The 227,417-nt window shown below is 68.0% G+C and carries 209 protein-coding genes, 2 tRNA genes and 1 pseudogene (1 of these 212 running past the window's edge); 131 read left to right on the top strand and 81 right to left on the bottom strand.

The window, feature by feature from the left end; genetic code table 11:
* Window positions 1-1,122 precede the first annotated feature (1,122 nt).
* The 3 genes from EVU97_RS00020 (at window position 1,123) to EVU97_RS15400 (ending at window position 3,697) form a co-directional block, all read left to right on the top strand.
* Window positions 1,123-1,917 (top strand): aldo/keto reductase, encoded by a 795-nt coding sequence (locus EVU97_RS00020; protein ID WP_240730068.1) that lies wholly within the window; start codon window positions 1,123-1,125, stop codon window positions 1,915-1,917.
* Window positions 1,918-2,013: 96 nt separating this feature from the next.
* Window positions 2,014-3,186, top strand: a complete 1,173-nt coding sequence (locus tag EVU97_RS00025) for a low temperature requirement protein A (RefSeq protein ID WP_129662478.1) — start codon at window positions 2,014-2,016, stop codon at window positions 3,184-3,186.
* 166 nt (window positions 3,187-3,352) lie between these two features.
* Complete coding sequence (locus tag EVU97_RS15400) at window positions 3,353-3,697, top strand: DinB family protein (protein WP_129663173.1); 345 nt, start codon at window positions 3,353-3,355, stop codon at window positions 3,695-3,697.
* 389 nt (window positions 3,698-4,086) lie between these two features.
* On the opposite strand, the gene EVU97_RS00035 is transcribed toward EVU97_RS15400, so the two are convergent.
* Entirely contained in the window at window positions 4,087-4,767 is a 681-nt protein-coding gene (locus EVU97_RS00035) for a LysR substrate-binding domain-containing protein (protein WP_129662480.1), read from the bottom strand.
* A 57-nt stretch (window positions 4,768-4,824) separates the two neighbouring features.
* Here EVU97_RS00035 and EVU97_RS00040 point away from each other — a divergent pair, with 57 nt between their 5' ends.
* Together EVU97_RS00040 and EVU97_RS00050 are read left to right on the top strand one after the other, a co-directional pair.
* Window positions 4,825-5,184 (top strand): DUF5997 family protein, encoded by a 360-nt coding sequence (locus tag EVU97_RS00040; protein WP_129662482.1) that lies wholly within the window; start codon window positions 4,825-4,827, stop codon window positions 5,182-5,184.
* 557 nt (window positions 5,185-5,741) lie between these two features.
* Window positions 5,742-5,939, top strand: a pseudogene (locus tag EVU97_RS00050) (HigA family addiction module antitoxin); the annotation flags it as partial.
* A 145-nt stretch (window positions 5,940-6,084) separates the two neighbouring features.
* Here the strand turns inward: EVU97_RS00050 and EVU97_RS00055 are convergent.
* A complete protein-coding gene (locus EVU97_RS00055; protein WP_205744825.1) occupies window positions 6,085-6,801 on the bottom strand; it encodes a MerR family transcriptional regulator in 717 nt (238 codons plus the stop codon).
* Between the two features lie 65 nt (window positions 6,802-6,866).
* Window positions 6,867-8,558, bottom strand: a complete 1,692-nt coding sequence (locus EVU97_RS00060) for an AMP-dependent synthetase/ligase (protein ID WP_165357814.1) — start codon at window positions 8,556-8,558, stop codon at window positions 6,867-6,869.
* 287 nt (window positions 8,559-8,845) lie between these two features.
* Between EVU97_RS00060 and EVU97_RS00065 the strand changes: the two genes are divergently transcribed.
* The 8 genes from EVU97_RS00065 (at window position 8,846) to gdhA (ending at window position 19,550) form a co-directional block, all read left to right on the top strand.
* Window positions 8,846-10,066: an acetyl-CoA C-acetyltransferase gene (locus EVU97_RS00065; protein WP_129662489.1), complete on the top strand. Its 1,221-nt coding sequence runs from the start codon at window positions 8,846-8,848 to the stop codon at window positions 10,064-10,066.
* A gap of 13 nt (window positions 10,067-10,079) precedes the next feature.
* Window positions 10,080-12,278: a 3-hydroxyacyl-CoA dehydrogenase NAD-binding domain-containing protein gene (locus EVU97_RS00070; protein ID WP_129662491.1), complete on the top strand. Its 2,199-nt coding sequence runs from the start codon at window positions 10,080-10,082 to the stop codon at window positions 12,276-12,278.
* Window positions 12,275-13,117, top strand: coding sequence for a CaiB/BaiF CoA-transferase family protein (locus EVU97_RS00075; protein WP_129662493.1), 843 nt, complete (start codon window positions 12,275-12,277; stop codon window positions 13,115-13,117). The genes EVU97_RS00070 and EVU97_RS00075 overlap by 4 nt, the downstream gene beginning before the upstream one ends.
* Before the next feature lie 22 nt (window positions 13,118-13,139).
* Entirely contained in the window at window positions 13,140-14,300 is a 1,161-nt protein-coding gene (locus EVU97_RS00080; RefSeq protein WP_129662495.1) for an acyl-CoA dehydrogenase family protein, read from the top strand.
* Window positions 14,301-14,462: 162 nt separating this feature from the next.
* Window positions 14,463-14,903 (top strand): anthrone oxygenase family protein, encoded by a 441-nt coding sequence (locus EVU97_RS00085; RefSeq protein WP_129662497.1) that lies wholly within the window; start codon window positions 14,463-14,465, stop codon window positions 14,901-14,903.
* A gap of 317 nt (window positions 14,904-15,220) precedes the next feature.
* On the top strand, window positions 15,221-17,278 hold the full coding sequence (locus EVU97_RS00090; RefSeq protein ID WP_129662500.1) for a multicopper oxidase domain-containing protein: 2,058 nt from the start codon (window positions 15,221-15,223) through the stop codon (window positions 17,276-17,278).
* 99 nt (window positions 17,279-17,377) lie between these two features.
* Entirely contained in the window at window positions 17,378-18,142 is a 765-nt protein-coding gene (locus tag EVU97_RS00095) for an NAD-dependent deacylase (protein WP_129662503.1), read from the top strand.
* Window positions 18,143-18,200: 58 nt separating this feature from the next.
* The gene (gene gdhA, locus EVU97_RS00100) at window positions 18,201-19,550 is read left to right on the top strand and encodes an NADP-specific glutamate dehydrogenase (RefSeq protein WP_129662505.1); all 1,350 of its coding nucleotides are present in this window, start codon (window positions 18,201-18,203) and stop codon (window positions 19,548-19,550) included.
* Between the two features lie 57 nt (window positions 19,551-19,607).
* Here the strand turns inward: gdhA and EVU97_RS00105 are convergent, their stop codons facing one another.
* Window positions 19,608-20,207, bottom strand: coding sequence for a hypothetical protein (locus tag EVU97_RS00105; RefSeq protein WP_129662507.1), 600 nt, complete (start codon window positions 20,205-20,207; stop codon window positions 19,608-19,610).
* 190 nt (window positions 20,208-20,397) lie between these two features.
* Between EVU97_RS00105 and EVU97_RS00110 the strand changes: the two genes are divergently transcribed.
* The gene (locus tag EVU97_RS00110; protein WP_129662510.1) at window positions 20,398-21,546 is read left to right on the top strand and encodes an alpha-hydroxy-acid oxidizing protein; all 1,149 of its coding nucleotides are present in this window, start codon (window positions 20,398-20,400) and stop codon (window positions 21,544-21,546) included.
* A 31-nt stretch (window positions 21,547-21,577) separates the two neighbouring features.
* Here the strand turns inward: EVU97_RS00110 and trpB are convergent, their stop codons facing one another.
* Window positions 21,578-22,783 (bottom strand): tryptophan synthase subunit beta, encoded by a 1,206-nt coding sequence (gene trpB / locus EVU97_RS00115; RefSeq protein WP_129662512.1) that lies wholly within the window; start codon window positions 22,781-22,783, stop codon window positions 21,578-21,580.
* 614 nt (window positions 22,784-23,397) lie between these two features.
* On the opposite strand from trpB, the gene EVU97_RS00120 reads away from it, so the two are divergent.
* Entirely contained in the window at window positions 23,398-24,735 is a 1,338-nt protein-coding gene (locus EVU97_RS00120; RefSeq protein WP_205744826.1) for an MFS transporter, read from the top strand.
* A 20-nt stretch (window positions 24,736-24,755) separates the two neighbouring features.
* On the opposite strand, the gene EVU97_RS00125 is transcribed toward EVU97_RS00120, so the two are convergent.
* Entirely contained in the window at window positions 24,756-25,970 is a 1,215-nt protein-coding gene (locus tag EVU97_RS00125) for an MFS transporter (protein WP_240730070.1), read from the bottom strand.
* A gap of 36 nt (window positions 25,971-26,006) precedes the next feature.
* Here EVU97_RS00125 and EVU97_RS15180 point away from each other — a divergent pair, with 36 nt between their 5' ends.
* Complete coding sequence (locus EVU97_RS15180) at window positions 26,007-26,984, top strand: DUF664 domain-containing protein (RefSeq protein ID WP_165357815.1); 978 nt, start codon at window positions 26,007-26,009, stop codon at window positions 26,982-26,984.
* A gap of 60 nt (window positions 26,985-27,044) precedes the next feature.
* Entirely contained in the window at window positions 27,045-27,791 is a 747-nt protein-coding gene (locus tag EVU97_RS00135; protein WP_129662517.1) for an SDR family oxidoreductase, read from the top strand.
* 89 nt (window positions 27,792-27,880) lie between these two features.
* On the opposite strand, the gene EVU97_RS00140 is transcribed toward EVU97_RS00135, so the two are convergent.
* Entirely contained in the window at window positions 27,881-28,609 is a 729-nt protein-coding gene (locus EVU97_RS00140; protein ID WP_240730071.1) for a trypsin-like serine protease, read from the bottom strand.
* Window positions 28,610-28,739: 130 nt separating this feature from the next.
* Window positions 28,740-29,141, bottom strand: a complete 402-nt coding sequence (locus EVU97_RS00145; protein ID WP_129662520.1) for an SMI1/KNR4 family protein — start codon at window positions 29,139-29,141, stop codon at window positions 28,740-28,742.
* A gap of 156 nt (window positions 29,142-29,297) precedes the next feature.
* Between EVU97_RS00145 and fumC the strand changes: the two genes are divergently transcribed.
* Window positions 29,298-30,695 carry a class II fumarate hydratase gene (fumC, locus tag EVU97_RS00150; protein WP_047310331.1) on the top strand — a complete coding sequence of 466 codons (1,398 nt, stop codon included), beginning with the start codon at window positions 29,298-29,300 and terminating at the stop codon, window positions 30,693-30,695.
* A gap of 78 nt (window positions 30,696-30,773) precedes the next feature.
* Here the strand turns inward: fumC and EVU97_RS00155 are convergent, their stop codons facing one another.
* The 3 genes from EVU97_RS00155 to EVU97_RS00165 all read right to left on the bottom strand — a co-directional run bounded on the left by EVU97_RS00155 (window position 30,774) and on the right by EVU97_RS00165 (window position 34,170).
* Entirely contained in the window at window positions 30,774-31,718 is a 945-nt protein-coding gene (locus EVU97_RS00155) for an L-lactate dehydrogenase (RefSeq protein ID WP_129662523.1), read from the bottom strand.
* Window positions 31,719-31,766: 48 nt separating this feature from the next.
* Window positions 31,767-32,435, bottom strand: coding sequence for an HAD-IA family hydrolase (locus EVU97_RS00160; protein ID WP_129662526.1), 669 nt, complete (start codon window positions 32,433-32,435; stop codon window positions 31,767-31,769).
* A gap of 91 nt (window positions 32,436-32,526) precedes the next feature.
* The gene (locus tag EVU97_RS00165; protein WP_129662528.1) at window positions 32,527-34,170 is read right to left on the bottom strand and encodes a VWA domain-containing protein; all 1,644 of its coding nucleotides are present in this window, start codon (window positions 34,168-34,170) and stop codon (window positions 32,527-32,529) included.
* Between the two features lie 270 nt (window positions 34,171-34,440).
* Here EVU97_RS00165 and panD point away from each other — a divergent pair, with 270 nt between their 5' ends.
* Entirely contained in the window at window positions 34,441-34,851 is a 411-nt protein-coding gene (gene panD, locus EVU97_RS00170; RefSeq protein ID WP_118912186.1) for an aspartate 1-decarboxylase, read from the top strand.
* Between the two features lie 50 nt (window positions 34,852-34,901).
* On the opposite strand, the gene EVU97_RS00175 is transcribed toward panD, so the two are convergent.
* Window positions 34,902-35,624: a VIT family protein gene (locus tag EVU97_RS00175; protein WP_047310326.1), complete on the bottom strand. Its 723-nt coding sequence runs from the start codon at window positions 35,622-35,624 to the stop codon at window positions 34,902-34,904.
* Window positions 35,625-35,875: 251 nt separating this feature from the next.
* Here EVU97_RS00175 and typA point away from each other — a divergent pair, with 251 nt between their 5' ends.
* The 8 genes from typA (at window position 35,876) to EVU97_RS00210 (ending at window position 45,909) form a co-directional block, all read left to right on the top strand.
* Complete coding sequence (gene typA / locus EVU97_RS00180; RefSeq protein WP_047310325.1) at window positions 35,876-37,789, top strand: translational GTPase TypA; 1,914 nt, start codon at window positions 35,876-35,878, stop codon at window positions 37,787-37,789.
* Between the two features lie 114 nt (window positions 37,790-37,903).
* Window positions 37,904-38,851: a PIG-L family deacetylase gene (locus EVU97_RS00185; RefSeq protein ID WP_129662530.1), complete on the top strand. Its 948-nt coding sequence runs from the start codon at window positions 37,904-37,906 to the stop codon at window positions 38,849-38,851.
* Window positions 38,848-39,351, top strand: coding sequence for a flavin reductase family protein (locus tag EVU97_RS00190; protein ID WP_129662533.1), 504 nt, complete (start codon window positions 38,848-38,850; stop codon window positions 39,349-39,351). Before EVU97_RS00185 ends, EVU97_RS00190 begins: the two co-directional genes overlap by 4 nt.
* Before the next feature lie 108 nt (window positions 39,352-39,459).
* The gene (locus EVU97_RS00195; RefSeq protein ID WP_165357816.1) at window positions 39,460-41,178 is read left to right on the top strand and encodes a VanW family protein; all 1,719 of its coding nucleotides are present in this window, start codon (window positions 39,460-39,462) and stop codon (window positions 41,176-41,178) included.
* A gap of 81 nt (window positions 41,179-41,259) precedes the next feature.
* Entirely contained in the window at window positions 41,260-44,172 is a 2,913-nt protein-coding gene (locus EVU97_RS00200; RefSeq protein ID WP_129663181.1) for an FAD-binding and (Fe-S)-binding domain-containing protein, read from the top strand.
* Between the two features lie 138 nt (window positions 44,173-44,310).
* Window positions 44,311-44,439 carry a hypothetical protein gene (locus tag EVU97_RS15350; protein WP_255417445.1) on the top strand — a complete coding sequence of 43 codons (129 nt, stop codon included), beginning with the start codon at window positions 44,311-44,313 and terminating at the stop codon, window positions 44,437-44,439.
* 12 nt (window positions 44,440-44,451) lie between these two features.
* On the top strand, window positions 44,452-45,300 hold the full coding sequence (locus tag EVU97_RS00205; RefSeq protein WP_129662538.1) for a hypothetical protein: 849 nt from the start codon (window positions 44,452-44,454) through the stop codon (window positions 45,298-45,300).
* A 123-nt stretch (window positions 45,301-45,423) separates the two neighbouring features.
* Entirely contained in the window at window positions 45,424-45,909 is a 486-nt protein-coding gene (locus EVU97_RS00210; protein WP_129662541.1) for a hypothetical protein, read from the top strand.
* Window positions 45,910-45,948: 39 nt separating this feature from the next.
* Here EVU97_RS00210 and EVU97_RS00215 read toward each other — a convergent pair whose 3' ends face one another.
* The 4 genes from EVU97_RS00215 to EVU97_RS00230 are packed head-to-tail and all read right to left on the bottom strand — an operon-like array spanning window position 45,949 to window position 49,316.
* Complete coding sequence (locus tag EVU97_RS00215; protein WP_129662543.1) at window positions 45,949-46,815, bottom strand: biotin-dependent carboxyltransferase family protein; 867 nt, start codon at window positions 46,813-46,815, stop codon at window positions 45,949-45,951.
* The gene (locus EVU97_RS00220) at window positions 46,812-47,438 is read right to left on the bottom strand and encodes an allophanate hydrolase subunit 1 (protein ID WP_205744827.1); all 627 of its coding nucleotides are present in this window, start codon (window positions 47,436-47,438) and stop codon (window positions 46,812-46,814) included. Before EVU97_RS00220 ends, EVU97_RS00215 begins: the two co-directional genes overlap by 4 nt.
* Complete coding sequence (locus tag EVU97_RS00225) at window positions 47,435-48,217, bottom strand: LamB/YcsF family protein (RefSeq protein WP_118912179.1); 783 nt, start codon at window positions 48,215-48,217, stop codon at window positions 47,435-47,437. Before EVU97_RS00225 ends, EVU97_RS00220 begins: the two co-directional genes overlap by 4 nt.
* Window positions 48,218-48,248: 31 nt before the next feature.
* Entirely contained in the window at window positions 48,249-49,316 is a 1,068-nt protein-coding gene (locus EVU97_RS00230; protein WP_129662545.1) for a GNAT family N-acetyltransferase, read from the bottom strand.
* Window positions 49,317-49,435: 119 nt separating this feature from the next.
* Here EVU97_RS00230 and fdxA point away from each other — a divergent pair, with 119 nt between their 5' ends.
* From fdxA to EVU97_RS00245, 3 genes are all read left to right on the top strand, one after another.
* The gene (gene fdxA, locus EVU97_RS00235) at window positions 49,436-49,759 is read left to right on the top strand and encodes a ferredoxin (protein ID WP_047310317.1); all 324 of its coding nucleotides are present in this window, start codon (window positions 49,436-49,438) and stop codon (window positions 49,757-49,759) included.
* 140 nt (window positions 49,760-49,899) lie between these two features.
* The gene (gene dapC, locus EVU97_RS00240; protein WP_129662548.1) at window positions 49,900-51,015 is read left to right on the top strand and encodes a succinyldiaminopimelate transaminase; all 1,116 of its coding nucleotides are present in this window, start codon (window positions 49,900-49,902) and stop codon (window positions 51,013-51,015) included.
* Window positions 51,016-51,136: 121 nt separating this feature from the next.
* Window positions 51,137-52,399 carry a citrate synthase gene (locus tag EVU97_RS00245; protein ID WP_129662551.1) on the top strand — a complete coding sequence of 421 codons (1,263 nt, stop codon included), beginning with the start codon at window positions 51,137-51,139 and terminating at the stop codon, window positions 52,397-52,399.
* A gap of 71 nt (window positions 52,400-52,470) precedes the next feature.
* Here the strand turns inward: EVU97_RS00245 and EVU97_RS00250 are convergent, their stop codons facing one another.
* Window positions 52,471-52,677: a hypothetical protein gene (locus tag EVU97_RS00250; protein WP_129662554.1), complete on the bottom strand. Its 207-nt coding sequence runs from the start codon at window positions 52,675-52,677 to the stop codon at window positions 52,471-52,473.
* A gap of 152 nt (window positions 52,678-52,829) precedes the next feature.
* Entirely contained in the window at window positions 52,830-53,759 is a 930-nt protein-coding gene (dapD, locus tag EVU97_RS00255) for a 2,3,4,5-tetrahydropyridine-2,6-dicarboxylate N-succinyltransferase (protein WP_129662556.1), read from the bottom strand.
* Between the two features lie 71 nt (window positions 53,760-53,830).
* Here dapD and dapE point away from each other — a divergent pair, with 71 nt between their 5' ends.
* The 4 genes from dapE (at window position 53,831) to EVU97_RS00275 (ending at window position 56,487) form a co-directional block, all read left to right on the top strand.
* Complete coding sequence (gene dapE / locus EVU97_RS00260) at window positions 53,831-54,901, top strand: succinyl-diaminopimelate desuccinylase (protein ID WP_129662558.1); 1,071 nt, start codon at window positions 53,831-53,833, stop codon at window positions 54,899-54,901.
* A gap of 23 nt (window positions 54,902-54,924) precedes the next feature.
* Window positions 54,925-55,308 carry a YidH family protein gene (locus EVU97_RS00265; protein ID WP_240730072.1) on the top strand — a complete coding sequence of 128 codons (384 nt, stop codon included), beginning with the start codon at window positions 54,925-54,927 and terminating at the stop codon, window positions 55,306-55,308.
* Entirely contained in the window at window positions 55,305-55,664 is a 360-nt protein-coding gene (locus EVU97_RS00270; protein WP_165357817.1) for a DUF202 domain-containing protein, read from the top strand. Before EVU97_RS00265 ends, EVU97_RS00270 begins: the two co-directional genes overlap by 4 nt.
* A gap of 241 nt (window positions 55,665-55,905) precedes the next feature.
* Entirely contained in the window at window positions 55,906-56,487 is a 582-nt protein-coding gene (locus EVU97_RS00275; RefSeq protein WP_255417449.1) for a cysteine hydrolase family protein, read from the top strand.
* A gap of 90 nt (window positions 56,488-56,577) precedes the next feature.
* Here the strand turns inward: EVU97_RS00275 and EVU97_RS00280 are convergent, their stop codons facing one another.
* Complete coding sequence (locus EVU97_RS00280) at window positions 56,578-57,207, bottom strand: TetR family transcriptional regulator (protein ID WP_129662564.1); 630 nt, start codon at window positions 57,205-57,207, stop codon at window positions 56,578-56,580.
* Between the two features lie 213 nt (window positions 57,208-57,420).
* Here EVU97_RS00280 and EVU97_RS00285 point away from each other — a divergent pair, with 213 nt between their 5' ends.
* Genes EVU97_RS00285 through EVU97_RS00295 form a run of 3 tightly spaced genes read left to right on the top strand, consistent with a single transcriptional unit; the run spans window position 57,421 to window position 59,193 of the window.
* Window positions 57,421-58,215, top strand: coding sequence for a TIGR00730 family Rossman fold protein (locus EVU97_RS00285; RefSeq protein ID WP_240730073.1), 795 nt, complete (start codon window positions 57,421-57,423; stop codon window positions 58,213-58,215).
* The gene (locus EVU97_RS00290; protein ID WP_129662566.1) at window positions 58,212-58,616 is read left to right on the top strand and encodes a DivIVA domain-containing protein; all 405 of its coding nucleotides are present in this window, start codon (window positions 58,212-58,214) and stop codon (window positions 58,614-58,616) included. The genes EVU97_RS00285 and EVU97_RS00290 overlap by 4 nt, the downstream gene beginning before the upstream one ends.
* Complete coding sequence (locus tag EVU97_RS00295; protein WP_129662568.1) at window positions 58,603-59,193, top strand: DNA-3-methyladenine glycosylase I; 591 nt, start codon at window positions 58,603-58,605, stop codon at window positions 59,191-59,193. Before EVU97_RS00290 ends, EVU97_RS00295 begins: the two co-directional genes overlap by 14 nt.
* Window positions 59,194-59,265: 72 nt before the next feature.
* Here EVU97_RS00295 and EVU97_RS00300 read toward each other — a convergent pair whose 3' ends face one another.
* Window positions 59,266-60,063, bottom strand: a complete 798-nt coding sequence (locus tag EVU97_RS00300; protein WP_047310308.1) for an enoyl-CoA hydratase/isomerase family protein — start codon at window positions 60,061-60,063, stop codon at window positions 59,266-59,268.
* Between the two features lie 231 nt (window positions 60,064-60,294).
* Here EVU97_RS00300 and EVU97_RS00305 point away from each other — a divergent pair, with 231 nt between their 5' ends.
* Complete coding sequence (locus EVU97_RS00305) at window positions 60,295-60,462, top strand: DUF3117 domain-containing protein (RefSeq protein ID WP_082128596.1); 168 nt, start codon at window positions 60,295-60,297, stop codon at window positions 60,460-60,462.
* An 89-nt stretch (window positions 60,463-60,551) separates the two neighbouring features.
* On the opposite strand, the gene EVU97_RS00310 is transcribed toward EVU97_RS00305, so the two are convergent.
* Window positions 60,552-61,184 carry an O-methyltransferase gene (locus EVU97_RS00310; RefSeq protein WP_047310307.1) on the bottom strand — a complete coding sequence of 211 codons (633 nt, stop codon included), beginning with the start codon at window positions 61,182-61,184 and terminating at the stop codon, window positions 60,552-60,554.
* A 204-nt stretch (window positions 61,185-61,388) separates the two neighbouring features.
* Here EVU97_RS00310 and sigE point away from each other — a divergent pair, with 204 nt between their 5' ends.
* From sigE to EVU97_RS00325, 3 genes are read left to right on the top strand one after another with little or no spacing between them, the layout of a single operon-like run.
* Window positions 61,389-62,081, top strand: a complete 693-nt coding sequence (gene sigE, locus EVU97_RS00315; RefSeq protein WP_082128595.1) for an RNA polymerase sigma factor SigE — start codon at window positions 61,389-61,391, stop codon at window positions 62,079-62,081.
* Complete coding sequence (locus EVU97_RS00320; RefSeq protein WP_047310306.1) at window positions 62,078-62,662, top strand: hypothetical protein; 585 nt, start codon at window positions 62,078-62,080, stop codon at window positions 62,660-62,662. The genes sigE and EVU97_RS00320 overlap by 4 nt, the downstream gene beginning before the upstream one ends.
* 31 nt (window positions 62,663-62,693) lie before the next feature.
* The gene (locus EVU97_RS00325; RefSeq protein WP_240730074.1) at window positions 62,694-63,188 is read left to right on the top strand and encodes a preprotein translocase subunit TatA; all 495 of its coding nucleotides are present in this window, start codon (window positions 62,694-62,696) and stop codon (window positions 63,186-63,188) included.
* Window positions 63,189-63,416: 228 nt separating this feature from the next.
* Here EVU97_RS00325 and EVU97_RS00330 read toward each other — a convergent pair whose 3' ends face one another.
* The 4 genes from EVU97_RS00330 to EVU97_RS00345 all read right to left on the bottom strand — a co-directional run bounded on the left by EVU97_RS00330 (window position 63,417) and on the right by EVU97_RS00345 (window position 67,269).
* Window positions 63,417-64,550: an Mrp/NBP35 family ATP-binding protein gene (locus EVU97_RS00330; RefSeq protein WP_047310305.1), complete on the bottom strand. Its 1,134-nt coding sequence runs from the start codon at window positions 64,548-64,550 to the stop codon at window positions 63,417-63,419.
* Between the two features lie 99 nt (window positions 64,551-64,649).
* Window positions 64,650-65,324: a DUF1003 domain-containing protein gene (locus EVU97_RS00335; RefSeq protein ID WP_370448500.1), complete on the bottom strand. Its 675-nt coding sequence runs from the start codon at window positions 65,322-65,324 to the stop codon at window positions 64,650-64,652.
* Complete coding sequence (locus EVU97_RS00340; RefSeq protein ID WP_047310304.1) at window positions 65,321-66,628, bottom strand: magnesium transporter MgtE N-terminal domain-containing protein; 1,308 nt, start codon at window positions 66,626-66,628, stop codon at window positions 65,321-65,323. The genes EVU97_RS00335 and EVU97_RS00340 overlap by 4 nt, the downstream gene beginning before the upstream one ends.
* Complete coding sequence (locus EVU97_RS00345; protein ID WP_129662570.1) at window positions 66,625-67,269, bottom strand: hypothetical protein; 645 nt, start codon at window positions 67,267-67,269, stop codon at window positions 66,625-66,627. Before EVU97_RS00345 ends, EVU97_RS00340 begins: the two co-directional genes overlap by 4 nt.
* Before the next feature lie 258 nt (window positions 67,270-67,527).
* On the opposite strand from EVU97_RS00345, the gene EVU97_RS00350 reads away from it, so the two are divergent.
* Complete coding sequence (locus EVU97_RS00350; protein ID WP_165357818.1) at window positions 67,528-68,229, top strand: L,D-transpeptidase family protein; 702 nt, start codon at window positions 67,528-67,530, stop codon at window positions 68,227-68,229.
* 79 nt (window positions 68,230-68,308) lie between these two features.
* Here EVU97_RS00350 and EVU97_RS00355 read toward each other — a convergent pair whose 3' ends face one another.
* Entirely contained in the window at window positions 68,309-69,811 is a 1,503-nt protein-coding gene (locus EVU97_RS00355) for an aminopeptidase P family protein (RefSeq protein WP_370448501.1), read from the bottom strand.
* A gap of 215 nt (window positions 69,812-70,026) precedes the next feature.
* On the opposite strand from EVU97_RS00355, the gene EVU97_RS00360 reads away from it, so the two are divergent.
* On the top strand, window positions 70,027-71,385 hold the full coding sequence (locus EVU97_RS00360; RefSeq protein ID WP_165357819.1) for a threonine/serine exporter ThrE family protein: 1,359 nt from the start codon (window positions 70,027-70,029) through the stop codon (window positions 71,383-71,385).
* Between the two features lie 6 nt (window positions 71,386-71,391).
* On the opposite strand, the gene EVU97_RS00365 is transcribed toward EVU97_RS00360, so the two are convergent.
* Together EVU97_RS00365 and EVU97_RS00370 are read right to left on the bottom strand one after the other, a co-directional pair.
* Complete coding sequence (locus EVU97_RS00365) at window positions 71,392-72,213, bottom strand: hypothetical protein (RefSeq protein ID WP_129662579.1); 822 nt, start codon at window positions 72,211-72,213, stop codon at window positions 71,392-71,394.
* A 23-nt stretch (window positions 72,214-72,236) separates the two neighbouring features.
* Window positions 72,237-72,743, bottom strand: coding sequence for a hypothetical protein (locus EVU97_RS00370; protein WP_129662582.1), 507 nt, complete (start codon window positions 72,741-72,743; stop codon window positions 72,237-72,239).
* 24 nt (window positions 72,744-72,767) lie between these two features.
* Here EVU97_RS00370 and EVU97_RS00375 point away from each other — a divergent pair, with 24 nt between their 5' ends.
* Window positions 72,768-73,619, top strand: coding sequence for a PHP domain-containing protein (locus tag EVU97_RS00375; protein ID WP_129662584.1), 852 nt, complete (start codon window positions 72,768-72,770; stop codon window positions 73,617-73,619).
* 96 nt (window positions 73,620-73,715) lie between these two features.
* Here the strand turns inward: EVU97_RS00375 and EVU97_RS00380 are convergent, their stop codons facing one another.
* The 3 genes from EVU97_RS00380 to EVU97_RS00390 all read right to left on the bottom strand — a co-directional run bounded on the left by EVU97_RS00380 (window position 73,716) and on the right by EVU97_RS00390 (window position 79,166).
* Entirely contained in the window at window positions 73,716-75,533 is a 1,818-nt protein-coding gene (locus EVU97_RS00380) for a BCCT family transporter (RefSeq protein WP_129663189.1), read from the bottom strand.
* 332 nt (window positions 75,534-75,865) lie between these two features.
* Window positions 75,866-77,374: an AI-2E family transporter gene (locus tag EVU97_RS00385; RefSeq protein ID WP_240730075.1), complete on the bottom strand. Its 1,509-nt coding sequence runs from the start codon at window positions 77,372-77,374 to the stop codon at window positions 75,866-75,868.
* A 136-nt stretch (window positions 77,375-77,510) separates the two neighbouring features.
* Window positions 77,511-79,166, bottom strand: coding sequence for a DEAD/DEAH box helicase (locus EVU97_RS00390; protein WP_129663193.1), 1,656 nt, complete (start codon window positions 79,164-79,166; stop codon window positions 77,511-77,513).
* Window positions 79,167-79,368: 202 nt separating this feature from the next.
* Here EVU97_RS00390 and EVU97_RS00395 point away from each other — a divergent pair, with 202 nt between their 5' ends.
* Window positions 79,369-80,082: a ferritin-like fold-containing protein gene (locus EVU97_RS00395; protein WP_047310299.1), complete on the top strand. Its 714-nt coding sequence runs from the start codon at window positions 79,369-79,371 to the stop codon at window positions 80,080-80,082.
* Between the two features lie 68 nt (window positions 80,083-80,150).
* On the opposite strand, the gene EVU97_RS00400 is transcribed toward EVU97_RS00395, so the two are convergent.
* The 3 genes from EVU97_RS00400 to EVU97_RS00410 form a co-directional block, all read right to left on the bottom strand.
* Complete coding sequence (locus EVU97_RS00400; protein ID WP_047310298.1) at window positions 80,151-80,429, bottom strand: GlsB/YeaQ/YmgE family stress response membrane protein; 279 nt, start codon at window positions 80,427-80,429, stop codon at window positions 80,151-80,153.
* 241 nt (window positions 80,430-80,670) lie between these two features.
* Window positions 80,671-80,892, bottom strand: coding sequence for a DUF3107 domain-containing protein (locus tag EVU97_RS00405; protein WP_047310297.1), 222 nt, complete (start codon window positions 80,890-80,892; stop codon window positions 80,671-80,673).
* Window positions 80,893-80,999: 107 nt separating this feature from the next.
* Complete coding sequence (locus EVU97_RS00410) at window positions 81,000-81,635, bottom strand: TetR/AcrR family transcriptional regulator (RefSeq protein WP_129662586.1); 636 nt, start codon at window positions 81,633-81,635, stop codon at window positions 81,000-81,002.
* A gap of 93 nt (window positions 81,636-81,728) precedes the next feature.
* On the opposite strand from EVU97_RS00410, the gene EVU97_RS00415 reads away from it, so the two are divergent.
* The 4 genes from EVU97_RS00415 to EVU97_RS00430 are packed head-to-tail and all read left to right on the top strand — an operon-like array spanning window position 81,729 to window position 89,955.
* On the top strand, window positions 81,729-82,901 hold the full coding sequence (locus tag EVU97_RS00415) for a ThiF family adenylyltransferase (protein ID WP_165357820.1): 1,173 nt from the start codon (window positions 81,729-81,731) through the stop codon (window positions 82,899-82,901).
* A complete protein-coding gene (locus EVU97_RS00420; RefSeq protein ID WP_231579489.1) occupies window positions 82,898-83,245 on the top strand; it encodes an MGMT family protein in 348 nt (115 codons plus the stop codon). Before EVU97_RS00415 ends, EVU97_RS00420 begins: the two co-directional genes overlap by 4 nt.
* Window positions 83,246-83,281: 36 nt before the next feature.
* Window positions 83,282-86,488 (top strand): ATP-dependent DNA helicase, encoded by a 3,207-nt coding sequence (locus EVU97_RS00425; protein ID WP_240730076.1) that lies wholly within the window; start codon window positions 83,282-83,284, stop codon window positions 86,486-86,488.
* The gene (locus EVU97_RS00430; RefSeq protein ID WP_240730077.1) at window positions 86,485-89,955 is read left to right on the top strand and encodes an ATP-dependent DNA helicase; all 3,471 of its coding nucleotides are present in this window, start codon (window positions 86,485-86,487) and stop codon (window positions 89,953-89,955) included. The genes EVU97_RS00425 and EVU97_RS00430 overlap by 4 nt, the downstream gene beginning before the upstream one ends.
* Before the next feature lie 16 nt (window positions 89,956-89,971).
* On the opposite strand, the gene EVU97_RS00435 is transcribed toward EVU97_RS00430, so the two are convergent.
* Window positions 89,972-91,126 (bottom strand): phosphotransferase, encoded by a 1,155-nt coding sequence (locus tag EVU97_RS00435; protein ID WP_129662594.1) that lies wholly within the window; start codon window positions 91,124-91,126, stop codon window positions 89,972-89,974.
* Between the two features lie 41 nt (window positions 91,127-91,167).
* On the opposite strand from EVU97_RS00435, the gene nudC reads away from it, so the two are divergent.
* The 4 genes from nudC to EVU97_RS00455 all read left to right on the top strand — a co-directional run bounded on the left by nudC (window position 91,168) and on the right by EVU97_RS00455 (window position 95,075).
* Window positions 91,168-92,103: an NAD(+) diphosphatase gene (nudC, locus tag EVU97_RS00440; protein WP_129662596.1), complete on the top strand. Its 936-nt coding sequence runs from the start codon at window positions 91,168-91,170 to the stop codon at window positions 92,101-92,103.
* 20 nt (window positions 92,104-92,123) lie between these two features.
* Entirely contained in the window at window positions 92,124-94,244 is a 2,121-nt protein-coding gene (locus tag EVU97_RS00445; protein ID WP_129663199.1) for an ATP-dependent DNA helicase UvrD2, read from the top strand.
* A 160-nt stretch (window positions 94,245-94,404) separates the two neighbouring features.
* A complete protein-coding gene (locus EVU97_RS00450; RefSeq protein WP_129662598.1) occupies window positions 94,405-94,647 on the top strand; it encodes a hypothetical protein in 243 nt (80 codons plus the stop codon).
* A gap of 152 nt (window positions 94,648-94,799) precedes the next feature.
* Window positions 94,800-95,075 (top strand): WhiB family transcriptional regulator, encoded by a 276-nt coding sequence (locus EVU97_RS00455; RefSeq protein WP_047310292.1) that lies wholly within the window; start codon window positions 94,800-94,802, stop codon window positions 95,073-95,075.
* 40 nt (window positions 95,076-95,115) lie between these two features.
* Here the strand turns inward: EVU97_RS00455 and EVU97_RS00460 are convergent, their stop codons facing one another.
* The gene (locus EVU97_RS00460) at window positions 95,116-95,778 is read right to left on the bottom strand and encodes a hypothetical protein (RefSeq protein WP_129662600.1); all 663 of its coding nucleotides are present in this window, start codon (window positions 95,776-95,778) and stop codon (window positions 95,116-95,118) included.
* A gap of 155 nt (window positions 95,779-95,933) precedes the next feature.
* Between EVU97_RS00460 and EVU97_RS00465 the strand changes: the two genes are divergently transcribed.
* Window positions 95,934-96,581: a M48 family metallopeptidase gene (locus tag EVU97_RS00465; RefSeq protein ID WP_205744828.1), complete on the top strand. Its 648-nt coding sequence runs from the start codon at window positions 95,934-95,936 to the stop codon at window positions 96,579-96,581.
* A gap of 142 nt (window positions 96,582-96,723) precedes the next feature.
* Window positions 96,724-97,710 (top strand): nitronate monooxygenase family protein, encoded by a 987-nt coding sequence (locus EVU97_RS00470; RefSeq protein WP_129662602.1) that lies wholly within the window; start codon window positions 96,724-96,726, stop codon window positions 97,708-97,710.
* Window positions 97,711-97,774: 64 nt separating this feature from the next.
* On the opposite strand, the gene EVU97_RS00475 is transcribed toward EVU97_RS00470, so the two are convergent.
* Window positions 97,775-98,365: an NUDIX hydrolase gene (locus EVU97_RS00475; RefSeq protein WP_205744829.1), complete on the bottom strand. Its 591-nt coding sequence runs from the start codon at window positions 98,363-98,365 to the stop codon at window positions 97,775-97,777.
* A complete protein-coding gene (locus EVU97_RS00480) occupies window positions 98,362-100,032 on the bottom strand; it encodes a zinc-dependent metalloprotease (RefSeq protein ID WP_129662604.1) in 1,671 nt (556 codons plus the stop codon). Before EVU97_RS00480 ends, EVU97_RS00475 begins: the two co-directional genes overlap by 4 nt.
* Before the next feature lie 189 nt (window positions 100,033-100,221).
* Between EVU97_RS00480 and EVU97_RS00485 the strand changes: the two genes are divergently transcribed.
* Complete coding sequence (locus EVU97_RS00485; RefSeq protein WP_129662607.1) at window positions 100,222-101,268, top strand: PDZ domain-containing protein; 1,047 nt, start codon at window positions 100,222-100,224, stop codon at window positions 101,266-101,268.
* 15 nt (window positions 101,269-101,283) lie between these two features.
* On the opposite strand, the gene EVU97_RS00490 is transcribed toward EVU97_RS00485, so the two are convergent.
* Entirely contained in the window at window positions 101,284-101,811 is a 528-nt protein-coding gene (locus EVU97_RS00490) for a PPA1309 family protein (RefSeq protein ID WP_370448502.1), read from the bottom strand.
* Window positions 101,812-101,950: 139 nt separating this feature from the next.
* Here EVU97_RS00490 and EVU97_RS00495 point away from each other — a divergent pair, with 139 nt between their 5' ends.
* The 6 genes from EVU97_RS00495 to EVU97_RS00520 all read left to right on the top strand — a co-directional run bounded on the left by EVU97_RS00495 (window position 101,951) and on the right by EVU97_RS00520 (window position 108,222).
* Window positions 101,951-104,947, top strand: a complete 2,997-nt coding sequence (locus EVU97_RS00495; RefSeq protein ID WP_240730078.1) for a UPF0182 family protein — start codon at window positions 101,951-101,953, stop codon at window positions 104,945-104,947.
* A gap of 86 nt (window positions 104,948-105,033) precedes the next feature.
* Window positions 105,034-105,107: transfer RNA gene (locus EVU97_RS00500), tRNA-Met, on the top strand.
* A gap of 301 nt (window positions 105,108-105,408) precedes the next feature.
* A complete protein-coding gene (locus tag EVU97_RS00505; protein ID WP_129662611.1) occupies window positions 105,409-105,840 on the top strand; it encodes a hypothetical protein in 432 nt (143 codons plus the stop codon).
* Window positions 105,841-105,887: 47 nt separating this feature from the next.
* Window positions 105,888-106,328: a hypothetical protein gene (locus EVU97_RS00510; protein ID WP_129662613.1), complete on the top strand. Its 441-nt coding sequence runs from the start codon at window positions 105,888-105,890 to the stop codon at window positions 106,326-106,328.
* The gene (locus tag EVU97_RS00515) at window positions 106,270-107,544 is read left to right on the top strand and encodes a tyrosine-type recombinase/integrase (protein WP_129662615.1); all 1,275 of its coding nucleotides are present in this window, start codon (window positions 106,270-106,272) and stop codon (window positions 107,542-107,544) included. Before EVU97_RS00510 ends, EVU97_RS00515 begins: the two co-directional genes overlap by 59 nt.
* A gap of 45 nt (window positions 107,545-107,589) precedes the next feature.
* Window positions 107,590-108,222, top strand: coding sequence for a hypothetical protein (locus EVU97_RS00520; protein WP_129662617.1), 633 nt, complete (start codon window positions 107,590-107,592; stop codon window positions 108,220-108,222).
* On the opposite strand, the gene EVU97_RS15405 is transcribed toward EVU97_RS00520, so the two are convergent.
* The 7 genes from EVU97_RS15405 to EVU97_RS00555 form a co-directional block, all read right to left on the bottom strand.
* Window positions 108,182-108,685, bottom strand: coding sequence for a DUF1643 domain-containing protein (locus EVU97_RS15405; RefSeq protein ID WP_129662620.1), 504 nt, complete (start codon window positions 108,683-108,685; stop codon window positions 108,182-108,184). The genes EVU97_RS00520 and EVU97_RS15405 overlap by 41 nt on opposite strands.
* On the bottom strand, window positions 108,672-109,034 hold the full coding sequence (locus EVU97_RS00530) for a hypothetical protein (protein WP_129662623.1): 363 nt from the start codon (window positions 109,032-109,034) through the stop codon (window positions 108,672-108,674). The genes EVU97_RS15405 and EVU97_RS00530 overlap by 14 nt, the downstream gene beginning before the upstream one ends.
* A 22-nt stretch (window positions 109,035-109,056) precedes the next feature.
* Window positions 109,057-111,021 carry an AAA family ATPase gene (locus EVU97_RS00535; protein ID WP_129662626.1) on the bottom strand — a complete coding sequence of 655 codons (1,965 nt, stop codon included), beginning with the start codon at window positions 111,019-111,021 and terminating at the stop codon, window positions 109,057-109,059.
* Window positions 111,018-111,200, bottom strand: a complete 183-nt coding sequence (locus EVU97_RS00540; RefSeq protein WP_129662629.1) for a hypothetical protein — start codon at window positions 111,198-111,200, stop codon at window positions 111,018-111,020. Before EVU97_RS00540 ends, EVU97_RS00535 begins: the two co-directional genes overlap by 4 nt.
* A 67-nt stretch (window positions 111,201-111,267) precedes the next feature.
* On the bottom strand, window positions 111,268-113,364 hold the full coding sequence (locus EVU97_RS00545) for a DEAD/DEAH box helicase family protein (protein ID WP_129662631.1): 2,097 nt from the start codon (window positions 113,362-113,364) through the stop codon (window positions 111,268-111,270).
* Window positions 113,361-113,948: a hypothetical protein gene (locus EVU97_RS00550; protein WP_129662633.1), complete on the bottom strand. Its 588-nt coding sequence runs from the start codon at window positions 113,946-113,948 to the stop codon at window positions 113,361-113,363. The genes EVU97_RS00545 and EVU97_RS00550 overlap by 4 nt, the downstream gene beginning before the upstream one ends.
* Window positions 113,949-113,963: 15 nt before the next feature.
* Window positions 113,964-115,271 (bottom strand): site-specific DNA-methyltransferase, encoded by a 1,308-nt coding sequence (locus EVU97_RS00555; protein ID WP_240730079.1) that lies wholly within the window; start codon window positions 115,269-115,271, stop codon window positions 113,964-113,966.
* A 135-nt stretch (window positions 115,272-115,406) separates the two neighbouring features.
* Between EVU97_RS00555 and EVU97_RS00560 the strand changes: the two genes are divergently transcribed.
* Entirely contained in the window at window positions 115,407-116,531 is a 1,125-nt protein-coding gene (locus EVU97_RS00560; RefSeq protein WP_205744830.1) for a hypothetical protein, read from the top strand.
* Between the two features lie 63 nt (window positions 116,532-116,594).
* On the opposite strand, the gene EVU97_RS00565 is transcribed toward EVU97_RS00560, so the two are convergent.
* Both EVU97_RS00565 and EVU97_RS00570 read right to left on the bottom strand, forming a co-directional pair.
* Complete coding sequence (locus EVU97_RS00565) at window positions 116,595-117,119, bottom strand: Uma2 family endonuclease (protein ID WP_129662638.1); 525 nt, start codon at window positions 117,117-117,119, stop codon at window positions 116,595-116,597.
* Between the two features lie 112 nt (window positions 117,120-117,231).
* Complete coding sequence (locus tag EVU97_RS00570) at window positions 117,232-118,158, bottom strand: N-acetyltransferase (RefSeq protein ID WP_129662641.1); 927 nt, start codon at window positions 118,156-118,158, stop codon at window positions 117,232-117,234.
* Between the two features lie 998 nt (window positions 118,159-119,156).
* Here EVU97_RS00570 and EVU97_RS00575 point away from each other — a divergent pair.
* From EVU97_RS00575 to EVU97_RS00590, 4 genes are all read left to right on the top strand, one after another.
* Window positions 119,157-119,771: a tyrosine-type recombinase/integrase gene (locus tag EVU97_RS00575; RefSeq protein ID WP_165357821.1), complete on the top strand. Its 615-nt coding sequence runs from the start codon at window positions 119,157-119,159 to the stop codon at window positions 119,769-119,771.
* Window positions 119,768-120,688, top strand: a complete 921-nt coding sequence (locus tag EVU97_RS00580; protein ID WP_129662645.1) for a tyrosine-type recombinase/integrase — start codon at window positions 119,768-119,770, stop codon at window positions 120,686-120,688. Before EVU97_RS00575 ends, EVU97_RS00580 begins: the two co-directional genes overlap by 4 nt.
* A 275-nt stretch (window positions 120,689-120,963) precedes the next feature.
* On the top strand, window positions 120,964-122,463 hold the full coding sequence (locus EVU97_RS00585; protein WP_129662648.1) for a tyrosine-type recombinase/integrase: 1,500 nt from the start codon (window positions 120,964-120,966) through the stop codon (window positions 122,461-122,463).
* 432 nt (window positions 122,464-122,895) lie between these two features.
* Entirely contained in the window at window positions 122,896-123,339 is a 444-nt protein-coding gene (locus EVU97_RS00590) for an abortive infection family protein (RefSeq protein WP_129662651.1), read from the top strand.
* Between the two features lie 52 nt (window positions 123,340-123,391).
* Here the strand turns inward: EVU97_RS00590 and EVU97_RS00595 are convergent, their stop codons facing one another.
* Window positions 123,392-124,225: a hypothetical protein gene (locus tag EVU97_RS00595; protein ID WP_129662653.1), complete on the bottom strand. Its 834-nt coding sequence runs from the start codon at window positions 124,223-124,225 to the stop codon at window positions 123,392-123,394.
* Window positions 124,226-124,280: 55 nt separating this feature from the next.
* A complete protein-coding gene (locus EVU97_RS00600) occupies window positions 124,281-124,706 on the bottom strand; it encodes a hypothetical protein (protein ID WP_129662655.1) in 426 nt (141 codons plus the stop codon).
* 455 nt (window positions 124,707-125,161) lie between these two features.
* Between EVU97_RS00600 and EVU97_RS00605 the strand changes: the two genes are divergently transcribed.
* The 3 genes from EVU97_RS00605 to EVU97_RS00615 all read left to right on the top strand — a co-directional run bounded on the left by EVU97_RS00605 (window position 125,162) and on the right by EVU97_RS00615 (window position 127,787).
* On the top strand, window positions 125,162-126,229 hold the full coding sequence (locus EVU97_RS00605) for a hypothetical protein (protein WP_129662657.1): 1,068 nt from the start codon (window positions 125,162-125,164) through the stop codon (window positions 126,227-126,229).
* Between the two features lie 134 nt (window positions 126,230-126,363).
* Window positions 126,364-126,750 carry an RNA-binding S4 domain-containing protein gene (locus tag EVU97_RS00610; protein ID WP_129662659.1) on the top strand — a complete coding sequence of 129 codons (387 nt, stop codon included), beginning with the start codon at window positions 126,364-126,366 and terminating at the stop codon, window positions 126,748-126,750.
* Complete coding sequence (locus EVU97_RS00615) at window positions 126,747-127,787, top strand: endonuclease/exonuclease/phosphatase family protein (protein WP_129662662.1); 1,041 nt, start codon at window positions 126,747-126,749, stop codon at window positions 127,785-127,787. The genes EVU97_RS00610 and EVU97_RS00615 overlap by 4 nt, the downstream gene beginning before the upstream one ends.
* 16 nt (window positions 127,788-127,803) lie before the next feature.
* Here EVU97_RS00615 and EVU97_RS00620 read toward each other — a convergent pair whose 3' ends face one another.
* Both EVU97_RS00620 and EVU97_RS00625 read right to left on the bottom strand, forming a co-directional pair.
* On the bottom strand, window positions 127,804-130,428 hold the full coding sequence (locus EVU97_RS00620; protein ID WP_240730080.1) for an ATP-binding cassette domain-containing protein: 2,625 nt from the start codon (window positions 130,426-130,428) through the stop codon (window positions 127,804-127,806).
* Window positions 130,429-130,505: 77 nt separating this feature from the next.
* Window positions 130,506-131,588, bottom strand: coding sequence for an FHA domain-containing protein (locus tag EVU97_RS00625; protein WP_165357822.1), 1,083 nt, complete (start codon window positions 131,586-131,588; stop codon window positions 130,506-130,508).
* Window positions 131,589-131,811: 223 nt separating this feature from the next.
* On the opposite strand from EVU97_RS00625, the gene EVU97_RS00630 reads away from it, so the two are divergent.
* The gene (locus tag EVU97_RS00630) at window positions 131,812-133,251 is read left to right on the top strand and encodes an NAD(P)/FAD-dependent oxidoreductase (protein WP_129662667.1); all 1,440 of its coding nucleotides are present in this window, start codon (window positions 131,812-131,814) and stop codon (window positions 133,249-133,251) included.
* A 74-nt stretch (window positions 133,252-133,325) separates the two neighbouring features.
* Here the strand turns inward: EVU97_RS00630 and hisN are convergent, their stop codons facing one another.
* The 5 genes from hisN to EVU97_RS00655 are packed head-to-tail and all read right to left on the bottom strand — an operon-like array spanning window position 133,326 to window position 137,989.
* Complete coding sequence (gene hisN / locus EVU97_RS00635; protein WP_129663212.1) at window positions 133,326-134,153, bottom strand: histidinol-phosphatase; 828 nt, start codon at window positions 134,151-134,153, stop codon at window positions 133,326-133,328.
* Window positions 134,154-134,213: 60 nt separating this feature from the next.
* Complete coding sequence (locus EVU97_RS00640; protein ID WP_129662669.1) at window positions 134,214-135,047, bottom strand: phosphatase PAP2 family protein; 834 nt, start codon at window positions 135,045-135,047, stop codon at window positions 134,214-134,216.
* A complete protein-coding gene (rsgA, locus tag EVU97_RS00645) occupies window positions 135,044-136,117 on the bottom strand; it encodes a ribosome small subunit-dependent GTPase A (RefSeq protein WP_129662671.1) in 1,074 nt (357 codons plus the stop codon). The genes EVU97_RS00640 and rsgA overlap by 4 nt, the downstream gene beginning before the upstream one ends.
* Before the next feature lies 1 nt (window position 136,118).
* The gene (gene aroA, locus EVU97_RS00650) at window positions 136,119-137,465 is read right to left on the bottom strand and encodes a 3-phosphoshikimate 1-carboxyvinyltransferase (protein ID WP_129662673.1); all 1,347 of its coding nucleotides are present in this window, start codon (window positions 137,463-137,465) and stop codon (window positions 136,119-136,121) included.
* Window positions 137,462-137,989, bottom strand: coding sequence for a DoxX family membrane protein (locus EVU97_RS00655; RefSeq protein ID WP_129662676.1), 528 nt, complete (start codon window positions 137,987-137,989; stop codon window positions 137,462-137,464). Before EVU97_RS00655 ends, aroA begins: the two co-directional genes overlap by 4 nt.
* A gap of 110 nt (window positions 137,990-138,099) precedes the next feature.
* Here EVU97_RS00655 and EVU97_RS00660 point away from each other — a divergent pair, with 110 nt between their 5' ends.
* From EVU97_RS00660 to rsrA, 4 genes are all read left to right on the top strand, one after another.
* Window positions 138,100-138,939 (top strand): SOS response-associated peptidase, encoded by an 840-nt coding sequence (locus EVU97_RS00660; RefSeq protein ID WP_129662678.1) that lies wholly within the window; start codon window positions 138,100-138,102, stop codon window positions 138,937-138,939.
* A gap of 2 nt (window positions 138,940-138,941) precedes the next feature.
* Window positions 138,942-139,604 (top strand): alpha/beta family hydrolase, encoded by a 663-nt coding sequence (locus tag EVU97_RS00665; RefSeq protein WP_240730081.1) that lies wholly within the window; start codon window positions 138,942-138,944, stop codon window positions 139,602-139,604.
* Window positions 139,605-139,860: 256 nt separating this feature from the next.
* A complete protein-coding gene (locus EVU97_RS00670; protein ID WP_165357823.1) occupies window positions 139,861-140,514 on the top strand; it encodes a sigma-70 family RNA polymerase sigma factor in 654 nt (217 codons plus the stop codon).
* Window positions 140,511-140,765, top strand: a complete 255-nt coding sequence (rsrA, locus tag EVU97_RS00675; protein ID WP_047310275.1) for a mycothiol system anti-sigma-R factor — start codon at window positions 140,511-140,513, stop codon at window positions 140,763-140,765. Before EVU97_RS00670 ends, rsrA begins: the two co-directional genes overlap by 4 nt.
* A gap of 74 nt (window positions 140,766-140,839) precedes the next feature.
* On the opposite strand, the gene EVU97_RS15410 is transcribed toward rsrA, so the two are convergent.
* The 6 genes from EVU97_RS15410 to EVU97_RS00700 form a co-directional block, all read right to left on the bottom strand.
* Entirely contained in the window at window positions 140,840-140,914 is a 75-nt protein-coding gene (locus tag EVU97_RS15410; protein ID WP_369798754.1) for a 50S ribosomal protein bL37, read from the bottom strand.
* Window positions 140,915-141,093: 179 nt separating this feature from the next.
* Window positions 141,094-141,495, bottom strand: coding sequence for a superoxide dismutase, Ni (sodN, locus tag EVU97_RS00680; protein WP_047310274.1), 402 nt, complete (start codon window positions 141,493-141,495; stop codon window positions 141,094-141,096).
* 56 nt (window positions 141,496-141,551) lie between these two features.
* Complete coding sequence (locus EVU97_RS00685) at window positions 141,552-141,917, bottom strand: S26 family signal peptidase (RefSeq protein WP_129662685.1); 366 nt, start codon at window positions 141,915-141,917, stop codon at window positions 141,552-141,554.
* Between the two features lie 50 nt (window positions 141,918-141,967).
* Window positions 141,968-142,777: an amino acid ABC transporter ATP-binding protein gene (locus EVU97_RS00690; protein ID WP_129662687.1), complete on the bottom strand. Its 810-nt coding sequence runs from the start codon at window positions 142,775-142,777 to the stop codon at window positions 141,968-141,970.
* Between the two features lie 22 nt (window positions 142,778-142,799).
* Window positions 142,800-143,741, bottom strand: coding sequence for an amino acid ABC transporter permease (locus EVU97_RS00695; protein ID WP_129662689.1), 942 nt, complete (start codon window positions 143,739-143,741; stop codon window positions 142,800-142,802).
* Window positions 143,742-143,750: 9 nt separating this feature from the next.
* Window positions 143,751-144,674, bottom strand: coding sequence for an ABC transporter substrate-binding protein (locus EVU97_RS00700; RefSeq protein ID WP_129662691.1), 924 nt, complete (start codon window positions 144,672-144,674; stop codon window positions 143,751-143,753).
* 290 nt (window positions 144,675-144,964) lie between these two features.
* On the opposite strand from EVU97_RS00700, the gene EVU97_RS00705 reads away from it, so the two are divergent.
* On the top strand, window positions 144,965-146,428 hold the full coding sequence (locus EVU97_RS00705) for a sugar transferase (protein WP_165357824.1): 1,464 nt from the start codon (window positions 144,965-144,967) through the stop codon (window positions 146,426-146,428).
* Between the two features lie 164 nt (window positions 146,429-146,592).
* On the opposite strand, the gene EVU97_RS00710 is transcribed toward EVU97_RS00705, so the two are convergent.
* The 3 genes from EVU97_RS00710 to EVU97_RS00720 all read right to left on the bottom strand — a co-directional run bounded on the left by EVU97_RS00710 (window position 146,593) and on the right by EVU97_RS00720 (window position 151,446).
* Window positions 146,593-147,270: a GDSL-type esterase/lipase family protein gene (locus EVU97_RS00710; protein WP_240730082.1), complete on the bottom strand. Its 678-nt coding sequence runs from the start codon at window positions 147,268-147,270 to the stop codon at window positions 146,593-146,595.
* The gene (locus tag EVU97_RS00715) at window positions 147,267-147,446 is read right to left on the bottom strand and encodes a DUF6104 family protein (protein WP_047310269.1); all 180 of its coding nucleotides are present in this window, start codon (window positions 147,444-147,446) and stop codon (window positions 147,267-147,269) included. Before EVU97_RS00715 ends, EVU97_RS00710 begins: the two co-directional genes overlap by 4 nt.
* Window positions 147,447-147,564: 118 nt before the next feature.
* Entirely contained in the window at window positions 147,565-151,446 is a 3,882-nt protein-coding gene (locus EVU97_RS00720; RefSeq protein ID WP_129662695.1) for a multifunctional oxoglutarate decarboxylase/oxoglutarate dehydrogenase thiamine pyrophosphate-binding subunit/dihydrolipoyllysine-residue succinyltransferase subunit, read from the bottom strand.
* 178 nt (window positions 151,447-151,624) lie between these two features.
* Here EVU97_RS00720 and EVU97_RS00725 point away from each other — a divergent pair, with 178 nt between their 5' ends.
* The 27 genes from EVU97_RS00725 to EVU97_RS00855 all read left to right on the top strand — a co-directional run bounded on the left by EVU97_RS00725 (window position 151,625) and on the right by EVU97_RS00855 (window position 179,322).
* Window positions 151,625-152,989, top strand: a complete 1,365-nt coding sequence (locus EVU97_RS00725; RefSeq protein WP_129662697.1) for a hemolysin family protein — start codon at window positions 151,625-151,627, stop codon at window positions 152,987-152,989.
* On the top strand, window positions 152,986-154,095 hold the full coding sequence (locus tag EVU97_RS00730; RefSeq protein WP_129662699.1) for a hemolysin family protein: 1,110 nt from the start codon (window positions 152,986-152,988) through the stop codon (window positions 154,093-154,095). The genes EVU97_RS00725 and EVU97_RS00730 overlap by 4 nt, the downstream gene beginning before the upstream one ends.
* Before the next feature lie 50 nt (window positions 154,096-154,145).
* Window positions 154,146-154,217 (top strand) — tRNA-Arg (locus EVU97_RS00735).
* Between the two features lie 215 nt (window positions 154,218-154,432).
* On the top strand, window positions 154,433-155,260 hold the full coding sequence (locus EVU97_RS00740; protein WP_129662701.1) for a hypothetical protein: 828 nt from the start codon (window positions 154,433-154,435) through the stop codon (window positions 155,258-155,260).
* A 65-nt stretch (window positions 155,261-155,325) separates the two neighbouring features.
* Window positions 155,326-156,693, top strand: a complete 1,368-nt coding sequence (gene lysA, locus EVU97_RS00745; protein ID WP_129662704.1) for a diaminopimelate decarboxylase — start codon at window positions 155,326-155,328, stop codon at window positions 156,691-156,693.
* 2 nt (window positions 156,694-156,695) lie between these two features.
* A complete protein-coding gene (locus tag EVU97_RS00750; protein ID WP_129662707.1) occupies window positions 156,696-158,009 on the top strand; it encodes a homoserine dehydrogenase in 1,314 nt (437 codons plus the stop codon).
* Between the two features lies 1 nt (window position 158,010).
* Entirely contained in the window at window positions 158,011-159,114 is a 1,104-nt protein-coding gene (gene thrC / locus EVU97_RS00755) for a threonine synthase (protein WP_129662709.1), read from the top strand.
* A 2-nt stretch (window positions 159,115-159,116) separates the two neighbouring features.
* The gene (gene thrB, locus EVU97_RS00760) at window positions 159,117-160,079 is read left to right on the top strand and encodes a homoserine kinase (RefSeq protein WP_052946698.1); all 963 of its coding nucleotides are present in this window, start codon (window positions 159,117-159,119) and stop codon (window positions 160,077-160,079) included.
* 341 nt (window positions 160,080-160,420) lie between these two features.
* Window positions 160,421-162,478 carry a transcription termination factor Rho gene (gene rho, locus EVU97_RS00765; protein ID WP_052946892.1) on the top strand — a complete coding sequence of 686 codons (2,058 nt, stop codon included), beginning with the start codon at window positions 160,421-160,423 and terminating at the stop codon, window positions 162,476-162,478.
* Window positions 162,479-163,021: 543 nt separating this feature from the next.
* Window positions 163,022-163,237: a 50S ribosomal protein L31 gene (rpmE, locus tag EVU97_RS00770; protein ID WP_129662711.1), complete on the top strand. Its 216-nt coding sequence runs from the start codon at window positions 163,022-163,024 to the stop codon at window positions 163,235-163,237.
* A gap of 81 nt (window positions 163,238-163,318) precedes the next feature.
* The gene (gene prfA, locus EVU97_RS00775) at window positions 163,319-164,401 is read left to right on the top strand and encodes a peptide chain release factor 1 (protein WP_047310259.1); all 1,083 of its coding nucleotides are present in this window, start codon (window positions 163,319-163,321) and stop codon (window positions 164,399-164,401) included.
* A gap of 4 nt (window positions 164,402-164,405) precedes the next feature.
* On the top strand, window positions 164,406-165,821 hold the full coding sequence (gene prmC / locus EVU97_RS14890; RefSeq protein ID WP_082128585.1) for a peptide chain release factor N(5)-glutamine methyltransferase: 1,416 nt from the start codon (window positions 164,406-164,408) through the stop codon (window positions 165,819-165,821).
* Window positions 165,818-166,201 (top strand): DUF1304 domain-containing protein, encoded by a 384-nt coding sequence (locus EVU97_RS00785; RefSeq protein ID WP_047310258.1) that lies wholly within the window; start codon window positions 165,818-165,820, stop codon window positions 166,199-166,201. The genes prmC and EVU97_RS00785 overlap by 4 nt, the downstream gene beginning before the upstream one ends.
* A 103-nt stretch (window positions 166,202-166,304) precedes the next feature.
* On the top strand, window positions 166,305-167,294 hold the full coding sequence (locus EVU97_RS00790) for an L-threonylcarbamoyladenylate synthase (RefSeq protein ID WP_129662714.1): 990 nt from the start codon (window positions 166,305-166,307) through the stop codon (window positions 167,292-167,294).
* A gap of 10 nt (window positions 167,295-167,304) precedes the next feature.
* Window positions 167,305-168,576 carry a serine hydroxymethyltransferase gene (gene glyA, locus EVU97_RS00795; RefSeq protein ID WP_129662715.1) on the top strand — a complete coding sequence of 424 codons (1,272 nt, stop codon included), beginning with the start codon at window positions 167,305-167,307 and terminating at the stop codon, window positions 168,574-168,576.
* Between the two features lie 15 nt (window positions 168,577-168,591).
* Entirely contained in the window at window positions 168,592-169,692 is a 1,101-nt protein-coding gene (locus EVU97_RS00800) for an MraY family glycosyltransferase (protein ID WP_118912112.1), read from the top strand.
* A gap of 87 nt (window positions 169,693-169,779) precedes the next feature.
* Entirely contained in the window at window positions 169,780-170,241 is a 462-nt protein-coding gene (locus EVU97_RS00805; RefSeq protein ID WP_047310254.1) for a hypothetical protein, read from the top strand.
* Window positions 170,242-170,380: 139 nt separating this feature from the next.
* Window positions 170,381-171,190 carry a F0F1 ATP synthase subunit A gene (gene atpB / locus EVU97_RS00810; protein WP_118912110.1) on the top strand — a complete coding sequence of 270 codons (810 nt, stop codon included), beginning with the start codon at window positions 170,381-170,383 and terminating at the stop codon, window positions 171,188-171,190.
* Window positions 171,191-171,261: 71 nt separating this feature from the next.
* The gene (gene atpE / locus EVU97_RS00815; protein ID WP_047310252.1) at window positions 171,262-171,471 is read left to right on the top strand and encodes an ATP synthase F0 subunit C; all 210 of its coding nucleotides are present in this window, start codon (window positions 171,262-171,264) and stop codon (window positions 171,469-171,471) included.
* A gap of 48 nt (window positions 171,472-171,519) precedes the next feature.
* Window positions 171,520-172,092, top strand: a complete 573-nt coding sequence (locus EVU97_RS00820; RefSeq protein ID WP_129662716.1) for a F0F1 ATP synthase subunit B — start codon at window positions 171,520-171,522, stop codon at window positions 172,090-172,092.
* Window positions 172,092-172,904, top strand: a complete 813-nt coding sequence (locus EVU97_RS00825) for a F0F1 ATP synthase subunit delta (RefSeq protein ID WP_129662717.1) — start codon at window positions 172,092-172,094, stop codon at window positions 172,902-172,904. The genes EVU97_RS00820 and EVU97_RS00825 overlap by 1 nt, the downstream gene beginning before the upstream one ends.
* An 80-nt stretch (window positions 172,905-172,984) precedes the next feature.
* On the top strand, window positions 172,985-174,619 hold the full coding sequence (gene atpA / locus EVU97_RS00830) for a F0F1 ATP synthase subunit alpha (protein ID WP_047311024.1): 1,635 nt from the start codon (window positions 172,985-172,987) through the stop codon (window positions 174,617-174,619).
* A 96-nt stretch (window positions 174,620-174,715) separates the two neighbouring features.
* Complete coding sequence (locus tag EVU97_RS00835) at window positions 174,716-175,621, top strand: F0F1 ATP synthase subunit gamma (RefSeq protein WP_129662719.1); 906 nt, start codon at window positions 174,716-174,718, stop codon at window positions 175,619-175,621.
* Window positions 175,622-175,645: 24 nt separating this feature from the next.
* A complete protein-coding gene (gene atpD, locus EVU97_RS00840) occupies window positions 175,646-177,106 on the top strand; it encodes a F0F1 ATP synthase subunit beta (protein WP_047310248.1) in 1,461 nt (486 codons plus the stop codon).
* 116 nt (window positions 177,107-177,222) lie between these two features.
* Window positions 177,223-178,536, top strand: coding sequence for a uracil-xanthine permease family protein (locus tag EVU97_RS00845; RefSeq protein ID WP_129662722.1), 1,314 nt, complete (start codon window positions 177,223-177,225; stop codon window positions 178,534-178,536).
* Window positions 178,537-178,600: 64 nt separating this feature from the next.
* Window positions 178,601-178,870: a F0F1 ATP synthase subunit epsilon gene (locus tag EVU97_RS00850; RefSeq protein ID WP_047310246.1), complete on the top strand. Its 270-nt coding sequence runs from the start codon at window positions 178,601-178,603 to the stop codon at window positions 178,868-178,870.
* Between the two features lie 14 nt (window positions 178,871-178,884).
* The gene (locus tag EVU97_RS00855; protein ID WP_129662724.1) at window positions 178,885-179,322 is read left to right on the top strand and encodes a DUF2550 family protein; all 438 of its coding nucleotides are present in this window, start codon (window positions 178,885-178,887) and stop codon (window positions 179,320-179,322) included.
* 77 nt (window positions 179,323-179,399) lie between these two features.
* On the opposite strand, the gene EVU97_RS00860 is transcribed toward EVU97_RS00855, so the two are convergent.
* Window positions 179,400-180,041: a cob(I)yrinic acid a,c-diamide adenosyltransferase gene (locus EVU97_RS00860; RefSeq protein WP_129662726.1), complete on the bottom strand. Its 642-nt coding sequence runs from the start codon at window positions 180,039-180,041 to the stop codon at window positions 179,400-179,402.
* Window positions 180,042-180,271: 230 nt separating this feature from the next.
* Between EVU97_RS00860 and EVU97_RS00865 the strand changes: the two genes are divergently transcribed.
* Entirely contained in the window at window positions 180,272-180,658 is a 387-nt protein-coding gene (locus tag EVU97_RS00865) for an STAS domain-containing protein (protein ID WP_129662728.1), read from the top strand.
* A gap of 10 nt (window positions 180,659-180,668) precedes the next feature.
* Here EVU97_RS00865 and nucS read toward each other — a convergent pair whose 3' ends face one another.
* Both nucS and EVU97_RS00875 read right to left on the bottom strand, forming a co-directional pair.
* The gene (gene nucS / locus EVU97_RS00870; RefSeq protein ID WP_129662730.1) at window positions 180,669-181,364 is read right to left on the bottom strand and encodes an endonuclease NucS; all 696 of its coding nucleotides are present in this window, start codon (window positions 181,362-181,364) and stop codon (window positions 180,669-180,671) included.
* An 11-nt stretch (window positions 181,365-181,375) separates the two neighbouring features.
* The gene (locus EVU97_RS00875) at window positions 181,376-182,191 is read right to left on the bottom strand and encodes a hypothetical protein (RefSeq protein ID WP_129662732.1); all 816 of its coding nucleotides are present in this window, start codon (window positions 182,189-182,191) and stop codon (window positions 181,376-181,378) included.
* 77 nt (window positions 182,192-182,268) lie between these two features.
* Here EVU97_RS00875 and EVU97_RS00880 point away from each other — a divergent pair, with 77 nt between their 5' ends.
* From EVU97_RS00880 to EVU97_RS00890, 3 genes are read left to right on the top strand one after another with little or no spacing between them, the layout of a single operon-like run.
* Window positions 182,269-183,951, top strand: a complete 1,683-nt coding sequence (locus tag EVU97_RS00880; RefSeq protein WP_129662734.1) for a 3-hydroxybutyryl-CoA dehydrogenase — start codon at window positions 182,269-182,271, stop codon at window positions 183,949-183,951.
* Window positions 183,951-184,250 carry a hypothetical protein gene (locus tag EVU97_RS00885; RefSeq protein WP_129662736.1) on the top strand — a complete coding sequence of 100 codons (300 nt, stop codon included), beginning with the start codon at window positions 183,951-183,953 and terminating at the stop codon, window positions 184,248-184,250. Before EVU97_RS00880 ends, EVU97_RS00885 begins: the two co-directional genes overlap by 1 nt.
* A 22-nt stretch (window positions 184,251-184,272) precedes the next feature.
* Window positions 184,273-185,028 carry an alpha/beta hydrolase gene (locus EVU97_RS00890; RefSeq protein ID WP_082128583.1) on the top strand — a complete coding sequence of 252 codons (756 nt, stop codon included), beginning with the start codon at window positions 184,273-184,275 and terminating at the stop codon, window positions 185,026-185,028.
* Between the two features lie 263 nt (window positions 185,029-185,291).
* Here the strand turns inward: EVU97_RS00890 and EVU97_RS15415 are convergent, their stop codons facing one another.
* The 4 genes from EVU97_RS15415 to EVU97_RS00910 all read right to left on the bottom strand — a co-directional run bounded on the left by EVU97_RS15415 (window position 185,292) and on the right by EVU97_RS00910 (window position 188,892).
* The gene (locus EVU97_RS15415; RefSeq protein WP_129662738.1) at window positions 185,292-185,948 is read right to left on the bottom strand and encodes an AAA family ATPase; all 657 of its coding nucleotides are present in this window, start codon (window positions 185,946-185,948) and stop codon (window positions 185,292-185,294) included.
* 528 nt (window positions 185,949-186,476) lie between these two features.
* Window positions 186,477-186,806, bottom strand: a complete 330-nt coding sequence (locus tag EVU97_RS00900) for a DUF3817 domain-containing protein (protein ID WP_047310240.1) — start codon at window positions 186,804-186,806, stop codon at window positions 186,477-186,479.
* Entirely contained in the window at window positions 186,803-187,375 is a 573-nt protein-coding gene (locus EVU97_RS00905) for a TetR/AcrR family transcriptional regulator (RefSeq protein ID WP_129662740.1), read from the bottom strand. Before EVU97_RS00905 ends, EVU97_RS00900 begins: the two co-directional genes overlap by 4 nt.
* A 17-nt stretch (window positions 187,376-187,392) precedes the next feature.
* Window positions 187,393-188,892 (bottom strand): MFS transporter, encoded by a 1,500-nt coding sequence (locus EVU97_RS00910; RefSeq protein ID WP_047310238.1) that lies wholly within the window; start codon window positions 188,890-188,892, stop codon window positions 187,393-187,395.
* A 332-nt stretch (window positions 188,893-189,224) separates the two neighbouring features.
* On the opposite strand from EVU97_RS00910, the gene EVU97_RS00915 reads away from it, so the two are divergent.
* The 4 genes from EVU97_RS00915 (at window position 189,225) to EVU97_RS00930 (ending at window position 192,786) form a co-directional block, all read left to right on the top strand.
* Window positions 189,225-189,827, top strand: a complete 603-nt coding sequence (locus EVU97_RS00915; protein ID WP_047311302.1) for a recombinase family protein — start codon at window positions 189,225-189,227, stop codon at window positions 189,825-189,827.
* A gap of 1 nt (window position 189,828) precedes the next feature.
* Entirely contained in the window at window positions 189,829-191,229 is a 1,401-nt protein-coding gene (locus tag EVU97_RS00920) for a Mu transposase C-terminal domain-containing protein (protein ID WP_165357825.1), read from the top strand.
* Window positions 191,226-192,044, top strand: coding sequence for an AAA family ATPase (locus EVU97_RS00925; RefSeq protein WP_017836498.1), 819 nt, complete (start codon window positions 191,226-191,228; stop codon window positions 192,042-192,044). Before EVU97_RS00920 ends, EVU97_RS00925 begins: the two co-directional genes overlap by 4 nt.
* A gap of 118 nt (window positions 192,045-192,162) precedes the next feature.
* On the top strand, window positions 192,163-192,786 hold the full coding sequence (locus EVU97_RS00930; RefSeq protein ID WP_047312997.1) for a recombinase family protein: 624 nt from the start codon (window positions 192,163-192,165) through the stop codon (window positions 192,784-192,786).
* A gap of 639 nt (window positions 192,787-193,425) precedes the next feature.
* On the opposite strand, the gene mce is transcribed toward EVU97_RS00930, so the two are convergent.
* Window positions 193,426-193,875 carry a methylmalonyl-CoA epimerase gene (gene mce / locus EVU97_RS00935; RefSeq protein ID WP_129662742.1) on the bottom strand — a complete coding sequence of 150 codons (450 nt, stop codon included), beginning with the start codon at window positions 193,873-193,875 and terminating at the stop codon, window positions 193,426-193,428.
* A 70-nt stretch (window positions 193,876-193,945) separates the two neighbouring features.
* Here mce and EVU97_RS00940 point away from each other — a divergent pair, with 70 nt between their 5' ends.
* From EVU97_RS00940 to EVU97_RS00950, 3 genes are all read left to right on the top strand, one after another.
* Window positions 193,946-195,145, top strand: coding sequence for an acetyl-CoA C-acetyltransferase (locus EVU97_RS00940; protein WP_129662744.1), 1,200 nt, complete (start codon window positions 193,946-193,948; stop codon window positions 195,143-195,145).
* Between the two features lie 6 nt (window positions 195,146-195,151).
* A complete protein-coding gene (meaB, locus tag EVU97_RS00945; RefSeq protein WP_240730083.1) occupies window positions 195,152-196,102 on the top strand; it encodes a methylmalonyl Co-A mutase-associated GTPase MeaB in 951 nt (316 codons plus the stop codon).
* A gap of 151 nt (window positions 196,103-196,253) precedes the next feature.
* Entirely contained in the window at window positions 196,254-197,954 is a 1,701-nt protein-coding gene (locus tag EVU97_RS00950) for an FAD-dependent oxidoreductase (protein WP_129662746.1), read from the top strand.
* 133 nt (window positions 197,955-198,087) lie between these two features.
* Here EVU97_RS00950 and EVU97_RS00955 read toward each other — a convergent pair whose 3' ends face one another.
* A complete protein-coding gene (locus EVU97_RS00955; RefSeq protein ID WP_129662748.1) occupies window positions 198,088-198,843 on the bottom strand; it encodes a CHAP domain-containing protein in 756 nt (251 codons plus the stop codon).
* A 222-nt stretch (window positions 198,844-199,065) separates the two neighbouring features.
* Here EVU97_RS00955 and EVU97_RS00960 point away from each other — a divergent pair, with 222 nt between their 5' ends.
* The 3 genes from EVU97_RS00960 (at window position 199,066) to EVU97_RS00970 (ending at window position 201,370) form a co-directional block, all read left to right on the top strand.
* On the top strand, window positions 199,066-200,256 hold the full coding sequence (locus tag EVU97_RS00960; protein WP_129662750.1) for a hypothetical protein: 1,191 nt from the start codon (window positions 199,066-199,068) through the stop codon (window positions 200,254-200,256).
* The gene (locus tag EVU97_RS00965) at window positions 200,253-200,903 is read left to right on the top strand and encodes a response regulator transcription factor (protein ID WP_129662752.1); all 651 of its coding nucleotides are present in this window, start codon (window positions 200,253-200,255) and stop codon (window positions 200,901-200,903) included. The genes EVU97_RS00960 and EVU97_RS00965 overlap by 4 nt, the downstream gene beginning before the upstream one ends.
* A gap of 161 nt (window positions 200,904-201,064) precedes the next feature.
* Window positions 201,065-201,370 (top strand): thiamine-binding protein, encoded by a 306-nt coding sequence (locus EVU97_RS00970; RefSeq protein ID WP_129662754.1) that lies wholly within the window; start codon window positions 201,065-201,067, stop codon window positions 201,368-201,370.
* Window positions 201,371-201,385: 15 nt separating this feature from the next.
* Here EVU97_RS00970 and EVU97_RS00975 read toward each other — a convergent pair whose 3' ends face one another.
* A complete protein-coding gene (locus EVU97_RS00975) occupies window positions 201,386-201,736 on the bottom strand; it encodes a hypothetical protein (RefSeq protein ID WP_129662756.1) in 351 nt (116 codons plus the stop codon).
* Between the two features lie 79 nt (window positions 201,737-201,815).
* Between EVU97_RS00975 and EVU97_RS00980 the strand changes: the two genes are divergently transcribed.
* The 3 genes from EVU97_RS00980 to EVU97_RS00990 all read left to right on the top strand — a co-directional run bounded on the left by EVU97_RS00980 (window position 201,816) and on the right by EVU97_RS00990 (window position 205,337).
* On the top strand, window positions 201,816-202,349 hold the full coding sequence (locus EVU97_RS00980) for a GNAT family N-acetyltransferase (RefSeq protein WP_129662758.1): 534 nt from the start codon (window positions 201,816-201,818) through the stop codon (window positions 202,347-202,349).
* 54 nt (window positions 202,350-202,403) lie between these two features.
* On the top strand, window positions 202,404-204,170 hold the full coding sequence (locus EVU97_RS00985) for a methylmalonyl-CoA mutase (protein WP_129662760.1): 1,767 nt from the start codon (window positions 202,404-202,406) through the stop codon (window positions 204,168-204,170).
* Between the two features lie 99 nt (window positions 204,171-204,269).
* A complete protein-coding gene (locus tag EVU97_RS00990) occupies window positions 204,270-205,337 on the top strand; it encodes a co-chaperone YbbN (protein WP_129662762.1) in 1,068 nt (355 codons plus the stop codon).
* 153 nt (window positions 205,338-205,490) lie between these two features.
* On the opposite strand, the gene pgm is transcribed toward EVU97_RS00990, so the two are convergent.
* The 4 genes from pgm to EVU97_RS01010 form a co-directional block, all read right to left on the bottom strand.
* Complete coding sequence (gene pgm / locus EVU97_RS00995; RefSeq protein WP_129662764.1) at window positions 205,491-207,134, bottom strand: phosphoglucomutase (alpha-D-glucose-1,6-bisphosphate-dependent); 1,644 nt, start codon at window positions 207,132-207,134, stop codon at window positions 205,491-205,493.
* Between the two features lie 135 nt (window positions 207,135-207,269).
* Window positions 207,270-211,697 (bottom strand): 1,4-alpha-glucan branching protein GlgB, encoded by a 4,428-nt coding sequence (gene glgB, locus EVU97_RS01000; protein ID WP_129662766.1) that lies wholly within the window; start codon window positions 211,695-211,697, stop codon window positions 207,270-207,272.
* The gene (gene treS / locus EVU97_RS01005; protein WP_129662768.1) at window positions 211,697-213,487 is read right to left on the bottom strand and encodes a maltose alpha-D-glucosyltransferase; all 1,791 of its coding nucleotides are present in this window, start codon (window positions 213,485-213,487) and stop codon (window positions 211,697-211,699) included. The genes glgB and treS overlap by 1 nt, the downstream gene beginning before the upstream one ends.
* A gap of 4 nt (window positions 213,488-213,491) precedes the next feature.
* Window positions 213,492-215,669: an alpha-1,4-glucan--maltose-1-phosphate maltosyltransferase gene (locus EVU97_RS01010; RefSeq protein WP_165357843.1), complete on the bottom strand. Its 2,178-nt coding sequence runs from the start codon at window positions 215,667-215,669 to the stop codon at window positions 213,492-213,494.
* A 178-nt stretch (window positions 215,670-215,847) separates the two neighbouring features.
* Here EVU97_RS01010 and EVU97_RS01015 point away from each other — a divergent pair, with 178 nt between their 5' ends.
* On the top strand, window positions 215,848-216,213 hold the full coding sequence (locus EVU97_RS01015; protein WP_129662772.1) for a hypothetical protein: 366 nt from the start codon (window positions 215,848-215,850) through the stop codon (window positions 216,211-216,213).
* Window positions 216,195-216,671: a hypothetical protein gene (locus EVU97_RS01020; protein ID WP_370448503.1), complete on the top strand. Its 477-nt coding sequence runs from the start codon at window positions 216,195-216,197 to the stop codon at window positions 216,669-216,671. Before EVU97_RS01015 ends, EVU97_RS01020 begins: the two co-directional genes overlap by 19 nt.
* Window positions 216,672-216,732: 61 nt before the next feature.
* On the opposite strand, the gene glgX is transcribed toward EVU97_RS01020, so the two are convergent.
* Entirely contained in the window at window positions 216,733-218,859 is a 2,127-nt protein-coding gene (gene glgX / locus EVU97_RS01025; protein WP_129662774.1) for a glycogen debranching protein GlgX, read from the bottom strand.
* 33 nt (window positions 218,860-218,892) lie between these two features.
* Between glgX and EVU97_RS01030 the strand changes: the two genes are divergently transcribed.
* The 9 genes from EVU97_RS01030 to ligA form a co-directional block, all read left to right on the top strand.
* Window positions 218,893-219,420 (top strand): hypothetical protein, encoded by a 528-nt coding sequence (locus tag EVU97_RS01030; RefSeq protein ID WP_047311314.1) that lies wholly within the window; start codon window positions 218,893-218,895, stop codon window positions 219,418-219,420.
* Between the two features lie 4 nt (window positions 219,421-219,424).
* Window positions 219,425-220,213 (top strand): enoyl-CoA hydratase/isomerase family protein, encoded by a 789-nt coding sequence (locus EVU97_RS01035; RefSeq protein WP_129662776.1) that lies wholly within the window; start codon window positions 219,425-219,427, stop codon window positions 220,211-220,213.
* 5 nt (window positions 220,214-220,218) lie between these two features.
* Entirely contained in the window at window positions 220,219-220,746 is a 528-nt protein-coding gene (locus tag EVU97_RS01040) for a hypothetical protein (RefSeq protein ID WP_129662778.1), read from the top strand.
* 113 nt (window positions 220,747-220,859) lie between these two features.
* On the top strand, window positions 220,860-221,639 hold the full coding sequence (locus tag EVU97_RS01045; protein WP_129662780.1) for an electron transfer flavoprotein subunit beta/FixA family protein: 780 nt from the start codon (window positions 220,860-220,862) through the stop codon (window positions 221,637-221,639).
* A gap of 33 nt (window positions 221,640-221,672) precedes the next feature.
* Window positions 221,673-222,629 (top strand): electron transfer flavoprotein subunit alpha/FixB family protein, encoded by a 957-nt coding sequence (locus tag EVU97_RS01050; RefSeq protein WP_129662782.1) that lies wholly within the window; start codon window positions 221,673-221,675, stop codon window positions 222,627-222,629.
* A gap of 167 nt (window positions 222,630-222,796) precedes the next feature.
* On the top strand, window positions 222,797-223,939 hold the full coding sequence (locus EVU97_RS01055) for an aminotransferase class V-fold PLP-dependent enzyme (protein ID WP_240730096.1): 1,143 nt from the start codon (window positions 222,797-222,799) through the stop codon (window positions 223,937-223,939).
* A complete protein-coding gene (gene mnmA, locus EVU97_RS01060; RefSeq protein ID WP_129662786.1) occupies window positions 223,939-225,021 on the top strand; it encodes a tRNA 2-thiouridine(34) synthase MnmA in 1,083 nt (360 codons plus the stop codon). Before EVU97_RS01055 ends, mnmA begins: the two co-directional genes overlap by 1 nt.
* Window positions 225,018-226,073, top strand: a complete 1,056-nt coding sequence (locus EVU97_RS01065; protein WP_240730084.1) for a methionine synthase — start codon at window positions 225,018-225,020, stop codon at window positions 226,071-226,073. Before mnmA ends, EVU97_RS01065 begins: the two co-directional genes overlap by 4 nt.
* Before the next feature lie 54 nt (window positions 226,074-226,127).
* Window positions 226,128-227,417, top strand: the 5' portion of a protein-coding gene (gene ligA / locus EVU97_RS01070; RefSeq protein ID WP_129662788.1) for an NAD-dependent DNA ligase LigA. Its footprint extends 930 nt past the window's final position; only the first 1,290 of its 2,220 coding nucleotides appear in the window; the start codon lies at window positions 226,128-226,130; the stop codon falls past the right edge of the window.

Raw genomic sequence — 227,417 nt, forward strand, 5'->3', positions numbered from 1 at the left:
TCACTAGATGCGCTCAAGCCTCTGCTGGGGTCCTACGCGGGCCAGGTCAAATGCATCTACATCGATCCGCCGTACAACACAGCACCGCGGCCACGGTTACGTAGACGAGATCCTCGAGTGCATCACCCGATTCCATATCGGGGATGGAGCTCGACGAATTACCGCGACCACAGATGCGGTCAATACCCCGATGGCGGCGGCGTTCGACCCGGGCCGGTTACAAGCTTGGTCGAGGTGCGCATCGACCTGGAGCCGTCCCAGATGTACTGACCGGCGACGACGGCACCCGCCAGCGGGCGAGGACTATTCTTCGCAGACCCCGCTGATCATCCGGTTCGGCGAAGAGTTCGCCGCGTGTCCTGTGAAATGTTCGATGCCTCTGACAGGCGATCAGCAGGCCAAGAACCTCGAGCTCGCGGTGGGCTAGCCCGTGCAGGTCCTCGCAGGGTGAGAGCACGACGACCAGGCTCAGGTGGCGGGGAGCGTCTTGAGGCATGCCCAGAGCCATGACGCGCAGGTAGCCGCCGGGTTCGGTTGGCGCGGGCAGCAGGAACGAGGTCCGCGGTCCGCCGAGCATCGCGCGGGGCCGCGGCCAGTACTGGCGAGCGGGGGCGGAAAGTGGGGTGGTCGGGCAGACCGAGCAGGGCCATAACGTCTCGTGACCGGCTGGACCCTGACCTCATTCCCCAGCATCCGCACCGACCTGCGCAACACCGGCGCGAATGTGGTGGACCATGGGGGTGGCTCGAGACGGGAACCTGGTCACCAGCCGCTCACCCGATGATCTCTTCCCTCTGTTTCGCCGTGGGAGTACTGTTCAGTCCACCGACGCCGGAAACTGCTCGTGAGCAGCCCGGTACGCCACATGGCGCAGGCGGGGCTGACTAGCAGCTCGACACCCGGCACCTCGGTAGCTCCAACCCTCCTGGAGGTAGGTAGCGCATGAGATGAGCTGCGTCCGGGCCGTCTTCCAAGTCGACCGATGACCCACGCAGTAAGCCAGCACCGGTCTCGGACGCGCCGGCCCTTCGAGGATCGCAGCCCACGTCCCACCTCAGGACAACCAGAAGGAAGTGATCGCGGATGCGACGGATAACGCTGCCGAGCGGGGAGTCCATCCCTGTGCTGGGCCAGGGCACCTGGGGCTGGGGAGAGGACCCCGGCCGCCGCGGCGACGAGGTCGCCGCGCTGCACGCCGGCCTCGAGCTGGGCATGACGCTGGTCGACACCGCCGAGATGTACGGCGACGGCGGCGCGGAGGAGGTGGTCGGTGAAGCATTGGCGGGTCGCCGCGACGAAGCATTCGTGGTCAGCAAGGTCCTTCCGTCCCACGCCTCCCGTTCCGGCACGATCGCGGCCTGCGAACGCAGCCTGAAACGCCTGGGCACCGATCGGATCGACCTCTACCTGCTGCACTGGCAGGGCAGGTACCCGCTGCAGGACACCGTCGCGGCCTTCCAACAGCTCGTCGAGGACGGGAAAATCCGATACTGGGGCGTCAGCAACTTCGACCACCGGGCCCTCGCCGACCTGCAGGACGTGCCGGGCAGCAGCGGGCTGGCCACGGATCAGGTGCTGTACAACCTGTCGCGGCGAGGACCGGAGTACGACCTCCTGCCGTGGTGCGCCGACCACCAGCTGCCGGTCATGGCGTATTCGCCGATCGAGCAGGGCCGCATCCTTCACGACACGACAGTGAACGACGTCGCGGCGCGTCACAGCGTCAGCGCCGCGGCGGCGGCCATCGCCTGGGTGCTGCGCCGCGACTCGCTCTGCACGATCCCCAAGGCGAGCAGCCCGCAGCACGTGCGAGACAACGCCACAGCACTGGACGTGGAGCTGACCCGCGAAGACCTGGATGCTCTGGACCGTGCGTTCCCGCCCCCGAGCGGACCGCGACCACTAGAAATGCTGTGACCCTGACCAAGGGCGCAGCCCGGTTGGTCCGGACAGCGCGGCAGCACCGTCGGTGAGGATGGGAGTTGTCGGGCTTGAAAGAGGATGATTTCGCGGATGTCAGAGAACTCTGAGCCGGGCAGCGAGGCCGACTCGCGGGACAGCGACAGCGGGTCGGTGGGCAAGCTAGAGCTGTTCTTCGACCTGGTGTTCGTGTACGCCATGGCGCAGCTGACCGAGCTGGTGCGGGACGACGTTTCGTGGCGGGGTTTCGGTCATGGTGTGCTCGGCCTACTGGCGGTGTGGTGGGCCTGGGTCTGCTACACGTGGCTCACCAACACCTTCACTACGAATCGGGTGGTATTTCGCTGCCTGGTCATCGCCGCCATGGCTGCGATGCTGCTGGCCGCAAGCGCACTCCCGACCGCGTTCAGCACCGGAGCCCTCGTCTTCGGGCTTGCCCTGCTCGCCATCCGCGTCATCCACCTGGTCTTGTTCGTCGTGGACGCCTCCCACGACGACGAACACCTCCGCGCAGGCCTCCTGCGGCTGGCCCCGAGCCTGCTCATCGCACCAGTCCTGATCGCCGTCACCGCCGCCTTCCCGGCCCCCTACCGAGAGCTGCTCTGGATCGGCGCAGCCATCATCGACTTCGGCGGACCCCTGGTCGCCGGGGTCGGGGTTTTCCGGGTAGTGCCCTCCTACTTCGTCGAGCGCCACGGCCTCATCATCATCGTCGCGCTCGGTGAAGCCGTCGTCGGGCTGGGCACCGGGGCCAGCGAGCACCTGCAGCAACCGGTCGTGCTCGCCGCCGCCGTCCTCGGAGTCCTGATCGCCGCCTCGTTGTGGTGGACCTACTTCGGTCTGACCGCCGGCGCCGAGCAACGCCTCAAAGACGCCGACGGGCCCGAACGCGCCCGACTGGCCCGCGACGCCTACAGCTACCTCCACCTTCCCCTGGTCGCCGGGGTCGCCTTCTTCGGCTTCGGCGCCAGCGTGGCGCTTGAGCACGTGTTCGACCCGTTACCGCTGCTGCCGGCCATCGCCCTCAGTGGCGGGGTGGGCCTGTTCTACGCCGCCGATGTCGCCTACCGATGGCGCGATCACCATCAGCTCGTGCCGGACCGCCTCCTCACGGCGGCCGCATCCCTGCTCATCATCCCGCCAGCACTGATCATGCCCGCATGGTCAGTGTTGACGGTTCTCACCGCGGTCGGCGCCCTGCGCCTGATGTGCGAACTCGTGCGACGGCCGCGGATCGGTCCCGCAGCCGCCGGCCAAGTCCACTGAGGCCGGAACGCCTAGGGCGTGTCTGACAATGAATCCAGGGGTCGGCTGGCACCGTCGAAGACGTGTCCGCAGTTCCCGACTCGCTGAAGCTCAAGGGTGCCGCTTTGTCGGCAGGGGCCTGCGGGACGCAGCGGCGCGCTGAGGACGCCGAGGGACTGCGCGGGGCCTGGGGCGCGTAAAAGGCTCATGGCGCCAGACGACCGACCGCGCATCGGCGCTCCCGGACGGCGCAGTCGACGTCTCGGTCGAGGGAGAGTGGCGCTTCTCCCAGACCCTGCGCCACCTCGTCTTCGCGACCGGCGCCTGGCTGAGCCGGGGGATTCAGGGCGCCGAGGAGCCGTTCCACCCGCTCGGCCAGCCCCGCGCGGGTTGGGAGGACGATGGTGTCGACCTCGCCTTCTTCGCGTCCACGCCCCCGCCCTACGAGGAGATGCCCGCGGTGCGGTCCGAGCGCCTGGCCCAGGTCCGCGAGTTCCTGGCGTCCGTGGACGACGCCGGCCTGGACGAGTAACGCCGCCACCCGTGGAGCCCCGAGTATCCGGAGACGGTGCGCTCGTGCTTTTACGTGATCCTCGAGGAGGAGTGGGAACACCTGCGCTACGCCCTGCGCGACCTGGACGCCCTCGATGACGTCGCGGCCCAGGGGCGCTGAACGACCACGGTCGTCGCCGCATCAGTCCCTGACTGCGGCGGTGGGAGTGCCGCCTGGATGCTTCTCGCTCACCCGCGCGAGGATTTTCCGGCCGGCCAGGCCACCACCGTCCTCCGCACCCCCGCTCCCGTCGGCGTCGAGGAGACGCGCGTGAGTCTCATGCTGGCCGCCCGCCGGCCCCGGTGCGGCACGGCGACGTATGAGGCGCTGTTCGATTTGGGCCGACGGGTTCCAGGTCGAAGGGTCGCTCAGCGGCCCCTCCGCTTTCTCTTTGTCGCCGACGGTCGGCCGTCGCGGGAGCTCGCGCGGTTCGCGGACGTGCGGGTGGGTTTGCCGCGATCATTCTCGGCGGAACCGCGGGCCGGGGAGGCAGGCCCATTCTGGGTCGTTCGCGAGCTGTTGACCGTGCGGCCTCGGACCACGCCGATGAAGTCCTCGAGACATGCGTTCTCATCGTCCATTCGCCAGGCGAGGGCGACTGGGGCGGGTTCAGCGTCGATGATCGGCCGGTAGGTCAGGTCGCGCCGGCTGGCACCGCGGGCAATGGACATCGGCACGACCAGCACAGCGCCGCCCAGTACGAGATCTGTTGCTGCGGCGTTGAGCTCGGTGATCACCTGCTCATCTTCGAGGTCTGCGAGCCTCACGTCGTCGACAGCCGAGATGCGGTGCTCCTTGGATACCCACGCCACTATCTGCTCCTCGTAGAGCGGGATCGCATGGAGACCCTCTCGGTCGATGGGCAGACGCACGAAGCACATGTCGAGGCTTCCGTCGCGCAGGCCGACGAGCTGTTCGGCGTCGGCCACATCGCTCACGGCGAGGGGAGCCTCGAAGCGCTCGCCCCACACCCGCTGCCACTTGGTGAGAGTGACGCCGCGCACCTTCCCAATCCGTAGTGCCGCGACCTCGGGGTTGTTCTCGCTCACCGGGGCAGGCTACCGCCCTCGCATGCTCGAGGAGTCGGTGTGGCATACGCTCTTCGGGTGAGTCAGACCCTCAAGCCGTCCACGGCAGCCCAGAAGCTCGGCATCCTGCTGACCGCCGCGCCGGAAGACTTTCAGAACACCCCGATCACGCGTGCGCAACTCGACGCCCTGCGCGCGGACCCGCCCGCATGGCTGACCGACCTGCGTCGCAACGGTCCATTCCCGCGTGAGGTCACGGCTGCGAAGCTGGGGATCTCCCACTCGGGGTTGCGGCGCAGCGGTGTCACCGAACCGTTGAACGCCGACCAGGTCGGGGAGCTCCTCACCGACCCGCCGGAATGGCTCGTCCACGAGCGTCAGGTTCACCGCAAGGTCATCGCCGAGAACGCCAGGCTGAAGGAACAGCAGAAGGGCTGAGCCCGTGACAGCGGGTGGTCCGGCAGCGGTCGTGATCGGGCTTGGCCGAAGCCGGCCCTCGCCCGGAACTCCGAGAGAACCTGCGCGTTGCGTACGGGCAACTCGACGGCGCCGAACGGGGAGCCCGATCGACGTGACGGCCGCGCTCGGTGACATGGTGACCTACAACGGCGGCCGGCCGTTGGCCTGCCTGGCCTGAGTCGTGTGCTCAACGTTCGCATACCTGGGGAGCGGTGACGCTCGACGTGAAGCGCCTGGGTTTGGTTCCCGACCTTCCAGAAGGCGAATCGGGTCATGCCCAAGCACTACACGCCGGAGTCTTGTGAGCATGCGGTCAGGATGAAGCGTTCGGGAGCTGTTGCCGCTTCCAGGCGGTGGGTCGAGGCTGCCGCGAGGAGTTCCTGCGCGAGTTTGACCGGTGAGATTGCTCGGTGCCGTACGCGATCAGTTACGTCTCCTCGGCGGCAAAGGACATACGGACACTCGGCGGGCCAGCGATCCGCCGATTGTGCTCGGCAAGGCGCCGATACGGCCTTCGGATCCGCTGTTGAAAACGTGTCGGTGTTCCGCCGCGTCGGATCAACGAGATCGTGCACGGCAAGCGGGGTATCACCGTTGATACCGCCCTGCGGCTCGCGAAGTACTTCGGCACATCAGCCGAGTTCTGGGTCAACCTCCAGAGCCATTACGAACTGGATCGTGCGGAGGACCGCGGAAGCGAGCAGATCGCCGCGATCACCCCTCTGAACGTCGCCTGGCCTCGCGGCGCTGCGGGGAGCCATCCGGCGACGTTCGACGAGCGCGCCGTCACGTGCGGGTGGCGTGCCTTCTGGGGCGAGGCGTAAACGATCGCGGTCCAACCAGTGATCACATCTGTTGGCGACGGCGAACGCACCGGCCTCAGCGGTCGCTGGATCTCGCTGGGCGGGGCCTGCGCAGGTGGCGTTCGGCCGCTGCGCGCTTGTTCTCGTCGACGGAGCGTTCATAGGCAGCCACGAAGCTCTGGACCGTGAGGGGCCGGAAGCTGTTCACCGAGTCCCGCACGTCCGCGGCGGGCACGCCCGTCGCCTTGTACGCCGGCCAGACGTCCTCGCGGAAGATGTCGGTCAGTTCCTCCGCGAGCGCTCGCGCGTGACGTTCGATGCTGGCCTGGGCGCGCTGAGCCGCGCGGAGCGGCAACCCGAAATCGAGCATCTGCACGCCGAGTGACAACAGGGTGGGGGAGACCTCGAACGTCTCATCGGCCGTCGGTTCCAGGATGCCGATGGCGGCGAGCACCTCGAGGTCGTCTTCACTCAGCGGTCGTCCGGCACGCTCGCTGAGTTCCGCGCGCTCCAAGGTCTCGGGTCGGTCCGACATCCATGGCGCGAGCAGGGTGCGGTGGAGGCGAATGGCATCCGGCGAACCGTCCGTCGGCACCTTGGCGAGGTAGCTCGTGATCGCAGCGAGGGTGAAGCCGTGTGCCTGGAGCTCGCGGATGAGCTCCAGACGCACGAGATGCTCGGCGCCGTACATGGCGATGCGACCCTCGCGGCGTGGCGGCGGAAGCATGTCCCGGCCCGTGTAGAAGCGAATGTTGCGGGCAGCGACACCGGAGCGTTCCTCCAGCTCGTTCAACGTGTACGCCTGCGCCGCCCAATCATTCACACCCCAGTTTCGCACGGGCTGGAGTGCTGACGTCGTCACTGGTGCGAGCTCTCCTCGACGTACTGTGCGGCGATGTCGCCCTCGAAGCTGCGCTCGACGGCCTTGCGCCGCAGCTTCATGCTGGGTGTCAGATCGCCGGCCTCGATCGTCAGCTCCCGGTCGAGCAGGACGAACTTCTTGATCTGCTCCCACCTGTTGAGGTCGAGGTTGAGCTCGTCGACGTAGCCCTGCGCCAGCGCTTGCACCTCGTCGGTGCGCATGAGCTCCGCGAAGTCGCTGTACGTGACGCCGCGCTCCTGCGCCCAATCCTTCATCGCGACCGGGTCGAGCGCGATGAGTCCGACGACGAACCGGCGGCTCTCACCGACGACGACGAACTGTGCCGCGTACGGGCACACGGCCATGAAGCGCGCCTCGATGACGCTCGGTGCGACGTACTTGCCGTTCGCCGTCTTGAACACGTTCTTCTTGCGATCGGTGATGCGGATGTTGCCCCGATCGGTGAGCATGCCGACGTCACCGGTGCGCAGCCAACCGTCGTCGGCGAACGTCTCGGCCGTGGCCTCGGGGTTGCCGTGGTACTCCTTCATCACGCTGGCGCTGCGCACGAGGATCTCGCCGTCGGTGTCGAAGGCCACCTCGGTGCCCGGCAGCGGCTTGCCGACGGTTCCGTACTCCACCTCGCCGATGCGGTTGAGGCTCGTCGTCGACCCGGCCTCGGTGAGTCCGCACCCCTCGAGCACCGTGATGCCGGCGCCGCCGAACCACTTGGCGATCGCCGGGTCGAGCGCCCCCGAACCGGAGCTGAGGAAGCGCAGACGTCCACCGAAGGCCCCACGGATCTTCTTGAGCACGAGGGCATCGGCCACCTTCGTCTGAACGCCCAGCTTGCGCGGCACGCGCTCCCCGGTCGTCTCCAACTCCTGCGTCGTCATCGCGACCGACGCAGCCCAATCGAGGAGGCGACGCTTCACCGGGCTGGCCTCGGCACCCGTCTTCACGCGGGCGTGGATCTTCTCCAGGATGCGGGGCACGGAGCACATGAAGGTGGGCTTCACCTCGTCGAGGTTGCTCGCGATGCGGTCGAGGTTGCCGTCGATGTAGGTGAGGTAGCCGGCACGAACGGCCATGAGGGAGAGGGCCTTGCCGAAGGCGTGCGCGAGCGGCAGCCACAGCAGCGTGACGTCGTCCTCGTGGAGCAGATCGACGGCGATGAGGGATTCGAGCGTTGCGTTCCAGCTGCGGTGCGTGAGCAGCACGCCCTTGGCGCGCCCGGTGGTGCCGGAGGTGTAGAGGATCGCCGCGATGTCGTCCCCGGTCAACGCCTCGTAGGGCTGCGCCGCCAGCACGGACTCGCCGCGGCTCACCACGCCCTCGAGCGGGACGAGCCAGTCACCCTCGCGTGAGCCGTCGAGGCTGATGACGACCGTGAGCTCCGGCAGGGCCGAACGCAGGTCGCGAAGGGCATCGATCTGTGCCGCGCTCTCGGCGACGACGACGCGGGCACTCGCGTCGCTCAGGATGTGCTCGACGTCGGCGGGAAGGCTCGACGGGTAGACGGACGTCCTGACGCCCCCGGCGCAGATGGCCCCGTAGTCGCACCAGAGCCATTCGTAACGCGTGCCGGACATGATCGCCACGCGCTCGCCGTGCTGCAGCCCCAGGTCGATGAGAGCCGCCGCGAAGACGCGCGCACGACGGCCGGTGTCGGCCCATGTCTCGCTCACCCAGGCGTCGTTCGCGTCGCGGTGAAGGACACCTTGTTCACACTCTGCTCCGCGCGCCACTGCAGCAGGTGCGCGAGGCTCGGATGAGGCAGGGGCGGCAGCGGGCCTCCGTCGGACGCAGCGGTGATGGTGCTCGCGGGCTGGCGGTCATGGACTCGTCCCTCGTCAGGTGTTTGTGAGGCATGTCACGTCATCGACCCTAACACTGACACTGTCAGTGTTAGGGTCGTTCACGTGATGAGGTTCCACCACCTCCGCCTGATGTCATCCCCACTGAGGAGAGTTCCATGACAGCCCAGCCCGAAGCGTTCGTCTTCGATGCCGTTCGCACCCCGCGCGGCCGGGGCAAGAGCTCCGGCTCCCTGCACGAGGTCAAGCCGATCGACCTCGTCACCGGCCTGATCGACGCGCTCAAGGAGCGCAACCCCGACCTCGATCCGAACCGCATCGACGACATCGTCCTCGGCGTCGTGACGCCCATCGGTGAGCAGGGCATGGACATCGCCAAGACGGCCGCGCTCGCTGCGGGCCTGCCGAACACGGTCGCCGGCGTTCAGCTCAACCGCTTCTGCGCCTCTGGCCTCGAGGCCGTCAACCAGGCCGCCGCACGGATCCGCTCCGGCTTCGAGCACCTCATCGTCGCCGGCGGCGTCGAGTCGATGTCGCGCGTGCCCATGGGCGCGGACGGCGGCGCCTGGCCCATGGACCCGGCCACCGCCTTCGCCACGAACTTCGTTCCTCAGGGTGTCGGCGCGGACCTCATCGCCACCCGAAACGGCTGGAGCCGCGACGACGTCGACGCCTACGCCGTCGAATCCCAGCGTCGCGCCGCGGCCGCTCAAGCCGAGGGTCGTTTCGACGGTGCGCTCGTTCCCGTCAAGGACGCGAACGGCATGACCATCCTCGACAAGGACGAGACGGTCCGGGGAGACACCTCGGCGGAGAGTCTCGCGAAGCTCAAGCCGTCGTTCGCCATGATCGGTGACCTCGGAGGCTTCGACTCCGTCGCGCTCGAGCAGTATCACGAGGTCGAAGCCATCGACCACGTCCACCACGCGGGCAACTCCTCCGGCATCGTCGACGGGGCCGCCCTCGTGCTCATCGGTGGCGAAGCCACCGGCAAGGAGCTCGGCCTCACGCCCCGCGCCCGCGTCCTCGCCACCGCCGTCAGTGGAGCCGACCCGACGATCATGCTCACCGGCCCGACGCCCGCCGTCCGCAAGGCGCTCGACATCGCCGGCCTCACACCTGAGCAGATCGACCTGTGGGAGATCAACGAGGCGTTCGCCGTGGTGCCGATGAACGTCATGGCGGAACTCGACATCCCCCACGACAAGGTCAACGTCAACGGGGGCGCCATCGCGATGGGCCATCCGCTCGGCGCCACCGGTGCCGTGCTCGTCGGAACGTTGGTCGACGAATTGCACCGTCAGAACAAGCAGTACGGCGTCGTGACGCTGTGCGTCGGCGGCGGTATGGGTATCGCCACGGTCATCGAGAAGATCTGAGGGATCACACACCATGAATGCACAGACCACGAGCAACGCGGCCGTCTACTCCGAGAAGGACGCCGACGGAGTCGTCACCATCTGGCTCGATGACCCCGAGGCCAGCGCGAACACGATGAACCAGCGCTACATCGACGCGATGGGTGACGTCGTCGACCAACTCGAGAAGGACATCGAGGCGCGTGCCGTCAAGGGCGTCGTCGTCGCATCGAAGAAGAAGACGTTCTTCGCCGGCGGCGACCTCGTCGGCATCCAGAAGATCCGGGCCGACCAGGCTCATGAGGCCTTCGACATGGTCGAGAAGGTCAAGAGCCAGCTACGTCGCCTCGAGACCTGCGGCGTGCCGGTCGCGTCCGCCATCAACGGTGCTGCGCTCGGCGGTGGTCTCGAGATCACGCTCGCCACCCACTATCGCGTCGCCGTCGACGACCGTTCGGTCAAGCTCGGCCTGCCCGAGGTGACCCTCGGCCTTCTGCCCGGTGGCGGCGGCGTGACGCGTACGGTCCGCATGTTCGGCCTCCAGAGCGCGCTCATGGACTGGCTGCTGCAGGGGCAGCAGCGTGACCCGAAGCGCGCCCTGGAGAAGGGCCTCATCCACGCTGTCGTCGCGACGAAGGACGAGCTCCTGCCCGCCGCGCGCGCCTGGGTGCTCGAGAACGCAGACGACCCCGAGGCCGCCAAGCAGCCCTGGGACCGCGAGAAGTTCCGTCTGCCCGGTGGCGCGCCGTCGTCGCCGAAATTGGCCGCCGTTCTGCCGTCGTTCCCCGCCAACCTGCGCAAGCAGCTCAAGGGCGCCGACTACCCGGCGCCGCGCGCCATCATGTCGGCTGCGGTCGAGGGGGCGGGCGTCGACCTCGACACCGCCTCTCGCATCGAATCGCGCTACTTCGCCACGCTCGTGGCGGGCAAGAACTCCAAGGACATGATCCAGGCGTTCTTCTTCGACATGCAGGCGCTGGGCGCGGGTTCGCTGCGCCCGAAGGGCGTCGAGAGGTCGAAGGCGAAGAAGGTCGGCGTGCTCGGCGCCGGAATGATGGGCGCCGGCATCGCCTACGCCTGCGCCTCACGAGGCGTCGACGTCGTCCTCAAGGACGTCAGCGCCGAGAACGCCCAGAAGGGCAAGGACTACTCGAAGAAGATCCTCGACAACAAGGTCTCCCGCTCGCAGATGACGCAGGAAGCTGCCGACGAGGTGCTGGCTCGCATCACGCCGACCACCGACGCGGCCGACCTGAAGGGCTGCGACGTCATCGTCGAGGCCGTCTTCGAGGACCCCGAGCTCAAGGCCAAGGTGTTCGCCGAGGCGGAGCAGCAGGTGGACGAGAAGACGCTCCTGTGCTCGAACACATCGACGCTCCCGATCACCGGTCTGGCCAAGGGCGTCACGCGCCCGAAGGACTTCATCGGCCTGCACTTCTTCTCGCCCGTCGACAAGATGAAGCTCGTCGAGATCATCGTCGGCGAGGAGACGAGCGATGAGACGCTGGCGCGCGCCATCGACCTCGTGCAGCAGATCGGCAAGCTGCCGATCGTCGTCAACGACAGCCGTGGCTTCTTCACGAGCCGTGTCTTCGGCACATACGTGCTCGAGGGCCCGGCGATGCTCGAGGAGGGCATCGACCCCATGTCGATCGATCGAGCCGGCACGTCGGCGGGCTTCCCGACCGGACCGCTGGCGCTGCTCGACGAGGTGACGCTGTCGCTGCCGCGCCACATCGCCGAGGAGACGAAGAAGGCTGCCGCGGCCGAGGGCGCCGAGGTGCCCGAGCCGGCCGGTCTCGATGTCCTCGCGACGATGCTCGACGAGCACGACCGCCCCGGCCGCGCGGCCGGCAAGGGCTTCTACGACTACGCCGACGGCAAGCGCGGCAAGCTCTGGCCCCAGCTGCGTGAGACATACACGAAGAGCGACGTCACCACGCCGTACTCCGACCTGCAGGATCGTTACCGCTTCGCGATGGCCATCGACGCGGCCCGCTGCTTCGAGGAGGGCGTCATCACTTCGACGGCCGCAGCGAACATCGGCTCGATCTTCGGCATCGGCTTCCCCGCCAACACGGGCGGCGTGGCGCGGTTCATCGAGACGTACGAGGGTGGCATGAAGGGCTTCGTCGCCCGCGCCAACGAGCTGGCCGACGCCTACGGCGAGCGCTTCCGCCCGTCGCAGTGGCTCACCGAGCGCGCGAACGCGGGCAAGGGTCTCGTCGAATGACTGGGAACAAACCGCTCGACGGCGTCGTCGTCGTCAGTCTGGCCCCCAACCTGCCCGGCCCGGCGGCTGCCCATCGCCTGAGCGTGCTCGGCGCGAGCGTGACGAAGGTGGAGCCGCCGAACGGCGACTTCCTCGCCCTCGGCGCGCCCGATTACTACGCCGAGCTCACGGGCGGCCAGCGGATCGTCACGATCGACCTCAAGAACGAGGACGGTCGTGCCGAGCTGGAGTCGATGCTCGAGGGCGCCGACGTGCTCCTCACGTCGGCGCGTCCGAGCGCGCTGGCAAAGCTCGGACTCGGCTGGGACGAGATCCACGCACGTCTACCGAAGCTCATCCAGGTGGCCATCGTCGGCCACCCGGGTGAGGAGGCGGAGCTCGCGGGCCACGATCTGACGTACCAGGCGGGCTACGGCACACTCGATGCGCCGTCGATGCCGCGCGTGCTCATGGCCGACCTCGGCGGCGGCGAGCGTGCCGCCGCCGCGGCGGCCGCGGCGCTCGTGGCCCGTGCCCGCACGGGTGAGGGGTCGTACGAGGAGGTCGCGCTGAGCGACGTCGCGGCCGACTTCGCTGCCCCGGTGCGCCACGCGCTCACCGTGCCCGGCGGTGTTCTCGGTGGCGCGTTGCCCCAGTACCGCCTCTACCCGGCCTCGGACGGCTACGTCGCCGTCGCGGCGCTGGAGGGCCACTTCTGGAAGCGCCTCCTAGAAGCCCTGCAGACGGTGAGTGACGACGGCACCGGCCTCGCCGACGTGCTCAGCACCAAGACGGCGAACGAGTGGCAGGAATGGGCGCGCGAGCGCGACATCCCGCTCGCCGCAGTCGTCACCCCCTGACAACCTTCGAGAGGCATCTGACATGTTCACGATGACGCCCTATCGCTCCCCGTGGCTGAACGAGGAGCTCGACGACCTGCGCAAGCTCGCTCGCACCTTCTTCGAGCGCGAGTCGAAGCCGAATCAGGCGCAATGGGCCGAAAACCACGAGGTCGACCGCGAGTTCTGGAACAAGGCCGGAGACGCCGGGCTGCTGTGCATCTCCATCCCGGAGGAGTACGGCGGCGGTGGCGGTACCTTCGCGCACGAAGCGATCATCCTCGAGGAGCAGGCAGGGGCCGGCGACGACGCGTTCGGCAACAGCGTTCATTCGACGATCGTGGCCCACTACATCCTCAAGTACGGCACGCAGGAGCAGAAGAAGTCGTGGTTGCCGCGCATGGCGAGCGGAGAGATGGTTGCGGCCATCGCGATGACGGAGCCGGGCGCCGGTTCCGACCTGCAGGCTCTGAAGACGTCGGCGAAGCTCGACGGTGACGACTACGTCGTCAACGGTGCGAAGACGTTCATCACGAACGGCTCGCACGCCGATCTCGTCCTCGTCGTGTGCCGCACGGGGGACGAGGGCGCTTTGGGCTTGTCGCTGCTCGGCGTCGAGGTCGACAAGGTCGAAGGGTTCTCGCGTGGGCGCGTGCTGAGCAAGATCGGCATGCCCGGCCAGGACACGCGTGAACTCTTCTTCAGCGACATGCGGGTGCCCAAGGAGAACATCCTCGGCGGTGAGGCGGGCCTCAACCAGGGCTTCATCCAACTGATGGAGCAGTTGCCCCAGGAGCGTCTCACCATCGCCGTCGCCGCCGTCGCGTCCAGCGAGCTCGCGCTGCGGGAGACGATTGCGTACGTCAAGGAGCGCAAGGCGTTCGGTCGTGAGGTTCTCAAGTTCCAGAACACCCGCTTCGTGCTCGCCGAGTGCCTGATGGAGACGCGTGCTTCCCGTGCGCTCGTGGATTGGTGCATCGAGCAGCACGTCGCCGGCACGCTCGACGCCGCCAGCGCGTCGATGGCGAAGGCGCACTCGACCGACAAGCAGGTCGAGGTCATCGACCGCTGCCTCCAACTGTTCGGCGGATACGGTTACATGCTCGAATACCCGATCGCGCGTCTGTACGCGGCAGCGCGGGTGCAGAAGATCTACGGCGGAACGAACGAGATCATGAAGGAACTCATCGCCCGCTCGCTGTGAGGGCGTGATTCCCGCTCGACGCTGGGGCCGACTCCTCATCGGAGTCGGCCCCAGCTTTCGGTGGGAATGCGGGGTGGCAGCCGGAGAGGCGAACTCAGGGAGGCGATAGTAGAAGGACCCGCTTCAGTTGTTCTGCGCCGTCGCGCTCGGAGGGAGCCCGCCATGCACCTGCTCGAGATCGCCGCGATTCTCGTCGTCGGCTTTGTCGGATCCGCGGAGTTCGGCTCCGCCGCCTTCGTGCACCCGGTCATTCGCAAGCTGTCACCGGACGATCAGCTGACCTTCGAACAGTGCCTGCTGAAGACCTTCGGCCGCGTCATGCCGGTGGGAATGACGGCTGCCGTCGTGCTCGGCGTCAGCGTGGCCGTGGCGCGCCCCACCGGCTGGTTGATCGCCGCTGCCGTGAGTCTGGCGGTGGCGCTCGTCGTCACGATCGTCGGCAACGTGCCCATCAATGCCCGCACCGGCCGCATCGAGGGGAAGGCCGCGCCTGAGGGGTTCATCGCGATGCGCCGGAGATGGGACGTCTTTCAGCTGGTACGAGCGTCGCTGCAGCTGGTGGGCTTCGTGCTGATGGTCGTGGGAGTCGTGACGGACCTGTAAGCGGCCTCGACCTGTCACGTGATCGACGAGGACGCTGGCGGGACAACCGCTCGATTGCGGTGTCGGCACCGACCGGCCTCCCGTACGAGGTCGGCGGGGCGACGACGGGCCCCGCTCGAGCGGCGGCGTGTTGCGTCGGAGGTGTTTCGAGCGGCGAAGAGCCCTAGCGGCTCGAACCACCTCCGGACGTTCACGTGTGATGCGCAGGCCTGCAGCCCGCGTTCTCCCGGAGGAGACACAAAGGAACCGGGCTCCCCATGCTGAGCGTCATACCGATGCCGGGTCGCAGAAGGGCGGCCCCCAGGGGAGGGAACACCATGAGCACCATCGAGAACCAGACACCACCGATCGACTCACCCGAGTACGCCGACCTGGCCCACACGGGCAGTCAGCCACCGGTGGAGGTCGAACCGAGTGAGGCACCGCGCGTCGACGAACGGCTGAGCGTCCCGGAAGGGTACGCACGAGAGAAGAGCAAGCCCCCGCTCGGGCTCGCCAAGTTCAAGGACCGGTTGCCGCAGCCGCCCGTCATCCGGGCGTGGCGACGGTTCGGCGAACAGCCCATTCGTATCCGCGCCGAGAAGGCCTTCGTGCGCTTGCATGCCGATCTGCCTCGCACGGTGGCGTGGACGTACGAAGGCTCGATGCCCGGTCCGACCATCGAGGTCCGCAGCGGCAGGGAGGCGCGCATCGACTGGGAGAACTGCCTGAGTGACGAGGACGGCCCCCTGCATCTACCGTTCGACGTCGTGCGGGTGCCCTCGAGCGGGGGCAACCCGAACATTCCGGGGGCACTGATCTCGGGCGGACGGGTCGGCACCGACCCGGCAGCGGGCGCCTTCCCTCGGATCGAGGGCACGAAGGAGCTGACGGCGGCCACCGTCGTCCACCTGCACGGAGCCCTCACGGACGGGCACAACGACGGCTGGGCCCACAACATGGCGCTTCCGGGCAACGTCACCCGGTGCGCCTACCCGAACAAGCAATCGGCGAGGACGCTCTGGTACCACGACCACGCGATGGCCGTGACGCGGTACAACGTGCACGCCGGGCTCGCCGGTTTCTACCTCATCCGTGACGAACGGGAAGAACGACTCCGTCTCCCGAGCGGAGAAGCGGAGCTCGTGCTCGCGATCACCGACCGCAACCTCGAGACGGACGAGCGAGGTTGCTTCACCGGTCGCGTGCTGTACAAGCAAGCGGGCTTCGAAGAGCAGGGCAACCCGGGGGAGATCCCGTTCATCGGCCCTTACACGCTCGTCAACGGAAAGATCTGGCCGACGACGAACGTCGACGCGCGCTGGTACCGCCTGCGGCTGCTCAATGCCTCGAACTCGCGTGTCATGCGGCTGGCGCTGCACGACACCACCGACGAGCGCCCGGACGCTGAGCCCGTGCTGAGCACCGATCCGGCCTTCGCACGGAACCGGATCGAGGACGCGCTCGTCGTCATCGGCACCGAGGGTGGCTTCCTCGGTGCCCCCGCCCGCCCCGAGGGTGGCGTGCTCGAGATGGGACCGGGTGAGCGAGCTGACGTCCTCGTCGACTTCTCGGCCCTGCGCGGTCGCACGGTCGAACTGAGGAACGAGAGCGGCACCGTGATCGACGCGGGCCAGGGCCAGGCCGAGGCGAGCGTCATGCAGTTCGTCGTAGACCGGCGACGCGTGCGCGACCCGTTCGTCCTGCCACCCGTACTCGACAAGGGGTACTCGCGCTGGGTGCACCGCCCAGACGGGGTCCTCGAGGTCGGCCAGGGGCGCACCGTCGATCATCACGCGCACGCCTGGGTGGCGATCATCCCATCGCGCATCCGCGGCGCGGTGCACCCGCAGATGTGGGAAATGGAGCAGATCGACGGCTACCTACCGATCGACACCCCGGACATCGTGCGGGTGACCGGCAGCGACGGCGAAGTCGTCACGCTGCGCCCGGTCGCCAAGCTCTTCGACGACACCACGACGATCCGTTTCGCAGAGCAGGACTGGGCGGTGTGGAACATCCTGCACCTCGGCGGCCCCGATCACCCGCTGCACATCCACATGACCGACTTCCAGATGATCTCGCGCCGCCAGTGGGAGGTCGAGAACGGTGCGGTGAAGGGCTTCGACAAGGAGCTGGCTGCCACCCCGGCGCCCCTGCCGACACCCGCGCCGGGCCGTGCCATCGATGCCATCGACGCCGGTCAGAAGGACACCTGGGTGATCAAGAGCGGGGAGTGGGTGAGCATCCTCGGCCAGTTCGCCGGTGCGACAGGAAGCTTCATGTACCACTGCCACATCCTCGACCATGAGGACCACACGATGATGCGTCCGTTCGTCGTGCTGCCGAAGTCGATTCTCGCCTTCCACACGGGCCACGCAGGCGGTCACCACTGAGCGAGGGGTGGGGGTGTGTGCTGACGACGGTCCACACCCCCACCCTCGTGGAACGCCGGGCGTTCGGTATCGGGGCGCGGCCCCGATACCGTGGGCTCCATGCGTGTTCCCCCGGACATCGTCGAACTCGCCGAAGTGGCGCATGACATCACCGTTCTGACCGGCGCCGGAATGAGCGCCGAGAGCGGTCTCGCCACCTTTCGCGATGCACAGACCGGGCTGTGGGCGCAGCAGGACCCTTCGGAACTCGCCACCCCGCAGGCGTGGGAGGCAGACCCGGCCCGCGTCTGGGCCTGGTATCGCTGGCGCATGACGCTCATGACCCGCGCCCAGCCCAACGCTGGGCACCGGGCGCTCGCCGAGTGGAGCGAGGCCGGCGATGCTCACCTGTGGGTCGTCACCCAGAACGTCGACGACCTGCACGAACGCGCGGGCAGCGACGTGCTCGCCCACCTGCACGGCAGCATCTTCGCGTTGCGCTGCTCCCGCTGCGGGCAGGACGCCGACGCCGTCGGCGAAACGCTCACCGAACCAGTCGAGCGCCTCGACCCGCCCGTCTGCGTCCACTGCGGCGGCCTCGTGCGGCCCGGCATCGTCTGGTTCGGCGAAGCACTCCCGCAGGATGCTCTGGAACGAGCCGAGGCCGCGACGCTCTCCGCCGACCTGGTCCTCGTCATCGGTACCTCCGGGATCGTCTACCCCGCAGCCGGCCTGCCGATCATGGCGCACCACCGCGGTGTTCCTGTCGTCGAGATCAACCCTGAGGAGACCGACCTCAGCGACATCGCCACCGCCACATGGCGCGTCCCAGCGGGTGAAGCCCTACCCGCGCTGCTCACGGCTCTTCGTGAGAACACGGCATAATCGATCAAAACCCCACACGATCCGTCGGCGTGATCCGTCGGCGCTTAGGAGGCACGCCATGTCCCCGACTCTGCACCCCCGGCTCGAGCCGGTCCGCGAGACGATCCTCAAGCGCAACCCCGGTGAGGCCGAGTTCCACCAGGCCGTGGACGAGGTGCTCATGAGCCTCGGCCCGGTGCTCGAACGCCGCCCCGACTACGTCGAGGCCAGCATCATCGAGCGCCTCGCCGAGCCCGAGCGTCAGATCATCTTCCGCGTGCCGTGGGTCGACGACCAGGGCCGCGTCAACGTCAACCGCGGCTTCCGCGTCGAGTACAATTCGGCCCTGGGCCCGTACAAGGGCGGTCTGCGCTTCCACCCGAGCGTCTACCTCGGCATCGTGAAGTTCCTCGGCTTTGAGCAGATCTTCAAGAACTCCCTCACCGGCCTGCCCATCGGCGGCGGCAAGGGTGGCGCCGACTTCGACCCCAAGGGAAAGAGCGACGCCGAGGTCATGCGCTTCTGCCAGTCGTTCATGACGGAGCTCTACCGCCACATCGGTGAGTACACCGACGTCCCGGCCGGCGACATTGGCGTCGGCGGCCGCGAGATCGGTTACCTCTTCGGCCAGTACAAGCGCATCACCAACCGCTACGAGGCGGGCGTGCTCACCGGTAAGGGCCTCTCCTGGGGCGGCGCCGCGGCGCGCACCGAAGCCACCGGCTACGGCACGGTCTTCCTCACCCAGGAGATGCTCGCGACGAAGGGCCGCTCCTTCGACGGCACGAAGGTCGTCATCTCCGGCTCCGGCAACGTGGCCATCTACGCCGCGCAGAAGGTCGCCCAGCTGGGCGGCACCGTCATCGCGATGAGCGACTCCGGCGGCTACGTCGTCGACGAGAAAGGCATCGACCTCGAGATCGTGCGCGACCTCAAGGAGAACAAGCGCGCCCGCATCAGCGAGTACGCCGACCTGCGCAAGCAGTCGACGTTCGTCGCCGACGGTTCGATCTGGGACGTCGCCTGCGACGTCGCGCTGCCGTGTGCCACGCAGAATGAACTGTCGGCGGACGCGGCGAAGACGCTCGTCAAGAACGGCTGCATCGCCGTCGCCGAGGGCGCGAACATGCCCACGACGCCGGACGCCACCGACATCCTCCAGGAGGCCGGCGTCCTGTTCGCACCGGGCAAGGCTTCCAACTGTGGCGGTGTCGCCGTCAGCGCTCTCGAGATGCAGCAGAACGCCTCGCGTGACTCGTGGACGTTCGAGCACACCGAGAAGCGTCTCGAAACCATCATGAAGGGCGTCTTCGAGCGCTGCCAGAGCACCGCCGACGAGTTCGACGTGCCCGGCGACTACGTCAAGGGCGCCAACATCGCCGGCTTCGTCAAGGTGGCCGACGCGATGCTCGCCCTCGGCGTCGTCTGACCCGGACGCTTCGCCGCAGAGCCCGCTCGAACCTCGCGCTCGGGCGGGCTCTGCGCGTTACAGCCGCCAACCGGTGCGGTAGCCGTGCAGCGCCGCCCGAAGGATCTCGGGCAGCTCGCGCTGGTACTTGAAGATCGTCGGCACGGTCCACACCTGGGTACCGACGACTGCCGCGTCGGCCCGGGCCAGGCCCCGCGCGACCGCCCCCGACGTCGCACGCCGGAGATCGGCCGCCTCGGGTGTGAGGACACAGTTGGTCATCGACGTACTCCGGTGACGGAACTGGCTGACCTCAGCGACGTTCTGCCACGCCAAGGCTGCAACCTGGCGCCCATCGCCGCGCAGCACGCGTACCCCCTCGCGTTCGATGACGAGCGTTTGGCGACGTAGGAACTGGATCGTCAACGACGGGATGCCGAGCACCCCGAAGAACAGCACCGCGACGAGGCACACCCACGAGCCCGGTGTGCTCGTGAACGCGCCGAGCACGCCGCGCTCGCCGATGACGACCGTGAGACCGGCGCCGCCGATGGCCGTGAAACCGAGCGCGCCGACCATGCACGCCACGAACTTGCCGGTGCTCGACGCGATACGCGTCGCGCCCGTACGCCACAGCTCCTGCACGTGGGCGTCGATGATCTCGGGGCGCGCCTTCATGCCTCCCAACCTAACGAAGCGGTAAGCGCCTGCGGCCCCGTTGCAGGGGAGGGACTTCTACCGTGGGTGGCGTGGACGCGATCAACCTCGGACGCAGGATTCAGGGCGACATCTACGGCGCCGGTGTCCACGGACGCACCCCGGTGGTTCCCGTCGAACCGGGGCGACTGAGCGAGCCACCCGCAAGGCGATGAGCGATCGTGCGTTCGCCTACGTCGACGGCAGCGCGGGACGGGGACGCACGAACGACGCCAACGTCGAAGCCTTCGGGCGCTACCGCTCGGTGCCCCGCATGCTGCGCGACGTGCGTGAACGCGACCTCGGCGTCGACCTCGTCGGCCGTCGCTACGCGCACCCGCTCCTGCTCGCGCCCATCGGCGTCCTCGAAATGGCGCACCCGCAGGCCGAGCGCGCCGTGGCGAAGGCCTCCGTGGCCACACAGACGCCGATGATCCACTCGACGCAAGCCAGCGTCGCCATGGAGGAGGTCGCCGCCGAACTCGACGAGACGCCGCACTGGTACCAGCTGTACTGGAGCAACGACGACGACCTGGCCCGTTCGCTCGTCCAGCGCGCCGAGGCGCTCGGTGCGGAGGCAGTCGTCGTCACGCTCGACACGCACCTCATGGGGTGGCGGCCCGAGGACCTCGACCTCGGGCACCTGCCGTTCGCGCGTGGCCAGGGCCTCGCGCAGTACCTCAGCGACCCGGTCTTCATGGCGCGGGTCGAGGAGCGCGCAGCCCGCGGATCGGCCCGACCGACCGAACGTCCGACGTCCGCGGCGGCCCGCTCGCTGGTGTCGAGCGCCCGGCACTACCCGGGCGAACTGCGCGAGAACCTCCGTTCGCCGCTGCCGCGCGCCGCGGTCGAGACGTTCCTCGACGTGTTCCCCTCGAGCGGTCTCACCTGGGACGACCTGGCCAAGCTGCGCGAATGGACGTCGCTCCTGATCCTGCTCAAGGGCATCCAGAGCATCGACGACGTGCGCCTCGCCACCGATCAAGGGCTCGACGGCATCGTCGTGTCGAACCACGGCGGCCGGCAGGTCGATGGCGCCGTCGCCTCGCTCGACGTCCTCGCGAGCCTGGGTGACGAGGTCGGCGATCTCACCGTGCTCTTCGACTCCGGGGTGCGCTCGGGCTCGGACGTTTTCACGGCGCTCGCGCTCGGGGCAGACGCCGTCATCCTCGGGCGGCCCTACGTCTACGGTCTGGCGCTCGCGGGCGCCGAAGGGGTGCAGGCCGTCGTCGAGCACACCCTCGCCGAGCTCGACCTCACGATGGCGCTGACGGGTCACGCGTCTGTGGCCGAGATACACCGCGGCGCGCTCGCTCGGTGACCGAACGAACGCGCCGCGACGAGGCTCGCGCTCAGGAGCGCGGGTGCTCCGCGAGGTACTCGGCGACGTAGTCGACATCCTTGTCGCCGCGCCCCGAGAGGTTGGCGACGACGACGCCGTCCTCGCCCAGCTCCCGAGCCAACTTCATGGCGTGGACGATGGCGTGCGAGCTCTCCAGCGCCGGAATGATGCCCTCCACTCGCGAGAGGGTGCTGAAGGCATCGAGACATTCGTCGTCCGTGGCCGTCACGTACGTGACGCGGCCCAGCGACGCGAGGTACGCGTGCTGCGGGCCCACGCCCGGGTAGTCGAGACCTGACGCGATGGAGTGCACCGCCGACGGCTCACCGGACTCGTCCTGCAGCACCGTGGTGGCCATGCCGTGCAGGGTGCCGGGGGTGCCCTTCGCCATCGTCGCGGCGTGACGGCCGGGCACCTCGACGCCCTCGCCGGCCGGCTCGACGCCGTAGAGCGCGACGCCCTCGTCGTCGAGGAAGCCGCTGAACAGGCCCATCGCATTCGACCCTCCACCGACGCACGCGACCGCGGCGTCCGGCAGGCGGCCCTCGAGCGACAGGATCTGCTCGCGCGCCTCGCGCCCGACGACCGACTGGAACTCGCGCACCATCGACGGGTACGGGTCGGGGCCGACGACGGAGCCGATGCCGAAGAAGACGTCCTCGAAGTCACGGGCGTAGGTGTCGAACGCCGAATCGACGGCCTCCTTGAGCGAACGCCCGCCGAACTCGACCGGCACGACCTTCGCGCCGAGCATCTCCATGCGCACGACGTTCGGGTGCTGCTTGGCGACGTCGATCGCACCCATGTGGATCTCGCACTCGAGACCCATGTACGCGGCCGCCGTCGCGAGAGCGACGCCGTGCTGGCCGGCACCCGTCTCCGCGATGAGCTTCTTCTTGCCCATGCGCTTCGCGAGCAGGGCCTCGCCGAGGCAGTGGTTGATCTTGTGCGACCCGGTGTGGTTGAGGTCCTCACGTTTGAGGTAGATGCGCGCACCGCCGACGTGGCGCGTCAGGTTGTCGGCGGGGAACAGCACCGACGGGCGGCCCGCGTAGAGGGTGAGCAGACGCTCGTACTCGCCGAGGAACGTCGGGTCGGCCTTCGCCTCGGCCCACGCGCGTGCCACCTCGGCCATCGGCTCCTCGAGGTGCGGCGGCACGAAACGGCCACCGAACTCACCGAAGAAGCCTTCGGCGTTCTCGTCGTATGAGGTCATGGTCGAACTTCCTTTCGCGGGTGGGGCGTGGCACGACCGTAACCGGCATGAGGATGCTCGCCCCACCCTCGAGCGGCGGACGGGCCGGCCGTCTCAGCCCGTGATCGTCATGGGGCTGCGTCAGGCGGTGGTCAGGCCTGAGAGGCCGAACTCAGCGTCTGCTTGACGTCCTCTTGAGCACCTTGCCGACCTCCGAGAGCTCAGGCCGGGCCACACGGAGGCCTCCTTGGGGGCCTTCACGCTGCTGATGCGTTCCTTCGTGAAGGCCGCCACCTGCGCCGGATCCGGGTTAGCGCCGGGCGTCGGCTGGACGACAGCGACGACCCACTCGCACCACTTCTCGGGGCGTCAGCCGTGTTTCGATGCCTTCGCGTTCTCCGTCCGAGGTCTTCCAGCACCCGGGCACGGTCCAGTCGCTGCTCGAGCCGGCCCCGCGTGACGAGGTCGCCGCCACCTACGCCCGGTTGGAATCGAGCGGGCGTGCTCCTCGACGCGCTGGTTGCTCCGTCGACAGCGTGACGCACCAGACTTTTCCTCTTGTTGACCAAAAGGGGTTCGATCGGGCTACTCTTTCTCCGGCACGACTTTGTGCCTAACTGACGAAAAGAGTGCCCATGTCCATGACGACCGAACACCGAACTCGCGAGGAGCGCCTCGACGCCCTGCCGTTCAACCGTCGTCACCGTTCGTTGCTCGTCGGCTCCGGCCTCGGCTGGGCGCTCGACGCCATGGACGTCGGCCTCATCTCCTTCCTCATGGTTGCCGTGAAGAAGGAGTGGGGCCTGTCGACCACCGACCTGTCGTGGCTCGCGTCGATCGGCTTCATCGGGATGGCGATCGGCGCCGGTGCCGGTGGCGCCCTGGCCGACCGCATCGGCCGCCGCACGGTCTTCGCCGGCACGCTCGTCGTGTACGGCCTTGCAACGGGCCTGTCAGCCCTCGCACCGACGTTCCTCGTGCTGTGCGCTCTGCGCTTCGTTGTCGGTCTGGGCCTCGGCGCCGAACTGCCCGTCGCCTCGACGCTCGTGAGTGAGTACGCGCCGCGCCGACTGCGGGGCCGCATGGTCGTCGCTCTCGAGTCATTCTGGGCCGTGGGCTGGCTGCTCGCCGCCGTCATCGGCTTCACCGTCGTGCCGCGCGAGAACGGGTGGCGTTGGGCGATGCTCCTCGGCCTCGTGCCCGCGCTCTACGCGGTGTGGGTGCGTCGAGGCCTGCCCGAATCCGTGCGCTTCCTCGAACGCGCCGGACGTGAGGAGGAGGCCGAGCGATCCGTCCGCGAGTTCGAATCGGCGTCCGGCATCGAAGCTCCGAAGAGCGCCGCCGTCGCGCCGGCAGACCACGAGGCTGCGCCCAAGCCGAAAATGACCGATGCCTTCGCGCCGGCCTACCGCACCCGCACCGCCGCGCTGTGGACCACGTGGTTCGGCGTCAACTTCGCCTACTACGGCGCGTTCCTGTGGATTCCGACGTTCCTCGTCGCCGGTGGCTACCCGGTGGCCAAGTCGTTCGGCTTCACGCTCATCATCACGATCGCGCAACTGCCCGGGTACCTCGCGGCCGCGGTGCTCGTCGAGAAGATCGGCCGACGTCCCACGCTCGCCGCCTTCCTCGCCGGCTCCGCGCTCTCGGCGCTCGCGTTCGGCAACGCCGGCTCCGAAGCCACGATCATCGCGGCCGGATGTGCACTCAGCTTCTTCAACCTCGGCGCCTGGGGTGCGCTCTACGCCATCACGCCGGAGATCTACCCGACCGCGATCCGCGCCGCGGGTGCCGGAAGCGCTACGGCGTTCGGCCGCATCGCGTCGATCGTCGCGCCGCTCATCGTGCCGGTCGTCTTCACCGAGCACGGCGAGGTGTGGACGTTCGTGCTCATCGCGTTCGCGTTCGCCGTCGCCACGGTGGCGTCACTGCTCCTGCCCGAACGACGTGGCGCGAGCCTCGAGGAGGCCTGAGCAGGCTCGTTGGGTGTCGCTCAGGCGCCTACGCGCTCGTCCTGCGGATCGCGCAGGGCGGGCGTGAACGTCAGCGCGGTGAGCAGCAGGCCCGCCACGAGCGGTAGGAGCATCGCGCGCTGAATGTCGAAGTGTGAGCTGAGGTAGCCGATGACGCCCGGCCCGGCCAGGAACGCGGTGTACCCGAAGCCGGTGACGATGGCGAGCACCCGACCGCCGCCGATGTGGCCCGCGATCGCGTAGATCTGCGGCGCGATCATGCCGACACCCAGGCCCACGAGCAGCCAGCCGACGAGGATGACGGGCAGGGACGACGCCACCACCGTCACCGCGAAACCGGCGACGGCCACCGGAGCTCCGAATCGGACGACCGCGACGCGTCCGTAGCGGCGCACGAGCGCGTCGCCGACGAGGCGGATGACGACCATCGTCGCCGACACGGCGACGAGACCTGCTGCGCCGGTGCCGGCGTCGACCTTCGCGACGTCGGTGACGTGGATCGAGGCCCAGTCGATGGCCGTTCCTTCGGTGAAGCCGAAGAACAGGGCCATGACGCCGAGCAACCACGCCTGCGGCGGGATGCCCGTGGCCTTCGCGGACGCCGAAACGTCGGCCTCATCCGTCGCCTGCGCGCCTGCGTCGTCGTGGGGGGCCTTGGGGGTGCGGGCCAGCAGTGCGGCGAGCGCGAGGAGCGCCGCGACGGCGATGACGATGAGGGCCGAGCGTGGATCGGCGTCGTCCTGCAGGCGGGCGAACGCCACGACGATGACCGCGCCGACGAAGCCACCGAGCGAGAAGAACGCGTGGAAACGACTCATCGCCGGTATGCCGGAGGCCTTCTCCGCGTCGATGCCGAGGGCGTTCATCGCGACGTCCATGGTGCCGTTGCTCGCACCGATGAGCGCTCCCGCGAGGACGAGAGCCACATAGTTCGGTACGAAGGCGAGGATTCCGACAGCCGCAGCCATCGCGACGCCGCTCACGAGAGACGGCAAGCGTGGGGTGATGCGGTCGGAGACGCGCCCGCCGATCTGCATCGAGACGATGGCGCTCGCGCCGGTGACGAGGAGAACGGCGCCGATGCCGCCCGCGTCCGTACCGACGCGCTCACGCAGGCCCGGCAGCGAACCGCCCCATGCGCCCATCATCACGCCGTTGACGAAGAAGATCGCGAAAACGGCGCGCACGAGCGCACGTCCCTGCTCGCGCGTGAAGGCTGTGGGGGATTCAGGCATACCGACCATTGTGACGGGCGGCCCTAGGCTGGTCGAATGGACGACAAGGCGATGCTCAAGACCTACCTCGACTCATTGCGTTCCGCGGTGTTGTGGAAGCTCGAGGGGCTCGACGAGTGGCAGGCGCGATGGCCCATGACGTCGACGGGCTCGAACGTCCTCGGCATCGTCAAGCATCTTGCTGCGATGGAGTACGGCTATCTCGGCATCGTCTTCGGCCGCCCCGGCGAGGAACTGCCCTGGATCGGGCCGGGTGCGGAGCCCAACGCGGACATGTGGGCGACCGGCGAGGAGTCGATCGAGGACGTCGTGCTCCTGTACCGCCGCGCTGTTGCCCACGCCGACGCGACGATCGATGCCCTCGATCTTGAGGCTCCGGGTAGCGTGCCCTGGTGGCCCCAGCCCGACGTGACGCTGCACCGGATTCTCGTTCACCTTGTCGTCGAAATCGCTCGGCACGCAGGGCATCTCGACATTCTGCGTGAGCAGCTTGACGGACGCGTGGGGTTGCGTGAGGCGAACCCGAACCTGCCGTTCGGTGACGACGCGTCGTGGGCCGACCACGTCGATCGGCTGCGCGACGTTGCCATCGAGGCCCAGTGGCCGGGAGCTCGCGCCGGCCTCTACGCCTTCCCGGGTCCGCTACGCGACACGCTGCTCGCCGCCATCATCAGCGGTACGAAGAGTTCCACGTCGGCATTGCTGGAGGGGTACCGCGCGGACGGTGAGCCGTTGCCCGTCGTGGGGGAGCGTGAGGTGCTCATCTCCTCGACCGGCCTGCCGGTCGGCATCACGGAGACGACCGAGGTGCGCGTCGTCAGCCTCGACGAGGTCGACCTCGATCACGCCCTCGACGAGGGTGAAGGCTTCCGGGACGTCGCCGAATGGCGGGAAGCGCACGAACGTTTCTGGACGAGTGACGACGTGCGCGCCGAGTTGGACGACCCGAACTTCACGGTGAACGACGACACCCAGGTTGTCCTCCAGGGCTTCGCGCTCGTGAAGAAGCTCTGAACGCGCCCTCTGGTTGACTGGGCACAGCCGCTCGATTCCACCGCAACGCAAGGAGAAGTCATGCGTGTCGCCATCGCCGGCTCGACCGGCCTCATCGGAACCAAGCTCGTCAAGCTGGCTCGCTCCGACGGTCACGACGTCGTCGAGGTGTCGCGTTCCTCCGGCTTCGACCTCACGGACGAGGCCGTCCTGCCCCGCCTCGCCGAGGCGCTCGCGGACGTGGACGCCGTCGTCGACGTCACGCAGGGCGCGAGCTTCGAGGAGGACGAGGCGGTCAGCTTCTTCCGTTCGGTGGCCGGCCATCTCGGCCAGGCAGCTCACGAGGCCGGCGTGCGACGCACGGTCGTGTTGTCGATCGTCGGCATCGAGGAGAGCCCCGACTACGGCTACTACGTCGGCAAGGTGGCACAGGAGAAGGCCCACCGGGAGAACTCCCCGGGCGTCCTCGTTCTGCGCGCCACCCAGTTCCACGAATTCCCGGGCCAGATGGTCGAGTTGTTCACCACCGACGGCGTGGCCGACGTCATGGACGTGGAATTGCAGCCGGTCGACTCCGCCGAGGTCGTTCGTCTGCTGCTCGAGATGGCGACGGGGTCGTTCGACGGCGATGTCCAACTCGCCGGGCCGCGCACCGAGAGTCTCGTCGGCCTGGCCCGCGAGCACGTTGCGGCCAAGGGGCTCGATGCCGCGGTGAAGCCGGGCGAAGCGCCCGCATCCATGGCCGAGGGCGGCATGTTGCCGCGGCAGGAGGACGCCGTCATCGTGCGTGGCCGCTCGTGGCACGAGTGGATGGATCAGGAGAACTGACGCTCCCGCGCTGATTTCGGCGCGTGGCGCGAACGAGGGGCGCCGCACTCGTCGTGAGTGCGGCGCCCCTCGTCAATCGTGGTCGTGGCTCAGACGCCCGCGGTCTGACGGATCCAGGCGCGGTGGCCGGTGATGTTGGAGTAGTTCGAACCGGCGTGGATGTTGCTGCCCGGGTCGGCCGTGTCGCCCGTCGAGCAGACGCCCACGATCTGACCGTTGATGACGAGCGGGCCTCCGGAGTCACCGTGGTTCGACGCGCCGTCGATGCCCTGGACGTGGATCGCGCGGCCGCGGTAGGCATCCGTGCTCGAGCCGAGGACGGTGACGTTCGCCTTGAACAGGCCGGTGGACTGCCGGCTGTTGGCGCGAAGGCCGTAGCCGCTGATGACGCCCGTCTGCCCACGCTGCGCCGTGTACGAGTTGGCCATCGGCATCGGGTTGACGCCGACCGGCTTGGCGAGGTGGACGAGTCCGACATCTCCGTAGGGGGAGTTGACGAGGCGGTCGCCGGAGACCGGCGTGCCGGGATTCGTCGTCGAGTTGGAGGTGTAGACCTTCATCCGGCTGCTGCCCTCGGTGCAGTGACGTGCGGTGAGGACCCACTGCGCGGCGATGACCTCGCCGGTGCAGCCGTACTGACCGCCGTCCTGCGTGAAGACGAGTTGTACGACGGACGGGTTGGAGGCCTGGGAGCCTCCGACGATGTACTCGGGCTTGTCGACCGTGGGCGAGGCGCCTGCCGTGGGGGCGAGCGCGAAAGCCATGGTCGTGCCGGCCGCGGCAGCGGCGAGGCGGAGCGTCGGTCGGGTCATTTTCATGCCTCTCTTTCCCGTCGACCCCGGGAGGTGGGGTCGTGAGTGCCCACAACGCTTACATAGGCGACGCAAAGAGAGTGCGTGAGCGAGGTCACAATGAAGTTACAAATTGTGAACCGTGGAACTATGTTGGTCAGTCGAGGAGATTGTTTTCCGTCTCGAACTCGACGCGCAGCGACTCGAGGAAACCGACGAACGTCGCGCCGAGTTCGCTCAGTTCCTCACCCGTGCCGCGCTCGACGTCGACCCAGCGCGTCGGGTGGCCGGGAACGACACCGAAATCCCAGTCCTCACCGCGACCGAACACGCACGCCTCGCCCACCTTCGTCACCGAACTCGGGTGCAGCACACGCAGGTACGGGCCAGGACCGCCGTCGGCGGTGAGTACCTGGCCGTTGAAGGTGGCTGACGTCAGCCAGAAGGCACGCAGGTCGTCGGGGAACGTGACGCCGAGGGCCTCCTCGGCGTGAGCGATCTCGTCCTCGGTGGCGGGGGTGTCGAGTTGGTCGGACGCGAAGTACTCGGAGTAGGACATGGCGCCAGTCTGACATTCCCCGAGCCCTCCCGTGCCACGTCGGTCGAAGCGCTCTGGGGTCCTTGCCGAAGGCTATCGGGGCGAGCTTCTGCGTCGCCCGGCCGCAGGCCGCACCGCGTGTGGAAGTGGGGGCTGGAGCGTGCCTAGAGTGAAGGTATGGCTACGCGTACTGAATCCGACAGCATGGGGCAGATCGAGGTCGACGAGGCGGCGTACTGGGGTGCTCAGACCCAGCGCAGCATCGAGAACTTCGACATCGGCCGCGACACCTTCGTGTGGGGTCCGGTGATGGTGCGGGCCCTGGGCATCCTCAAGAAGGCTGCAGCCCAGGCGAACGCCGAACTCGACCAGCTGCCCGCCGACGTCGCCGAACTCATCGAGCGTGCGGCTGACGACGTCATCGAGGGGCGTCTGAACGATCAGTTCCCGCTCGTCGTCTTCCAGACGGGCTCGGGCACGCAGTCCAACATGAACTCCAACGAGGTCATCTCCAACCGCGCCATCGAACTGGCCGGCGGCGAGCGCGGCTCGAAGAAGCCGGTTCACCCCAACGACCACGTCAACCGCGGCCAGTCGAGCAATGACACGTTCCCGACGGCCATGCACATCGCCGTCGTCCTCGACCTCGTGGAGCGCCTGTACCCGGCCGTCACCGAGTTGCGTGACGTGCTCGCCGCCAAGGCCGACGAGTTCGCGGACATCGTCAGCGTCGGCCGTACGCACCTGCAGGACGCGACGCCGATCATGCTCGGCCAGGAGTTCGGCGGCTGGGTGGCCCAGCTCGACTTCGCGCTGGAGCAGGTGCGTCAGGCGGAGCAGGCCACGCGCGCTCTCGCGATCGGCGGAACGGCCGTCGGCACGGGCCTCAACGCCCACCCGGACTTCGGCAAGCTCGCCGCGAAGAAGATCTCCGAGATCTCCGGCCAGGAGTTCCGTCAGGCCGACAACCTCTTCGCCTCGCTGTCGGCCCACGACGAACTCGTGGCCGTGTCCTCGGCGCTCAAGCTGCTCGGCGGCGCGCTCATGAAGATCGCCAACGACGTGCGCTGGCTGGCCTCCGGCCCGCGTAACGGCATCGGCGAACTCAACATCCCCGAGAACGAGCCGGGCAGCTCGATCATGCCGGGCAAGGTCAACCCGACGCAGGCCGAGGCCATGACGATGGTCGCGACGCGCGTGTTCGGCAACGACGCCACGGTGGGCTTCGCCGGCTCGCAGGGCAATTTCCAGCTCAACGTCTTCAAGCCCGTCATGGCGCACGCCGTGCTCGAGAGCATCCGCCTCATCTCCGATGCGTGCCGCTCGTTCACCGAGCACTGCGCACGCGGCATCGAGCCGAACCGCGAGCGCATCGAGGCGAACCTTGCCTCCAACCTCATGGTCGTCACGGCCCTCAACCGCCACATCGGCTACGACAAGGCGGCCGCCATCGCGAAGAAGGCCCACAAGGAGGGCACCACGCTGCGCGAGGCCGCAGTCGCCTCCGGTGAGGTCTCGGAGAAGGACTTCGACGCCTGGGTCGTGCCTGCCGACATGACGCACCCGTCGGCCTGACCCGCACACGCGAAGCCCCGGAGACGCAAAGGCTGTCTCCGGGGCTTCGTCGTGGCTGCTCGGCCGCCGCGACGTTCGTCAGGTCCCGCGCAGGTTCGCGTCGTCGACTATGCGCCCGAGCACCTCGGCCGAGTGGGCGAGGCCGGCTGCCTCGGCGTCGGTCAGGCTGAGTTCGACGACGCTGCGCACACCCTTGCGCCCCAGTACCGCAGGCACACCGAGGTAGAGATCGGTGACGCCGTAGGGCCCGTGCAGGTACGTCGAGATCGGGATGGCTGCGTACTCATCGCGAAGGAGCGCCCGGGTGATCCGCGCAAGGGCCATGCCGATGCCGTACGACGTCGAGCCCTTGGCGTCGATGATCTGGTAGGCGGCGGTGCGTGTTTCGTCGAAGATGCGCTCGATCTCGTCGCGTCGGCCGGGCACGGCGTCGAGGTCCCGCGCGAGGGGAGCACCGGCCACGTTCGCCGACGACAGCGCGGGCACCTCGGTGTCGCCGTGCTCCCCGATGATCGCGGCGTGCACCGACGTCGGTGCCACGTCGTACAGCTCACCGAGCATGAAGCGCAGGCGCGCGGTGTCGAGCGCGGTGCCGGAACCGATGACGCGCTCCGACGGCAGGCCGGAGAACTTCCACGTCGCGTACGTCATGACGTCGACGGGGTTCGTGGCGATGAGGAAGATGCCGTCGAAGCCTGTCTCCATGACCGAGGCGACGATGGAACGGAAGATTTCGACGTTGCGGCCCACCAGGTCGAGGCGGGTCTCGCCGGGCTTCTGTGCGGCGCCCGCCGTGATGACGACGACGTCGGCGTCCGCGCAGTCGGCGTATTCGCCCACGGTGACGCGGGTCGGTGTCGGTGCCCAGACGACACCGTGGTTGAGGTCCATGACCTCGCCGAAGACCTTCTGCTCGTTGATGTCGATGATCGACAACTCGTGCACGAGGCCCTGGTTGACGAGGGCGTAGGCGTAGGCGACGCCGACGTCGCCGGCGCCGATGAGAACGACTCGATCACTCATGAATCCACCGTAGGTGGGCCGGGTGAACGCCAGGTGATCGACCGGGCGTCAACGGGATTCGAGCGCGACGCCCTCCGAGCCCGGAACGAACTGTACGGACGCCAGGGATTCGACGACGGCGTCGGCGTCGAGCACGTCGGCGGGCGTCGTCGACGTGAGCGCGAGCGTGGCGCATCCGGCGGCCTTGGCGGCAGCGAGACCGCTCGGCGCGTCCTCGACGACGAGGCAGTGGGTGGGGTCCACGCCGAGGCGCTCGGCGGCGAGCAGGAACGGATCGGGGTGCGGCTTGCCGCGCTCCACGTCGTCGAACGTGACGACGACGTCGGGCAACGGAATGCCCGCTGCGGCGAGTCGGGCGAGGCCCAGCTCGCGCGTCGCCGACGTCACGACGGCGCAGCGCTTCGGGCCGATGGCCTCCACGGCCTCGATGGCGCCCGCGATCGCACGGACGTCGTCGGTGTCGGCGACCTCGAGTTCCGTGATGCGCGCCAGCGCGGCCCGTGCGTCGAGGTGCGGGGCGATGCTCGCGATGATGCCGGCCGCAGGCACCCCGTGGTGGCGGCCGAGCAGGGTGGGATCGATGTCGTATTCGCGAGCCCACGCGAGCCAGGAGCGTTCGACGGCCGGCGTCGAGTCGACGAGCGTGCCGTCGTTGTCAAAGAGGACCGCGGCGAAGGTGGGCCCGGTCAGAGCGGTGAGGTCGTCGAGCGTGGGCATGGGCTCATCCCATCATGTCGACGCGGGACGCTGAAGGGCACGCACCGCGAGCTGCGGCGCGTGCCCTTCGGCGAACGATCAGCGGGAACGATCAGTTGCTCGAGCGGTTCTGCAACGACGCGGCGAGCACGGCCGACACGTCCTGCGGCGTCTTGGCCGTGTAGACCGTGCCACCGCTGCCGGTGATCTTCGCGATGTCGCTCAGTTCCTTCGTGTTGACGTCCTCGCCGATCGCGAGCGTCGAGATGTCGACGGGGCGCTTCGGGTCGACGGCGTCCCGCAGCTTCTTCTTGAGCTCGCTGAGCGACAGGCCGCCCTTCGGGTCGTCGTTGCGGCCGTCCGTGACGAGCAGGACCGTGCTGATCTGGCCGTCCTTGTAGTCCTTCTGGGCGGCCTGGTAGGTGGCCCAGATGGTGTCGTAGAGAGCGGTGTCGCCCTTGACCCGCTGCGGAAGGGTGTCGATCGAGGCCTGGATGCGCTTGAGCTTGGCAGGGTCGGAGATCGGCGACATCGGAATGCGCTCCTCGTAGTCCTTCTTGCCGTCGAGCTCCGTCGAGAACTCCCACACGGCGATGGACGTCGATGCGGGCACCAGGGAGAGTCCGTGCTTCGTCGCCTTGGAGACAGCCTCGATACGGCTGACGCCGCGGGTCTTCTCGCGCATCGAACCGGACACGTCGACGACTGTGGTCAGACGCAGCGGCTTGGTGGCCTCGGCCCAGCTGGCGACGACCTGGCTGACCGTCTGGTCGCTGGCACCGGAGGTGGTGCGCACCGAGTCCGCGCCTTGGGGCGCGTTCGACGGCGGCTTCGAACCGTCGGCCGAGCGGTATCCGGCGCCGGCGAAAGCCTTCTGTCCCTCGGCGGAGGTGAGGCGCGTCATGAGTTCTTCGTAGGCTGCGTCGGTCTGGGGGTCGTCGGCGATCATCTTGGCCGCGCTCACCTTGACGAGCGGTGATCCACCCTCGAGCCCGATCTCGGCGAGCTTGGTGGAGCTCTTCGCGTTTCGGGCAGCCAGTGCGGCCTCCGAAGTGACGTACGGGGCGTTGGACGGGATGCTGTCGCGCGCCGTGAGAGCCAGCTGGCCGAAGGCCTCACGCGCCTTCTGGTTGTCCGTGCCGAGCGCCTGGGACGCAGCGGTCACGGCGAGGGCGCTCGCACGATCACGCGTGATGTTGGCGACGGTCAGCGGTGGGTTGGCTGACAGGATCTTCGTCCATGCCGCCTCGTCCGTGCCCAGCTTCTTCAACTGCGCGCTCGGCCCGCTGATGATGGCAGGCGATGAGGCGAAGGCGGTGCCCGGCGTGATCTTCGTCCCGGCGGCCTCGGAGGCTTCGTCGAACGAGCCGGGGTTGTCGCTCACCCAGATCTGGGCACTGGGGGAGCCGCTCTTGATCTGCTGCAGGGTCTCGGAATCCGTGGCGGCCTGCACGGCGTATGTGCGTTCGCAGCCCTGCTCGTCCTGGCCGCCCTTGTACCCCTCAAGGGCCTTCGTGAGGGGGCCGGACAGCGTCGGGTTCGCGGTGATCGTGATCTGGGCTCCGGCGCACTTGTCGCCACTGGCGGCGGCGTTCTCACCGTTACCGCCGTTGTCGTCACCCGCCTTGTTGCAGGCCCACGCTCCACCGCCGATGGCGAGGAGGGCAACGACCACCGCAGCGACGGTCTTGCCTGAGTTGGAGCGCGCGGACTCGCGACGGCGTTCTGAACGGCTCGTGTAGTCGGCGTCAGCCACGGGGAACCTGCCTGTGAAACGGAGCGACGGCCACTGGTGCACCCGCCGGCGCGTCGCCCGCACGGCAGTGCTTCGTGAGACGACTATGTCGTGCGTCTCACGCCGGTAGTCTAGGGCGTCGGCGTGATCGAACCTCGAGCACCGGCTGTCGGGGGCTCACAGGGCCTTCCCGGCGGGGGTGGTCAAGCTCACGGCACAAACCGGTGAGCCGTGAGCGTTACGTCAGTACTGTCACGCTCGACCCGCAAGCCAGCAGGAAGGCTCCTTGACATGCTCCGCACGATGATGCGCGCCAAGATCCACCGGGCGACGGTCACCCACGCAGACCTCCACTACGTCGGCTCCTGCACGATCTCGGCCGACCTCATGGAAGCCGCCGACCTGCTCGAGGGGGAGCAGATCGACATCGTCGATGTCGACAACGGCAACCGCCTCACCACCTACGTCATCGAAGGGCCGCGCGGCGAGGGGCGCATCGGCATCAACGGCGCTGCCGCGCACCTCGTGGGCGTCGGCGACACGGTGATCCTCATCGCGTACGGCCAGTTCGGCCCGGACGAGCTCGCCGCCCACGAACCCCGCGTGGTGTTCGTCGACGGCGACAACCGCATCGTTGAGAAGGGCAGCGACCCGGCGCACGCGCCGCAGGGCTCCGGCCTCGTCGACCCGCGCGAAGGCTGACCGGTCGCAGGTGCCGTGTCGCAGACGTGACACGACGGGCAGTGTCGGGCTCAGCCGACGCCGGTGCCGACGAGCGCGCCCACGCCGAAGGTGATGGCCATGGCGAGCAGGCCGCCACCGACGTTGCGTACGACGGCGCGCTGGGGTGCCGCGCCGCCGAGACGGGCACTGACGAAACCCGTGACGGCGAGCGCCAGGACGACAGCGACGACGGTCACCGGCACCCGCAGGTTCGTCGGGGGCATCAGGATGGCGAGCAGCGGCACGAGAGCACCGAGCGCGAAGGCGAGGAAGGATGCACCCGCGGCGCTCCACGGGTTCGTCAGGGCCTCCGGATCGAGGCCGAGTTCGGCCTCGGCGTGGGCCTTCAGAGCGTCCTTCGCCGTGAGTTGCTCCGCGACCTGACGGGCGAGCTCCGGCTCGAGCCCCTTGTCGACGTAGATGTCAGCCAGCTCGTCGAGTTCCTCGTCGGGAAGGTGTGCCAGTTCCCAACGCTCCTTGGCGATGAGGGCCCTCTCGCTGTCGCGCTGCGTGGAGACGGAGACGTATTCGCCTGCTGCCATCGACAGCGCGCCCGAGACGATGCCCGCGATGCCGGCGACGAGAATGGGCGTGCGCTGCGTCGTCGCGCCGGCCACACCCATGACGAGACCGGCGACGGACACGATGCCGTCGTTGGCGCCGAGCACCCCGGCACGCAGCCAGTTCAACGTCGAAGCGTGAGTGGCATCATGCGGCTCTCCGGCATGCGCGGCAGGTGCGGAACTCGTCATGATCGTCAGTGTGAAGAACCAGCCTGCCCGCGCCAAGGTAGGAAAGCCTTGCGTCACTCGCCCGAGTGCCGACATGGTCACCACGGCGGCCGCAGCTCACGCCGCCGACGCCAGCGCCTCCGCCACCTCCATCGGCCCCGTGCACTTCTGGGCGTCGCGTGCCGTCGCGGCAGGTGTCAGACGATGTGTGCCTCGTCATGCTCCGAACGACGTGTCCTCGAGCACGGAAAAACCCTGCGACAATGGGAAGTATGGCTTTGAAGTCCCGTAACGACGTCCGAAACGTCGCGATTGTCGCCCACGTTGACCACGGTAAGACCACGATGGTCGACAAGATGCTCTGGCAGGCCGGCGTCTTCGCCGAGCGCGCCACGGTCGAGTCGACCGGTGAGCGAGTCATGGACTCGGGTGACCTCGAGCGCGAAAAGGGCATCACGATCCTCGCGAAGAACACCGCGATCCACTACAACGGCCCGGCGGCCAAAGAAGTTGCCGGTCTCGCCGACGGCGAATTCGTCACCATCAACATCATCGACACCCCCGGCCACGCCGACTTCGGTGGCGAGGTCGAGCGCGGCCTTTCCATGGTCGACGGCGTCGTCCTGCTCGTCGACGCGTCCGAGGGCCCGCTGCCCCAGACGCGCTTCGTGCTGCGCAAGGCACTCGACGCGAAGATGCCGGTCATCCTGTGCATCAACAAGGTCGACCGCCCCGACGCGCGCATCGGCGAGGTCATCGACGAGGTCTACGAACTCTTCATGGATCTCGACGCCGACGAGGACCAGATCGAGTTCCCGATCGTGTACGCCTCGGGCAAGAACGGCATCGCCTCGATGACGCGCCCCGAGGACGGCACGCTGCCCGAGGGGGACTCGGTGGAGCCGCTGTTCCGCACGATCCTCGACACGATCCCGGCGCCGACGTACGACGACGAGGCGCCGCTGCAGGCCCACGTCACCAACCTCGACTCCGACAACTTCCTCGGTCGCCTCGCGCTGCTGCGCGTGTTCAACGGGGAGATCGCCAAGAACCAGCAGGTCACGTGGTGCAAGGCCGACGGCACGCAGCAGAAGGTGCGCATCACCGAACTGCTCATGACCGAGGGCCTCGAGCGCAAGCCGTCCGAGAAGGCCGCTGGGCCCGGCGACATCATCGCCGTCGCCGGCATCTCCGACATTACGATCGGTGAGACGCTCGCCGACGCCGAGAACCCGATCCCGCTGCCGCTCATCACGGTCGACGAGCCGGCCATCTCCATGACGATCGGTACGAACACCTCGCCGCTCGTCGGCAAGGAGCGCGGCACCAAGGTGACGGCGCGCCTCGTCAAGGACCGCCTCGACAAGGAGCTCATCGGTAACGTCTCGTTGCGCGTTCTGCCCACCGAGCGTCCCGACGCCTGGGAGGTCCAGGGCCGTGGTGAGCTCGCGCTCGCCATCCTCGTCGAGCAGATGCGTCGAGAGGGCTTCGAGCTCACCGTCGGCAAGCCGCAGGTCGTCACGCGTGAGATCGACGGCAAGCTGCACGAGCCGACCGAGCGCCTCACGATCGACACCCCCGAGGAGCACCTCGGTGGCATCACGCAGCTGCTCGCCGCCCGCAAGGGCCGCATGGAGCAGATGACGAACCACGGCACCGGCTGGATCCGCATGGAGTTCGTCGTGCCGGCGCGTGGCCTCATCGGCTTCCGCACCGAGTTCCTCACCGAGACCCGCGGTACGGGTATCGCGCACAGCATCCACGAGGGTTACGAGCCGTGGTTCGGCGTCATCACGACGCGCGTCGCCGGCTCGCTCGTCGCCGACCGCAGCGGCCCCGTCACGTCGTACGCGATGGTCAACCTGCAGGAGCGTGGCGTCCTGTTCGTCTCCCCGGGCACCGAGGTGTACGAGGGCATGATCGTCGGCGAGAACAGCCGCGCCGACGACATGGACGTCAACATCACCAAGGAGAAGAAGCTGACGAACGTTCGCGCGTCGTCGGCCGACAACTTCGAGAAGGTCATCCCGCCGAAGCAGCTCTCCCTCGAGCAGAGCCTCGAGTTCTGCCGCGAGGACGAGTGCTGCGAGGTCACGCCGACCGCCGTGCGCATCCGCAAGGTCGTGCTCAACGCGAACGAGCGTGCTCGCGCCACGTCGCGTGCGAAGAACGCGGCCAAGAGCTGACGCTCCGTGCCTGACGAAGGCGGTCACCCTCTCGGGGGTGGCCGCCTTCGTCGTTGCCGGGGACGCTTCACGAACGCTTTGCGTTTCGATCGATCCCGTACGAAGGTTGACCTCATGGCCCGTCTGCTCTTCGTTCACGCACATCCCGACGACGAATCGCTGTGGACGGGCGTCGCGTTGGCCCATCATGTCGCCGCAGGCGACGAGGTGCACGTGCTCACGTGCACGCTCGGGGAGGAGGGCGAGGTCATCCCCGACGACCTCAAGCACCTCGAACTTCCCGCAGGCGAGGCGCGTGATCCTGACGCAGCCGACCCGCTGGCCGAGGTGCGCCGCGACGAGTTGCGCGCCGCGATGGAGGCCATGGCCGTCACCTCGTCGGTCGTCCTCGGCGACGAGGAGTTCCGTCGCCTCAGCGGGCGCGAGTCGGCGCCTGCGTTCCGCGACTCCGGCATGGCCGGCACGCCGTCCGCCGCGCACCCGCGCGCCTTCGCGAGCTGTGACATCGACGCCGTGGCGGCCGATGTTGCGGCCTACGTCGATGCGCTCGCCCCGGACGTCGTCGTCACCTACGACGAGCAGGGCGGCTACGGCCACCCCGATCACATCCGCACCCACGACGTCACCGTCGCCGCCGTCGCGGCGTCGCGAACACAGCCGCAGTTGTTCATCACGCTGACGCCGCGCTCGTGGGCCGTCGAGGACCGGGCCTGGCTGCACGCGATGTGCTCCCCGCAGTTCCTCGAGGAGACAGGCTTCCTCGTGCCCTCGGCCGACGACCCGTTCCCGCCGTCCGTCGCGGAGGACGCCGAGGTGACGCACGCCGTCGTCGACGAGCAGGCCGTCACAGCGCAGATCCGGGCGCTTAGAGCCCACCGCACGCAGGTCACTGTCGCCGACGAGGTGTACGCCCTGTCCAACGACATCGCTGCGCGACTTTCCGGACGTGAGGGGTACGCCCGCTATGACGCCGAAGCGCGTGCACGTGTCGGTGCCGCGGCTCCCGGCGAGCACGCCGGGCCGGGAACCAACGGCCACCGAGCGCCCCTGGTGACGCGATGAGCACCCACCACGAACCGGTCGACCCGGACCACTACCGCAAGGCCATCGGGCGATTCGCCACGGGCGTCAGCGTCGTCACGACGAAGGCCGGCGGTCTTGATCACGCCATGACGGTCAACTCCCTGACGAGTGTCTCGCTCGAGCCCGTCCTCATGCTCATCAGCGTCGAGCGCGAGGCGCGCTTCTGGGATGCCGTCATGGAGTGCGGCGAATGGGGTGTGTCCCTGCTCGGTGCGGACGCTCAGAAGACCGCGAGTTGGTTGTCGACGCGTGGCCGCCCTCTGCACGGGCAGCTCGACCGCGTCCCGCACCACCGCGGCGAGGTCACAGATGTCGCCCTCCTCGACGGTGCGCTGGCAGAGTTCGAGTGCCGCACGACCAGCACGCTCGACGCCGGCGACCACACGCTCGTCGTCGGTGAGGTGCTGTCGCTGGCGATCGGCGACGACCCCGGCGATGCCCTCACGTACTACCGCGGGGCCTTCGGTCGCCTCGTATGACACTCGTTCGGGTGAACGGCGGCGCGTCGAGCGTCAGAGTGCACGCCGCAGCCTCGAACTCGTGTTGCAATGGGTGTTCACACAACGAACGGTATTCAAGGGGTTTCAGTGAGCGACGACGCACGGAACGCATCTGCGCGCCGAGGGAAGAAGGGCCTGCTCATCGGCAGTGGCGTCGGTGTCGTCGCTCTCGCCGCGGCCGCCTACGTCGGCGCGTGCTACCACTACAAGGACGCCATCCCCGAGGGCACGACCGTCGCGGGTAAGAGCATCGGTGGCATGACGTCCGAACAGGCCACCCGCCAGGTCCTCACGCTCAAGCACCCGAACGCCTCGACGAAGGCGAACGTCACGGCCGGCGATCAGTCCTTCGACCTGGTGCCGGCATCCGCGTGGAAGCCCGACGCCGAGAAGACCCTCGACGGCGTCACCGAGTTCAGCCTCTCCCCGGGCCGACTGCTCGATCAGATCAACGGCGGAGGCGAGAAGATCGAGCCGGTGTACTCCGTCGACAAAACCGCCCTGACGACCTTGGTCAAGAAGGCTGCGGAGTCGAAGATCGACGGTGCTCCGAAGCAGGGACGCGTCAAGTTCATCGGTGGCAAGGTGTCCATCGTCGACGGGGCACCGGGCCACGGCGTCGACGAGAAGAAGGTCGCCGACGACATCGCGAACGGCTGGCCGAAGAAGACGGACTACACGACCGAGCTCGTCGAGAAGAACTCCGACGCCTCGGACAACGCCGTGCAGGCTTTCGCGGAGGGCGACGCCAAGAAGGCGATGTCTGCCCCGCTGGAGGTCAGTGCCAACGGACAGAGCGTCACCCTGACGCCGGCTCAGGTCTCCGACGTCATCTCCTCCACGACCGGGGCCGACGGCAAGCCGGCGATCAAGGTCGACACCAAGGCTCTGCTGACGACGGTTCTCTCGCGCGGCGACAAGATGCGCGTTCCGGCAGTCGACGCCAAGGTCGTCTGGAAGGACGGTCAGCCGTCCGTTGTCGAGGGTCGCTCGGGTAAGGAGATCGACGAGTCGAAGGTCGCCAAGATCGTCGGTGACGCCCTCGTGGGCGATCACAAGGCCACGCTCGCCATGAAGGAGCAGAAGCCGGCGGTCATGGCCAAGGACGTCAACGTCGAGGCACTGCCCAGCACCTCCATGGCTCACTTCGAGTCGCCGTTCCCCACGGGCCCCAGCCAGCAGGCTCGCATTCACAACATCACGACGGCCATCAACCGCCTCAACGGCATCGTTGTCCAGCCGGGCGAGCAGTTCAGCCTGCTGCGCGCGCTCGGGTACGAGTTCACGAAGGAAGCCGGCTACGTCGAGGCGGGCACGCTGCAGGGTGGGCTGCACCTCGACGGCATGGGTGGCGGCGTCTCGCAGGTCTCGACGACGATGTACAACACGGCGTTCTTCGCCGGGGTCCAGCTCGATGAGCACACGGCGCACGCCGTGTACATCTCGCGCTACCCGATGGGTCGCGAAGCGACGATCTGGAACCCCGGTATCGACAACAAGTGGACGAACGACACCGGCAAGCCCATTCTCATCAAGGCCCACGTCGAGTCGAACAAGGTCGTCATGGACTTCTACGGCACGAAGAAGTACGACGTGGCCACCCGCACGAGCGGCAAGTACAACATTCAGCCGCCCAAGCACCGCACGGTCAAGAACGTCAAGGGTTGTGAGAACACGGTCGGTGGCGGTGTTCCGGGCTTCGACGTCGACGTCTACCGAGAACTGAAGTCGGGCTCGACGACCGTGCGTACGGAGAAGATCCACACGAAGTACAAGCCGGACGACATCATCACGTGTCAGAACTGAGACGCGCGCAGGCGACGTCTTGACTCGTGACAGGGTGACGCGTCCACGAGCGTGCTCGGGGACAATGGCGACGTGACCACGATGCCGAAGCCTGCCGCCGAAGTGACCGCTCACGCCGCGACGATCGATGTCGAAACCATCGCGCACGAACTGCGGCACCACGAGGTGGGCGACGTTCTCGTCGACGGTACGGACCGCGCCGCCTACTCGAGCGATGCAAGCCTCTACCGCGTGCTGCCGCGGGCGATCGTGCGTCCGCGCAACACCGACGACGTGCTGGAGACTCTCGCCGTCGCACGCATGCTCGGGGTGCCGATCACGCCCCGCGGCGCCGGTACGTCCTGTGCGGGCAACGCCGTGGGCCCGGGCATCGTGCTCGACTTCAGCAAGCACATGAACAAGGTGCTCGACGTCGATGTCGCAGCAGGCCGGGCCGTCGTCGAGGCGGGCGTCGTGCACCAGAGCCTGCAGAAGGCCGTCGTGCCGCACGGCGTGCGATTCGGGCCGGACCCGTCGTCGCACACCCGGTGCACGATCGGCGGCATGATCGGCAACAACGCGTGCGGCTCGCGCGCGCTGGCGTACGGCAAGACGAGCGACAACCTCCTCGGCATGGAGATGGCCACGGCCGCAGGGGAGTTGCTGCGCCTCGACCATGGTGCGCCGCGCGATCAGCTGACGTCGACTCATCCCTACCTCGAGCGGCTCGACGCCCTCGTCGGCGGCAACCTCGCCACGGTCCGTCAGGAGTTCGGTCGCTTCGACCGCCAGGTCTCCGGCTACGCCATGGAGACGCTTTTGCCCGAGCGCGGCTTCGACGTCACCCGCTTCATGGCGGGCACCGAGGGTACCCTCGGCGTGCTCACGGAGGCGACGGTGCGTCTTGTCACCGACCCGACGCACCGCGTCCTCGTCGCCCTCGGCTACGAGGACATGGCGAGTGCCGGCGACGCGGCACCGCTCGTGCGCGCCTTCGACCCCATCGCGTGTGAGGGGATGGATCGTCGCTTGGTCGACGTGCTCATCGCTCGCCGCGGCGCGCAGGCCGTGCCCGCGCTGCCGAAGGGCTCGGGGTGGCTGCTCGTCGAGATCGCGGGTGACGACCACGCCGAGGTCATGGCGCGCGCTGAGGCCTGCCTCGTCGGCTGCAATGCTCTCGACGGACGCGTCGTCACCGATGTCGCCGAGTCGACGGCCCTGTGGAAGGTGCGCGAGGACGGCGCCGGCCTGGCCGGGCGCTCGCCCAAGGATCTGCCCGCGTGGCCGGGTTGGGAGGACGCCGCCGTCCCGCCGGAGAAGCTGGGCGCGTACCTGCGTGACTTCGACGAACTCATGGCCGGCTACAACCTCTCCGGCCTGCCCTACGGTCACTTCGGTGACGGGTGCCTGCACATCCGCATCGACTTCCCCCTCGGCGCCCCCGGCGGCACCGATGTGCTGCACGAGTTCCTCGGTGAGTCGGCGAAACTCGTAGCTCGCTACGGCGGTTCGATGTCCGGCGAGCACGGTGACGGGCGGGCCCGCAGCGAGTACCTCGCTTCGATGTACTCGCCGGAGGCACTCGGGCTGTTCGCCGGCGTCAAGGAGATCTTCGACCCGACGAACCTGCTCAACCCCGGTGTTCTCGTCGACCCCAACCCTGCTGCGGCCGACGTCCGGATGGCACACGTCGCGCCCCTGACGAGGAACCTGGCTCTTGCCTACGCCCACGACGGCGGCGACTTCGCGAAGGCCGTCCACCGGTGCACCGGTGTCGGAAAGTGTCGCGCCAGCACGCTCGGTACCACGAACGTCATGTGCCCGAGCTACGCCGCCACCGGCGACGAGAAGGACTCGACGCGCGGCCGCGCCCGCCTCCTGCAGGAGATGGTGAACGGCGGCCTCGACGGCGGTTTCGTGCGCGACGGCTGGAAGTCGAAGGAGGTGCACGACGCGCTCGACCTGTGTCTGTCGTGCAAGGGCTGCACCTCTGATTGTCCGACCGGTATCGACATGCCGGCGTTCAAGTCCGAGGTGTTGCACCAGACGTACAAGGGGCGCGTGCGGCCGCGCTCGCACTATGCGCTCGGTCAGCTGCCGCGGTGGGTTCGCCTGGGCCGTCGCGCGACGGGGCTGTTCAACCTCGCGCTGGCCACGACGCAGAAGGTGCCGGTGCTCAAGAAGGTGGCCGGCGTCGACCCGCGCCGCAGCGTTCCGGCGATGGCGCGTGAGTCGTTCCGCGACTGGTGCCGCACGCACGATGTGAGCTTCTTCGAGGATGCCGACCGCGCGGGCTCGGTGAGCGAGAACGCCGTCGTCATCATGGTCGACACCTTCACCGATCACTTCTCGCCCGAGGTCGGCCAGGCCGCCGTGCGCGTGCTGCGTCGTGCGGGATGGGAGCCCTACATCGTCGAGCGCGCGGGATGTTGCGGCCTGACGTGGATCTCCACCGGCCAGCTCGACGGGGCCAAGAAGCAACTTCGCGGACTCGTGGGCGATCTCGCGCCGGTCGCGCGCCGCCACGTGCCCGTCATCGGACTCGAGCCTTCGTGCACAGCCGTGCTGCGGGGCGACTCCGCCGAACTGTTGCCCGGAGACGAGGACGCTGCCCTCGTCGCGCGCTCGACCTCGACGCTCGCGGAGTTCCTCGCGGGGGACGACGCGTGGACCGCGCCCGACCTGAGCGGCACCGATGTCGTCGCCCAGCCGCACTGCCACCACCACGGCGTCATGGGCTGGTCGCCCGACGCGAAGCTGCTCAAGGACGCCGGCGCGAACCTCCAGCAGCTCGGCGGGTGCTGCGGGCTCGCCGGCAACTTCGGCGTCGAACAGGGGCACTACGAGGTCTCCGTCAAGGTCGCCGAACAGCAGTTGCTCCCGGCCATGGATGCCCGTCCCGACGCCGATGTGCTCGCCGATGGGTTCTCGTGCCGAACCCAGATCGCGGACCTCACGGAGCGTCGGGGCATCCACCTGGCGCAGCTGCTCGATCGCGCCCAGAGCAAGCAGTAGGGCAGTTCGGCGCGTTCGCGCCGCGTGCCCCTGCCACGCGTCTACGGTGAACCCGCGAGCGAAGGGGCAACCGATGACGCATTGCACGGCCACCGAATCGAGGGTGCCTGCGCTCCGCAGTGAGCCGGGGCGGTCGTCGTGAGGCGCGGTACGTCGATCCCCGCGGTGCTGCTCGCGGCCGTCGTCAGCTTCTTCATGGCTTGGTTCGGGTTCGTCGCGATCTTCGCCACGAACAACGGGTTCGACGGCCCGTCGGCCCTCGGTTAGACGCTCACGGTCGTGACTTGCGTCGGCACGGGCGTCGTAGCGCTCGTGTGCGTGTTGCGACTGTGGACCTCGCGCGTGGGCGATCTCGGCCGTGCCTTCGCCACGATCCCGTTCGTCCTCGTCATCGTGGCGGCGATCTGGTTCCTCGTCAGTGCGTTCGGCGGCGAGCAGGGCCACGACTTCGGCCTGGCCGGCCCCGATGGCGCCTGGCTCGCACTCGTCCTCACCTGCTTCAACCTTGCCCTCGCGGGCGGTTTCGTGGCCGGCCTCGGGGCGATCGAGCGGCATGCCGACCGGCGGTCGCAGACCCTGCTGGCCCCGCACAGTGCCGTCGAGAGTGCCCCCCTGGCGCCGAGCTCCTCGGCGGTGCCTCACGCCGGCAACCCAGTGCTCCGCGGCGTCGGCCAGGTGCACGAACTGCCGACGTGGTTCGGGTGGAGCAGCGCCGTCGCGGCGGTTGTCATTGCGATCGCCCTGGCCCTCGTCAACCGCTACGTCGCGCTGTCCACCGTCAGTGGAAGCGGGAGCGCTGGAGCGTCAGGCCAGCGGGTTGTCATCGGCCTGATCGCCACTGCCCTCCTTCTCGTCTCGGCGATCGGGTGTGTGTTGGCGCTGCGGGGACATCCCCTCGGTTTCGGTACGCGCGCCGTTGCCTTCTTCGCCTACGGCCTCGCAGCGTTCGGCCTCAACATGGGGCTGCTCTCCGAGATCGTCGCCTTCGTCGCGCTTCCCACCGCGGGCGGTGGGGACGGCGGATCCGGCGACTACGCGGCGCTGCTTCCGGCGCTGCTGTCGCTCGTCCTGCCGCGGTTCGTGCGAGGTGGTGCTCGCACCGACGTCACGCAGCTTCACGCCGGCTGACTCGAGCCCCGCGCAGCAGTTCCCACGCGATGCAGATCGGTTGCAACCGAACGGGGCGTCCCTGCGTCCTAGGGGTTGAAGGCGGTCGGCGAACGCCGAGCGAACAACTGCAGGGGGTTGGTCATGGCCATGTGGGAAGCCACGCAGGAGCACGAGGCGTCGTTCACCGAGGAGTTCGGGCGCGACCTGCTCGTCCTCGCCGCTGGAATGGGCGTCGCTGCGACGCTCGGTGCCGTTGCCGTCTGGGTCGTCGAGCCCGTCGGTCTGCTCACCGGGTGGAACCGTAGCGCCGCGCTGTGGAGCCTCGTGCCCGCGCTCGCGCTCCTCGCCGCGCACTGGCAGGTGGCCAAGTCCTGGACGGGCGGTGCGCGGGTTGCCGGGTTCGATTCGCGCGCCACGATTCTCGCGGCGCTCATGCTGGCGCCCGCCGTTCTCCTCCTGAGCGGAGCCCTCGTCGCGGCTCTCGTCGGTCTCGTGGGTGGGCCGAGGCACACCAACCTCGTGGCCGACGACCTCACGACGGGCGCGCACCTCTTGCGCGCCGGGGTGGGCGTGGTGATCGGCGTCGGGGTCGCCCTCGCCGCACGTCGCCTCACGCACCGTCGCTGAGGGAACCTCCGACCTCCGCGGTCACTCGGCCAGGCTCGGTCAGAGCGTTCGGCGCTCGCAGACGAAGCGCACGCGGGTGCCGGGCCGAGCCTGAGCGAGATGGTCGACGTCCTCGTCGCGGATCACGGCGATGACGGGGTAGCCGCCCGTCGTGGGGTGGTCGGCGAGAAACACGATCGGCTGACCGTTCGCGGGTACCTGGATCGCTCCGCGCACGAGTCCTTCGCTCGCCAACTCGCCAACGCGCGACCGCTCCAGAGCTGACCCCAGCAACCTGACGCCGACTCGATCACCCTCGGCGCTCACCTCCCACGCCTTCGCCGTGAACGCGGCGCGAGCTTCGTCGGTGAACCAGTCGTCACGTGGCCCCCACACCGCGCGGAGCAACAGGTCACCGGAGCGCACGAACGCGGTGCCGGCATCGACGCCCGGTACGTCGCCTGCGGTGTCGTCGCCGAACGGCAGTTCGTCGCCGGCCGTCACCGGGGCGGGCCCCAGGCCTGTCGTCGGGTCGCTCGAACGCGATCCGAGCACCGGCGCCACCGCAAAGCCACCGCGAACGGCGAGGTAGGTACGCAGGCCGTGCGTCGGCGCACCGACGGCGATGTCGTCACCCGCCCGCACGTGCACGGCCTCGCCGAAGGCGACAGGACGCCCGGCCACGTTCACTGCCGCGGGCGCTCCGGTGAGCGCGATGACGGCATCGGTCGTCACGCTCGCGCGCAGACCCCCGAGAAGCACCTCGAGGGTGGCCGCATCCTCTGCATTGCCGATGAGGGCGTTCGCCAGTCGGTGGCTCGCTCGATCGGCCGCGCCGGAGGGACACACCCCGAGGTGGCCATACCCGGGGCGTCCGAGATCCTCGACGAGGGCCAGCGGCCCGAGCGCCTTCACGACGAGGCTCATCGGTCCTCCTCGACAAACCGCACCCGCGTGCCTGGTACGAGCAGGGCCGGCGGCGTGCGATCCGCGTTCCACAGGTCGACGTCGCTCATTCCGATGAGCTGCCAGCCACCGGGGGAGGAGCGGGGGTAGAGGCCGGTGAAGTCGCCGGCGAGCGCAACCGAACCGGCAGGAATCCGGGTTCGAGGTGACTCGCGGCGGGGAACGGTGAGACCGCCGTCAGAGCCGATGAGGTAACCGAACCCCGGCATGAACCCTGCGAATTCGACCGTCCAGAGCTGGCCGGTGTGGCGCGACACGACCTCGTCGGCGTCGATGCCCAGGTGCTCTGCCACCCAGTCGAGATCCTCGCCGTCGTAGCGCACCCTGAGCTCGACGACGTCGCTCGTCGCTTCGTTGCCATGAGCTTCTTCGGTCAGGTCGAGCGCCCGCACAGCCGCTGCCACTCCGGCCACGGCGTCCGGATCGGTGCAGCGCACGAGCACGGTCGTCGCTGCCGCAACCTGCTCGACGACGCCGTCGATCGACGTGCGGCGCAGAGCCGCGTCGACCCTGCGACGTTCTTGGGCATCGGTGAGGTCGATGAGGAAGGCACGCTCCCCGACCGGGCGCAGCTCGAACGTCACACGAACGCCGCGATCGCCGCGCCGGCTCCGGTGAGCGACTCCTTGACGCGTACCGCCATGTCCACGGCACCGGGCGAATCGCCGTGGACGCAGATGGACTCGGCGTCGACGCGCACCCGCGAACCGTCGATGGCTTCGACCTCGCCGGTCGTCACGAGCGAGAGCATGCGCTCGGCGACGAGGGCGGGGTCGTGGAGGACGGCGCCGGGTTCGCGCCGCGGGACGAGGGTTCCTTCGGCGGTGTAGGCGCGGTCGGCGAAGGCCTCACGCACGGCGCGGATACCGCGGGACTCGGCGAGGTCGAGCACGACGCCACCGGGCAACCCCAGGATCGCGAGCGGCTGCCGCGCGGCCGCGTTGAACCGCTCGACGGCTCGGACGACGGCCTCGGCCTGCGCTTCGTGGTGGACGATGGCGTTGTAGAGCGCCCCGTGGGGTTTCACGTAACCGACGCTCGTGCCGTGCGCGCGGGCGACGCCGTCGATGGCGGCGAGCTGGTAGAGCACCTCGGCCTCGAGGCGGGCGGGTTCGACGTCGACGAAGGTGCGCCCGAAGCCGGCGAGGTCGCGGTAGGCGACGTGCGCGCCGATCGTGACGCCCCGCTCGGCCGCTGCGCCACACGTGCGGGCGAGGACGAGGGGGTCGCCGGCGTGAAAGCCGCAGGCGACGTTCGCCGAGGAGACGACATCGAGGAGGGCCGCGTCGTCGCCCATCGTCCAGGCCCCGAAGGATTCGCCCATGTCGGCATTTAGGTCGATGGTGCGCGCGTCGGCAGACATGCAGGCAGAATCGTCGACTCGCACGGGCGCGTCAAGCGGTTCGCGGGCTCGCCGGTTCGGGCGCGCGAAGGTAGACGTAGGTGTGGTGCACCGTGAACCCAAGGCTCTTGTAGAGCGCAACGGCAGGCGTGCTTTCGGCACCGACCTGAAGGTAGAGCGAGCGCGCACCGCGGCGAGCCGCTTCGTCGGCACACCGCCCGACGAGGGCTCGCGCGAGACCGCGTCGGCGCCGCTCGGGCGTGACGGCAACCTCGAACAACCCGCCCCAACCCTGAGCGAGGGCCATGCGCCCGTGCGCCACCGTCACGCCTTCCTCGCGCACTGTGACGAAGGCCTGATTCGGCGAGCCGGTGAGGATCCGTCGTGCCACGGCGTCGTGCGAGCGGGCGCGCTCGTCGGCGAGTTGCCACCACTCGGGCGTGATGTCCGCGTCGACCTCGATGTCCAGTGACCTCGCCGAAGGCTCGGTGTCTCGGTCGCTCACCTCGGCGCTCGCCGCCGTCATGACGAGCGTCGGGGAGGTCACCTGCCACGCCAGGGCCGTGACCTCACGGACGAAGTCGTCGTCCTGCGGTCCGAAGCCCGGTGCGAGCGGTACCTGGAGCAGGGGCGGCAAGCCTCGTTCGCGGTACCAGGTGATGATGTCGTCGAGCGCCGTCACGGTTTCCCGCTCGGTGGGCCCGAGAACGAGGCACGAGTTGGCCCGCCGCGTGTAGCCCTCGCCGGCTCGAAGCAGCCAGCGCCCACGGCGTTCGACCTCGAGCGGGCGCCAGCCGTCCACCATGAGTTCCTCGAGGTCGCTCACCGTGACGGCCCGGTGTGGGCGGCCTCGCCGCCCGGGCGACGGCGGAATCTCCTTGGCGGCCACGACATCCGACACCGCGATCTCGACGTCCGGCCCGCGCCGCGGTTCGACGACGAGCGTCGAAACATCGCGACGCACGAGGGTGCCGACGACGTCGGTGAGGGTGTGCCCGGCGCCCGGCGTCCCGGCGGCGGAGCCCCTCTCGGCGTCGCTCAACCGGCGGCGCACCATGACGCGGGTGCCCTCCCGCAGCGCGGACGTGGGGTCGGGCCGATTTCCAGGGGAGTTGCTCACATCGGCATACTAGGAGTGGGACTCGGAACGTTGGTAACGTAATGTTCTGAAATGCATAACGTTCGCTTTTGCTTCCGCAGTCGAAAGCGCAACGCACGACGATCAGCGAGGAGCTATTCGTGACCTACGTCATCGCCCAGCCCTGTGTCGATGTCAAGGACAAGGCCTGCATCGAAGAGTGCCCGGTCGACTGCATCTACGAAGGTGAGCGTTCGCTCTACATCCACCCTGACGAGTGCGTCGACTGTGGTGCCTGCGAGCCGGTCTGCCCGGTCGAGGCCATCTACTACGAGGATGACACCCCCGAGGAGTGGGCCGACTACTACAAGGCGAACGTCGAGTTCTTCGACGACCTCGGTTCGCCCGGTGGCGCCGCCAAGATGGGCGTCATCAAGAAGGACCACCCGATCATCGCGGAGCTGCCTCCGCAGAACGAGGAGTGAGGCGAAGCCTCTTCGTCGTGACCGACGTGCTGCCCGTCGTCCCGTGTGGGGCGGCGGGCTTCGCGTATTCCCGAGAGCGTGGTCACCCGGATGCGTGGACAGTGCGAATCCCGCGTCGCACCCGGTGAGAGGATGGACGCATGGCGCTCCATCTCCCCGATTTCCCCTGGGATTCCTTGGCTGCGGCCAAGGCGAAGGCCCAGGAGCACCCCGACGGCATCGTCGACCTCAGCGTCGGCACGCCCGTGGACCCCACGCCCCGCGTCCTCCAGGAGGCGTTGGCGGAGGCCGCCGACGCGCACGGCTACCCCCAGGTCTGGGGCACGCCGCCCCTGCGCGAGGCCATCGCGGGCTGGTATGCGCGCCGGCGCAACGCAACCGGCGTCAACCCGGACGGCGTCCTGCCGACGATCGGTTCGAAGGAGCTCGTCGCCTGGCTGCCGACGTTGCTCGGTCTGGGCCCCGGCGACGTCGTCGCCTTCCCCGAGGTGGCCTACCCGACGTACGACGTCGGTGCGCGCCTCGCCGGCGCAACGCCGCGCCCGATGCGCAACCTCACCGAGTTCGGCCCCGAGGTGCCGAAGCTGCTGTGGCTCAACAGCCCCGGCAACCCGACCGGGCAGGTGCTGCCCGTCGAACACCTCGCCAAGGTCGTCTCGTGGGCGCGTGAGCGGGGCGTCATCGTCGCCAGCGACGAGTGCTACGCCGAGCTCGACTGGCGCGAAGGTGCCGGCAGCCCCGGCAACCTCACAGCGCCGAGCATCCTCGACGACCGCGTGTGCGGTGGTGACCACTCGGGCCTGCTCTCGGTCTACTCCCTGAGCAAGCAGTCGAACCTCGCCGGTTACCGGGCGAGCTTCGTCGCCGGGGACCCGGCGATCGTCGGACGCCTCGTCGAGGTGCGCAAGCACGCGGGCATGATCGTGCCCCGTCCGGTGCAGCGGGTTCTCGAGGTGGCCGTCGGGGACGACGAGCACGTGGCCGCGCAGAAGAAGGTTTACGCCGCGCGTCGCGCGATGCTGCGTCCCGCGCTCGAGAAGGCGGGCTGGCGCATCGATCACTCCGACGCCGGGCTGTACCTCTGGGCCACCCAGGGCCGCCCGTGTCGCGAGTCGGTCGCCGACCTCGCCGAACTCGGCATTATCGTCGCGCCCGGCGACTTCTACGGCCGCGCCGGGGAGGCGCACGTGCGCATCGCGCTCACCGCGACCGACGAGCGCATCCAGGCGGCTGTGACGCGCCTCACAACACTTTGACAGTCCGTCAACGATTTCCGACTACGTACGAGTAGCGGATTAAAAGCAGGGGAAATTCTCGGGTAACGTCGTGCTCGCTACTCCGGTACAACCCTGCCGGTCCGCAAGGAGGAACAACCGAATGACTTCACAGGGCAACGCCACGTTCTCGGCCGACGGCAAGGAACTCGAGTTCCCGCTCGTGCCCGCGGTCGAGGGCTGCAGTGGTTACGACATCTCGTCCCTCATGAAGGAGACCGGCAACGTCACGCTTGACGTCGGCTTCGTCAACACGGCGGCGTGCAAGTCCGCCATCACCTACATCGACGGTGACGAGGGCATCCTGCGTTACCGCGGCTACCCGATCGACGAACTGGCCGAGCACGCCACCTTCCTCGAGGTCGCCGCTCTGCTGTTCGACGGTGAACTGCCGTCCCAGGAGCGCCTTTCCACCCTCAAGGAAGCCGTGCGCGAAGCGTCCGTGCTTCCCGAGGGCCTCGAGAAGATCTTCGACGCCTTCCCCGAGGGCGCGCACCCGATGCACATCCTCTCCTCGGTCGTCCCGGCGCTCGGCACCTACTACGCCGACTCGCTGTCGATCAAGGACGAGGCCGCTATCGAGAGGGCCTCGGCCGCTCTCCTCGGCGCCATCCCGACGCTCGCGGCCTACGCGTACCGAAAGTCGATCGGCGAGAGCTTCATCGCTCCCGACCCGTCGCTCGAGTACGTCGAGAACTTCATGCACATGATGTTCGGCAAGAAGGAGGACAAGGAGACGGTCGACGCACTGGCCATGCTCCTCGTCCTGCACGCCGACCACGAGCAGAACTGCTCCGCCTCGACGGTGCGCATGGTGGGCTCCTCGGAGGCCGACCTCTTCCAGTCGATCACCGCAGGCATCGGCGCCCTCTCGGGTCCGCTGCACGGCGGCGCCAACTCGGCCGTCCTCGAGATGCTCGAGACAATCCAGTCGACGGGCGACACGGCAGAGTCCTTCATGGACAAGGTCAAGAACAAGGTCGACGGCGTGAAGCTCATGGGCTTCGGTCACCGCGTCTACAAGAGCTACGACCCGCGTGCGGCCATCGTCAAGAAGACGACGCACACGATCCTCGAGAAGAACGGCAAGGACGAGCAGCTCGAACTCGCCATGGGCCTCGAGGAGACCGCGCTCAAGGACGACTACTTCGTCCAGCGCAAGCTCTACCCCAACGTCGACTTCTACACCGGCCTCATCTACAAGTCGATGGGCTTCCCGACGGACATGTTCACCGTCCTGTTCGCCATCGGCCGTATGCCCGGTTGGATCGCGCAGTGGCGTGAGCAGAACCAGGACCCGGCCAAGAAGATCGGCCGACCGCGTCAGGTCTACACCGGCGCCACCGAGCGCAGCTACCCGGCCTGATCGCCGAGTTGCCGAAGCGGCCCGCCACCCCTCGAGGGGTGGCGGGCCGCTTCGCGTGGTCGTGGGTTGCCTCAGAACAGGCCGATCCAGCCGAGGACGATGAGAAGAACGGGAGCGAGAACCGCCACGAGCAGGAGCCAGGCCACTATCCGGTTGCTGCGACGCTCACCGTTGAGCTGAGAGGCGAACTGGAGGCCGGGGGCTGTCTCGGCTTGGAGGCCGTGGGTACGAACCGGGTCCGGGCGCTCGGGAATCCTCGAGTCGTGTGAGGTCGTCATGGCGCGTCCTTCCGGTGCCGGGGTTGGTGGGCTCTCTATGACACGCGGTGGGGCGCCCGGACACCCCTTGCGATGCCTGCAATTTCGCTGTGAACGACGCTCGGCCCTCCCCGCCGTGTGGCGGGGAGGGCCGAGCGGAACGAGCCGTGGCGTCAGTTGGCGTGCAGATCGGCGTTGAGCTCGATGCCCTTGCCCGCACGCGCACGGCACTCGACGGCGCCCGTGGCGGAGTTGCGGATGAACAGCATGTTGTTGCCGCCGGAGAGTTCGACGGCCTTCTTCACGCTGCCGTCGGGCATCGTCACCTTCGTGCCTGCGGTGATGTAGAGGCCCGCCTCGACGACGCAGTCGTCACCGAGCGCGATGCCGAGGCCGGCCTCCGCGCCGAGGAGGCAGCGCTCGCCGAGCGACACCCGCTGCGTGCCGCCGCCGGAGAGAGTGCCCATGATCGAGGCGCCGCCGCCGATGTCGGACCCGTTGCCGACGACGACGCCCTGGCTGATGCGCCCCTCGACCATCGAGTGCCCGAGCGTGCCGGCGTTGAAGTTGACGAAGCCCTCGTGCATGACGGTGGTGCCCTCGGCCAGGTGCGCGCCCAGGCGGGCGCGGTCGGCGTCGGCGATGCGCACGCCGCTCGGGGTGACGTAGTCGGTCATGCGGGGGAACTTGTCGATGCCGTAGACCGAGACCTGCCCGCGCTGGCGCAGTCGGGCGCGCGTCATCTCGAAGCCCTCGACGGCGCAGGGGCCGAAGTTCGTCCAGACGACGTTGGCGAGGGCGCCGAAGAGGCCGTCGAGGTTGATCGTGTTCGGCGCGACGAGGCGGTGGCTGAGCAGGTGCAGGCGCAGGTAGGCGTCCGAGGCGTCGCGCGGGGAGGCGTCGAGGTCGACGACGGTGCGCACGACACGCAGGGTCACGCCGCGGTCGGCGTCCTTGCCCTCGAGGACGAGGAGCTCCGCCGGGGCGCCGGCGTCCTCGTCGGGTTCGCCCAGCGCTGGGGCGGGGTACCACGTGTCGAGGGTGGTGTCGTCATCGGTCACGGTGGCGAGGCCGAAGCCCCAAGCGGTACGTGCGTCAGTCATGCGCCCGAGCCTAGCGACCGGCCCCCGCTGCGGGCAGGTCGTTTCGGGAGCCGAGCACTTAGGGTGGGCGCATGGCTTCTCTCGATCTCACGCAGGACGTCGTCACGCTCACCGAATCGCTGTGCAACATCGAGTCGGTCTCGTTGAACGAAGCGGCGCTCGCCGACGCCATCGAGACGGAGCTCGCGAAGCTCGATCACCTCGAGGTCGTGCGGGACGGCAACTCGCTCGTGGCGCGCACGAACCTGGGGCGTGACGAGCGCATCGTTCTGGCGGGGCACATCGACACCGTGCCGCTCACGAGCGAGCCGGCGAACCTGCCCGTCAAGCGCGTGAACGGCAAGCTGTGGGGTCGGGGCACGACCGACATGAAGGGCGGGGTCGCCATCCAGCTCAAGCTCGCGCACGACCTCGTCGCACCGAACCGCGACATCACCTTCGTGTTCTACGAGGGTGAGGAGATCGAGGACCAGTACAACGGTCTCGGGCGCATCGCGCGCACCCGTCCCGACCTGCTCGAGGGCGCGGCCTTCGCCGTCCTGCTCGAACCGACGAACGGCGGCATCGAGGGCGGCTGCAAGGGCACGCTGCGCGTCCACGTGCGCACCAAGGGCCTCGCTGCGCACTCGGCGCGCCCGTGGAAGGGTGACAACGCCATCCACAAAGCGGCCGACATCCTGAACCGCCTGCGCGAGTACGAACCGCAGACGGTGAACGTCGACGGCCTCGACTACCACGAGGGCCTCAACGCGGTGAACATCTCCGGTGGCATCGCGGGCAACGTCATCCCGGACGCCTGCACCGTGACGGTCAACTACCGCTTCGCCCCGGACAAGAGCGCCGACGAGGCGCTCGCCTACGTCACCGCCTTCTTCGACGGCTTCGACCTCGAGTGCGACGACCTCGCCGGGGGAGCGCGCCCCGGACTCGACCGCCCCGCCGCGAAGGCCTTCGTCGAGGCGCTCGATCTGCCCGTCGTGGCCAAGGAGGGGTGGACCGACGTGGCCCGCTTCTCGGCCGTCGGCGTGCCCGCGGTCAACTTCGGCCCCGGCGACCCGAACGTCGCCCACATGGACGACGAATGGTGCCCCGAGGACCAGATCGTCGACGCCCTCGAGGCGCTCACCGGCTGGCTCGCCTGAGCGATCGGGTGCGGGAGGACGCTGTGAGCGAACCCGACGGACGGTCACCACTGGCGCGTCGTCTCCTGCCGGACGGTGAGGAACCCGACCCGCGCTTCACCCTGGCCAACGAGCGCACCTTCCTCGCGTGGATGCGCACCGCGCTCGCCTTCGTCGCGGGCGGCGTGGCTGTCGAGGCCTTCACGAACGACTTCATGCCCGAGGTGTGGCGACGCGTCGTTGCTGTGCTGGTCGTCCTCACCGGCCTCGTCATCTCCGTCATGGCGGGCGCTCGATGGCTGAGCGTCGAACGAAGCATGCGAACCGGGCGGCCCCTGCCGGTGCCGTTGCTCGTTCCGCTCCTGTGCGGCACGGGCGCTGTGGCGTCGATCGTGACCGTGCTCATGATCGCGACGCTGAACCGGTGACCGATCTGCACCCGGCGAGGCGTCGTCCCGGGTCCGCCGAGCGGCGGCACGCCGATCCGGGGCTGCAGCCCGAGCGCACCACCCTCGCCTGGGGACGAACGTGCCTCGCCCTGTTCGTGGCGGGGCTCTTCCAACTGCGCTTCGTCCCTGATTACGGCGTGGCCGCGCTCGTTCTGACGAGCTTCTGCGCGGCTGCGGCGCTCGTCCTGTCCGCGACGGCCCGCCTGCGTTATCGCAACGCCACCCGGCGGCTGTTGGGCGAGCGGCGCGAGCCCGCGCTCAAGAGCGTCATCGGGCTGAGCGCCGTCGTCGTCGTGCTCGGCCTCGGAGAGATCGTTCTCCTCCTGCGCGGCTGAGCGGACTCCGACTCGGCGCCTGCAAATTCGTGGTTTTGCGCGGCTGGTTCGGCGTGACGAAACTTCCAACTGAATCGTTGGAATTAAATCCAGGAGACCACCTCATGTCCAAGCCCGTCCTCGCCGTCATCATCGGCAGCGTTCGCGCCGGCCGACAACCCGCTGCTGCATGAAGAAGGACTCGTCCGTCGTTGGTCTCGGCAGGACGCTCCGCCCAGCGTGAGCGTCGGCGCTCACTCATATCCGTACGGAAGGAAGAACACCCGTACTACCTCTCGATTCCCGCACCGCCCTCGTCGTCGTCGACGTCCAGAAGGGCATCCTTGCGATGCCGCCCAAGGAGGTCGCCGATCAGCTCGTCGAGGCGAACGTAACGCTCGCCGACGCCTTCCACGCGGCGGGGCTGCCCGTCGTCTGGGTGCACGCCACCGGCCTGCCGCCGGGGCGCGTCGAGCGCCCGATTCCCGAGGACGACGAACTGCCCGAGTGGTTCGCCGACCTCGATGGGCGGCTGCCTGCCCGCGAGGGTGACCTTCACATCGACAAGCCGCGCACCATCAGTGCCTTCTCCCGCACCGACCTCGCGGAGAAGCTGCGCGCCGAGGGCGTGACGCAGGTCGTGTTCACCGGCATCGCCATGGGCGCGGGCGTCGAGGCGAGCGCGCGCAGCGCGTTCGACGAGGGCTTCACCGTCACGGTCGTCTCCGACGCCGTCGTCGACGGTGACCCCGAACGTCAGCGTGCCTCGCTCGGCCACGACATCCCCTCGATCGGTGGCGTCGCGACCGTTGCCGAGGTGGTGGCGGACCTCGCGAAGCGCTGACCACGCGAGCGAGCTCACCCGAACGACGAAGGGCGAGGTCGAACCTTTCGGCGGTTCGACCTCGCCCGTGCTCGTGTTCGACCGGCCGCGTCAGAAGCCGTGTGAGTCCACATCGCCTCGGGCGCCCGCGACGTCGCACTGACCGAGCAGGTTCTTGGCCGCCTCGATGACGTTGCGTCGGCGGGTGTCGAGGTCGACGTCGTCCGGGTCGGCGCTCATCATGTGCGCGATCTGCGGAACGGACGACCACCAGCCGGCCAACGACAGCAGGAGGAACGCGAGGACGTCGGCGTCGACGTTCGTGGCGATCTCACCGTTCTCCTGCCCGGAACGCACCGCCGAGACGCGCGCGGCGTAGTACTCGCGCCGGCGCGACTCGTCGAGGATGGTTCCGTTGTAGGTCAACCCCTCCCACAGGACGAGACGGTTGAGGTGCGGATGCTCGCGGTGATAGTCGAACAGGTCGCCGATGTAGGCGTCGATGTCGAGTCGCCCCGTGGCCGAGACGGGCACGGCCTCGGAGATCTTGCGCAGTTCCCCGTCGAGCACGACGCCGAACAGGGCCTGTTTGTTGCCGAAGTAGTGGTAGATCCGCTCCTTGTTCACGCCGGAGCGCCGGGCGACGTTGTCGATCGTCGTGCCGGCCGGACCCTTCTCGGAGAACTCGAGCAGGGCTGCTTCGAGGATGCGACTCTTCGTCTTCTCGGTGTCCCACGCCATGCTCGTGCCCTGTGCCTTCCCACCCCTGGGCGTCGCACGGTGGTGCGCCGCAACATTCTTCGCAGCAACGTAACAGTTGGACCTGCACTGCGGGTTGTGGCGAACGCGACGCGACGACGTCGCCCCACCCTGTGGCGGGGGCGCGGCACGCCGTACGTCCTCGGTGAGGGGCAGGACGTGCCCGGCCCCATCGTTTCTGAGAAGCTGTCTTCCGTGAGCGCACCAGAGCGGCAGCAAGCCGACGTCGACCTGCTCGACGACAATCCCTACACGCGGGTGACGCGCGCCGATCGGGGACTCTTCGGCTGGCGCGAGCTCGTCGCCACGCGCTGGCGAGCCATGCGCATCCAGTCGGAGTTCATCCGCGGTTTCTCGGCGCTCGCCGAACTCGGCCCGGCCATCAGCGTCTTCGGTTCTGCGCGTGTGGCCACCGACGATCCCGCCTACCAGGTCGGAGTCGACGTGGGTCGCGCCCTCGTCGAGGAGGGCTTCGCCGTCGTCACAGGTGGCGGTCCGGGTGCGATGGAGGCGGCGAACAAGGGGGCGCGGGAGGCGGGCGGTGTCTCCGTCGGGCTCGGCATCGAGCTGCCGTTCGAGACCGGCCTCAACCCGTACGTCACGACCGGCATGAACTTCCGCTACTTCTTCGTGCGCAAGACGGTATTCGTCAAGTACACGCAGGGCGCGGTCGTGCTGCCCGGCGGCGTGGGCACGCTCGACGAGATGTTCGAGGCGCTCACCCTCGTGCAGACACAGAAGGTTAACCACTACCCGATCGTGCTCGTCGGCGCCGACTTCTGGGAGCCTCTGCGCGGCTGGATGCGCGAGACGCTTCTTTCGCGCGGCATGATCGCTGCTGCCGACGTCGAGCGTCTGCGCATCGTCGACAGGGCTGACGAGGCGCTCGCCTTCATCCGTGAAGCGCACGCAGCTGCTCTGGAAGCCGACCCGGAGGACGTCGCAAAGGTTCGCGCCCAGCAGTCGAACGACCAGGAGGCCACCTCATGATGATCTTGCTCATCGTCGTGCTCGTACTCGTCATCGGTGGCGTGGTCGCCGTCGTCGTCGGGCGCGTGGGGGCCGACACCATGAGTTCGCCCACGGAGACGTCGGCATTCGACCTGCCGAAGGGCAAGCTCGGCTCGGCGGGAGTCGATGCCGTGCGCCTCGACCAGTCGCTGCGCGGCTACAACATGGCGCAGGTCGACGCCGTGCTCGACCGGCTCTTCGACGAGATCCACGACCTGGAGGCCCGGTTGGAGCGGAGCGAGCACGACGAACCGCGCGGCGAGAGGGTGCCGGTGTCGCGTTTCGGCGCCGGACGCGTCGAGCCGGAGCGCGCTGACCGCGCCGCGGACGTCGTGCAGTTCCGTCGCCGCCGCGGCGAAGGCGACGATGCTGACGCATGAGCCCGACGGCATCGCGCGATGCGGTTGGGTGACGAGTGCGCCCGACTACCTGCGCTATCACGACAGCGAGTGGGGCCGACGGGTGCGCGGTGAGCGCGAGCTGTTCGAACGCCTCATGCTCGAGGCTTTCCAGTCCGGGCTGTCCTGGCTGACGATCCTTCGCAAGCGCGAGGCGTTCCGGGCGGCCTTTCGTGACTTCGACCCGGACACCGTCGCCGGCTTCGGTGACGCCGATGTCGCACGGCTCATGGGCGATGCCGCCATCGTCCGTAATCGGCGCAAGATCGATGCGACCCTGACGAACGCGCGTGCCGTCGTGCGGCTGCGTGACACGGTTGGCCTCGAACGGCTCGTCGAGGAACACGCGCCCGTCGAACACTCGCGTCCCGGCACGCCGGACGAGGTCGTGGGGTTCTCGAGCGAGTCCACCGCCCTGTCGAAAGCGCTCAAGCGTCACGGCTTCGCGCACGTGGGCCCGACGACCTGCTATTCGCTCTTCCAGGCCTGCGGGTTCGTCAACGACCACGCGGTCGGCTGTGCTGCGGGCGACGAGATCGCGGGGAAGCGAACGACCTAGCCCTTCCGAGAGAGCCGGGGTGGTCAGGGCGTTCCTCGCCACCCCGGCTCGTCACCGTTCGGCGACGTTGCGTCAGCGGCCCTCGAAGGTCGGCTTCTCCTTGGCCAGGAACGAGGTCACGGCGCGGCTGTGGTCCTCGGTGGCACCCGTCGCCATCATGCGCGGCTCCTCGAAGTCGAGCGACTCGTCGAGGGAGTGGGTCGAGGCGAACATGAGCGCTTCGCGCATCGCGGCGTAGGCCGCCGTCGGGCCTGCCGCGAGACGGGCGACGAGAGCATCAACCGTCGCGTCCAACTGGTCGTCGGCCACCACCGTGTTGACGAGGCCCAGCTCAAGGGCGCGATCGGCCTTGATGGGTGTTGCGTCGAAGAGGAGCTCACGGGCGTGCGCAGGGCCGACGAGGCGTTGCAGGGACCAGCTCGCACCCGTGTCACAGCTCAACCCGATGCCGGCGAAGGCCGTGGTGAAAGTGGCTGATTCCACGGCGACGCGGAAGTCGGCCAGCATGGCGATCGATAGGCCGGCCCCAGCGGTGACGCCGTTGAGCCGGGCGACGACCGGCTTCGGCATCCGTGCGATCTCCCGCGCGATCGGGTTGTAGTGCTCGGCAACGGTCGACAGGGTGCTCCCGCTGCCCCCACTGGCGAGTTGTTCGGCGTGTTCGCGTAGATCCTGTCCGACGCAGAAGCCGCGCCCCTCGCCGGTGAGGACGACGACGCGCGCCGACTCGTCGGAGGCGGCTCGACGCAGCGCGTCGAGCAGTTCGACGCGCGCCTCCGTGGTGAGCGAATTCAGTGCCTTGGGGCGGTTCAGGGTGATGGTTGCGACCGAATTCGAGACGTCGTAGAGGACGGGAGCTTCAGAAGTCATGCCCCCAATTCAATCGCATCCACCCCGACGAATGGTGACGCGCGCCACTCCGCGATTTCGTCTGGCCGAAAAAGCGCGTCATACTAGTAGCAACAAGCCCCGTCGCGCACGCGCGACACGGCCCGTCACACCCGGTGGGCCCGTCGGTGATCCCTCGTGGAACACCCGGTGGACGGCGGAGCGCGATCGAGAACGGCACGCGCCCGCGCGTGCACCTGAAAGGGGTCACCCATGGCAGCCATGAAGCCTCGGACCGGCGACGGTCCGCTCGAGGTCACCAAGGAGGGTCGCAGCATCCTGCTGCGTATGCCTCTCGAGGGCGGCGGCCGTCTCGTCGTCGAAATGAACGCTGACGAGGCGAAGGCCCTCGGTGACGCGATCAAGGGCTGCGTCGGCTGACGCACGCTGATCGCGAACCACGAAGAAGGCGCTCACCCCGCGACGGGGCGAGCGCCTTCTTCGTGTGTTCGAGCTGAGTCGTCGGCTGATCAGCGCCTGACGCACACGAGGAGGCCGTCGCCCACAGGCAGCAGCGTCGTCATGAGGTCGTCGTCCTCACGGAGCGTCTTGGCCAGCGCGCGCAGGGTCATCGTCGTCTCGTCGCGTACCGCGGGGTCTGCCACGCGGTCGTGCCACAGCATGTTGTCGAGCACGACCACGCCCCACGGGCGTACGAGGCGCAACGCCTGTTCGACGTAGGCCGGGTACTCGTCCTTCTCCCCGTCGACGAGCACGAGGTCGTACGCGCGATCGGCCAGACGTGGCAGCACCGTGAGCGCACTACCCGAGATGATGCGGGTGCGCTGCGGGGCGTGACCCGCGCGCTGGTAGGCCGCGCGGGCTGCGCGCTGGTGTTCGAGACTCACGTCGATCGTCGTCAGGACCCCGTCGCTCGGCATGCCCTCGAGCAGCCACAGCCCCGAGCAGCCGGCGCCCGTGCCCACCTCGACGACGGTGCGTGCGCCCGTCGTCGCAGCGAGCATGCGAAGGGCCGCTCCCGCGGCGGGGCTCACCGGCGTCGCGCCGAGGTGCTCGCCCTGTTGGCGCGCAGCCTCGATGTGGGCCGGTTCATACGCGAAGTCCTCGGCATACGCCCAGCTGGCCGGTTTGAAGCTCGTCATGACGTTGATTCTATTTGGAAGCAAGTCTCGCCCGCGAACCGTCGGAGCACATCGATCGGCTGCGGAGGGAACGAACGGGTAGCCGTTCGCGTTGAAACCGTCGAAGAGGGGCCTGGGCGACGCTCAGGCCACGCACAGACGGCCCGGTCAGGATGAGTACAGAAACCATGCGGTGTCGACTCGTTCGACCGGGGAGGACATGAGATGAGAAGCCAGGTGCCGGACACGGTCAGCGACCCGGTTCACCCAGTCAACACCCGCTCGCGCGTCGTCGTGCCCGAACGGGCACCCGAAGGCTGGGCTCCGCCGACGTGGGAGGAGATCGTCACCGAGCACAGCCCGCGCGTCTACCGCCTGGCCTACCGCCTCACGGGCAATGTTCACGACGCCGAGGACCTCACGCACGACGTCTTCGTCCGCGTGTTCAACTCCCTGAGCTCCTACCGGCCGGGAACCTTCGAGGGCTGGCTGCACCGCATCACGACGAACCTCTTCCTCGACCGCATGCGTCGAAAGCAGCGCATCCGCTTCGACGCGCTCGCCGACGATGCCGACACGCGCCTGCCCTCCACGGCCCGAGGCCCCGAGCAGGTCGTACTCGACGCCGAGTTCGACGACGACGTGCAGCGCGCGCTCGACGCCCTCGCGCCCGACTTTCGTGCCGCTGTCGTCCTGTGCGACATCGAGGGGCTCTCCTACGAGGAGATCGCGGCCACCCTCGGACTCAAGCTCGGCACCGTGCGCTCCCGCATCCACCGCGGGCGCGCCGCACTGCGTGAATCGCTCGCGCACCGTTCGCCTGCGGCCCGCGAGGAGCGCCGACGCGCCGGAGATGTCGTCGTGCGCGCAGCCACCGACGGGCTCGGAGGGCCCCGCACAGCCCTGGGGATGTCGTGACGCGCCGCTACAGGGAGGGCCACCTCGGAGAGTTCGTCGACGCCTACGTCGACGGCCAACTCGACGAGACGAGCTCCCACCTCGCCGCACGGCACATCATCAGCTGCGAGGGCTGCCGCCAGAGCGTCGAAGCCGAACGTGCCATCGTCCTGCAGGTGCGCCGAGTGCCCCTCGACCCCGGACGTCACGCTCGCCTCGTCGCAGGGCTCGTTGCGCTCGACACACGTGATCCGTCGTACGACACACCTCGTGGCGAGGCCGCCGTGCATTCCCCGGCGAAAGAGGAGCGGGTCCACCTCCTCTCCCCGGACGCCCCCGCGCAGTACAACCGATCTTCCCGACGCCCGGTTCTCGGCATGGTCGCGCTCGCGGCAGCCTGCGGCGCCATCGTCATGAGCAGCGCCGCCCACCCGCGCAGCACGGCACCCGGCGCCCCCACCATGGCGTCCAACGCCCAGACCACCGACCACTTCGACGCGCCCGAGGTGCGCGGCGAAGGGCCACGATCGGTTGCCCGCAGCGCCTGGTCCGTCGTCCTGATTCAGGCGAACGACGAGCGATCAGGCAGAATGGCACCATGATCGAGATCGACTTCGCAGGGGTGACGCGCGCGTGAACATCCCGTTCATCGACATCAACTCCGGCGAGTTCATTCTCATCGTCATCATCGCTCTCGCGCTCATCGGCCCGAAGCGCCTGCCGGAATACATCGCGAAGTTGCGCACCTTCATCCGCACCGCACGCGACATGGCCGAAGGTGCCAAGACCCAACTCAAATCCGAGATGGGCCCCGAATACCAGGACATCGACTGGCGTCAGTACGACCCGCGTCAGTACGACCCGCGCCGCATCGTTCGCGAAGCCCTCTTCGACGACCCCGACGCCGATATCGCCGCCGAAGTCGGCCTCACCGAACGTCGAGCCAACGGCTCCACCGCGGCCGGCGCCGTCGGCCCCGACCACGCTGCGTCCGGCGTCGGCGCCGAAACCCACAGTGCAGGCGTCGGCGGCGAGGACACCCAAGCGATCCCCAGCGCCCCGCGCTCCCACATCTCCGCCGAATACCACCCCGACCGCACCACGCCGTTCGACACCGACGCGACGTAGGCGCTCCCTTGCCCTATCTTACGGTGATCTGACCTCGCAAGCTCGGTCAGATCCCACGGTGCGACAGGCCTTCGGGGCGAGTCGGCTCCCAGCGCGGTCCGGTTGGTCTGCGCTGCTCACCTTTCGCGGCACATCCTCACTCTTCAGCGGGCGACGTGCGTGCTTCCGCTACATGACGAAGCGCCTCGGCTGGACCTTTCGGTCCGGCCGAGGCGCTTCGTGTTCGCTTTACTTGCGGTTCGGGGTGAGGCCCAGGCTGCGGCCCGCCAGGCCGCGCGCACGCGTGCCGAGGCCCTTCGCGATACCGCGCAGCGCCACCGCGGCGGGGGAGTCGGGGTTGCCCACGACGACCGGCGTACCCGCGTCAGCGCCCTCACGCAACGTCGTGTCGAGCGGAATCTGGCCCAACAGCTCGACCTTCGCGCCGATGGCCTGCGTCAGCGAGTCGGCGACCGCCTGGCCGCCACCCGCACCGAAGATCTCCTGACGCGTGCCGTCCGGCAGCTCCAGCCACGACATGTTCTCGATGACGCCGGCCACGCGCTGCTTCGTCTGCAACGCGATCGCGCCGGCGCGCTCCGCGACCTCCGCGGCAGCCTGCTGCGGCGTCGTCACGACGAGGATCTCCGCCGTCGGGATGAGCTGCGCCACCGAGATGGCGATGTCACCCGTGCCGGGCGGCAGGTCGAGCAGGAGGACGTCGAGGTCGCCCCAGAACACGTCCGCGAGGAACTGCTGCAGCGCGCGGTGCAGCATCGGGCCTCGCCACACGACGGGCTGGTTACCGGGCACGAACATGCCGATGGAGATGACCTTCACGCCGTGGCTGTCCGGCGGCAGGATCATGTCGTCAACCTGCGTCGGGCGCTGCTCGACGCCGAGCATGCGCGGCACGGAGAAGCCGTAGATGTCGGCGTCCACGACACCGACCTTGAGGCCCTGCTCCGCCATCGCGGCAGCGAGGTTCGTCGTGACGGACGACTTGCCGACGCCACCCTTGCCGGAGGCGACGGCGTAGACGCGCGTCATCGAACCCGGCTGCGCGAAGGGCACCTCGCGCTCGGCCTGACCGCCACGCAGCTGCTCACGCAGATCCTTGCGCTGCTCGTCGGTCATGACACCGAGCGTCACGTTGACGCCGGTGACGCCCTCGACGCCCATGACGGCCTTCGTGGTGTCTTCGGTGAGCTTCGACTTCAGCGGGCAGCCCGCGATCGTCAGAAGGATCGTGACGGCGACGTGGCCGCTCTCGGAGACGTCGACCGAGTCGACCATGCCCAGTTCGGTGATGGGCTTCTTGATTTCAGGGTCTTCGACCGTCGCGAGGGCAGCGCCGATGGCATCGAGAGTGGGAGTGGACATGCCATCCATCGTACGACCCAGTAGGAAGTGCTCATGCCGGGGCGACGTGGTGTTGCACACGTCCGCCTTGCCGCCCGGAGACGGCGGGAAGGACGCTGATCAGGCGCCGTCCTTGCGCCGCGGCTTGCGCTCGTTCTTCGAACGCTCCGCGCGACCGCCCGCCTCCTCCTCGTCGTCCTCCGGTGAGGCAAGCATGCCGCGCTCCTCCATCTCCTCCAGGAGCGAGCGCAGCTCGGAACGGACGAAGTCACGCGTCGCGGTCTCACGCATCGCGAGACGGAGCGAGGCCACCTCGCGGGTGAGGAACTCGGTGTCGGCGAGGTTGCGCTCGTCGCGTGCCCGGTCCTGTTCGAGACCGACACGGTCACGGTCGTCCTGACGGTTCTGCGCGAGCAGGATGAGCGGCGCCGCGTAGCTGGCCTGCAGCGACAGGATGAGCGTGAGCAGCGTGTAGTTGAGCGCACGAGGGTCGAACTGGGCCGATTCGGGCATGAAGGTGTTCCACGCCAGCCAGATGGCGACGAACAGCGTCATCCAGATGAGGAACGTCGCCGTGCCCATGAAGCGCGCGAACTTCTCGCTCGCGACACCGAAGTTCTCGGAGTCCATCGAGAAGCGCGGCAGCACACTCGCGCGCTTCTCCTGGGGCTGATCGAGGCGCCCCGTGCTCTCGCCGCGTTCGTCGCCGCGCATCTCGCGGCGCGCTTCCTTGAGAGCGTCGCGGCGCATCTCCTCGCGGTTGTCGCGACGTTCGTCCTTGCCGCTACGGCTCATGCGTCCACCCCCGGCAGCTTGCGGTCGTGGTGAAGGTCGTGGCGCTCCTCACGCCAGTCCTCGGGAAGGATGTGGTCGAGCACGTCGTCGACCGTGACGGCGCCGAGCAGGCGCCCGTTGTCGTCGACGACGGGCAGCGAGACGAGGTTGTACTGCGCCAGCGTGCGCGTCACCTCACCGAGAGGAGCCTCGACGTTCAGCGGGTCGATGGTCGAGTCGACGACGTTGCCGACCGACGTGTGCGGCGGCTCGCGCAGCAGACGCTGCGTGTGCACCATCCCGAGGAAGCGTCCCGTGGGCACCTCGAGCGGCGGGCGCGCGATGAAGACGGCCGACGCGAGGGCCGGGTCGAGCTCCTCACGGCGCACGACGGCGAGTGCCTCCGCGATCGTGGCCTCCGGGCCGAGGATGGCGGGCTCGGTGGTCATGAGACCACCGGCGGTGTTCTCGTCGTAGGAGAGGAGGCGTCGCAGCGGCGCGGCGTCCTCGGGCTCCATCCGCTTGAGCAGGTCCTCGGCCGTCTCGGGCGGCAGGTCGCCGAGGAGGTCGGCGGCGTCATCCGGTTCCATGGCCTCAAGGACGTCGGCGGCACGGTCGGTGCCGAGCGCGGCGATGATCTCGACCTGGTCGTCCTCGGGGAGCTCCTCGAGGACATCGGCGAGCTTGCCGTCGTCGAGGGCCGCGGCCACCTCGGCGCGCCGCTTCGGTGTGAGGTCGTGGATGACCTCGGCGAGGTCCTCAACGCGCAGGTCGTCGTACGCCTCGAGGAGTCGCTCGGCCGACTGCTCCTGGTGCTCGCGGTGCAGACCGAAGACGTCGCGGATGTCGTGCAGGCTCGTCTTGCCCGCGCGTCGACGCGCCAGCCGGTTCATGGCCCGCGACGCGCTCGAGGCGCTGCCCGACTCACGCACGAAGACCTTCGTGATGTTCCAGTCGCGGCGCTGGTTCTGCTCCATCGACATGTCCTCGACCGTGCCGACGAACTCCTCGGCTTCGGGGTCGCGCACGGTGACCTGGCGGTCGAAGAGCTCGGCACACACGAGGGTCTCGTTGTGGCGCTGCTCGAAGCGGCGCATGTTGACGAGACCGGTGGTGATGACCTTGCCCGCGTCGATGGAGGTGACACGCGTCAGCGGCAGGAACACGCGGCGACGCTGGACGACCTCGACGACGAGGCCGATGACGCGCGGGCTCGGGTTCTTGCCGAAGACGACGACGACGTCACGAACTCGTCCCACACGGTCTCCGAGCGGATCGAAGACGGTGAGGCCGACGAGGCGGGCGACGAAGACGCGGGTACTCACGGGCTCACCTTAGCCGCGCCGCCGTCGTCACCCGACCCGGCTTCCGGCGAGGCAGGACCGCTTTCGTTCGTCGCCTGTTCGTCGGCGCGTTGCGCGGCACGGTTCGCGCGCTCGGCGGCGGCCTGTGCGGAGCGGGTGGGCCCGGATGCCGGACGCCGGCCGTCATCGGGACGGTCACCGGGCGTCTGCTGCGCCGGGGTGGGTGTGTCGGATGTCGAGCCACTCTCCGCGGCTGGCGGCGGCAGCTTCTGTCCGCGCAGCACGACCGTGGTGAGGTCGGGAACGAGCCGCAGAACCGTGGCCTCCTCACGCCACCGAGCCACGATGTCGCCTCCGGGAGCGTTGAGACGCCCCACCTTGAGAGCGCCCGTGGCGGCTTCCCAATCGTCGTCCTCGGGCGAGACGACGGAGGCCTCCGCGTCGAACGCGACGAGGCGAGCGCGAGACTCCTTGGCCCGAGCGACGACGCTCGTACGCCCCACGTGGACGGGGCTGTACTGCTCACCCGGGCCCGTGACGACGTACGCGACACCATCGACGACCACGTGCCAACACGGTGCAGACCCGGCCGCGGAGGTGAGCCACAGCAACCCCGACTTCGCGAGGGCTTCGGCGACGAGACGGTCGGTGGGTGCACTCATGCACGCAGTATTTCATTGCGATTTCGTTGCAGGTGCTCGCTACACGGCTCCGGCGGCGGAGCCGCATCGGGTTTCTCTGGCATGATGGACGTTGGTTTGGATGGAACGACGTACGAGCACTGCAGGCGCGGTGTCGTCGACGGTTCGACGAACATCGACCTCTTGGGGAACCGGACGCCTCGCAGTTGCGTCATAGGTACGCGGGAGGGAAACCGCAGCGGCCGAGTGGTCGCCCGTTCCACGAGAAGGAGACGTGTCATGGAACACAACGAAATCAGCCGCCGCGGTGTCGTCGCGGGTGCTGCCGCCATGGGCGCACTGGCCGCCGTGGGTACCGGCGTGGCCACCAGCGCCTCCGCAGCCAACCCGGTTCTCAAGGCCGGTAGCCGCGGTTCGTCCGTCACCGCGCTTCAGAAGCGCCTCAACTCGCTCGGCTACTGGTGTGGCACGCCCGACGGTGTCTTCGGTGCGCTGACGGTGCAGGCCGTCCTCGCCATCCAGAAGGTCGCTGGTCTCGGCCGCGACGGGGTCGTGGGTGCCAAGACGTGGGGCGTCGTCAACCGCGGAACCCGCCCGGGCAGCCGTCGCGGTGGGAACCGCATGGAGGTCGACAAGCGTCGCCAGATCGTCATGGTCGTGCGCGGTGGTTCGGTGAAGTACATCTTCAACACCTCCACCGGCAACGGTGAGCTGTTCACCTACTACGGCCGCAAGATCCGCGCGACCACGCCGTCCGGCGAGTTCCGCATCAACCGTCGCGGATCGAACGGCTGGGACTACGGCGCACTCGGTGGCCTGTGGCGCCCGTTCTACTTCAACGGTGGCATCGCCTTCCACGGCTCCGCGTCCATCCCGGCCTACCCGGCCTCGCACGGTTGCTGCCGCCTGTCCGTGTCGGCGCAGAACTTCCTCATCGCGAACCGCCTGCTCTACATCGGCGAGCCGGTCAGCGTCTACTGATCGCGGACGCCCCCACGATCGACGACGGCCCGTCACCTCCTCTCGGAAGTGACGGGCCGTCGCTCGTCCGGGCAGAACGTCAGCGGCTCCAGACGTCCTTGATCCAGGCCTCGACCTCGTCAGGCTCACGGGGAAGGGCCTTCGACAGGTTCTCGTTGCCGTCGGCCGTGATGAGCACGTCGTCCTCGATGCGCACACCGATGCCGCGGAAGCGCTCGGGGGCGAGCTCGTCGTCCGCCTTGAAGTACAGGCCCGGCTCGATCGTGATGATCATGCCCTCGCTGAGTTCGGCGTCCATGTACTCCTCCTTGCGCGCCAGGGCGCAGTCGTGGACGTCGAGGCCGAGGTGGTGGCTCGTACCGTGCACCATCCAGCGACGGTGGTACTGGCCGTTCTCCGGGTCGAGCGTCGCCTCGACGTCGACACCCTCGGGAAGAAGGCCCCACCCGTGCAGGCGCTCGGCGATGACGCGGATGGCCGCAGCGTGGACGTCGGAGAACTTCGCACCGGGTTTCGCGGCTGCGAAACCGGCGTTCTGTGCGTCGAGGACGGCCTGGTAGATCTCGCGCTGGGCAGGGGAGAAGGTTCCCGAGACCGGCAGCGTACGCGTCACGTCGGCGGTGAACAGCGAGTCGACCTCGACTCCGGCATCGATGAGGATGAGGTCGCCGGAGCGGATCTCGCCGGTGTTCTTGATCCAGTGCAGCGTGTTGGCGTGGTCGCCGCTCGCACAGATGGAGTCGTAGCCGACGCCGTTGCCGGCGTGACGCGCGTGGAGTCCGAAGACGCCCTCGACCCAACGCTCACCGCGACCGCGGTGTACCGCTTCCGGAAGGTCAGCGACGACGGCCTCGAAGCCACGTGCCGTGGCGTCGCAGGCCTCGCGCATCTGGCCGACCTCCCACGCGTCCTTCGTCAGGCGCGCGGTGGACAGGAAGCGTGCCAGCTCGGCGTCCTTGGCCTGGACGGCCTCGGTGGCCGCCTCGTCGAGGTGGGAACGCACCTGCTCGATCTGGGCGGTGACGTCGGCGTCGGCGTCGCGCACGACGAGGACGTCGACGGCGCCGGCGTCCTTCGCGACGGCGTCACCGAACTCGTCGAGGTGGCGGGCCGTCACGCCCAGTTCGTTCGACATGTCATCGAGCGTGGGTCGAGCACCCACCCAGAACTCTCCGTAGCGGCTGTCACCGAAGAACTCCTCGGTGTCGCGGCCTGCGAGGGGCTTGAAGAAGATCTGGGCTTCGTGGCCGCCCTCGGGGCGCGGCTCGAGGACGAATACGGCGTCCGGTTCACGATCGGCGCCCAGGCCCGTCACCCAGGCAAAGGCCGAGTGGGGACGGAACTGGTAGTCGCAGTCGTTGCTGCGGACCTTGAGTCCGCCTGCGGGGATGACGAGCCGTGCTTCGGGGAACTCCCGCGAGAGGGCCTCGCGGCGGGCCGGCGTGAAGTCCGCGACGGCCGCACGGGCCGTCGGCGTCGTGTCGCGCGGCGCCCAGCCGGAGGCCACGAACTCGCGGAACTGCGCGCCGCCGGGGCGGCTTCGGTGCTCTGCTTGCTGCTGCTTCTCACTCACACCTCCCATTGTGCCTCTTCGCGCCGACACTGCGCCGGGTGGGCGGCTTGCCGACCCAGGGTGGGTATGCCGCACAATGACGGGTGGCTGATGGTGGATGCGACAAGGTGGTGAAAATGCCCGAGGGCAACATGCGTGGACGGCCCCAACGATCGACGCCGGGCGGTTCGACACGCGTGCGAGGACGAGCTCGATCGGTGCTGCGTCCGAGCGGTCCTCCGACGATGCCCATCGCGGTTCGGGGCGGGAGTGACTACGTCTCGGAGTGGCACACCCGCGCCGTCATCGACTTCTGCCTGCGTCTGGGTGAGGCCATGCTCGTGACCGGGGCCTCCGTCGCCGACACGACAGCTGCCCTGTTGCGGGTCTGCCGCGCCTACGGCCTCTCGAGCGTCCACGTCGACATCACCTACACCTCCGTGACGCTCAGCATGCACCGCGGCGTGCACCGCGACCCCATCACCGTCATGCGCATCGTCAGTTCGATGGGTACGGACTACTCGCGCCTCGAGGCACTCCACTCCCTCGTGCGCGAGATCGGTGCCAGCGGCGGCGAGCCCGTCGACATCGAGGACAACCTCGGTGAGCTCGAACGCATCCTCGAGATGCCGCACTCCTACCGTCGCGGCGTCGTGACGGCAGCGTGGGGTCTCATGGGTGCCGGTGTTGCCATGCTTCTCGGTGGCGGTCTCATGATGATCCTCATCTCCGGTGTCGCCACCGCGCTCATCGACTACGTCCAGGTGCGGTTCGCGCGGATGGGGTTGTCGACCTTCTTCGGACAGGTCATCGGGGCGACCATCGCAGCCGGCATCGCGGTGGCATTGATCGTCATCCGCGATCACACCGGCGGCATCTGGTGGCTCGCACAAGTGCGCCCGAGCATCGTCGTGGCCTCGAGCATCGTGGTGCTGCTGGCCGGTATGTCCGTCGTCACCGCTGCGCAGGACACCCTGGACGGCTTCTACCTCACCGCCGGTGCGCGCACGTACGAGGTCATGCTGCTGACCGGCGGCGTCGTGGCCGGGGTTCTGCTCGTGCTGAGTCTCGCGCGTCGCATCGGGGTGAACCTGTACGTCATTCCCTCGGACGGGTTGGCGCAGAACGTCGTCGTCCAGATCCTCGCCGGAGCGCTGCTCGGCGGTGCCTTCGCCGTCTCGGCCTACTGCGCGCCCCGGGCGGTCCTCGTCTCGATCGTCACGGGTGGGGTCTCGTGGCTCCTCTTTGCCACGTTCAACATCCTGGGGGGCACCTCGCAGCCCGTTGCCTCCGGAATCGCGACCTTCCTCATCGGGTGTGCGGCACCGACGGTGGCGCGGCGACTGCACGTGCCAAGCATCGCAGTGACCGCCGCGAGCATTGTTCCCTTGCTGCCCGGTCTCGCGGTCTACAAGGGCATCATGTACTTCGTCACGGACAACGAGGACAACAACTGGGTCGACTCGTTCCTGCTGGCGATGCTCGTGGGGCTTGCGCTGTCGGTCGGCGTCTCCCTCGGGACGCTGCTCGGCCGTCAGATTTCCGCAGGCGCGGACTCACTCACCTCGAAGGTGTTGCGTCGCACCGTCCAGCAGACCGACTGACGCGCGTCACTTCGACGTCGACGACGCCGTGGGCTTCGTGGACGTGCTGCTCGAGGGTTTCGCCGAGCCGGTTGCCTTGCCGGACGAGGAGGGCGCCTTCGAGGACGAACTCGACGAGGAAGCTGTGCTCGAGGAACTGGAGCTCGGCTTCGGCGGGTTGGACGTCGAGGTGGGAACGGGGGCCGGTGTCGTGCCGCTGGCGGTCGAACCCTTGTCGCCCTTCTTCGTCCACGTCAGGCCAGCGAGGAACGACGTGAGGGTGGCCTCGTCACGCTTCGCGTCGGCCTGGGCACTCGTCAGCGTGATGACGTAGAGGGCTTTGTCGTGCGCCACCATCGTGTAGGTCCGCTGCAGTTCGACGTTCTTCTCCGTCGACTTGGCCGTGAAGGCCACCGACTTCTCACCCCCGACGGTGCGCTCGGGAAGCCGCTCCACGCTCGCGCCGTCCTGGCGAGCCTGCATCATCGCCATCTGGACGGTCTGGTCGAGAGCCGGCGCGGGGGAGATCTTCGAGCGGGTGATCGCGATCGTGGGGGCGACGTTGTGAGCGATGGTGGCCGAGGAGAGGTAGGCGACGGCCTGGGCCTTCTTCGACAGGTTCCATCCGCTGGGCACCACGAAGTTGAAGACCTTGTCGGAACTCACGACGGCGCCGGGGCTCGGCGACGTCACCGGGTTCGGGTTGGGCGCAGCCGTCGTCGGCGACTGGGCACCGTTCGTGAACGTCGACGACGTCGGTGTGACGTCCTTCGGGTCGGCGCCCGAACTACAGGCCGTCAACGAGACGAGGGCTGCAGCGGTGAGGGCGGCGACGACGTGGCGAGGCATGAAATCCAGCCTATCGACGTGGCTCACGCGCCCTGGGAGCGACGCGCGGCGCACCGCGCGAGCCACGGCGTGACCGGCCTGCGCCACAGCAGATAGACGGCCGAGATACCGACGACGACGGTGACGAGACCCAGAAACGCTCCCGGGCCGAAGGAACGCACCGCGGAGAAGGCGAACGTGAAGGTGTAGACGGTGGCGAAGAGCGTCGCGAGAGGCCGTCCGCTGGTGCGACCGATGGCGCACAGCCGAGCGACCACGAGCCAGAGCGCCACGAACGTCACGCCGGTGCCGACACCGAACCAGTACGCCTGATCGGTGGCTCGCTCGAGCGCCTTGCCGTCGAGGGAGCGGTCGAACTCGTCGGCGAGGCGGGCCGTCTGGGCGCGGATACCCTCCCGATCGAGTGCCGTCGTGAGGGTCGACAACGCCTGGACGAGCGCGCCCGCAAGCATGAGCCATACCGCGTACCGCACGGGTTGGGGCATGGCCTCGCCGGTGGTCGTGTCGTCGTCGGAGCGGAAGGATTCCACGACGAGCAAGGCTAACGTGTGAACGTGCGTATCGACCTTCACACCCACTCCACCTGTAGCGACGGCACGACGACGCCGGCTGAGGTGGTCGCAGAAGCGGCTCGCTCCGGCCTCGACGTCGTCGCCCTCACCGATCACGACACGACGCGTGGTTGGGACGAGGCAGCCGCTGCCGCCCGTGAGCACGGCATCGACCTCGTGCCCGGCATCGAGGTCTCGTGCAAGCACGAGGGGATCAGCATCCATCTGCTTGCCTACCTCCCGCCCACGGACGGCGAACTGTTCGCCGAGCTCGAGAAGGCCCGCTCGTCGCGCCTCACGCGAGCGCAGCGCATGGTGGAGCGCTTGGGTGAGGACGTCGACATCACGTACGAGCAGGTGCTCTCCGTCGCCGGTGCCGATGCGACCATCGGGCGGCCGCACATGGCGGACGCTCTCGTCGCGAACGGCGTCGTCGCGAATCGCTCCGAAGCGTTCGAGCGCTACCTCTACAACGGCAGCCCGTACCACGTCGGCCATTACGCGCTCGATCCCGTGCGCGCCGTGGAGTTGGTGCGCGCGGGCGGTGGAGTGCCTGTCATGGCGCACCCCTTCGCCGAATCGCGCGGGCGCATTGTCGACGAGGACGTCGTGCGTGCCATGGCTGACGCCGGCCTCGTCGGCATCGAGGCGCACCACCGCGACCACGATGCCTCACAGGTCGAGCGGGCGCTCGCGATCGCCCGGGAGCGTGACCTCGTCGTCACGGGCTCCAGCGACTTCCACGGAGCCGGCAAGCCCAACCGATTGGGGGAGAACACGACTGCTCCCGACCAGTACGAACGGCTGCTCGCCGGGGCTTCCGGCGGTACCGAGGTCGTGCGGGCCCGCCACTGAGCCGTGTGATCGCGTCGTGAAGTGAAGCACGAACGCCGTCGGCCCGGGAACCACGTGGTTCCCGGGCCGACGGCGTTGCTCGAGTCTCGAGGCCGATCAGACGTCGTGACGCGGCGGCTGCCCCTTCGGGCGAACACGCGGACGTCGGGGCGTCTGACCGGGCACATGCGTGGCACCGCTGTCACCCGTGGCGACCTCGGTGGCGAGCGTCGAAACCCTCTCGGCGTGCTCGGACGGCACGGCGACGAGGCTGATGTCGTCACCGCCGTGCGTCTTGACGCCGCTGATGACGGCCTTCTCGATGAGGTCGCGTCCCTTCTGGGCGCGCAGCATCATCGGGTCGGAGTGCAGCTCCCGCACGAGCGCGACGCACATGAGCACCATGACGATGACGAACGGCAGCGAGCTGACGATCGTGATGTTCTGCAGGCTCGTGAGAGCGGCCGACGAATCTCCTTCGGCCAGGCCGGCGAGAAGCATGACGGCGGCCACGGCGCCGGTGGCGGCACCCCAGAAGATGACGACCCAGCGGCTCGGCTCGATGCGGCCACGCTCGCTCAGCGTGCCCATGACGATCGAGGCCGCGTCGGCGCCCGAGACGAAGAACACGGCGACGAGCACCATGACGACGACCGTGGTCACACCCGCGAGCGGGAAGTGGTCGAGGACGTCGAACAGGGCCGCGTTCGAGTCGACGGTGAAGACACCCTCGACCTTCTTCGCGATGTCGTGGGTCTCACGCTGCACGTCGATGGCCGTGCCACCGAAGATGGCGAACCACACGAGCGAGACGAGCGACGGCACGAGGAGAACGCCGGTGATGAACTGGCGGATCGTACGGCCACGCGAGATGCGCGCGATGAACATGCCGACGAACGGGGTCCAGCTGATCCACCAGGCCCAGTAGAAGACCGTCCAGCTCGCGAGCCAGTCGTGCATCGGCTGCAGGCCGGTGGCCTGGCTGCGCGACGCCATGAAGGGCAGCTGGTCCATGTAGTCGCCGAGGCCGGTCGGCAGCAGGTTGAGGATGAAGGCCGTCGGGCCGACGACGAACAGGAACACGGCGAGCACGAGGGCGAGCACCATGTTGAAGTTCGACAGGTACTGGATGCCCTTCTCGACGCCGGAGACGGCCGAGAAGATGAAGCAGATCGTCAGGATGACGATGATCGACACGAGTGCCGTGCCGCCGACCTTGTTGACCCAGCCGTTCTTCTCGAGGCCGGCGGCGATCTGCAGGGCACCGAGGCCCAGCGATGCGGCCGAACCGAACAAGGTCGCGAAGATCGCGAGACCGTCGATGACCTTGCCGACGGGTCCTTCGGCGCGGCGTCGTCCGATGAGCGGAACGAACGTCGAGCTGATGAGCTGGCTGCGCCCCTTGCGGAACGTTCCGTACGCGATGGCGACACCGACGACGGCGTAGATCGCCCACGGGTGAAGCGCCCAGTGGAACATCGTCGTCGCCATGGCGACCTGGAGTGCCTCGGGGCTCTCCGCGCCGGCACCGCTACGCGGCGGCGGGGTGACGAAGTGCGTGAGCGGCTCGGCGACGCCGTAGAACATGAGGCCGATGCCCATGCCGGCGCTGAACATCATCGCGATCCACGAGGTCGTCTTGAACTCGGGCTTCTCGTTGTCGTGACCGAGCGGAATGTTGCCGTAACGGCTCGCCGCCAGCCAGATGGCGAAGATGACGAAGCACGTGGCGAACAGGATGAACGCCCAGCCCATCGAGTCCATGACCCACCCGAGGGCGGTCGAGGAGCCCGACGACATCGTCTTGGGCGAGAGAAGACCCCACGCGACGAACGCGATGGCGAAGGTAGCCGTCACGCCGAAGATGATCTTGTCGAGAGTGCCCTTGTGGACGGCCTCGTGCTGGGGAATGGGCTCGTCGACGCCGACGAGCATTTCGTGGGACGAGTGCGCGGTCGACGAATCCGACGACGTACCCTCGTCCGAGGCTGTGTGCTGCTGCGAAACGCTGTCAGGTTCCGCTGGTGGTGTCGTGTCGGACACGCGGAACCTCCCGTATCGGCCCCTTGCGGGTGCCTACTTTTCGTACTCGGACAACCGCTTTCCCCCGAAGGGAGGGAGACCGGTGACCGTGTGAGCCTACCGGGGGCCGTGACGCATAGCGAATGAAATCAGTTAAGCCGCCCCGCCAGACGGGTCACGTCCGAGCACGAAACGCCCCCGCCGTCGGAAGCGAGACCGAGGACGGGGGCGTGACTGACATGCGTTCAGCGCCGGAAGCGGCGGCGCAGTCCGCCGACGACGGACCGGGCGCGGTCGGCGGGTGCGGAGCCGTGCGGAATGACCTGCGACAGCGTGCTCTTCTCCCCGTCGTCCGCAGCTATCGCGGCACGTGATTCGGCGCCAATGCTGGTCTCCTCACCCCGCGCCTTCCGGTCGGCGAGGCGCCGAAGACGCTCCGTGCGCAGGGCCGCGGTGCGCCCCCGGTCGGTGCGGTACTCGAGATCGTCGGCACTGATCGTGCCCGCCCGCAGGTCGATCTGCTCGCCCACATAGCGGAAGAGCACGGCGATCGTGGCGACGACCGGAACGGCGAGGAAGCCACCGACGACGCCGTGGCCCTCGGAGCCCGCCGCGATACCGAGCAGGACGAGCACGGGGTGCAGCGACATCGAGCGGCTCTGCAGCATCGGCTGGAGCACGTGGCCCTCGATCTGCTGCACGGCCACGATGATGCCGAGCACGATGAGCGCCGTCGTCGGACCCTGCGTCACGAGGGCGACGAGCACCGCGAGAGCACCCGCGACGAACGCACCCACGATCGGGATGAAGCCACCGAGGAAGGTGATGACACACAGGGGCAGGGCCAGGGGCACGTCGAGGATGACGAGACCGATTCCGATGAAGATCGAGTCGATGAGGGACACGATCGCCTGGGTGCGGATGAAGCCCGAGAGCGTGTGCCACGCGCGGGTGAAGACCTCGGTGAGGTGCGCGCCGGTGCGCTCACCCGTGACCAGACGCACCCACGGCAGGAATCGGTCACCGTCCTTGATGAAGAAGAAGGACAGGATGAGGCTCAGCACGAGCGTCACGAGGACACTGCCGACCGTCGTCACACCGGAGAACACTCCGGACGCGATGACGTCACCGGACTTGGTGATCTTGTCGTTGATCGTGCCGACTGCGTTGTCGATCTGCTGTTGCGGAACGTTGAACGGCGGGCCCTGGACCCACTCCTGAACCTGTGAGACACCCTGGGTCGAGCGGGTCGCGAGTTCCGGAGCCTGGTTCGCGACCGAGGGCACGATGGCGGAGATGACACCGCCGAGGATGCCGAGGGCCCCGAGGATCGAGATGACAGCCGCCAACGCCGGGGCGCAGCCGCGTCGACGAAGCCACGCCGTCGGCGGCCACAGGACCGTGGCGATGATGAGGCCGAGGATGAGCGGCAGGATGATGACCCAGAACGGCGCGAGCGCGCGTCCGAGCAGGTAGAGCGTGACGATGACGACGCTGATACGTAGTGCCCAACGCGACATCGAGGCAAAGCCCGACGCGAGGATCTGCGAGCGATCGGCCATGGGGCCGTTCTCCGGCTCGTTCTCGTCCTGACTCTCACGGCGCGCATCGAGGTTGCGTTCGTCGAAGTTCTGGTCGCCGGTGTTGCGGCTGTCGTCCTGCTGGGGCGGAACGTCGGCGTCAGCGTCGAGTGGCCTGGAATCGTCCGGGTTTGTCGCCGGCATCTCGTCGTCCTGGCGCTTGGCTGGCGTCATGGGTGGGCGACCTTTCGTGGCAGTGTCTTTGCGCCCACAGTAATGGGCGTGCGGTGCCGCCCGCGAGGTGGCGGAGCGGGGTGTCGCACGATGCAAAACAGGGTGCACCCCAAAGGATGCACCCTGTTTCGACCGATCAGTTCTGGTCGGCCGGCGGCGTGTTCGCGCCGCCCGAACCACCGCGCGTGCGGCGACGACGTCGGCGCGGCTGGCCGTCGCCGGAACCCTTGGAGGAGTCGGCTCCGTTGCTCTCACGGCTCTGACGGTCACCGCCACGTGGGCGATCGCCGTTCGAGCGGGAGCCGCCTCGGCCACCTTGGCCGCGGCCACCGGAACGGTTGTCGCGACCGCCACGACCACCGGAACGCTCGCTCGAGCGCTCACCGCCGGAGCGGCCCGTCTCGCCGAGGTCCTCGACGCGCTCTGCGCCGAGTCCTTCGCGGGTGCGAGCCGACTTCGGGAGCTTTCCCGTGGCGTTCGTCGGGATGTCGAGATCCGTGAAGAGGTGCTCGGAGCTCGAGTACGTCTCCTGCGGGTCCGGGATGCCGAGGTCGAGCGCTTTGTTGATGAGCGTCCACCGGTGCAGGTCATCCCAGTCGACGAGCGTGATGGCGATACCGGTGTTGCCCGCGCGGCCCGTGCGGCCGATGCGGTGGACGTAGGTCTTCTCGTCCTCGGGGCACTGGTAGTTGACGACGTGCGTGACGTTTTCGACGTCGATGCCGCGCGCGGCGACGTCGGTGGCGACGAGGACGTCGACCTTGCCCGCACGGAAGGCGCGCAGGGCCTGCTCGCGAGCGCCCTGGCCGAGGTCACCGTGCAGCGGTGCTGCCGCGAAGCCGCGCGCGTTCAGCTCGTCGGAGACCTTGGCGGCGGTGCGCTTCGTGCGGCTGAAGATGATAGTGAGGCCACGGTCCTTGGCCTGCAGGACGCGGGCGAGGAGTTCGACCTTGTCCATGGCGTGTGCGCGGTAGACGATCTGCTCGATGGCAGCCACCGTCTCGGCCTCGCTCGCGTCGTCCTGCATGGCGCGGATGTGCGTGGGCTGCGTCATGTAGCGGCGCGCCAGCGCGACCACGGCGCCGGGCATCGTCGCGGAGAACAGCATGGTCTGGCGGGCGGCCGGCGTCATCGCGAGGATCTTCTCGACGTCCGGCAGGAAGCCGAGGTCGAGCATCTCGTCGGCCTCGTCGAGTACGAGCCCGCCGACGTACGACAGGTCGAGGTGTCCGCGGGAGGCGAGGTCGATAAGACGACCGGGCGTACCTACGACGACCTCGACGCCACGCTCGAGTGCCTCGATCTGCGGCTCGAAGGCGCGGCCACCGTAGATCTGGACGATGCGGATACCGCGGCGCTTGGCGGCTGCCTCGAGGTCGGAGGCGACCTGGACGGCGAGCTCACGCGTCGGCACGACGACCATGGCCTGTGGCTTGCCCTCGGGTGCCGGGACGGGGGAGTTCGACGTTTCGCCCTTCACGGTGACGCGGGCGAGGAGCGGGACGCCGAAACCGAGCGTCTTTCCGGTGCCGGTACGGGCCTGGCCGATGATGTCGTGGCCCGAAAGGGCCACGGGCAGCGTCATCGCCTGGATGGGGAAGGGGTGGACGATGCCCTTGTCGGCCAGGGCCGCGACGATGTCGGGGTGGACGCCGAAGTCGGCGAACGTCTGGGCGGAGATGGGCTCGGCGGGGGCCTCGGCCTCGATGGAGGTGATGCCGGCCGAATCGAGTTCGGCCGCGCTCGGCTGGGTCTGGGTCACGATCGTGCTTCCTGTCGGGCCCCGGGGCATGGTTGCCACGCCGGAGCGAAGGAGGGCCGATCGGAGGTCTTCTCGTTCACTGCGCTCACGCGGGGAACGACCTTGGGTGGACCTTGGGGGCGGCGGAGGGCCGACCTCGGTCGCGGCATCGTGGCCGACCGGGCACCTGCTGTCCGTTTCAGTGTACTCGCCGCGCGTCGAAGCAGTGGCTGCGGGCGATAGCATCGCCTTCATGAGCGACTCCGTGACGCCCGCGCCCGCCACTGCCGTCCTGCGCACCCTCGACGACCCGGACTACCGGGCCGGGGTCGTGGATCTTCTGAGCGTCATCGCCTACGGCGAACTCTCCGGAGCCTTCGCCACCGTCGACGACGCCTCGCGTGCGCCGCGCCTCGACCACAAGCTGGCTCTCGCCCGCATGGCCCGGATGGACTTCGACCACTACGAGGAGCTCGCTGCTCGGCTGCGCGAGATCGGCGCCGAGCCCGAATCCTCGATGGAGCCTTTCACGGCCGCCATCGACGAGTGGCACCGCCGCACTCCGCCAGCCGACTGGTACGAGGGCCTCATGAAGGCCTATGCAGGCAGCGCTATCGCGAATGACTTCTACGCGGAGATCGCCCGCTACGTCGACCCCGAGACCCGCGCACTCGTCGAGCGCGCGGTCGGCGCTGACGAGCAGGATGCCTTCGTCAAGCAGGTGCTCGCCGAGGCGATCGCCCAGGATCCGCGCCTCGGCTCGCGTCTTGCGCTCTGGGGGCGCCGACTCGTCGGCGAGGCGCTCAGCCAGGCCCAGCGTGTGGCGGCGTCCCACGACGCCCTCACGGCCCTGCTCGTCGACGACGGCTCGGGCGTCGGCGCCGACCTCGCCGAACTGACGCGCATGTTCGAGCGGCTCACGACGAACCACTCCGAGCGGATGCAGGCGCTCGGCCTCACGGCCTGACGCCTCCGCCCGAGACGCAAGAATCCCCCGCAACCAATCGGTTGCGGGGGATTTTTCGTGCGCGAGGATCAGACGCGCGTGGTGTTCTTGCGACCCGTGATCGACAGGTAGACCGTGATGAGGATCGCGGCGATGATGACGCCGAGGATGAGGGCGATCCAGTCGATGCCCTTCGTGTCGCTCTTGCCGGAGATCGCGGTGTAGATCGAGGAACCCGCGACCGAACCGATGATGCCGAGCACGATCGTCATGAGGATCGAGATGTTCTGCTTGCCCGGCATGACGAGACGCGCGAGCGCGCCGATGATGAGGCCGGCGATAATGGCGCCGATGATCGTACCGATCATGATGAACTCCTAACAGTGATGGCCGGGGCGGGTGTGCCCCAACGCTTCTGCTCTCACCTAAGCGAATTTTCAGGTCACTTTCAACTATCCACCCATGTGGGTGTGTTATTGGCGCCTTCGGGTCGAGGCCGAATCTCCGGGGTGAACGGGGCCTTCGCGCTGGTGGGAGAGAGCTTGTAAAGACCTGGGCGCCGCCGTCCCGAAGTCGGGACGGCGGCGCCTCGGGGACGGCTCGGGGCGCTCAGCCGCCGAAGCCGACGCGACCCTTCTGCTCGGCCGCGATGTCGACATAGGCGAGCGCCGACGTCGGAACGGTGACCGACTGGCCCTTCTCGTCCATGAGCGTGAGCGGCGTGCCGCTGCTCAGGGCCTCGCCGACGGCCGCGCGCACGGCCTCGGGCGACTCGTTCGATTCGATGACGATCTCTCGGGCGACGTTCTGAACGCCGATACGGACCTCCATGGCCCCTCCTCTTGTCTCGGTGAAGTCTTGGTCAATGGTGACGGGTGCGGTTGCCTCTGCCCACATCTACGGGCACCGGTCACCGTGGGCCTGTTGAGGTCAACGCCTCAGCCTGCGATTTCATCCCCGCCGGTCTTCGGGAATCCGGTCAGTCCCCTCCAACCGAGGACGCCGACGATGCGTGCGGCCTCCTCGCGGGGAATCGGCGCACCCTGGGCCACCCAGTAGCGCGCGACGACCTGCGACATGCCGACCAGTGCGACGGCGACGAGCCGGGCCTGCTCCTCGGGCAGGCCGGTGTCCTCACGCACGACCTGAGACACGATGTCGGCGGTGTCGTCGAGGCTGCGCTCGACGCGCTCGGCGACAGCGGGCTCGTTCGTCAGGTCGGACTCGAAGACGAGGCGGAAGCCTGCGTCCTCACGCTCGACGAACTCGAAGAAGGCCCCGACGGCGGCGGCGACACGTTCGTTGTTGTCGGTGGTCGACTCGACGGCCTTGCGCACCAGTTCGGGGAACTCGCGGGTGTGCTGGTCGAGCAGCGCGAGGTAGAGGTCGAGCTTGCCGGGAAAGTGCTGGTAGAGCACGGGCTTGCTGACGTGCGCCCGCTCCGCGATCTCGTCCATCGCGGCGCTGTGGAACCCCGACTCGACGAACACCGACTGCGCGGCCTCCATCAACTGGGCTCGCCGGGCCGAGCGGGGCAGACGTCCGCGCTTGGTGGGGTCGTCCGTGCCGGTCATCGGGTGAACTCCTTCGTCGGCGGTCATAGGCTGGGTGTGACTTTAGCGCCCCGCCCCGCCAGAGCGGGCGGCAGCTACCGGGAAGGAACATCTGTGGCATCGTCGCGACCACTCGACCCGGGCGAGCGCCTGCGTTACGCGCGCCACCTGACGCTGCCCGGTGTGGGCGAGGCGGGTCAGCGCGCGCTGCGTGACGCACGGGTCCTCGTCGTCGGCGCCGGAGGTCTGGGGGCGCCCGTCGTCTCGTACCTCAGCGCGGCCGGGGTCGGGGTCATCGGTGTCGTCGACGACGACGTTGTGGAGCGTTCGAACCTGCAGCGGCAGGTCATCCACACCGAAGCCGGGGTGGGCGAGGCCAAGGTTTCCTCCGCGGCGCGGTTCGCGTCGCAGCTCAACAGCGGAGTGACGATCATGGAGCACCGGGTCCGCCTCGACGCCCGGACTGCGCTCGAGATTCTTCCCGAGTACGACGTCGTCGTCGACGGGAGCGACAACTTCTCGACGCGTTACGTCCTCAACGACGTGTGTGTCGCGTTGCGCCTTCCCTTGGTGTGGGCGTCGATCTCGCAGTTCTCGGGCCAGTTCGGGGTGGTCGTTCCGGGCCTCGGCCCGTGTTATCGCTGCGTGTTCCCGCGCCCGCTCGCGGACGGCGAGGTGCCGGACTGCGCCGTCGGCGGTGTGCTCGGCGTGTTGCCGGGTGTCGTCGGCACGATGGAAGCGGTCGAGGTGATCAAGCTCGTCACCGGCGTCGGGGAGGTGGCCCGCGACGGGGTCTGGCTCTACGACGCGCTCTCGACGACCCTGACGCGGTTGCCGCTCGCTCGTGATGTGGAGTGTGTCGTCTGCGGTGACGGTGACCAGCGTCTGTTCGACGGTCTCGACGGGACCGGCCGGGGAAGTGACGTCACCGAGGCGGGTCAGGTGCCGCAGGTCGACGCCGCGCAGCTGGCTGAGCTCGATGACCCGCTCGTCGTCGACGTTCGGGAGCACACGGAGGTGGCTGCACGGCCCGTTCCTGCGGGGTGGGGTGAGGTGGTCGTGCGGCCGTTGAGTACGTGGGAGCCGTCGACGGCTCCGGAACTGCTCACGGCGGCACAGGGTCGTGCGGTCGTCACGGTCTGCGCGGCAGGATCGCGTTCGGCCCGGGCCGCGCGGGTGCTGCTCGATGAGAGTCGCGAGCAGACGGGACCGCGGATCATGTCGCTCGCCGGTGGCCTGGCCGCATGGAAGGAACAGGCGGAGCCGAGGGCTCGTGAGCTCGATTGAGCGCAGCAGGCGGGACATCTCGATCAGAACCTCGTCCGCACGAGGCGGCCCGTGAGGAACTGCGCGAGCGCGTCGTCGAGGTCGTCCACGACGTGCCCGAAGGCGCCGTGACGACCTACGGCGACATCGCCGCGGTCGTCGGAACCGGCGCCCGGCAGGTCGGCCGCATCATGAGCGAGGGCGATGCGGCCTGGCCGTGGTGGCGCGTCACTAACGCCGCGGGTCGCCTTCCGGAGCACCTGCAGGCGGAGGCGCTCGCGGCCTATCGCGAGGAAGGAACACCGATCCGCGGTGATCACGCCGATCTGCGGCGCGCGCGATGGCGCCCCGGGTTCGACGAATGACGCATCGTTGCGCGGTTGTCGGTGGCAGGTGATGGGATGACGCACATGCCGACGCCACCGCTCCAGCTCCGCTCGATGCCGCGCGCCACACCCGGCGGCGACCCCGCGGCCGCGATGCTGTTCGATGCGACACAGCAGGCGGTGCTCGACGCGGACGACCGAGTGCTGCACGTCGTGGGTGCGCCGGGTACGGGCAAGTCGACGCTCGCGGTGGAACTCGTGGCTCAGGCGGTCCGCGACGGCCTGGCCCCGGACGCCTGCGTTCTGCTCTCGCCCACGCGCACGCTCGCCGGCGAGCTGCGGGCCAGGGTGACCACGCGCGTCGGAGGCACATCGAGCGAACCGATCGCACGAACGCCGCAGGCGCTCGCCTTCGGCATCCTGCGCGCCCGCGCCGCTCTTGAGGGGCTTCCCGCGCCGCGGCTGCTCGCCGGGCCGGAGCAGGACGTGGTGATCAAGGAGTTGCTCGCGGGACACCGCGCCGGGCTGGGCCGTGTGCCGAACTGGCCCGCCGATCTGAGCGAGGCACTGCCCACCCGCGGCCTGCGCAACGAACTGCGTGACCTGCTCATGCGTGCCGTGGAGTGGGGCCTTTCGTCGGACGAGCTGGTGGCACTGGGCCACGAGCACGGCCGACCCGAGTGGTGTGCCGCGGCGAGCGTCCTCGACGAGTACGACGACGTCACGGCGCTGTCGCGCCCCGGGGCGTTCGACCCGGCGTGGATCCTCGGCGCGGCCGCCGAGGCGCTCCGCTCGAACGACGACCTGCTCGCCCAGTACCGCTCGCAGTTCTCCCTCGTCGTCGTCGACGATGCGCAGGAGCTCACCCGCGCAGGCGTCGTCTTCCTCCGAACGCTCGTCGGGCCAACGCAACGACTCGTGCTCATCGGAGACCCGGACGTCACGGTGCAGGGCTTCCGGGGAGCCGACCCGCGCTACATGGCCGAGGTCGCCGAGGATCACGGCGCCACGCGGCGTCTCACGCTCGGCGTGGGGCATCGCGCGCCGCGTGCCCTGGCGGCCGTCCGCGAACGCGTCAGCGCCCGTATCGGTGCGGTCGACGGTGCGGCGCACCGCAGCGTCACCACGCGACCGGGCGGTCAGGTCGACGTCGCATTGCTGCGTAGTGCCTCGCAGGAGGCAGCGCACATCGCCGGTACGTTGCGCCGCTCCCACCTCGTCGACGGGGTGGCCTGGCGCGACATGGCGGTCATCGTGCGCGGCTCCGGCATGACCACGGCGCTGCGTCGGGCGCTCAATGCCGCCAAGGTTCCCGTCGCCATCCCGCCCGCCTCACTCGCGCTGCGGGACGAACCGGCGGTACGTCCTTTCCTGGCCGCCCTCGACCTCGTCACTGCGGGGGAAGAGACGGTGCCCGGTGACCTCGCGCTCGATCTGCTCACCTCCCCGCTCGGCGGGGCGGATCCGGTCGTCCTGCGGCGGCTGCGGCGTGCGCTGCGGCGCGAGGAACTGGCACTCGGCGGTGCTCGTACGTCCGACGAACTTCTCGGGGCTGCGCTGTTCGAGCCCGTCCTGCTCGCGTCGCTCGGCCCGGAGGGCACGCCGGCTCGTCGGGTGGCGCGTGTCCTCGACGCCGGACGAGCCGCGTTCGCCCAATCCGGTGAGTCCGGCGACGCGGAGCACGTGCTGTGGGCCATGTGGCAGGCCAGTGGCCTCGCCGAGCCGTGGGAGGCGAACGCCCTCAGCGGGGGCGTCGCAGGTACCCGGGCCGACCGTGACCTCGACGCCGTCGTCGCGCTCTTCGGGGCAGCGGCCACGTACGCCGACCGGTTGCCCGGCGCCGCGGTACGCGACTTCCTCGACCACGTGCGCGGCCAGGACGTTCCCGGTGACCGCCTCGTCGCGGCGGCGCCGGACGACGACGCCGTCGCGCTGCTCACGCCGGCCGGCGCGGCCGGACGCGAGTGGCACACCGTCGTCGTCGCCGGGGTTCAGGAGGGCGTCTGGCCGGACCTTCGGCTGCGTGGTTCGGTCCTCGGCTCGGAGGAACTCGTCGACATCCTCGCGGGCCGTGGCCGTTCGCTGGCCGCGCGTCAGGCCGCTGTGCGGTACGACGAGACACGGCAGTTCGCCATGGCGGTCAGCCGCGCGCGCGAGAACCTCCTCGTCACAGCGGTTCGTGACGACGACGAACAGCCGAGCGTCTACCTCGACATCGTCGACCCGCTCACCACGTCGGCCGGAGCGGATGCCTTGCGCGAGTTCACCTCGGTGGCACGCCCCATGACGTTGGCGGGTGTCGTGGCGGAGGCGCGCCGGATGCTCGCCTCCACCGACGAGATCGAACGAGACGAAGCCTCCCGGCGCCTCGCCCGCCTCGCCGCAGCCGGTGTTCCGGGCGCTGACCCGAGCAGTTGGTGGGCCCTCGTCGCCCAGTCCGACGACCGACCGGTGCGCGCCCCTGAGAGCGTCGTGCGGGTGAGCCCGTCCAAGGTGGAGAGCTTCCACCGCTGTTCGCTCAACTGGCTGCTTACGACGAACGGTGCCTTCGGCCCTTCGATCGGAGCAAGCACCATCGGCACCCTCGTCCACGAGATCGCGCAGGAGTTCGCCGACACCGATCCCACCGCGATGCAGGCCGCGCTCGACGAACGCTGGCCACGTCTCGGGCTCGGCCAAACCTGGCTGGCGAGGGTCGCCAAGGAACGAACGAGTGGCATGATCGGCCGGCTCGAGGGCTATCTCGCCGACGCGAAGGCAGACGGTTGGTCCGGCGCCGGAGTCGAGCGGCCCTTCAGTGCCGTCATCGGCCGGGCCAAGATCTCCGGCATGGTCGACCGGCTGGAGAGCCACGACGGCCGCGGCCTGCGCATCATCGACTACAAGACGGGCGGGTCCAAGCCCAACGATGCCGAGGTGGCGGCGCACCCGCAGCTGGCCGCCTACCAGGCCGCGCTCGAAGCGGGAGCCTTCGGTCCGGGCGTGACGAGCGGCGGCGCCGCACTCGTTCAGCTCGGCAAAGCCGCGGGCGACAGCAGCCGAAGTCCCGCCAAGCTCCAGGTGCAACCGCCCCTCGTGGCCGACGAATCCCGCCAGGATCCGGCCGGGGACGAGGCTTCGACCGAAGCCTCCGTCGGAACGAGCGCCTGGGCGCGCGACCTCATGGAACGCACCGCCGACGGGATGGGCGCGGCTACGTTCCGCGCCGCCATCAACCCGGGATGCACGATCTGCCCGGTCAAGAGTTCCTGCCCTCTCCAGCCGGAAGGACGCACGCTGTGAGCGACATCCCCACCGAGCCCGCCACGGCTGCGTCGAACGGTCGGCGGTACGTCAGCGCGGACGAGATCGCGGACGCCTTGGGGCGCTACCGGCACACGCCCGAGCAGAAGGCCGTCATCGAGGCTCCGCTCGAGCCCCTGCTCGTCGTGGCAGGTGCGGGCTCGGGCAAGACCGACACGATGGCCTCACGCGTCGTGTGGCTCGTGGCGAACGACATCGTGCGTCCTGCGCAGATTCTCGGGCTCACCTTCACGCGCAAGGCAGCGGGTGAGCTCGCCGAGCGCATCGGGCAGCGCCTGCGCCTGCTCGAGGCGAGCGGGCTGTGGAAGCCACAGGCCGACGAGGACGGCACCGAAGGCCTCGGCGAGGCGCCCACCGTTTCCACCTACAACGCCTACGCCGGGCGCATCGTGAGCGAACACGGGCTGCGCCTGGGCATCGAACCCGACTCCCGGATGCTCTCCGAGTCGGCATCCTGGCAGTTCGCCCACGAGGTCGTGGCCTCGTGGGACGGCGACATGTCCGACATCACGGTGGGTGAAGCGAGCGTCAGCGCGGGGGTTCTCGCCACGAGCGGCGAACTCAAGGAACACCAGCGCGACGTCGACGATCTGCGCGCCTACTACGAGGGCCTGTTCGCAGGCCTCGAAACGATCCCGTACGCACCCCGCAAGCGCAGCCTGGGAGACGCTGGAAAGGCGCTGCGGATCAAGGCCAAGGGGCATCTTCAACTGCTTCCGCTCGTCGAGGGTTATACGCGGCTGAAGGCCGAACGCTCGGCCCTCGACTTCTCCGACCAGATCGCCTTCGCGGCGCGATTGGCGGAGCGCTTCGAGCAGATCGGGGAGGGGGAGCGTCTGCGTTACCGCGCGGTGCTGCTCGACGAGTTCCAAGACACGAGTGCCGCGCAGATCAGTTTCCTCGCCTCGGTCTTCGCGCGCGGTGAGCAGCGTCCCGGCGTCATCGCCGTCGGTGACCCGCACCAGTCGATCTTCGGTTGGCGTGGCGCGAGTGCCACGACGCTCGCCTCGTTCCGTCAGGAGTTCGCTCTGCCGGGTGAGGACGTGACGCCGGTGGCGTCGCTGTCGACGTCGTGGCGCAACGACCAGGCCGTCCTCGATGTGGCCAACGTCGTGGCGGCGCCCCTCACCCAGGCTTCCCGTGTTCCGGTCGAGCCGCTGCGTGCGCGTCCTGACGCCGGGCCGGGCACCGTGCAGGCGGCCCGCCTCGAGACGGATGTCGAGGAGGCGCGCTACGTCGCGCGGTGGATCGCGGAACGACGTGCCGTCGTCAGTGCCGACGGGCACGAGCGAACAGCAGCCGTCCTGTGCCGCAAGCGCTCTCAGTTCGTCCCGGTTCTCGAAGCCCTCGACGCCGAGGGCATCCCGGCCGAAGCCGTCGGCCTGGGCGGCTTGTTGCAGACCCCCGAGGTCGTCGATCTCGTCTCGATGCTCTGGGTCGTCGACGATCCGGGTCGAGGTGATCACCTCATGCGGCTGCTCACCGGTCCGGCCATGCGCCTGGGCCCGGCCGATCTCGACGCCCTCGGCACGTGGGCCCGTGAACTGCACGAGCGTCAGCGCGAGGAGGCCGCTGCAGCGCTCGCGCGTGCCGCCGAATCCGCCGGCAGCGCAGGGGAGAGCCAGTCCCCGGGCCGTTCGGAGGGCGAGGCGTCACCGGGTCTGATCGCGCCGGTGGCGCGCCGGGAGGCAGATCTCGCCGAAGGCACCCGCGACGACATCAGCCTCGTCGAAGCCATCGGTGAACTGCCAGACGAATCGTGGCGTGGGCGGGACGACGAGCGCTTCTCGCCGGAGGCGTTGGCTCGGCTGGCGGGCTTTCATACCTCCTTGAACCGACTTCGTCTGCTCACCGGTTTGCCGCTGGCCGACTTCGTGGGAGAGGCCGAGCGAGTGCTCGGACTCGACATCGAGGTGCTCGCGCGGCCGGGGCACGATCCGTCGACGGCGCGCGCTCACCTCGACGCGTTCGCCGACGTCGCCGGTACCTTCTCGGCGCAGGCGGAGCGTCCCACGCTCGGAGGGTTCCTTGACTGGCTCGATGCTGCACGTGAGGAGGAACGTGGCCTGGAAATGCCGGCCATCGAGGTGAACCCCCGGGCCGTTCAGGTGCTCACCGTGCACGCGGCCAAGGGCCTCGAGTGGGATGTCGTCGCCGTGCCCGGCCTCGTCGAGGGGTCCTTCCCCGGGCTCGACGGGCGAACGCAGGCGGCCGGCGACGAGTGGGCCTTCTCGCAGCACAAGGTCAAGGGTTGGCTCTCGGGCCTCGCGAGCATCCCGTACGACCTGCGCGGCGACCGAGGCGGCCTTCCCGCGTTCGACTGGCGAACCGCCGCTGACTCGGACGACCTCAACGACCGTTACGGCGTCTACCGGGAGGCGGGCCAGGCTCACGAGCGTGTCGAGGAACGGCGCCTGGCGTACGTCGCGTTCACCCGCGCTCGCTCGGAGATGCTCCTCACCACTGCGCCGTGGACGAGCGGGAGCAAGTCGCCGCGGTTGGCGTCGAGCTTCCTCGAGGAGGTGATCGCCGCCGACCTGGCCGAGGTGCTGCAGTGGTCGCCGATGCCGCCCACGCTCGTCGACGGAGAACCTCCGACGAACCCCCTCGAGGAGAACGCGCACGAGGTCATCTGGCCCGTCGACGCGATGGCCGATCACCGCGCAGCCATGACGCCTGGTGCCCGCCTCGTCGAGCAGGCGCGCGAACGTCTCGCCGAGGGCGAGGACCTCGAAGCACCGGGTCAGGCCGGCCTGCCGCTCGAAGGCACCCCGGAGGACCGCGACCTCGAGGTCGAACTCCTTCTCGCAGAGCGCGCTCGTGAGCGTCGGCGTGAGGATCGTTCGGTCGTGCTTCCCTCCCACCTGTCGGCCTCGGCCGTCGTCGCGCTCGCGAGCGATCCGGCCACGTTCGCGCGGCGCCTGCGTCGACCCATGCCGAGCGAGCCGGCGGTCGCCGCGCGCCGCGGTACGGCGTTCCACGCCTGGGTCGAGCAGCACTACGGCTCGGCTGCGCTCGTCGATGTCGACGAGCTGCCCGGATTCTTCGACGAGGAACCGGCCACCGATGACGCCCTGCCGCGTCTGAAGGAGAACTTCCTCGCGAGCGAGTGGGCCGCGCGCACCCCGCTCGATCTCGAGGTCTCCGTCGAAACGGTCGTGGCGGGCTACGCCATTCGCGGTCGCATCGACGCCGTCTTCGCGCGCGCCGACGGTGGCGTCACCGTCGTCGACTGGAAGACAGGCGCCCGCCCGGACGCCGCGACGTTGCGCCATCGCAGCCTTCAGCTCGCCACGTACGCCCTCGCGTACGCGCGCCTCAAGGGGCTCGACCCGGCCATGGTCGACGGGGCGTTCTTCTACGCCGCGAGCGGAGAGACGTACCGCCCGCCGATGCAGACCCAGCGTGAGATCGAGGAGTTGCTCGTCACCGCCACCGAGGGGTGACGGAAGCCGAGCGAGCTCAGCTTTCGCGTTGTGGCAGGCGGGTCTTCGGGGTCTCGGCGTCCACGCGGGTGGCACCCGTGGAGGTGGCTCCGTCCTCGGCCGGGGCGTCGCCCTCGGCGCGGGCCACCCGCACCGGAATCTCCACGGTGAGATCATCGTCCGGGGCGAGGTCGCCCTCGCCGACCGACTCGATGTCGGCGGGGTCGAGAGGAGCTTCGAGGTCGATCGGCTCGATGCCTGCACGGCGCGGCGGCGGAACGAGGCTCGTGTCGTCCTCCACGTCGAAAGCGAGCTCTTCGAGAGCTTCCGCGTGGTACTCGACCAGTTCCTCTTCGCCCATCGTGCGGCTCGCGAGCAGTGCGTAGGCGAGCTCCATCTCGCCCATGAGGCGGATGCGTCGTTCGAGGTAGCTGTCGGGGCGGTCGGAGCGCTCGGCGGCGTACGCCTCGAAGGCGGTGTCGAACGCCTGTTGCGGGGCGTGTGTCCACAGGAGGGAGAAGTCTCGGGCCGGGTCCGCCACGCCAGCGTGCTCCCACCCGGTGATCGCGCTGACCTCACCCTCGTCGACGAGAACGTCCTCACCGCGCAGCGGGCCGTGCGTCACGCACGTGGAGAAACGCCAGAGCTCGGGCGCCTCGAGAGCCTCTTCCCAGCGGGAAAGCAGCGCAGACGGTACGCGCTTGGTGTCAGCCGCGCGATCGAGATCGGCCAGCAGACGCTGGCGGTAGGTCTCGGCGTCGTAGCTCGGAAGCCCGGCTTCCTCGACAACACGCGGATCGACGTCGTGAAGCTTCGCGAGGGCGACACCCACGGCGCGCGCCGCCGCGGTGCGTCCCTGCAGGTCGTTCCACTCCAGGGCGTTACCGCGTGGCTGGGCGTAGACGGCGACCGCGGGCCCTTCCTTGGGGCGGGCCGAGCCCTCGACCCGCGGAAGGTCGAACGCAAGGCGGCGGTCGAGGAGCTGGACGAGCGCGTCCGAGGCAGCGAGTTCGGCACCCGCGGCACCCGTCAGGGCCGAGCGCACCACCCAGACACGGCCGTCCTGGCCGGTGACGTGGGCGCTCTGGTAGACCGCGCCAGCAGGCACGGCGAGACCTTCGACCTTGACGGGGCGGATGCCGGGCACGGCAGCCTCGGCGAGGGCAGCGAGAAGGACGGGGGAGCGCAACACCCCTTCACCGTATGTCGGACCCGCCGCCTACGCTGGGAGGCATGCCCGACGCCACGCCTTCTTTGCCGAATCTCCTGCTTGCGTCGTCGGAGATCGACCGTGACGCAGCGGCCCGCGCCGGGCACGGTTTCGTCCGGGGTCTGCTGCAGGACGCCTCGACGAAGGTGCTCGAGGTCTTCGGTGACCGCACGGCGCTGGACGGGCGTGCGCTCGGGTGGCGGGCGCCCTCCGCAGCCGACCTCGACTGGTACGAGAACGAGGGTGTCGTGCTCTACCTGGGGCGCGCGGGTGAGTCTGCTCGCCTCGCGCTTCTGCGCCCCGCCGACGACTCCCGCGAGGATCTGCTCACGCTCCGTCATGTGGCCCTCGACCTCGACCACGACGACCTGGCGGCCCTGACGACGGCCGTTGCGCTCTCGCACTGGCACGCCACGCACGGGCACTGCCCGCGTTGCGGTGGCGCCACGTTGCCGCGTCAGGCGGGATGGGTGCGTTATTGCCCGAACGACGAGTCGTTGCACTTCCCGCGCACGGACCCCGCCGTCATCATGGCCGTCGTCCACCCCGGTGAGGGCCGGGACGACGAGCGCATCCTGCTCGCCCGGGGGCCGCGCTGGAAGGGCCCGCACCGATCGGTGCTCGCGGGCTTCGTCGAGCCCGGCGAATCGTTCGAGGCCGCCGTTGCACGGGAGACCTTCGAGGAATCCGGCGTCGTCGTCGACGGCGTGCGCTACCTCGGTAACCAGCCGTGGCCGTTCCCGGCCTCACTCATGATCGGTTTCGTCGCCACGGCTCGCACGACAGCGCTGACACCGGAGGACGGCGAGATCGAGGAGATCGGCTGGTACTCGCGCGCCGACATCGAGCGCGGCCTCGCCGAGGGCACGCTGCGGTTGCCGGGGCGCATCTCGATCGCCCGCTCCCTCATCGAGCACTGGTACGGCGCCGAGTTGCCCGACGAAGGGGGCGCCGCGTGAGCTCCGTCTCCCCAGGGGCGATGGATGCCGACGCGGTACTCGAAGGGCTCGACCCGGGGCAGCGCGAGGTGGCCGCGAACCCGCTCGGCCCCATGGTCGTGCTCGCGGGTGCCGGCACCGGCAAGACCCGCGCCATCACGCACCGCATCGCCTACGGCGTCCACTCCGGTGCGCTCGTCGGCCAGCGCACCCTGGCGGTCACGTTCACGGCCCGGGCGGCCGGTGAGATGCGCACGCGACTGCGCGACCTCGGCGTCCCACAGGTCGTGGCCCGCACCTTTCACTCGGCGGCCCTCAAGCAGTTGCAGTACTTCTGGCCCCAGGCCATCGGTGGAGGCGCCCCCGAGGTGATCAAGACGAAGGGCAGCATCGTCGGCGAGGCCGCCGGGCGCCTGCGCCTGCAGATGGACCGCACTGCCCTGCGTGACGTGGCCTCCGAGATCGAGTGGGCCAAGGTCTCGATGCTCACTCCGGAGACCTACCCCGTCGCCGCTCGACGAGCCGGACGTCAGCCGGCCGACCTCGACCTGACGGCCATGGCGCGGCTGCTCGACGCGTACGAGGACGTGAAGTCCGCGCGCAACGTCATCGACTTCGAGGACGTGCTGCTGCTCATGACCGGCATCCTCGCCGAGCGCGAGGACATCGCCCGCACCGTGCGCGATCAGTATCGCCACTTCATCGTCGACGAGTACCAGGACGTCAACGCCGTCCAACAGCACCTGCTGTCGCTGTGGCTCGGCGAGCGCAAGGACCTGTGCGTCGTCGGCGACCCGGCCCAGACGATCTACTCGTTCACCGGCGCATCGCCCAGTCATCTGCGCACGTTCGCGTCGAAGTTCGAGGGCGCGAAGCGCGTCGAACTCGTGCGCAACTATCGCTCGACGCCGCAGATCGTCACGCTCGCCAACGAGGTGATGAAGAAGGCCGACCGCGCGTTCGGCAGCGTGACGCTCCAGGCCCAGCGCGGGTCCGGCACGACGCCGCGCCTCGTCACCTACCCCGACGATGCGGCCGAGGCGCGCGGCGTCGTCGAGGACATCCGCGCCCTCCTCAAGGCAGGGGAGAAGCCGAGCACCATCGCCATCCTCTTCCGCACCAACGCACAGTCCGAGGCCTTCGAGACGGCACTCGCGGATGCCGGCGTGCCGTACCAGATCCGCGGGGGCGAGCGGTACTTCAACCGTGAGGAGGTCCGTCGGGGCATCCTCCTGCTGCGCGGTGCAGCGCGTAGCGACGACGGCTCCAAGCCCCTGCCCGACACCGTCGCCGACGTCCTCATGGGCACCGGGTGGTCGCCACATCCGCCGGCTGCCGGGGCCACCCGCGAGCGGTGGGAATCGCTGCAGTCGCTCGTGGAACTGAGCAAGGACGTCGCGCGCACCGTGCCCGGGGCCCAGGTGCGTCAGTTCGTCGCCGAACTCGACCGTCGGGCCGCGGAACAACACGCGCCGAAGGTCGAGGGCATCACGCTCGCCTCCCTGCACTCGGCCAAGGGGCTGGAGTGGGATTCGGTCTTCTTCGCCGGTGCGAGCGACGGGCTGCTGCCGATCATGATGGCCACGACGCCCGAGGCGATCGAGGAGGAACGACGCCTCATGTACGTCGGCATCACGCGAGCACGCAAGAACCTCTCCCTGAGCTTCGCGCTGGCCCGTCACGAGGGCGGACGGGCCACCCGCTCGCCGTCCCGTTTCCTCGACGGCACCGGTTCGGTACTGGAAGGAGCGGCCGCTGCGCGCCGTCCGGGCGCTCGCAGCACCCGGACGAGCAAGCCGCTCAAGGCGGCGAAGTGCCGCACCTGTGGCCGCGATCTCGACACGGCCGCCGAGCGCAAGATCGGGCGTTGCTCCGAATGCCCGGCCACCTACGACGAGGGGCAGTTCGAGGCGCTCAAGACGTGGCGTCGCGGCGCCGCGCAGCGCGACAAGGTGCCGGCCTTCGTCATCTTCACCGATGCGACGCTCGTCGCCATCGCCGAGACACGTCCGACGACGCCGGCGGGGCTGCGCGCCATCTCGGGCGTGGGAACGTCGAAGGTGACGAAATACGGCGCGTCCGTGCTCGCAGTCCTCGCCGGCGCCGACCCGGAGACGGAGGTCGAATCGCCGAGCGCCTTCGGAGAGTTCGACCCGGCCTGACGCGGATTTAGGGGGCGCGAGAAATCTTCCCGTTAATTCGGTTGCCCGCTTCTCGTCGCCCCGACTACTGTGATCTCACATCACGGCGGATGCCTTGCATTCGCGTGAGCAGAATCGAGAAAGCTCCGCTCGCCGAGCGGACCGACCAGGGAGGTGCCTCATGGACATCATCACCACGATGACGACGTCCGCCTCCCTGCGCGCTGCCCGCCAGGCCTGCGGTACGGGTTTCACCTTCGATCTTTCGGGGCACCCGTCTGCCCTGGGCCACGCCGGCGCTGAGCGCACCGGCGTCGTCGCCGCACGGAAGCCGAACATCGCTTCGGCCGGTGCGCGCGGCTTTGGCAAGCGTCGTCCCCACCTTTCTCGGTTCTCCCCGCATCCGCTCGGGGGTCTGGTGTAGTCACACATCAGCCTTCGAAGCGAAGCCGCGAGATCCGAAACCCGGGTCCGCGGCTTCTTTCGTGTCGATGAGATGTCGACATGTCGAGCCGGTGGACCCGCCCGAGACACATCGCCCGATGAGCGGGCGTCATCCGTGAAGCGAGGAACACCATGACCGCATTGTTCGAAGACCTCATACCCGTGGCGGTGGCCCAGGTAGAGACTCCCTGCGCCACTGCCGACCCGGAACTGTGGTTCGCGCAGCAGCCTGCCGACGTCGAGTTCGCCAAGGCTCTGTGCAGCACCTGCCCCGTCGTGCGGGCGTGCCTGGCCGGTGCCAAGGAGCGCGAGGAACCGTGGGGCGTCTGGGGCGGTGAGCTGTTCGAGCGCGGCGTCGTCGTGCCGCGCAAGCGTCCGCGCGGCCGCCCCCGCAAGAACGCGGCGTGATGCCGTCACCGGTGACCGCGGCGGTCTGCGTCCGACGGGCTCAGGCCGCCCGGCGGCACGAGGCGGTGCACGACCAGAGGCGGTGCTCCACCTGGGGCGCCGCGATGTCGAAGGTCAGGCTCATCGAAAGGGCGTTGACGTTCGACGCCGTGAACGAGCGGACGAACAGGCCGGCGGCCCCGGCAGCGAAGGCGTGCAGCGCCGGAGCGACCGGAGTCTCCGGTCTGACCGTTGCCGCGGCGAAGGCGGGGTGGACGCAGTCGGGACACGGCCCACCGGCGCCCGCGACGGGGCCGACCGTGACGGTGCGTGAGGTGAAGGCCAGAGGAAGGACGGCCGGTCGAGGCCCGATCAACGGCCCCGGCAGATCGGGCACGTCCCCGATCGCTTCGTAGCGCCACGGCAGAGCGCCGATGAGCAGGTCGGGGGCGGGCACGGGACGCCGTCCGTCCCACTCGCCGACGGCGTCGACGAGGCCGGCCACGACGGAGACGACGGGGCGCACGAGAGCATCGGGGCCGGTGACGAGAACGCGGCACGGTCGCCGGACGGGAGCGGCGAGTGATTCGGCAAACTTGTGCCACGCGCGGACGGCCGCGTCCGGTGCGCGCCTCGAGCGCTCGGGGTCCTCGGGCACGAGGTGGCGCAGGGCTCGCCGTTCGGCGACGTGCGGGGTGGGGGTCGTGCCGCTGGGCTGGGACATGCTCGCTCCTCGTGCCTGGCCACCGTCTCCTGGGCGTGGCTTGGTCGACTCAGCGTGCCTCGCGTGTCGGGAAGCGAGTCCGCCGTTGTCCACAGCCGTCGCGGTTGTGGACAGGAGCCGGAGCGTTGTCAGCACTCTCCACTAGCGTTCACGTCATGACCAGCTCGAGCGATCGGCGCCCCACCCACCTCACGATCGACGACCAGCCCGTGGAGATTCGCCGTAGCAGCCGCCGTAAGCGCACCATTCAGGCGCGCTTCGAGGACGGTGTCGTCGTCGTGTTGGCGCCTGCTTCGATGTCGGCGCGGGAGGAGCGGCGCGCCGTCGAGGATCTCGTCCGGCGAGTGACGCGCAAGAGCCGCTCGGCGCGCAACGACGACGCCCTCATGGAGCGTGCGACACAGCTCAGCCGCACGTACGTTCCCGGCGCGCCGGTCCCCTCGTCGGTGCGGTGGGTCTCGAACATGACGAGCCGCTGGGCCTCCTGCTCACCCGCCGACGGTTCGATTCGCCTGTCCGACGCCATCGTGGGTATGCCCGCCTACGTCGTCGACGCCGTGCTCCTGCACGAGGTGGCGCATCTCGTGGAACGCGGTCACGGCGTGGCGTTCCAGACCATCGTTCACGCCGACCCGAAACACGATGTGGCGCAGGCGTATCTCGCGGGGGCGTCGTTCGGAGCACGCCGCACCGCCGATGCGCTGCCTCAGCGCGGCCTTGACGACGACAACAGTGAGCGAGCCGCGACCGATGCCCACGCGACGTCGTCGCCCGGTGACGACGCGCCCTCGGTCGTGCGCTGACCACTTCCTCCCGGGGCTCAGAGCTCGTCCGGGGCATCTCGGGTCGTGGGCAGCGTCGACCAAACCGTCCGGCTTCACCCTCGTGGGTCGCGGCTTTCGGGCACGCTGGGGGGCACGTACCCGACGAGAGGAATTGCTAGGCATGCGTACACGGTTCACCGAGCTTCTGGGCATCGAGCACCCGGTGGTTCAGGGCGGCATGATGTTCGTCGGACGGGCGCCCCTCGCAGCTGCGGTCTCCGAGGCCGGTGGCCTCGGCATCATCACCGCCCTCACCCAGCCGACGCCGGCCGAGCTCGTCCGGGAGATCGAGGCCGCGCGTGAACTCACGGACAGGCCGTTCGGCGTCAACCTCACGATCCTGCCGAGCATCAACCCGCCGCCGTACGAGGAGTACCTCGACGCGATCATCGAATCCGGCGTGACGATCCTCGAGACGGCCGGCGCCAACCCCGAGCCGTTCATGCCCAAGCTGAAGGACGCCGGCATCCGCGTCGTGCACAAGTGCACGAGCGTGCGGCACGCGCTCAAGGCGGAGCGCATCGGTGTCGACGCGGTGAGCATCGACGGCTTCGAGTGTGCGGGCCACCCCGGCGAGGACGACGTGACGGGGCTCGTGCTCGTACCCGCCACCGCCGACGCGCTCAGCATTCCGTTCATCGCCTCGGGCGGTTTCGCCGACGGACGCGGGCTCGCGGCGGCGCTCTCCCTCGGCGCGCACGGCGTCAACATGGGCACCCGGTTCATGTGCACGACCGAGTCGCCCATCGCCGACGGCGTGAAGAAGGCGATCGTCGACGCCACGGAGCGCGACACCGAACTCATCTTCCGCCCGCTGCGCAACACGGCCCGTGTGGCGAGCAACAGCATCAGTCGCGAGGTCGTCCAGATCCTCGAGGACGGAGGCGAATTCGCCGACGTTCGCGATCTCGTTGCCGGTTCGCGCGGCAAGAGGGTCTACGAGGACGGCGACCTCGAGGCCGGTATCTGGACGGCGGGCATGGTGCAGGGCCTCATCCACGACATCGTCCCCGCCGGCGAGATCGTGACGCGTACGGTCGCCGAGGCGGAGAACATCCTGCGCCGGCTCACGGCGACCTTCTCTCTCGATGCCGAGGCGCACCTCTGACGGCCCGAACGCATCAGCCCGCCACCTCCGCGTGAGGTGGCGGGCTGAGCTTCGTGTCGGCGAATCAGGTTCGGGCGGAGAGGTTCTCGCGTGCCAGGTGGATCGATTCGACGAGGGATTCCTCCGTACCCTCGGGCAACGCGTAGACCGGCCACCACCGCACGTCGTCCGACTCGTCACTCATGACGAGGTCGCCGCTCCGGGCGATCGCGGCGTAGCGCAGGTCGAGGTGTTCACGGCACCAGTCGAAGACGGGCGGCAACGCGTGCGCATCGACCTGGACGAGGTCGGTACTCACGAGGAGATCCCCGAGACCTGACTCCTCACGCCCCTCGCGGGCGGCCGCGTCGCGGACGCTCGCGTCGCCTGCTTCGAGGTGCCCGCCGAACTGGAACCACCGCTTCGCCTTGCCGTGTAGCGTCAACGCCACGTGTTCGAGCGACGCGTCGAGTACGACGAGTGACGCCGTGAAGTGCGTTCGCGCGCCGTGGCGCCACATGCACTGCGGCTCGGCCTCGAGGACGTCGAGCATCCGCGCTCGCGTCGCCTCCAAGGCGTCAGTCGGCGCCTGCCACGCCGTGAGCGCAGCGCGGGCGTCGTCGCGCAGGAGCGCGAACGCCTCCGGCATGGGCTCTGCCTGGTGGGCGGGGCTCACTTCTCGGAGTCGGACGGACCCGAAGGCGCGTCGTCTCCGTCGTCGTCCTTGTCTTCGTCACCCTCGGAGCGGTTCTCTGCCGCACCGTGACGCGGGTCCGAGGCGTCGCCGCTCGGCCGCGCGTCGGGGTCGCCGGCCTTCGCGTCGCCGGAGTCCGGCGTTTCGGAGGTCGCGCCGGCGGTGGACGCGCCAGGAGCGTCATCGGCGCGGTCGGCGTCCCACTCGGCGCGCCCCTGCGTGAGCAGCGCTTCGAGTTCGTCGTCCATGGCGTCGCGTTCGGGCTCGGCCACCTCGGCGCCGGTGCGCTTGGCGATGTAGCCCTCCGGGTCGGCGACGTCGTCCGCGGTCGGGATGAAGTCGGGGTGACCCCACGCCTCGTCACGCGTGGCCGCGTCGGACGCCTCGGCGAGCTTGCGCCACAGGTCGGCGGCCTCGCGCATCTGGCGCGGACGCAGTTCGAGCCCGACGAGTGAGCTGAACGTCTTCTCGGCCGGGCCGGCCGACGCGCGACGGCGGCGCACGGCCTCGGAGAGGGCCGCGGCGTTGGGCAGGTGGCCGCGCACGGCCTCGTCGGTGACGACGTCGACCCAGCCCTCGACGAGCGCGAGCAGCGTCTCGAGGTGGGCGAGGGCGCGCTTCTGCTCCGGCGACGGCTCGGGGGAGAACAGGTTGCCGGCGAGGGCCTCCTGCATCGCCTCGGCGTCGGAGGGGTCGATGTCGCGCACCTTCTCCTCGATTGCCTCGGTGTCGATGCGGATGTCGCCGGCGTAGCTCTGCACGGCTGCGATGAGGGCAGCGCCCAACCACGGCACACGCTCGTAGAGGCGGACGCGGGCTGCTTCGCGCACGGCGAGGTAGAGGTGCACCTCACCGGCGTCGACCCCGAGGCCGTCGGCGAACGACGCGACGTTGCCGGGCAGGATCGTCACGGCGTTCGGCGTGACGAGCGGCAGACCCACCTCGGTGCCGGTGACTGTTTCTCCGGCCAGAGCGCCGATGGCCTGGCCGACCTGCATGCCGAACATCGAACTGCTCATCTGCTTGAGCATCGGCGTCATCTGCGACGACAGGCTCGAGATGTCGAAGCCCGCGGGCAGCATGCCCTCGGGGATGCCGAGCTGGGAGAGGTCGCCGGCGTCCATCTGACCGAGCTGTTTCATCATCGCGTCGGAGACGGCGTTGCCGACGCCGGTGGCCACCGGCTCGACGACCTTGCGCCACGTGGGCATCGTCGCTTCGATCCACTCGCTGCGTGACAGAGCGCGGGGGCGGGCGCTCGGCGCGGCGAAGTCTGTGACGGCGTCGAGCCACAGGTTGGCGACCTGCGCCACCTGGGCGACATCGCTCTGCGTCGAGGCGGGGACGCTCGGGTCACCTTCAGCGGCGACGACGCGGCGGGCCACGTCACCGGCCATGCGCTCGTTGAAAGCAGAACCGGTGTCGCCGCTCATCATGGCCTGGAACTGGGCCTGCATCATGCCGAGCTGAGCAGGGTCGATGTTGCCCAGACCCATCTGGCGCAGGGCGTCGACCATGCCGGCGTCGGGGGTGCCGCCCATGAGATTGCGCAGCATGTCCTCGAGACCGTCACCGTTGTTCCGGTTCTCGTCGCGGTCGTCGTCGTCGCGGCCCCCGTAGGGGTTCATCGGGTTGGGAACGTCGGGCATGGAAACCTCCGCACTGGGCGTCGTCGCTTTGCGACCGACACTACCGCTCGCACCAACTCGAACTCCTCGGCGTTCTTGCAGCCGCGGGTGAGAGGATGAGCGGCGGTCGGCACCTCGCCCCGTACAACATCGAAAGGTCGCTATGAGTTCCCGCGCCTCCTTCGTCACGATCAGCCGGGCCCACTCGTGATGGCCCTGCAGCGTCGAACGAAGATCGTCCTCGGCGTCTTCCTGCTGCTCGTGGCTGCCCTCATCGCCTCCGTCGCGATCAAGGTGCCGTACGTCATCCTGCGTCCCGGGCCGGCTCCGGACACGCTCGGTTCGCTCGACGGCAAGCGCATCCTCCAGGTCAGCGGCACGAAGACCTATCCGACGACGGGTTCGCTGCGCTTCACGACGGTCTCGATGTACGGAGGCCCGGGCAACCGTCCGAGCGCCCTCGAATACGCCTTTGCGCTCACCGACTCGCACGCGGAGATCTACAAGGAGTCCGATCTCTTCGCTCCGGAGACGACGAGGGAGCAGGTCGAGCAGCAGAACGCCGCGGAGATGACGGGTTCGCAGAGTGCCGCCGAGGTGGTCGCGGCCCGCAAGGCCGGATTCACCGTGCCGGAGACGATCGAGATCGCCGCCGTCTCCGAGAAGGCCGCCGCGAAGAAGCTCCTGCGTACTAAGGACGTCATCACGAGCGTCAACGGTGTTGCGGTGACGGATTCGCCGACCCTGCAGCGGGAGATGAAGAAGGTGAAGCCGGGGGAGAAGGTGAAGCTCGGCATCACTCGCGCCGGCAAGCCGATGACGCTCGAGGTGCCGACGCAGGAGGTCGACGGGCGTGCCGTCATGGGAGTGGCCCTCAACCCGAAGGCCTCCCTGCCCTTCACGGTGAAGCTCGCCGTCGGCGACGTGGGCGGCCCCAGCGCGGGCCTCATGTTCACGCTCGCGATCTACGACACGGTGACGCCGGGCCCGCTCACCGGTGGCAAGCACATCGCCGGCACGGGCACGATGAATTCCGTCGGCGAGGTCGGGCCGATCGGCGGGGTCAAGGAAAAGGTCGTCGGCGCTCGTGAAGAGGGTGCTACGGCGTTCCTCGCACCGGCCGACAACTGCGCCGAACTCAAGGGCAATGTGCCGGACGGGCTGAGCGTCTACCGCGTGGCGACGATCGACGAGGCCGTCAAGGCCGTCGAAGGCATCGCGAAGAACGACACGAAGGGCCTCGCCCGCTGCGGTTGAGGCACCGAGAGGTCGTCAGCCTGCGAGAGTGGCCTTCAGCGCATCGACGAGACCGGGGGCGATGTTCGTTCCGATGGCAACCTTGTCGTCGCTGTCCTCGGCCCTGCGTCGTACGAGGGTGATGATCTCGCCGCCACGCAGGGCAGCGACGAGGAGGCGGACGTCCTCGCGCTCCGCGTGAGAGGCCAGACGCTCCGTCGTGGAGCCTCGTGTGCCGAAGGTGTCGGTCTGCGCGCTCGGCGGCACGATGATGCGCTCCACCGCGAGTGCCACGCCTTCGACGTCATCGGGCCACGCCGTGTGGCCGAGGGCCTTCTCGAGGTCGTCGCCGACGATGGCGTCCTCCTGCTCGATGGCGGAGTACTCGTCGGGATCAATGTCCCCGAGCACGGCTGCGAGCGCGGGCTGGGCGCGCAACAGTTCGCCGCTGCGGGCGAGTGCGAAGAGCCGGGGCGCCTGGCCCCACCCTTCGGAGGCGACATGCGCCTCGGTCTCGAGCGCACAGCGGGTCAGGGGTGACAGGACGGGCTTGACGGCACTCATGGATCCCATCGTAGGCGGCCCGGGGACCCCGCCCGCACGCGTGAGGTGGGCCACGGGTTAGGTTGGGGCAGAACGCTGGAACGAGTCTGCGCGCTGAGCGCGAGCGAACGCGCGCTGCGCGGGTGAAGGGGTGGGGCCGGTGCCTGCAGATCGGGTGCCCGAAGGCGGCGAGCAGCAGGTTGCTCTCGACCCCCGTTCGGTCAAGCGTGCGAGGCGCCTCGGGCTCGTCGTCGGTGGGCTCATCGTAGCGATCTTCCTCGTTCGGCTCGTCGCCGGCGCGTGGACGCAGTGGGCCTGGTTCGACTCCGTCGGCTTCGTCGGCGTGCTGCGAACCCAGTGGATCACCCAGGGCGTGCTGTTCGTCATCGGGGCGCTCCTCACCGGCGGCGCGGTCTGGACGTCCCTCGCCGTGGCGCACCGGGCACGGCCCGTCATCGTGCCGGAATCCGACGATGAGCTCGTCATGGAGCGCTACCGCGGCGCCTTCGAGCCGATCCGTCGCCGAGTGTGGATGGCCGTCCCGGCGCTCGTCGGCTTCTTCGGCGGGGCGACAGCGGCCTCCCAGTGGAAGCTCGCCCTCCTGTGGTTGAACCGTGTTCCGTTCGGCACGAAGGACGCCCACTTCAACAAGGACATCGGCTTCTTCGTCTTCACCGTGCCGTGGCTGAGCTTTCTCGTCGGCTTCCTCACGATGGTGCTCATGCTCGCCCTCCTGGCGGCGCTGCTCGCGCACTACCTCTACGGCGGCCTCAACTTCCGCGGTGCCGGGGGAGGCGCTCATTCCCGCAGCCCCCGTACGTCGGCCGCGGCTCGCGTGCACCTGTGCGTCCTCGCGGCTGCGCTCCTGCTCGTGCGCGCCGGTTCCTTCTGGCTGTCTCGCTACGAGAGCACGACGGCCGCGGGGTCGCGCATCACCGGCGTCACGTACACGGTCGATCACGCGATCATTCCGACGCGCGGCGTCCTCGCCCTCGCGGCGCTGTGCTGCGCGGCCATGTTCATCGCGACGATCGTGACGGGCACCTGGCGCGTACCGCTCGTCGGCGTCGCCATGATGACGGCGGTGGCGGTGCTCGTCGGTCAGGTGTATCCGGCGTTCGTCCAGCGCTTCCAGGTCAAGCCCTCGGAGGCGAGCAAGGAGACCCCGTACATCAAGGACGCGATGGCGGCCACGATGAAGGCCTACGGGCTCGGCGACATCGATCGGCGCAGCTACAGCGCGACGACCGACGCATCCGGTGGGCAGCTGCGTGGTGACACCGCGACGATGCGCGGTATCCGCCTGCTCGACCCCACCGTCGTCGGCGCCACGTTCCAGCAGCTGCAGGGGCGCGTGAACTACTACCGCTTCCCGGCCAGCCTCGACGTCGACCGCTACACGACGAACGGCGAGAAGCGCGACACCGTCGTTGCGGTGCGCGGCCTCAACCTCGCGGGTGTGCCCGCCTCGCAGCGCAACTGGGTCAACGACCACACCGTGTACACGCACGGCTACGGCGTCGTCGCGGCCGACGGCGGAAAGCTCACGTCCGAGGGTGCGCCCGTCTTCGTCGAGAAGGACATGCCGACGAACGGGGTACTCGGCAAGTACGAACCGCGCATCTACTTCGGCGAGGACATGCCCGGCTTCTCCATCGTCGGTGGCCAGGGCGCTCGCGAACTCGACCACCCCGACGCCTCGGGTGAACAGAAGCGCACGCGCTACGCCGGCAAGGGTGGTGTCGCCCTGTCGAACCCGATGAGCCGCCTCGCGTACGCCGTGACCTACGGCGACAAGAACATCCTGCTGTCCGACGCGGTGGGTGACGGCAGCCGCATCATCGACAACCGCGACCCCTCCGAGCGCGTCAAGGCCGTGGCGCCGTGGCTCACCACGGACGGCGACGTCTACCCGAGCGTCGTCGACGGGCGGGTGCAGTGGATCGTCGACGGCTACACGACGAGTGACAACTACCCGGGCGCGGCGAAGTCGAACCTCTCCGGTGCCACGTCCGACTCGACGACGGCGACCTCGCGCAACGTCCGTGCCCTGCGAGACGGCCAGGTCAACTACATCCGCAACTCGGTCAAGGCCACGGTCGACGCCTACAGCGGCGAGGTGAAGCTCTACGCGTGGGAGCCGAACGACCCGATGCTCAAGGCCTGGACGAAGGCGTTCGGCGGTTCGGTGAAGCCGATGTCGCAGATGAGCGCCGATCTCGTCTCCCACGTTCGTTACCCCTCGGACCTGTTCAAGGTGCAGCGAACGGTGCTCGAGACCTACCACCAGAACGATGCGGGTGAGTTCTTCAACGCGAGTGACCAGTGGCAGGTGCCGGACGACCCGACGGCCGGTGAGAACGCCAAGGGCCAGCCCCAGCCGCCGTACTACCTCACGCTCGCGATGCCGGGGCAGAAGGCGCCGAGTTACTCGCTCACGTCCACGTACATTCCGGTCGGTTCGCGACAGAACCTCACCGGCTACCTGTCGGTCGACTCCGACGCGGGCTCCGAGGCGGGCAAGAAGGCCTCGACCTACGGGCGGGTGCGTCTGCTCGAGATGCCCGGTTCGACCTCGGTCACGGGCCCGGCGCAGTTCCAGAACGATCTCGACTCGACGACGCGCACCTCGGCCGACGGCAGCGTGCCCCTCACGCAGTTCCTCAGCCAGGCGCGACAGTCCGGTTCGACGGTGGCGCGCGGCAACCTGCTCACGCTGCCCGTCGGGGGAGGCTTCCTCTACGTCGAGCCCATCTACGTCCAGGCCCGTGGTGCAACGTCCTACCCGCTGCAGCGAGCGGTCGTCGTCGGGTTCGGCAACAAGCTCGCATGGGCGCCGACCCTCGAGGCGGCGCTCGACGATCTGTTCGCAGGAGACTCCGGAGCGGACGGGGCGCCGCAGCCGTCCCAGGACGACGCGAATTCGGCCAAGGACTCGGAGAAGGACTCCGGGAAGGATTCGACGACGAAGCCGTCGACCTCGTCCAACGCAACGCTCGACAAGGCCCTGAAGGATCTGCAGAAGGCGTACGACGACGGGCAGGCCGCCATGAAGAAGGGCGACTGGAAGGCCTACGGCGAGGCGCAGCAGCGTCTGCAGAAGGCTCTCGATTCGGCCACGTCGGCCGCGCCGTCGGGCTCGGTCACGGCGAAGTGAGGCGCGTCGGTGGCGGCGTGAGGCACCTCACGCCGCCACCGATTTGCGTATTCCGTTCACCTGCTCTTAAGGTTGAGGCATACCGACGCGGGGTGGAGCAGCTCGGTAGCTCGCCGGGCTCATAACCCGGAGGTCGCAGGTTCAAATCCTGTCCCCGCTACAAGTGCAAGATGCTCGCATCTTGTTGAGACGAGGTCCTTCTGGCGCTTTCCCAGGAGGACCTCGTGCATTTGCCACCACTTCCACCCGTTGCCATGGCAGGCATCTGCCACCTGTTGCGATCGCAGGTGCTACCCCCGCCACCTGGCACCACCCCTCTAGTGCGGTGGGCGCTGCCGCGACTGATCTGCAGCGGCCCGGCCGGTTGCGCACGGTCATCGACAGGAGCCGGTTCGTCCCGGCTCCGTGACCTGTCGATGACGCACCTCACGGCTGGGGTGCGCTGAGTGATGGAGCCAGTGGTGGCCTACGACCCCGAGGAACGGATCAGCCGCAAGGATTCGGCCCGGTTGGCCCGGCGCAGTGAAGACACGATCCGCCGGCTGGAACGCAAGCACGGCCTGGTCACCGAGCGGGACCCGGACTCGCTCCAGGTCACTTACCGGGTCCAGGACCTCATCGATCGCGGCATCCTCCAGCTCGAGGACGTTGCCACCGCGGGGTCGGCGGCCGAGTCCGCTGAGCTGGCCGGGGCGCGGGAGACGAACGCGCACCTTCGGGCCGAGATCGCCGAACGAGACGGACGCCTGTCTTACGCCGAGGATCTGATCAAGGAGCTGAAGGAGCAGCTGTCGGTCAAGGACAAGCAGCTGACCCAGCAGTCGACCCAGATCAACAAACTGACCGACGCCCTTGGCGGGTTGAGTGCCCAGCACTGGCGGGCCGGAGCATGAGTGCGCCAGCACCGGCCAGTCACCCGAGCGGGGCGCCACGGCTGCGGGTGGTCGGCAATACCGGGGCGCAGACCGTCTGGAACCTGGACCGTCCTCTCGCGTTGCTCGCGTGCGCGGGTGCACCGGTCCAGCTCTCCGCTGAGGAAGCCGACCTGGTTGCGCTGACCAACGCGGCCGGACACTACGCGGGGCGGATCCTTGACCCTGACGTCGAGCCCGATGATGTGCACCCGGCCGAGTACGTCGTGGAGTACATGATGGTCGCCCACGGCTTGAACCGCCGTGCGAAAGGCGATCGGGTGGCGGCGGTCGAGTCCAACCACCGCCGTTACCTGATCCCGTTCTTCACTGAGCTCGCCTTCACTCGACCAGAGGGCAAGAAGGGCATCGCCTACCTCCGGCTGCCCCAGCTGGAGACCGTGCCCCCGGATGCTGGCCGGCGACGCACCACTCCCCGCCGCCACCGTGGCTGCCGATCAGTTCCGTGACCGGGTCGGCCTGCAGTGCCTGCACCTGAACCTCGAGGACGCCCATCACGTCGTCACCGACAGCGCCCTGCTCGACGAAGCCCTGGACACCAGTCTGGTGCCGACCTACCCCGACATCCGCACCGGCGAGCCGCTGGTCCGGCCGCACGATCTGCGGGCGGCGGGTCTGCTGGCCGAGCCGTCGACCGCACACGGCATCGCCGCATCCACGGCCAAGAACGTGTTGCGGGACCTGAAGCTGTCGTTCAACCGGGCCCGAGACCATGGCGCTGATCTTTCGTTGAGCGTCGACCTCAGCGTCGTGGAGCCGCTGCCGGACAAGCGTCAGCGCGACAACCGGGCGAAACCCGAGTACGTCTCGCTGCAGCAGACCCGGACCGTCGCCGGTGAGCTGCCGCTGATCGGCCAGGTGGTGCTGTGGATGGGCCGGCTGCTGGGGCTGCGCATCAGCGAGGTCTACGGACCCCGCGTCAAGGACCTGACCACCGACGAACACGGCCGCGCCTGGCTCACCGTCGCCTCCCAGGGCGGGACTCGGTCCCTGGAACGGGACCGGCAGACCGGGCTACTGGTCGCGCAAGATCACAAGTCGACGACCAAGTCCTCCGCCTCGGTGCGGACCATCCCGATCCCGCACGCGCTGGCCGCCATGCTCGGTGACACCATCCGGATCTACCACACCGACGCCACGACCGGGGCTGTGCTGGAGGACAACCGCCTCATCCCGGGCCTGCGGTCGGAGAACGCCTCGGGTCAGGAGGCCTACCGCGGCTGGCTGCGCACAGCACAAGCCGAGACCAAGATCGACTTCCTGCCCCACACGCTGCGCAAAGCACTGGTCACCGACCTCAAAGACGCCGGGATCGACCGGCGGATCGCGCACTTCTACGCCGGCCACGAACTCGACGGCACCGTGCACGACAGCATCTACGACCTCGGCCCCGGAGAGCAGATCGTCCGCGTGGCCAACATCCTCGATGACCAGCTGGCCACTCTCCTCGGCGACAACCCACTGATCATCCCAAGCGGACTGAAGCAAACCTGGGGCGGCAACACCCGCCGCTGGGACCAGCGACTCTGGATCGAACAGCAGGCCATCGACGCAGGCTGGCGTCCCGCGCCCAGCGGGGATCGTGGCCGAGAACTCGACGTTCACCAGGTCGCCGAGAGGCTCAGCCTGTCGGCCAATGCCGCCCGCAGACTCCTGAACAGGTAACAGATCCCCGCCAACCACAAACTCTGGGGCAGACGGCAGCTCTGGGTGGCCTGGGAAGCTGACGTCGAGGCCTACCGCTCCCAGCAGCCGATCACGCTGAACGAGCTCGCAGTCCAGCATGGCTGGACCTACCACCAGATCTACGCCGTCTCCCGTGAGCTCGGTGTCCTCGCCGACGCCGAGACCGTCGGTCGACGCACCATCCTGACCGCCGAACACGCCCAGACGATCACGGCGGAAGTAGAGCGGCGCGTGCACATCGAGCAGACCGCCATGTCCGTCACCGAGGCCACCATGTCCCTCGGGCTTTCGGCCAAGCACATCGCCGAGTTGATCAAGCAGAACATCCTCCAGACCACACGCGGCCCGACGCACCGGTCACCGCGCTACGTCACCCGTACGTCCGTCGAGGAGTACCAGGAGCGCTACCCGGCCAATCGGCCTGAGGCTGCGGCAGACGAGCCGACAATGCCGATTGTCGACGTGGCTCGACTGCTCGGTATGTCCCGCCAAGGCGTGACCGCACTCGTCCAGCGGCGGCAGCTCCAGACCGACCAGAAGGGACGGCGGCAGCACATCGTCCTACGCTCGGTGCTCGACTGGGCCGATCACACCGGCCTGGGTGATCAGGTCGCGGTTATACGACGACACCTGGATGTGCAAGCTCCGTCTTCGTGAGTGACGCCTGCAATGCTGCAGCAAACGTCAGCCCTCCATAGTGTCGTGCTGTCCAGCGCTGCCAACGAGACGGATGCCTAGGACCGTCGCCGAGCTGGAAAGCGCGGCACTCTGCCTCCACCAGCCTCTCGGTCAGCCACCTCACCTGTTCCCGGTGGTGGGATCGCGCCGGACCTGTCGGTTCGGACAATCCATAGGCGAGCAGTACGCCGTCGCATGAAGCAACAGCGGGAGCTAATTGCTTGCGCGCCTCCATCCACGCGCCCGGAGTGGCGCCGAGCTCCGTGATGTCTGTGACATCCGCTGATGGGAACGCGAACAGGTTGCCTACCCGCACGGTCTCGAAGCCGAGCAGGGCGCGCGCCTGTTCCAATCTCGCCAGCGTCCTTTCGCCAGAACCGGCAGGAGGGTTTGCCAGGACGCAGAGAAGCTCTCCACGTGCAGCGGTGTCAGTCCTCGTCATCCGAATACAAGAGGTCAGCGATGCGGGTGACCTCGCTGTTCCTGAGGTCCTCCGCCAGCCTCACCAGTCCGAGGCTCATCAGTGTTTCCGCCACCTCAGCCGGGTCCTCTGCCGTGGGGTGGAACGCCCTCACCAACGCGAGAAGCTCGCCACTCGGATCGAACGAGCCCACGTTCATGTTCTGCCCGTCCCCGGCACGACCGAAGTCATCACCCCGGGTCGGTTCCAGCCCCAGGCGAAGTGCATAGGACAACCCGAGTCGGACGATCTGCTGCTTCTCCTTGAATGGGAAGCGTTCGTGGATCTCATCTCGTGCGAGATCCGCCTTGCCGGTCAGGGCGATGTTCACCCGACCGCGTGTGGTGGTTGGTTCAGACACTGTGGAGCTCCTGGAGGTTGGTCTCGTGGGCGGATGCTCCGCGCTGCAGTTCGTACTCGGCCAGCATTCGGCCGCGAAGCAGCTCACGAGCCTTGTCACGAGGTAGCTCACGCTCGGTGACAAGGAGGAACACCTGCGAGGTGAGCTTGTCGAGATTGGTGACCACGTCGTCGACGTGGTGCTCGTCGAGGCGGCCGAACGGCGAGTCCATGATGAGTGGGCCGCTGATCGGAGAACTCGCTTGCAGGCCACCCAGCAGCGAGAGTGCGACCAGGTGCTCGTAGCCTGCGCTACGGTGCTTCACCGGCTCGCCATTCTTGTCGAGGATCCGCAGGCCGTAGGACTCGTTGATCGTGAGCTTGACGAAGTCCTGCTCTGACCTCATCGCCACGAAAAGCTCCGTGGCCTGCTGCTGGATGCTCTCCTTGAGCTGATCGCGGTAGGTGACGATCGCCTGCTCGTAGAGCTTCGTGACATTCTCAGCTAGCTGCTGGCGGTCATAGACGCTCTGATCTGCCTGACCTGCGCCACCCTGCTTGCGGATCTTCTCATCCAGCTTTGCGACGTTCTCCTTGGCCTGGGTATACCTATCACGCTCCGCAGTGTAGGTCTCCCTGGCCTTCAAGAGGCGCGTCTCGACGTTCTTCGCGCGCTGTACCAGCTCGCTCAGGCTGTCATCCTGGCCCTTGAGCTTGTCGTCGTAGTTGTCGATGTCCTCGCGGTGGTCCTCGATCTGCTGCAGCAGCTTCAGGTAGCTGTCCTCGACCGTCTTGATCTCTGCACGCAGGCTGTGACCCTGCCCAGAGGCCCGGAGGTGCTTCAGGTTCGCCTTCAGCTCGGTGGCCTGGTCCTCAGTGGAATCCAGCTCTCCTGATTCGATGACCTTGAGATGCGCTTCGAGAGCAGAGCGGTTGTCGGCGCCGAGCTGTGCCTCGCAGGCAGGACAAGTGTCTCCGGACGCCTTGTGTAGACGCGCCAGAGTCGCCGCGAATCTCAGCTCGTCAAGCGTCTCCTCCAAGGCGTCGAGCTCCTTCTGATCCTGCTCGATGCGTGCCTCGATCGGCTCGACGAGGACAGCCTGCCAAGAGTCCGCCAGGAGGGCCTGGAATCGTTCCTTGGCCTCGACAAGTTCGTTCTCTGCCTGGTGCAGGTTGTTGCGGGCCTCGTCGCGGAGGGCCTTGATCTGAAGCTTGCCTTCCTGCTCGGCCAGTTGCTGCTCCAGCTCGCGGGACTCAGCCTCAAGCTTCTTCGCCTTCTCGTCCTCCTGCTCGTAGTTTTTGCGGAAGGTCGAGAGCCGCTGCTGCTCTGTCTCGAGCGCCTTCCCCAGTTGCTCCGTCTTGGAGTTCTGCTTCGCCGCTCGAGCGATCTCCTTGCTGGCGTTCTCACCCACGAGCGCGGCGTCCTGGGCGGCATGCTCGAGGATCGGCAGTCCCAGGATCCGTTCGATGGCATCGCGGAGAGTTGCGCCCGCCGTGCTGTCGTCGTCGAGCAGCTTCTCGTACTGGTCCAGCAGCTCGCCGTCGAACAGGAAGAACTGCTCGATCTCCCGAGGCATGAGTTCGGCAACCTGTCGTTCTGCGTCAGCTGTGCTCAAGGCGACGGAGTCCTTGCGAAGGATGATCTCCTGTGAATACTCGCCGCCCGTGTTCGTGAGGGTGCGGGTCAGGTCCCATTCGGAGCCGTCCACCTCGAACTCGAGTCGGACACGGCAACGCACTGGGGAGCCGTTGGCTTCCTCAAGGGCGACACTGTTGGTGATGTCCTCGATTGGGAGCGGGCGGGTGCTGCGCTTGCGGACATCTCCGGTCCAGGCCCAGCGGAAGGCGTTGAGCAGTGAGGTCTTGCCCTTGCCGTTCCGTCCGTAGAGGACGACGACGCCGTCCTTGTCGGGGATGCTGAGCTGCTGCACTCCCTTGAAGACAAGGAAGTTCTCTACTGTCAGATTCCGGTACCTCAAGCCTCAGCGCTCCTGTTCAGGTGCTGCTGGATGGCCCGGGCGACGCCCTCCTGGGCGCGGGGGCGGTCCTCGACGTGCTGTTTCTCGATCTCGATGATCTGCTGTGCCAGCGCGGGGTCCATGTCGCTGAAGGCCCGTGAACGCACCGACTCGACGACTTCGGCTAGATTGTCTCGCATAATTCTCTACTCCTACTACGCGGTTGGTTGCGTTCACCGTGCCGACCGGAGTAGGCGTGTCACTAGTTTAGTCGTCCGCCTCCTCGCCGGAACCGAGATACTCATAGAGTGCCTCAAGATCCCCGCCAAGTCCTACAACTAGCTGTTCCAGGGGATCCCGCGCGTCGCTGTTGAGGGCGTCCCGGGCGAAGTTCCCGGCTCGGGCGAGCTCGCCCTGCAGGAGGGACATGCCGGAGGCGTCGTCCAGGCTCTCAGGCTGAAGGATCGCGTCGTACACAGTTGCGAGGTTCTTCCCTTCCGCCTTCCGAAGCACGCGGCCTCTGCGCTGGATGAACTCCCGTGGGTTCCTCGAGGACGCAAGGATCAGGGCGTGATCGGCGTTCGGAATGTCCACGCCCTCGTCCAGGCACTTGATCGAGACGACCACGCCGCCGTTCTCGTCGAAGTGGCGCAAGGTCGCAGCTTTGTCACCAGGCATGTCCGAGTAGTACTCGTACGCATCGATGCCTGCGTCCCGCAGGCTGACTGCGACCTGCTCCAACTGGTCCTTGTCGTCGCAGTAGACGAGCCAGCGCTGACCATGCTGGTAGTGCTTCGTCACGACCGATTGGGCGAGGGGTGTCTTCCCCTCGGCCTTCTTGGCGATCCGAGCCCGCTGCATCGTCAACATGCGGATCCGCTCCAGTTGACTGGCGGTGGGTCCGCCAGGGGCGTTGTGTGATTGGGCGACCAGCTTCCCGATCTTCTTGCTGAGCTCGTCCCAGTCCTCCTGTTCCTGCGGGGAGAGTCTCACCAGTTGCGGGTAGTAGAGGTAGTCGCAGAGAGCCCCGGCCTTCAATGCGTCGCGGAGGGTGTAGCGATGGATCACGCCACCGAAGTAGTCGAGTACAGCCTCAGTACCGTCAGGATCACCAGCTCGCTCCGGCGTTGCAGAGAGGCCCAGGCGTGCAGCGGCACCGATCTCCAGAACTTTCCGGTACGAAGTGGCGCCGAGGCGATGCACCTCATCACCAACGAGCAGGAGGTTCTGTGCACGGGAGGCCTGGTTGACGAAGCCCTGCTGTGTGGCTGTGGGCGCTAGCGCGACCACTACCCGCTCTGAGGCGGGCTGGGAGAGCCAGTTACGCAGACGAGTCTTCCACGCCGTTTCGCCGTCACCGCACAAGTGCACACGTCGTCCGGTGTCTTCGATCTGTTCCTTCCACTGCCGGGCGACCAACCTGGAAGGGGCAACGACGAGGGCCGGCCCGTCGTAGTTGGCGATCGCCGTGATACCGGTGACCGTCTTGCCGGAACCGGTTGCGTGGGCAAGGATCCCGCGTCTCCCGTTCTCTTCCCACATGTCCAGGCCGGTAATCTGCTGCTCCCGCAGCGGCCTCCCGTCCGGCGCAGTACGGATGACGAGCTCGGGTTCGGAGTCGGCAGAGGCCTCGGCGGCGAACTCACGCCAGTCCACGCCGTCTGCCTGGGACTCGAGCCAGTGGCGAAACGGCGCCGGGAGGGCGAGAACCTCAACTCCGGCGCTCTTGCCGTCCCAGAGCTTCTCGAAGCGTTCTGCAGACCGCTGGACGCGAATATTATCGTTGCGACCTGTCCAGCTGGTCCAGGCATCGAACGACTCGATGTTGCCATCCGAGGCAATGCCGAATCGCGTCTCGTTCAGCGACCCGCGGAAGCCGACTCGCTGACCACCTGCGTCAGCGAACAATCCGACCTTGTCGTGGAACATGCGGCGGTCATCAAGCGATGCGTGGGCGACCCGGGCGAGGCGGATCTCGAGCAGACCCTCGGAGATGAGCGCGGCCAGTGCGAGTGCTGGCTTACGAAGTTGATCATTGGTGAGCAGCGCATCGAACTCTGACCGGAGCACGGCAGCGAGCGACTCGTCATCGCGCGCCTCGTAACCACGCTCGATGCCCTGGGCATCCTTCTCGGTGATGCGGGGTGAGCACAGAATGCGGATCTTCCCGCCACGGTCAAGGAACTCCGGGAGCGCTCCCCAGTAGAGCGCGAGGGCACTGCTGGCGAAGAAGCCGGTGATGCGGTCATAGGTGACTGCTTCGGCCAAGGCACGCAGGTAGAACTCGTTGAGGATGTCGTCCCGGTCACTGGCGTACTCGGGTTCCGGCGTCCAACCGGACGATCCCCATCCCTCGGCTGTCATGAGGTCAGCCGTTCGATCGATAGTTGCCACCGAAGCTCCAAGGCTTCCGAGAGTGTGTCCGGGCGTGAGGCGACGACCGTCTCAGACTCACCAGCATCGCGGAGTGTGCGCTGTTGACGAGCAACTCCCTCTGAGAGAGCGGTGAGCAACGTGTCCTCCTTGACCTGTACACCTTTCGAGTGGGGGATCCCTTTGCCCACGTCATGCGCCTCCGCATCCCACAGCGCGAAGATTCCTAGGTCCGGATCGAAGCCGGCCAAGATAATGAAGGGGCCATCTGTCGTGTCGAAGTGCCTGTTCTTCTTCGGGAGGATGATCTGGATCCGGTAGGCCCCCGCCTGCCGCTCTGAAGGGTGTGTCGTCATCGTGAACATGTAGATGCGAAGGTGCGGCGGCAGCGGCGGCAACATGTGGAGGTCGAACGGCTTCTTGTCGAGGTCCAGAGCGTTGGACGGGTCGCAGCAGCCCGCAAGCGAACTGGCGAAGATCCGGTTCGCTTGTTGCGTGGTCTTGCTCGCTCGGGATACCTGTACCATGGGTGCCATTGTGTCCCACAGCGTCGGCAGTCCGGTGTCGTTATCCACAGGCCCCGCCTCGGGTCACTCGACTTCCGTCGAAGTGTCCCCGTTGGGCACGACCGTCTCCGGGGCATAGAAGGCGTCGAGGGCCGCTGATGCTGCTTGAGCAGTCGTCAGCGCCTGCTTGGCCTTCTTGACCTCCTTCTCCGCGGCTACCCGACGCTCCTTCGCCAGTGCAAGCGTCTTCTCGGCATGCTCTGAGCTGTCAAACGATTTTGAGTCGTGCGTCTGGTCGGCCGCGGCCCCCCAGGCCTGGTTCGCGGCTTCTCTTTCTTCGAGGGCAATGTCTAGGCCCGCCTCCGCTGCATCCAATGCTGCCTGGCTGAGGTGTCGTGCCTCATCCGGAAGCGCCACCGTCTCCTGGAGCGCCTTCTGGTACAGCTTGTGGGCAGTCTCTGGGGGCATGGACGGCAGGAACCGCATGATGGACAACGCGGCGTAGTCGTGACTGAGCTCGAAGGAGTACCACTTCCGGCCTAGCTGCTCGGCCACCATGCCGGCGGTGTTCGAGCCGGAGAAGATGTCGACGACGACGTCGCCTGGTTTGGTCAGGAACTGGATGAAGAACTCCGGGAGCTTCGCGGGGAACCGTGCCGGATGCGACTTGATGCTCAGCTCACGGCACAGCCTCAGATAGTTGGAGTTGGACTCGGTGTTCGGGACGTGGAGCAGGTTCGGCGGGATCGAGCCTCCGTTGTTGTTGCCGAAGTGCTTCGAGATGGCGTGCTCACTCGGCCGGAGGGTGGTCTTGTAGTACTTCTCTGGATCCTTGAGGAGTCGCTCCATGTTCTCCGAATACGGCAGCAGCACCTTGTTCACGTCTGCTTGCGGCCACTCGGTCTTCGAGAACCACCAGATCGTATTGACAGCGTCCTTGACGCGGATACGGCGCTTGTTCACCCACTCCAGGGGACTCGGCAGCTTGGCCGGGTTGTACCAGAAGAACTCCTCGGCCAGGTGGTACTCCAGTTCATCGACGAACTTCAGCAGGACGCGATACGGGTAGAGGGCGCGCGTCGGGCTGCCCTTGCGGTAGGCGTTGCCGATGTCGATGACGAGGCTGCCGGTGGGCTTCAGGACCCTCTTCGCGGCCTCGCCGAACTGCGCGAGCCAGTCGACGTAGGCCTCCTGGTCCTCGTTGCCGTATGCCTTCTTTCTCTGCAGGGCGAAGGGTGGGCTCGTGACGATCAGGTCAACGCTCTCGTCCTCTAGCCCCTCGAGCAGTTCCAGGGAGTCTCCATGGAGCTGGGTGCCGTTGGGTGTGGTGTAGACCTTCTGGTCGTCAGTGAAGTTAGTCAACGCTTCCTCGCCTCGGGTGTGCTCGTCCAAGTGTGACCCACGAGCGGACGTGGCCAGCGGCGGCATCCACAAGCGGGTGGGATCGGCGGGGTGCCTGTCCCAGGGTCACCGTGCCGATGTCTCAGCGAGCAACCAGCCGACGAGCCGGAGGGCTAGCCTTGTGCCATGCCGAGGGAGTCGTACAACGTCAAGATGCTCCGGGGCAAAGCGCTGGCATCCCTACGGACGGGTGTGACGGCCTTCAACGGGCTCGACGACGAAGGCCGCACCACCGTTGTGCTGCTGAGCCTACAGCACAGCTTCGAGATGCTGCTGAAGGCGATCCTCGAGGTGAAGAAGGTCGGCGGTGTCTTCGACAAGCGCACCCAGAAGTCGATCTCGCTCTACAAGGCGATCAACTTGTGTGTGCAGGTCGATGGGGTACGTCTCTCGGAGGAAGAAGCGGGGGTGATTCGCAACCTCGATGCCATGCGAGACAGTGAGCAGCACTGGCACCTTGTGGTCGACGAGGGGCTTCTCTATCACAATGCCCGGGCCGCTGTGACCCTGTTCGAAGACCTGCTGCACCGTGTTTTCGGCCAGCGGCTCTCTGACCACATTCCTGCGCGAGTCTTGCCGATCGGGGCCGAGCCGCCGATGTCCCTCGACCTGCTCGTGGATCGAGAGTTTGAGAGAATTGCGAAGCTGCTCAAGCCTGGTCGGCGCGCGTCGGCCGAAGCACGGGCCCGCGTTCGGGCACTCCTCGCCACTGAGGCACTTGCAGACCCGGATGCCGCCGAGGTTCGGGAGGATGACGTCCGCCGGGTCACGAAGGGAATCAGGGCAGGCAAGACCAGAGACCAGGTGTTCCCGAAGCTGACTGGTTACAGCTCGGACATCCAGGGCAGCGGTGCGTCGGTCGAGGTGCGGATCGTCAAGCACGGTGGGATGCCGGTCACCTACACCTCCGATCCGGACGCGGACACCTCTGCGTTCCGGCTTGTCGACCTGGAGAAGAAGTTCTACATGGGCGCCTACGATCTCGCAGATCGTGCTGGTGTGACCCGCAATCGTGCGACGGCGCTTCGAAGGCATCTCGGGCTCGACGGGAACGATGATCACTACTCGCACCTCTTTGAGCTCGGAAGCCAGCGGCAGATGCGGTACCCAGACAACGCTCTGCGGGCGATGAAGACATCGCTGAAGGATGTCGACATAGAGAGCGTGTGGATTGCGCACCGCACCATCCCGAAGAATCAACACATAGCGCAGCCGCCATGCTCCGAGCCCGGTTGTGCCGTACACGAGTAGTCAGTGACCGTTCCGTACTTCCCGAGATCTCGGACGTCGAGTCTCTCCATAGTCAGCGCTCAGCTACTCGCCCAGACGCAACTCACAGCCCTCGCCGTGTAGGGAGTAGCACTCGACGGAATGATCGTGAGCGTTGACGATCCGGTACCCCGGGATGCCGGCGGCTGCGTACTCATGGCGCTTGAGGACGCGGTCGATGCTTCGGCTGCCGGTCTCGGTGACCTCGACGACAAGTTCCACCACGGAGGCGTCGATGCTGGTGGCGTCCCGGTTTGGCGCCGTCGCTGGCCTGAAGACCATCACGTCGGGGATCCGTAGCGTGAGCGGGTCATGCTCGAGGACCACGGCGATACCGAACGTGACCTCCTGGCCGTCGCCGCCAACACTCTCTTTGAGCTGCTCGACAACCTCCATGGCCTTGAGCTGGTGGTCGGCGGTCCGGGGTGGCTGGATCGTGAGCTGGCCCTCGACGACCTCGGGTCGGAGTGACTCGTGGAGGTCGAGGTTTTCCCAGTCGCTCAGGGTGAGTGGGTCGGCAGGCCAGTTGATGGAGGCATAGGAAAGCATCTCTCCATCTTCGCTGGTCATGGCCGCGGTCGGTAGCTGTAGGACAGTCCTACGGTTTCGCCCTTCAGCGGCGAGCCTTTTCGGACCCTACCTGTGTAGCCTTCAGGCTTCCCGAGGTCGCCACGCCAGTCTTCTAGCTGAAGCTCTCCAGAAGGAGGAAACTTTCCTCACCTTCGAATACGAGAGCGGTCATCTTTCTGTCGCCCGAATTCCAGGGGAAGTCCAGCGGAACCATTAGCTCTTGTGGTACGTCTCGCACACGCTCTGGGTCGCACCCGAAGGTGATTCCGACAGAGTCTGAAGGTACCGGGAGCAGTGTGCAATCTTGTATTTCACCGACGTGCATGACAGCACGACTTTCGAAGTTTCCTATGACCTTGTAGAAGACTCTCTGGTCTGGCTTGGTGACGTCAGGATGCATCGGCGTTGGCCAGTACGAGCTGCTGACTACTACCCCGCCACGGGCGAGAACGGTGCATCCCATCTGCTGAAAGAAGCGCTCTGCTCCGAGACTGCCGGCGTGCCCAAACATGATCGACGAGAGACCTTCCCCAACGCGGCGCTCCAGTTCTTGGAAGAGTTGTGATCCGACCCCTTGTCGACGCTCTTCTGGATCTACCCAGAAGCCCAGCAGATAGGTGACGTCCGAGAGCATTGTAGCTACCTCCTGCAGCAGCAGTGGGTCCGCTTCCCCGGAGAGCGCGTATTCGACGGAGCGGTCACCGATCAGCGGAGGTGGGCAGCACATCGCGAAGGCCTCTGGCCGAGACGAGCCTGCCCTGAAAGCGCCAAGGATGAAGGTCTTCGCTGTGTACATAGCGAAGGGTGTGGGTTGTTCAGGAATGTTAAGCGGCGTTGCCCTTCCGGGGTCGACGAAGTACTCCCTGAAAGTCTCCACCTGATAGTTGACTCCGGTAACCGCACTGGCTTTTTGCGCGATGAAAGAGATGTCGTCGCCGGGCCCTACAAACCTGAACTGGAGCCCGCTGCCCCGATCAACAGGCTCCACCCCCGAGGGCGCCGTCGGGCCGCCTGTTGCTGTGTGATCTTTGTCGCTCACCTGAATCCTCTAGATCGCTGGTCCGCAGTTCGGACCGACCAGAGGTACTCCTCTGCGCGAGCAGCGCTCCCGGCAAGGTTGCCGTTGCTGGTCGATCAACCACTGTGTGCGACCACCTAAGAAGACGTCCCCAAGAAACTTCTGCGTCACACCGGACTTTCCGGTGCCCGTCCGGACGGTGAGCGCATGACTGACGACTTCACAGAAATTGACGCTCTCATCGACCAACTCGCAGAAGAAGGCAAGATCTCTCCAGGAACCCGTGCCGACAACGAAGTGCGTTGGCGAGTGTTCCAGCGGTGGTGTGACTCCAAGGGAGTGAATGCCCTACCCGCGGAGCCCGCCACGGTGTCTGCGTTCTATGCCGCGATGTCGACCGGCACCTACTCTGACCATGGCAAGCCGGCCGCGCAGGGCTCTCTGAAGATCATGCGTTACACGATCGGTTGGAAGCATCGGGAAGCCGGCTACGAGGTGCTATCGACGAAGGACGAGGCCGTTCGAGCGGCCTACCGGGGAATCTTCAAGACGCTGGCTCCCGCCGAGTCGGCGACACCCGTCCTGCCGGACGATATGCGACGCATCCAGTCCGCCAGCGTCCCGATGAACGTTCAACGACTCCAGGATTACGTCCTTGCGGTCCTGTCCCTGGGGACCGGGAGTGCGATCCGGGAGCTTGCGGATATCCGTGTCGTAGACGTCGATGCCGACATCGTTCCCGACGAGGTTGGCGGCAGCGTATTGATCCGCGACTCTGAGGGGGGTGCCCTCGCGGAGTTCCGCTGTCAGTGCAATACAGATGTGATCTGCGATGCGCACCGCACTGCCCACCTACGGGAGGAGGCGGCCTCTCACTCGACATGGCTTTTCTCGTTCTTCGGGACCAACGGCGCGGGTCTACAGGTTCGGGGCAGCGATGGTCGGGCGCACAAACGGTCCCTCTATTCAAGACTCAGAGCATCAGCCAGCGCCACAGCATCGCTATCAAGGGCGGGGTCGTGTTGTGGGAGACCGACGACGAGGAAGCGCGGACGCGGATCCTGCGCGACCTCAGCCCTGATCACATTGGTCCTCGGTTCGTACGCATCCGCGATCAAGTCATGGCACTTGTCGCCTGGCATGCGGCTTTGCGATCCAGCGAGTACAGGGCACTTCGGGCGTCCGACCTGGAGCGTACCGAGGACGGCTACCTCGTGACCGTGCGCCGCTCTAAGACTGACCAGTTCGGCAACGGGGAACTCAAGTCGCTTGTGCCGGCCAAGGATCCGGTGCTGTGCCCGGTGCGGGCGCTGGACCGGTGGCTGGCTCTCACTGGGCTGGAAGGCGAGGACTTCCTGTTCCCCACTATCTTCCGCGGGACAGCTATCAGTGATCGCGGTTTTAACAGTAGGCAAGCAGTCAACTTCAACCTGCGGCGGCTCGGTGAAGACGCCTCGGTACCAGGGCTGACGGGGCACTCGTTCCGGACCGGGTTCGGCGCCACGTCTCGTCAGCAGGGCAAGTCGACCGAGGAGACCATGACCACCACGGGCCATCGGGACTACGACACCGCCACCATCTATGAGCGGTCGGCACCGATGGGTGCCGACCCGCTGCGGGGACTGGTCGCGTGAGTTCGGAGCTGATCGCTGAACTCACAGGTGCGGCCCTCGCCCCTGGCACCCGATACGAGTACGACCGGCGGGCGAAGCTATTCGAAGACTGGTGCAACACACACGCACTGCAGGCATGGCCGAGCGAGGAACGGACTATCGCCAGGTACGTCCATTCCCTCGAGACACAGTCTCTTCAGCACATGCAAGCCACAATCTCGGCAATCATGCACGGACATCGGCAGCGGGGCCTGGCCTCGCCCGTTGCCGACGATGGTCTGGTGAGGAACTACATGGCAGGGGCCGCTCGGCGCGGAGCAGTGAAGCCTCAGGTCCTTCCCTCGGAAGCACCGATCCGGTTCGGGGACGCTCTTGCGGTCCTCCGACACTTCACCGGCACAACATCCCGACAGACGCTGAAGAAGCTCGCCTACCTCTCTCTTGGTGTGTTCCACGACCTGCGCAACGACAACCTCGGTCAACTCGAGAAGCGGGACATCGACGTGGACGAGGCCGGGCTGCTCGTTCGGCTGCGACGCTCGAAGAGCGACCAGGTCGGGAAGGGGCGTGAGGTCTGGCTGCCGCACCTCAAAGACTGCCCTGCCGAGTGTCCCGCGTGCGTTGTCGTCCGGCACCTTGCTGAGTTGGACGAGGAACGCCTGTTCACCTCTGCCAGCGACCTTGCCCCCACATCGGCCGACGGCCTCACCCGGCTGAGCGGGACGAAGTGGCTGCGCGAACTCTGCGCGGTATCGGGTGTGCTCATCGATGAGCCGATCAGCACCAGGTCGATGCGGTCGGGATGCACCACTTCGATGTACGAGGCAGGCGTACCCGAGCACGAGATCGCCGCATTTCTCGGCCACAAGCGTGCGCAGACCACGAGACGGTACGACCGCCGAGGCGAAGCGGAGCGGACCCTCCACCTCGACGTCTGACCGGCTCCAAGCGAGGCCCTGCAGCACTCGCTGCAGGGCCTCCCTACGTTCCGGAGCAAGCAGAGATTCCCAGCGGAGCTCACTTGGCAGCACCTCCTGAAGGTCCAGTCGCATCGCCCCAGGTCAGCGCATACGTCTCCGTACAGCTGCCAAGTCTGACCCCCTCTTAAGGCGGTTATAGAGGGTCAGACTTGGCAGCCGACGAAACGAACCCCAGGTCAGGCACCAGATCAGGCGCAACTGAAAGCTCGCCGGGAATCCAGCACGGTGCCGACGTGACACTGGAACCCATCACCGGAGAAATCGTCGCTCCCGAGGAAACAGCGTTCAACGCTGCTCCCGACCTACTCGCCGCGCCGGAGACGATCCGGCAGGAACTGGCCGTCGCCCAGGAGCTCGCGAAGAACTCACTTGCCGCCGGAACCCGCACCAACTACAAGTCGCAGTTCGACGCCTTCCGCCGGTGGGCCGATGTCCGCCGCATGTCCTGGCTCCCTGCATCGGTCGACACGGTCGCCGCACACCTGGCCGAAGTGGCCGTGGCGCAGGACGAGCAGGGCAACAAGCAGCGCGACGAGCACGGCAACCTCGTCAAAGGGCTCCACCCGGACTCGGTCGGGATGCGACTGGCGGCCATCAACAAGGCCCATCGAGTCGCCGGGTATCCCGCACCGGGTGACGACGATGCGATCAAGATCCTCATGGCCGGAATCCGCCGCACATTCGGCACAGCACACGACCAAGCACGTTTGGCAGATGACGGGTCCATCCTGAAACGGCTCGTGGCCTCCGCAGGTGGCGTCTCACGCACCACCCTGATGCGGAGGGCAATGGTGCTGCTCACTGAGACGACGGGCGCCACTCCTGGCCAGCTCAGCAAACTCGGCTGGAACCACGTCGTCATCGGCGACAGTGCCACCTCGGTGACTCTTCCAGCTGCCACTGCTCACGGCGATCCGGTGAAGATCGTGCTCCAGCCCGCCGATGACCCGAACGAGTGCGCTGCCCGAGCCCTCTCCTCACTGTGCGAAGCCACGGAGACTGACGGCGGCGTGTACACCCGCGAGGACGGCAAGCCCCTCACCCGGGAAGCTATCCGGCTGAACCTTCGCAAGTTCGACGACTGGCGCGACGACCCCCAGCTACGCGAACAACTCGAAGGCCGTGGCGAGCTCGACCTGACAACCACCCGCAACATCGCTGTCCTGCTGACCGGCTGGTTCGCAGCGCTGCGGCGTTCCAACATCGTCGCTCTCCGCTGGAACGACCTGAAGCGCGGACCCAGTGGCGACTGGGAACTGATCGTCCGGCGCTCCAAGACCGACCAGGAAGGCAAAGGGCGCACCCTCCTGCTGCCCCGTACAACCCACGGTGGCATCTGCCCGGCCCGCGCGATGGACGCCTGGCGTGAAGCCGTCGACCAGGAATTCGGCGAGACGCCCCAGAAGACCTGGCCGGTGTTCTTCCCGATCAACCGGCACGGCCACCCAACACTCCGGTGCGGTGCACCGCAGGCGATGAGCGGAGCAGCGATCAACGAGATTGTGCAGATCCTCGCGAAGCGAGCCGGACTGGCGAACCCGGAAGCATACGGCGCCCACTCCCTCCGGGCTGGCTTCGTCACCGAAAGCCTGGGACCAGGGAGGCTCTCGGTCGCCCAGGTGCAAGAGGTGACCGGCCACAAGTCCGCCCAGGTTCTGCTGCAGTACTACCGGAAGGCGAACCTCCGCCGGGACAACCCCGCAGCGAAGGTCGCCGAGTCCCTCAACCTGTGAGGCTTCAGCTACCGCTCGCCAGGCTACCGGCTCTGCAGTCGAGTTTGCGGCACAATGTCCGCATGAGCAGTGTGCCAGTGAGCAGCGAAGTTGCTGCAGCCTTTGGGAAGTTCTTCTTCGCCGGTGCTGGCCCGAGCCATGCGACCCTGACCCGCGCTTTCACTGCGTCTGGGTATGGAGGGGATGATCATTACGATCCAGCTACCGGGACGCCGAACAAGGAGCAGCGCGTGGTCACGGTCGTGTCCGCTGCAGTACGCCGGCCCCACGGAGCTGTGAAGCTGGTTGAGGAACTTCTGACCGCTTCGGATCAACGGATGTCTTGGCGCTGCCCAGCCGGAGCTCAGCACCGAGGTCGACACGCTCACCCGAGCTCTGAAGCGGCAGGGCTGGCTGCTCGACGATGACGGCTATGCGCGGGCAGTTGGGCGTGTGGCTTTGGAGACTGGCGGGCGACCCGCACTCGACGAACAGCTCGCCCGGATCCAGCAGAACGTCGACGATCCGGGCGCAATTCTTGGCGTGGCGAAGGATCTGCTGGAAGCGATCAGCAAGTTCGTTCTTGAGGAGCGGTCGATGCTGCCCGATCGGAAACGTGACTTCGATGAGGTGCTCCATCTTGCCCTAGACCAACTCCGGCTGCTCACGGCTCTCGTTGACATGAATATCCTTGGCGGCAAGCAAGTTCGCGCCATCTACCAATCGGCCAAGACAACAGCGTCAACCGTCAACCAGCTTCGCAACCTTCAGGGCTCAGGCCATGGACGTACTCTTCCGACCGGTGTGTCTCGTGAGACAGGCAGATACGTGATCCGGGAGGCTGCGCACGTTGCCGAGTTGGTGCTGGGAACCCACGATCGGCAGATGGGCCGGTAATACCTGCCTCCCCATTCGTCGATCGCGGAATTGTGGGCTGAATGCGGAGCAATTAAGAAGTGAGAGATCTGATCCGGGTTGTCAGCTCTGACTGGAGTTTCTGCAACCCAACAGGTGTCGTCTCGTAGATGAGAGTGCGGAAGCTTCGGAGGTCGAATGGGATGTCGTCAACTGACTGTGCAATCGGGATGCACGGCCTGCCCAGGGTGTGGGTGATTCCGAGCTCGTAGAAGACGTTTGAGTTCCGGCTCGAGTAGTCCACGACGACAACGCTGGCCGTGCACAGGAGGGTGAGGACGTCATCCATGATGGCGTGCTTCTCCCAGATGGTGTCGGCTCGCTCGCATCGCATGTTCTCCGCGTGGGCTGCCCGCTGGATCGTCTCGTACACCGGCTTGAACTCATCAGCGAACGGCATCATGGTCGCCACCAGGTTCGGCTCTGGCGAGATGGTCGGGAAGTTCAGGTACTCCCGGCTGGGCCGCGTGATGTCACTGGCGCCGTCACGCTCGAGGAGTGTGCGGTGGAGATCGAGGTCCTTCACCGTCAGATACGTGCGGTTCAGTCCGAACCTATTGGACACGTCCAGCTCATGGATCATCGCCAGGATTTCAGACGTTGGGATTGGTGAGATGCGACGGTTGGGCTCGAAGGTCAGAAGGTAGTCCCTGCCGCTGGGAGTGATCCTCGTGATCCGTCCGACCCGAGCGAGCTGTTCGTCCTGGGCTTGGAGCTCGGGCATCGCCAAGGTGGGCAGCTCGGTCAGAGCCTTCAACTCATCGCCGCTGGCTTGCAATCGAGTACGGACCTCTGGCTGCGTCCCCTCGAAGACTCGTTCCTTGGCCAGGCTGCCGCCTGTCGGTAGGCCCACCAGCAGGTTGAACACAGCACTCTCCCTTACGTGATCGGCGGTGGGGAGAGTCTATGGGCATGGTCGGTTCTCAACCTCGACTGGCCCGCGGAGGTGCGAGCCGCCGCTCAAGCTCAAGGTACACCTCGACGATGCTCTCCTTGCGTTCCTCCGTGTCTGTTGCCATTGTTGCGACAAGCCGTGGCTCTGGCTCAATCCACGTCTCTGCAGCCTTCCAGTCGACCGACGTCGCGGTAGCGTCCTCGATTGCCAAATCGTGCAGACCGATGGCACGCCCGCGCTGCCTCCAGAACTTCTCCTGCTCCTTCGCAGAGTGCGGTTGGAACTCGGCAGGAGGACCGACCACCAGCTCGGCATGATGCCGCTTCCAGTAGAAGGCGAACCGTTCGTCGCCGTAGGTGCCGTACAGCTGCACCGGCAGGACGGTCGAGGGAGTCAGGACCCTGACGTGCGGGAGCGCAGTAGCGATTGCTTTCCGTACATCTTTCATCTTCATGTCTGCACGGTGCCGACTTCGCTGCTGGTCTCGAGTGGGAGTTCCCTGGGACTGTTCGGCATTGCACCTCCTGGCAGCTGGTGGCGGTCCCTCGTGGGCCCGGATGGCTCCAAGGTCTGTATTTGCTGCCAGCCTGACAGCGCGTACGTGTGATATGTTTATGCGCACGATATTGATCAGGGTAGAGCGATGGCAAGTGCCACTGCTCTACGAGTGATGCGTCAGTGCGATTTTTCGTCTCAAATGCGGAAAATGGGGTCAGAATCCCCCCGCTACTGCGGTCCCACGTCGGACCACGGAAGGCCCGGAATCTCGAACGAGGTTCCGGGCCTTTTGCGTGCTCACGCAACAAGTTGGTCACAATGTCAGCTGGGTGTCCTCTCCGGGCCGAGCGCGTGGGACGATTCGTCTTGCGACGTCGTCGCGCCTTCTTCTGCGCTTTCCCCGGAGTCTTCATGCCCTCTTCCGTACTGCGTACGCGTCTGCGTCGCACCGCCGTCACGTCGGCGTTCTTCCCCGCACTCGTTCTCGGCGGGCTCGCCATCGCCCCCAGTGCAGCGGCCGCCGATGTCACGCCCCCGGTCGTGCTGACGGCCGACGACGCGGCGAAGGTGGCTCCGGCAACGACGGGCCAGCAGGAGGCTGCGGAGGAGACCGACGCGGCGAGGGCGACGCGAGCCCCTCAGACTGTGCCCGCAGCAACCGTCCCGTCCGCGGGCCCGGCCGCCGCCACAACGCTCGAGCGGTCCGCGACGGTGACACCTGCGCCGAAGCCCGCAGCCACGATGCCGGTCAAGACGCCAGCGGGAGAGCCCACGTCGAAGCCCTCCGGCGCCGTGCCGGAGAAGGTCTTCGGTATGAAGGCGCCGAAGAACCCCGAGGACGCGACGAACGACGACGAGATCCTCGCCTGGACGATCAAGAACGCCTCGGTGGCCGAGCGTCACCAGATCGCGGAGGAAATGGGTATCCGCTATCCCGCGGCGGTCGAGATTCTCGGCTCCGTGTGCGACAAGGGCCAGGGCTACATCGGCGTCTGGGCGATCAACCTTGCGGCGACCGAAGCGCGTTGGAACGTCACCCTCGACGGTCGCGGGTACGCCGGCGCCCGAGTGCTGCCGCAGAGCCACGACTACGGAGCCATCGGTGTGCCGAACGGCCGCCACGCGGTCGCCTTCGTCAACCCGGCCACGGGTGCCGTCGGCGCCCGCACCTCGACGTCGCTGCGCTGCGGCGTCGTGGCCCCGAAGCCCGTCTCGAAGCCGATGACGCCGAAGGCCCCGGTCGCCACGCCCCGTGCAGTCGCCCCGCGCCCCGCGTCGCCCGTGGTGGCCCGTCCGGCTGCCGTGCCGGCAGCAGCGCCGCAGGCTCAGGCCCCTGCGGCCGTCGGACCGACTGTGCAGACCGACTACGAGGCGCCGGCGCACACGGCGGCGAGTTCTCGCGTGAGGCTGACGGGCCTGGCCGTTGCGGGGGTGCTCGCCGCAGGTGCGGTTCTCCTACGCCGGCGGTTCATGCACTGATCGCTCAGCCCTTCGACGTCCGTTCCTCGCTCCGGCGAGGAGCGGACGTCGTCTTTTCGTCTCCTCGAGGCTCCAGGGGCGTTCTCGGAGCGAACATGCAGTCGGGCCGCAGCCTGCCTGCCTAGGCTGAGCGGGTGAGCACTCCTGTAAAGCGCGGCAGCGTCCGCGTCGACGTGTGGCTGTGGTCCGTGCGCGTCTACAAGACACGCTCGGCCGCGACGAGTGGCTGCAAGGCCGGTCACGTGAGAATCAACGGTGTGAGCGCGAAACCCGCCACGAACGTCTCCGTCGGTGACGAGGTGCGCGTTCGTCAGCACGGCTTCGATCGGATCCTCGGGGTCGTGGACCTCATCAGCAAGCGCGTCGGCGCCCCCGTCGCGGCACGCTGCTACGACGACCGCACCCCGGAGCGCCCCCGCGAGGTCATCCCGCAGGTGCCCGTACGCGACCGCGGTGCAGGGCGTCCGACGAAGAAGGACCGTCGGGAGATGGACCGACTGCGACAGGTCCTGCGCGGATGAGCGAGCCCGGCCCCGCTGATTTCACGGCGTCGGCTCAGCGGCACGGCGTCGGTCCGAGCGGTCGTGGAGTTCCGCCGTTGCGGCGTACCGCAGGCCGTTTCGTGGCGGCCGCGTCGCTCGGGGTGGCGTTCCTCGCGTCCCTCATGTGGGTTGATGTGCTCGCCGGGAACGTCGTGCCGGTCCTTCAGGCGCTCACGCCGGTGTGGATCATCGCCGCGTTCGGTTGCCTCGCCCTCACGCTCGTTGTGCGAACACGAGCGAGCTTCGTCGCGCTGGTGCCGCTCGTGGTGAGCACACTCGCTGCCGCCGTCGCCCTGAGCAGTCACCCGGAGGTGCCACGCGAGGTCGCAACCAGGGCCGGCGATCACCATCTTCGTGTGCTTTCCCTCAACAGCGAACTGGGAGAAGCGGAAACGGCCTCCGTCATGGAGGCGGTTCGCGAGACGAATCCGGACGTCGTCGTCTTCGTCGAGATGACGACGGCGCGTCTGCGCTCCCTCGACGACGCAGGCCTCGCCCAGCGCTTTCCGCACCGCTCACGCGGCATGATCGACGACGGCTCACGCGGGACCGTGATCCTGTCGAGGTTCCCGACCGAGACGCTGGACGCCGACACCGAGCTCGGCCCGTGGGATCTCCAGTCGCCTGTCGTACGCGTGCACGCACCGGGCGCACAGATCGTCGTCAAGGGCGTTCACACCTACCCGCCGCTTCGCGACGGTGTCGCGCAGTGGCGTCCCCAGCTACGGGCGGAGGGGGAGTGGCAGCGTGAGCGGACAGCCGAGCACGTCGTCATGGCGGGGGACTTCAACGCCTCGAGAGCCCACCCCGCGTTCCGGCAGTTGTCCCGCGGGATGGTGGACGCCTATCCGCACGTTTACGGTGCTTGGCGCCCCACGTGGCCGATGGGCGGCTCGATCCCGGCCTTCAGCCAGATCGACCACATCCTGACCCGCGGCTTCGTGCCGGAGCAGGCGGGCATCGTCACCGTGGAGGGCACGGACCACGCGGGCGTCTGGAGCGACCTGCGCTACTGAGGCGCCCGCGCAGCCGTCACATGCTCTTGCGGCGGCGCGTGCTCACGAGGGCCACGAGGAAGGCCACGACGAACTGCACGATGAGGATGGCAGCGCCGAGAGCCCACTTGCTGCTGTCGCGCAGCCAGAACGGATCCCACTCACGCTCGCGCCCGGGGATGGTGAGGCTCTGGTGCACGTCGGCGGTCTGTGCGCCGAGCGCGAGACCCCAGCGGCTCGGGAAGATACTGCCCATGGCGCGCATGGCCGCCGAGTTGAGGTCGAACAGTCCGCCGGAGAACACCAGGGCGCCCATGATGACGATGACGAGCATCGGCATGACTTGCTCGTTCGTCTTCGCGAAGCTCGAGAGCGCGAGGCCGATACCGACAGCCGCGAGACCGGTGAGGAACGCGATGAGGTAGGTCTCGAGAATCGGGCTGCCGAGGGTGACTGCTGCGTCCGGCGCACCCTTGCCGAGGATGACGAGGGCCACCATGACGCCGCACTGCACGGCGATGAGCAGACCGTACGTGACGGCCTTGCTCCCGATGTAGGCGAACGGGGAGAGGCCGACAGCCTTCTCCCGAAGGAAGATCGGTCGCTCGGCGACGAGTTCTCGGATCGTCGCGGCGAGGCCCATGAACACCGAACCCATGACGATGAGCGTCATGATCTGACTCGATTCGGGGGTCAGCGTGACCTTGCTCGGATCACCCCCTGCGGCCGCGACTTCCTTCTCGAAGAAGACGGTGTGCAGCCCGTGGCTGCCCGGCACGAGCATGGCGAGGCCCGCCAGCGCGATGGGCAGCAGGAGCATGAATCCGACAAAGCCCCGGTCGGCCGCAATGACGCGGAACTGACGGCGGATGAGCGTCGACAGCTGGCGTCCGATCGTCTGCTGGCGCGGAGCCCTGTCCTCGGTCGTCGATGCCGGTGAGCGAGGTGCACTGAGCGGCGCCGAGACGTGGCTGTCCATGAGCGCAGAGCGGCGGAACGTGTCCTGCGAGCGCTCCGGGTCGTCGGTGACGGTGTTGAACACGTCGGCGTGGTCGGACGCGGAGAAGAACGGCAGCATCTCCTCGGGCGGGCCGAAGAAGGCCACCTTGCCGCCCGGAGCGAGCATGAGCACGCGGTCACACACGCCGAGGCTCGCCACGTTGTGGGTGATGACGACGACGGTGCGGCCGCCGTCTGCGAGGCCGCGCAGGGTGAGCATGACACGCTTGTCGAGGCCCGGGTCGAGGCCCGAGGTCGGCTCGTCGAGGAAGAGCAGCGACGGGCGGGTGAGCAGCTCCAGAGCAACCGAGGTGCGCTTGCGCTGACCACCGGACAGGCGCGCCACCTGGGTGTCGGCGTGCGCCGTGAGGCCGAGTTCGTCGATGACCTCCTCGACGCGCTCCTCTCGCGGCTCCTTGTCGAGGTCGTCCGGGAACCGGAGCTCGGCGGCGTAGCGCAGGGCCTGGCGGACCGTCAGCTCCGGGTGGACGACGTCGTCCTGGGGCACGACACCGATGCGGTGGCGCAGATCCTCGTAGTTGTCGTAGAGGTCACGGCCGTCATAGTAGACCTCGCCCTCGGTGGCCTTCTGCGCACCGATGAGGGCCTTGAGCAGAGTCGACTTTCCGGCGCCGGAAGGGCCGATGACGGCGACGAGACTCGAACCTTCGAGGCCGAAGCTGACATCGTCGAGCAGCTTCTTGCCGTCGGGCAGGACGAACGAGAGGTGGTTGGCGACGAAGCTGACGTCACCTTCGTCCTCACTCGCGACGAGTCGGCCCTGCTTGAGCGTGAAGCGTGTGCGGCCGACGGCGAGCAGGTCGTCCTCGCGCAGGGTTCCGCGGTGAATGCGAGCACCGTTGATGTAGGTGCCGTTGCGGCTGCCGAGATCCTCGACGGCGAACGAGTCGCCCTGGGGGACGAGACGTACGTGCTGGCGGCTGGCGAGCAGGTCCTTGATGACGATCTCGTTCTCGAGACCGCGGCCGATGGTGATGGTGCCGGTCGGCGCGTTCATGGCCTGTGGAGCCGCACCCTGGACGGTCATGCGGCCGGTCGGCTGCGGTTCGACCTGCCCACTCCAGCCCTGGAAGACGTCGCCCGTCGCGCGGCGCTGTTCGGGGGCCCGTGGCGGGCGGGGGAGACGGATGGGCCCGGTCGTCGTGACGCCGGAACCGTCCTGGTTGGCCGGAGCAGCGGCCCTGGGGAGCGGGCCGCTCGCCGCCGTGGGGCCACCCGTGTGCGTGGCCTGAGTGTCACCGGAGGAGGTCTTGGCGCGCGGCATGGGTGCGGAAACGGGACCGGTGCCGGCGTGCTCGGTGGCGCTCGTGTTCGAGCCCGTGCGTTCTGCGGGGGCCGCCGAGATTCCGACCCGGAACGGGACGCCGCGTTCACCGCCGAGGCGAACACTCTCGCCGCCACGGAGTGCGACATATCCGCGCACCCGGTGTCCGCCGACCCACGTGCCGTTCGAGCTGTCGAGGTCGCGAAGCTGCCACGAGCCGTTCTCATGACAGATCTCTGCGTGACGGCGGGAGACGTCGGCGTTCGCGAGGGGCACGTCCGCGGCCCGATCACGCCCCAACGTCAACCTCTGACCTGGGGACAGCCGGATGCGGCGCCCCTCCACCTCGATGTGCAGCTCCTGCTGAGCGTCGTTCACGCTCGTCCTTCCCCTTTGGTACGTGCTCGAACGAAGCTGACCACCGGCGTGCACGCCCGCCGGCGGTCGCGTGGCGATCAGACCGAGACGAGCCAGCCGTCGCGCACCTCGAACGTCGAGGCGCCGATGCCGATGCGGTCGCCCTCGTGCAGGTGCGTCTGTTCGACGCGGCGGCCGTTGACGAAGGTGCCGTTGCGCGAGCCGAGGTCGCGCAGGAGGAGGCCTTCCTCGTCGGCGGTGATGACGACGTGACGACGCGAGACGAGCATGTCGTCGAGGACGATGCTGTTACTGCGGCTGCGTCCGATCGTCAGGGAGTCGTCCGGCAGGTCGTCGTTCTGACCGATGACCTGCGGCGGGTTCGACTCGTACTCCTGCGGCGTGGCGGCCGAGCTGGCCGAGCTGTCGGCGCCGGTCTGGCCGAGGTTCGGCGCCGAGGCGTAGCTGGCGGGCGCCGCGCTCGCGGACGAGGATCCCTCGTTCCGCTCGTGCCGGGAGCCGCCGGTGTGGCCACCGTCACGCGGCTGCTGGGGCGGTGCGCTCTCGTAGGAGCGAGCAGATTCGGCCTGGGGCGGTGCGCTCTCGTAGCGCGACTCGTTCCCGTACGCACCGTGTGAGGCGGAATCCGACGAGGGGTCGCTCGCGCGTGGCGCGTGGTCACTGCGATCCGGGGCGTCGAAGCGCGATGCGCCTGATGTACCTGACCAGCCGTATCCGGCGTTGTCGGGGTGGGAGCTCGAGATCTCCTCGGCGGTGGAGCCGCTGCCCGCCGCACCGGCCCAGCCGGGAGCGGATGCGGAGTGGGCATCGGATGGGAAGGAGCGCGAGGCTCCGGCGTCCGAACCCGCATTCGGCTCGAAGCCCCACGGGTTACCGAGGGGCGCCGATGCTTCTTCGCCGTGCCCGGCCTCGTCGCGGCGGGGCTCGCGTGCGCCCTCCTGCCCACCCTGCTGGTTCGGGTGAGACGCCTCGGACGAATAACCCCAGTTGCCCTGGGCGCCGAGGCCGGGCGCCGCCTCGCTCTGCGGGGGCGTCGGTTCGGGGGCCTTCGCTGCGGGGGCGTCGGGGCTCGGGCCCTGCCACGCCGGTTCGGCGCCGCCGGGCTGCGGGACGCTCCACTGGATGGCGTGGGGCTGCCTCTGGTTGTGCTCGCCGTTCATCGCACACTCCGTCGTCTCGTGTCGCGTGGCGCGACCGAATCGTCTGACTCGTCCTGGCCTCGTGCGCACGGGTCGAATCTCGTCCCGGCACACCTGTTTCAGGCCTACCCTACCGGCCGGTGCGCCCCACGACCCGCCCGCGCGGGTGAGTAAGCTTGGCGGCAGTGCGTGAGTGCGTGCTCGGGCCAGGCGAGACGCGCCGCGAGAGATGTGCGAGGAATTCATGGAGATTGAGAAGAAGTCCACGGGACGCCACCGCGTCGTCATCGTCGGCTCCGGCTTCGGCGGCCTCTTCGCCGCGACGAAGTTCAAGGACGAGGACGTCGACGTCGTGCTCGTCTCGTCGACGACGCACCACCTCTTCCAGCCGCTGCTCTACCAGGTCGCCACCGGCATCCTCAGCGAGGGTGTCATCGCCCCGAGCACGCGTGAGGTGCTCAAGAAGCAGAAGAACGTCGAGATCTTCATCGGCACGGTCACGGACATCGACGTCGATGCCAAGCGCGTCACGGCCGAACTGCTCGACTCCACTCAGGTCTACGACTACGACTCGCTCATCGTCGCCGCGGGCGCCGGCCAGTCGTACTTCGGCAACGACCACTTCGCCCAGTTCGCGCCGGGCATGAAGAGCATCGACGACGCACTCGAGCTTCGCGGACGCATCTTCGGCGCCTTCGAGACGGCCGAGCTCGCAGCGGCCGCCGGCCAGTGGGACGACGTGCGCTCGTTGCTGACGTTCGTCGTCGTCGGTGCCGGTCCGACGGGCGTCGAGATGGCAGGTCAGATCAGCGAACTCGCCAACCGCACGCTCGCCGACGACTTCCGGCACATCAACCCCAAGGACGCCCGCGTCGTCCTCGTCGATGCCGCACCGCAGGTGCTGCCGCCGTTCGGGGCGAACCTCGGCAAGAAGGCCCAGGGGCAGCTCGAGAGCATGGGCGTCGAGGTGCTCCTGGGCCAGATGGTGACGAACGTCGATGCCACGGGCATCGAGATGAAGACCGAGGACGGCACCGTCACGCGCATCGACTCGGTGTGCAAGGTGTGGGCCGCCGGCGTCGCGGCCAGCCCGCTGGGCAAGTTGCTCGGCGAGAAGACGGGTGCCGAGGTCGACCGCTCGGGTCGTATCGCAGTGCAGCCCGACCTGTCGCTGCCGGGCCACCCGGAGATCTACGTCGTCGGCGACATGATGAGCCTCAACAAGCTGCCCGGCGTGGCGCAGGTAGCCATCCAGGGCGGCCGTTACGCCGCGACGTCGATCCTCGCGCGTGTCAAGGGCCAGCCGTCCCCGGGCCCGTTCAAGTACTTCGACAAGGGTTCGATGGCCACCATCTCGCGCTTCTCCGCCGTGACGAAGGTCGGTCGCCTCGAGACCGAGGGCTTCATCGCCTGGCTCATGTGGCTCGGCGTGCACCTGTTCTACATCATCGGTTTCAAGTCGCGTCTGACGACAATGATCAGTTGGGCCTTGGCCTTCCTCGGCGACAACCGTGACGAGCGCACGGCCACCGAGCAGCAGGTTCACGCGCGCCTCGCAATCGACGAACTGGGCGACAAGTACCGCCCGAGCGTCGAGGTGCCGGGCCTGTTGGCCGAGTCCAAGACCAACCACGCCATCGAGGCCAAGGACGAGCCGGCGCAGATCGAGACGCCGAAGAACTGATCTGCGTCCCAGCGACACGACGAAGGCCCCCGCCGGAAACGGCTGGGGCCTTCGTCGTGTCGGAGGATGCTGTGTCACTCGCTCGGGATGAGGGAGGGCGCCGGGGAATTGTCCCCGAGGCGCGCGAGAACCTCGGCGTGGAGCAGGCCGTTCGTCGAGACGCCGTTGCCGCTCCAGCAGCCGTCGCGTCCGTCGAGACCGCTGAAGCGCCCGCCGGCTTCGGTGACGATGGGCACGAGTGCCGCCATGTCGTAGTCCTCGAGCTCCGGCTCGGGCGCGATGTCGACGCTTCCCTGCGCGACGAGCATGTGGGAGAAGAAGTCGCCGTACGCCCGTGAGCGCCATACCTCCTTGCTCAGGCGGAACAGGTCCATGTCCTTGCCCCGCTCGGCCCAGCCGTTGAAGGAGGAGTAGCTGAGGGACGCGTCGGCCAGCGAGTCGACCTTGGAGACGTGGATCTGCGTCGCGCTCGTGAGGTTACGGCCGGTCCAGGCGCCGGCGTCCTTGGCCGCCCACCACCGTCGGTGCAGCGCGGGCGCCGCGACGAGGCCCACCACGGGTTCGTCGCCGTCGACGAGCGCGATGAGGGTGGCCCAGACCGGCACGCCGCGGACGTAGTTCTTCGTGCCGTCGATCGGGTCGATGATCCATCGACGCGGGCCCTTGCCCGTTTCGCCGAACTCCTCGCCCTTGACGGCGTCGCGGGGGCGAGCGCGCTTGAGGTTCTCCCGAACGACGCGCTCGGCCTCACGGTCGGCCTCCGTGACGGGGGTGAGGTCCGGCTTCGTCTCGATGCTCAGGTCGGGCGCGCCGAAGCGTCCCATCGTGATCTCCTCGACGGAGTCGGCGAGCACGTGGGCGAGCCGCAGATCGTCGTGGTACGGGCTGGCTTCTCGAAGAATGGGGGTCACCCCGTCACGCTACCCGGTCGGCGCGGGTGCCCCCTCTCGCCGCGTGCTCCGTCAGCCGGCGACAGGCGTGTCGCCGGCGTCGTCGAGGCGGCGGTGGCGGGTGCGCAGCAGGAGCCGTGCCGTGTTGACGACGATCACGAGTGCGCCCCACGCGACACCGAGGCACCAGCCGGCCATGACGTCGGTGAGCCAGTGGTGGCCGAGGAAGACGCGCGAGAGTCCCATGAGCAGGGCCCACAGCGAGCACAGCACGACGGCGACCGTGCGCACCCGTCGTGAGCGGGCGGTGAGGAACACGAGATAGGCGAAGAGCACCGCCGTCACGGTGGCGGTGACGGTGTGGCCGCTCGGGAACGATGGCGAGGACTCGTAGGGCGGCACCGCGAGGGCACGCGGCGGTCGAGAGCGCGCTGTGATGTCCTTGCCCGCTGCAGTGAAGACCAGAGCCGAGCCGAGCCCGAGCGCCAGGACGAGGAAGGGGGACGCGGTGCGCCGCAGCCATGTGAACACCGCGAGGAGAACCACGAGGATGATCGGGAAATAGACCGGCCCGCCGAGATGCGTGAAGGCGGTGACGGCCGAGTCGAGCCCGCCGCTGCGGTGGCTCACGGCCCAGTCGAGAACGGGCTCGTCGAAGCGGGCGAGATCGCCGCGTTCACGCACGCCCTCGTAGACCTCAGCGCCACCGGCGAGGCCGACGAAGAGCACGACGGCGCACACGAGGAGCACGAGCAGCGGGACGACGTCCGCACCGACGAGTCCGAGGCGGTGGGCCGCCGGCTGGAGCAGTCGGGCGAGAGCCTCGCCGAGCGTGCGCACGCCGCCGGCGACGCGACTTTCCTCCCCGGCAACTCGGGTGCGTCGTTGCTCCGTCGGCGGCGTCATCGCCGTTCCATGTGCTCGTCCTTGTCGGGGACGTCCCGGGAGCGCAGGAGACGCCGCAACGACTCCAACCGCTGTTGCCCGCTCTCACCGGCCCCACCTTCGGCCACGAAGGTATCGAGGGCACAGTCCGGCTCGTCGTGCGTGCAACCGCGTGGACAGTTCGCGGTGCCCGGCGCGAGATCGGGGAAGTGTTCGACGATCGTCGTCGGGTCGACGTGCGCGAGGCCGAACGAGCGGATGCCCGGGGTGTCGATAACCCAACCGCCGCCGGGCAACTCGAGGGCAACAGCGGACGTCGACGTGTGGCGACCGCGACCGGTGACGTCGTTGACGTGCCCGGTCGTGCGCGCCGCGTCGGGCACGAGCGCGTTGACGAGTGTTGACTTGCCGACGCCGGAGTGGCCGACGAGCACGCTGACGCGACCGGCGAGCCGTTCGCGCAGTTCGTCCAGCCCGTCGAGACGACGGGGCACTCGGCCACTGGAGGCGATGAGCTCCTCGCGCTGGTCGTCGCTCAGTTCCTGCGCCGACGTCACCGTGTACGGCACGTCGAGCGCGGCGTAGTTCGCGAGGAAGGCGGCCGGGTCGACGAGGTCGGCCTTCGTCAGCGCGAGCAGCGGGTCGAGCCCCGCGTCGTACGCGGCGACGAGGCACCGATCGATGAGGCCGGTGCGCGGTTCCGGGTTGGCGAGCGCCGTCACCATGACGAGCTGATCGGCGTTGGCGACGATGACGCGCTCGTACGGGTCGGTGTCGTCGGCCGTTCGCCGCAGGACACTCGTGCGTTCTTCGACGCGCACGATGCGCGCGAGCGTGCCGGCGTTGCCGCTCGTGTCTCCGACGAGGGCGACGCGGTCACCGACGACGACGGGCGTGCGGGACAGCTCGCGTGCCCGCATCGCCGTGATGCGCCGACCGTCGAGCAGCACCGACCAGCGGCCACGGTCGACACCGATGACCATGCCGACGACGGCGTCCTCGTGCTTCGGACGATCCTTCGTGCGCGGGCGCGAATTCCTGCGGCCCGGGCGTACCCGAACGTCGGCCTCGCTCCAGTTGCGACCTGCCACGTCAGTGGGCTTCGGCGCTCGCGGAGACGAGTGCGCTCCAGCGTCGGTCGAACTCCGGCAGGGTCTTGCCGGTCGTCGCGATGTTCTCGATGACGACGCCCGGAACCCGCAGGCCGACCACGGCGGCGGCCATGGCCATCCGGTGGTCGTCGTAGGTGCGGAACAAGCCGCCACGCAACTGGTCGGCAGGGCGCGGGCGGATGACGAGGCCGTCCTCGGTCTCGGACACGTCGACTCCGAGGGCGCCGAACTCGGCCGCGAGCGCGGCGAGGCGGTCGGTCTCGTGGCCGCGGATGTGGGCGACGCCGCGGATGCGCGACTCACCGTCGGCCAACGCGCAAAGCGCGACGACGACGGGCGTCAGTTCCGAGGCCTCCGCGAGATCGACGTCGATGCCGCGCAGCTGCTGCGGGCCGGTGACGCGCAGACCCTCACGGTCGAGGGTGCACGTGGCGCCCATGCGCTCGAGCACGTCACGGATCTGGTCGCCCGGTTGCGTCGTGTACGTGGGCCAGTCCGCCATGGACACCTCACCGCCGGTGACGGCAGCAGCCGCGAGGAAGGGCGCGGCGTTCGACAGGTCGGGCTCGACCATGACGTCGAGGGAACGGATGTCGCTCGGCTCGACGGTCCAGCTCCAGGCGCCGTCGTTCTCGTCGACCTCGATGACGACGCCCGCGTCGCGCAGCACCTCGACGGTCATGTCGATGTGCGGGATGCTCGGCAGCGCCTCGCCGGTGTGAACGACCGTGACGCCCTCGCTGAAGCGCGCGCCCGCGAGGAGGAGTGCGGAGACGAACTGGGAACTCGTGGAGGCGTCGACCTCGACGCGGCCACCGTCCACGCGGCCCTGGCCGCGCACTGTGAACGGCAGGGCGCTCGCGGGGCCACCGTCGGCGTCCTCGACAGGTACGCCCAGCTCGATGAGGGCCTTGAGCACGGGGCCCATGGGGCGCTTGCGGGCGTGCGGGTCGCCATCGAAGGTGACCGGGCCGTCGGCGAGCGCGGCGACCGGCGGCAGGAACCGCATCACGGTGCCGGCGAGGCCGCAGTCGACGTTCGCAGGCCCCCGCAGGTCACCGGGCACGACGTGCCAGTCGGCGCCTTCGGGGGAGTCGCCCTCGACGTCGTCGACGCGGACACCGAGGCTGCGCAGGGCCTCGGCCATGAGCAGCGTGTCGCGGGAGCGCAGTGGCGCTCGCAGGAGCGATTCGTCGTCGGCGAGCGCTGCGAGGACGAGGTAGCGGTTGGTGAGGGATTTGGAACCGGGGACGCTGAACGTGCCGACGACCGACCGGCGCGCCACGGGGGCGGGCCAGTCGGTCGTCACGGGACTACCAGGGGTCATGAGGGAAGCGCGTTTCCTGCCTGGGCGGCGAGGAGCTTCGCCTCGCGACGGGCAGTCTTGGCCGCACGAGCGGCCTCACGGCGCGAGGTCTTCACGCCGTGCGAGGCGCGCCAGGCGAGGCCCGGCTTGCCCGCGGTGTCGGCGGCCGCGAGCAGCACTCCGCCCACGATCGCGACGGTGCGGAAGAAGTTCGACTGTTTGCGGCCGCGAGCGGCCGGGTCCTTCTCGGCCCAGAAGGCGTCGTGCATGTAGGCGTTCGCACCGACGGTCGGCGTCAGCAGCGCCGCCGAAAGGCGCGGGAACTTGCCGAGCGCGAGCGCGGCACCGGCGCCACCCATGAGGGCGCCCTGGGCCTTGACGACGAGCTCGGGGTCGTTCGGCACCTTCTTGCCGCTCTCGCGGCTGACGAACTCGACGAACGGCGCGGCCTCCTCGGCCTGCGACTGGGTGTTCTTGAACGCCTTGGCAGCCTCGTTGAGGAAGTAGCTGGCGAGAGCCGCGCGGGCGATACGACGAATGGGCATCGTGTCCTCCTTGGTCGAATGATCTCTACCTCCAACTTAGTCGGCGTCGTGCGACGTCGCGACCTCCCGGGCCGGAACGTTTTCCGGACGATGCCCCTACGCTGGGACTCATGTGTGGCAGGTATGCGGCCAGCGCCGGGGCGGGTGAGCTCGTCGAGGAGTTCGAGGTGGACGTCGACGCGAGTGGGGAAGCGACGCGTTCGCTCCTCGTTTCGGCGCAGGAACCGCCGGTGGGGGCGCCCGACTACAACATGGCGCCGACAAAGCAGGCGCCCGTCGTGCTCACGCGTGCGAGCAAGCTCGACGACGGCAGCCGCGGCGAGCCCACCCGGCAGCTGCGCCACCTCACGTGGGGTCTCGTGCCGTCGTGGTCGAAGGACACGAAGGTCGGGTTGCGGATGATCAACGCGCGCGCCGAGACCTTGCTGGACAAGGCCTCGTTCGCGAAGGCCGCGAAGGCGCGCCGCTGCCTCGTGCCGGCCGCCGGCTGGTACGAGTGGCAGGTCTCGCCGGTGGCGCACGACGCCAAGGGCAAGCCGCGCAAGCAGCCGTTCTACATGCACCGCACCGACGGTCACGACACCGCGTTCGCCGGCATCTACGAGTTCTGGCGTGACCGGACGCTGCCCGAGGGTGACCCGGACGCGTGGGTCGTCTCCTTCTCGATCATCACGACGAGCGCGGGCGAGGGGCTGGACCGCATCCACGACCGTCAGCCGCTCAGCCTCGAGCGGGAGCAGTGGGACGACTGGCTCGACCCGTCGCTCACCGACGAGGCCGACGTGGCGGCCTTCCTGCGCCCGGGGGACAGTTCACCCTTCGAGGCGTATCCCATCTCCAGCGCGGTGAGCGCGACGCGCAACAACGGCCCGGGTCTGCTCACCCCGCTGCCGAGCGACCAGCTCGTCGGGGTCCTCGATCCCGTCACCGGCGAGATCATCGGAGGCTGATGATGGCGACGTCCGTTCCGCCGACCCGCGCCCACCGCAGGCTCGACGTCGAGACACTCGGCGGCACCGCCCGCGTCTACGTCGTCGACCCCAACGGCGCCGCTGACGGCACGCTCGTCCTCGGCCACGGAGCCGGCAAGGGCACGAACACCCCCGATCTCGGCGGACTCACGGCGCTGGCCGACGACGGCAGGCGCGTCGTGCTCGTCGACCAGCCGTGGGTCGTCGTCGGACGGCGCCTCGCCACCCCACCCAAGACCCTCGACGAAGCGTGGCTCGCCGTGATCGAGCACCTACGCGCGGCGGGGGAGATCGAGGGCCGGTTCGTGCAGGGCGGACGCTCGGCCGGGGCCCGTGTCGCCTGTCGCACGGCGGCGCAGTGCGGCGCGGACGCCGTCGTGGCACTCGCGTTCCCCCTCATGCCGCCGGGCAAGCTCGACGTGCCCGAGAAGTGGCGCACGAGTGAAGCACAGAGCGTCGTCGAGGCCGAGATCCCGCTCCTTGTCGTGCAGGGCGCGACGGACACGTTCGGCGGACCCGACGCGGTGCGCGACGCCGTTCCAGGTGCGCAGGTCGTCGGCGTCCAGGGGCCGCACGGTTTCAGCAAGAACCCGACCGATGTCGTCGACGCGGTTCGAGGCTGGCTGACGAACCTCTCTGAGTGAGGGTGCGTCCGACTGATTGACACGAGCCTGTCCTCGGCCGAATTCCCTTTCGGGAATGACGTTCGTCCACCTCCTGTTGACGTGAGCGAACAGCAAGCCCGCCCGCGGGCTTTCGAGAAACCGAAAGTGAATCAGGATGCTTGTCACACCTGTGGTGCCGGTGGAGCCGTCCGGCCTGAGCCTTGGGGCCGGCTTCGCGGCCACGCCCCCGCAACGCGCTCGTGCCGCGTCGCGACCCGCGCTAGGGTTGAAGGCGATGAGTGAGAACACCACGGTCGACGCCGAGAGCTCCACGGACTCCGCCGCCACCGACCCGAGCACGGAGACCCCGGCGGAGCGCGCCGCGCGTTTCGAGCGCGATGCCATGCCGTACCTCGACCAGCTCTACAGCGCCGCTCTGCGCACCACGCGCAACCCCAGCGACGCCGAGGACCTCGTCCAGGAGACGTTCGCGAAGGCCTTCGCGGCCTTCCACCAGTACAAGCCGGGCACGAACCTCAAGGCGTGGCTGTACCGCATCCAGACCAACACCTACATCAACAGTTACCGCAAGAAGCAGCGTCAGCCGCTCGAGTCGGATGCTGCCGAGGTGGAGGACTACCAGCTGGCCCGCGCCGAGGCGCACTCGAGCACCGGGTTGAAGTCGGCCGAGAACGAAGCTCTCGACCACCTGCCCGACAATGACATCAAGCGCGCTCTGCAGAACCTTCCGGAGGACTTCCGCCTGGCGGTGTACTACGCCGACGTCGAGGGGTTCCCGTACAAGGAGATCGCCGAGATCATGGACACGCCCATCGGCACCGTGATGTCGCGCCTGCACCGCGGACGCAAGCTCCTGCGTGAGCAGCTCGAGGACTACGCGCGTGAGCGCGGCTTCCTCAAGGAGTCGAAGGGGGAGACGAAGAAATGAGCGACAAATGCCCCGACTACGTCGCCAACCTCTACTCCTACATCGACGGTGAACTCTCCGCGGAGGAGTACGAGGAGCTGCGTCAGCACCTGCTCGACTGCCCGCCGTGCCTGACGGAGTACGAGCGCGACATGCTGCTCAAGAAGCTCGTCAAGCGAGCGTGTGGCCGTGAGCAGGCGCCGGAGCAGCTCCGGTCCGTGATCATGACGCAGATCAGCTACAGCTACACCCAGGTGCGCTACGAGAACTGACGCCCCGAAGCCATGACGAAGGCCCGCTCACCCCGAATGGGGGAGCGGGCCTTCGTGACTCACTGCATCAACGCTCAGGCGTTGGGCTTCTTACCGTGGTTCGCGCCCTTGCCCTTGCGCGAGCGACGCTTGCGTGCGCGCTTGCTCATCGTGAACTCCCTGTGTCGGGGTTAATTCCCCCCGAAAGTCGGGGGCCAACCTGTCCATTCTGTCACATGCGAGGCTGGCGACCACATCGCCGGATTCCTGCCGAGACGCCGAACGGCCCCGACCTGCCACGCAGGCAGTGTCGGGGCCGTTCGTTGCGCAGTACGCGAGCGGCGAAGGGTCAGCCCTTCTTCGTCTCGGCGAAGATCTCCGCGATGCGGTCGATCTTGGCGAGGAGCTCGTCGGCCTTGCCGGCGTCGAACTCACCCTTGGTGCCCGTGGCACCGGCGAGCTTCGTGGCCTCGTTGATGAGGGTGTGGAGCTCGGGGAACTTCTCGAAGTGCGGCGGCTTGAAGTAGTCCGTCCACAGCACCCACAGGTGCTCCTTGACGAGCTGGCTGCGCTGCTCCTTGATGACGACGGCGCGCGTGCGGAAATCGGGGTCGTCGTTGTCGGCGACCTTGGCGATGATGGCCTTGACCGACTCGGCCTCGATACGGGCCTGGGCGGGGTCGTAGACGCCGCAGGGCAGGTCGCAGTGGGCCGAGACCTCGGTGGTGGGCGCGAAGAAACGCTTCAGCATGGGGAACTCCTTCTGCTGGTGGTGGACAGTTGCCGAACAGCAACTCTGGTTCCAACCTATCGCTTTTCTCGCTTCTTCCGAAAGGTGGCAACCAAGGTGCGACAGCGTCGCATTGCCGCGACATGGCGCGGTTTTCGCGGCCACAGCACCCGTGCCAGCACCGCGTCGTCGGCGAGCGCACCGACCAGCCAGGAATCCACACCCTCACGGGTGCTGTCGCGTTCGACCCACCAGCCGTCGGAGCCGCGTGAGGTGACGCGCTTGACGGCGATGGGGCGCGGCCCGTCCGGCCCGTCCGGCAGCCGCACGATGTGAGGATCGCCGACCCGCGGGGGCGCGCCGTAGGCGGCGAGCAGCACGTCGCCGTCGACGTACGTGGGTTCCATCGATCGACCCCTGACGACGACGAAGCCCAGCTGCATGACCCCAGGGTAGGGGAGCAGCCGGGCTTCGCGCTGAGCGCCGGCTCGGGTCAGACGGCCTCGTCGGCCACGAGCGCCGCGACGGCTTCGTGCTCGGAGCGCATGCGGGCGAGGAACGACTTCGTCCGCTCGTGCTGGGGGTTGTTGATGACCTCCAGCGGCGGGCCCGTCTCCACGACGACCCCGGCGTCCATGAAGACGACCCGGTCGGCCACGTCACGGGCGAAACCCATCTCGTGAGTGACGACCACCATCGTCATGCCCTCGCGAGCGAGTTCCTTCATGACCGACAGGACTTCGCCGACGAGCTCGGGGTCCAGGGCCGACGTCGGCTCGTCGAACAGCATGAGCTTCGGCTTCATCGCAAGAGCGCGCGCAATGGCGACACGCTGCTGCTGACCGCCGGAGAGCTGGCTCGGGTAGTGCCCGGTCTTCTCACCGAGACCGACCCGCTCGAGCAGGTCGACGGCCTGCGACTTCGCTTCCGCCTTGGAAACCCCCTTGACCTGCACAGGCGCCTCCATGACGTTCTCGAGCGCCGTCATGTGCGGGAAGAGGTTGAAGCGCTGGAACACCATGCCGATCTCGCGACGCTGGGCCGCGATCTCGGAATCCTTGAGGCGGTACAGCTGCCCTTCCTTGTCGCGGTATCCCATGAGATCGTCGTCGACCCAGATGCGGCCGGCGTCGATCGTCTCGAGCTGGTTGATGCAGCGCAGGAACGTCGTCTTGCCCGAGCCTGAGGGGCCGAGCAGGACGACGACCTCACCGGGGTGGACGTCGAGGTCGATGCCCTTGAGCACCTCGTTCTTGCCGAACGACTTGCCGACGTTGACGGCGTGGACCAGTGGCTTGTTCATGTTGCCTTCCATGTTCACCCCGTCACCCGAAGCTAAGTGACTTGACCTTGGTCATGAGACCGCCGTCCGTCGCCGCGCCGCCGAAGCCGCGTCCGTACTTCCGCTCGAGGCGGGCCTGCACGAGCATGAGCACCGAGCAGATGATGAGGTACCACAGCAGCGCGGCGAAGTAGCTCGGCATGATCTTGTACGTGTTGTTCGCGACGACCTGCGCCTGGTAGAAGAGCTCGGCCGACACAGGGACGGCGACGAGCAGCGAGGTGTCCTTGACCATGGAGATGGCCTCGTTGCCGGTGGGCGGCACGATAACGCGCATGGCCTGCGGCAGGACGATGCGGCGCATCGTCTTCGAGCTGTCCATGCCGAGCGCTTCGGCTGCCTCACGCTGACCCCTGTCGACCGACAGGATGCCCGCGCGGGCGATCTCCGCCATGTACGCGGCCTCGGACAGGCCGAGACCGATGATGCCGACGGTGATGCCCGAGCTGATCGTCTTGACGTCGAGCGAGTAGAACGTCAGGCCGAAGTCCTTCATGAACGGCACACCGATGTCGAGCGTCGGGTACAGGTACAGCACGCCGAGGCCGAGGATGACCATGAGGACGTAACGCGGCACCGCGCGGAAGAACCAGGTGTAGACGAACGAGACGCCGCGCAGGACGGGGTTGTCCGAAAGGCGCATGATCGCGAGGAGGATGCCCAGGGTGACGCCGATGATCATCGACGCGACAGTGACGATGATGGTGCCCTTGGCCAGGCCCTCGAGCACCGGCGAGTAGTTCATCACCTTGAAGACGAACGGCCAGTCCCACTTCGGGTTGGTGACGAACGAACTGATCATCATCGCGATGACGATCGCGATGACGGCGACGGCAACCCAGCGCCCCGGGTGTCGCACCGGCTTGGCGTCGATGACGCCGGGCCGCTGCTCGCCCGGGGCGGGGGTCGGGGTGGAACCAGACATGGGGTGTGATCAGGCCTTCGGGTTCACCGGGAACTCGTTGACGGCGCCGTCACCGTTGTTCCACTGCTCGAGGATCTTCTTGTAGGTGCCGTCCTTCTCGAGAGACTCGAGAGCCTTCGAAAGGGCCTCGGCGAACTTCGTCTGGTCCTTCGCGACGACGATGCCGTACGGGGCGGCCTCGTAGACGGAGCCGACCTTTTCGAGCTTGTCCTCGTTCTTCGCGACAGCCCACGCCGTGATGGGGGAGTCGGCGGCGAACGCATCGACCTTGCCCGCGATGAGGTCGGCGGTGACCTTCGACTGCTCGGCCTCGACGACGAGCTTGTTGGCCTTCTTGCCCTCGGCAACGCACTTCTTGTTACGGGCCGGCAGGTCGTCGTCGGCCTGGACCGTGCCCTTCTGGACGCCGATCGTGAGACCGCAGGCCTTGTCGGCGTCGACCTTCTTCGGGTTGCCCTTGGCGGTGGCCCACGACGTGCCGGCGTTGAAGTACTGGACCATCGAGACCTGCTGCATGCGCTTCTCGTTGATGGTGAAGGAGCTGATGGCGAGCGGGTACTTGTTCGACGTGACACCGCCGATGAGCGAGTCGAAGCCGCCGTTCTGGAAGGTGAGCTTCAGGCCGAGCTTCGCGGCGACGGCCTTGAGCAGGTCGATGTCCATGCCCTGGATCGTCTTGCCGTCCGCGGCCGTGAACTCGTTGGGGGCGTAGGAGGCGTCGGTGCCGACCGTGAGCGTTCCCATCTTCGCGATGTCGGCGGGAACAAGCTTGGCGAGCGCATCGTCCTTCTTGACGGCCGGGGCCGCACTCGAGGACGAGGACGAACCCCCCGAACCGGAGTCCTTCGAGTCATCGAGCGAGTCCGAGCCACAGCCGGAGAGCAGGAGTGCGGCGGCGCCGAAAGCGGCGACGGCCGAAGTGGTGGTACGCATGGAGGATCCTTCCGCGGACGGGACGAGTCGCTCGTCCCAGTTATGGGTTAAGAGTGCCACCCGGTTTGGCGCCGTGGAAGAACTACGCGCATTTGTGTTCCCGATCGTGACCTTTTTGGGCTGGACGCCGCCCCAGCCTGCGTTGGACGCCGGTTCAGGTCGTATTTGCGACCCCGTCAAGGCGTTCGCCGTGGCTCGAAGTCAGGAATAGGTCGAGTCGCATAGTGAGCGCTAAGATGCTTCGTGCCCCACCACTTCTCCCAGGCAGACCGAGGAATCCTGACACCACCATGACGACACCGACCGCGAAGCAGGGAGCTTCCCCGCGAAGCGACTGGCGACGCAAGATCGTGCTCGTCCTGTTCGTTCTCGACCTCGCCGTCGTGACGTTCAGTGTGGTGGCAGCCTTCTTCGCACGATTCTGGACGGCCGAGACGTCCCTCGAAGCGGTCGACGGTCAGTTCAAGCTGTATGTCGCCGTCGTTGTCAGCCTCGTCGTGGGATGGGTCGCGGCGCTCCAGTGGAACCAGGCCTACCACGTCGACGCCCTGGCCATCGGCTCCGACGAGTACCGAGGCATCGTCCGAGCGACGTTCGGTACGTTCGGCGCGCTCGCCATCGTCAGTGAGTTACTTCGTCTCCAGGTGGCGCGAGGCTTCCTCGCCATCGCACTCCCACTCGGGCTCGTGCTGCTCCTCATCGAGCGTGCGCTCGTCCGGCGCTGGATCGTCAATCGCCGCCGTCGTTTCCGGCTCGTCGACGGCGTCATCGTCGTCGGCTCGCCGCAAGAGGTTCGCTACGTCGCCGAGGGCATCACCCGTAACCCCGAAGCCGGCCTCGTCGTGCGCGGGGTGGCCACCGAGACTCACGATGTTCCGACCTTCGAGTTGGCCAACGGACTGGTGGTGCCGCAGATCGGTGGGCTGGCCGATGTTGTGCCGGCCGTGCACAGCCACCACGCGTCGATGGTCATCGTCGCGGGTCACAACCGCGTCAACCGCAAGCAGCTTCGCGAACTCGGGTGGCAACTCGAGGACACCGACATTCGTCTGGCGCTCGCGAGCCGTATGACGGATGTCGCGGGCCCGCGCATCCACTGGCGTCCGATCGAGGGCCTGCCGCTCATGAGCGTCGAGATGCCGCGCTACAGCGGCCTCAAGTACTCGCTCAAGCGACTCTTCGACGTCGTCGTCGCCATTGGCATGCTGCTCCTGCTCTCGCCGCTGCTCCTGCTCATCGCTCTGGCCGTGCGCCTCGACAGCCCGGGGCCCATCTTCTTCCGTCAGACACGCGTCGGCGTCAACGGCTCCCCGTTCAAGATGACGAAGTTCCGTTCCATGGTGCTGGACGCCGAAGCGCGCCTCGCCGCACTGCAAGCCCAGAACGAGGGCTCCGGCCTGCTGTTCAAGATGAAGGACGACCCACGCATCACCCGCGTCGGCAACGTCCTGCGCCGCTACAGCCTCGACGAACTGCCCCAGCTGTTCGACGTCGTCGCCGGTTCCATGTCTCTCGTCGGGCCGCGCCCGCCACTGCCGCAAGAGGTCGACGGGTACGAGACGCACGTCCACCGCCGCCTCAACGTGAAGCCGGGTATCACCGGCCCCTGGCAGGTCGGCGGACGATCCAACCTCTCCTGGGAAGAATCGGTCCGCAAGGACCTCTACTACGTCGAGAACTGGTCGCTCTCCGGCGACCTCGTCATTCTCTTCAAGACCGTTTGCGCAGTGCTCGCGAGAGACGGGGCGTACTAGCCGCTCCCTCGCCATGTCTTCCGGCCTCGCCTAGCGGCTCGGCTCAGTGCGACATGCCTTCGGGCCTCACGCTTCACGCGCTCTGCGTGAAGCGTGAGGCCCGAAGGCATGTCGCACCGAGCGAGGCTACCGAGCTTGCGAGGTAGGCGCGCCGGAAGACAGGACTAGGGAAGGCTCAGCCAGTCCTGCCACCCCGCGTGGAGGACGAGCCAAGCCACGAGGCCGTAGCCCGCCTGGCCGGGGTGGTATCCGTCGCTCGCGGCGAGGTCGGACTGCCACTGGTCGTGCCCCAGCAGTGGGCGGAAGCAGTCGACGTAGGTGACGCCGCGGCGCGCGCAGACGTCGGCGTGGGCGTCGACGAGCAGTTCGAGCTTCGCGTTGAGCTCGGGGTCGCTCGTGGGCGGCGGGCCGACGACGAACGTCGCGATGCCGTTCGTCGACGCGTCGTCGAGGATGTTGGCGAGGTTGAGGCGCGAGCGGGCCGTCGTCATGCCCTGCGCGACGTCGTTCGTGCCGAAGCCGATGACGAGGCGTCGCTCGTTGCAGTTCTTCCACCGCAGGGCCGTTTCGCTGCGCCAGCGGGCGAGGACGTCGGAGGAGCTCTCACCGCGCACACCGAGGTTGTACGTCGTCAGCGCCGAGCCGTCGTGCGGGGTGCGCGCCACGACGCGCGAGACCCACCCGAGGGCCTTGGGGTCGCCGTAGCCGTTGACGTAGCTGTCCCCGACGAAGCACAGGCCGATCCGCCGATCGCCCTCGGTGACCTGGAAGTCGGCGCTCGGCCGGAACTGCGGTTCGCTGCCTTCGTGCGGGTATGCCACGGTGTCTTCGCCTTCACTCATTCGTCGTCGTCATCGTCGAGGCGCGCCAGCCACGTGGCCAGGCGCTCGACCGGGATCTCGAACTCGGGGTTGAGGTCGACGAACGTTCGCAGCTGGTCGGCCAGCCACTCGAACGTCACCTCTTCTTCGCCGCGCCGATGGGCGAGTTCCTCGATGCCTCGATCCGTGAAATACACGTGGGCAGCTTATCGTCACGCCCTTCCCGCTGTCGCCCGGCGCGCTGGCTGCACGTCCGCGGACGACGAGAGCGGCGCCGCCCCGGAGGGCGACGCCGCTCTCGTCAGTGCTGAGCGATCAGCGGGTGAAGGCCTGCTCGACGAGCTCGGCCTGCTGCGCCGCGTGACGCTTGCTGTTACCCGTGGCGGGCGACGCGGACGCCGGACGCGACACGACGCGCAGACGACGAGTCTCGCCCTGCTTCTCGAGCATATCGGGCAGGTTGAAGAACATGAACGGCCAGGCGCCCTGGTTCTTCGGCTCGTCCTGCACCCACACGATCTCGGCGTTCGGGTACTCCTTGATCGCCTCCGCGATCTCCTTGGCCGGGATCGGTGCGAGCTGCTCGACGCGCACGATGGCCGTCGTCTCGTCACCGCGCTTCTCGCGCTCCGCCTCGAGGTCGAAGACCACGCGGCTCGAGGCGAGCAGCACGCGCTCGACCTTGGACGGGTCGAGCTGCTTTGCGTCCTTCAGCACCGGCTCGAACTGGCCGGTCGTGAAGTCCTCCGGCGAGCTCGTGGCGGCCTTGACGCGCAGCAGCTGCTTCGGCGTGAAGACGATGAGCGGCTTGCGCGGACGGGCGTATGCCTGACGACGCAGGAGGTGGAAGTACGACGCCGGCGTCGAGGGGTAGGCGATCGTCATGTTGTCCTCGGCGAACAGCTGCAGGAAGCGCTCGATGCGCGCCGAGCTGTGGTCGGGACCCTGACCCTCGTAGCCGTGCGGCAGGAGCAGGACGACGGAGCTGCGCTGCGCCCACTTCTGCTCCGAGCTCGAGATGAACTCGTCGATGATCGTCTGCGCGCCGTCGACGAAGTCGCCGAACTGCGCTTCCCAGAGCACGAGCGCGTCGGGACGCTCGACCGAGTAGCCGTACTCGAAGCCCATCGCCGCGTACTCCGACAGGAGCGAGTCGTAGATCCACAGCCACGCCTGCTCGTCGGTGAGGTAGCGAAGCGGCGTCCACTCGTTGCCGTTCTGCTTGTCGATGAGGACGGCGTGGCGCTGCACGAACGTGCCGCGACGGCTGTCCTGACCCGACAGACGCACCGGGGTGCCGTCCATGAGGAGCGAACCGAAGGCGATGAGCTCGCCCATGGCCCAGTCGATGCCGCCGTCGCTGACCATCTTGGTGCGGCGCTCGAGCAGCTGCTTGAGCTTGGGGTGCAGGGTAAAGCCCTCGGGAGGGTTAGTCCACACGTCACCGATCCGCCGGAGGGCGGCCTCGGTGATGGCCGACGAACGACCGGAGGAGTAGGCGCTCTTCGCGTCGTCCTCGATCTGGGCGGACGGGCGCTCGAGACCACCATGGCCCTCGGCGTCGGTGCCCTGGCTCGAGTCCGGAGCGGGGGCGTTCTGCGTCTTCGTCGCTTCCTTCGTCTCGACGAAGACCCGCTCCAGCTGCTGCTGGTAGTCCTTGAGCAGCAGTTCCGCGCGTTCCTGGTCCATGTCACCACGGCCCACGAGGGCCTCGGCGTACAGACGGCGCACGCTCTTCTTGGCCTCGATGAGCTTGTACATGAGCGGCTGCGTCATCGAGGGGTCGTCACCCTCGTTGTGACCGCGACGGCGGTAGCAGACCATGTCGATGACGACGTCCTTGTTGAACGTCTGGCGGTACTCGAAGGCCAGCTCGGCCACGCGGACGCAGGCCTCGGGGTCGTCACCGTTGACGTGGAAGATCGGCGCCTGAACCATGCGGGCGATGTCGGTGGAGTACGTCGAGCTGCGTGACGCGCTGGGCGCCGTGGTGAAGCCGACCTGGTTGTTGATGACGACGTGGATCGTGCCGCCCGTGCGGTAGCCGCGAAGCTGCGACAGGTTGAGCGTCTCCGCGACGACACCCTGGCCGGCGAACGCCGCGTCACCGTGCAGCAGGACCGGCAGCACCGTGAACGCCGTGCCGGCGAGGTTGATGCGGTCCTGCTTGGCGCGGGCGATGCCTTCGAGGACAGGGTTGACGGCCTCGAGGTGGCTCGGGTTGGCGGCGAGGTAGACCTTGGTTTTCGCGCCGGTATCGGCCACGAACTCGCCCTCGGTGCCGAGGTGGTACTTCACGTCACCGGAGCCCTGCACGGAGTTGGGGGCCTGCGTGCCCTCGAACTCACGGAAGATCTGGCCGTAGGACTTGCCCGCGATGTTGGCGAGAACGTTGAGGCGACCGCGGTGCGGCATGCCGATCGCGACCTCGTCCAGCCTGTTTTCGGCCGCTTCGCTCAGGATGCGGTCGAGGATGGCGATGACGGACTCGCCGCCTTCGAGGCTGAAGCGCTTCTGGCCGACGAACTTCGTCTGCAGGAACGTCTCGAAGGCCTCGGCCTGGTTGAGCTTCTTGAGGATGCGCTCCTGCTCGTCCTGCGTCGGCTTCGCGTAGGCGAGCTCGACCTTGGACTGCATCCAGGCCCGCTCCTCGGGGTTCTGGATGTGCATGTACTCGATGCCGACGGTTCGGCAGTACGAGTCACGCAGGATGCCGAGGATCTTGCGCAGCTTGAGGAAGTTCTGACCGCCGAAACCGCCCGTGGGGAAGGTGCGGTCGAGATCCCACAGCGTCAGGCCGTGGCTCGTGATGTCGAGGTCCGGGTGACGACGCTGCTTGTACTCCAGCGGGTCGGTGTCGGCCATGAGGTGGCCGCGCACGCGGTAGGCGTGGATGAGCTCCTGGACGCGGGCGACCTTGTTGATGTCGTCGTCGTGGTTAGCCGAGATGTCCTGAACCCAACGCACCGGCTCGTAGGGGATGCGCAGCGACTCGAAGATCTCGTCGTAGAAGCCCTGCTCGCCGAGCAGCAGCTGGTGGATCTGACGAAGGAACTCACCCGACGTCGCACCCTGGATGATGCGGTGGTCGTAGGTCGAGGTGAGCGTCAGGATCTTGCTGACGGCGTTGCGGTTGAGCGTGTCGTTGCTCGCGCCCTGCCACTCGGCCGGGTAGTCGAGCGCGCCGACACCGATGATCGTGCCCGCACCCTTCATGAGGCGCGGCACCGAGTGCACGGTGCCGATGCCGCCCGGGTTGGTCAGCGAGATCGTCGTGCCGGCGTAGTCGTCGAGCGTCAGCTTGTTGTTGCGGGCCTTCTTGACCATGTCCTCGTAGGCGGCCATGAACTGAGCGAAGTTCATGCGCTCGGCGCCCTTGATCGAGGGCACGACGAGGGTGCGCGAGCCGTCCGGCTTCTGCAGGTCGATGGCGAGGCCGAAGTTGACGTGGCCCGGCTGGTGAAGCTGCGGCTTGCCCTTCTCGTCGACCGAGAGGGAGGCGTTCATCTCCGGCATGACGCGCAGCGCCTTGACGATGGCGTATCCGATGATGTGGGTGAAGCTCACCTTGCCGCCGCGGCCGCGGGCGAGGTTCGAGTTGATGACAATGCGGTTGTCGATGAGGGCCTTGGCCGGCACCGCGCGCACGGACGTTGCCGTCGGGACCTCGATCGAGGCCTCCATGTTCTGCACGATCTTGGCCGCGACACCGCGCAGCGGGGTGTCGACGTCCTCGGCCTCCGGCAGGTCGCCCACCGAGGCGTCGCCGTGGTCACGCGGCGTCGGCTGGGGCGTGAAGCCCTCCGCCTGCTTGGGGTCGAGCTTCTGCTGGGAACCCTGGTTGTCGTCCGCGCCCTGGTCGGAGGTGTCCTTCGTGGGCTCGGCCGCCTGCTGCGACTCGGCGCGCTGCTGGTCGCGCGGCGCCTCGGCTGCTGCGGGCTTCTCCGTCTTCTCCTTGGCGGAGTCGGACTTCGTGGACGTCGAGGACTTCGCATCGGTGAAGCCCACGTCGGAAGCCGCTGACTTGGAGGTGCCGGCACCCGAGCCGCCCTGGCCGGGGCGGTAGTTCGCGAAGAACTCCTGCCACGCGGCGTCCACTGAGTTCTTGTCCTGGCGGTACTGCTCGTAAAGCTCTTCGACGAGCCACTCGTTCGGTCCGAAGGCCTCGAGGTCAGAGCTCTGGGACTGGGATGACACGCAGATGCGCCTCTTTCATGTGCGTCGTTCGGTTGGGCCTGATGGCCGCTGCCGCAGGTGGATGCACGGCATACGACGACAAGCCTATCCCGCAGCGCCACTTCGGGCGAGAGGGCGCTACGAGGTTCGGGTCAGGAAGACGAGAACACGATGAGCCCCGTGATAATTTCAAGCCCTGATGACGCAGTGGATATTGATTCTTCTCGGAGTTCTGCTCACCCTCGGAACGGCACTGTTCGTCGCCACCGAGTTCTCGCTCGTCGCTCTCGACCGTCACGCCGTCCAGCGCGCCATCGACGAAGGTGACGAAGGCGCTCGCCCCGTTCTCGCCGCGTTGCGCAAGCTCTCCACTCAGCTGTCCGCCGCTCAGGTCGGTATCACCCTCACGACGCTGTTGCTCGGTTACCTCGTGGAGCCGTCGCTGGGTCACCTGTTGGAGACGCCCCTCGAGGCGCTCGGGGTGAGTGGGGGAGCGGCCGTCGCGTTGTCGACCGCGCTGGCCATGATTCTGGCCGCTCTGTTCTCGATGATCTTCGGCGAGCTCGTGCCGCAGTTCCTCGGTATCTCGGCGCCGCTTCGGGTGGCCAAGGTCGTCGCCAGACCCGTGCAGATCTTCGCCGTCGTCTTCAAACCGCTCATCGCGCTGCTCAACGGCTCGGCCAATCTCCTGCTGCGCAAGATGGGCATCGAACCGCAGGAGGAACTCTCCGCGGCACGTACCCCGCAGGAGCTGTCGTCGATGGTTCGTCGCTCCGCCGAGGCGGGAACGATCGAGGAGGGCACGGCCGATCTGCTCACGCGTTCGCTCAACTTCGGTGAGCGTACGGCGTCGGACATCATGAGCCCGCGGGTGCGTTGCGAGTCCGTCGATCGCTCGGCTACCGCTGAGGACGTCGTGAATCTCGCGCGCTCCACGGGGCACTCCCGCTTCCCGGTGCTCGGCGACGGGTGGGACGACGTCGACGGCGTCGTCCACGTCAAGAAGGCCATCGCCGTTCCGGTCGAGCGTCGCGGTGACGTGCCCGTCACCGCCCTCATGGTCAAGGCGACGTTCGTGCCCGAGACGGTGACGCTCGAGCCGCTCCTCGTGCTGCTGCGCGGGGCCGGCCTGCAACTCGCCGTCGTCGTCGACGAGTACTCGGGCACCTCGGGTGTCGTGACGCTCGAGGACGTCATCGAGGAGATCGTCGGCGAGGTGAGTGACGAGCACGACAATCTGCAGGACGCGAGCCGTCACCTGCCCGACGGATCGTGGACCGTGCCGGGGCTGTGGCGTCCGGACGAGGTCGCCGACCGCATCGGTGCGCCCGTGCCCGACGATCGTGCCTACGAGACGCTGGGCGGCTACGTCATGCAGCAGGTCGGACGGATTCCGCGCGCCGGGGACGAGCTGTCGATGCCCGGCTGGCGTTTGCGCGTCATGTCGATGGACGGTCGCCGCGTCAACCGGGTGCGCTTCACGCCGATGTCGGAGGCGACCACCGACGCTGGTGTCGGTGATGTCGTCGGCGGTTCGACGCGCGTGGACGGAGACGCCCGATGATGCTCTGGATCTCGCTGTTGCTGCTCGCCGGCAACGCCTACTTCGTGGGGGCCGAGTTCGCCGTCATGGCGGCGCGGCGCTCGCAGCTCGAACCGCTCGCGGAGCAGGGCTCGAAACGGGCCGCTCGCTCACTCGAGGCGCTGGAGAACGTCGCGTCCCTGCTCGCGTGCTCGCAGTTGGGCATCACGGTGTGCTCGGTGCTCCTGGGTGCGGTGGCCGAGGACGCCATTCACCATCTCATCGCGGGACCGCTCGAGGCGGCCGGGCTGCCGTCCGGGCTGACGCACGTCGTCAGCCTGCTGCTCGCGCTGTTCGTCGTCGTGTACTTCCACGTCGTGCTCGGCGAGATGGTGCCGAAGAACCTCGCCATCGCCGGCCCGGACCGCGCGGCTCTGTTGCTCGCGCCGTCGCTGCTGCGCATCACGAAGGCGCTGCGTCCGCTCATTCGCGTACTCGAGTCGGTCTCGAAGGGCATCGTGCGCAAGATGGGCATCGAGCCGCAGGACGAGGTCGCCTCGACGTTCTCGACCGAGGAGGTCGAGATGATCGTCGAGGAGTCACACCGTGAGGGCCTGCTCGAAACGGAGCAGGAGCGACGCGTTCGCGATGCGCTCGAGTTCACGGACAAGCTGGCCCAGGACGTGGCCGTTCCTCTCGGCGACCTCGTGACGTTGCGTCTCGGCTCGACGCCTGCGGACGTCGACGCCCTCGTCGCCAAGCACGGTTTCTCGCGATTCCCGGTGACGAGCGTGCGCGGTGACCTCGGCGGCTACATCCACCTCAAGGACGTGCTGTACGCGCAGGACGAGGCGTACACCGAGCCGATCCCGCCGCGGCGGGTGCGACCGCTCGCGACGGTGCGGCCCAAGGACGAGGTGGAGGACGTGCTCGTCACGATGCAGCACTCCGGTGCCCACCTCGCGCGGGTCGTCGGTGATGACGGCGAGACGAGCGGCGTCGTCTTCCTCGAGGACGTGCTCGAGGAGCTCGTCGGCGAGGTGGCTGATGCGACCCAGCGTCCGGCCGTGCGTGCGGGACTGCGTGGGGCGACGCGCGAGGATGCTGCTCGCTCGGTCGCGGGGTCACTCGGGAACGACCGTTCGTGAGGCTCCCTGCACGCTGCTAAAGTGTGCAGTCGCGCCTCAGGGCGCACGCCGCCCCCTTAGCTCAGGGGATAGAGCACCGCCCTCCGGAGGCGGGAGCGCAGGTTCGAATCCTGCAGGGGGCACTTGTTGAGGAAGGCCGTCACGCCGAAGCGCTAGCGCAGGTGTGGCGGCCTTCCTCAATACCTGAATAACGCGAAGGATTCGGGAGGAGCCCCGAGCTTGCGAGGGGCGACGGTTCCTGCAGGGGGCACGTGTTCCCTGATTCTCTACGCGGGAACGATCAAGCTGCGGCGCACCAGCGGTAAGCGACTTTGTCTCACTCGCTACGCTCATGCCCATGTTCGACGCGGCCACGACCTCGGCGCTGGGGGAGCGCCTCGGCGTGGCCTGGCGGTGGGCTCCGTCGAAGGAACCCGGCGTCGTCACGAACAACGCGGCGCACGTCATGGTCGAACGGGGACGCGCCAGTTCCGTCGAGGCGGCGCACGCGGCGATTCGGCAGGCGTTGGACGAGACGACCCCCGGAGCGCTTGAGCTTGCGGCCTTCGACGAGGGGCTACTGAGCGTCGACGTGGCTGTGCGTCCTGAGTGGTGCACGCACCTGCGGGCTGACTTCGCCCCTCTCAACGCGGCGACGACGAGGTGGCAATCAGTGCAGCCTGACGTTCGCATCGACGGGGCAGCCATGTCGTTCGCGGCGGCCGCGGAACGCATCGGCCTCGATGCCTTGACCTGGGCGCTTCTCGAGGCCGCCCATCCGAAACGGATTCCGGTACCTGTCGCAGCACCTGAGTCCGTCCTCGCCTCGCGCCGTGACGCGAACACTCTGGCTCTGGTGCGACGCGCACACTCGGTCGCGTCCCTCGCCGTCGCGGGCGTCGGGGCCGGCGAGGAGGCGGGAAACGCCGCGGGCACGAGTGCGGATGGCGCCGGGCGGCGACTCCTCGCGGCGCTCGCCCTCGTCCCGCAAGCGGCAGAGGACGCCGTACGCACCGGCCGCACCCGTCCGTTGCTCACCCAGATCGTCATCCTCGCGGAGCGCACCACGCAGTTCGCCGAACACTCGCCCGCCACGCGGACGGATCTGCCGGTGTTCGACGCCGCCCGTAGAGTCCTCGAAGGGGCGCTGACGGCGGCCCGCCTGGCCGCCCCCGTACCCTATTGATCGGCTCATCGGCTTGCCCGACGAGCACGACCGGCAGCGATTTCGACACCGCAGGAGACAGCGACGTGAGTTCCGTACCGAACGCGCCGACCGGCCCCCTCGAGGAGATCGTCTGGCCACGCACGGCTCGCCGCGGGGATGACGGCGTCATCAGCATCGCCGGTATTGCCGCCACCGAACTGGCCGACCGCTTCGGCACCCCCGCCTACGTCATCGACGAGGACGACGTGCGCCGGCGCGCCCGCGCCTACCGCGAGGCGTTCTCGCAGGCGTTCGGCGACATCGGCACGGTGGCCGACGTCTACTACGCGGGCAAGGCGTTCCTCACGTCCCACATCGCGCGCTGGGTCGTAGAGGAGGGCCTGCGTCTCGACGTCTGCTCCGGCGGCGAACTCGCCATCGCCCGTAAGGCCGAGGTGCCCGGTGAGGCCATCGGCATGCACGGCAACAACAAGAGCCTCGAGGAGATCGACGCGGCGCTCGCGTACGGCGTGGGGCGCATCGTCGTCGACTCGTTCGAGGAGATCGAACGCGTCGCCGTGGCAGCCGCCAAGCACGACCTGCGCGCGCCCGTCATGCTGCGCGTCAAGCTCGGCGTCGAGGCCCACACCCACGAGTTCATCGCGACGGCCCACGAGGACCAGAAGTTCGGTTTCTCCCTCGCGGGCGGTCAGGTCGCCGACGCCGTGGGCCGGGTGCTCGCCCACCCCGAGCTCGAACTGCTCGGCTTCCACAGCCACATCGGCTCGCAGATCTTCGAATCGGACGGGTTCGAGGAGGCCGCGACGCGCCTCGTCGCCCTCCAGCTCGACGTCGCGCGAACGCACGGCGTCGAGTTGCCCGAACTCGACCTCGGCGGAGGGTTCGGCATCGCCTACCTGCCCAGCGACACCCCGCTCGAGCCGGCGGACATGGCGCAGCAGCTCGCGCGCATCGTCAAGACGGCCTGCGACGACGCCGGTGTCGCCGTTCCGCGCGTCTCGATCGAGCCGGGCCGCAGCATCATCGGCCCCGGCGGCGTGACGCTCTACCGGGTCGGCACGGTCAAGCCCGTGCAGGCCACGGACGACCTCGTGCGTTCCTACGTCAGCGTCGACGGCGGCATGGGCGACAACGCCCGCCCCGCTCTCTACGCCGCTGACTACCACGCGGCGCTCGCGAACCGCGGTGGCGCGGACGACCTCGTGGCCACCCGCATCGTCGGCAAGCACTGCGAGAGCGGCGACATCGTCGTGCGCGACATCAACTTCCCCGCCGACGTCGCGGACGGTGACCTCGTCGCCGTCGCCGCGACCGGCGCCTACTGCCGCGCGCTCGCGTCGCAGTACAACCACGTCCCGCGCCCGCCCGTCGTCGCCGTCAAAGACGGCGACGCGCGCGTCCTGCTGCGCCGGGAGACCATCGACGACCTGCTCGCCCTGGAAGAGGAATGACCATGACGACCAAGCCCATCACGGTGGCGCTGCTCGGCAGCGGCGTCGTCGGCGCCGCCGTCGCGCGTGAACTCACCCGCAACGCAGCCGATTTCGAAGCCCGGGTCGGGGCCCCGGTCCAGATCGTCGGCGCGCTCGTTCGGGATGCGTCGAAGGACCGTTCCGAGACAGGCCTGCCCGCCGACGTGTTCACTACCGACGCCGAAGGCCTCGTCGAGCGCGCCGACATCGTCGTCGAGCTCATGGGCGGCACGGAGCCTGCGAAGTCGCTCATCACGAAGGCCCTCGAGAACGGCGCGAGCGTCGTCACGGCCAACAAGGCTCTCCTCGGCGAAGCCGGTCCGGAGCTGTACCAACTCGCGATGGAGCACGGCGTCGACCTCTCCTACGAGGCGGCCGTTGCGGGCGCCATTCCGCTCATCCGCCCGCTGCGCGAGTCGCTCGCCGGCGACGAAGTGACGAAGGTGCTCGGCATCGTCAACGGCACGACGAACTTCATCCTCGACAAGATGGACCGCACCGGCGCGAACCTCGAGGACGTGCTCGCCGAGGCGCAGAGCCTCGGGTACGCCGAGGCCGACCCGACCGCCGACGTCGAGGGCCACGACGCCCAGGCCAAGGCTGCGATCCTCGCCTCCTTGGCGTTCCACACCCGGGTGCGCACGAGTGACGTGCACTGCGAGGGCATCATGGGCCTGACGGCGGAGGACATCAAGGCCGCTCGCCGCGCCGGTTGCGTCATCAAGTTGCTCGCCATCGCCGAGAAGGTCGAGCGCGACGGGGCCGACGGTGGCCCTGGCGTCAACGTCCGGGTGCACCCCGTGCTTCTCGCCCGCTCGCACCCGCTCGCCACGGTGCGCGAGGCGTTCAACGCCGTCTTCGTCGAGACGAAGCTCGCCGGCGAGCTCATGTTCTACGGGCGTGGCGCCGGCGGCGACCCCACGGCATCCGCCGTGCTGGGCGACATCGTCCACGCCGCCCGGCACCGCGTCAGCGGCTCGCACGGCGCGGGGGAGTCGGCGTACGCCAACCTGCCGATCCTGCCGATCGGTGAATCGCTCACCCGCTACGTCGTGCGCGTCGAGGTGGCAGACGAGCCCGGCGTGCTCGGTCGCGTGACGAGCGCCTTCGGCGATCAGGGCGTCTCGATCGAGAGTATGCGCCAAGGCGTGCGCCGCTCCGAGGACGGGCTCGCCTCGCTCACGTTCATGACCCACGAGGCCCCCGAATCGGCTCTCGCGACCACGGTCGACACCATCAAGAAGCTGCCCGACGTCACGAGCGTGACGTCGGTGCTGCGCGCGGAAGGAATCTGACATGGCCCACCTGTGGCGCGGCGTCATCACCGAGTACGCCGAGCGTCTGCCGATGCTCGACGGAGCCCCCGTCGTCACCCTCGGCGAGGGCGGCACGCCGCTCATCGAGGCGGAGAAGCTGAGCAAGCGCGTCGGTGCCCGCGTCTTCGTCAAGTACGAGGGCCTCAACCCGACGGGCTCGTTCAAGGACCGCGGCATGACGACGGCGATGTCGATGGCCGCGAAGAACGGTGCCAGAGCCGTCATCTGCGCGTCGACGGGCAACACGTCCGCCTCCGCAGCCGCCTACGCGACGAAGGCCGGCATGACGTGTGCGGTGCTCGTGCCGGACGGCAAGATCGCCATGGGCAAGTTGAGCCAGGCCATCGCGCACGGCGCGCAGCTGCTCCAAGTCGACGGCAACTTCGACGACTGCCTCACGGTGGCGCGCAAGCTCGCCGAGAACTACCCGGTCGAGCTCGTCAACTCCGTCAACCCGGCCCGCATCGAGGGGCAGAAGACAGCAAGCTTCGAGATCGTCGACGCCCTCGGTGACGCCCCGGACATCCACGTGCTGCCGGTCGGCAACGCGGGCAACATCACCGGCTACTGGCGCGGCTACCGCGAGTACGCGGCGCCGTTCACCACCGCCGACGGGCGCGAACTGCCGGCCGTCTCCACGAAGACGCCGAAGATGTGGGGCTTCCAGGCCGAGGGTGCCTCGCCCATCGTCGCCGGGCACCCGTTCGACGAGCCCGAGACCATCGCCACCGCAATCCGTATCGGCAACCCGGCGTCGTGGAAGCAGGCCGAGGAGGCCCGCGACGACTCCGGCGGCCTCATCGACTGGGTGAGCGACGACGAGATCCTCGACGCCCACCGCTACCTCTCGAGCGAGGAGGGCATCTTTGTCGAGCCCGCCTCGGCCGCGTCGATTGCCGGCCTGCTCAAGAAGCACGCCGCCGGTCAGGTTCCCGCGAGCGCCACAATCGTCTGCACGGTCACGGGCCACGGCCTCAAGGACCCGCAGTGGGCGCTGCGCAACGCGGACGGTGACGACATCCAGCCCGAGCGCGTCGACGTCGACGCGTACTCGGTGGCGCGGGCGCTCGGCCTCGACTCCTGACGATGGCGCACCGTGTGACGAGCGCCGAACCGCTGCGTGACGGGGCCGTCGTCGCCGCCGGTGCCCGCGCTCAAGTGCGAGTGCCTGCGAGCACGGCCAACCTCGGGCCGGGCTTCGACTTTATCGGCATGGCGCTCGGCGTCTGGGACGAGGCCGAGGCGAGCGTCGAGGGCGACTCGCTCGTCGTCGAGGCCACCGGTTTCGGTGAGGGGGAGGTGCCGCTGGACGAGTCGCACCTGGCCTACCGGGCCATGGTGGCCGCCTGGCAGGCGCTCGGTCTGGACGCTCCGCAGGGCCTGAGGCTGAGCTACCGGGGTGCCATTCCGCACTCGCGCGGGATGGGCTCGTCGGCCAGTGCCGCGGTCACCGGTGTCGCGCTCGGGACGGCCCTGGCGGGCCTCGACCTCGCGGACGACACCGTGCTGCGCTTCGTCAGCGACATCGCCTCGAGCATCGAGGGCCACCCGGACAACGCATCCGCGTCCGTGTACGGCAACGTTACGGTGAGCTGGGCCGGCAATGGTGACGCAGGCGACTGGCGAAGCGCTGTCCTCGCGCCGCACCCCCACCTCGTGCCGGTACTCGTCGTGCCGCAGCGACGTCTGTCGACGGCCACCGCGCGTGCCGCGCTGCCCACCGCCGTTCCGCTCGCCGTCGCCGCTCGCAACTCGGGGCGCACGGCGCTGCTTGCGCACGCCCTCACCGCGGACCCGAGTCTCCTCATGCCGGCCACCCAGGACTACCTTCACCAGGAAGCCCGTCGCCCCGCCTACCCCGAGTCGATGGCCCTCGTCGACGCTCTGCGCGACGCCGGCATCCCTGCCGTCATCTCGGGCGCCGGGCCCACCGTGCTCGCCCTGACGAGCGGGCAGGGAGAGGAAGCCGTGCGTGCGGTGGCCAGCGACGTGGAGATCATTTCGCCCGGCACAACAAGCCGTGGGGTGCACGTGGTTTCGTCCTCGTGAGGTCGGGGGTGTAACGTCAAGGTGCACCCGGGTGAAATTCCCAGGGCGCTCGGGCCGTCACCGTTTCACGGTCGCGGCAGCGGAGGCCTCGAATTTCTTTCGACGTCCCAAGAACGCCTACCTGCCTCGCAGGTGATCCACCCGCGCTTTCGTGCATTGCCGAATCCCCCGTCCGTCCCCGGACGAGGTCGGCAGCGGGTTCGTTTCTGTTCGAACCCGGCTCCACTCACATCCCGTCCGCGTATCTGACACGCGGGCCGAACGAGGGGGAAGGATCCTTCGTGTCTGAACAAACGCCTGCCGCACCGGCGCAGTCCAGCCCGCGCGGCGCGCTGTCCGCGATGCGCCTCGACGAGCTCAAGCAGCTCGCGCAGAGCATGGGTATCGGTGGCATCTCCAAGATGCGCAAGGTCGACCTCGTCGCTGCCATTCGCGCAGCGCGCGCGGAGGCCAACGGTGTGAGCGGCAGCCGCCCGCAGGCCGGCGAGCTCACCTCGACCGCGCCGAGCGCGCGTCGTGCCGTGCGTGAAGAGCAGGCCGCCGAAGCGCCCAGCGAGAAGCCGCAACGCGCCCAGCGTGACGGTGACTCCACGAACGCGAACGCCGCCGGCGCACCGGCAGGTGACGCGTCGGACAACGGTGACGAGCAGGGGCAGGGACGCCCGCGTACCCGTCGCGGTCGCCGCGGCGGCGAGGAGCGTCCGAAGCGCGACGGCCAGAACGACGGCGCGAACGCTCAGAACGAGTCCGGCCAGAACGACGCGTCGAACAACGCCAAGAACGACGGCCGTGGCCAGCGCGACGAGCGCCGTGACGGTGGCAAGCGTGACGGCAACGACTCCGGTTCGAACCGCGGATCCTCCGACCAGTCGGGTTCCGACAAGGGCAACTCCGACAAGGGCCACGACAAGAGCAGCAACGAGCGCCCGGACAAGCACGACGGCTCCGACAAGCGCGAGCGTGGCCAGGGCAACCAGAACGAGCGTCGTGACGGTGAGCGCGGCGACAAGCGGGACAACCGCGAGAACCGCGACAACAACGACCGTTCGGACAAGCGCGACGACCGTTCCGACAAGAACGAGCGTGGCGGGCGCAACGAGCGCAACAACAACGGCAACAACAACGATGACGACGAGCGCGGCGGACGCCGCCGTCGTCAGCGCGGCCGTGACCGTGACCGTTCCGGCCGCCGAGGTGGCCGTGGGCGTGACTTCGAGGACGAGGCACCCGAGATCCGCGAGGACGACGTCCTCGTGCCGGTCGCCGGCATCGTCGACGTCCTCGACAACTACGCCTTCGTGCGCACTACCGGCTACCTCTCGGGCCCGACGGACGTCTATGTCCCGATGAACCTCGTCAAGAAGAACGCACTGCGCAAGGGTGACGCCGTCACCGGCGCCGTGCGGGCCCTGCGCGAGGGTGAGCAGCTGCCGGCACGCCAGAAGTTCAACGCGCTCGTGCGCCTCGACACCGTCAACGGCATGACGGTCGACGCCGCCAAGAAGCGCGTCGAGTTCGGCAAGCTGACGCCGCTCTACCCGCAGGAGCGCCTGCGCCTCGAGACGACGCCGAACGTCCTCACGACCCGCATCATCGACCTCGTCGCCCCCATCGGTAAGGGCCAGCGCGGCCTCATCGTCGCGCCCGCCAAGGCCGGTAAGACGATGGTCATGCAGTCGATCGCGAACGCCATCACGACGAACAACCCCGAGTGCCACCTCATGGTCGTCCTCGTCGACGAGCGTCCCGAGGAAGTCACCGACATGCAGCGCGCGGTCAAGGGTGAGGTCATCGCCTCCACCTTCGACCGTCCCGCCACGGACCACACGACGGTCGCCGAGCTCGCCATCGAGCGCGCCAAGCGCCTCGTCGAGATGGGTCACGACGTCGTCGTCCTCCTCGACTCGATCACCAAGCTCGGACGCGCGTACAACCTCGCCGCCCCGGCGAGCGGTCGCATCCTCTCCGGTGGTGTCGACTCGGCCGCGCTCTACCCGCCGAAGAAGTTCTTCGGTGCCGCGCGCAACATCGAGAACGGCGGATCGCTGACGATCCTCGCCACGGCGCTCGTCGAAACCGGCTCGCGCATGGACGAGGTCATCTTCGAAGAGTTCAAGGGCACCGGCAACATGGAGCTCAAGCTCGACCGAGGCCTCGCCAACCGCCGCATCTTCCCGGCCGTCGACATCAACGCCTCCGGTACTCGACGCGAGGAGATCCTCCTGTCGGCCGAAGAGCTGAAGATCATGTGGAAGCTGCGTCGCGTGCTTGCCGCACTCGACCAGCAGCAGGGCATCGAGCTGCTCATCGACCGCCTCAAGAAGACGAAGCACAACGTCGAGTTCCTCATGCAGGTTCAGCAAACCTCCAACATCAAGCTGGACGACGACGAGGACTGATCCTGTTCAGCAGTGAGGCCGGTGCGAGCGAGCTCGCACCGGCCTCACTGCTTCCAGGGTCCTCGCCGTCGTCCAGGCGCGTCTTGCGGCCAGGCCCTGGCGGGCCTGTCTCGCTGCGACACGCGGCGGGTCGGCTTCCAGCGGTCTGCGCCGTCGCCTGCTTGGGGCTCGCAACAGGGACTCTGATCCGATGACGTGTCGCACCCTCTTCTCCGATGACGTGTCGCACTCTTTTCGTGGTACCCGCGTACACGCAAATAGGGATGGTCTCTTCCCTTCTTGTGTCTTCGGGGGCGTTTCTGGACGCAAGTAGGGAAGGTTTCTTCCCCAGTCGCGCCTACGCGCACCGAGGTGCCAGCTGCGTCCACGTCCTGCGTCTGGTTCGGTCCCGCATCGGCAGCCGACGGCCCGGGAATAGGTTCCGGGCTTCGTCTGTTTTGGAAGGTGTCCAGCTCGTCTGGCAAACTTCATTGTTGGCTTCCGGTTCACGTCGCTCGCCCGAGCAGACGACCCGGCGGCATCCTCAACAGCTAGGAGAACCCCGTGAAGAGGAACCTTCACCCCGAATACGTCGCCACGACGGTGTCCTGCACCTGCGGCAACACGTTCGAGACCCGCAGCACCGCGACGTCCGGCAAGATCAACGTCGAAGTGTGCTCCAACTGCCACCCCTTCTACACGGGTAAGCAGAAGCTCATGGACACCGGTGGCCGAGTCGCTCGCTTCCAGGCGCGCTACGGCAAGAAGGACGCCAAGTAGTCTTCGCACACGCCGACCCCAGCAACTCTGCTGGGGTCGGCGTTTTGCATTCCCACGTCCTTCCCACGCCCAGGAGCCCCCGTGCTTGAATCCGCAGCCACGATCGTCGCCGAGTACGACGACCTCGAGAAGCAGCTCGCCGACCCCGCGACGCACGCCGACCCGACGCTCATGCGCCGGCTCAACAAGCGGTACGCGCAGCTCGCCCCGACGGTCGCCGCGTACCACGCGTGGAAGAGCGCCACCGAGGACGTGAGCGCCGCCGAAGAGCTCGCCGCGGAAGACCCTGCCTTCGGCGAGGAACTGCCCGCACTGCGCACGCACCGCGACGAGACCGCCGACGTTCTGCGCAAGCTCCTGCTCCCGCGCGACGAGGACGACGATCGTGACGTCGTCCTCGAGGTCAAGGCCGGCGAGGGCGGCGCCGAATCGGCCCTGTTCGCCGGTGACCTCGTGCGCATGTACCTGCGCTTCGCCGAGCGCAGCGGTTGGAAGGCGGAGATCTCCGACGCCACCGACGCCGACCTCGGCGGCTACAAGGACGTCCGCCTCACGGTGCGCGCCAAGGGCACCCCCGAGCCGGGGCAGGCGCCGTGGGCGCGTCTCAAGTACGAAGGCGGAGTGCACCGCGTCCAGCGTGTCCCCGTCACCGAGAGCCAGGGCCGCATCCACACGAGCGCCGCCGGCGTGCTCGTCATGCCCGACATCGAGGAGGAGGACGAGGTCGAGTTCGGCCCGAACGACCTCAAGATCGACGTCTACCGCAGCTCTGGACCGGGCGGCCAGAGCGTCAACACGACCGACTCGGCCGTGCGTATCACCCACCTGCCGAGCGGCGTCGTCGTCTCCTGCCAGAACGAGAAGTCGCAGCTGCAGAACAAGGAGTCGGCGCTTCGCGTGCTCAAGGCCCGCCTGCGTCAGATCGAACTCGAGCGGCGCGAGGCCGAGGCCAGTGCGGCCCGCAAGTCGCAGGTGCGCACCGTGGACCGCAGCGAGCGCATCCGCACCTACAACTTCCCCGAGAACCGCATCGCCGATCACCGCACCGGCTACAAGTCCTACAACCTCGACACCGTGCTCGACGGCGACCTGTACGCCGTGGTCCAGTCCGCAGTTGACGCCGACGAGGCCGCGCGGCTGGCCGCCGTCGGCCAGGAGGACTGAACCGGTGGCAGCATCGCTGCGCGACGTGATCCGGAACGCGCGTCAGCGCCTGTACGACGCCGGCGTCGAATCCGCTGCCCACGACGCCGCCGCCCTCATGGCGCACGCTCTCGGTGTGACCCTGGGGGAGGTGCGACGCCTCGAGATCCTCGGGCGTGACCTCGACGACGCCGAGGCTGAGCGCTTCGCCGGCCTCGTGGACGAGCGTGCGGCCCGACTACCCCTGCAGCATCTCACCGGCAAGGCGCCGTTCCGCCACCTCGAGCTCAGTGTCGGGCCGGGCGTTTTCGTGCCCCGCCCGGAGACGGAGATGCTCGTCGACGAGACGATCCGCCTGGCCCCGCACGGCGGTCGCGTTGTCGACCTGTGCACGGGTTCAGGTGCCATCGCGCTGGCCGTCAAGCACGAGCGCCCGGATCTCGATGTCTGCGCAGTTGAGCTCGACGAGGCCGCAGCGGCCTGGACGGCCCACAACATCGCCGCGACGAGCCTCGACGTCCACTTGAGCGTTGAGGATGCGCGTGAGGCTCTAGCGGGGCTTGAGGGCCGTTTCGACGTCGTCGTGAGCAACCCGCCCTACATCCCTGTCGGCATGGTGCCGGTCGACCCGGAAGTGGCCGATCACGATCCCTCGATCGCGCTGTACGGCGGCAGCGACGACGGCTTGAGGTTCCCGGTGCAGATCGCCGAGCGGGCGGCCGCACTGCTCAAGCCGGGTGGGCACCTCGTCATGGAGCACGCCGACGTCCAGGGCGAGACGCTGCCCGCAGCTCTCCTCGCGAGCCGTGGGTTCGATCAGGCCCACGACGTGCGCGACGCCGCCGACAAGCCGCGCATGACGATCGCCCGCCGCGAGGGTGGGGGCGCGTTCGAAGCGGTCGCGCCCCACGAGCGTCCCTCGCGAACTCGTGAGGCGGTGCGCCTCGTCGTCCTCGACGAGAGCGACGCCGTTCTGCTCTACGTCGACTCCGACCAGGGCCTCGACCCGGTCTTCACCTGGTGGGCCACCCCGGGCGGCGGCGTCGATCCGGGGGAGGGTGCCCGAACCGCAGCCGTGCGGGAGCTGTGGGAAGAAACGGGTTTACGCATCGACGAGGCCGACGTCGTGGGCCCTGTCGCCTCGCGGACCGTCTCTCACGGATTCTCCGACCAGATCACCTACCAACACGAGACCTTCTTCGTCGTCCGATGCCCTCGCTTCGACGTCGAACCCGCAGCCCTCACTCCGGAAGAGCAGATGACGATGCAGGAGTGGCGGTGGTGGTCGCTCGACGATCTCGACGCCGCGGCTCACCCCGTCTGGCCGGCGGACCTCGTCCGGCTGGCCCGTGATGTCATCGCGGGCCGCCCCACCCATCTCCCCGACGTCGAGGAATCCTCTGTTCCACTCGACGCCCATCACGCCCAGGAGCGTTCATGAGCCAGATCCTCGTCGCGGTGCCCGCCGCGCTGGCTGCTCTTGTCCACGTCTACATCTTCGTGCTCGAGTCGCTGCGCATCACCGACCCCGCGACGATGAAGGTCTTCGGTATCGCGAGCCGCGAAGAGGCCGAGATCATGCGCCCCTGGGCGTACAACCAGGGCTGGTACAACCTTCTGCTCGCGCTCCAGGTCGCCGTGGGCGTTGTCTGCCTGTGGGCAGCACCGACCGTCGGTTCGACCCTCTTAGTCACCGGGTGCGCCTTCATGGTGGCGGCGGCGCTCGTTCTCGTGACGAGCGATCGCGCCAAGCTGCGTGCCGCGACGGTCCAGGGAGCCCTGCCGCTGCTCGCTCTGCTCGCGTGGGCTCTCACGCGATGACGCGGCGGGCTCCGTCGCGGCGTGGCACGGGTTCGACGTGCGAGCGCCGGTGGGGGAGACTTGCGGAAGCAACAAGGGCGGATTCGACCTGGAGGAGTGTGGCGTGAGCCCGGTATTTGACGTCTCGACCAGCGGGGATCGCGCTGCGGCGATCGAGGCCGCCACGGTGGCGATCGGCGAGGGCAAGCTCGTCGTCCTGCCCACCGACACCGTCTACGGAGTTGGCGCCGACCCGTTCAACCCCGACGGAGTTGCAGGCCTGCTGGCCGCCAAGGGACGTGGCCGTGAGAAGCCGCCCGCCGTTCTCGTGCCCAGTGCCGAGACCGTCGACGGTCTCGCGATGAACGTGCCCTCCTACGCGCGACGCCTCATGGAGCGCTTCTGGCCCGGTGGCCTGACGCTCATCTTCCGCGCCCAGCCTTCGCTCATGTGGGATCTCGGTGACACGAACGGCACTGTCGGCCTGCGCGTGCCGGACGACGAGATCGCTCTCGAGCTGCTGCGCTCGAGTGGGCCGATGGCGGTCAGCTCCGCGAACCGCACCGGTGAGGAGACCGCCCGCACCGTCACGGAGGCGGGTTTCGCCTTCGGTCCCAGCGTGGAGGTCTACCTCGACGGCGGTGAGCGTTCAGGTGCCCTCGCGAGCACGATCATCGACTGCACGAAGGCCGACCCGGTGCTTCTGCGCCGCGGTGGCATCACGCCCGAACAGCTGCGTGAGGTGCTCGGCCCGATCGATCTGCTCGACTCCACCGGCGCTCCGGTCTCCGAGACGCCCCGGGCCGACGAGGAAGCCGCCGCCGAGGCCGACGCCTCGACGGGCGACGAGAGCGACGCCACCCACGCCGCACAAAGTCCCACCGACTCCCGCGACGAGAGTGCCGCCGACGAGAGCGCGGCGGCCCCCGCCACGCGGGCCGAGCGGCGCACGCGTGCCGTTCCGGTGACGCCCGGCGCGGGCGCTGACGTCGACCGCTCGAGCGACGCCACCCAGGCCATGCCTGCGGGCGGCGTGGGCGCAGAGCCGCCCTTCGAGCGTGAGCCCGTACGAAGTGCCGAACTGCCCGGTCGTCCCGGGCGTCCCACCGACTAAGGTTGAACCCATGACGACGTTCTACGGCTCCGACTACGCCGCCCTCGAGTCCTTCGATCCCGACATCGCCGGTGTGCTGATTTCCGAACTCGATCGTCTGCGCGGCGGTCTGCAGCTCATCGCGAGCGAGAACATGTCGAGCCCGGCCGTCCTCACGGCGCTCGGTTCGACGCTGTCGAACAAGTACGCCGAGGGCTACCCGGGCCGCCGCTACTACGGCGGTTGCTCGGAGGTCGACAAGGCCGAGGAGATCGCCATCGAGCGCGCCAAGGCACTGTTCGGCGCCGATCACGCGAACGTGCAGCCGCACTCGGGTGCCTCCGCGAACCAGGCTGTCTACGGCGCCTTCATGCAGCCGGGCGAGACCATCCTCGCCATGAGCCTGCCCATGGGCGGGCACCTCACGCACGGCACCAAGGTTTCGTTCTCGGGTAAGTGGTTCAACGCCGTCGGCTACGGCGTCGACAAGGAGACCGAGGACATCGACTACGACGAGGTCGAGCGCCTCGCCAAGGAGCACAAGCCGAAGGTCATCCTCGCCGGCGGCTCCGCCATCCCGCGTCTCATCGACTTCGAGCGCTTCCGCGCCATCGCCGACGAGGTCGGTGCCATCTTCTGGGTCGATGCAGCGCATTTCATCGGTCTCGTGGCAGGCAAGGCCATCCCGTCGCCGGTGCCCTACGCCGACGTCGTCTCCTTCACCACGCACAAGGTGCTGCGCGGCCCGCGCTCGGGCGCCATCGTCTGCAAGGAAGAGCACGCCAAGGCCATCGACAAGGCCGTCTTCCCGATGATGCAGGGTGGCCCGCAGATGCACACGATCGCGGCGAAGGCGGTCAACTTCAAGGAGTGTGCGACGCCGGAGTACCGCAAGTACGCGAAGGACGTCATCGCCAACTCCCAGCGTCTCGCCGAAGGCCTCGCGGCCAAGGGCATCCGTCCGACCACCGGTGGCACGGACACGCACCTGTCGCTGCTCGACCTGCAGGGCGTCGGTGTCACCGGCGCTGACGCCGAACTGCGCTGCGACGCCGCAGGCATCACGCTCAACAAGAACGCCATCCCGTTCGACCCGCAGAAGCCGAACGTGGCCTCGGGTATCCGTGTCGGCACGCCGTCGGTGACGACGCAGGGTATGGGTCTCGAGGAGATGGACGTCATCGCCGACGTCATTCACCGTGCCGTCACCGAAACCGACGGCTCGGCCGACAACGCCGTCGCCAAGGAGATCCGCGAGCAGGTCACCGACCTCGTCACGCGTTTCCCCGCCTACCCCCGCTGAGGTCGGCGCCGGCCCGTGCGTGAGTACTTCCTCATCAGCGTCGTCGCGGCGGTCTTCACGTTCGTCGCGACGCCGCTCGCACGATGGGCGGCCATCCGTTTCGGCGCGGTGACCCAGGTGCGGGCGCGGGACGTGCATGCCGTCCCGATCCCGCGCCTGGGCGGCACGGCTCTGTTCATCGGTTTCGCCGCCGCGACGCTCGTCTCGTCGCAACTGCCGTATCTGTCCCAGATCTTCGGCACGCGTGAAGCCGTCGGCACACTCATCGCGGCCGGCATGATGTGTGCCCTCGGCGCGTGGGACGACTTCGCCGAGCTCAACTGGGCCATCAAGTTCGGCGGGCAGGCGCTCGCGGCCTGCGTCCTCGTCGTCTCCGGTGTCCAGTTCCTCATGCTGCCGCTGGGGGAGCAGACCGTCCTACCGACGCCGTTCCTCGTCGTCCTGTCGGTCTTCGTCATCCTCGTCATCGTCAACGCGGTGAACTGGGTGGACGGCCTCGACGGTCTGGCGGCCGGCATGGTCGCCATCGCGTCGGCGTCGTTCTTCTTTTACGCCTACCAGCAGGCCTCGGCGTCAGGGGATCGGGTCTTCTCGACCTCGGCCTTCATCTCCGCGGCAACGGTGGGTGCCTGCGTCGGCTTCCTGCCGCACAACTTCCATCCGGCTCGGCTCTTCATGGGTGACGCCGGTTCGCTCCTGCTCGGCACTCTCATGGCGTCGGCCACGATCTCGTTCGCGGGAAACCTCGACCCGGCTGTCGTCTCGAGTGCGGGTGACGCGTCGGTCGCCTTCATGCTTCCCCTGCTCGTGCCGCTGGCCATTCTGGCGGTGCCGCTGTGGGACTTCGCGGCCTCGATCGTCAGACGCATCCGATCCGGGCAGAAGCCGTGGGAGGCGGACGGCCGGCACCTGCACCACCGGATGCTGCAGATCGGTCACACTCACCGCGCGGCCGTGCTCATCCTCTACCTGTGGTCCATCGGCATCGCGCTCGGTCTCGTCTCGATGGCGTACTGGCCCGTGGAGCGCTCGCTGGCGGCTCTCATCGGGCTCACCGTGCTCGCCTTCGCGCTCACGTGGGGCCTGCCCCGTTGGCGACGCCGAAGGGCCTTGTGATAGTTTTCACAAGCGCCCGGACGCCCCGAAATCCGGCCCCTCCGCCCGACGTGAAACCACACGCCAGAGCAGATTGAGAGCCCTCCCATGGACTCCCACGACACCGCACCGCGCGGGGTGACCTCCGTGTCGCCCTTCGACGCCATGTTGCGCTCGTCGTTCCTGCCCAGTGCGCTCATCGGGCTCGTGTGTGCCGTGGTCTTCTTCGTCCTCGGTGGTGTCGCCGGGGGCCTTTCCGCCCTCTTCGGTGCGGCGCTGGCCCTGGGCTTCTTCGCGAGCGGTCTGCTCGTCCTTCGCACGTTGCGCAACCTCAACCCCATGGCCATCATGGCTGCGGCCATGGCCGTCTTCTTCGGCCAGATCATCGTGCTCGGCCTGGTGCTCGTGGCTGCGCGCCGTATCGACTCGCTCGACGGGCCGGCAACCGGTATCACGGTGGCCGTCGTGGTCGTGGCGTGGCAGATCTTCCAGGTGCGCAGCTTCATGCGAACGCGCCAACTGGTCTACGACCCGGAGGCGGGCGACGCCGGGGCAGGTGGGCGAACGTGAACCGCGCCACTGCGTCGGGTAGAATGCGTTCTGTCTCCGGCGTGCACGACCGATCGGGCCCCCGCCGAGGGCGGCAGGGCCGATCCGATTGCAACAGACACTGTGACTTTTCTTGCTGGATGCTGACTGAGGAGAATTTGTGAGCTTCATCGCGGGCGCGGCCCTCGTTGCCGAAGGGGAGTCCTTCGAGTCTCCGACCACGAGCGATTTCTGGTGGCCCCTCATCGGCGGCGACAGCAACTGGGCCATCACGCGCCCGGCGGTCGTTTTCCTCATCTCGGCCCTGCTCATCGGCTGGTTCTTCGTCTCGGTCACGGGCAAGAAGCTCTCCGTCGTGCCGAGCAAGCGTCAGTTCATGGCCGAGGGTGCCTACGACTTCGTGCGCAACACGATTGGCCGAGACATCATCGGCTCCAAGGACTTCATGCGGTTCGTTCCGCTGCTGCTCACGTGCTTCACGCTGATCCTGTTCAACAACCTGGCGGGCATCATCCCGTTCATCCAGTACCCCAGCACGGGCCGCATCGCCTTCCCGATCGTTCTCACGATCATCGTCTTCATCACCTACCACGTGGTTGCGGTGAAGACGAAGGGTGGCTTCGGCAAGTACATGGGTTCGCTCATCCCCCCGGGTCTGCCCGGCTGGCTCAAGCCGATCATGTTCGTGCTCGAGTTCCTCACGTACTTCGTCATCCGCCCGCTGACGCTCGCACTGCGACTCTTCGGAAACATGATGGCCGGGCACCTCATGCTGCTCGTGTTCATCGTCGGTGGCGAGTACCTGCTCCTGCACGGTGGCAACATCGGGCTGCAGGGCGCGGGAATCCTGTCCTTCGCCTCGGCCATCCTGATGACCTTCTTCGAACTCCTCATCGAGTTCTTGCAGGCCTTCATCTTCACCATGCTTGCCGCTCTGTACATCGCGGACGCGGCGTCCGAACACCACTGATTCGGACACTCTGACCCTCTGAACTCAGCGACACCGGGAAGAGGTCCCGGTGCCTCTCGAAAGGAAGCAACATGTCCGGCAACATCGCATTCCTCGGCTACGGTCTTGCGGCTATCGGCCCCGGTATCGGCATCGGCCTGATCTTCGCCGCCTACATCCAGGGTGTGGCTCGCCAGCCCGAGGCTCGCAACATGCTCCAGACCATCGCCTTCACCGGCATGGCCCTCACCGAGGCCCTTGCCATCCTGGGTCTGGTCTTCGCGTTCGTCTTCCAGGGCTGATCCAGCTCTTCGAACCTGATCAGTCCCCTCAACAGATAGGAAGCCAAGGTGTTCCTCGCATCTGAAGGCGCCGGTTGGCCGGAGGCACTTCCGCTCCTGCCGCACCCGGCCGAGATGATCATCGGGCTCATCGCCTTCGCGATCCTCTACTGGCTGTTCAAGACGAAGGTCGTTCCCAACATGGAGCGCATGTACGCGGAGCGTACGGCGGCCATCGAGGGCGGCATCGCCAAGGCGGAGGAGGCCCAGAAGGAGGCCGACGCCGCGAAGCAGCAGTACGAGTCGCAGCTCGCCGACGCGCGTGCTGAGGCCGCGAAGATCCGCGAGGACGCCCGTGCCCAGGGCGCGGCCATCATCGCGGAGAGCCGCGAGCAGGCCACGGCCGAGGCAACGCGCATCAACGAGAATGCGACGAAGCAGATCGCGGCCGAGCGTCAGCAGGCCACGGTTCAGCTCCGCAGCGAGGTGGGCGGTCTGTCCACCGAGCTCGCGAGCCGCATCGTCGGTGAGTCCCTGCACGACGAAGCGCGTCAGAAGGGCATCATCGACCGCTTCCTCGCCGAGCTCGAGTCCGGCGACATCCTTCCGGAAGCCTCCGGCAGTTCGCGAGTGGATGCCTGATGCAGGGCTCTTCGCGTACGGCTCTCACCTCGACCCGTCGGGTGCTCAACGGCACGCTGTCGGGCCTGAGTGACCCGAAGGCCACGGCGCGTGACCTGTTCGCGGTCATCGACGTCATGGACAGGAATGCCACGCTCCGTCGTGCGTTCGCCGACTCGTCGCGTGACGCCGACGCCAAGCGCGGGCTCGCCCAGCGCCTGTTCGGCGGCAAGGTCGGCAACGAGGCCAGCGAGGTGCTCACCGCTGCGGTGGGCGAGCGTTGGTCCTCGGAGCGCGATCTGTCCGACGCACTCGAGCAGCTCGCTGTCGAAGCCCTCACCGCCTCGGCGGAGAAGGCCGAACGCGCCGACTCGTTCGAGAACGAGATGTTCCGCTTCGAGCGCACGGTTGCCTCCGATGCCGGTCTGCGCGACGCGCTGGCCGACCGCGGTCGTAGCGGCGCGGACAAGCGCGGCCTCGTCTCCCGTCTGCTCGAGGGCAAGGTGAGTGAGGAGACTCTCTTCCTGGCCGGTCGCGCAGCGGGCAACCCCCGCGGACGACGCTTCGACCGGACGATGGAGGAATTCCTCGCCGGTATCGCAAGCCGTCGTGGTCAGTCGCAGGCACTCGTCACGAGCGCCGTCGAACTGACGGGCGAGCAGTCGGAGCGACTGCGCGCCGCGTTGTCCAAGATGTACGGCAAGCCCGTGCAGACGAACGTCGTCATCGACCCCGAGGTCGTCGGCGGCATCAAGGTTCAGGTGGGTGACGACGTCATCGACGGCACGATCTCGCGCCGTCTCGACGAGGCACGCGCCCACCTGTCCGGCTGACACGACGCCATCCCGGGCCGCTACCGCGGCCCAGCTAAAACAGCTCGGCGCCCGAAGCGGGCCCATGACAAGGAGTGATGATGACGGAGCTTTCGATCCGTCCGGAGGAGATCCGGGAAGCGCTGAACGGTTACGTTCAGTCCTACGAGCCCGGCGCGGCCTCCCGCGAAGAGGTCGGCCGCGTTGCCGATGCCGCTGACGGCATCGCGCACGTCGAGGGTCTGCCCTCGGCCATGACCAACGAACTGCTGCAGTTCGAAGACGGCACGCTCGGTATCGCGCTGAACCTCGACGTTCACGAGATCGGTGTCGTCGTCCTCGGCGAGTTCGCCGGCATCGAAGAGGGCCAGCCCGTCAAGCGCACGGGCGAGGTGCTCTCGGTTCCGGTCGGCGACGGCTTCATGGGCCGCGTCGTCAACCCGCTCGGTCAGCCGATCGACGGTCTCGGTGACATCGAGGCCGAGGGCCGCCGCGCCCTCGAGCTCCAGGCGCCCACCGTCGTTCAGCGTAAGTCGGTCCACGAGCCGCTCATGACCGGTATCAAGGCCATCGACTCGATGACGCCGATCGGTCGCGGTCAGCGTCAGCTGATCATCGGTGACCGCAAGACGGGCAAGACGACGATCGCCACCGACACGATCATCAACCAGAAGCAGAACTGGGAGACAGGCGACCCGGACAAGCAGGTTCGCTGCATCTACGTCGCCATCGGTCAGAAGAACTCGACCGTCGCCGAGGTTCGCGCCACGCTCGAAGAGGCGGGCGCCCTGGAGTACACGACGATCGTCAACGCTCCGGCGGGTGACGCGGCGGGCTTCAAGTACCTGGCTCCGTTCACGGGTTCGGCCATCGGTCAGCACTGGATGTACCAGGGCAAGCACGTCCTCATCGTCTTCGACGACCTCAGCAAGCAGGCCGAGGCCTACCGCGCCATGTCGCTGCTGCTGCGCCGCCCGCCGGGCCGTGAGGCCTACCCGGGTGACGTCTTCTACCTGCACTCGCGTCTGCTCGAGCGTTGCGCGAAGCTCTCCGACGACCTGGGCCACGGCTCCATGACGGGTCTTCCGATCATCGAGACGAAGGCCGGTGACGTCTCGGCGTACATCCCGACCAACGTCATCTCGATCACCGACGGTCAGATCTTCCTCCAGTCCGACCTGTTCAACTCGAACCAGCGCCCGGCCGTCGACGTGGGTATCTCCGTGTCGCGAGTCGGTGGTGCCGCCATGACGAAGGCTATGAAGGCCGTCACCGGTTCGATCAAGGTCGACCTCGCTCAGTTCCGCGAGATGCAGGCGTTCGCCATGTTCGCCTCCGACCTCGACGCCGCTTCGCGTCGTCAGCTCGCTCGCGGTGAGCGCCTCATGGAGATGTTCAAGCAGCCGCAGAACAACCCGTTCCCGGTCGAGAACCAGGTCGCGTCGCTGTGGGCCGGTACCACCGGTCAGTTCGACGACGTCAAGACCGAGGACGTGCAGCGCTTCGAGGCCGAGTGGATCGAGTACATGAACCGTGAGAACGGTGACTTCATGCGCGCGATCCGCGAGAGCGGCAAGCTGGCCGACGACGGCAAGGACGTCTTCGCCAAGAACATGGAAGCGTTCAAGAAGCAGTTCCAGGCTTCGTCCGACCGCAGTGGTGAGGGTTCCGAGCAGTTCGACGAGATCGACGAGGACCACATCAACCAGGAGAAGATCACCAAGCGCAAGCAGTGATCCTCCTCGTACCGGCCCCGTCGGGGTCTCCCGCGGGGCCGGTACGAAGGTCATCCCCACCACCACGTCAGAACCAGTACAGAGAGGCGGAAAGCTATGGGAGCGCAGCAGCGGGTCTACCGCCAGCGCATCCGGTCCGTCCAGGCGACCAAGAAGATCACGCGCGCGATGGAGCTCATCGCTGCCTCGCGCGTGGTCAAGGCTCGTGAGGCCGTCGCGAAGTCGACGCCCTACGCGGTCGCCCTGACGCGAGCGGTCTCCTCGGTCGCGTCGTCCACGTCGGACATCGACCACGCACTGACCACCGAACGCGAGCACGTCAAGCGCGCGGGTGTCCTCATCGTCACTGCCGACCGCGGCCTCGCCGGCTCGTACTCGGTCAACGCGATGAAGGAAGCCCAGGAGCTCATCGCGCGCCTGGAGAACGACGGCAAGGAGGTCGTTCCCTACATCGTCGGACGTAAGGGCGTGGGCTACTACAAGTTCCGTCGCCGTCCGTACGAGGCCGAGTGGACGGGCTTCACCGACAGCCCCAAGTTCGAGAACGCCGAAGAGATCGGTGATCGCCTCACCGAGGACTTCATCAAGGGTTCGGACGAGGGCGGTGTCGACGAGCTTCACGTCGTGTACACCCAGTTCAAGAGCATGGTGACGCAGCAGTCCCGCGTCATCCGCCTCCTGCCCCTGGGCGTGGAGGAGCGTGAGGCCGAAGCGGACGACGCCGAGGGCCCCATGCCGCTGTACGAGTTCGAGCCGAACCCCGAGGGCGTGCTCGACGCGCTGCTCCCGCGGTACGTCAACGCTCGTATCTTCAACGCGCTGCTGCAGTCGGCTGCTTCCGAGCTCGCCGCACGTCAGCGCGCCATGAAGTCCGCGACGGACAACGCCACGGAACTCGTCAAGACTTACACCCGACTGGCCAACCAGGCCCGTCAGGCCGAGATCACGCAAGAGATCAGCGAAATCGTGGGTGGCGCCAGCGCCCTCGCGGACGCCAGTTGAGCGCCTCAACGCAAAGGAATCACCATGACTGCCACCATTAACGAAAGCCAGTCGGCGGCTCCCGCCGCGGCCGGCGTTGGCCGCGTCTCGCGCGTCATCGGCCCGGTCGTCGACGTCGAGTTCTCCGCCGACACCATGCCGGAGGTCTACAACCTCCTCAAGCTCGACGTCACGCTGAACGGCGAGACGAAGAACATCAACCTCGAGGTCGCCCAGCACATCGGTGACTCGATGGTGCGAGCCATCTCGCTGCAGCCGACGGACGGCATTGTCCGTGGCTCCGAGGTGCGCGACACCGGTGCCCCCATCTCGGTGCCCGTCGGCGACGTGACGCTCGGCAAGGTCTTCAACGCCACGGGTGACTGCCTCAACCTCGAAGAGGGCGAGACGCTCGAGGTCAACGAGCGCTGGGGCATCCACCGCACCGCTCCGGCCTTCGACCAGCTCGAGTCGAAGACGCAGATGTTCGAGACCGGCATCAAGGTCATCGACCTTCTCACCCCGTACGTGCAGGGTGGAAAGATCGGTCTGTTCGGTGGTGCCGGTGTCGGTAAGACCGTTCTGATCCAGGAGATGATCGCTCGAGTCGCTCGCGACCACGGCGGTGTGTCCGTGTTCGCCGGTGTCGGTGAGCGTACCCGTGAGGGTAACGACCTCATGGTCGAGATGGAGGAGGCCGGCGTTCTCGGTCAGACCTCGCTCGTCTTCGGCCAGATGGACGAGCCGCCGGGCACGCGTCTTCGCGTCGCTCTGTCGGCCCTGACGATGGCGGAGTACTTCCGTGACGTCCAGAAGCAGGACGTGCTTCTGTTCATCGACAACATCTTCCGCTTCACGCAGGCCGGTTCCGAGGTCTCCACGCTGCTCGGCCGTATGCCGTCCGCCGTGGGTTACCAGCCGACGCTGGCCGACGAGATGGGTGTTCTCCAGGAGCGCATCACCTCGACGCGTGGTCACTCGATCACGTCGATGCAGGCCATCTACGTGCCGGCCGACGACTACACCGACCCGGCTCCGGCAACGACGTTCGCCCACCTCGACGCCACCACCGAGCTCTCGCGTGACATCGCGTCGATGGGTATCTACCCGGCCGTGGACCCGCTGACGTCGACGTCGCGAATCCTCGACCCGCGTTACATCTCGCGTGAGCACTACGACACCGCGGTGCGCATCAAGGGAATCCTGCAGCGCAATAAGGAGCTCCAGGACATCATCGCGATCCTCGGTATCGACGAGCTCTCGGAAGAGGACAAGATCCTCGTCAACCGCGCTCGCCGCATCCAGCGCTTCCTGTCGCAGAACACCTACGTTGCCAAGCAGTTCACGGGCATCGAGGGCTCGACGGTTCCGCTGAGCGACTCGATCGAGGCGTTCACGAAGATCGCCGACGGCGACTACGACCACGTGCCGGAGCAGGCCTTCTTCATGTGCGGTGGCCTCGACGACGTCGAGCGTCAGGCCGCGGAGATCGCCAAGCAGGACTGATCTCGGTGAGCCGGACGCCGCAGGTGTCGGGCAACCCGTGATGATTCGGACGAGGGGCCGGGGGCGAGAAGCCTCCGGCCCTTCGTCCGTCATGTGACGAACGAACGAAGGGCGACGTGATGGATCTCGGGCTCAAGTGGCGGCCGCACGACGGCGACCTGACGCGGGCCGGTGCCGTGGTGGCGCCGGACGAGCGGCTCGCGTGGCCGAAGACGACCGGCATCGGTATGCAGCACGTCGTCGCCATGTTCGGCGCCACGTTCCTCGTGCCGTTGCTAACGGGCTTCCCGCCCTCGGCGACGCTGTTCTTCTCGGGCATCGGAACGATGCTCTTCCTGCTTCTCACGGCCGGTCGTGTACCGAGCTACCTCGGGTCGTCGTTCGCCTTCATCGCGCCGCTCACCGCAGCCACGAAGTCGCATGACATGGCCACCGCGCTCGGCGGCGTCGTCATGGCCGGTCTGGCGTTGTTCCTCGTCGGTCTGCTCGTGCACGTCGTGGGTGACGGCTGGTTGCGAGCCCTCATGCCGCCTGTGGTCACAGGAGCCATCGTCGCGCTGATCGGCCTCAACCTCGCCCCGGCCGCGAAGCAGAACTTCATCAAGTCGCCGGTGACGGCTCTCGTGACGCTTCTCGTCGTCCTCGCCGTCACGGTGGTGGCCAAGGGCCTGCTCGGGCGTCTCAGCATTCTGCTGGGTGTCGTGGCGGGTTACGCCGTCGCGTGTTTCCGCGGGGAAGTCGACTTCAAGGCGCTCGGCGCTGCCGATTGGCTTGGCCTGCCGGACTTCCACTCGCCGTCCTTCGACCTGAGCGTCATGGGATTGTTCGTGCCGGTCGTGCTCGTGCTCGTCGCGGAGAACATCGGGCACGTGAAGTCGGTCGCGCAGATGACGGACCGCAACCTCGACGACGTGTCGGGCCGCGCGCTCATGGGTGACGGTCTCGCCACGACGCTGGCCGGTTTCGGTGGTGGCTCCGGTACGACGACCTATGCCGAGAACATCGGCGTCATGGCCGCGACGAAGGTCTACTCGACCGCGGCCTACTGGGTCGCCGCCGTCACGGCCGTGCTCCTGTCGTTCTGTCCCAAGGTCGGCGCGGCCATCGCAACGATTCCGCCGGGTGCCCTCGGGGGAGTGGCCACCGTTCTCTACGGCATGATCGGCATGCTCGGCGTGCGGATCTGGATGGAGAACAAGGTCGACTTCGCCAACCCGGTCAATCTCATGACGGCCGCAGTGGCCCTCATCATCGGCATCGCCGATTACACCTGGAAGGTCGGCGACCTCACGTTCGCCGGCATCGCGCTCGGCACGTTCGCCGCCGTCGCCCTCTTCCACACCATGCGTTTCGCGGCGCGCACGAGCGGCGCCGTGCCCGACCCACTCGCCAAGGCCGACGACGTCGAACGTCGCGAGCCGAAGGCCTGAGACGAAGCCCACGTTTCCCCGGTTATCATGGGGGAACTCACCGACTCGAAGAGGAATCGCCCTGATGAGCAACCTGAACGTCAAGTTCGTCGCCGCCGACCGTGAGGTCTGGGAAGGCGAAGCGAGCCGTCTGATCGCCCGCACCACCGAAGGTGAGATCGGCATCCTGCCCGGTCACCAGCCCCTGCTTTCCGTGCTCATCGAGGGCGACGTCGTCGTCGTCCCGACCTCGGGCGAGCGTCGCACGGTCCAGATCGACGGTGGCTTCCTCTCCGTCGACAAGAACGTCGTCACGGTCGTCGCGCAGCACGTCGAGATGGCCGACGCCTCCTGAGGCAACGACGCACGATGTCTGATGCGCTGACGGCCGGCGAGATCGTTCTCGCGCTGGCCGTCATTGCGCTGCTCGTGGGGCTCGGCGCGATGGTGTATCGCACCCGCAGCCTCTCGCGCGAGGGAAACCTCGCTGTCATGGCCACCCGTTACCCGAACGGCTCGTGGCGCACCGGCATGGTGCGCTACCGGCCGGATCGGCTCGAGTGGTTCACTTTCCGGACTCTGCGGTGCACGCCTGAGCGCATCTGGAAGCGTGGCGAGTTCGTTCTCGGCTCGCGCAACGCGCTCGACTCGAGCGAGTTGCCGCGGGCGATGACGGGGGATGCGGTCGCCGTCGATGTCGAGTGCGGTGTCGAGCGCTTCTCGATCGCCATGGCCCCTGCCGACTACACGGCCTTGCGATCCTGGAGTGAGTCGGCTCCACCCGGCCCGCGCTCGCAGGGCTACTGAGTCACCCGCGCGCACAGGAGGACCCCAGCACAACGGTGCTGGGGTCCTCCTGTGCGCGCGGGTGCGCGTTGCTGGAGTCAGGCTGTGGAATCGCCCTCTTCGCGGCCACCGCCGGGCTGCCACAGCACATCCCCAGGGCCCTCGGCGTTGGCGTAACGCGCGAAGACGAAGAGCGCGTCCGACAGCCGATTGAGGTACTTCGCCGTGAGGACGTTGACCCCGCCGGGGCGTTCGGCGTTCTTGCCGTCGCCGGGCGCCGGCTCGTCCCCGTGTGCGTCGAGGGCAGCCCAGGCTGCCCGCTCCGCACGCCGGACGACGGTGCGCGCGAGGTGGAGGTAGGCCGCTGCCTGCGTCCCACCTGCGAGGACGAAGGAGCGCAGCGTCGGTAGCTCGGCGCCGAACTCGTCGCACTGTTGCTCCAACTCGTCGATCCACTCCTCGCGCACGCGAAGAGCTGGGTGCGCCGGTGACTCGACGAGCGGCGTCGAGAGATCGGCTCCGACGTCGAAGAGGTCGTTCTGGATGCGCCGGAGGACCGGGCGCAGGGCGTCGGGAAGGTCCGGGGCGCAGGTGAGTGCGAGGCCGATCGCGGCGCCTGCCTCATCCGTGTCGGCGTAGGCCGCGAGCCTCGGATCGTTCTTCGAGGTGCGCGAGAAATCGCCGAGGCCGGTGGAACCGTCGTCGCCGGTGCGGGTGTAGATGGTGCTGAGTACGACCATGGCTCCACCCTGCCAGACGAAGGGCCGCCGTGTCGGCGCAGGCGTGTGGCCGTCCCCGCCGTCAGCTGGGCGTGAGAGCGTCGCGTTACAGCCCTTTCACAGTCGTTATGTGTTCGTTACCGAAATGGGCGAACCTCACGTGGGGGTCGCGCGTCAGAGTAGAGGTAAGCGAAGCAAAGCGGCGCCCGCCGCCGCCCCGAGCCCGTCCTGAACGCACGAAGGGGAACGACATGTCCCAGCCGGTTGCAGACAAGACCGATGCACGTACGCGCGAGCGCACCGCCGAGGTGCGCCACATCGTCGACGGGGCCGAACTCGGTGTTGTGGGGTCGATCTGTGCCAGCACGAGCAGTGAGGTGCGCAGCGAGCTCACCCAGGCGATCGGCGCGGGCGAGGGCGACCTCGTCGTTCACCTCTCGGAGGCCGAGGTGTGGGACGCCACGGGCCTCGGCGTCATCGTCGGAGCTCACCGCCGCGCTGCTGCCGAAGGACGGCGACTGGTCGTGGCCGACGCCTCGCCGCGACTGCGCCGCCTGATGTGTGCGACGAAGCTCGACCGTCACCTCGAGGTCGAGCGGGAGCTGACGCAGTTCGTCCCGCTCGCCGCCACCGCCTGAGCGAACCGGCTCAGAACAGGCGTGTCTCGGAGTCGTCGATTCCCTTGAGGGCGTCGTAGTCGAGCACGACGCAGCGGATGCCGCGGTCTGCGGCGAGCGTTCGGGCCTGGGGCTTGATCGTCTGGGCAGCCAAGACACCCGACACGGGGGCGAGGTGCGGGTCGCGGTTAAGCAGTTCGAGATAGCGCGTCAGCTGTTCGACGCCTTCGATCGTGCCGTGCCGCTTGAGTTCCACGGCCACCGTGGCACCGGTGGCGTCCTTGCACATGATGTCGACGGGCCCGATGGCCGTCATGTACTCGCGGCGCATGAGCGTGTAGCCCGAACCGAGGGTCTCGATGTGCTGAGCGAGCAGCTTCTGCAACTGCGCCTCCACACCGTCCTTGACAAGGCCAGGGTCGACGCCGAGCTCGTGGGCGCTGTCGTGGTGGATGTCGTACAGCTTGATCCGCAGTCGATCGTCGGACTTGGCGTGCTGCACGAGCCACACGGAGCTGACGCCCTCTACCGTCTCGACCTCGTCGGGCTCGATCTCGGCCATGGCGCACGGCGGTGCCATCCAGTTGAGGGGCTTGTACGAGCCTCCGTCGGAGTGCACGAGCACGGAGCCGTCGGCCTTGACCATGAGAAGCCGCTTGGCCAGGGGGAGGTGGGCCTGCAGGCGGCCCTCGTAGTCGACGCTGCAGTCGGCAATCACGATTCGCACGAGGAGTAAGCCTACGCTTCCGCCTCGCTGCGTCCGGCCAGGGCGATACAGGCACCGAGGGTGAGGACGAAGCCCGCGACGGCCAGGATTTGCGTGTTCGGCCGCACCCCGTCGCCGAGCAGGGCGAGTCCGACGAGGGATGGTGCCACCGTTTCCAGGGCGAAGGTGATGGCCGCGACGGACGTCGTTTCGCCAGCGTCGAGGGCAAACCCGTAGGCAACGGTCGCGATGACGGCGTGCAGAACGAGCGCCCAGGGTGCCCAGGTCGCGAGGGCGTCGCCCAGCCTGCCGTTCCACGGCAGGATACGGGCGCCGACGGCGAGACCGCCGTACCCGAGCCCCGCGACCACAGCCAGCACGGAGCTGGCGCGACGACGCGCTGCAAGGACCCCGACGGCTACAAGCAGGACCGCCACGGCGACGAGGGCCGGCGCCAGCCACGACGGCGGATCGTGCGGCGGCGTGTCCCGGGCGGTGGCGGCCAGGCAGACGAGCCCGAGGGCGACCACCGCCAGAGCGGCGACCTCACGCCGCGTCAGTTTGGCGCCCAGCACGATGACGGCGAGGACCGCCGTCACGGCGACCGACGATGCAATGACCGACTGGACGAGAAAGAGGGGGAGCGCGCGCAGCGCGCCCACGGAGGCGGCGAACGCCACGACGTCGAGTCCCAGGCCCGCGGCGTACAACCACCCGGCTCGCGCCCGCTGCAGGAGGGTGCTGCCGGCCGGGGCCGCCCGGAGTCCACGCACGCCGAGTGCCTGGAGGATCGTGGCGCTTCCGTACGCCAGCGCGGCGAGCAGGGCGCCGAGGAGTCCGAGGAGCATGCGCTGACTGTGTCACCTTCCTCGCAGCATCGGGAGCCTCGGCCCGTGGCGCCGACACATCTGAAAGACTGGCGACCATGATCAACACAGTGGGTGTCATCGGGCTCGGCACGATGGGTGCGGGCATCGTCGAGGTCTTTGCGAAGGCCGGTTTGAGCGTCATCGCCGTCGACGGTTCGGCCGAGTTGGCCGAGCGCGGCAAGGGCTTCCTCGAGAAGTCGCTCGGTCGTGCGGTGAGCAAGGGCAAGCTCGACGAGGCGGCGCGCGACGAGATCGTCGGCCGCGTCTCGTTCGGCGACGACCTCGCCGCCATGAAGGACGCCGACCTCGTCATCGAGGCGGTTCCGGAGCGTCTCGAGATCAAGGAATCGATCTTCACGACGCTCGACGGCATCGTTCGGGAGGACTGCGTGCTCGCGACGAACACCTCGTCGCTGTCGATCACCGAGATCGCGCGGGCCACGAAGGTGCCGTCGCGGGTCATCGGTATGCACTTCTTCAATCCGGCGCCGGTTCAGCCGCTCGTCGAGGTCATCCGTTCCGTCATGAGCGACGAGACGCTTGTCGAGCAGGTCCGCGAGCTGGCCGAGCGCCTCGGCAAGAAGCCGGTCGTTGTCGGCGACCGCGCCGGCTTCGTCGCCAACGCGCTGCTCGTCTCCTACCTCGCGCGGTCCATCCGCGCCTACGAGTCCGGCCTCGCCTCACGCTCCGACATCGATGCGGCCATGGCCGCCGGCGTCGGTCTGCCGATGGGCCCGCTCACGCTGTGCGACCTCGTCGGCCTCGACGTCATCCACGAGGTGTGCGGCGTGCTCTACAACGCCACGGGTGACCCGAGCGTCGCCTCGCCGTCGATCCTGCGCCAGTTGGTGACGGCCGGTCGCCTCGGCCGCAAGAGCGGTCACGGCTTCTACACCTACGACGGTATCGGTTCCGGCACGGTGGTCGACGACGCTGCCACGACGGCACCCGCCAAGCCCCTCGAAGGCAAGGTCGGTCTCGTCGGCGAGGGTGACCTCGTCGACGCCCTCGGCTCGGAGCTGAGCGACGCCGGCGTCGAGGTCGTCCGGGTTGTCTCGGCGGACGACGCAGCCTCGGTCAAGGGCGTGGCCGTCACGCTCGCCGTGGACGCGGTCGAGCTCGACGGCGACTGCTGCGGCGGCGGATGCTGCGGTGGAGACGACGCCTCGCACGGCGACGTCGAGAGCGGCCTCGAGATCGGGGCGAAGCCGGTGCTGCGCGCTGTGCGTGACGCCATCGGTGACGCAGGCGTCATCGCTGCGCTCGGCGAGGGATCCGTCGAGACCGCGTCCACGGGCGACCCGACGATCGACGCCACCGTCGTGCCCGTCGTCCTGCACGAGAAGCAGAGGGCCGGCCAAGTGCTCGAGATCGGCCGTTCGGTCGCCATCAGCGACGAGGCCGTCGAGACGGTGCGTTCGCTCGCCGTCGCGGCCGGTTGGACGCCGGTCGTCGGCAAGGACCGCGCGGGCCTCGTCGTCGATGCCCTGCTCTACCCGCACCTCAACGACGCCGCCAAGATGCTCGACTCCGGCTACGCCACGGTCGAGGACATCGAGACGGCGATGAAGGCCGGTTGCGGTTACCCGCAGGGGCTCTTCGAGCTGCTCGACGAGGCGGGCCCGGACGACGTGCACGGTGTCCTCGCGGAGATGTACTTCGAGACCGGCGAGCAGCACCTCGTGCCGTCGCCGCTGCTCACCGAGCACATCCTCGCGGATCGGACCTTCCGGGGCTGATGCCGCGTCGTAACCGACCACGACGGGACGAGACGCGCGGTGACGTCAGCCGCGCGTTCCGTCCCGTCGACGTCGTCCAGACCTACGCCGGCGGACGCTGGACGGTGCGCGTGCTGCGGGGCAACAGCGAGGGCAAGGTCTACACGTGCCCCGGATGCCAGCAGCAACTCGCGTCGTCGTTGCCGCACGTCGTCGTCTGGCCGATGGACCGGCTCGGTGACGTGACCGATCGACGCCACTGGCACACGAGTTGCTGGCAGGCTCGTGACCGGCGTCCACCGCAGGGCTCGTGGCGCTGAATCACCGAACGAGGGAATCGACATGACGATGCAGGAGATCCGCTCCAACACTGTGCTCGCCGCGCGGCGTGAGGAGATCGAGTTGCACACCGCGGACGGCCTGAAGCTCGTGGGTGAACTGGCGCTGCCGCCGTCGAACGATCCGGTGGCCACACTCGTGACGCTGCACCCGCTGCCGACGCATGGCGGCTTCATGGACAGCCATGTCTACAAGAAGGCCGCCAACCGGCTGCCGGCGCTCGCGGACATCGCGGTGCTGCGGTTCAACACGCGTGGCACGTCGTCGCCGCGCGGGACGTCGGAGGGTGCGTTCGACTCGGCTGACGGTGAGCGGTTCGACGTCGCCGCCGCCATTGAGTTCGCGGAGTTCCACGAGTCGCCGGCGCTGACCAATCGTTGGCTGGTGGGGTGGAGCTTCGGCACGGATCTGACGCTCATGCACGGGCTCGATCCGTCGATCGAGGGCGCGGTCCTGCTGTCGCCGCCGCTGCGGTGGTCGCAGCCCGAGCACCTCGCGGCGTGGGCCGAATCGCGCAAGCCGGTGACGGCGCTCGTGCCCGAACTCGACGACAACCTGCGCCCCGACGAGGCACGCGAGCGGTTCGGCGCCATTCCTCAGGCGCGCGTCATCGGCGTCGATGGCGCGAAGCACCTGTGGGTGGGGGAGAAGTACGTGCGGCGCGTGCTCGACGAGATCGTGCGCATCGTCGCGCCGTCGAAGCTGCCCGAGGGTGGCCTGCCAACCGAGGTCGACGCTTCGCTCGTGGTCGAGGGCTGAATTGACACGCAAGTGGTGGGCGCCTCTGTGAGCCCGGGGACCCTTGGTGGCTGTCTCGGACCGGTTGTCGACACTGACGTTCGGCGCCGCGAGGTTCTGCACGTCGTTCTGCTACCCCCTGACCGGGGCATAACCACGTGCAGAGCCACCCCAGCTTGGGTTGTGCAGAAACGACCGTTTTGGCTACGCCGGATTGTCACGCGGCACCGTGGTCGTCACCGGCACCACCACCGACGAGGCGGAGCAGGTCTTCGCGGACGTCGTCAGCTGGGTTCAGGCCGCGTCGCAGGTGGACCGAACCGCGGACTGATCCCGTCCGCTGGCAACGCTGTCCGGTGCAAGACCGCCCACAGCAGTTCCTCGACCGCTTGGTCTTCGAGAGGGGCAGTTGTGTCGACGCGCACGACGTCGGTGATGCCGAGTGGCCCCTCCCCATGGAGAGTGTCCCACCAGGCTGTTTCTGCTCCGGCCTGTAAGTGTCGTGGGTGACGCGAGGCATCACCGCGGGCTCGGGCCAGGAAGCGGTCCCTGGCCATGTACACGGGCACCTCACACCACACCTCCACAACCTCGGACGCGAGGATTCCACAACCATGTAATCGCTCGACCACAGCCGCAGCCCGACCTGGACCACCGAACCAGGTCTCGATGATGACCCGCGGCCTCCGAGCGGTGAGGAACCACAAGAGGTCTTCAGCTTCTCGGCTCAGCCAGCTCGGGTCAGGTTCACTTGGGCAGGTGCCGGCGAGGACATCCTTGGGATTGTCCTTGGAGAAAAGAGTTGCTGACCAGACCCGCGCGAGTGCCGCGGCCAGCGTTGACTTACCGGCACCCGGCAGTCCGTTCACGATGACAAGCCTCGTTGCGGCCCGGTTCGGTCCGATCCGTTCCTCATGTGCTGCACCGTCGTGGAAGGTCATGCGCGCCCTCTCGCCCCTTAGGTAACGTAACGAGATCGCTCCGGCCTGGCTGGCATTCGTGGTTTTGCATCCACCAGACCATTGCTGCGGCCACGCAAATCATCTCAAACTCGACCGAGGTGTAAACCGCCCGCCGCGACGGCGGGTTGCTCACCGGGGCGAGGCCTCCAGTTAAGGATCGTGGCCAGCGCGATGGCGAGCGACGCTCCGTCTTGGGCATGATCAGATTCTCCTTGACTAAGGCCGGTCGCCGCCGCCCGGGCGCCCCGGCTTGGAGACGCTTGCTGTGAGCAGATGAAATGCGCAGGTCGGCGCCTGAGTTCCGGCGTCTACGAACGGCGTGTGCGGGTGGAGTACACCCTATTTGCACAGTTGCTCCTCTATGTGGCTCGTGTGACCTTCGCCGGTAAATGGCGGTGTTCTGTCGATGCTCCGTGGCGGCTTTAGTTGGTGGTACCGATGACAAGCGTGGTCTGGCCGTCCGTGGTCGAGAGTCCTGCCGCCGATGCGAGGGCGGCAGTGTCATCGTCAGCAGCTGAGGTGTCCTCGTCGACGTAGCCAGATCTCCAGGGGAATGGTCGTCAGTGGCGGTACCGCGGCGATGATCGAGAGAGCTGTGACCCGCCATGGCCACCGCAGGGTGATGGCGGTGATGAGCGCTATGGCGAGGTAGATGAGGAAGATGCCGCCGTGCAGGGCGCCGAAGATGCTGACACCGACGTCGGTTGTGCCCGTCACGTACTTGAGGAACATCCCGGCGAGCAGACCAGCCCAGGTGAAGGCTTCGAGAAAGGCCGCGACGATGGAGACTCTTGCCACAAGCGGAAGTCCATAACGCTGCTGGGTGCTTGCGCTCATTGGTTCGCCTCGTTGCTCGGGAGTTCGTCTGCGTCCGCGACGGAGCGGGCGAGGTGCTCTGCCAGCGCGGCGCGCAGTTCGGGCGGAAGAGGGGCGGCTCCGACGGATTCGCTAAGCCAGAGTCCGTCGGCGGCAAGGTACGCGACCATCTTCTGCAACGCCCGAGGGTCAGTCGGGTCAATCTCGGCAGGGTCGGGTATCCATCGGGAGATGACCCTTCTCCACGGCTTGTTGAGCTCGCTGTCGGTGCTCGCCTCGAGCATGAGCAGCAGCTCGGGGCCAGTGGCGCTGCGAGCGCTCACGCGGGCGTAGGCGGCGAGGCGCTCGTCCTGCGTTGCCTCGTCTGGGTCCTTGCCCAGGACGTTGATCATCTCGTGGTCCCAGCGCTCGGCAAGATGCTCGTGCAGCGCGAGCACCAGGGCGTCCTTCGAGGGGAAGTGGTAGAGCAGCCCACCTTTGGTGAGTCCGGAGGCGGCGGCCACGGATTCGTACGTGACGGCCGTGACGCCGTCGGTTTCGACAACGTGGAGGGCGGCTTGGAAGATGGAGTCTCGTTTGCTGGTCCGCATGAGCGGTCCTTTCGTGGTCAGTGCTCGGAGTGCAGCTGTGACTGCGTGCCAGGCAGGTACCGACGCAGCAGCACTCCCGTGATGACAGCGGCCGCTGCCAGGACGCCGGCAACGACTAGCATCACAACGAGGTACGCGGAGTCGAAGGCCGTGGAGGCCGCCTGAATGATGGCGGCGTCTCCCTGCGCCGCCTCCAGTGCCTCAGCGATACCGTCACCAGCCGCCGCCGGTGCACCGTTGGGGAGGACAACACTGGCGGTATAGATGGCCGTGAGCAGGCTTCCGAGCACGGACACGGCGATGAGGCTGCCGAACTCGTAGGAGACCTCTTCGAGGGAAGCGGCCATGCCTGCACGGCGCACCGGCACGTTCCCGATGATGGCGGTGGAAGCGACCGACATGGCAGCTCCGAGACCGGCACCCGTCACCAGAAGGCCGAGAACCAGCACGCCGAAGGATGATTGGAACCCGACTACCGTCACCACGACGCCGCCGGTGGCGACGGCGAGACCACCGGTGATCAGCGCGAGCAGCCCGACACGGTGCAAGAAGGCACCACCCAGGAGCGCTGTCGGCAACGAGCCCACGGCAATCACGGCAACCAAAAGCCCAGCCTCCAGCGGACTGAAGCCGACGACCTGCTGGAAACGTTGCGTGGTGACAAGCTGGATGCCACCGATGGCGAACATCGCGAACGCCGCGGCGAGCACGCCAGCACTGAACGCCGGGTTGAGGAAGATGGAGAACTCCAGCAGCGGATTCTCCAGGCGCCGCTGACGGCGCACGAAGAGCCAGAACCCGATGGCAGCAACGAGCAGCGCAACAACAATGGTCGCGACAGACGGGGGCGCGTGGCCGATCTCCTTGATGGCCACCACCGTTCCGACGAGCCCGATCATCACCAGTATCGAAGACACGGCATCCCAGCGCTTCGAAGGATCCGGGTCATTGGCCGGGCGGATCAACCAGGTAGCAACCAGCGCCAGCGCCACTACGGGCACGTTCACCAGGAACACCGAGCCCCACCAGAAGAACTCGAGCAGCGTGCCGCCGAGAATCGGACCGAGAGCGGACCCGACGACCGACAGGCTGCCCCAGATCGCGATCGCAAAATTCCGCTCGCGCTCGACCGTGAAGTACGTGCGGATCAGTGCCAGGGTTGCCGGCATCATCGCTGCCGCACCGACAGCGAGCACAGCGCGTGCACCGATCAGCACCTCGGGCGACGGCGCCAACGCTGCGAGCAGGGACGCCAACCCGAAGATCACCAGGCCGACAACAAACATCCGCGTGTGGCCGATGCGATCCCCCAGGGTTCCGCTGCCCAGCAACAGCCCCGCCATCACCAGGGGGTAGGCATTGATGATCCACAGGCTCTGTGTGTTCGAAGCCTGCAGTTCCTCAGTCAGCGTCGGCAGGGCCGTGTAGAGAATCGAGTTATCCAAGGTGATCAGCAGCAGACCTGCTCCAACCGTCACCAGCAGCGACCAGCGTCGCCTCTTCGTCATCGCGGACATGCGCGTCTTCCCCTCGTCGTGAACGACATAACTGTACCAAATGGATGGTGTAGTTAAGTCGACGGAGGGAGAGACTCACGGCGCGCGCTATGCATGGCGTGCGGGCGGCGAAGCTTGGAAGGTTTTAGAGCGAAGGCGCGGCACTTCGATGCAGGCAAAACCGGACGAGCTGGTGCCTCAGTTGGGTACAGGTTTATGAGACTTTCAGCGGGTGGTCGGCCTCAGGTTCGCTTCCTGCGTGAACGCGCTCTCGGGATTGTCTTGCGAAGTCGTCTCGACGGAAAGTGCCTCAAGGCGGTGACTTCCAGGACTTTCTGCACCATGCTGGGGGTATGAGGCTTCTGGGATATACGCGGGTGAGCACGGCGACGCAGGACGCGCAGCTGCAAGTCGATGCGCTGGTGGAGGGCGGGGTGCAGAAGCGGGACGTGTTCTCCGATGTGACCTCGGGTAGCCGGACCGCGATCGAGCGACCGGGGATGAAACGTCTGCTGGACTACGCCGAGGACGGCGACACGGTGGTGGTGTGGCGCATCGACCGGCTGGGCCGGTCCCTGCTCGACGTCCTGAATACGGTCACGCTGCTGCGCGGCCAGGGCGTGAAGATCAGATCGGTCTCGGACGGGATCGACCCGGAGACGACATCGGGCCGGATGATGCTGGGCATGCTCGCGACCCTGGCCGAGTATGAGCGCGAGCTGATCACCGAACGCGTCAATGCGGGGATCGCCGCGGCGAAGCAGAACGGCACCCGCTTCGGCCGACCCCCGGTCGACCCGGCCGTGATCGCGGAGAAGCTCGAAATCGCGAGCGATGCCCGCGCGAAGGGCCGCACCGCCGAGGACGCCGCCCGACTCGTCGGCTGGTCCCGGGCGACGCTCTATCGCCATCGGCAGGCGGCCCGTGCCCGCGAGGCCGTCGCCGAGCAGGTGTGAGGTGGACGGGCCGGCGCGGTGGCGCATCCTGCGGCTGCACGTCGAGGACGGTATCCCGCTGAGCGCCCTGGCCCGGGAGACCGGGATCAGCCTGCGCTCCCTGGAGCGCTGGCACGCCCGCTACCGTGCCGACGGGTACGCGGGCCTGGAGACAGGCCAGCGCTCGGACGCCGGCGCCCACCATCTGCCCGGGGAGCTCGTGCGGTTGATCGAGGGCCTGGCGCTCAGCAAGCCCCGGCCCGCGATCGCCACGATCCACCGCAAGGTCACCGACATCTGCGGTACCCGAGGGTGGCCGGTGCCTTCCTACGGGGTGGTCCGCTCGATCGCGGGTGCCCTCGATCCGGGCATGGTCACCCTAGCCCTGGAGGGCGCGGCGTCCTACCGGGACAAGCACGAACTGGTGCTGCGCCGGCACGCCGAGCAACCGAATGCGATGTGGCAAAGTGACCACACGCTGCTCGACATTCTCGTGGTGGGCACCGACGGCAAACCAGTCCGCCCCTGGCTGACGACGATCCTCGATGACTGCTCCCGCGCGATCTGCGGCTACACCGTCTTCCTGGGTGCGCCGTCCGCGATGAACACCGCCCTGGCGCTGCGGCAGGCTATCTGGCACAAGAGCGACCCCGCGTGGCCGATGTGCGGGCTGCCGGACGTGCTCTATGTCGACCACGGCAGTGACTTCATCAGCCGCCACCTCGCCGGCACCGCTGTTGACCTGCACATCCGGCTGATCCACTCCACCGTCGCCCGTCCCCAGGGCCGGGGCAAGATCGAGCGGTTCTTCGGCACCGTCAACACCGAGCTTCTCGCTGACCTGCCCGGCCACATCACCGAGGGCCATCCCGCGCCGACGCCGAAGCTGTCCCTGGCCGAGCTCGACAGCGCGGTGGAGGGGTTCGTGGCCACCTACAACGACCGGACCCACAGCGAGCTCGGCGCCTCGCCGCGCACCGCGTGGATCGCCGAGGGCTGGCTGCCGCGCATGCCCGAGAGCCTGGAAGACCTCGACGGGCTGCTGCTCACGGTCGCCCAGTCCCGGGTGGTGCGCCGTGATGGCATCCGCTTCCAGGGGCTGCGCTACGTCTCCCCGACACTGGCCGGCTACGTCGGACGGCCGGTGGTGATCCGCTACGACCCGCGCGATATCACTGAGATCCGCGTGTTCGACCACGACGAGTTCCTGTGCAAGGCCGTCAACCAGGACCATCACGACGAGAAGATCAGTCTCAAGGAGATCCAGGCTGCCCGCAACGCGCGCCGTCGCGCCCTGCGCCAAGGCATCAATGAACGCATTGCCGTCGTAGCCGCGCACACCACTGAGACGCCATCGACAGCCGAGCCGCCAGCCCCAGCACCGAAGCGGAAGCTGAAAGTCTACAAGGAGGACTTGAGGTGAGCCAGCGCTTCATCGTGACCAAAGAGCACCGCCGCTTCACCGAGTTCGCCGACGCTGTCCGCCGCGGCCACACCATCGGTCTGTGCTTCGGACCGGCCGGGGTGGGCAAGACACTCTCCGCGCGCCGCTACGCCCACTGGGAGAAGGCCTATGACCTGCTGACCTATTGGGGTCCGCGCGCCGACAGCGACGCCAAGATCTACGCCGCCCTCGCTCGGAGTCGTACCGTGCTCTACACCCCCAGCGTGCTCACCACCCCACGGGTGCTGAAGGATGAACTCGACCAGGCGATCACCCGCACCAATATCTGCATCGAGCAGCATCTGGAGGCAGTCGGTCAGATCACCCCGCAGACGTGGGGCCGACGGCACGGCAGGAACCACGTGCAGCTGGTCATCGTCGATGAGTCCGAACGGCTCCGCCCCACCGCGCTGGAGCTGTTGCGCGATCGCTACGACCGCGACAACATCGCCTTGATCCTGATCGGCATGCCCGGCCTGGAGAAGCAGTTCAGCCACTACCCGCAGTTCTACAGTCGTGTCGGCTTCGCCCACCAATACCGGCCCCTGGGCACGGACGAGCTGCTGTTCGTCCTCCAGCGCCACTGGCGCTCCCTGGGCAAGACCCTCGACCCCGAGGACTTCACCGACGCGCAAGCCATCGCTTCCATCACCCGCATCACCCGCGGGAACTTCCGACTGCTGGAGCGGCTCTTCCCGCAGATCGAGCGCGTCCTGAAGATCAACGAGCTCGACACCATCACCAACGACGTCATCGAAGCCGCCGCCAGCACCCTCGTCATCGGCACCACCTGAACAAAGACCGCCACTGAGCATCGACAGAACACCGCCATTTAACAGCGAAAGTCACAGGCTCGCGTGCAAATAGGGTCCTCGGTGGCCTTAATGCTCATGTTGCGCGTAGGGTCTAGACATGCCGGGTCAAATCGTGGGGTATGCGCGCGTCTCGTCGACGTCGCAGAATCTAGCCAGGCAACTAGAGGCACTCGGGGCGGTCGACGAGCTGTTCACCGATCACCAATCCGGCAAGAGCCGAGCCGATCGCGCCGGCCTGGCGGATGCGTTGCGCTACGTGCGTCGCGGTGACACGTTGCGCGTCGCGTCGATGGATCGACTCGCGCGATCACTCATCGACCTCGAGCAGATCGTCTCCGACCTCACCGCACGCAAAGTGAGCGTCGAGTTCGTCAAAGAACGCCTCACCTTCTCACCCGACGCTGCGGCCGACCCGTTCGCGACGTTCCAACGCCAACTCATCGGCGCCGTCGCCGAACTCGAGCGCTCCCTCATCCGCGAACGCCAACGCGAAGGAATCGACCTGGCCAAAGCGCGCGGCGTGTACAAGGGCCGCGCCCGCCGCCTCACCGACGAACAGATCGCCCACGTGCGCGAGGCAGCGGCAAACGGCGCCAACAAGGCCAAGCTTGCGGGCGAACTCGGCGTCTCACGTCGCCTCATCTACGACGTCATCGCCGGCAACGGTGCTTACGGTGACTTCAACACTGCCTCGGAGGTATCAGAACCCTCTGACACGTGACAGTTTCGGCACCCTTAGCGATGAGCTCAGGCGTTGCCGTCAGTTGGGACATCCCCCAGCGGCATCAAAAACGACCGTTTTGCTCACCCTGCGCAAGTGAGGGCTTCGGCACAGCCGGCCGTTTAGCCGCCACACTTCAGTCCGAGCTTTGCCCAGGCCACTTCGGAGTCTTTAGCTCCGAGCCAGGTGACGGCGTAGGGCACCTCGTCAGGCCAACGCGTCACGATCGAGCCTAGGCGTAAACCAAGAAACGATCGCTGCCTGCGCTCCGAAGGGTGAGCGACTGCCACGAAAATTCCGCTCTCGAGCTCTCTGAGGAGTGGCCAGTCCGGACCGTAGTCCTCTTCGGGGGGTTCAGTCGAGCCATCGGGCCATGCCATTAGAAAGAAGGGCCATGGGCGTCCGTTCCACATGGCCCCGACCTCGCAACCAAGGTAGGCACACACGCGGCCATCCCGAGACAACGTGGCAACCCGATGGTGGTACCGGTTGAGGTCTGGGGTGTTGGATGCCGGATCGCTTGTCACAGACCCATTGTGCCGAGCGCCGCTAGCCGTCACGTCCAATGGATGCGCGAGGTAGCTCAAACGAACGTTTTTGATACGACGCCGAGCCTTGGGGTAGAAACGATGGGCTGCCTCAGTGTCCTTCAGCCGCCGGCTCGACGAGTTCGACGAGCACGCCGCCGGCATCCTTGGGGTGGATGAAGTTGATGCGGCTGCCGCCGGTGCCGATCTTCGGCGCGTCGTAGAGGAACCGCATGCCGCGCTCGCGCAGCGTCGCGCTCACCGCGTCAAGGTCTGCGACGCGGTAGGCGAGTTGCTGCATGCCGGGGCCGGAGCGGTCGAGGAACTTCGCGATGCTCGACTCCGGCGACAGCGGCGCGAGCAGCTGGATGTGGCTGTGCGGGGCATCGGCCGGCCCGACGCTCAGCATCGCCTCACGCACACCCTGCTCCTCGTTGGTCTCCTCGTGAGCGAGCGTCATGCCGTACGTGTCGCGATAGAAGGCGATCGCGTCGTCGAGGTCGGCCACCGCGATGCCGACGTGGTCGATCGCCTCGAACAGGTGCGTGAAAGAGTCGGTCATGACCCCACCATATGGTTTGCTGGAAACAGCGTCTTTGGTTAATGACGATTAACTCAATGTGGAGGAAGACATGACCGACACCACCGCCGTCATCGTCGGGGGCGCCCGCACCCCGATGGGCCGTCTGCTCGGCTCGCTCAAGGGCTTCTCGGGCTCCGACCTCGGTGGCCTCGCCATCAAGGGGGCCCTCGAGAAGGCCGGTGTCGCAGGCGATCAGGTCGACTACGTCATCATGGGCCAGGTGCTCACCGCCGGCGCCGGCCAGATCCCGGCCCGCCAGGCCGCCGTCAAGGGCGGTATCCCCATGAGTGTGCCTGCGCTGACGATCAACAAGGTCTGCCTCTCCGGCCTCGACGCCGTGGCGCTCGCCGCCCAGCTCATCCGAGCTGGCGAGTTCGAGATCGTCGTGGCCGGCGGTCAGGAGTCGATGACCCAGGCGCCGCACCTGCTGGAGAAGTCGCGTGAGGGCTTCAAGTACGGCGACGTGTCGATGCGCGACCACATGGCCTACGACGGCCTGTGGGACGCCTTCACCGACCAGGCCATGGGCAACCTCACGGAGCAGGCCAACTGCGGCGAGGCGCAGTTCAGCCGCGAGGAGCAGGACGCCTTCTCCGCTGCGTCGCACCAGAAGGCTGCCGCCGCGTGGGAGAAGGGGTACTTCGACGACGAGGTCGTCTCCGTCGAGATCCCGCAGCGCAAGGGCGAGCCGGTGCAGTTCAAGAACGACGAGGGGGTGCGCGCCGACACGACGGCCGAGTCCCTCGGCAAGCTGCGTCCTGCGTTCTGTAAGGACGGCACGATCACGGCCGGTTCGGCCTCGCAGATCAGCGACGGCGCCGCAGCGCTCGTCGTCATGAGCAAGGCGAAGGCCGAGGAGCTGGGGCTTGAGATCCTCGCCGAGATCGGGGCTCACGGCGTCGTCGCCGGGCCCGACTCGACGCTGCAGAGCCAGCCGGCGCGCGCCATCGCCGCCGCCTGTGAGAAGGACGGCCTTGCGCCCACCGACCTCGACGTCGTCGAGATCAACGAGGCGTTCGCGGCCGTCGGCCTCGCGTCCACCAAGGAACTCGGCCTGGATCCGGAGAAGGTCAACCCGAACGGCGGCGCCATTGCCATGGGCCACCCGATCGGCATGTCCGGAGCCCGTCTCGTTCTCACGCTGGCCCACGAACTCAAGCGTCGTGGTGGCGGGGTCGGAGCCGCTGCGCTCTGCGGTGGCGGGGGACAGGGTGACGCGCTCGTCCTGCGCGTGGCCGCGGAAGGCTGATCAGCCGTGCCGCGCGAGATCGACGTGCCCCAGCTCGTCGCGCAGATGCGCGACGGCAGCAGGCGTGCGCTCGCGCGGCTGCTGACCTGCGTCGAGAACGGCCACCCGAAGCTCGCGGAGATCGGCGCCGCCATCGCGCCGTACACCGGTCGGGCGCAGATCGTCGGCCTCACCGGGCCGCCGGGGGTGGGCAAGTCGACCTCGACGAACGCGCTCGTCGAGGCCTACCGCAAGGACGGCAAGACGGTGGCCGTCCTTGCGGTCGACCCCAGTTCGCCCTTCTCCGGTGGCGCCCTGCTGGGCGACCGCATCCGGATGGTCGGGCATGCGGGAGACGAGGGCGTGTTCGTGCGCTCGATGGCGACGCGGGGGCACCTCGGGGGCCTCTCGGCCGCTGCCCCGGCGGCTCTGCGGGTGCTCGACGCAGCAGGCTTCGACATCGTGCTCGTGGAGACCGTGGGCGTCGGACAGTCGGAAGTGCATATCGCGGGCCTCGCGGACACGACGATCGTCCTGCTCGCGCCCGGTGCCGGTGATTCCATCCAGGCCGCGAAGGCCGGCGTCCTGGAGATCGGTGATCTCTTCGTCGTCAACAAGGCCGACCGGGACGGTGCGCCTGCGGCGGTGCGCGATCTGCGGCACATGATCTCGCTCGGCATGTCGGGTGAACCCGGTGAGTGGCGCCCGGAGGTCGTCTCCACGGTGGCCGAGAAGGCGCAGGGAGTCGAGGACGTCGTCGCGGCCGTCGAGGCACACCGGGCGTGGATGCTCGAGCACGACGAGCTGAGCCTGCGCCGCCGACGTCGGGCCGCGGGCGAGATCGAAGAGCTGGCGGTGCGGCGACTGCGTGAGCGCTGGGAACGCCCCAATGCCGAGGTGAAGCTCGACGACCTCGCTGAGGCTGTCGCTCGAGGGGTTCTGGACCCCTACGCCGCGGCGCAGGCCGTCGCGGGTTGAGGGTGAGGGGCTCGATGCGCGTCCGAAACCGCGCGAGAGCCCATGACGGCGAGGCGTCGCCAAAGCGAGTTCTGACGTGCGTCGCCTGCCGGTATCAGCTCTGATTCCGCGGAATACCGGGGTTGTCGGCGCCGGTGCCTAGACTTGGAGGATGAAGCCTCGTACGCCCGTCATCATGCTCATCGCGGCCGCTGAGCACGCCGAAGAGATGCGGGACGAATTCGCCCACCGCTACGCTGCCGAGTACGACCTGCAACTCGCCACGACGCTCAGCGAATCGATGACGATGGCGCAGGGCCTCAACGCGCGCGGCATCCCGGTCGCGATGTTCGCCGCGACGACGCAGGTGGGCGACGCGACGGGCCTCGTCACGCTGCAGTGCCTGCATGCCGTCATGCCGGCGGCCAAGCGGGTCATGGTGCGCCTGCGCAGCGAACCGTGGGCGGTGGAGGAGCAGCGCGTCGCGCAGATCAGCGGCCAGATCGAGGCCGCACTCCTGCTGCCGAGCGGCCCGCGCGACGAGGAGTTTCACACCGCCGTCACCGAGTTGCTCTCGGACTGGGGGTGGTCGGCGGGTGGCCCCGAGATCGAGCTCGTCAACATCGTGGCGCCCGCAGGCGACCCCAACGTCGGGGTGCTGCGCGACTTCCTCGACCGCCAGGGCATCCCGATGGGGGTCTGGCCGCCGGACGCTCCGCACGCAGCCAAGACGCTCGAGATGGCGCGTTCGCAGGGCATCGAGATCGCCTATCCGCTCGTGCGCATCGCCGAGCGCGAGGTTCACGCCAACCCTGACGTCCGTGTGCTCGGGCGCGCCTTCGGCGCCACCGTCGACGAGTTGGGCGAGGGCCACGTCGTCGACCTTGCGATCGTCGGGGCGGGCCCGGCCGGCCTCGCTGCCGCGGTGTACGGCGCGAGCGAGGGGCTGAGCACAGCCGTCATCGAGGCCGACGCCGTGGGCGGCCAGGCCGGCACGAGCTCGATGATCCGCAACTACCTGGGCTTTCCCCGCGGCATCTCGGGCATGCGCCTCGCGCAGCGCGCGCGGTTCCAGGCCACCCGGTTCGGCGCGGGCATCTACTCGGCCACCGAGGTCACCGGTTTCACGCCCGGCTATCGCGGCGAACCGCACGTGCTCCAGACCGACGACGGGCCGGTCTGCGCCCGCGCCGTTCTCATCTCGACGGGCGTGGCCTACCGTCGCCTCGGCGTCGAGGAGGTCGAAGGCTTCGTCGGACGCGGCGTGTACTACGGCGCGGCGTCGTCGGCTGCCCGCGAGTGCGAGGGTGGGCACGTCCTCGTCGTCGGCGGCGGCAACTCGGCGGGCCAGGCCGCCATCCACCTCTCACGCTTCGCGCGCTCCGTCAGCATCGTCGTGCGTCGCGACGGGCTCGCGGAGACGATGTCTGACTACCTCATCCGCGAGATCGAGGCGAACCCGCGAATCGTCGTCAAGACCAATGCGGAGATCGTCGGGGCGAGCGGCACCGATCGGCTGCAGCACGTGACGATCCGCTTCAACGAGAAGGACCAGGAGCTGACGGTTCCCGCCTGCGGGCTGTTCCTCCTGCTCGGCGCGCACCCGTGCGTCGACTGGCTCGACGGCACCGTCGCGCGCGACGAGCGGGGCTTCGTGCTCACCGGCCGCGATGTGCCGGCCGAGTTCTGGAGCGAAGGCCTGCCGCCCTTACCGCAGGCGACGAGCGTGCCGGGCGTCTTCGCCGCGGGTGACATCCGCGCCGGGTCGATGAAGCGCGTGGCCTCCGCCTCCGGTGAGGGTGCGGCCGCGGTGCCGCTCGTGCACCAATGGATCGAGGCGCTTGGGACAGCTCTCGGGAGTTCGGGGGTGTAGTCGTTTCCTGGTCTGAGACCCGCGCTGGGGCCTCGTGAAAGCACAGAAATCGCGGCGCCGAGACGTGCGCCCTGCCTCAGCGGAAGGGCGCACGTCTCGGGATGACGCTTGAGGGCGCCGGGCCGCAGGGAGACTAAGGCGCAAGGATGTAGGACATACCCACAACGTCCTTGACGGTTCGCGTGACCCAACGGAAGGGACCAGCCGTGCCATTCATCTCGGTGAACGTGACGTAGAGGCCGTCGGCGCGACGCTGCGTTCCGGTGACCCAGGCGACGTGTCCGTATGATGACGCGCCCTGAACGTAGGGCTGAAAGACAACGATGGAACGCGGTTGCGCGTCGGCAACCACAGTCCACCCGCGGGAGCGAGCACTGTTCGCCCAGTCCTTCGCGTTACCAGAAATGTAGGGGTAGTAGCCGGTCGCCGCACGCCACTGCTCGAACGCACCCCATGTGCACTGGCCTGCCACGCCCGTGTTGGAGTTCATCCTCTGACCCATCGCACGTCCGGAAGTCGGGCACGCGGGAGTGACCGGATTGTTCGAGCCAGTGTTGATGTCGACGTCGGCGACCCAGTACCCATCGCTGACCTTGTACCAAAGGTTGTCCCACCCACCGGGGATGTACTTGCTGTAGTAGCCCTTGACCGCCTGGCCGCGGGTGTAGCACTGCAGGTTCAGGTGGCTGCCCGCGCTGTACCAACCGGCCTGTGTCGTGTTCAGCGTGGGGCCGGTCATCCTCTGAGTGTTCGTCATCACCGTGTCGTTGGTGGTCGACGCGTGGGCCGCCGCTGCCACCCCGATCTGCGCGCCGGCCATCACGAGCGAGGAGGTGGCCAGCAACGCTGCCGTCCGTGCCTTGCCCTGCCCAATCCGGATCGTCTTCATGGCTGTCTCCTTCTCGTTACCCCGTCCGCGTCTCGGAACCCCCGTTCGGGGGAGGGGCTGCGAATTCAGAATCTCCCGCGTGGCGCGCGCTGAAAACCGGACGAACCGTGGGTGCCGCGACCTGGCATTGGTCGCGGTAGCGACTACCTGACGAGTCGCCTGGTGGTGATACCAGCGAAATCGGGGGTTCCCATGAATCACGGAGGACAGCACAATGGGCGGGTGCTGACATCCCTCCTGCGACCGGTCCAACTCGCGGGAACATGGACTGATGGCCGAGCCAGGGCCGCGGCTGAGGCGACCATTGCGGTCGTGGCCGTGGGCGTGCGGGGCGTGGTGTTGATCACCGCGCTGATCATCGCCCCAATCACGTTCAGCAATGCAAACGGCGCCCTATCGTTTCCTTATCTCGGCGCCGCAATGCTGGCCGTGGTCGTGTCGATGGGACTGTGCGCGAAGACGGTGGTGACGGCACGATTACGTTCCAGGCCGTGGGGCATCGCAGATCTGTTCACGTGCTTCCTGGCCATAGTCGTGTGCACCTCCGTGTCGTCACGAAACTCGTCGTGGGTTCTGGGCCATTTCGACCTTCCGTACGCGATCAACGCGTCGTCTGTGGCAGCCGGGTGGCTCCGTTCTCTCAAGCGCTCCCTCCTCGTCTCGAGCACAATTGCAGCTGCCCTGGTGCTGGCAGCCGCTCTGACCGATACCAAAACCTTGGCGGTAGCGGTGAGTTCGGCGGCCAATGTGGTGCTGTTCGGAGTGGCCTCGGCGATGGGCGCCGCCTATCTTCGCCGCCTCGGCGCCAGTTTCGACACGCTCCATCAGCAAATGGTGGACGCGACCAAGAGGTTGGAGTTGGAGCGCTATCGGTTGCAGGTTCACGACGCATGCGGTGTGCTGCGGATGCTCGCGGATGAGGACACGCCGGAGTCGGCGCTTCCGGCACTGCGACGGCAGGCGCGCAAGGAGTCGCTGCGGTTGCGCGCGTACCTGATCCGAGACGCCGCTCACGAGGCCGTGGACGTGCCGGCTACGTTGGCGGATGTAGTGCTGGCGGCCACTGACGACTTCACGGATCTCCCTCTCGTGGTTCATACGGCGCTGGCAGAAGAGGTCACTCTGTCCGAGCAATCGGCGTTGTTACTGCAGAGGGCGATCACAACGCTGCTGTACAACGTTCGGATTCATGCGAACGCGCGCCACGTGACACTGCATGCGGAGCAGGACGACTACGGTTGGGAACTCACGGTGCACGATGACGGCGTCGGCTTCGAACCCAGGCCTTCGATCTTTGGATACGGTCTTCAGGAGCAGGTGTTCGCTGCGTTGGCGTCGTGCGACATCAGGGTCCGACTGACGTCTCGGCCCGGGCGAGGAACGCTTGTCACAATCGCAGGGAAAAGCCGATGAGCGCATCCCGCACGCGCGTCGCCCTCATCGACGATCTGCCGGTCGTCCGTTCCGGGTTCGCTATCGCGCACCCCGGGCTCGACGTCGTGCGGACGTTTTCGGACACCGAGAGCTTTCTGCACGACCCGGTGGATGTCGATGTCGTCTTGGTCGATCTGAAGCTCGCCACCGGGGCGTCGGTTGGGGTGCAGCAGGGGCGAAAAGCTATTCGTGCCCTGGCTGCTCGCAGGTTCGTTACATGTATCTACACCGAGGAGACACGCGACCTGGTGCTCGCCCTGTGCCTGCGTGCGGGTGCGCATGGAATCACGCACAAATATGACACGCCCGCCGAAACAACGGAGAACGTCGACCGGGTGGCAGCCGGGGGTTTCGTGATCAGCCGCTCGCTTGTCGGGGTTGCTGAGGTGCTCCAGCGGCACGGTGAGCTGCCGGACATTACTGACAAGCAGCGACAGGTGCTCCGTCTGCGCGCTCGCGGCATCGGGTGGGCCGACATCGCCAGCCAGCTCTACATCAATATCGGTTCCGCGCGTGACCGGATGGACGCGGTCAACGAGAAGTTTGCGCGCTACTTGCAGTCAGCAACGCCGGCTGACATCGAACGGCAGTTCGGCCTGGGGCCTGGAGACCTCCTCGACGACTGACGGGGATCCGGGCGTTGGCCGCCTTCGCGAGAGACGCGGTGAGAGGCCGACGTGTGTCCGCAGGGGTGGTATCCGCCTCCGGTGAGGGTGCCGCTGGTGCACCAGTGGATCGAGACCCTCGAGACCGCCGCCCGCTAACCGCAGGCGGCTAGTGTCGAACCATGCTTGTCGCCTTCTCTGTTGCCCCCACCACGAGCGAGGACGAGGACGGATCGGTGAGCGACGCCGTCGCTGCCGCCGTGCGTATCGTGCGCGAGTCGGGTCTGCCCAACCGCACCGATGCGATGTTCACGACCCTCGAAGGGGAGTGGGACGAGTGCATGGACGTTGTCAAGCGTGCCTGCGAGGCCGTCGGCGCCGTCTCGCCGCGTGTCTCGCTCGTGCTCAAGGCCGACATCCGGCCTGGTTTCACCGGTCAGCTCGATGCCAAGGTGCAGCGGGTGGAGGATCGCCTGCGCGACGGCTGACCCCTTCTCGCGAGGTCACTGCCCGGCGCGAGCCAGGACCACGGTGAGCACCTCGGCCTGCCCACGCAGGCGCGCGGCTTCGTCGGGCGCGGATGTCGCGACGAGCGTGGCTGCACGAGCGAGTTCATCGATCTCCGTCCCGACGATGTCGACCATCTCGGCCTCGCTCAGCTCACGGCGTGGCACGTCCGTCGCGCCGGCGCCGACGGCCGAGGCCTCGATGGAACCGGCGCCGGGGCCGTCGACGTGCACGGCCTCGGCGTTGTCGATCGCAGCGAGCGCGGATCGGAGGGCGCTCGTGGCATCACGATCACGCATCTGCCTCGACGTGCGCAGGGCCTGATGCAGGATCGTCCGGATGCTCATGAACCCAGCGAACCGGCACAGGGCGGATCCCGCAAGGACATTCGCGTCCGCCCTGCGGCAGGTCCCCTAGATTGTCCGCATGAGTGCGCCAGACACCGACCCGGCCGTGACCGAACGCTACGAACTGCGATTGCTGACACCCGATGACGCCGACGTCATCGCGCAGGCGCACGTGCAGATCTGGCGCGACACCTACGACGGTCTTCTCGCGCGTTCGGTGCTCGATGGCCTCGACGTCGGGGAGACCGCTCGGCGGTGGCGCGAGTGGCTCGGATCCGATGAGCCACCTCGCGTTCTCGGGGCCTTCGAGCGCGGGACGGGCACTTTCGCCGGGTGGATCTGTGTCGGTGCTGCACGTGACGAGGACGCGCCGACCGCCACCGAACTGTGGGTGCTGAACGTCGTCACTGGACATCACGGCACCGGGCTCGCCCACGAGTTCATGCGGAGCGAGCTGGCGAACCGGCCGGCGTACCTGTGGGTGGTCGAGGGGAACGAGCGGGCAGTCGCGTTCTACCGCAAGCACGGCTTCGAACTCGACGGTCAGGCGAAGGCCCAGGAAGACGAAGGCAATCGCGACCTGCGCATGGTGCGCACGGACGCTTTCAGTTAATGAATTTTAACTCTACTGTGAAGTAGGTCACATGGCTCGCGTACCGTGGTGGGCATGAACGCCTACATCGATGCCGACTCACCCCGCGGTAGCGGCGCGGACGGCGGTGCCACCACCCCGAGCACCGGACGCAGCGCCTGGCAGAAGCGTTATGACGACGCCGTCGCGAAGGGTCTCGTGCGCGACGCCGACTTCACGACCCTCTCGGGCGAGGAGGTCGACCCCGTCTACGGCCCCACCGACGGTGAGGTCGACCCACGGATCGGGTGGCCGGGTGAGTACCCGTACACGCGTGGTCTGCACTCGACCGGGTACCGCGGGCGCCCCTGGACGATCCGTCAGTTCGCCGGCTTCGGCAACGCGAAGCAGACCAACGAGCGCTACCGAATGATCCTCGGCCGCGGCGGTGGCGGTCTCTCCGTCGCATTCGACATGCCGACGCTCATGGGGCGCGACTCGGACGAGGAACTCTCCCTCGGCGAGGTCGGCCACTGCGGTGTCGCCATCGACTCCGTCGCCGACATGGAGATCCTCTTCGATTCCATTCCGCTCGGCGACGTCACGACGTCGATGACCATCTCCGGCCCTGCGGTGCCGGTGTTCTGCATGTACGTCGTCGCGGCCGAGCGCCAGGGAGTGGACGTTGGCACGCTCAACGGCACGCTGCAGACGGACATCTTCAAGGAGTACATCGCGCAGAAGGAGTGGCTCTTCGCTCCGGAGCCGCACCTGCGCCTCATCGGTGACCTCATCGAGTACACCACCGAGAAGATGCCGGCCTACAAGCCGCTCTCGGTGTCCGGGTACCACATCCGTGAGGCGGGGGCGACGGCCGCGCAGGAGCTGGCGTACACGCTGGCCGACGGCTTCGGCTACGTCGAGCTCGGTCTCTCGCGTGGTCTCGACGTCAACACGTTCGCTCCCGGCCTGTCGTTCTTCTTCGATGCCCACGTCGACTTCTTCGAGGAGATCGCGAAGTTCCGTGCGGCCCGCCGTATCTGGGCGCGTTGGATGAAGGAGGAGTACGGCGCCACGTCCGAGAAGGCGATGTGGATGCGGTTCCACACGCAGACGGCGGGTGTCTCCCTCACGGCGCAGCAGCCGATCAACAACGTCGTCCGCACCGCGGTGGAGGCGCTTTCCGCCGTGCTCGGCGGAACGAACTCGCTCCACACGAATGCCCTCGACGAGACGCTGGCGCTGCCGACGGACGAGTCGGCCGAGATCGCGCTGCGTACGCAACAGGTGCTCATGGAGGAGACCGGCATCACGAACGTCGCCGACCCGCTCGGCGGCTCGTGGTACGTCGAGGCACTCACCGACAAGATCGAGGCCGAGGCCGAGAAGATCTTCGCTCAGATCCGTGACCTCGGGGAGGCAGGTGCACCGCGTGACGAGGACGGCGCGGTTCGCCACGAGGTGGGGCCGATGACAAGTGGTCTGCTGCGCGGTATCGAGGAGGCGTGGTTCACCGGCAACATCGCCGATTCGTCCTTCCGCTACCAGCAGGCGCTGGAGAAGGGCGACAAGCGCATCGTCGGCGTCAACGCTCACATGGAGACGAACGCCAAGCCGCTGGAGATCCTGCGCATCAGCCACGAGGTCGAGCGCGACCAGGTCGCGTCACTCAAGGAGTGCAAGGCCGGACGCGACGGCGCCGTCGTGCAGGAGAAGCTCGACGCCCTCGTGGCGGCGGCGAAGACCGACGCCAACCTCATCGAGCCGATGCTCGAGGCGGCCCGCGCCGAGGCGACCCTCGGCGAGATCTGTGGGGCTCTCAAGGAGCTGTGGGGCGAGTACCGAGAGCCTGCCGCGTTCTAGCCGAGCCGCCCACGGTGGCACTGTGGCACACCGAACGGACCTCCGTCGCTGGTGCGCCCGAGGTAGGTGCGAACCACGTGTTCCTGCAAGAATGCCGGTATGACGAATCAGCCGCTGAACGCCGCGTCACTGCGCGGTGCCGTCGACCTCTCCTCCCTGAAGAAGCCGCAGGGCGCTCCTGCGGGTGCCGCTCGGACGAGCGGCACCTCCGGTGCTCCGTCGGCGCCTCTGCCGGGCACCGCTGAGGCGCCTGCAGCGGCGCCTGACCCCGAGGCTGCGGACACGTTCCGTCACGACGGTCTCGTCGTCGACGTCACGGCGGACAACTTCCAGGCCCTCGCGCAGCAATCGGTTGCGCACCCCGTCATCGTGGCGATCTGGGCGCGCTCGCAGCCTGCGTCGCAGCAGCCGATCGACGTGCTTGCCCGCGCCGTCCGCAAGCAGGAGGGACGTGTCCTCCTCGGTGTGGCGGATCTCGACGACAGCCCCGAGATCGGGCAGGTCTTCGCGCAGCTGTCGCAGCAGGCTGCGCAACAGGGACAGCCCGGTCAGATCCTGGCGGCGGCCTTCGTGCAGGGTCAGCCGATACCGATTCCACCCGTCGTCGAGGACGCCATGGCTGACGAGATTCTCGGCCAGATCGTGCAGATCGCCGTGCAGAACGGTGTCACGGGACGCGTGCAGGGGTACGACCCGAACGCTGCCCCGGCGAACGGAGGTAGCGACGAGGGCGCGGACGAAGCCGAGGCGGAACTGCCGCCGCTTCACCAGTTGGCGTACGACGCTATTGAGAAGGGCGACTACGAAGGGGCGCTTGCCGCGTTCGACCAGGCGCTCGAGCAGAACCCCAAGGACGAGGAGGCCCGCCTCGCGCGTGGCCAGGTCAAGCTCATGCAGCGCACCCAGGGTGCCGATCTCAACGCTGCGCGCGAAGCCGCGGCGTCGAATCCGGCCGACATCGAAGCGCAGATGACCGTCGCGGACCTCGACCTGCTCGGCGGGCACGTCGAGGACGCTTTCGCGCGCCTCATCGATGTCGTCAAAGCCACGCGTGACAACGAGCGCACCACGGTGCGCGAGCACCTCATCGAGCTTTTCGACGTCGTCGGGTCGACCGATCCGCGCGTCAACAAGGCCCGCACCGCGCTGATGTCTGCGCTGTACTGACGACAGCGGAATTGCGCTTGCATAGAGGGAAACAGCGGCACTATTCGTAGACCGGTCCTGTAATGCACGAATGGTGGGGGTCTGGTGAAGGAGATCACCACACACCCACCATTCGTGCGGTCATGCCAGGTGCGACATATGAATCCGCGAGAGTCAGCTTCCGAGCGCTGCTGACACCACGTCGCGGGCTTCGGCCTGCACCTGGGCGAGGTGCTCCTCGCCCTTGAACGACTCGGCGTAGATCTTGTACACGTCCTCGGTGCCCGAGGGGCGCGCCGCGAACCAGGCGCTGTCGGTGACGACCTTGAGGCCCCCGATCTTCGCACCGTTGCCCGGCGCCTCCGTCAGCTTCGCCGTGATCGACTCGCCGGCGAGCGTGTCCGCGGCGACGGCGTCGGGCGTTAGTGCGCCGAGCTTTGCCTTTTCCCCACGCGAGGCGGGCGCGTCCACGCGGGCGTAGGCGGGGGCGCCGTGCTTCGCTGTCAGTTCGCCGTAGAGCTCCGACGGGGACTTGCCCGTTGTCGCCTTGATCTCCGACGCGAGCAGGGCGAGCAGGATGCCGTCCTTGTCCGTGGTCCACACGGAGCCGTCGAAGCGGACGAACGACGCCCCGGCCGACTCCTCGCCGCCGAAGGGGCCCGAGCCGTCGAGCAGGCCGGGCACGAACCACTTGAAGCCGACGGGCACCTCGACGAGCTTGCGGCCGAGGTCGTCGGCCACACGGTCGATCATCGAGCTGCTCACGAGCGTCTTGCCGATGAATCCGTCGCCCCACTGCGGGCGCGCGCCGCCGTAGAGGTACTGGATCGCGACGGCGAGGTAGTGGTTCGGGTTCATCAGGCCGGCGTCGGGCGTGACGATGCCGTGGCGGTCGGAGTCGGCATCGTTGCCGGTTGCGATGTCGTACTTCTCGCGCTGGGCGATGAGGGAGGCCATGGCGTTGGGGGAGGAGCAGTCCATGCGGATCTTCTCGTCCCAGTCGAGCGTCATGAAGCGCCACGTCGGGTCCACGAGAGGATTGACTACCGTGAGATCGAGGCCGTGGCGTTCGGCGATCTCGCCCCAATAGGCGACGGCAGCGCCGCCGAGCGGGTCGGCGCCGATCCTCACGCCGGCGTTCTTGATCGCCGCCAGATCGACGACGTTGGGCAGGTCGTCGACGTACGTGCCGAGGAAGTCGTACTTCTGCGCCTTCTCCGACGCCTTCGAGAAGGCCACCCGCTTGACACCGGAGAGCCCACCACGGATGTACTCGTTGGCGCGTGCCGCGATGACCTTCGTGGCATCCGAGTCGGCCGGCCCACCGTGCGGCGGGTTGTACTTCAAGCCACCGTCGGCCGGTGGGTTGTGTGACGGCGTGACGACGATGCCGTCGGCCAGGCCGGATCCGTTCGTCAGATCCTTGCCCTTGTTCGCGCGCAGGATGGCGTGGCTGACGGCGGGCGTCGGCGTGTAGCCGTCACGGTCGTCGACGAGCACCGTGACGTCGTTCGCGACGAGCACCTCGAGTGCACTCGCCCACGCAGGCTCGGACAGCGCGTGGGTGTCGCGGCCGAGGAACAACGGGCCGTCGAAGCCCTGCGAGCGGCGGTAGTCGACGATCGCCTGCGTCGTCGCGAGGATGTGCGCCTCGTTGAACGCGGTCTTGAGGCTCGAACCGCGGTGCCCCGACGTGCCGAACGCCACCTGCTGGTCGACGTTCTCAGGGTCGGGCGTCAGCGTGTAGTACGCCGTGACGAGGTGGGGGACGTCGATCAGGTCACGAGGTTCGGCCAACTGGCCCGCGCGGTTGCTCATGCCTTCATCCTGCCCTCTTTGAGCGGCGACGTAAACGCCCGAACCGATGCCCCGAGCGAGGCGGGGCGGACGCGATGAGGCCGGCCGCACCCCTGGCGGGTACGGCCGGCCTCATGCGCTCGATCGAGCGGGTCGTCAGTCGCGCTGACGCGTCTGGTCGGCGGCGTCGCGAGCCTCGTCGTCGGGGCCCCAGCGGCCACCCTCGACGTCCTCGTCGAGGCCGCCACCGGGCGTGCCGGTGATGTCCTTGAGGTGCTCGACGGGCTCGTCACCCGTCTCGTCCTCGCCGGCCGGCGTGAAGGCACGCTCGTGCGCCTTCGACTCGGTCTGCTCGACGTCGAAACCACCCTCGTCCGCGTGGTCGACGGGGTGCGTCGCCGGGACGCCGGTACGCGAACGCGCCTGCTGGTCGTCGGCCGCTCCCTGAGCGTCCTCGGCCTGCGCGCCGCCACGCGAACCGTCGAGCGGCTGATCGAGTGCGCCCGGGTTGCCTGCGGCGTCCTCGAGCGGCGCGCCCGCGATGAGGGCCTCGGACGGCTGCTTGTCGGACGAACTCGTCGCTGCGTTCTGGTCACTCATCGTGTTCTCCTGTCGTGCCGTTGCGGTGGACGATGAATCGGCGCCACCGGCCTGCTCGGTAGCGGTGTGCGCAGCCACCTGCGTCATGTCGGGGCGCGTTGCCGGCTCGAACCACACCACGCCGAGCGGCGGCATGGTGATCTCGGCCGAGTACGGCTGCCCGTCCCACGGAATTTCCTCCGCGACGACGGAACCGAGGTTTCCGACTCCGGAACCACCGTACGCCTGGGCATCGGTGTTGAGGATCTCGTTCCAGGTGCCCGCGTGTGGCAGACCGACGCGCACGTTCTCGTGCGGCGATCCGGCAAAGTTGGCCGCCACGGCGACGACGGGGCGGTAGCCGTCGGACTCCGCCTCGGCGAAGCGGAGCCACGTGTAGGCGTTGCGGTCGGCGTCGTCGGCGTTGATCCAGCGGAAGCCCTCACCCGAGTGGTCGAGAGCCCACATCGCCGGGCGCTCACGGTAGGCCCGGTTGAGATCCTTCATCATCGCGTGGACGCCGTAGTGTGCCGGCTGGTCGAGGAGCCACCAGTCGAGGCTGCGCCCGTCGGCCCACTCGGCCTCCTGGGCGAACTCCGAACCCATGAAGAGCAGCGGCTTGCCCGGGTGCGCCCACATGTACGCGAGGTAGGCGCGCACACCGGCGAGCTGCTGCCAACGGTCGCCGGGCATCTTGCGCAGCAGGCTGCCCTTGCCGTGCACGACCTCGTCGTGACTGATGGGAAGGACGAACTGCTCGCTGAACGCGTAGACGAGCGCGAACGTGAGGTCGTGGTGGTGGTGCTGGCGATAGATCGGCTCGCGCGCGACGTAGTCGAGCGAGTCGTGCATCCAGCCCATGTTCCACTTCAGGCCGAAGCCCAGGCCGCCCGAATCGGTCGAGCGGGTGATGCCCGGCCACGACGTCGACTCCTCGGCGATGATGACGGCTCCCGGCGTGCGCTTGTACGCCGTCGCGTTCGTCTCCTGCAGCAGCTGCACGGCTTCGAGGTTCTCCTGGCCGCCGAACTTGTTCGGCACCCATTCGCCGTCCTTGCGGGCGTAGTTGAGGTACAGCATCGAGGCGACACCGTCGACGCGCAGACCGTCGGCGTGGAACTCCTCGAGCCAGTACAGCGCGTTGGCGACGAGGAAGTTGCGCACCTGCGGGCGGCCGTAGTCGAAGATGTTCGAACCCCACTCGGGGTGCCAGCCCTTGCGCGGGTCCGGGTGCTCGTAGAGCGCCTGGCCGTCGAAACGGGCGAGCGCCCACTCGTCGGTGGCGAAGTGACCTGGCACCCAGTCGAGGATGACCCCGATGCCCTCCTGGTGGAGGCGGTCGACGAGGAACTTGAAGTCGTCCGGGTCGCCGAAGCGACTGTTGGGCGCGTAGTAGCTCGTGACGTGGTAGCCCCAGCTCGGCGGGTAGGGGTGCTCCATGACGGGCATGAACTCCACGTGCGTGAAGCCAAGGTCCTTGACGTAGTTGACCAGGTGTTCGGCGAGGTCACGGTAGCTCTGCCCCTGACGCCAGGAGCCGAGGTGGACCTCGTAGGTCGACATCGGGCCGTGGTGGGGGTCGGTCTCCGCGCGCTTCGTCATCCAGGCCGAGTCGTTCCACTCGTAGTGCGAACTCGTCACCTTCGAGGCGGTGGCGGGCGCCGTCTCGGCGAGGCGGGCCATCGGGTCGGCCTTGGCGCGACGGACGCCGTCGCTGCACAGGATCTCGAACTTGTAGGCGGTGCCCTCGTGCACGTCGGGCACGAAGAGCTCCCACACACCGGAATCGGAGAGCGTGCGCATGCCGTGGCCGACACCGTCCCAGTGGTTGAAGTCGCCGACGACGCGCACGGCCTTGGCGTTGGGCGCCCAGACCGCGAACGACGTGCCGGTGACGTCACCCATGACGCTCGGGTAGGTGCGCACGTGCGCACCTAGCACGTTCCACAGTTCCTCGTGACGACCCTCACCGATGAGGTGGAGGTCGATCTCGCCGAGCGTCGGCATGAAGCGGTACGGGTCGTCCCCGCGCTGCTCCGCGCCGTCCTCGTAGGTTGTGAGGATGCGGTAGTCGGGCATGTGCTCGCCCGCGGTGGCGCCCACCCAGATGCCCTCGTGCTCGTGTGTGAGCTCGACGCGTTGATCGCCCATCTCGACGGCGACCGTGCGTGCCATCGGACGCACGACACGGAACGTGATGACGCCGTCGGCGACGTGAGCACCGAGGACGCGGTGCGGGTCGCGGTGTTCACCGGCGAGGACGGCGTTCAACTCGTTCGTGTCGACCGATGCGGGACGCACCTCGCCGCCGGAGCGTGCGGTGTCCATCCCGAGAGCCGAACCGGCCTGAGTCGCCAGCTCCTTGGTTGCACCGACGACGCTGCTCACGACCCCGGTTCCTGCGGCGTCGGGCTTGCTGCCCGGCTCGGCGACGGTGGCGTCATCGGTTGCGGGGACGCCGCGCGTCGTGACGGGCGGGGGAGTGTTCTCGGAGTTCATGGTGCTCCTTTCGTCGGTGCCCGCAGCCGCGTCGCCGGTGTGGGCGAGCGGCGTGACGGGGTGCGCGCTCATGGCGTGCACTTCGGAGGCCTGCGGTGCGGCCTCGAGGATCCGGACGACGGCGTTCGCGGGGATGCTGAGCCAATCCGGACGGTTGCGGGCTTCGTAGGAGATCTCGTAGAGCGCCTTGTCGAGCACGAACAGATCGAGCAGGTCGCGGGGGACGGAGGCGCCGGCCTCACGCTCGTAGCCTTCGAGGAACGCCGCCTGCGTCGCGTCGACCCAGGCGCGGCGGTCGCCGTCGGCGCCCGGCTGCTCGTTCTCGATCGTGCCTCCGGCGTAGTCGAAGGAACGCAGCATGCCCGCGACGTCGCGCACGGTGACGTCGGGGTTCGTTCGTTCGCCGAGCGGACGCAGCGGCTCGCCCTCGAAGTCGAGCAGCACCCACCCGCGCTCGGGTACGTCGAGCACCTGACCGAGGTGGTAGTCGCCGTGGATGCGCTGGAACGCCGGCCACGTCGCGCCGCGGCTCGCCTCGATGCGGGCGGAGACGGCCGTCGTGTGCTGCGCCAGGTGCTCGGCCTCGTGGAAGGCCGCGGCCGCGCGCTCGTGCATCTCGTCGACGAGGTCGCTGATGCGGTTCGCGTCGGGCTCGGCCGTCGGCAGAACCTCGGCGAGGGTGCGGTGGACCTCAGCCGTCGTGCGGCCCAGGGCGCGGGCTCCCTCGGTGAAGTCACGGTTGTCACGAGCGGCCTCGAGGGCCTCGCGCCATGCGTCACGCACGTTCGGCAGGAACTCCTGCGCGAACGCGAGGTCGGCCGTCACGCGCTCGCGGCTGTGGCGACCCTCGCTGTACGAGCCGGCCAGCGACGCGTAGAGGGCCGGCACGTGCTGGTTGCCCGCCGCGGTGAGGGCGTTCGTGATCTCGATGTCGGGGTTGGCGCCGACGTGGAGCACGCGGAAGAGCTTGGCGATGAGCTGCGAGCCGTCGTCGAGCGTGTAGATGATCGACGTGTTCGACTGCTCGCCGCTGAGCACCTTCGCGCTGCGCATGCGGGGCAGCCCCGCCCCGCGGGGGCTGGGGCGGCCCTTGACGGTCATCTCGACGACGCCGTCGCTGCGCTCCTCCTCCGTGCCGGCGTTGACCATGACGTCGAGCAGAGCCGCCGCGAACACCGGGTCGTGCGGGCCGTCGTAGAAGTACCGCGTGCCGAGGACGGAGTGCTCGGACGTGCCGATGAGGGCGTGCTCCAACTCCGGTACCCGCTCGCCGCGGTAGGTGACGGGGATCTGGTAGGTCGTGTTCTCGCCGGACGTGACGTCCCGCAGGAACATGATCTCGACGCCGACCTGACCGCTCGGGTCGGCCAGCCGGAAGGCGCTCGTCCGGTGGAACTGCGGCGTGCGCCCCTTGCCCTGGAACCAGCGCTGCTTCGCCGCCCAGGGGCCGACGAGGTCGATCTTGCCGGGCTCCATCGAAGCGTTCGAGTGGATCTTGGCCACCATCAGCCGTCCTCCTTCAGCACGTCGAGCAGTTCGGAGGCGTCGGCCTCGGCGCTGCCCTTGGTGGCGGGCAGCTCGGCGTCCGCGCTCACGTCGGACTCGATGGCGAGCCAGTAGAAGCCGCGCGAACCGAGCATGACCTCGAGCGTGCCGTCCTCGCGGACCGCGCCGAAGCCCTGACCGCCGAAGATGTCGGTGAGCTCGGCGCCGGCGAACTTCTCACCGACCGTGATGCGAGCACCCTGCGGGCGCGACGACAGGTTGTTGACGCACAGCAGGTGCTTGGCCGAGTCCTCGGACTTCGCGTCGTCGTCCGACATCGAGCGGGTGTAGGCGAGCACGGCCTCGTTGTCGGCCGGCGTGACGACGAAGTCGCCCATGCCGAACGCCGCGTGGCGCGAGCGTACGGCGAGCATGCCGCGCGTCCAGTGCAGCAGCGAGGAGTTGCTGGCCATCTGCGCCTCGACGTTCACCGTGGAGTAGTTGTGCACGAGGTTCTGGATGACGGGCAGGTACAGCTTTCCCGGGTCGGCCGTCGAGAAACCCGCGTTGCGGTCCGGCGTCCACTGCATCGGCGTGCGGACGGCATCACGGTCGTCGAGCCAGATGTTGTCGCCCATGCCGATCTCGTCGCCGTAGTACAGGCACGGCGAGCCCGGCAGCGACAGCAGGAGCGCGTTGATGAGTTCGATCTCGGCGCGGCTGTTGTCGAGCAGGGGAGCGAGACGGCGGCGGATACCGACGTTCGCGCGCATGCGCGGGTCCGGTGCGTACCAGCCGTACATGGCGGCGCGCTCCTCGTTCGTCACCATCTCGAGGGTCAACTCGTCGTGGTTGCGCAGGAAGGTGCCCCACTGCGTGCCCTTGGGGATCGGCGGGGTGTCGGCGAGCACGTCGATGATCGGCGCGGCCTTCTCCTCGCGCAGCGAGTAGTACAGGCGCGGCATGACGGGGAAGTGGAAGCACATGTGGCACTCCGGGTCTTCCTCGGTGCCGAAGTAGTCGACGACCTCGTGCGGCATCTGGTTGGCCTCGGCGAGCAGAACGCGTCCGGGGTACTCCTCGTCGACCATCCGACGAAGGCGCGCGAGGAACTCGTGCGTCTTCGGGTGGTTCTCGCCGTTGTGGCCCTCCTCCTCGAAGAGGTACGGCACGGCGTCGAGACGGAAACCGTCGATGCCCATGTCCATCCAGTAGCGGACGATGTCGAACATCTCCTCCTGAACGGCCGGGTTCTCGAAGTTGAGGTCCGGCTGGTGGGAGAAGAAGCGGTGCCAGAAGAACTGGCGGCGCACGGAGTCGAAGGTCCAGTTGGACTCTTCGGTGTCGACGAAGATGATGCGCGCCTCGGAGTACTTCTCGTCCGTGTCCGACCACACGTAGTAGTCGCCGTACGGACCTTCCGGATCCTCGCGGCTCGCCTGGAACCACGCGTGCTGGTCGCTCGTGTGGTTCATGACGAAGTCCGTGATGATGCGGATGCCGCGAGCGTGGGCCTGCGCCACGAGCTCCTGGAACTCGGGCAGCGTGCCGAACTCGGGCAGCACCTGCTTGTAGTCACTGATGTCGTAGCCGCCGTCGCGCAGCGGCGAGGCGTAGAACGGGGGCAGCCACAGGCAGTCGACGCCCAGCCACTGCAGGTAGTCGAGCTTGCCCATGAGGCCGGAGAAGTCGCCCGAACCGTTGCCGGTGGAGTCGCTGAAACCGCGCACGAGCGCTTCGTAGAAGACGGCCTTACGGAACCACTGGGGGTCGTGCTTGAGCCCGGGCTGGTGGAGACCAAGTCCCTGCATGTCTTCAGAACCGCCTTACGTGAATGATGTGAACGTTTTCGGCGTCCGGTCCGAGCCGGACGAAGTTGTGCTCGCCCCAGTGCCAGGTGGCATCGCTGAGGAGGTCGTGGGCCACGAAGCCCTCGTCGCCGCGCAGGCCGAGCGCTCCCATGTCGAGGTGCACCCAGGTCTCACGCGTGGCGTGCGGGTCGGTGTTGGCCACGACGAGGATCGTGTCCTCGCTGCCGTCGGTCAGCACACGGCGCTTGGAGAAGACAAGGAAGTTCTCGTCGTCGACGCCGTGCCAGCGCAGGTTACGCAGGTGTTCGAGGGCCGGGTGCGCGCGGCGGATCTCGTTGATCCGGCGCAGGTACCAGTCGATCGACTGCCCTTCCTTGGGCCCGCCTGGCAGGTAGTCTTCCCACCCGCGGTTCTTGAACTGGTACTTCTCGTTGTCGATCTGCTCTTGGGCACCCGGCCGGGCGACGCTTTCCATGAGCTCGTACCCGGCGTAGATGCCGTAGGTGGGCACGAGCGTCGCGGCGAGAGCGGCGCGCAGCTTCCACGCTGCCGGGCCGCCGAACTGCATGTACGGCGTGAGGATGTCGTGCGTCGTCGGCCAGAAGCTCGGACGCATGTAGCTCGCCGTGTCGCCGATGAGCTCGTCGAGGTACTCGCGGATCTCCCACGGCTGGTGGCGCCACGCGTAGTACGTGTAGCTCTGCTGGAAGCCGATGCGCCCGAGGTTGTGCATCATGGCGGGCTTCGTGAACGCCTCGGCGAGCCAGATGACGTCCGGGTGGTTCTTCGCGACGTCGGCGATGAGCCACTGCCAGAACTCGACCGGCTTCGTGTGCGGGTTGTCGACCCGGAAGATCTTGATGCCGTGGTCGATCCACACCTGCATGACGCGGCGCATCTCGGCGTAGATGCCGACCGGGTCGTTGTCGAAGTTCAGGGGGTAGATGTCCTGGTACTTCTTCGGCGGGTTCTCGGCGTAGGCGATCGTGCCGTCGCTACGCGTCGTGAACCACTCGGGGTGCTCGGTGACCCACGGGTGGTCAGGCGCGCACTGCAGCGCGATGTCGAGCGCGACCTCCAGGCCGAGCTCCTCGGCGCGGGCGACGAAGGCGTCGAGATGGTCGAAGGTGCCCAGCGACGGCTCGATGGCGTCGTGGCCACCGTCCTTGCTGCCGATGGCGTACGGCGAACCCGGATCCTCGGGGCCGGCCGTCAGCGAGTTGTTCGGACCCTTGCGGTTGATCGCGCCGATCGGGTGGATCGGCGTGAGGTAGACGACGTCGAAGCCCATGTCGGCGACGGCCGGAAGGCGCTCGGCGGCCGTACGCAGCGTTCCGGAGACCCACTTGCCCGTGGCCTCGTCGAAGTAGGCGCCCTCGGAGCGCGGGAAGAACTCGTACCACGCGCCGGACAGGGCGAGCTTGCGCTCCACCAGCCACGGGTAGTCGGGGCTGGGAGAGACGAAGTCACGCAGCGGCAGGCGCTCCATGACCTCCTTGACGCTGAGCGACGTGCCCGCGGCGAGGCGCTCGTCCTTGGGCAGGCTCGTGTCGCGCATCGTGGCGGCCGCGTGCTCGAGCACGCGGGCATCGTCGTCCGGGTGGTCGTTCGTGGCGAGCGAGCGGTCGAGAACGCGGGCGCCCTCCTCGAACATCACCTCGACGTCGATGCCGGCGGGCACCTTGATCGTGGCGTCGTGCTCCCACGTGCCGTACGGGTCGCTCCAGCCCTCCACACGGAAGTTCCACACCCCCTCGTGGTCGGCTTCGGCCTCGGCGGTCCACAGGTCGAGGCCCGGGTTGACGCAGGTCATGGTGACGATGCGCTCGGCGCCGTGCGGCGAGACCATGACGAGCGAGGCGTTGACGGCGTCGTGACCTTCACGGAAGACGGTTGCGCGCACGGTGAACGGCTCGTCGACGACCGACTTGGTCGGCAGGTTGCCGCCGTCGACGATCGGCATGACGTCGGTGACCGGGATGCGGCCAATGCCTCGCACTCCACCGACCTCGACGTGCGCGGTGGTGGGGGCGTTCGCGGCCGGTTCGGGGCGGTGCTCGGCGGTGTCGGGCGTGTACCGGCCGGTTTGCGGCTCGGCGCTCGCCGGGTTGGCGGCGAGGTCGACGTCGTCGCGCGTGGCGGCGTTCGACGCACCAGTGGTGTCGGGGGTCGGTTTCGGCATGGGCGATCGGCCCGGCTGAGAAACAGTCACGTGCGTCACGCTACCCAATACCACTGACAACCGCTTCTCGCGCGAGTGGCGGCGAGACGGCCAGCCGCGTGAGACCGGCCTCACACGGGCATTCGCGGAGCTTGCGCCCGGTTCGCGGGCCGAGATGAGGCCCGCCTACGATGACGGGGTGTTCGTCCCCCTGACTGTCGTCGTCCTCGGCGCCACCACCCTGCTCGCGCTGCTCGCCGCAGTCGCGACGGTTCGCGGGCGTCCCATCGACAACCCGATCTTCTATCTCATGATCGCGGTCGAGGTGCTGCTCGTGCTGCAGCTCGTCGTCGGCATCGCGACGTCGGGTTCGGCCGATCCGCGGATGAACACCGGAATCTTCATCGCCTACCTCGTCGGGCTGCTCATCGTCCTGCCCGTCGCAGGATTTTGGGCCATCGCCGAGCGGGAATCGCGCTGGGGGACGGCGGTGCTGCTGCTCGCCGCTGTCGGCCTGGGCATCATGGTCGGCCGCATTCTGCAGCTGTGGAACGGTCACCCGTGACCCCGAGCGACAACGACCCCGCACCGAACGAGACGAAGGACGCGCGCGACGTGACCAGCCGGAACACCCGAACGGTGAACTCGGGACCGGGACGAATGCTCGTGGCCGTGTACGGCCTGTTCGCGCTCGCCGCGACGGGGCGCTCGATCATGCAGTTGTCCCAGAGCTTCTCGAAAGCGCCGGCCGCCTACCTCCTCTCGGCGCTCGCGGCGATCGTCTACATCGTCGCGACAGTGGCCCTGGCACGCGGTGACCGGACGTCGGTGCGTCTCGCCCGGGCGACGATCGGTTTCGAACTCGCCGGTGTCCTGATCGTCGGGCTGTGGAGTGTGCTCCAGCCCGACGCGTTCCACGACAAGACCGTGTGGTCGCACTTCGGCCAGGGTTACGGGTTCGTGCCCCTTCTGTTGCCGATCATCGGTCTGCTCTGGCTGCGCCGGAGCGCGCCGACCCGCTGACCTGACGTCCGGCGCTCGTCTCAGTCGAGTCGCGAGGGCTCGCCAGTCCGCGGCCGAGCGGTCAGCTCGTCGGAGTGAGGACCAGCATCGTCGGCCCGTTCACCGGCCTGGCAGAACCAGCTGGGATCGTCTCGGGTGCGAGCTGGGCGGGGTCGGGCACACTCGAATCCCACAGCACCTCCCACGCGTTCGCTCCCGCCGATTCGGGCAGGGTGATCTCGTCCCCCGGCCCGTTGTGCAGCACCAGTAGGAGCGACTCCTCGTGCTCGCGTGAGCCGTCGAAGTGGGCCTGCACCGTGTGGACACTCGGGTCGTTCCACTCGTCCGCGGTGAGCGTGCGGCCGTGCGCTCCGAACCACCGCAGGTCCGCCACGTCACTGGCATCGCTCGCGCCGGGGAAGAACGTCGTGTGCCGCAGGACGGAGAAGCGTTCGCGCAGGCTTGTGAGATGACGGGTCGTTGCCACGAGCTGACGCTGGTCGGCGTCGTGATCCCAGGAGAGCCAACTGGTTTCGTTGTCCTGGCAGTACGCGTTGTTGTTACCGCCCTGGGTGCGGGCGAACTCGTCGCCGGCCGTCATCATCGGGACGCCGGCCGACAGCAACAGAGTGCCGAGCAGGTTGCGCACCGTCCGCAGGCGCGCAGCCCGTATCGACGGGTCGTCGCTCGGCCCTTCGACGCCGTGGTTCCACGAACGGTTGTCGCTCGTGCCGTCGTGGTTGTGCTCGCCGTTGGCCTCGTTGTGCTTCGAGTCGTACGCCGTGAGGTCGGCCATCGGGAAGCCGTCGTGTGCCGTGACGTAGTTGATCCCGGCCTGCGGGCGGCGTAGCGGGCCGGCGAACAGGTCGCGTGATCCGGCGAGGCGCGTCGCGAGATCGGCGATGCCGTGGCCGGGTTGCCCGGCGCCGGCGCGCGCCACGTCCCCGAGCCAGAAGTCACGAACAGTGTTGCGGAACCGGTCGTTCCACTCGCCGAAGCCGGACGGGAACTGGCCGGTCCGCCAACCGTTCGGGCCGATGTCCCACGGCTCCGCCACGAGCTTGACCTGCGAAAGGACGGGGTCGGTGCGCATCGCCATGAGCAGCGCAGCGTTGGCATCGAAGTCGTCCCCGGGCGCGCGACCCAGCGTCACGGCGAGGTCGAAGCGGAAGCCGTCGACGTGGTAGGTCGTCACCCAGTGGCGCAGCGAGTCGAGCACAAGCCGCATCGCGGCCGGGTGCCGGACGTCGACGCTGTTGCCACAGCCGGTGACGTCGACGTCACGCCCGTGCTCGTCGAGGCGGTAGTACGCACGGTTGTCGAGGCCGCGCAGCGAGAACGTGGCGCCCTCGTGCCCGCCCTGCTCGGCGGTGTGGTTGTAGACGACGTCGAGGATCACCTCGAGACCCGCGGCGTGCAGGGCCTTGACCATGTCCTTGAACTCACGGTTCACGGCCTGAGGATCCGTGGCTGACGCGTACGCCGCGTGCGGGGCGAGAAAGCCCAGCGTGTTGTAGCCCCAGTAGTTCGTCAGGCCGAGCTTCACGAGGTGCGGTTCGTCCGTGAATGCGTGCACGGGCAGCAGCTCCACCGACGTGACGCCGAGCGAGCGCAGGTGTTCGATCGAGGCGGGGTGAGCCAAACCGGCGTAGGTGCCACGCAGGTGCTCGGGCACCTCGGGGTTGAGGCGCGAGAACCCGGCCACATGGGTTTCGTAGAAGACCGTGTCGGCCATCGGCACACGGGGGCCGGACGCATCGTCACCCCAGTCATAGGTCTCGTCGACGACGACCGAGCGCGGCACGTAGGGCGCCGAATCCCGTTCGTCGCGCACGGCGTCGTCGCCGTGGAACGCCTCGTCGACGACGTGGCCGAAGACCTCGGGGCGCCAGGTGACCTCACCGTCGACCGCCTGCCCATAGGGGTCGAGCAACAGCTTGGCCTCGTTGTGGCGATAGCCCTGATCGGGGGCCCAGCGACCGCGAACGCGGTAGCCGTAGCGGGTGCCCAAGCCCGCGTCGTCGCGGAAGATCGCCCACAGGCCACCGCCGACGTCGCTCATCGCGTGACGCGTCTCGTTCTCGCCGTCGAAGAGACACAGCCAGACACGCTCGGCGTGGCCTGCGTAGACGCAAAATGTGACGCCGCCGCGCTCGAGTGTGACGCCGGGCTTGGGGGGATGAGCGAAGACTCGTGGCGGGGCAGTCATGCGAACAAGGATAAGAGTGGGTAGGTTTGCCGTATGACTGATCCCACAGCGCTTCCGAACTTCGGCCAGCCCACCCCCGCAGCCGGTGGTGACGGCGCGTCCGCATCCCTCACCGACAAGGTCGTCGGTGTGCTGAACGGCTTCGGCTTCAACCCGCAGATCGACTCCGACGGCGACGTCATGTACACGGTCGAGGACCAAAACCTCTTCGTGCGTGTCATGGAGGGCGAGATCGACCTCGTCCGCCTCTTCGGCCAGTGGCAGATCACGGACGACATCACGTCCGACCTCGCCAAGCGCCTCAACGCGGCCAACGACGTCACGCTCAGCCTCAACATCGTCAAGGTCGGCATCGCCCGCGACATGGTTGTCGTCTCCGGTGAGCACCTCGTCACGCCGGACCTCGACCTGCAGATGGTTCTTCCCTCGACGACGCAGATGATCCTGCAGGCCACCCAGCTGTGGCACCAGAGCGTCAACTCCGACGGCCCGCACGCGGCCGAGGGTGGCGTGCCCGCGTTCGCGCAGACGGACGGCGAGCAGCCCACGCCGGAGGCCTGATCGCATGAGCGAGTACGGCCAGTGGATCAAGGTCACGATCGAGGACGGCATCGCCACGATCCGCCTCGACCGACCGAAGATGAACCCGATCGATGCTGACGTCCAGGAGAGCCTGGGGCGTGCCGCGGCCGACATCGCCGCTGATGAGAGCGTGCGCGTCGCCATCATCACCGGCGGTGACAAGGTCTTCGCAGCCGGCGCCGACATCAAGGAGATGACGGCGTTCGACTACGTCGACATGGTCGAGCGCGCGCACCTCATCCAGGACGCCTACCGCGCCCTGGCGGAACTGCCGATCCCGACGATCGCCGCCATCGAGGGGTACGCCCTCGGCGGCGGCTGCGAACTGGCCATGACGTGCGACTTCCGCGTCGCCTCCAAGGAGGCCACGCTCGGCCAGCCCGAGATCCTCCTCGGCCTCATCCCGGGTGCCGGCGGTACGCAGCGCCTCGTCCGGCTCGTCGGGCAGTCCAAGGCGAAGGACCTCGTCTTCAGCGGCCGCTTCGTCGAGGCAGACGAGGCCCTCGAGATCGGCCTCGTGGACGAGCTCGTCGACGCCGGCACGGCGTACGAGGCGGCCCTCGAGCGTGCTCGTACCTACGCGAAGATGCCGCGGATCGCGCTGCGCTTCGCGAAGGAACTGATCAACCGCAGCGCCGACGTCGACCTCGCCACGGGCCTGGCCACGGAGTCGCAGCTCTTCGCCGGTCTCTTCGCCACGAAGGACCGCGAAATCGGTATGGCGTCGTTCGTCGAGCACGGGCCGGGCAAGGCCCGCTTCGAGGGTCGCTGACGGCGATGATCAAGCAATGGAAGGTCGAGCGTGAGTGGCAGGAGCCTTTTCTCGAGGCCCTGCGCGCTCGCGGCGCCTCCCCGCAGGCCTGCGACGCCGCGCTCGGCGAGGTGGACGAGGCCTGCATCCGTGAGAACGCCACGGCGAAGGAGCTCTTCGGAGACCCGGTCGCCTACGGAAAGGAAATCCCTGTGTCCGAGCCCATGACGGCACGCGAGGCGGGCCTTTCCCGCACCCGAGCGCTGCTGCTGGCGATCGCCGGCCTCTTCGGCATGTTCTTCGCCCTGCTCGGCTGGACCGGCATGGTGACCGACGCGACGAAGGTCTGGGGCGCGAACCCCACGATCTGGTTCGTTCTCGGCCTCATCATCGCGGTTGCCGCGGCGGTCGGTGACACCGTTCTCGGGCGTCACGCCGACTTCACGCAGGGCCGGGCCGACGCGGGCTCGACTCTCCTCAACCGGCTCCTGCCGTGGATCATCGTCGCGCTCACCCTCGTCGGCATGCTCGTCGTGAAGCTGACGCACGGCTGAGGCCACAGGTCTCAGTCACCAAAATCACCTCAACCCAGGACTCGACGATCACGTTACTGATGGGTAACGTGTCGCGAGACGGACCAAGCTCCTACGAAAAGGACGGTAGACGCATGAACATCGTCGTCTGTGTCAAGCACGTTCCCGACGCTCAGGGCGAGCGCGGGTTCTCCGATGACAACACCACCGACCGCGAGAACGTCGACGGTCTCCTCTCGGAGCTCGACGAGTACGCGGTCGAAGCTGCGCTGAAGATCACCGAGGCCGAGGGCGGCGAGGTCACCGCGCTCACCGTCGGCCCGGCCGATGCCGTGGACGCCGTGAAGAAGGCTCTGCAGATGGGCGCCGACAAGGCCGTCCACGTCAGCGACGACGCCATCGCCGGCTCCGACGCCCTCGCGACGTCACTCATCCTCGCTGAGGCCATCAAGAAGGTCGGTCAGCCCGACATCGTCCTGTTCGGTCTGGCCTCCACCGACGGTGGCATGAGCGTTGTTCCGGCCATGGTCGCCGAGCGCCTCGGCTTGCCGCAGGTCACGCAGGTCTCCACCCTCGAGGTCGCCGACGGCAACGTCACCGGTCGCCGTGACTCGGACGTCGCCTCCGAGACGCTCGTCGCCTCGCTCCCGGCCATCGTCTCGGTCACCGACCAGATCAACGAGCCGCGCTACCCGTCCTTCAAGGGCATCATGGCCGCGAAGAAGAAGCCGGTCGAGGAGATGAGCCTCGGCGACCTCGGTGTCGACGCCGGCCAGGTCGGTCTCGACAACGCCTCGACGAAGGTGCTCGACACGACCAAGCGCCCGCCGCGTGAGCAGGGCGAGGTCATCACCGATGAGGGCGACGGCGGCAAGAAGCTCGTCGAGTTCCTCGCCGGTCAGAAGCTCATCTGATCATCGACCCCACTGACTTAGGAGAAACACACCATGGCTGAAGTTCTCGTCCTGGTCGACCACGTCGATGGCCAGGTCCGCAAGGTGACCGCCGAACTGCTGACGCTCGCTCGTCGCATCGGCACGCCGTCCGCCGTCTTCGTCGGCTCGAACGTCGACGCCGCTCGTCCGCGTCTGGCCCAGTTCGGCGCCGAGAAGGTCTACGTCGTCGACAACGGTGACCTCGACGGTCACCCGGCTCCGCTCGCCGAGGCGCTCGCCGCCGTCGTCGAGCAGGCCTCGCCGTCCGCGATCCTCCTGCCCTCCTCGGGCACGAACAACGAGGCCGCCGCGCGCCTCGCCGTCAAGACCAACTCCGGTCTGACGACGGATGCCGCGAACGTCGAGGCCGGCGACGGTGACGCCCCGGTCACGACGCAGTCGGTCTTCGCCGGTTCCTGGACCCTGAAGTCGCAGGCCACGACGGGCCTGTCGATCATCACGGTCAAGCCGAACTCGACGCCGCCGCAGGCCTCGCAGGCCCAGGCCGCGCCGCTCACGGTCGACGTCTCGGTCTCCGACGCCGCCAAGGGCGCCAAGATCACCGAGCGCAAGGAGAAGGAGAAGTCGGGTCGCCCCGAGCTCACCGAGGCTCCGATCGTCGTCTCCGGTGGTCGCGGTACGAACGGTGACTTCTCGCCGGTCGAGGCGCTCGCCGACGTTCTCGGTGCTGCCGTCGGTGCCTCCCGCGCCGCCGTCGACGCCGGTTGGTACCCGCACACGAACCAGGTCGGTCAGACCGGTAAGCAGGTCTCGCCGCAGCTGTACGTCGCGGCGGGCATCTCCGGTGCCATCCAGCACCGCGCCGGTATGCAGACGTCGAAGACGATCGTCGCCATCAACAAGGACGAGGAGGCGCCGATCTTCGAGCTCGTCGACTTCGGCGTCGTCGGCGACCTGTTCAACGTGCTCCCGCAGGCCACGGACGCGGTCAAGGAAGCCAAGAACTGATCGTCTGATCGTTCTCACCGAGAGCGCCCGGTTCCCCTCGAAAGGGAGCCGGGCGCTCCCGCGTGATTGGGCCCATTTGCACCGAGGCCTAAACTTGTACGGTGCCGAACCGCGTCTACCTCGACCATGCCGCCACCTCGCCGATCTACGCCGAGGTCATCGAAGCGATGGCGAAGCAGATGGCCGTCGTGGGCAACGCCTCGAGCCTGCACACGAGTGGCCGCAACGCCCGCAGCGTCGTCGAGGAATCGCGGGAGCGCATCGCAGCTGCCCTCGGAGCTCGTCCGTCCGAGGTGATCTTCACCTCCGGTGGCACCGAGGGCGACAATCTCGCGATCAAGGGCACCTACCGCGCCACGCGCCGCATCGACGCCGCCCGTGACCGACTCATTGTGAGCGGCATCGAACACCATGCCGTGCTCGACGCTGTCGAGGCACTCGTCGCGACCGAGGACGCCCGCGTCACGTGGGTGGAGCCGGACGCTGACGGGGTCGTCACAGCGCATGCCGTCCGCACGGCGCTCGAAACCGACGGGGGAGCGGGCACGGTCGCCCTCGTCAGCGTCATGTGGGCGAACAACGAGGTCGGCACGGTGCAGCCCATCGCCGAGATCGGCGCCGTCTGTGCGAAGTTCGGCATCCCGTTCCACACCGACGCGGTGCAGGCCGTAGGTCACCTCGGCGTCGACTTCGGCGCCTCCGGTGCCACGATGCTCGCCCTGAGCGGTCACAAGGTCGGCGGTCCCCAGGGCGTCGGCGCGCTACTCCTGGCGCGCGACGCCCGGCTCGATCCGTTGACGCACGGCGGCGGGCAGGAGCGTCAGGTGCGCAGCGGCACCCTGGACGTCGCAGGCATCCTCGGCCTCGCCGAGGCCGTCGAGAAGTCCTGCGCCACGCGTGAGGGTGAGGCCGCGCGCCTCGCGAAGCTGCGTGATCGACTCGTCGAGGGTGCGCTCGCACTCGACCTCGGCGTCTCGGTGAGCGGCTTCTACGAGGCGGGCGACGTGGAGCGTCGCCTGCCGGGCAACGCCCACTTGCGCGTGCCCGGCTGCGACGGCGACTCGATGCTCTACCTCCTCGACGCGGCGGGCGTCGAGTGCTCCACCGGTTCGGCCTGCCAGGCCGGCGTGCCGCGCCCGAGCCACGTCCTGCTGGCCATGGGTATCCCCGAGGAGCAGGCTCGCGGGGCGCTGCGACTCACGCTCGGGCATACATCGACCGATGACGACGTTGACGCCTTCCTGCGGGAGCTGCCGGCGGTCGCCGAGCGCGCCCGCCGTGCCCAGGAAGCAACCCGGAAGGTGTCGTGATGCGCGTCGTCGCTGCAATGAGCGGGGGAGTCGACTCGGCCGTCGCCGCCTCGCGCATGCTCGAGGCCGGACACGAGGTCGTCGGGGTACACCTCGCTCTCTCCCAGTCCGCCGCGACGCTCCGTGAGAGTGCGCGCGGCTGCTGCACGATCGAGGATGCCGGTGACGCGCGCCGCGTCGCCGACAAGCTCGGCATCCCGTTCTACGTGTGGGACATGGCCGAGCGGTTCAAGGCCGATGTCGTCGAGGACTTCGTCGCCGAGTACGAGGCGGGCCGCACCCCCAACCCGTGCCTGCGCTGCAACGAGAAGATCAAGTTCGCCGCCCTGCTCGACAAGGCTTTGGCTCTTGGCTTCGACGCCGTCGCGACGGGCCACTACGCCCAGATCGTCGAGGGTCCGAACGGTCGCGAACTGCACCGCGCCGTCGACATGGCGAAGGACCAGTCGTACGTGCTGGGTGTGCTCGATGCCGATCAACTCGCGCACTCGTTCTTCCCGCTCGGTGACACGACGAAGCCGCAGATCCGCGAGGAGGCCGCCTCCAAGGGCTTCTACGTTGCCAACAAGCCGGACAGCCACGACATCTGCTTCATCGCCGACGGCGACACGCAGGGTTACCTCGCGAAGCGTCTCGGCAAGCAGCCCGGCGACATCGTCGACAGCGACGGCGAGGTGGTCGGCCGGCACGAGGGCGCCTACGGCTTCACCGTCGGTCAGCGGCGAGGTCTCGGACTCAAGGTGCCGCGCGAGGACCATGCCAAGCGGTACGTCGTCGACGTCCAGCCGAAGACGAACACGGTCGTGGTCGGCACGGCCGACCTGCTCGGCGTCGACCTCATCGAGGCCGAGCACGCGCGCTGGCCGGGCCCGCCGCCCAGCGGTGAGGTGCGCCTCGGAGCGCAGCTGCGCGCCCACGGCGAGGAGTTTCCCGCGTGGGTCAGCGCTGACGGGGAGCGCGTCACCGTCCGTCTCGACGAGCGCACCCGTGGTGTGGCTCCAGGACAGTCGGTCGTGCTCTACGAGGGCACGCGCGTCGTCGGGTCGGCCACGATCACGGCGACCTCCCGGGCACCTCGATGACGATGAGGGCGACGCAGGGCAGCGCGCGCGAGACGGTGGGGCATCGCGCGAGCGGTGTCGGTTCGTTGCCCGAGATGGGTGCACGCGACGCGGTACGCGCAGTGCGTGATCTTCTCGTCGGCGACGTTCCCGACGGCACCGGCATCCCGTACGTGCCCGAGCAGCCCACCCGTGGGCCCGGCGCGGACATGGTCGGGCGCGGCGCCGATCTGCTCGTCGAGATGTCCGCCGACCTCCAGCCGAGCGGGTGGCGACTGACGCCTCCCGGCTCGTCGCGCAGCCGTGACCTCCGCCGCGCCGGGGGATACCTGGGCGAAGACCTCGACGAGGTGGCCGAGGCCTACGACGGATACACCGGACCGCTCAAGACTCAGGTGGTCGGGCCGTGGACGCTCGCCGCTTCGCTGTGGCTGCCGCGCGGCGACCGCGTTCTCAGCGACCACGGGGCGACCCGCGATCTCGGGCAGTCGCTCGCGGCGGGACTCGTTGCTCACCTCGAGCACGTTCGAACACTCGTGCCCGGTGCATCGCCGATCGTCCAGCTCGACGAACCGTCCCTTCCTGCCGTGTTGTCCGGCGGACTCAAGACCCTTTCGGGCGTGGGGCGCTTGCGGCGCATCGACGACGGTGAAGCGCGTAATGTTCTCGGCCACGTCGTTGACACGGTGAAAGCAGCGGGTGCTCAGGTGGTCGTGCACTCGTGCGCGCCGGACGTACCGGTGTCGCTGCTGCACCGCCTCGGTGTCGACGGAGTGTCCCTCGACACGTCGTTGCTCACGGAGGCGGCCTTCGAGCCGCTGGGCGAGGCGATCGACTCCAGTCTGACGCTCTGGGCCGGGCTCGTTCCGACGTCGGCGGCCGAGCGCCACCCGCGCGCCCATGTCGAGGCCTTCGAGCGGATGTGGCGCCGCATTGGCTTCGGCGCGGGCGAGTACGACCGTATCGTCGTCACCCCTGCGTGCGGCCTCGCCGGCTTGGCGCCGAAGCAGGCCGTCACGGTGCAGCGCCTGGCCGTCGAGGCGGTCCAGATGCTCGCCGACACGTCCGACTGAGCATCACGCCCCGCCTTTCCGGCCCCTGTCGGTGACATGAGGCAGGATTGACCCGTGAGCGAGAAGACGACGAAACAGGCTCCCGACGCCCTGCGCAGTGAGGTGCCCGACGAGGTGCGTCGGCGCGCAGCCGAGCTGACCGAGCAGATCGACGCCCACCAGTTCGCGTACTACGTCAAAGACGCTCCGACCGTCAGCGACGGCGCCTACGACGCGCTCCTTCGTGAGCTGCAGCAGATCGAGGACGAACACCCCGAACTGCGTTCACCGCAGAGCCCGACCCAGCGTGTCGGGGGCACCTACTCCACGGAGTTCACCCCCGTCGACCACGTCGAACGGATGCTCTCGCTCGACAACGCGTTCAGCCCCGAGGAACTGGCCGAGTGGGGTGAGCGCGTCGCCCGAGAGGCGAACACCACCTACCACTACCTGTGTGAACTCAAGATCGACGGCCTCGCCATCAACCTGCTCTACGAGAACGGCAAACTCGTGCGCGGCGTGACCCGCGGTGACGGACGCACCGGTGAGGACGTCACGCTCAACGTCCGTACGATCGACGGCATCCCGCACGAACTCAAGGGTGAGGACGTGCCGGCGCTCGTCGAGATCCGCGGTGAGGTGTTCTTCCCCGTCGCGGCATTCGAAAAGCTCAACGAGGGCCTCGTCGAGGAGGGGAAGTCGCCGTTCGCGAACCCGCGAAACGCGGCTGCCGGATCCCTGCGGCAGAAGGATCCGGCGAAGACGGCACGACGGCCGCTGCGGATGCTCGTGCACGGCATCGGCGCGCGCACCGGTTTCGACATCACACGTCAGAGCGAAGCCTACGAACAGCTCGCCGCATGGGGTCTGCCGACGTCGCCCTACGCCAAGGTGCTCGACACGATGGAGCAGGTGCAGGAGTTCGTCGCGGCTTACGGTGGCGAGCAGCGTCACTCCGTCGAGCACGAGATCGACGGAGTCGTCGTCAAGGTCGACGAGGTCGCCGTGCAGCGTCAGCTGGGCAACACCTCGCGTGCGCCGCGCTGGGCCATCGCGTACAAGTACCCGCCCGAGGAGGTCAACACGAAACTCCTCGACATCGCCGTCAACGTCGGGCGCACCGGTCGCGTCACGCCGTTCGGCGTCATGGAGCCGGTCACCGTGGCGGGCTCGACCGTCGAGATGGCCACCCTCCACAACGCGTTCGAGGTGAAGCGCAAGGGCGTTCTCATCGGCGACACGGTCGTCCTGCGCAAGGCAGGGGACGTCATCCCCGAAATCGTCGGGCCGGTCGTCGAAGCGCGCACCGGTGACGAGCGTGAGTTCGTCATGCCCACGCACTGCCCCTCGTGCGGCACGGAGCTC

This window comes from Dermacoccus sp. 147Ba, from assembly GCF_004151355.1.
Lineage (GTDB): Bacteria > Actinomycetota > Actinomycetes > Actinomycetales > Dermatophilaceae > Dermacoccus > Dermacoccus abyssi.

What these genes read in the sequence shown, in the direction of transcription:
- EVU97_RS00105 (WP_129662507.1), bottom strand. Translation starts at nt 20,207, where the DNA reads ATGAAGGCGCGCCCCGAGATCATCGACGCCCACGTGCAGGAGCTGTGG.
- EVU97_RS00740 (WP_129662701.1), top strand. Translation starts at nt 154,433, where the DNA reads ATGTTCGACGCGGCCACGACCTCGGCGCTGGGGGAGCGCCTCGGCGTG.
- EVU97_RS01030 (WP_047311314.1), top strand. Translation starts at nt 218,893, where the DNA reads ATGACTGATCCCACAGCGCTTCCGAACTTCGGCCAGCCCACCCCCGCA.
- atpA (WP_047311024.1), top strand. Translation starts at nt 172,985, where the DNA reads ATGACGGAGCTTTCGATCCGTCCGGAGGAGATCCGGGAAGCGCTGAAC.
- EVU97_RS00700 (WP_129662691.1), bottom strand. Translation starts at nt 144,674, where the DNA reads ATGCGTACCACCACTTCGGCCGTCGCCGCTTTCGGCGCCGCCGCACTC.
- EVU97_RS00705 (WP_165357824.1), top strand. Translation starts at nt 144,965, where the DNA reads ATGACGACACCGACCGCGAAGCAGGGAGCTTCCCCGCGAAGCGACTGG.
- EVU97_RS00670 (WP_165357823.1), top strand. Translation starts at nt 139,861, where the DNA reads ATGAGTGAGAACACCACGGTCGACGCCGAGAGCTCCACGGACTCCGCC.
- glgX (WP_129662774.1), bottom strand. Translation starts at nt 218,859, where the DNA reads ATGACTGCCCCGCCACGAGTCTTCGCTCATCCCCCCAAGCCCGGCGTC.
- EVU97_RS00545 (WP_129662631.1), bottom strand. Translation starts at nt 113,364, where the DNA reads ATGACAGCCGAGGGATGGGGATCGTCCGGTTGGACGCCGGAACCCGAG.
- EVU97_RS00965 (WP_129662752.1), top strand. Translation starts at nt 200,253, where the DNA reads ATGAGCGCATCCCGCACGCGCGTCGCCCTCATCGACGATCTGCCGGTC.
- EVU97_RS00460 (WP_129662600.1), bottom strand. Translation starts at nt 95,778, where the DNA reads ATGTCCCAGCCCAGCGGCACGACCCCCACCCCGCACGTCGCCGAACGG.
- EVU97_RS00455 (WP_047310292.1), top strand. Translation starts at nt 94,800, where the DNA reads ATGACCGCATTGTTCGAAGACCTCATACCCGTGGCGGTGGCCCAGGTA.
- EVU97_RS00885 (WP_129662736.1), top strand. Translation starts at nt 183,951, where the DNA reads ATGCCGCGTCGTAACCGACCACGACGGGACGAGACGCGCGGTGACGTC.
- EVU97_RS00245 (WP_129662551.1), top strand. Translation starts at nt 51,137, where the DNA reads ATGACTTCACAGGGCAACGCCACGTTCTCGGCCGACGGCAAGGAACTC.
- EVU97_RS00345 (WP_129662570.1), bottom strand. Translation starts at nt 67,269, where the DNA reads ATGAGTGCACCCACCGACCGTCTCGTCGCCGAAGCCCTCGCGAAGTCG.
- EVU97_RS00750 (WP_129662707.1), top strand. Translation starts at nt 156,696, where the DNA reads ATGACGACCAAGCCCATCACGGTGGCGCTGCTCGGCAGCGGCGTCGTC.
- EVU97_RS00395 (WP_047310299.1), top strand. Translation starts at nt 79,369, where the DNA reads ATGAGCGACTCCGTGACGCCCGCGCCCGCCACTGCCGTCCTGCGCACC.
- EVU97_RS00950 (WP_129662746.1), top strand. Translation starts at nt 196,254, where the DNA reads ATGAAGCCTCGTACGCCCGTCATCATGCTCATCGCGGCCGCTGAGCAC.
- aroA (WP_129662673.1), bottom strand. Translation starts at nt 137,465, where the DNA reads ATGACCCCTGGTAGTCCCGTGACGACCGACTGGCCCGCCCCCGTGGCG.
- EVU97_RS00290 (WP_129662566.1), top strand. Translation starts at nt 58,212, where the DNA reads ATGATGATCTTGCTCATCGTCGTGCTCGTACTCGTCATCGGTGGCGTG.
- EVU97_RS00940 (WP_129662744.1), top strand. Translation starts at nt 193,946, where the DNA reads ATGACCGACACCACCGCCGTCATCGTCGGGGGCGCCCGCACCCCGATG.
- EVU97_RS00310 (WP_047310307.1), bottom strand. Translation starts at nt 61,184, where the DNA reads ATGACGAGCTTCAAACCGGCCAGCTGGGCGTATGCCGAGGACTTCGCG.
- EVU97_RS00490 (WP_370448502.1), bottom strand. Translation starts at nt 101,811, where the DNA reads ATGAGTGCCGTCAAGCCCGTCCTGTCACCCCTGACCCGCTGTGCGCTC.
- nudC (WP_129662596.1), top strand. Translation starts at nt 91,168, where the DNA reads ATGCCCGACGCCACGCCTTCTTTGCCGAATCTCCTGCTTGCGTCGTCG.
- EVU97_RS00825 (WP_129662717.1), top strand. Translation starts at nt 172,092, where the DNA reads ATGCAGGGCTCTTCGCGTACGGCTCTCACCTCGACCCGTCGGGTGCTC.
- EVU97_RS00710 (WP_240730082.1), bottom strand. Translation starts at nt 147,270, where the DNA reads ATGAGTGAAGGCGAAGACACCGTGGCATACCCGCACGAAGGCAGCGAA.
- EVU97_RS00140 (WP_240730071.1), bottom strand. Translation starts at nt 28,609, where the DNA reads ATGAAAATGACCCGACCGACGCTCCGCCTCGCCGCTGCCGCGGCCGGC.
- EVU97_RS00480 (WP_129662604.1), bottom strand. Translation starts at nt 100,032, where the DNA reads ATGCCCGACGTTCCCAACCCGATGAACCCCTACGGGGGCCGCGACGAC.
- EVU97_RS00155 (WP_129662523.1), bottom strand. Translation starts at nt 31,718, where the DNA reads ATGAGTGATCGAGTCGTTCTCATCGGCGCCGGCGACGTCGGCGTCGCC.
- glyA (WP_129662715.1), top strand. Translation starts at nt 167,305, where the DNA reads ATGACGACGTTCTACGGCTCCGACTACGCCGCCCTCGAGTCCTTCGAT.
- EVU97_RS00835 (WP_129662719.1), top strand. Translation starts at nt 174,716, where the DNA reads ATGGGAGCGCAGCAGCGGGTCTACCGCCAGCGCATCCGGTCCGTCCAG.
- EVU97_RS00630 (WP_129662667.1), top strand. Translation starts at nt 131,812, where the DNA reads ATGGAGATTGAGAAGAAGTCCACGGGACGCCACCGCGTCGTCATCGTC.
- atpE (WP_047310252.1), top strand. Translation starts at nt 171,262, where the DNA reads ATGTCCGGCAACATCGCATTCCTCGGCTACGGTCTTGCGGCTATCGGC.
- thrC (WP_129662709.1), top strand. Translation starts at nt 158,011, where the DNA reads ATGGCCCACCTGTGGCGCGGCGTCATCACCGAGTACGCCGAGCGTCTG.
- EVU97_RS00905 (WP_129662740.1), bottom strand. Translation starts at nt 187,375, where the DNA reads ATGCGGACCAGCAAACGAGACTCCATCTTCCAAGCCGCCCTCCACGTT.
- EVU97_RS00190 (WP_129662533.1), top strand. Translation starts at nt 38,848, where the DNA reads ATGAGCACCCACCACGAACCGGTCGACCCGGACCACTACCGCAAGGCC.
- EVU97_RS00660 (WP_129662678.1), top strand. Translation starts at nt 138,100, where the DNA reads ATGTGTGGCAGGTATGCGGCCAGCGCCGGGGCGGGTGAGCTCGTCGAG.
- trpB (WP_129662512.1), bottom strand. Translation starts at nt 22,783, where the DNA reads ATGACCTCATACGACGAGAACGCCGAAGGCTTCTTCGGTGAGTTCGGT.
- EVU97_RS00225 (WP_118912179.1), bottom strand. Translation starts at nt 48,217, where the DNA reads ATGTCTGCCGACGCGCGCACCATCGACCTAAATGCCGACATGGGCGAA.
- EVU97_RS00405 (WP_047310297.1), bottom strand. Translation starts at nt 80,892, where the DNA reads ATGGAGGTCCGTATCGGCGTTCAGAACGTCGCCCGAGAGATCGTCATC.
- EVU97_RS00695 (WP_129662689.1), bottom strand. Translation starts at nt 143,741, where the DNA reads ATGTCTGGTTCCACCCCGACCCCCGCCCCGGGCGAGCAGCGGCCCGGC.
- EVU97_RS00350 (WP_165357818.1), top strand. Translation starts at nt 67,528, where the DNA reads ATGGAACACAACGAAATCAGCCGCCGCGGTGTCGTCGCGGGTGCTGCC.
- EVU97_RS00390 (WP_129663193.1), bottom strand. Translation starts at nt 79,166, where the DNA reads ATGCCCCGGGGCCCGACAGGAAGCACGATCGTGACCCAGACCCAGCCG.
- EVU97_RS00785 (WP_047310258.1), top strand. Translation starts at nt 165,818, where the DNA reads ATGAGCCAGATCCTCGTCGCGGTGCCCGCCGCGCTGGCTGCTCTTGTC.
- sigE (WP_082128595.1), top strand. Translation starts at nt 61,389, where the DNA reads ATGAGAAGCCAGGTGCCGGACACGGTCAGCGACCCGGTTCACCCAGTC.
- rsrA (WP_047310275.1), top strand. Translation starts at nt 140,511, where the DNA reads ATGAGCGACAAATGCCCCGACTACGTCGCCAACCTCTACTCCTACATC.
- dapE (WP_129662558.1), top strand. Translation starts at nt 53,831, where the DNA reads ATGGCTTCTCTCGATCTCACGCAGGACGTCGTCACGCTCACCGAATCG.
- EVU97_RS00875 (WP_129662732.1), bottom strand. Translation starts at nt 182,191, where the DNA reads ATGCTCCTCGGACTCCTCGGCGCCCTGCTCGCCGCGCTGGCGTACGGA.
- EVU97_RS00850 (WP_047310246.1), top strand. Translation starts at nt 178,601, where the DNA reads ATGAGCAACCTGAACGTCAAGTTCGTCGCCGCCGACCGTGAGGTCTGG.
- EVU97_RS00600 (WP_129662655.1), bottom strand. Translation starts at nt 124,706, where the DNA reads ATGAAGATGAAAGATGTACGGAAAGCAATCGCTACTGCGCTCCCGCAC.
- EVU97_RS00400 (WP_047310298.1), bottom strand. Translation starts at nt 80,429, where the DNA reads ATGATCGGTACGATCATCGGCGCCATTATCGCCGGCCTCATCATCGGC.
- EVU97_RS00975 (WP_129662756.1), bottom strand. Translation starts at nt 201,736, where the DNA reads ATGAGCATCCGGACGATCCTGCATCAGGCCCTGCGCACGTCGAGGCAG.
- EVU97_RS00280 (WP_129662564.1), bottom strand. Translation starts at nt 57,207, where the DNA reads ATGGCGTGGGACACCGAGAAGACGAAGAGTCGCATCCTCGAAGCAGCC.
- EVU97_RS00515 (WP_129662615.1), top strand. Translation starts at nt 106,270, where the DNA reads ATGCTGGCCGGCGACGCACCACTCCCCGCCGCCACCGTGGCTGCCGAT.
- EVU97_RS00445 (WP_129663199.1), top strand. Translation starts at nt 92,124, where the DNA reads ATGGATGCCGACGCGGTACTCGAAGGGCTCGACCCGGGGCAGCGCGAG.
- glgB (WP_129662766.1), bottom strand. Translation starts at nt 211,697, where the DNA reads ATGGTGGCCAAGATCCACTCGAACGCTTCGATGGAGCCCGGCAAGATC.
- EVU97_RS00120 (WP_205744826.1), top strand. Translation starts at nt 23,398, where the DNA reads ATGTCCATGACGACCGAACACCGAACTCGCGAGGAGCGCCTCGACGCC.
- EVU97_RS00880 (WP_129662734.1), top strand. Translation starts at nt 182,269, where the DNA reads ATGATCAACACAGTGGGTGTCATCGGGCTCGGCACGATGGGTGCGGGC.
- EVU97_RS00360 (WP_165357819.1), top strand. Translation starts at nt 70,027, where the DNA reads ATGCCCATCGCGGTTCGGGGCGGGAGTGACTACGTCTCGGAGTGGCAC.
- EVU97_RS15415 (WP_129662738.1), bottom strand. Translation starts at nt 185,948, where the DNA reads ATGACCTTCCACGACGGTGCAGCACATGAGGAACGGATCGGACCGAAC.
- EVU97_RS01055 (WP_240730096.1), top strand. Translation starts at nt 222,797, where the DNA reads ATGGCGAAGCAGATGGCCGTCGTGGGCAACGCCTCGAGCCTGCACACG.
- EVU97_RS00070 (WP_129662491.1), top strand. Translation starts at nt 10,080, where the DNA reads ATGAATGCACAGACCACGAGCAACGCGGCCGTCTACTCCGAGAAGGAC.
- EVU97_RS00450 (WP_129662598.1), top strand. Translation starts at nt 94,405, where the DNA reads ATGGACATCATCACCACGATGACGACGTCCGCCTCCCTGCGCGCTGCC.
- EVU97_RS00330 (WP_047310305.1), bottom strand. Translation starts at nt 64,550, where the DNA reads ATGTCCACTCCCACTCTCGATGCCATCGGCGCTGCCCTCGCGACGGTC.
- EVU97_RS00335 (WP_370448500.1), bottom strand. Translation starts at nt 65,324, where the DNA reads ATGAGCCGTAGCGGCAAGGACGAACGTCGCGACAACCGCGAGGAGATG.
- fumC (WP_047310331.1), top strand. Translation starts at nt 29,298, where the DNA reads ATGGCTACGCGTACTGAATCCGACAGCATGGGGCAGATCGAGGTCGAC.
- panD (WP_118912186.1), top strand. Translation starts at nt 34,441, where the DNA reads ATGCTCCGCACGATGATGCGCGCCAAGATCCACCGGGCGACGGTCACC.
- EVU97_RS00980 (WP_129662758.1), top strand. Translation starts at nt 201,816, where the DNA reads ATGAGTGCGCCAGACACCGACCCGGCCGTGACCGAACGCTACGAACTG.
- EVU97_RS00095 (WP_129662503.1), top strand. Translation starts at nt 17,378, where the DNA reads ATGCGTGTTCCCCCGGACATCGTCGAACTCGCCGAAGTGGCGCATGAC.
- EVU97_RS00565 (WP_129662638.1), bottom strand. Translation starts at nt 117,119, where the DNA reads ATGACCAGCGAAGATGGAGAGATGCTTTCCTATGCCTCCATCAACTGG.
- EVU97_RS00860 (WP_129662726.1), bottom strand. Translation starts at nt 180,041, where the DNA reads ATGGTCGTACTCAGCACCATCTACACCCGCACCGGCGACGACGGTTCC.
- EVU97_RS00385 (WP_240730075.1), bottom strand. Translation starts at nt 77,374, where the DNA reads ATGACGCCAGCCAAGCGCCAGGACGACGAGATGCCGGCGACAAACCCG.
- EVU97_RS00970 (WP_129662754.1), top strand. Translation starts at nt 201,065, where the DNA reads ATGCTTGTCGCCTTCTCTGTTGCCCCCACCACGAGCGAGGACGAGGAC.
- EVU97_RS00805 (WP_047310254.1), top strand. Translation starts at nt 169,780, where the DNA reads ATGGACTCCCACGACACCGCACCGCGCGGGGTGACCTCCGTGTCGCCC.
- EVU97_RS00365 (WP_129662579.1), bottom strand. Translation starts at nt 72,213, where the DNA reads ATGCCTCGCCACGTCGTCGCCGCCCTCACCGCTGCAGCCCTCGTCTCG.
- EVU97_RS00025 (WP_129662478.1), top strand. Translation starts at nt 2,014, where the DNA reads ATGTCAGAGAACTCTGAGCCGGGCAGCGAGGCCGACTCGCGGGACAGC.
- EVU97_RS00615 (WP_129662662.1), top strand. Translation starts at nt 126,747, where the DNA reads ATGAGCGAGCCCGGCCCCGCTGATTTCACGGCGTCGGCTCAGCGGCAC.
- EVU97_RS00470 (WP_129662602.1), top strand. Translation starts at nt 96,724, where the DNA reads ATGCGTACACGGTTCACCGAGCTTCTGGGCATCGAGCACCCGGTGGTT.
- mnmA (WP_129662786.1), top strand. Translation starts at nt 223,939, where the DNA reads ATGCGCGTCGTCGCTGCAATGAGCGGGGGAGTCGACTCGGCCGTCGCC.
- EVU97_RS00625 (WP_165357822.1), bottom strand. Translation starts at nt 131,588, where the DNA reads ATGAACGGCGAGCACAACCAGAGGCAGCCCCACGCCATCCAGTGGAGC.
- EVU97_RS00135 (WP_129662517.1), top strand. Translation starts at nt 27,045, where the DNA reads ATGCGTGTCGCCATCGCCGGCTCGACCGGCCTCATCGGAACCAAGCTC.
- EVU97_RS00955 (WP_129662748.1), bottom strand. Translation starts at nt 198,843, where the DNA reads ATGAAGACGATCCGGATTGGGCAGGGCAAGGCACGGACGGCAGCGTTG.
- EVU97_RS00145 (WP_129662520.1), bottom strand. Translation starts at nt 29,141, where the DNA reads ATGTCCTACTCCGAGTACTTCGCGTCCGACCAACTCGACACCCCCGCC.
- EVU97_RS00160 (WP_129662526.1), bottom strand. Translation starts at nt 32,435, where the DNA reads ATGCCCACGCTCGACGACCTCACCGCTCTGACCGGGCCCACCTTCGCC.
- EVU97_RS01045 (WP_129662780.1), top strand. Translation starts at nt 220,860, where the DNA reads ATGAACATCGTCGTCTGTGTCAAGCACGTTCCCGACGCTCAGGGCGAG.
- EVU97_RS00210 (WP_129662541.1), top strand. Translation starts at nt 45,424, where the DNA reads ATGGCCATGTGGGAAGCCACGCAGGAGCACGAGGCGTCGTTCACCGAG.
- EVU97_RS00300 (WP_047310308.1), bottom strand. Translation starts at nt 60,063, where the DNA reads ATGACTTCTGAAGCTCCCGTCCTCTACGACGTCTCGAATTCGGTCGCA.
- EVU97_RS00910 (WP_047310238.1), bottom strand. Translation starts at nt 188,892, where the DNA reads ATGTCCGCGATGACGAAGAGGCGACGCTGGTCGCTGCTGGTGACGGTT.
- EVU97_RS00080 (WP_129662495.1), top strand. Translation starts at nt 13,140, where the DNA reads ATGTTCACGATGACGCCCTATCGCTCCCCGTGGCTGAACGAGGAGCTC.
- EVU97_RS00985 (WP_129662760.1), top strand. Translation starts at nt 202,404, where the DNA reads ATGAACGCCTACATCGATGCCGACTCACCCCGCGGTAGCGGCGCGGAC.
- EVU97_RS00075 (WP_129662493.1), top strand. Translation starts at nt 12,275, where the DNA reads ATGACTGGGAACAAACCGCTCGACGGCGTCGTCGTCGTCAGTCTGGCC.
- EVU97_RS00065 (WP_129662489.1), top strand. Translation starts at nt 8,846, where the DNA reads ATGACAGCCCAGCCCGAAGCGTTCGTCTTCGATGCCGTTCGCACCCCG.
- EVU97_RS00540 (WP_129662629.1), bottom strand. Translation starts at nt 111,200, where the DNA reads ATGCGAGACAATCTAGCCGAAGTCGTCGAGTCGGTGCGTTCACGGGCC.
- EVU97_RS00890 (WP_082128583.1), top strand. Translation starts at nt 184,273, where the DNA reads ATGACGATGCAGGAGATCCGCTCCAACACTGTGCTCGCCGCGCGGCGT.
- EVU97_RS00380 (WP_129663189.1), bottom strand. Translation starts at nt 75,533, where the DNA reads ATGCTCGTCGGCGTCGACGAGCCCATTCCCCAGCACGAGGCCGTCCAC.
- EVU97_RS00125 (WP_240730070.1), bottom strand. Translation starts at nt 25,970, where the DNA reads ATGCCTGAATCCCCCACAGCCTTCACGCGCGAGCAGGGACGTGCGCTC.
- EVU97_RS01065 (WP_240730084.1), top strand. Translation starts at nt 225,018, where the DNA reads ATGACGATGAGGGCGACGCAGGGCAGCGCGCGCGAGACGGTGGGGCAT.
- EVU97_RS00485 (WP_129662607.1), top strand. Translation starts at nt 100,222, where the DNA reads ATGGCCCTGCAGCGTCGAACGAAGATCGTCCTCGGCGTCTTCCTGCTG.
- sodN (WP_047310274.1), bottom strand. Translation starts at nt 141,495, where the DNA reads ATGCTGAAGCGTTTCTTCGCGCCCACCACCGAGGTCTCGGCCCACTGC.
- EVU97_RS00990 (WP_129662762.1), top strand. Translation starts at nt 204,270, where the DNA reads ATGACGAATCAGCCGCTGAACGCCGCGTCACTGCGCGGTGCCGTCGAC.
- EVU97_RS00930 (WP_047312997.1), top strand. Translation starts at nt 192,163, where the DNA reads ATGCCGGGTCAAATCGTGGGGTATGCGCGCGTCTCGTCGACGTCGCAG.
- gdhA (WP_129662505.1), top strand. Translation starts at nt 18,201, where the DNA reads ATGTCCCCGACTCTGCACCCCCGGCTCGAGCCGGTCCGCGAGACGATC.
- EVU97_RS00655 (WP_129662676.1), bottom strand. Translation starts at nt 137,989, where the DNA reads ATGCCCATTCGTCGTATCGCCCGCGCGGCTCTCGCCAGCTACTTCCTC.
- EVU97_RS00175 (WP_047310326.1), bottom strand. Translation starts at nt 35,624, where the DNA reads ATGACGAGTTCCGCACCTGCCGCGCATGCCGGAGAGCCGCATGATGCC.
- EVU97_RS00855 (WP_129662724.1), top strand. Translation starts at nt 178,885, where the DNA reads ATGTCTGATGCGCTGACGGCCGGCGAGATCGTTCTCGCGCTGGCCGTC.
- EVU97_RS00085 (WP_129662497.1), top strand. Translation starts at nt 14,463, where the DNA reads ATGCACCTGCTCGAGATCGCCGCGATTCTCGTCGTCGGCTTTGTCGGA.
- EVU97_RS00730 (WP_129662699.1), top strand. Translation starts at nt 152,986, where the DNA reads ATGATGCTCTGGATCTCGCTGTTGCTGCTCGCCGGCAACGCCTACTTC.
- EVU97_RS00685 (WP_129662685.1), bottom strand. Translation starts at nt 141,917, where the DNA reads ATGCAGCTGGGCTTCGTCGTCGTCAGGGGTCGATCGATGGAACCCACG.
- EVU97_RS00560 (WP_205744830.1), top strand. Translation starts at nt 115,407, where the DNA reads ATGCCGAGGGAGTCGTACAACGTCAAGATGCTCCGGGGCAAAGCGCTG.
- dapD (WP_129662556.1), bottom strand. Translation starts at nt 53,759, where the DNA reads ATGACTGACGCACGTACCGCTTGGGGCTTCGGCCTCGCCACCGTGACC.
- typA (WP_047310325.1), top strand. Translation starts at nt 35,876, where the DNA reads ATGGCTTTGAAGTCCCGTAACGACGTCCGAAACGTCGCGATTGTCGCC.
- EVU97_RS00110 (WP_129662510.1), top strand. Translation starts at nt 20,398, where the DNA reads ATGAGCGATCGTGCGTTCGCCTACGTCGACGGCAGCGCGGGACGGGGA.
- EVU97_RS00185 (WP_129662530.1), top strand. Translation starts at nt 37,904, where the DNA reads ATGGCCCGTCTGCTCTTCGTTCACGCACATCCCGACGACGAATCGCTG.
- EVU97_RS00605 (WP_129662657.1), top strand. Translation starts at nt 125,162, where the DNA reads ATGCCCTCTTCCGTACTGCGTACGCGTCTGCGTCGCACCGCCGTCACG.
- EVU97_RS01040 (WP_129662778.1), top strand. Translation starts at nt 220,219, where the DNA reads ATGATCAAGCAATGGAAGGTCGAGCGTGAGTGGCAGGAGCCTTTTCTC.
- EVU97_RS01010 (WP_165357843.1), bottom strand. Translation starts at nt 215,669, where the DNA reads ATGCCGAAACCGACCCCCGACACCACTGGTGCGTCGAACGCCGCCACG.
- EVU97_RS00915 (WP_047311302.1), top strand. Translation starts at nt 189,225, where the DNA reads ATGAGGCTTCTGGGATATACGCGGGTGAGCACGGCGACGCAGGACGCG.
- EVU97_RS15405 (WP_129662620.1), bottom strand. Translation starts at nt 108,685, where the DNA reads ATGACGAGGACTGACACCGCTGCACGTGGAGAGCTTCTCTGCGTCCTG.
- EVU97_RS00665 (WP_240730081.1), top strand. Translation starts at nt 138,942, where the DNA reads ATGGCGACGTCCGTTCCGCCGACCCGCGCCCACCGCAGGCTCGACGTC.
- EVU97_RS00295 (WP_129662568.1), top strand. Translation starts at nt 58,603, where the DNA reads ATGCTGACGCATGAGCCCGACGGCATCGCGCGATGCGGTTGGGTGACG.
- treS (WP_129662768.1), bottom strand. Translation starts at nt 213,487, where the DNA reads ATGCAGGGACTTGGTCTCCACCAGCCCGGGCTCAAGCACGACCCCCAG.
- EVU97_RS00090 (WP_129662500.1), top strand. Translation starts at nt 15,221, where the DNA reads ATGAGCACCATCGAGAACCAGACACCACCGATCGACTCACCCGAGTAC.
- EVU97_RS00640 (WP_129662669.1), bottom strand. Translation starts at nt 135,047, where the DNA reads ATGACGCCGCCGACGGAGCAACGACGCACCCGAGTTGCCGGGGAGGAA.
- EVU97_RS00410 (WP_129662586.1), bottom strand. Translation starts at nt 81,635, where the DNA reads ATGACCGGCACGGACGACCCCACCAAGCGCGGACGTCTGCCCCGCTCG.
- dapC (WP_129662548.1), top strand. Translation starts at nt 49,900, where the DNA reads ATGGCGCTCCATCTCCCCGATTTCCCCTGGGATTCCTTGGCTGCGGCC.
- EVU97_RS15180 (WP_165357815.1), top strand. Translation starts at nt 26,007, where the DNA reads ATGGACGACAAGGCGATGCTCAAGACCTACCTCGACTCATTGCGTTCC.
- EVU97_RS00215 (WP_129662543.1), bottom strand. Translation starts at nt 46,815, where the DNA reads ATGAGCCTCGTCGTGAAGGCGCTCGGGCCGCTGGCCCTCGTCGAGGAT.
- EVU97_RS00305 (WP_082128596.1), top strand. Translation starts at nt 60,295, where the DNA reads ATGGCAGCCATGAAGCCTCGGACCGGCGACGGTCCGCTCGAGGTCACC.
- EVU97_RS00900 (WP_047310240.1), bottom strand. Translation starts at nt 186,806, where the DNA reads ATGAGCGCAAGCACCCAGCAGCGTTATGGACTTCCGCTTGTGGCAAGA.
- thrB (WP_052946698.1), top strand. Translation starts at nt 159,117, where the DNA reads ATGGCGCACCGTGTGACGAGCGCCGAACCGCTGCGTGACGGGGCCGTC.
- EVU97_RS00425 (WP_240730076.1), top strand. Translation starts at nt 83,282, where the DNA reads ATGACGCACATGCCGACGCCACCGCTCCAGCTCCGCTCGATGCCGCGC.
- EVU97_RS00465 (WP_205744828.1), top strand. Translation starts at nt 95,934, where the DNA reads ATGACCAGCTCGAGCGATCGGCGCCCCACCCACCTCACGATCGACGAC.
- EVU97_RS01050 (WP_129662782.1), top strand. Translation starts at nt 221,673, where the DNA reads ATGGCTGAAGTTCTCGTCCTGGTCGACCACGTCGATGGCCAGGTCCGC.
- EVU97_RS00690 (WP_129662687.1), bottom strand. Translation starts at nt 142,777, where the DNA reads ATGAACAAGCCACTGGTCCACGCCGTCAACGTCGGCAAGTCGTTCGGC.
- atpD (WP_047310248.1), top strand. Translation starts at nt 175,646, where the DNA reads ATGACTGCCACCATTAACGAAAGCCAGTCGGCGGCTCCCGCCGCGGCC.
- rho (WP_052946892.1), top strand. Translation starts at nt 160,421, where the DNA reads ATGCGCCTCGACGAGCTCAAGCAGCTCGCGCAGAGCATGGGTATCGGT.
- EVU97_RS00725 (WP_129662697.1), top strand. Translation starts at nt 151,625, where the DNA reads ATGACGCAGTGGATATTGATTCTTCTCGGAGTTCTGCTCACCCTCGGA.
- EVU97_RS00865 (WP_129662728.1), top strand. Translation starts at nt 180,272, where the DNA reads ATGTCCCAGCCGGTTGCAGACAAGACCGATGCACGTACGCGCGAGCGC.
- EVU97_RS00250 (WP_129662554.1), bottom strand. Translation starts at nt 52,677, where the DNA reads ATGACGACCTCACACGACTCGAGGATTCCCGAGCGCCCGGACCCGGTT.
- pgm (WP_129662764.1), bottom strand. Translation starts at nt 207,134, where the DNA reads ATGAGCAACCGCGCGGGCCAGTTGGCCGAACCTCGTGACCTGATCGAC.
- mce (WP_129662742.1), bottom strand. Translation starts at nt 193,875, where the DNA reads ATGACCGACTCTTTCACGCACCTGTTCGAGGCGATCGACCACGTCGGC.
- EVU97_RS00355 (WP_370448501.1), bottom strand. Translation starts at nt 69,811, where the DNA reads ATGGGAGGTGTGAGTGAGAAGCAGCAGCAAGCAGAGCACCGAAGCCGC.
- EVU97_RS00200 (WP_129663181.1), top strand. Translation starts at nt 41,260, where the DNA reads ATGCCGAAGCCTGCCGCCGAAGTGACCGCTCACGCCGCGACGATCGAT.
- EVU97_RS01035 (WP_129662776.1), top strand. Translation starts at nt 219,425, where the DNA reads ATGAGCGAGTACGGCCAGTGGATCAAGGTCACGATCGAGGACGGCATC.